The 186614-nt window shown below is 45.4% G+C and carries 162 protein-coding genes, 19 tRNA genes, 2 rRNA genes, 1 pseudogene and 1 riboswitch; of the genes and pseudogenes, 69 read left to right on the top strand and 115 right to left on the bottom strand.

Features of this window, described 5'->3' with window-relative positions:
- Positions 1–242: 242 nt before the first annotated feature.
- Genes recJ through xerD form a run of 3 tightly spaced genes read right to left on the bottom strand, consistent with a single transcriptional unit; the run spans position 243 to position 3719 of the window.
- Complete coding sequence (recJ, locus tag AACQ75_RS16660; RefSeq protein WP_170889094.1) at positions 243–1982, bottom strand: single-stranded-DNA-specific exonuclease RecJ; 1740 nt, start codon at positions 1980–1982, stop codon at positions 243–245.
- 41 nt (positions 1983–2023) lie between these two features.
- Positions 2024–2797 carry a thioredoxin fold domain-containing protein gene (locus AACQ75_RS16655; protein ID WP_170889093.1) on the bottom strand — a complete coding sequence of 258 codons (774 nt, stop codon included), beginning with the start codon at positions 2795–2797 and terminating at the stop codon, positions 2024–2026.
- 13 nt (positions 2798–2810) lie between these two features.
- Positions 2811–3719 carry a site-specific tyrosine recombinase XerD gene (xerD, locus tag AACQ75_RS16650; protein WP_013857679.1) on the bottom strand — a complete coding sequence of 303 codons (909 nt, stop codon included), beginning with the start codon at positions 3717–3719 and terminating at the stop codon, positions 2811–2813.
- 152 nt (positions 3720–3871) lie between these two features.
- Here xerD and fldB point away from each other — a divergent pair, with 152 nt between their 5' ends.
- A complete protein-coding gene (fldB, locus tag AACQ75_RS16645; RefSeq protein ID WP_170889092.1) occupies positions 3872–4390 on the top strand; it encodes a flavodoxin FldB in 519 nt (172 codons plus the stop codon).
- A gap of 21 nt (positions 4391–4411) precedes the next feature.
- On the opposite strand, the gene ampD is transcribed toward fldB, so the two are convergent.
- The gene (gene ampD, locus AACQ75_RS16640) at positions 4412–4963 is read right to left on the bottom strand and encodes a 1,6-anhydro-N-acetylmuramyl-L-alanine amidase AmpD (RefSeq protein WP_249339371.1); all 552 of its coding nucleotides are present in this window, start codon (positions 4961–4963) and stop codon (positions 4412–4414) included.
- A gap of 124 nt (positions 4964–5087) precedes the next feature.
- Here ampD and nadC point away from each other — a divergent pair, with 124 nt between their 5' ends.
- From nadC to yacG, 8 genes are all read left to right on the top strand, one after another.
- On the top strand, positions 5088–5975 hold the full coding sequence (gene nadC / locus AACQ75_RS16635; protein WP_170889090.1) for a carboxylating nicotinate-nucleotide diphosphorylase: 888 nt from the start codon (positions 5088–5090) through the stop codon (positions 5973–5975).
- A 258-nt stretch (positions 5976–6233) separates the two neighbouring features.
- Positions 6234–6659, top strand: a complete 426-nt coding sequence (locus AACQ75_RS16630; protein ID WP_212755047.1) for a pilin — start codon at positions 6234–6236, stop codon at positions 6657–6659.
- Between the two features lie 9 nt (positions 6660–6668).
- Positions 6669–8357, top strand: coding sequence for a type IV-A pilus assembly ATPase PilB (pilB, locus tag AACQ75_RS16625; RefSeq protein WP_170889088.1), 1689 nt, complete (start codon positions 6669–6671; stop codon positions 8355–8357).
- Between the two features lie 42 nt (positions 8358–8399).
- Positions 8400–9626: a type II secretion system F family protein gene (locus AACQ75_RS16620; protein WP_170889087.1), complete on the top strand. Its 1227-nt coding sequence runs from the start codon at positions 8400–8402 to the stop codon at positions 9624–9626.
- Between the two features lie 38 nt (positions 9627–9664).
- Complete coding sequence (locus AACQ75_RS16615; protein ID WP_170889086.1) at positions 9665–10546, top strand: prepilin peptidase; 882 nt, start codon at positions 9665–9667, stop codon at positions 10544–10546.
- Entirely contained in the window at positions 10537–11145 is a 609-nt protein-coding gene (coaE, locus tag AACQ75_RS16610; protein WP_013857688.1) for a dephospho-CoA kinase, read from the top strand. Before AACQ75_RS16615 ends, coaE begins: the two co-directional genes overlap by 10 nt.
- Positions 11146–11177: 32 nt before the next feature.
- Positions 11178–11918 (top strand): cell division protein ZapD, encoded by a 741-nt coding sequence (gene zapD, locus AACQ75_RS16605; RefSeq protein ID WP_013857689.1) that lies wholly within the window; start codon positions 11178–11180, stop codon positions 11916–11918.
- 89 nt (positions 11919–12007) lie between these two features.
- Positions 12008–12205 (top strand): DNA gyrase inhibitor YacG, encoded by a 198-nt coding sequence (gene yacG / locus AACQ75_RS16600; RefSeq protein ID WP_010319526.1) that lies wholly within the window; start codon positions 12008–12010, stop codon positions 12203–12205.
- 80 nt (positions 12206–12285) lie between these two features.
- On the opposite strand, the gene rplS is transcribed toward yacG, so the two are convergent.
- The 5 genes from rplS to ffh all read right to left on the bottom strand — a co-directional run bounded on the left by rplS (position 12286) and on the right by ffh (position 15884).
- Positions 12286–12639, bottom strand: a complete 354-nt coding sequence (rplS, locus tag AACQ75_RS16595) for a 50S ribosomal protein L19 (protein ID WP_010319525.1) — start codon at positions 12637–12639, stop codon at positions 12286–12288.
- A gap of 41 nt (positions 12640–12680) precedes the next feature.
- Positions 12681–13427: a tRNA (guanosine(37)-N1)-methyltransferase TrmD gene (trmD, locus tag AACQ75_RS16590; RefSeq protein WP_010319524.1), complete on the bottom strand. Its 747-nt coding sequence runs from the start codon at positions 13425–13427 to the stop codon at positions 12681–12683.
- Positions 13428–13454: 27 nt separating this feature from the next.
- Complete coding sequence (gene rimM, locus AACQ75_RS16585) at positions 13455–14009, bottom strand: ribosome maturation factor RimM (protein ID WP_013857691.1); 555 nt, start codon at positions 14007–14009, stop codon at positions 13455–13457.
- A gap of 29 nt (positions 14010–14038) precedes the next feature.
- A complete protein-coding gene (gene rpsP, locus AACQ75_RS16580) occupies positions 14039–14287 on the bottom strand; it encodes a 30S ribosomal protein S16 (protein WP_129532241.1) in 249 nt (82 codons plus the stop codon).
- Positions 14288–14501: 214 nt separating this feature from the next.
- On the bottom strand, positions 14502–15884 hold the full coding sequence (gene ffh / locus AACQ75_RS16575; protein WP_019281904.1) for a signal recognition particle protein: 1383 nt from the start codon (positions 15882–15884) through the stop codon (positions 14502–14504).
- Positions 15885–16189: 305 nt separating this feature from the next.
- On the opposite strand from ffh, the gene AACQ75_RS16570 reads away from it, so the two are divergent.
- Together AACQ75_RS16570 and AACQ75_RS16565 are read left to right on the top strand one after the other, a co-directional pair.
- The gene (locus AACQ75_RS16570; RefSeq protein ID WP_129532240.1) at positions 16190–16984 is read left to right on the top strand and encodes a cytochrome C assembly family protein; all 795 of its coding nucleotides are present in this window, start codon (positions 16190–16192) and stop codon (positions 16982–16984) included.
- Positions 16985–17067: 83 nt separating this feature from the next.
- On the top strand, positions 17068–18342 hold the full coding sequence (locus AACQ75_RS16565; RefSeq protein WP_017045776.1) for an HlyC/CorC family transporter: 1275 nt from the start codon (positions 17068–17070) through the stop codon (positions 18340–18342).
- Between the two features lie 83 nt (positions 18343–18425).
- Here the strand turns inward: AACQ75_RS16565 and luxS are convergent, their stop codons facing one another.
- From luxS to cysP, 26 genes are all read right to left on the bottom strand, one after another.
- Positions 18426–18944, bottom strand: coding sequence for an S-ribosylhomocysteine lyase (gene luxS, locus AACQ75_RS16560; RefSeq protein ID WP_010319518.1), 519 nt, complete (start codon positions 18942–18944; stop codon positions 18426–18428).
- Between the two features lie 64 nt (positions 18945–19008).
- Positions 19009–20574 carry a glutamate--cysteine ligase gene (gene gshA / locus AACQ75_RS16555; protein ID WP_026027564.1) on the bottom strand — a complete coding sequence of 522 codons (1566 nt, stop codon included), beginning with the start codon at positions 20572–20574 and terminating at the stop codon, positions 19009–19011.
- A 102-nt stretch (positions 20575–20676) separates the two neighbouring features.
- Positions 20677–23532, bottom strand: a complete 2856-nt coding sequence (locus AACQ75_RS16550; protein ID WP_170889085.1) for a M16 family metallopeptidase — start codon at positions 23530–23532, stop codon at positions 20677–20679.
- Between the two features lie 9 nt (positions 23533–23541).
- Positions 23542–24003, bottom strand: coding sequence for a YqaA family protein (locus AACQ75_RS16545; protein ID WP_013857698.1), 462 nt, complete (start codon positions 24001–24003; stop codon positions 23542–23544).
- Positions 23997–24947 carry an NADP-dependent oxidoreductase gene (locus AACQ75_RS16540; RefSeq protein WP_170889084.1) on the bottom strand — a complete coding sequence of 317 codons (951 nt, stop codon included), beginning with the start codon at positions 24945–24947 and terminating at the stop codon, positions 23997–23999. Before AACQ75_RS16540 ends, AACQ75_RS16545 begins: the two co-directional genes overlap by 7 nt.
- A gap of 117 nt (positions 24948–25064) precedes the next feature.
- Positions 25065–26195, bottom strand: coding sequence for a sodium ion-translocating decarboxylase subunit beta (locus tag AACQ75_RS16535; RefSeq protein ID WP_013857700.1), 1131 nt, complete (start codon positions 26193–26195; stop codon positions 25065–25067).
- A 9-nt stretch (positions 26196–26204) separates the two neighbouring features.
- Positions 26205–27983: a sodium-extruding oxaloacetate decarboxylase subunit alpha gene (gene oadA, locus AACQ75_RS16530; protein ID WP_170889083.1), complete on the bottom strand. Its 1779-nt coding sequence runs from the start codon at positions 27981–27983 to the stop codon at positions 26205–26207.
- Positions 27984–28013: 30 nt separating this feature from the next.
- The gene (locus tag AACQ75_RS16525; protein ID WP_029388148.1) at positions 28014–28268 is read right to left on the bottom strand and encodes an oxaloacetate decarboxylase subunit gamma; all 255 of its coding nucleotides are present in this window, start codon (positions 28266–28268) and stop codon (positions 28014–28016) included.
- A 373-nt stretch (positions 28269–28641) separates the two neighbouring features.
- Positions 28642–28718: transfer RNA gene (locus tag AACQ75_RS16520), tRNA-Arg, on the bottom strand.
- A 66-nt stretch (positions 28719–28784) separates the two neighbouring features.
- Positions 28785–28861, bottom strand: a tRNA-Arg gene (locus AACQ75_RS16515).
- Positions 28862–28897: 36 nt separating this feature from the next.
- Positions 28898–28974 (bottom strand) — tRNA-Arg (locus AACQ75_RS16510).
- Positions 28975–29040: 66 nt separating this feature from the next.
- A tRNA-Arg gene (locus AACQ75_RS16505) sits at positions 29041–29117 on the bottom strand.
- 36 nt (positions 29118–29153) lie between these two features.
- A tRNA-Arg gene (locus AACQ75_RS16500) sits at positions 29154–29230 on the bottom strand.
- A gap of 66 nt (positions 29231–29296) precedes the next feature.
- Positions 29297–29389, bottom strand: a tRNA-Ser gene (locus AACQ75_RS16495).
- 31 nt (positions 29390–29420) lie between these two features.
- Positions 29421–29497 (bottom strand) — tRNA-Arg (locus tag AACQ75_RS16490).
- 41 nt (positions 29498–29538) lie between these two features.
- A tRNA-Ser gene (locus tag AACQ75_RS16485) sits at positions 29539–29631 on the bottom strand.
- A 186-nt stretch (positions 29632–29817) separates the two neighbouring features.
- A complete protein-coding gene (csrA, locus tag AACQ75_RS16480) occupies positions 29818–30015 on the bottom strand; it encodes a carbon storage regulator CsrA (RefSeq protein ID WP_010320440.1) in 198 nt (65 codons plus the stop codon).
- Between the two features lie 92 nt (positions 30016–30107).
- Positions 30108–31295 carry an aspartate kinase gene (locus AACQ75_RS16475; protein ID WP_170889082.1) on the bottom strand — a complete coding sequence of 396 codons (1188 nt, stop codon included), beginning with the start codon at positions 31293–31295 and terminating at the stop codon, positions 30108–30110.
- Positions 31296–31500: 205 nt separating this feature from the next.
- A complete protein-coding gene (gene alaS, locus AACQ75_RS16470) occupies positions 31501–34083 on the bottom strand; it encodes an alanine--tRNA ligase (RefSeq protein WP_094123532.1) in 2583 nt (860 codons plus the stop codon).
- A gap of 121 nt (positions 34084–34204) precedes the next feature.
- The gene (recX, locus tag AACQ75_RS16465; protein ID WP_081989676.1) at positions 34205–34708 is read right to left on the bottom strand and encodes a recombination regulator RecX; all 504 of its coding nucleotides are present in this window, start codon (positions 34706–34708) and stop codon (positions 34205–34207) included.
- A gap of 35 nt (positions 34709–34743) precedes the next feature.
- Positions 34744–35790, bottom strand: a complete 1047-nt coding sequence (gene recA, locus AACQ75_RS16460) for a recombinase RecA (RefSeq protein WP_010320444.1) — start codon at positions 35788–35790, stop codon at positions 34744–34746.
- Between the two features lie 133 nt (positions 35791–35923).
- On the bottom strand, positions 35924–36415 hold the full coding sequence (gene pncC / locus AACQ75_RS16455) for a nicotinamide-nucleotide amidase (protein WP_013857707.1): 492 nt from the start codon (positions 36413–36415) through the stop codon (positions 35924–35926).
- A 114-nt stretch (positions 36416–36529) separates the two neighbouring features.
- Complete coding sequence (locus tag AACQ75_RS16450) at positions 36530–37657, bottom strand: sulfate/molybdate ABC transporter ATP-binding protein (protein ID WP_094131718.1); 1128 nt, start codon at positions 37655–37657, stop codon at positions 36530–36532.
- Complete coding sequence (gene cysW / locus AACQ75_RS16445) at positions 37654–38517, bottom strand: sulfate ABC transporter permease subunit CysW (RefSeq protein WP_017047535.1); 864 nt, start codon at positions 38515–38517, stop codon at positions 37654–37656. The genes AACQ75_RS16450 and cysW overlap by 4 nt, the downstream gene beginning before the upstream one ends.
- A 10-nt stretch (positions 38518–38527) precedes the next feature.
- On the bottom strand, positions 38528–39385 hold the full coding sequence (cysT, locus tag AACQ75_RS16440; RefSeq protein WP_017046719.1) for a sulfate/thiosulfate ABC transporter permease CysT: 858 nt from the start codon (positions 39383–39385) through the stop codon (positions 38528–38530).
- A gap of 66 nt (positions 39386–39451) precedes the next feature.
- Complete coding sequence (cysP, locus tag AACQ75_RS16435) at positions 39452–40453, bottom strand: thiosulfate ABC transporter substrate-binding protein CysP (protein ID WP_010320449.1); 1002 nt, start codon at positions 40451–40453, stop codon at positions 39452–39454.
- A 212-nt stretch (positions 40454–40665) separates the two neighbouring features.
- Here cysP and cysM point away from each other — a divergent pair, with 212 nt between their 5' ends.
- Positions 40666–41556, top strand: a complete 891-nt coding sequence (gene cysM, locus AACQ75_RS16430; RefSeq protein ID WP_170889097.1) for a cysteine synthase CysM — start codon at positions 40666–40668, stop codon at positions 41554–41556.
- Between the two features lie 242 nt (positions 41557–41798).
- The gene (gene mutS, locus AACQ75_RS16425; RefSeq protein WP_129532237.1) at positions 41799–44387 is read left to right on the top strand and encodes a DNA mismatch repair protein MutS; all 2589 of its coding nucleotides are present in this window, start codon (positions 41799–41801) and stop codon (positions 44385–44387) included.
- A 132-nt stretch (positions 44388–44519) separates the two neighbouring features.
- Here mutS and rpoS read toward each other — a convergent pair whose 3' ends face one another.
- The 11 genes from rpoS to folB all read right to left on the bottom strand — a co-directional run bounded on the left by rpoS (position 44520) and on the right by folB (position 52447).
- A complete protein-coding gene (gene rpoS, locus AACQ75_RS16420) occupies positions 44520–45521 on the bottom strand; it encodes an RNA polymerase sigma factor RpoS (RefSeq protein WP_170889081.1) in 1002 nt (333 codons plus the stop codon).
- A gap of 72 nt (positions 45522–45593) precedes the next feature.
- Positions 45594–46526 carry a murein hydrolase activator NlpD gene (gene nlpD / locus AACQ75_RS16415; RefSeq protein ID WP_170889096.1) on the bottom strand — a complete coding sequence of 311 codons (933 nt, stop codon included), beginning with the start codon at positions 46524–46526 and terminating at the stop codon, positions 45594–45596.
- Positions 46527–46531: 5 nt separating this feature from the next.
- Positions 46532–47158, bottom strand: a complete 627-nt coding sequence (locus AACQ75_RS16410) for a protein-L-isoaspartate(D-aspartate) O-methyltransferase (protein WP_013857716.1) — start codon at positions 47156–47158, stop codon at positions 46532–46534.
- Positions 47158–47904, bottom strand: coding sequence for a 5'/3'-nucleotidase SurE (gene surE, locus AACQ75_RS16405; RefSeq protein ID WP_170889080.1), 747 nt, complete (start codon positions 47902–47904; stop codon positions 47158–47160). Before surE ends, AACQ75_RS16410 begins: the two co-directional genes overlap by 1 nt.
- A gap of 12 nt (positions 47905–47916) precedes the next feature.
- Positions 47917–49014, bottom strand: coding sequence for a tRNA pseudouridine(13) synthase TruD (truD, locus tag AACQ75_RS16400; protein WP_170889079.1), 1098 nt, complete (start codon positions 49012–49014; stop codon positions 47917–47919).
- Between the two features lie 154 nt (positions 49015–49168).
- Positions 49169–49654 (bottom strand): 2-C-methyl-D-erythritol 2,4-cyclodiphosphate synthase, encoded by a 486-nt coding sequence (gene ispF / locus AACQ75_RS16395; protein ID WP_170889078.1) that lies wholly within the window; start codon positions 49652–49654, stop codon positions 49169–49171.
- Complete coding sequence (ispD, locus tag AACQ75_RS16390) at positions 49647–50378, bottom strand: 2-C-methyl-D-erythritol 4-phosphate cytidylyltransferase (protein ID WP_170889077.1); 732 nt, start codon at positions 50376–50378, stop codon at positions 49647–49649. Before ispD ends, ispF begins: the two co-directional genes overlap by 8 nt.
- Complete coding sequence (gene ftsB / locus AACQ75_RS16385; protein ID WP_026027578.1) at positions 50379–50660, bottom strand: cell division protein FtsB; 282 nt, start codon at positions 50658–50660, stop codon at positions 50379–50381.
- A gap of 129 nt (positions 50661–50789) precedes the next feature.
- Positions 50790–51593 carry an undecaprenyl-diphosphate phosphatase gene (locus tag AACQ75_RS16380; RefSeq protein ID WP_013857720.1) on the bottom strand — a complete coding sequence of 268 codons (804 nt, stop codon included), beginning with the start codon at positions 51591–51593 and terminating at the stop codon, positions 50790–50792.
- Between the two features lie 12 nt (positions 51594–51605).
- Positions 51606–52097, bottom strand: a complete 492-nt coding sequence (gene folK, locus AACQ75_RS16375) for a 2-amino-4-hydroxy-6-hydroxymethyldihydropteridine diphosphokinase (RefSeq protein ID WP_017047527.1) — start codon at positions 52095–52097, stop codon at positions 51606–51608.
- On the bottom strand, positions 52094–52447 hold the full coding sequence (folB, locus tag AACQ75_RS16370) for a bifunctional dihydroneopterin aldolase/7,8-dihydroneopterin epimerase (protein WP_017047526.1): 354 nt from the start codon (positions 52445–52447) through the stop codon (positions 52094–52096). The genes folK and folB overlap by 4 nt, the downstream gene beginning before the upstream one ends.
- A gap of 187 nt (positions 52448–52634) precedes the next feature.
- Between folB and plsY the strand changes: the two genes are divergently transcribed.
- Complete coding sequence (plsY, locus tag AACQ75_RS16365; protein WP_017047525.1) at positions 52635–53237, top strand: glycerol-3-phosphate 1-O-acyltransferase PlsY; 603 nt, start codon at positions 52635–52637, stop codon at positions 53235–53237.
- Positions 53238–53348: 111 nt separating this feature from the next.
- Here plsY and AACQ75_RS16360 read toward each other — a convergent pair whose 3' ends face one another.
- Complete coding sequence (locus AACQ75_RS16360; RefSeq protein ID WP_170889076.1) at positions 53349–54197, bottom strand: alpha/beta fold hydrolase; 849 nt, start codon at positions 54195–54197, stop codon at positions 53349–53351.
- Between the two features lie 135 nt (positions 54198–54332).
- Positions 54333–55349: a tRNA (adenosine(37)-N6)-threonylcarbamoyltransferase complex transferase subunit TsaD gene (gene tsaD / locus AACQ75_RS16355; RefSeq protein WP_017046706.1), complete on the bottom strand. Its 1017-nt coding sequence runs from the start codon at positions 55347–55349 to the stop codon at positions 54333–54335.
- 240 nt (positions 55350–55589) lie between these two features.
- On the opposite strand from tsaD, the gene rpsU reads away from it, so the two are divergent.
- From rpsU to AACQ75_RS16330, 5 genes are all read left to right on the top strand, one after another.
- Positions 55590–55805 (top strand): 30S ribosomal protein S21, encoded by a 216-nt coding sequence (rpsU, locus tag AACQ75_RS16350; RefSeq protein ID WP_004396009.1) that lies wholly within the window; start codon positions 55590–55592, stop codon positions 55803–55805.
- 29 nt (positions 55806–55834) lie between these two features.
- Positions 55835–56278, top strand: a complete 444-nt coding sequence (locus tag AACQ75_RS16345) for a GatB/YqeY domain-containing protein (RefSeq protein ID WP_010318215.1) — start codon at positions 55835–55837, stop codon at positions 56276–56278.
- A gap of 95 nt (positions 56279–56373) precedes the next feature.
- Positions 56374–58119 (top strand): DNA primase, encoded by a 1746-nt coding sequence (gene dnaG / locus AACQ75_RS16340; RefSeq protein ID WP_170889075.1) that lies wholly within the window; start codon positions 56374–56376, stop codon positions 58117–58119.
- A gap of 98 nt (positions 58120–58217) precedes the next feature.
- The gene (gene rpoD, locus AACQ75_RS16335; RefSeq protein WP_013857727.1) at positions 58218–60074 is read left to right on the top strand and encodes an RNA polymerase sigma factor RpoD; all 1857 of its coding nucleotides are present in this window, start codon (positions 58218–58220) and stop codon (positions 60072–60074) included.
- A 143-nt stretch (positions 60075–60217) separates the two neighbouring features.
- Positions 60218–60293 (top strand) — tRNA-Ile (locus AACQ75_RS16330).
- A 263-nt stretch (positions 60294–60556) separates the two neighbouring features.
- Here AACQ75_RS16330 and AACQ75_RS16325 read toward each other — a convergent pair.
- The 7 genes from AACQ75_RS16325 to AACQ75_RS16295 form a co-directional block, all read right to left on the bottom strand.
- Entirely contained in the window at positions 60557–60853 is a 297-nt protein-coding gene (locus AACQ75_RS16325) for a Dabb family protein (RefSeq protein WP_170889074.1), read from the bottom strand.
- A gap of 145 nt (positions 60854–60998) precedes the next feature.
- A complete protein-coding gene (locus AACQ75_RS16320; protein ID WP_017043423.1) occupies positions 60999–61283 on the bottom strand; it encodes a type VI secretion system PAAR protein in 285 nt (94 codons plus the stop codon).
- 111 nt (positions 61284–61394) lie between these two features.
- The gene (locus AACQ75_RS16315) at positions 61395–62456 is read right to left on the bottom strand and encodes a sel1 repeat family protein (protein ID WP_170889073.1); all 1062 of its coding nucleotides are present in this window, start codon (positions 62454–62456) and stop codon (positions 61395–61397) included.
- Positions 62440–66141, bottom strand: a complete 3702-nt coding sequence (locus tag AACQ75_RS16310; protein ID WP_170889072.1) for a LysM peptidoglycan-binding domain-containing protein — start codon at positions 66139–66141, stop codon at positions 62440–62442. Before AACQ75_RS16310 ends, AACQ75_RS16315 begins: the two co-directional genes overlap by 17 nt.
- Before the next feature lie 2 nt (positions 66142–66143).
- Positions 66144–66671 (bottom strand): DUF4123 domain-containing protein, encoded by a 528-nt coding sequence (locus AACQ75_RS16305; protein ID WP_170889071.1) that lies wholly within the window; start codon positions 66669–66671, stop codon positions 66144–66146.
- Complete coding sequence (locus AACQ75_RS16300) at positions 66668–68767, bottom strand: type VI secretion system Vgr family protein (RefSeq protein WP_170889070.1); 2100 nt, start codon at positions 68765–68767, stop codon at positions 66668–66670. Before AACQ75_RS16300 ends, AACQ75_RS16305 begins: the two co-directional genes overlap by 4 nt.
- A gap of 139 nt (positions 68768–68906) precedes the next feature.
- Complete coding sequence (locus AACQ75_RS16295; RefSeq protein ID WP_013857791.1) at positions 68907–69425, bottom strand: Hcp family type VI secretion system effector; 519 nt, start codon at positions 69423–69425, stop codon at positions 68907–68909.
- 303 nt (positions 69426–69728) lie between these two features.
- On the opposite strand from AACQ75_RS16295, the gene arfB reads away from it, so the two are divergent.
- On the top strand, positions 69729–70142 hold the full coding sequence (gene arfB, locus AACQ75_RS16290) for an alternative ribosome rescue aminoacyl-tRNA hydrolase ArfB (protein WP_017043428.1): 414 nt from the start codon (positions 69729–69731) through the stop codon (positions 70140–70142).
- Positions 70143–70527: 385 nt separating this feature from the next.
- Complete coding sequence (locus AACQ75_RS16285; protein ID WP_170889069.1) at positions 70528–72279, top strand: lysophospholipid acyltransferase family protein; 1752 nt, start codon at positions 70528–70530, stop codon at positions 72277–72279.
- 240 nt (positions 72280–72519) lie between these two features.
- On the opposite strand, the pseudogene AACQ75_RS16280 reads toward AACQ75_RS16285, so the two are convergent.
- The 3 genes and pseudogenes from AACQ75_RS16280 to AACQ75_RS16270 form a co-directional block, all read right to left on the bottom strand.
- Positions 72520–73895: pseudogene (locus tag AACQ75_RS16280) on the bottom strand (IS4-like element ISVa18 family transposase).
- Positions 73896–74186: 291 nt separating this feature from the next.
- Positions 74187–76019: a glutamine--fructose-6-phosphate transaminase (isomerizing) gene (gene glmS / locus AACQ75_RS16275; RefSeq protein WP_017045440.1), complete on the bottom strand. Its 1833-nt coding sequence runs from the start codon at positions 76017–76019 to the stop codon at positions 74187–74189.
- A gap of 87 nt (positions 76020–76106) precedes the next feature.
- Complete coding sequence (locus AACQ75_RS16270; RefSeq protein ID WP_013857797.1) at positions 76107–76868, bottom strand: DeoR/GlpR family DNA-binding transcription regulator; 762 nt, start codon at positions 76866–76868, stop codon at positions 76107–76109.
- Positions 76869–77292: 424 nt separating this feature from the next.
- Here AACQ75_RS16270 and pykF point away from each other — a divergent pair, with 424 nt between their 5' ends.
- Positions 77293–78705: a pyruvate kinase PykF gene (pykF, locus tag AACQ75_RS16265; protein ID WP_026027602.1), complete on the top strand. Its 1413-nt coding sequence runs from the start codon at positions 77293–77295 to the stop codon at positions 78703–78705.
- 103 nt (positions 78706–78808) lie between these two features.
- Here pykF and AACQ75_RS16260 read toward each other — a convergent pair whose 3' ends face one another.
- From AACQ75_RS16260 to AACQ75_RS16250, 3 genes are all read right to left on the bottom strand, one after another.
- Positions 78809–80674 (bottom strand): sensor domain-containing diguanylate cyclase, encoded by a 1866-nt coding sequence (locus AACQ75_RS16260; RefSeq protein WP_170889068.1) that lies wholly within the window; start codon positions 80672–80674, stop codon positions 78809–78811.
- Between the two features lie 166 nt (positions 80675–80840).
- Positions 80841–81533 carry an oxidative stress defense protein gene (locus AACQ75_RS16255; RefSeq protein WP_170889067.1) on the bottom strand — a complete coding sequence of 231 codons (693 nt, stop codon included), beginning with the start codon at positions 81531–81533 and terminating at the stop codon, positions 80841–80843.
- A gap of 102 nt (positions 81534–81635) precedes the next feature.
- Positions 81636–82532, bottom strand: coding sequence for a LysR family transcriptional regulator ArgP (locus tag AACQ75_RS16250; RefSeq protein WP_170889066.1), 897 nt, complete (start codon positions 82530–82532; stop codon positions 81636–81638).
- A 122-nt stretch (positions 82533–82654) separates the two neighbouring features.
- Here AACQ75_RS16250 and AACQ75_RS16245 point away from each other — a divergent pair, with 122 nt between their 5' ends.
- A complete protein-coding gene (locus AACQ75_RS16245) occupies positions 82655–83287 on the top strand; it encodes a LysE/ArgO family amino acid transporter (RefSeq protein ID WP_017047512.1) in 633 nt (210 codons plus the stop codon).
- A 74-nt stretch (positions 83288–83361) separates the two neighbouring features.
- On the opposite strand, the gene mscS is transcribed toward AACQ75_RS16245, so the two are convergent.
- The 5 genes from mscS to AACQ75_RS16220 all read right to left on the bottom strand — a co-directional run bounded on the left by mscS (position 83362) and on the right by AACQ75_RS16220 (position 90243).
- Complete coding sequence (mscS, locus tag AACQ75_RS16240) at positions 83362–84288, bottom strand: small-conductance mechanosensitive channel MscS (RefSeq protein WP_170889065.1); 927 nt, start codon at positions 84286–84288, stop codon at positions 83362–83364.
- Between the two features lie 233 nt (positions 84289–84521).
- Positions 84522–85598, bottom strand: coding sequence for a class II fructose-bisphosphate aldolase (gene fbaA / locus AACQ75_RS16235; RefSeq protein WP_013857804.1), 1077 nt, complete (start codon positions 85596–85598; stop codon positions 84522–84524).
- Positions 85599–85751: 153 nt separating this feature from the next.
- Positions 85752–86915 (bottom strand): phosphoglycerate kinase, encoded by a 1164-nt coding sequence (locus tag AACQ75_RS16230; RefSeq protein WP_026027969.1) that lies wholly within the window; start codon positions 86913–86915, stop codon positions 85752–85754.
- 148 nt (positions 86916–87063) lie between these two features.
- Complete coding sequence (epd, locus tag AACQ75_RS16225) at positions 87064–88089, bottom strand: erythrose-4-phosphate dehydrogenase (RefSeq protein WP_026027970.1); 1026 nt, start codon at positions 88087–88089, stop codon at positions 87064–87066.
- Positions 88090–88287: 198 nt separating this feature from the next.
- Complete coding sequence (locus tag AACQ75_RS16220; RefSeq protein WP_170889064.1) at positions 88288–90243, bottom strand: ligand-gated channel protein; 1956 nt, start codon at positions 90241–90243, stop codon at positions 88288–88290.
- Between the two features lie 143 nt (positions 90244–90386).
- On the opposite strand from AACQ75_RS16220, the gene AACQ75_RS16215 reads away from it, so the two are divergent.
- Positions 90387–91289: a LysR family transcriptional regulator gene (locus tag AACQ75_RS16215; protein ID WP_170889063.1), complete on the top strand. Its 903-nt coding sequence runs from the start codon at positions 90387–90389 to the stop codon at positions 91287–91289.
- A 63-nt stretch (positions 91290–91352) separates the two neighbouring features.
- Here AACQ75_RS16215 and tkt read toward each other — a convergent pair whose 3' ends face one another.
- Positions 91353–93362: a transketolase gene (tkt, locus tag AACQ75_RS16210; RefSeq protein WP_170889062.1), complete on the bottom strand. Its 2010-nt coding sequence runs from the start codon at positions 93360–93362 to the stop codon at positions 91353–91355.
- A gap of 329 nt (positions 93363–93691) precedes the next feature.
- On the opposite strand from tkt, the gene metK reads away from it, so the two are divergent.
- From metK to ruvX, 7 genes are all read left to right on the top strand, one after another.
- Positions 93692–94846 carry a methionine adenosyltransferase gene (metK, locus tag AACQ75_RS16205; RefSeq protein ID WP_026027375.1) on the top strand — a complete coding sequence of 385 codons (1155 nt, stop codon included), beginning with the start codon at positions 93692–93694 and terminating at the stop codon, positions 94844–94846.
- 67 nt (positions 94847–94913) lie between these two features.
- The gene (locus AACQ75_RS16200; protein WP_019282289.1) at positions 94914–95414 is read left to right on the top strand and encodes a SprT family zinc-dependent metalloprotease; all 501 of its coding nucleotides are present in this window, start codon (positions 94914–94916) and stop codon (positions 95412–95414) included.
- A 133-nt stretch (positions 95415–95547) separates the two neighbouring features.
- Positions 95548–96255, top strand: a complete 708-nt coding sequence (endA, locus tag AACQ75_RS16195) for a deoxyribonuclease I (protein WP_013857813.1) — start codon at positions 95548–95550, stop codon at positions 96253–96255.
- A gap of 108 nt (positions 96256–96363) precedes the next feature.
- The gene (gene rsmE / locus AACQ75_RS16190; RefSeq protein ID WP_013857814.1) at positions 96364–97095 is read left to right on the top strand and encodes a 16S rRNA (uracil(1498)-N(3))-methyltransferase; all 732 of its coding nucleotides are present in this window, start codon (positions 96364–96366) and stop codon (positions 97093–97095) included.
- Positions 97096–97108: 13 nt separating this feature from the next.
- Positions 97109–98062 carry a glutathione synthase gene (gshB, locus tag AACQ75_RS16185; RefSeq protein WP_170889061.1) on the top strand — a complete coding sequence of 318 codons (954 nt, stop codon included), beginning with the start codon at positions 97109–97111 and terminating at the stop codon, positions 98060–98062.
- Positions 98063–98108: 46 nt separating this feature from the next.
- Positions 98109–98672 carry a YqgE/AlgH family protein gene (locus tag AACQ75_RS16180; RefSeq protein ID WP_013857816.1) on the top strand — a complete coding sequence of 188 codons (564 nt, stop codon included), beginning with the start codon at positions 98109–98111 and terminating at the stop codon, positions 98670–98672.
- 82 nt (positions 98673–98754) lie between these two features.
- Positions 98755–99183 (top strand): Holliday junction resolvase RuvX, encoded by a 429-nt coding sequence (gene ruvX / locus AACQ75_RS16175; RefSeq protein ID WP_017045508.1) that lies wholly within the window; start codon positions 98755–98757, stop codon positions 99181–99183.
- Positions 99184–99266: 83 nt separating this feature from the next.
- On the opposite strand, the gene AACQ75_RS16170 is transcribed toward ruvX, so the two are convergent.
- Together AACQ75_RS16170 and AACQ75_RS16165 are read right to left on the bottom strand one after the other, a co-directional pair.
- The gene (locus tag AACQ75_RS16170) at positions 99267–100373 is read right to left on the bottom strand and encodes a PilT/PilU family type 4a pilus ATPase (RefSeq protein WP_017048293.1); all 1107 of its coding nucleotides are present in this window, start codon (positions 100371–100373) and stop codon (positions 99267–99269) included.
- 10 nt (positions 100374–100383) lie between these two features.
- Positions 100384–101421, bottom strand: a complete 1038-nt coding sequence (locus tag AACQ75_RS16165; protein WP_013857819.1) for a type IV pilus twitching motility protein PilT — start codon at positions 101419–101421, stop codon at positions 100384–100386.
- A 25-nt stretch (positions 101422–101446) separates the two neighbouring features.
- Here AACQ75_RS16165 and AACQ75_RS16160 point away from each other — a divergent pair, with 25 nt between their 5' ends.
- The 7 genes from AACQ75_RS16160 (at position 101447) to hemW (ending at position 106189) form a co-directional block, all read left to right on the top strand.
- Entirely contained in the window at positions 101447–102148 is a 702-nt protein-coding gene (locus AACQ75_RS16160; protein ID WP_017048292.1) for a YggS family pyridoxal phosphate-dependent enzyme, read from the top strand.
- Between the two features lie 61 nt (positions 102149–102209).
- Positions 102210–103028 carry a pyrroline-5-carboxylate reductase gene (proC, locus tag AACQ75_RS16155; RefSeq protein WP_026028958.1) on the top strand — a complete coding sequence of 273 codons (819 nt, stop codon included), beginning with the start codon at positions 102210–102212 and terminating at the stop codon, positions 103026–103028.
- A 70-nt stretch (positions 103029–103098) separates the two neighbouring features.
- Positions 103099–103656: a YggT family protein gene (locus tag AACQ75_RS16150; RefSeq protein ID WP_170889060.1), complete on the top strand. Its 558-nt coding sequence runs from the start codon at positions 103099–103101 to the stop codon at positions 103654–103656.
- Positions 103656–103946: a DUF167 family protein YggU gene (gene yggU / locus AACQ75_RS16145; protein WP_026028229.1), complete on the top strand. Its 291-nt coding sequence runs from the start codon at positions 103656–103658 to the stop codon at positions 103944–103946. The genes AACQ75_RS16150 and yggU overlap by 1 nt, the downstream gene beginning before the upstream one ends.
- A gap of 42 nt (positions 103947–103988) precedes the next feature.
- Complete coding sequence (locus AACQ75_RS16140) at positions 103989–104420, top strand: DUF4426 domain-containing protein (RefSeq protein ID WP_013857823.1); 432 nt, start codon at positions 103989–103991, stop codon at positions 104418–104420.
- A 12-nt stretch (positions 104421–104432) separates the two neighbouring features.
- A complete protein-coding gene (locus AACQ75_RS16135) occupies positions 104433–105032 on the top strand; it encodes an XTP/dITP diphosphatase (protein ID WP_017042394.1) in 600 nt (199 codons plus the stop codon).
- Entirely contained in the window at positions 105032–106189 is a 1158-nt protein-coding gene (gene hemW / locus AACQ75_RS16130; protein WP_170889059.1) for a radical SAM family heme chaperone HemW, read from the top strand. The genes AACQ75_RS16135 and hemW overlap by 1 nt, the downstream gene beginning before the upstream one ends.
- Before the next feature lie 83 nt (positions 106190–106272).
- Here hemW and glsB read toward each other — a convergent pair whose 3' ends face one another.
- Together glsB and trmB are read right to left on the bottom strand one after the other, a co-directional pair.
- Positions 106273–107193, bottom strand: coding sequence for a glutaminase B (gene glsB / locus AACQ75_RS16125; protein ID WP_170889058.1), 921 nt, complete (start codon positions 107191–107193; stop codon positions 106273–106275).
- A 143-nt stretch (positions 107194–107336) separates the two neighbouring features.
- Positions 107337–108056 carry a tRNA (guanosine(46)-N7)-methyltransferase TrmB gene (gene trmB, locus AACQ75_RS16120; RefSeq protein ID WP_026027213.1) on the bottom strand — a complete coding sequence of 240 codons (720 nt, stop codon included), beginning with the start codon at positions 108054–108056 and terminating at the stop codon, positions 107337–107339.
- 175 nt (positions 108057–108231) lie between these two features.
- Here trmB and mutY point away from each other — a divergent pair, with 175 nt between their 5' ends.
- The 12 genes from mutY (at position 108232) to AACQ75_RS16060 (ending at position 112183) form a co-directional block, all read left to right on the top strand.
- On the top strand, positions 108232–109287 hold the full coding sequence (mutY, locus tag AACQ75_RS16115) for an A/G-specific adenine glycosylase (protein ID WP_013857828.1): 1056 nt from the start codon (positions 108232–108234) through the stop codon (positions 109285–109287).
- Between the two features lie 21 nt (positions 109288–109308).
- Positions 109309–109581 (top strand): oxidative damage protection protein, encoded by a 273-nt coding sequence (locus AACQ75_RS16110; RefSeq protein ID WP_010320634.1) that lies wholly within the window; start codon positions 109309–109311, stop codon positions 109579–109581.
- Positions 109582–109659: 78 nt separating this feature from the next.
- Positions 109660–110790: a membrane-bound lytic murein transglycosylase MltC gene (mltC, locus tag AACQ75_RS16105; protein WP_013857830.1), complete on the top strand. Its 1131-nt coding sequence runs from the start codon at positions 109660–109662 to the stop codon at positions 110788–110790.
- A 106-nt stretch (positions 110791–110896) separates the two neighbouring features.
- A tRNA-Phe gene (locus AACQ75_RS16100) sits at positions 110897–110972 on the top strand.
- A gap of 55 nt (positions 110973–111027) precedes the next feature.
- Positions 111028–111103 (top strand) — tRNA-Thr (locus AACQ75_RS16095).
- A gap of 6 nt (positions 111104–111109) precedes the next feature.
- Positions 111110–111185: transfer RNA gene (locus AACQ75_RS16090), tRNA-Phe, on the top strand.
- A 36-nt stretch (positions 111186–111221) separates the two neighbouring features.
- Positions 111222–111297, top strand: a tRNA-Asn gene (locus tag AACQ75_RS16085).
- Positions 111298–111668: 371 nt separating this feature from the next.
- A tRNA-Phe gene (locus AACQ75_RS16080) sits at positions 111669–111744 on the top strand.
- A 55-nt stretch (positions 111745–111799) separates the two neighbouring features.
- Positions 111800–111875 (top strand) — tRNA-Thr (locus AACQ75_RS16075).
- Between the two features lie 15 nt (positions 111876–111890).
- A tRNA-Asn gene (locus tag AACQ75_RS16070) sits at positions 111891–111966 on the top strand.
- A gap of 34 nt (positions 111967–112000) precedes the next feature.
- Positions 112001–112076, top strand: a tRNA-Thr gene (locus AACQ75_RS16065).
- Between the two features lie 31 nt (positions 112077–112107).
- Positions 112108–112183 (top strand) — tRNA-Asn (locus tag AACQ75_RS16060).
- Between the two features lie 121 nt (positions 112184–112304).
- On the opposite strand, the gene djlA is transcribed toward AACQ75_RS16060, so the two are convergent.
- Positions 112305–113159, bottom strand: coding sequence for a co-chaperone DjlA (gene djlA, locus AACQ75_RS16055; protein WP_170889057.1), 855 nt, complete (start codon positions 113157–113159; stop codon positions 112305–112307).
- 149 nt (positions 113160–113308) lie between these two features.
- On the opposite strand from djlA, the gene lptD reads away from it, so the two are divergent.
- From lptD to apaH, 6 genes are read left to right on the top strand one after another with little or no spacing between them, the layout of a single operon-like run.
- A complete protein-coding gene (gene lptD, locus AACQ75_RS16050; protein ID WP_170889056.1) occupies positions 113309–115678 on the top strand; it encodes an LPS assembly protein LptD in 2370 nt (789 codons plus the stop codon).
- A gap of 56 nt (positions 115679–115734) precedes the next feature.
- Entirely contained in the window at positions 115735–117030 is a 1296-nt protein-coding gene (surA, locus tag AACQ75_RS16045; protein WP_094123969.1) for a peptidylprolyl isomerase SurA, read from the top strand.
- The gene (pdxA, locus tag AACQ75_RS16040) at positions 117020–118012 is read left to right on the top strand and encodes a 4-hydroxythreonine-4-phosphate dehydrogenase PdxA (protein WP_017050645.1); all 993 of its coding nucleotides are present in this window, start codon (positions 117020–117022) and stop codon (positions 118010–118012) included. The genes surA and pdxA overlap by 11 nt, the downstream gene beginning before the upstream one ends.
- 13 nt (positions 118013–118025) lie before the next feature.
- On the top strand, positions 118026–118832 hold the full coding sequence (gene rsmA / locus AACQ75_RS16035) for a 16S rRNA (adenine(1518)-N(6)/adenine(1519)-N(6))-dimethyltransferase RsmA (protein WP_013857835.1): 807 nt from the start codon (positions 118026–118028) through the stop codon (positions 118830–118832).
- A gap of 60 nt (positions 118833–118892) precedes the next feature.
- Positions 118893–119273: a Co2+/Mg2+ efflux protein ApaG gene (gene apaG, locus AACQ75_RS16030; protein WP_170889055.1), complete on the top strand. Its 381-nt coding sequence runs from the start codon at positions 118893–118895 to the stop codon at positions 119271–119273.
- An 11-nt stretch (positions 119274–119284) separates the two neighbouring features.
- Positions 119285–120088 carry a bis(5'-nucleosyl)-tetraphosphatase (symmetrical) ApaH gene (apaH, locus tag AACQ75_RS16025; RefSeq protein WP_170889054.1) on the top strand — a complete coding sequence of 268 codons (804 nt, stop codon included), beginning with the start codon at positions 119285–119287 and terminating at the stop codon, positions 120086–120088.
- A 64-nt stretch (positions 120089–120152) separates the two neighbouring features.
- Here apaH and folA read toward each other — a convergent pair whose 3' ends face one another.
- The 6 genes from folA to rplU all read right to left on the bottom strand — a co-directional run bounded on the left by folA (position 120153) and on the right by rplU (position 124094).
- Entirely contained in the window at positions 120153–120683 is a 531-nt protein-coding gene (gene folA / locus AACQ75_RS16020; protein ID WP_373568406.1) for a type 3 dihydrofolate reductase, read from the bottom strand.
- A 72-nt stretch (positions 120684–120755) separates the two neighbouring features.
- Positions 120756–121244 (bottom strand): threonine/serine exporter family protein, encoded by a 489-nt coding sequence (locus tag AACQ75_RS16015; RefSeq protein ID WP_013857839.1) that lies wholly within the window; start codon positions 121242–121244, stop codon positions 120756–120758.
- A complete protein-coding gene (locus AACQ75_RS16010) occupies positions 121232–121993 on the bottom strand; it encodes a threonine/serine exporter family protein (RefSeq protein WP_013857840.1) in 762 nt (253 codons plus the stop codon). The genes AACQ75_RS16015 and AACQ75_RS16010 overlap by 13 nt, the downstream gene beginning before the upstream one ends.
- Before the next feature lie 116 nt (positions 121994–122109).
- Entirely contained in the window at positions 122110–123282 is a 1173-nt protein-coding gene (cgtA, locus tag AACQ75_RS16005; protein ID WP_010320622.1) for an Obg family GTPase CgtA, read from the bottom strand.
- A gap of 221 nt (positions 123283–123503) precedes the next feature.
- Positions 123504–123761, bottom strand: a complete 258-nt coding sequence (gene rpmA / locus AACQ75_RS16000; protein ID WP_010320621.1) for a 50S ribosomal protein L27 — start codon at positions 123759–123761, stop codon at positions 123504–123506.
- A 21-nt stretch (positions 123762–123782) separates the two neighbouring features.
- Positions 123783–124094 carry a 50S ribosomal protein L21 gene (rplU, locus tag AACQ75_RS15995; RefSeq protein WP_010320620.1) on the bottom strand — a complete coding sequence of 104 codons (312 nt, stop codon included), beginning with the start codon at positions 124092–124094 and terminating at the stop codon, positions 123783–123785.
- A gap of 272 nt (positions 124095–124366) precedes the next feature.
- Here rplU and ispB point away from each other — a divergent pair, with 272 nt between their 5' ends.
- A complete protein-coding gene (gene ispB, locus AACQ75_RS15990) occupies positions 124367–125338 on the top strand; it encodes an octaprenyl diphosphate synthase (protein ID WP_094128145.1) in 972 nt (323 codons plus the stop codon).
- Between the two features lie 97 nt (positions 125339–125435).
- Here the strand turns inward: ispB and AACQ75_RS15985 are convergent, their stop codons facing one another.
- Together AACQ75_RS15985 and mdh are read right to left on the bottom strand one after the other, a co-directional pair.
- Positions 125436–126842, bottom strand: a complete 1407-nt coding sequence (locus AACQ75_RS15985) for a basic amino acid/polyamine antiporter (RefSeq protein ID WP_017047085.1) — start codon at positions 126840–126842, stop codon at positions 125436–125438.
- 293 nt (positions 126843–127135) lie between these two features.
- Positions 127136–128071, bottom strand: a complete 936-nt coding sequence (gene mdh, locus AACQ75_RS15980; protein ID WP_017043806.1) for a malate dehydrogenase — start codon at positions 128069–128071, stop codon at positions 127136–127138.
- A 325-nt stretch (positions 128072–128396) separates the two neighbouring features.
- Here mdh and argR point away from each other — a divergent pair, with 325 nt between their 5' ends.
- From argR to AACQ75_RS15955, 5 genes are all read left to right on the top strand, one after another.
- Positions 128397–128870, top strand: a complete 474-nt coding sequence (gene argR, locus AACQ75_RS15975) for a transcriptional regulator ArgR (RefSeq protein WP_013857844.1) — start codon at positions 128397–128399, stop codon at positions 128868–128870.
- 463 nt (positions 128871–129333) lie between these two features.
- The gene (locus tag AACQ75_RS15970) at positions 129334–130302 is read left to right on the top strand and encodes a TAXI family TRAP transporter solute-binding subunit (protein ID WP_170889053.1); all 969 of its coding nucleotides are present in this window, start codon (positions 129334–129336) and stop codon (positions 130300–130302) included.
- A 287-nt stretch (positions 130303–130589) separates the two neighbouring features.
- Positions 130590–133163, top strand: a complete 2574-nt coding sequence (locus AACQ75_RS15965) for a TRAP transporter permease (protein ID WP_170889052.1) — start codon at positions 130590–130592, stop codon at positions 133161–133163.
- 84 nt (positions 133164–133247) lie between these two features.
- Entirely contained in the window at positions 133248–133685 is a 438-nt protein-coding gene (locus tag AACQ75_RS15960; protein ID WP_013857847.1) for a universal stress protein, read from the top strand.
- A 168-nt stretch (positions 133686–133853) separates the two neighbouring features.
- Complete coding sequence (locus AACQ75_RS15955) at positions 133854–134246, top strand: DUF2061 domain-containing protein (RefSeq protein ID WP_064624308.1); 393 nt, start codon at positions 133854–133856, stop codon at positions 134244–134246.
- An 11-nt stretch (positions 134247–134257) separates the two neighbouring features.
- On the opposite strand, the gene AACQ75_RS15950 is transcribed toward AACQ75_RS15955, so the two are convergent.
- Positions 134258–135061: a glycosyl hydrolase 2 galactose-binding domain-containing protein gene (locus tag AACQ75_RS15950; RefSeq protein WP_013857849.1), complete on the bottom strand. Its 804-nt coding sequence runs from the start codon at positions 135059–135061 to the stop codon at positions 134258–134260.
- A gap of 163 nt (positions 135062–135224) precedes the next feature.
- Positions 135225–135650, bottom strand: coding sequence for a ribonuclease E inhibitor RraB (rraB, locus tag AACQ75_RS15945; protein ID WP_017046663.1), 426 nt, complete (start codon positions 135648–135650; stop codon positions 135225–135227).
- A 686-nt stretch (positions 135651–136336) separates the two neighbouring features.
- Between rraB and arcA the strand changes: the two genes are divergently transcribed.
- Entirely contained in the window at positions 136337–137557 is a 1221-nt protein-coding gene (arcA, locus tag AACQ75_RS15940) for an arginine deiminase (protein ID WP_170889051.1), read from the top strand.
- 117 nt (positions 137558–137674) lie between these two features.
- Here arcA and tldD read toward each other — a convergent pair whose 3' ends face one another.
- The 26 genes from tldD to AACQ75_RS15810 all read right to left on the bottom strand — a co-directional run bounded on the left by tldD (position 137675) and on the right by AACQ75_RS15810 (position 167907).
- Complete coding sequence (tldD, locus tag AACQ75_RS15935) at positions 137675–139120, bottom strand: metalloprotease TldD (protein WP_170889050.1); 1446 nt, start codon at positions 139118–139120, stop codon at positions 137675–137677.
- Positions 139117–139950, bottom strand: coding sequence for a carbon-nitrogen hydrolase family protein (locus AACQ75_RS15930; protein ID WP_094133406.1), 834 nt, complete (start codon positions 139948–139950; stop codon positions 139117–139119). The genes tldD and AACQ75_RS15930 overlap by 4 nt, the downstream gene beginning before the upstream one ends.
- A gap of 10 nt (positions 139951–139960) precedes the next feature.
- A complete protein-coding gene (locus AACQ75_RS15925) occupies positions 139961–143845 on the bottom strand; it encodes a YhdP family protein (RefSeq protein WP_170889049.1) in 3885 nt (1294 codons plus the stop codon).
- A 10-nt stretch (positions 143846–143855) separates the two neighbouring features.
- Complete coding sequence (gene rng, locus AACQ75_RS15920; protein ID WP_019281135.1) at positions 143856–145325, bottom strand: ribonuclease G; 1470 nt, start codon at positions 145323–145325, stop codon at positions 143856–143858.
- Positions 145326–145347: 22 nt separating this feature from the next.
- Complete coding sequence (locus AACQ75_RS15915; RefSeq protein ID WP_170889048.1) at positions 145348–145914, bottom strand: Maf family protein; 567 nt, start codon at positions 145912–145914, stop codon at positions 145348–145350.
- Complete coding sequence (gene mreD, locus AACQ75_RS15910; protein WP_013857872.1) at positions 145911–146399, bottom strand: rod shape-determining protein MreD; 489 nt, start codon at positions 146397–146399, stop codon at positions 145911–145913. The genes AACQ75_RS15915 and mreD overlap by 4 nt, the downstream gene beginning before the upstream one ends.
- The gene (gene mreC, locus AACQ75_RS15905; RefSeq protein WP_047688139.1) at positions 146389–147276 is read right to left on the bottom strand and encodes a rod shape-determining protein MreC; all 888 of its coding nucleotides are present in this window, start codon (positions 147274–147276) and stop codon (positions 146389–146391) included. The genes mreD and mreC overlap by 11 nt, the downstream gene beginning before the upstream one ends.
- A gap of 51 nt (positions 147277–147327) precedes the next feature.
- Entirely contained in the window at positions 147328–148371 is a 1044-nt protein-coding gene (locus AACQ75_RS15900) for a rod shape-determining protein (RefSeq protein ID WP_013857874.1), read from the bottom strand.
- A 170-nt stretch (positions 148372–148541) separates the two neighbouring features.
- Positions 148542–152219, bottom strand: coding sequence for a DUF6701 domain-containing protein (locus AACQ75_RS15895; RefSeq protein WP_249339373.1), 3678 nt, complete (start codon positions 152217–152219; stop codon positions 148542–148544).
- Positions 152220–152284: 65 nt separating this feature from the next.
- The gene (locus AACQ75_RS15890; protein ID WP_170889046.1) at positions 152285–152704 is read right to left on the bottom strand and encodes an MSHA biogenesis protein MshP; all 420 of its coding nucleotides are present in this window, start codon (positions 152702–152704) and stop codon (positions 152285–152287) included.
- Entirely contained in the window at positions 152676–153446 is a 771-nt protein-coding gene (locus AACQ75_RS15885; protein ID WP_170889045.1) for a PilW family protein, read from the bottom strand. Before AACQ75_RS15885 ends, AACQ75_RS15890 begins: the two co-directional genes overlap by 29 nt.
- Positions 153446–154003: a type IV pilus modification PilV family protein gene (locus AACQ75_RS15880; RefSeq protein ID WP_170889044.1), complete on the bottom strand. Its 558-nt coding sequence runs from the start codon at positions 154001–154003 to the stop codon at positions 153446–153448. The genes AACQ75_RS15885 and AACQ75_RS15880 overlap by 1 nt, the downstream gene beginning before the upstream one ends.
- Positions 153993–154490, bottom strand: coding sequence for a prepilin-type N-terminal cleavage/methylation domain-containing protein (locus AACQ75_RS15875; RefSeq protein ID WP_017046654.1), 498 nt, complete (start codon positions 154488–154490; stop codon positions 153993–153995). The genes AACQ75_RS15880 and AACQ75_RS15875 overlap by 11 nt, the downstream gene beginning before the upstream one ends.
- A 146-nt stretch (positions 154491–154636) precedes the next feature.
- On the bottom strand, positions 154637–155110 hold the full coding sequence (locus AACQ75_RS15870) for a type II secretion system protein (protein WP_017050658.1): 474 nt from the start codon (positions 155108–155110) through the stop codon (positions 154637–154639).
- A gap of 37 nt (positions 155111–155147) precedes the next feature.
- Complete coding sequence (locus tag AACQ75_RS15865) at positions 155148–155723, bottom strand: prepilin-type N-terminal cleavage/methylation domain-containing protein (protein ID WP_013857881.1); 576 nt, start codon at positions 155721–155723, stop codon at positions 155148–155150.
- Positions 155724–155818: 95 nt separating this feature from the next.
- Positions 155819–156280, bottom strand: a complete 462-nt coding sequence (locus tag AACQ75_RS15860; protein ID WP_017046652.1) for a hypothetical protein — start codon at positions 156278–156280, stop codon at positions 155819–155821.
- 10 nt (positions 156281–156290) lie between these two features.
- Positions 156291–157508, bottom strand: coding sequence for a type II secretion system F family protein (locus tag AACQ75_RS15855; protein WP_013857883.1), 1218 nt, complete (start codon positions 157506–157508; stop codon positions 156291–156293).
- A gap of 12 nt (positions 157509–157520) precedes the next feature.
- Positions 157521–159245 (bottom strand): ATPase, T2SS/T4P/T4SS family, encoded by a 1725-nt coding sequence (locus tag AACQ75_RS15850; protein WP_170889043.1) that lies wholly within the window; start codon positions 159243–159245, stop codon positions 157521–157523.
- Positions 159235–160350, bottom strand: coding sequence for a tetratricopeptide repeat protein (locus AACQ75_RS15845; protein WP_170889042.1), 1116 nt, complete (start codon positions 160348–160350; stop codon positions 159235–159237). Before AACQ75_RS15845 ends, AACQ75_RS15850 begins: the two co-directional genes overlap by 11 nt.
- Positions 160347–161192, bottom strand: a complete 846-nt coding sequence (locus AACQ75_RS15840) for an ExeA family protein (RefSeq protein WP_170889041.1) — start codon at positions 161190–161192, stop codon at positions 160347–160349. The genes AACQ75_RS15845 and AACQ75_RS15840 overlap by 4 nt, the downstream gene beginning before the upstream one ends.
- Positions 161193–161197: 5 nt before the next feature.
- Positions 161198–162826, bottom strand: coding sequence for a pilus (MSHA type) biogenesis protein MshL (mshL, locus tag AACQ75_RS15835; protein ID WP_170889040.1), 1629 nt, complete (start codon positions 162824–162826; stop codon positions 161198–161200).
- A 14-nt stretch (positions 162827–162840) separates the two neighbouring features.
- Positions 162841–163167 (bottom strand): MSHA biogenesis protein MshK, encoded by a 327-nt coding sequence (locus AACQ75_RS15830; RefSeq protein WP_017050664.1) that lies wholly within the window; start codon positions 163165–163167, stop codon positions 162841–162843.
- On the bottom strand, positions 163157–163801 hold the full coding sequence (gene gspM / locus AACQ75_RS15825) for a type II secretion system protein GspM (protein ID WP_017047102.1): 645 nt from the start codon (positions 163799–163801) through the stop codon (positions 163157–163159). Before gspM ends, AACQ75_RS15830 begins: the two co-directional genes overlap by 11 nt.
- Positions 163798–165240, bottom strand: a complete 1443-nt coding sequence (locus AACQ75_RS15820; RefSeq protein ID WP_088731575.1) for an MSHA biogenesis protein MshI — start codon at positions 165238–165240, stop codon at positions 163798–163800. Before AACQ75_RS15820 ends, gspM begins: the two co-directional genes overlap by 4 nt.
- Before the next feature lie 12 nt (positions 165241–165252).
- The gene (gene csrD / locus AACQ75_RS15815; protein ID WP_170889039.1) at positions 165253–167241 is read right to left on the bottom strand and encodes an RNase E specificity factor CsrD; all 1989 of its coding nucleotides are present in this window, start codon (positions 167239–167241) and stop codon (positions 165253–165255) included.
- 129 nt (positions 167242–167370) lie between these two features.
- Positions 167371–167907: a single-stranded DNA-binding protein gene (locus AACQ75_RS15810; protein WP_170889038.1), complete on the bottom strand. Its 537-nt coding sequence runs from the start codon at positions 167905–167907 to the stop codon at positions 167371–167373.
- A gap of 285 nt (positions 167908–168192) precedes the next feature.
- Between AACQ75_RS15810 and AACQ75_RS15805 the strand changes: the two genes are divergently transcribed.
- The 4 genes from AACQ75_RS15805 to AACQ75_RS15790 all read left to right on the top strand — a co-directional run bounded on the left by AACQ75_RS15805 (position 168193) and on the right by AACQ75_RS15790 (position 174646).
- A complete protein-coding gene (locus tag AACQ75_RS15805; RefSeq protein ID WP_026027842.1) occupies positions 168193–168840 on the top strand; it encodes a LuxR C-terminal-related transcriptional regulator in 648 nt (215 codons plus the stop codon).
- Between the two features lie 117 nt (positions 168841–168957).
- The gene (gene galU / locus AACQ75_RS15800; RefSeq protein WP_013857894.1) at positions 168958–169827 is read left to right on the top strand and encodes a UTP--glucose-1-phosphate uridylyltransferase GalU; all 870 of its coding nucleotides are present in this window, start codon (positions 168958–168960) and stop codon (positions 169825–169827) included.
- A 168-nt stretch (positions 169828–169995) separates the two neighbouring features.
- Positions 169996–172818 (top strand): excinuclease ABC subunit UvrA, encoded by a 2823-nt coding sequence (gene uvrA, locus AACQ75_RS15795; RefSeq protein WP_026029161.1) that lies wholly within the window; start codon positions 169996–169998, stop codon positions 172816–172818.
- 34 nt (positions 172819–172852) lie between these two features.
- Positions 172853–174646, top strand: a complete 1794-nt coding sequence (locus AACQ75_RS15790) for a PglL family O-oligosaccharyltransferase (protein WP_094163359.1) — start codon at positions 172853–172855, stop codon at positions 174644–174646.
- A gap of 114 nt (positions 174647–174760) precedes the next feature.
- Here AACQ75_RS15790 and mgtE read toward each other — a convergent pair whose 3' ends face one another.
- The 3 genes from mgtE to AACQ75_RS15775 form a co-directional block, all read right to left on the bottom strand.
- Positions 174761–176137 carry a magnesium transporter gene (mgtE, locus tag AACQ75_RS15785; RefSeq protein WP_094128230.1) on the bottom strand — a complete coding sequence of 459 codons (1377 nt, stop codon included), beginning with the start codon at positions 176135–176137 and terminating at the stop codon, positions 174761–174763.
- A 166-nt stretch (positions 176138–176303) separates the two neighbouring features.
- Positions 176304–176699 (bottom strand): hypothetical protein, encoded by a 396-nt coding sequence (locus AACQ75_RS15780; RefSeq protein WP_017050669.1) that lies wholly within the window; start codon positions 176697–176699, stop codon positions 176304–176306.
- A gap of 849 nt (positions 176700–177548) precedes the next feature.
- Entirely contained in the window at positions 177549–178670 is a 1122-nt protein-coding gene (locus AACQ75_RS15775) for a pyridoxal-phosphate-dependent aminotransferase family protein (RefSeq protein ID WP_170889036.1), read from the bottom strand.
- A 178-nt stretch (positions 178671–178848) separates the two neighbouring features.
- A riboswitch (Lysine riboswitch) is annotated at positions 178849–179024 on the top strand.
- 109 nt (positions 179025–179133) lie between these two features.
- Here AACQ75_RS15775 and lysC point away from each other — a divergent pair.
- Positions 179134–180486 carry a lysine-sensitive aspartokinase 3 gene (gene lysC, locus AACQ75_RS15770; protein ID WP_170889035.1) on the top strand — a complete coding sequence of 451 codons (1353 nt, stop codon included), beginning with the start codon at positions 179134–179136 and terminating at the stop codon, positions 180484–180486.
- Positions 180487–180552: 66 nt separating this feature from the next.
- Here the strand turns inward: lysC and metH are convergent, their stop codons facing one another.
- Positions 180553–184230: a methionine synthase gene (gene metH / locus AACQ75_RS15765; protein ID WP_170889034.1), complete on the bottom strand. Its 3678-nt coding sequence runs from the start codon at positions 184228–184230 to the stop codon at positions 180553–180555.
- A gap of 182 nt (positions 184231–184412) precedes the next feature.
- On the opposite strand from metH, the gene AACQ75_RS15760 reads away from it, so the two are divergent.
- A complete protein-coding gene (locus AACQ75_RS15760) occupies positions 184413–185693 on the top strand; it encodes a cation:proton antiporter (protein WP_026027845.1) in 1281 nt (426 codons plus the stop codon).
- Positions 185694–186209: 516 nt separating this feature from the next.
- On the opposite strand, the gene AACQ75_RS15755 is transcribed toward AACQ75_RS15760, so the two are convergent.
- The 3 genes from AACQ75_RS15755 to AACQ75_RS15745 all read right to left on the bottom strand — a co-directional run.
- Positions 186210–186286: transfer RNA gene (locus AACQ75_RS15755), tRNA-Asp, on the bottom strand.
- Positions 186287–186315: 29 nt separating this feature from the next.
- Positions 186316–186431, bottom strand: a 5S ribosomal RNA gene (gene rrf / locus AACQ75_RS15750).
- Positions 186432–186518: 87 nt separating this feature from the next.
- Positions 186519–186614: ribosomal RNA gene (locus AACQ75_RS15745) — 23S ribosomal RNA — on the bottom strand; the annotation flags it as partial.

Below are 186614 nucleotides of genomic sequence, written 5' to 3'. Positions count from 1 at the left end.
AGGGTTGGTTCTATATAAGTCATTCTAATCATCCTTGTTATTGCTTAGATGATCAGATCATGAAACATAAAATTAGTTCAAAAAAATCCCCAAGCAGAGGCTTGGGGATTTGTGTATAAGAGACAGACCCTAGCCCTCCCCTTGAAGGGGAGGGAATGTAAGAGCAAACATTCGTTGAGATCTCCCCTTTCTAAGGGAGGGAAGGTTATATCACGCATCGAAAGAAGAGAAATATCAAGCCGTTACTTCGCTTCGAGGTGATCAATCATCAATTGCAGTGACTGATTGCCGCGAAACTCATTAATATCAAGCTTATATGCAAGACGCACCGTTTTCACCGACGCATCTGGCCAGCGTCTTAAATCGACATTAAAAGCAATACCATCGATCATAATGTTGGTTGGGTGGCCTTTGAACAGCGGTTCAAGCATCAGCTTCAAATGCTTTTCCCCCACCAGTTTTTGGTGCAGTAGTTTAAACTCACCATCAAAAAGAGGTTCAGGAAACGCCTGCCCCCACGGGCCACCGGAACGCAAGGTTTCAGCGGTGTGCATCGAGAACTCTTCAGGTGTTAACTCCCCGTCGGATAAAATCACGCCCTTGAGCGCGCTTTCATCTAACTCGCGACGTACAGCTTGATCAAACAGCTCAGCAAAACGCTCAAACTCTTTTTCGGCAATAGTTAAACCTGCCGCCATCGCGTGACCACCAAATTTGGCGATTAAACCGGGGTTTTGTGTATCAATGCGATCCAGCACATCGCGCATGTGTAACCCAGCAACAGAGCGGCATGACCCTTTGATACTGCCATCGCCACCATCGGCAAACGCAATCACAGGGCGATGGTATTTATCTTTAATACGTGAGGCCAAAATACCAATCACACCTTGGTGCCAATCGCGTTGAAACAGCACTAAACCGTGCGGCAATTCGCTATTTTCACTCAGTTGTAAGCGCTCACAAAAAGCCAGTGCCTCTTGCTTCATCCCCTCTTCAATCTCTTTACGAGTTTGATTAAGGCCATCCAGCTCACTGGCCATTCGACGCGCAGCGTGAATGTCATTGCACATTAGCAGCTCAACGCCAAATGACATATCATCCAAGCGCCCTGCCGCATTGATGCGTGGCCCTAACGCAAAGCCAAAATCCGAGGCAACTAAACGCCTCGCGTCACGTTTAGCCACTTCAATCAAAGCTTGAATACCGGGCCTTGCATGCCCGGCGCGAATGCGTTGCAAACCTTGATGCACTAAAATGCGATTGTTTTCATCGAGCGGCACAACATCAGCGACAGTACCCAGTGCGACTAAGTCAATTAGCTCCATCAACTTGGGTTCACTCATGCCTTGTCGAGTAAACCAGCCGTTTTTTCGCATATGCACGCACAGCGCCATCATCAAATAGAAAGCCACCCCTACGCCAGCTAATGCCTTCGAGGGAAACGGGCAGTTAGCCAAATTGGGATTCACCATCGCATCAACCTCTGGCAACTCGTGTCCCGGTAAATGGTGATCGGTCACCAAGACGGTCAGCCCTTGCTGCTTGGCATAACGCACCCCGTCGATAGAGGAGACGCCGTTATCGACCGTCATGATCATCTGCGCGCCAAGCTCAATCGCTTGATCGACCACTTCAGGGCTTAAGCCATAACCATCTTCAAAACGGTTAGGCACGAGATAGTCCACATTGTTCGATCCCAACATTCGCAACGCCAAAACAGATAAGGCGCAACTGGTTGCACCATCAGCATCAAAATCCCCGACGACTATGATGCGCTGCTGCTGCTCAATGGCGTGAAAAAGTAGCTGTACCGCTTGCTCTATACCACCTAATTGTTGGTAGGAATGCAGTGCTTTAGCGGCCTTGTCGAGTTGTTCAAGGTTCGTGATACCACGGTTGATATAGATACGTTTAAGCAGTGTTGGAATCGTGTCAGGAAGTTGCGAAAGATCGGGGGCTGGTCTTTGTTTTATCTCAATCATAAATCAGCGGGCTCAAGAACACTCAAGCCCGACTCCTAAAGTTATTGAATCTGCTGAAGGCGTTGCAACAATTGCTCTGGTGGTAAATAACCGCCAACCATTTCGCCATTCGGTAGGAAAATCGCAGGCGTGCCGTTGATGCCTAACTCACGCCCGAGCTGATAGTGCTTGGTAATCAACTGCTTAGCTTGTTGGATGTTCTGCCCTGCTTCTGGCAACTTATGATTGGTTTTGGCCTCATTCATCGCTGCCATTTTATCATCTGCATTCCAGATAGCGGCCATCTGATCAGCTACCTGCCCCGTAACGCCTTGACGCGGGTAAGCCATGTAGCGCACGGTGATCCCTAGGTCGTTATACCCTTTCATTTGACTATGCAAACGAGTGCAATAACCACAGGTAATATCAGTAAAAACAGTCACCACGTATTTTTCATTGGCGGCTTTGTATTCGATCATACTCGATTCAAACTGCGCGATCTTCGCCGCATTAACGGGCGCTTGGCGTTTGGCTAACACATCGACATAACCACCATTCTTATCTAATTCATACAAGGTTCCGGCGATAAAATGGCTCGCGTCAGGCGCAGAAAACAGCACGCCACCGGAAGTTTGCACTTCAATCACTCCCGGAATATCAGAGGCTTGAACACCCAGCACTTCCAATCCGAGTTTAGAAAAACGTTGTTCAAAAACCGTTTTATCAAGCGCAGCTGCTTGCACAGCCGTTGACGTCACTTGCTCTGTGGTTTCAGCGTTACACGCCACAGCAAAAAGTGGCAATGTAAGAAGAGTCAGTTGGCGTAATACGCTCATTAAATTCACCTTTTCAAGCCCTTGGATGGTGCTCGCTATGTAATTGTTTAAGTCGCTCAGTCGCAACATGAGTATAAATTTGCGTGGTCGATAAGTCACTATGACCGAGCAGCATTTGCACTACACGCAAATCGGCACCGTAATTGAGTAGATGCGTGGCAAAAGCATGCCTTAATACGTGTGGAGAGAGTTTTTCCACATCGATTTGTGCGATCACTGCGTAGTGTTTAATTCGGTGCCAAAAGGTTTGACGAGTCATCTGCCTTGCTCGTCGGCTAGGGAAAACCACATCCGACGTTTGTTCGCCCAGCAGAGTAGACCGCCCTTGTTCAAGAAAAGTTTCAATCCAATCAACGGCATTTTCACCCATCGGTACAAGACGCTCTTTGCCACCTTTACCAATCACTCTTACTACGCCTTGACGTAAACTGATATTTTCCATGGTCAGTGAAACCAATTCGGTCACCCGTAGCCCTGTTGCATACAAGAGTTCCAACATCGCTCTGTCGCGTAATTCTAGAGGATTATTGGTATCGGGAGCATTCAATAGATCTTCCACTTGCTGCTCGGATAAATCTTTAGGCAGACGCTGTGGCAATTTAGGGCTAATTAAGAGTGCGCTCGGATCATCGCCGCGGAGTTTCTCACGGTGCAGATATTGAAATAAACGACGAATCGCCGACAACATACGTGCCCGCGAGGTTTGCTTATAGTCTTGATCAGCGAGCCACGCTTGGTACTGCTGCAAACCAGTGACACTAATAAAATCGAGGCGATAATTATTGTGCTGCATCCATTGCAACAATTTCGTCAGATCATTGCGATACGATGAGAGCGTGTTTTCAGCTAAACCACGCTCCATCCACATCGCATCTAAAAACTGTTCCACAACCCCTTGATCAGGAGAAATATATTCAGACACATCAAACCTCTGTGGTGAAAATCGAGTTGCTCAGGTTATGTGAGCCACTGATTTAATACCATAAAAAAACATCATCGGCAGGATAATCGCTGCAAAGCGCGTCATTTTATGGTTAGAATTCACTATTCTTGATTTAAAACGAACACAAAATTATGAAGATCGGTCTTTTTTACGGCTCAACAACTTGTTATACCGAAATGGCAGCAGAGAAGATCCGTGCGCTCATCGGTGAGGATTTGGTGGATATTCACAATGTGAAAGAAACGCCACTCTCTTTGATGAGCAACTATGATCTTTTAATACTGGGTATCTCAACTTGGGACTTTGGCGAAATCCAAGAAGATTGGAGCGCAATATGGGATCAAATCGGTGGCGTGTCGCTAAAAGGCAAGTACGTCGCATTATTCGGCTTAGGCGATCAAGAAGGTTATGGCGAATGGTACCTCGATGCGATGGGGATGCTGCATGATGAGCTAAAACAAATTGGCGCTCAATTGATTGGCTACTGGCCCAACCAAGGCTACCATTTTGAAGCGTCAAAAGCCCTAACGAAAGATGGCCGCCACTTTGTTGGTCTCGCACTCGATGAAGATTCGCAATACGAGCAAAGCGACGAACGCATTCAATGCTGGGTTGAGCAAATTTTAGTGGAATATCACGATTCGATTTAATTCGTTGTTCGCTATTTGTTGTTAGCCATTTGCTGCCAACAAGGCTCGATAGCAACGCCAATCAAACACCAAACCGGGGTCAGTTTTGCGTAGTGGTGCAATGTATTGATGCCCGGTAATGCGTTGATTGGTGATGAGCGGATAACGCCGCTGCAATGCACACGTCAAAGTCGCTAAGGCTTGATATTGCGTAGGCGTATAAGCCGTCTCATCGCTCCCTTCCAATTCAATCCCTATCGAATAATCATTGCATTTTGCACGACCAGCGAAGCTTGACTGGCCCGCATGCCAAGCTCTGGCATTAAATGGCACAAATTGCACTACTTCTCCCTCTCGCCGAATGAGGCAGTGAGCCGAGACGCGCATCTGGTGGATGGTTTGAAAAAAAGGGTGTTGATTCGGGTCAAGCGTGCCAGTGAAAAACTGCTCAATATATGAGCCGCCGAACTGGCCCGGAGGCAAGCTGATATTATGTACCACCAGCAATGAAATATCTTGCACATCGCTTCGCTGATCATAAAACGGCGATGGCACTCGACGTGCGCTTTGATACCAACCCTTTTTATCGATCATCAGTTGACCCCTTACACTCAAACAAAAATGAACCTTAGCCAGAGGAAATGCGAGATTAGTGGCTGAATTTGAGTAAAACTCAGCGTATCATTCTCACTCTGTTCAACACCATATTAGATTTGCGATGAAAAATACACACAACAGCCAACAACGCCTTGATTATCTGAAACAGCAACTCCCATTGGAAATTACTCGTGCCGTTAGCGATGCACTCAGAGAAGATCTCGGTGGCAGCTTGGATGCGACTGCTGATATCACCGCAAACCTTATTCCAGCGGATGCGCGCAATACCGCGACTCTCATCACCCGGGAACATGGCGTATTTTGTGGCCAAGCATGGGCAGAGGAAGTCTTCAAACAACTTGGTGGTGAAGTGAAAATTGACTGGCATGTCCAAGATGGTGATCACGTTAAGCCAAACCAAATTTTGTGCACTCTCGAAGGTCCTGCTCGCGCGCTGCTGACTGGTGAACGCAATGCGATGAACTTCATTCAAACCTTGTCAGGTTGCGCCAGCATTACTGCTCAGTATGCCAAACAGCTAGAAGGCACCGAATGCCGACTACTTGATACACGCAAAACTATCCCTGGCCTGCGCAGCGCACTGAAATATGCTGTCGCGTGTGGCGGCGGCTTTAACCATCGTATTGGCGTGTTTGATGCTTATTTAATTAAAGAAAACCATATCATTGCTTGTGGCGGTATTACCCAAGCCATCAGCACCGCTAAACAGCTCAACCCCGATAAACCTGTCGAAGTCGAAACCGAAAGCTTGCAAGAGTTAGAAGAGGCGATTCAAGCGGGTGCTGACATCATTATGCTGGATAATTTTAGCATTGAGATGATGCGCGAAGCGGTAGCAATTAACGCAGGCCGCGCGGCTCTAGAAAATTCTGGTAACGTCACATTAGAAACCATTGGCGATTACGCGCGAACCGGTGTCGATTACATCTCAGTCGGCGCGCTGACTAAGCACATTAAAGCACTCGATCTCTCAATGCGCTTTCAGTAATTAATTACATCAATTAATGGAATAAAGATCAAAAATTTCAAATAGTTAAGGAAGCCGGACGAGCTTCCTTTTTTATTGCTTGCGTATCAAAAGCAAGACGGCATTTTTAAGTCAGTCGTATTTCAGTGATTGATATATGCAACTAAACAGGTAAAAAATCCAAATCGCTCGCGCACTGCTCTTTATCTCATTTCCACCAACCCACAAGCTTCTTATGCTCTGCCCATCCTTATGCGTTCAAACGGAGCAAATCAAATAATGAACACAAATAAGAAAACGAAACAAAGTGGTTTTACCTTAATTGAATTGATGATTGTAGTAGCTATCGTCGGTGTTCTAGCCGCAATTGCAGTTCCGCAATATCAAAAATATGTGGCAAAAAGTGAGGCTGCAGCAGCTTTAGCTTCAATTACGGGCCACAGAACAAACGTCGAAACATACGTGCTAACCCAAGGTAGCTTCCCTAGCACATCAGCAGCTCTTGCTATTCCAACATCCCCTCTTGGTATCATAACTTATGATAATGCCTCATCGGCAGCAGGGGACATTTTATTCACCTTCAATGCCACAGGTGTTAGCCCAGACATGGTAAGTAAAAAAGTTGCTGTGAAAAGAAATGCTAGTGGTGCATGGAGTTGCAGTACTGATGTGGCATTAGAGTTAAAACCAAAAGGTTGTAGCTAAGAAATACAAATGCTAACCAACCTACCTGCGATTCTGCGTCAGGCTCAGATATTGAGCCCGACGCAAGAACACGCAGTTATTGAACATATCAAAGCGTCTGGTGCGAGTGTGCCAGAAGCTTTGCTCGCTTTGGGTTTTTTCCATCCTCATGATCTGACTGAGCAGTTAAGTACCCTTTTCGGCCTACCGGACACCGACTTAACCCGCTACGACTACCCACAGCTCTGCCAACAGCTTGGTTTGCGTGATCTCATCACCCGTTACCAAGCACTGCCGATTGCCAATAATGGCCAAACCCTGACCATCGCGGTTTCCGACCCGACCCATTTACAAGTGGAAGATGATTTTCGCTTCGCGACAGGCTTACAAGTTGAACTGGTTTTAGCCGACTACAAAGCGCTGCAAGCAGCCATCCGGCGCTTGTATGGCCGAACAATTCAAGGATCCTCTCCTTCAGGGAAAGAGATCAGCCAAGATGAACTGGCGAACTTAGTTAAGCTGTCTGATGATGAGATTCAATCGATTGAAGACCTCAGCCAAGATGACGCCCCAGTCAGTCGCTTTATTAACCAAATTCTGCTTGATGCGGTGCGTAAAGGCGCATCCGATATCCATTTAGAACCGTACGAAGCGCTTTACCGAGTACGATTGCGCTGTGATGGTATTTTGGTGGAAACGCAGCGTCCCTCAAGTAACTTAAGTCGCCGGCTTGCCGCGCGGCTCAAGATTTTATCCAAACTCGATATTGCCGAGCGGCGCTTACCACAAGATGGACGAATTAAACTGCGGTTGAATCAAGACACCGCCATCGATATGCGCGTTTCCAGCCTCCCCACTTTATGGGGTGAAAAAATCGTGCTACGTCTACTCGATAGCAGCGCTGCTAACTTAGATATCGACAAATTGGGTTATAACGACCAGCAAAAACAGCTCTACTTAGCTGCGCTGAAAAAACCACAAGGGATGATTTTAATGACGGGCCCGACGGGCAGCGGAAAAACCGTCTCGCTCTATACGGGGCTACGCATTTTAAATACTGCTGAAGTGAACATTTCCACCGCTGAAGATCCGGTTGAAATTAACTTATCCGGCATCAACCAAGTTCAAGTGCAGCCAAAAATTGGCTTTGGCTTTGCGCAAGCATTACGCTCCTTCTTACGGCAAGATCCCGACATTGTGATGGTTGGCGAAATCCGCGATTTAGAAACTGCCGAAATTGCCGTAAAAGCAGCACAAACCGGGCATTTAGTCCTTTCTACCTTGCATACTAACTCCGCCGCCGAAACGGTGATTCGCTTAAGTAATATGGGAATTGAAGCGTTTAACTTAGCCTCTTCACTCAGTTTAATTATTGCCCAGCGTTTAGCTCGTCGCCTTTGTCGGCACTGCAAAATTGCCGTCGTGCCCTCAATGCAGTTGCAGCAACATTTTCAACTGCTAGCGACAGAAACCATTTATGAAGCAAACCCGCATGGTTGCAACGAATGCACAGGGGGCTATTCAGGTCGAGTCGGCATTTATGAAGTGATGGCGTTTAACCCACAGCTGGCCGAAGCGATTATGCAAAAAGCAAGCATTCATCAAATAGAGCAGATCGCGAAAGCCAACGGAATGCAGACACTACAAGAATCTGGCATTGAAAAGCTCAAAAACGGCGTAACCAGCTTCAAAGAGCTGCAACGCGTGCTCTATTTCTAACGCTTTGATCCCTCTTAGCTAGCCATTGAGTGACTCTATTGTATGAACACAAAAATCAAATCAGAACTCAAAAATTATCGTTGGAAAGGCATCAATAGTTCGGGCAAAAAAGTATCTGGCCAAACTCTCGCTTTAACCGAACTGGAAGTGCGTGACAAACTTAAAGAACAGCACATTCAGATCAAAAAAATCAAAAAAGGGGGCGTCTCTTTTATCACCCGCTTGACTCATCGCGTGAAGGCCAGAGACATCACCATTCTGACACGCCAATTGGCGACCATGCTGACCACGGGCGTGCCCATCGTGCAAGCCTTAAAACTGGTCGGAGATAACCATCGCAAAGCCGAAATGAAATCCATTTTGTCGCAAGTCACCAAAGGGGTTGAAGCCGGAACGCCAATTTCCAAAGCGATGCGTACCGCCAGCATTCATTTCGATACCTTGTATGTTGATCTCATTCACACAGGCGAACAGTCAGGTAACTTAGCTGAAGTGTTTGAGCGGCTAGCGACTTATCGAGAAAAAAGTGAACAACTGCGCGCTAAAGTCATTAAAGCGCTCATCTACCCAACCATGGTGGTGTTGGTCGCGTTAGGTGTTTCTTACTTAATGCTTACTATGGTGATCCCTGAGTTTGAAAGCATGTTCAAAGGATTCGGAGCCGAATTACCTTGGTTTACACAGCAAGTATTGAAACTCTCTCATTGGGTGCAAAATTACAGTTTGTGGGTACTCATCATCATAATCCTCACCACAATTGCCGTGAAAGCAGTACGGCAAAAATCTTTTTTAATACGCTTAAAAACCAGCCGATTAGGATTAAAGTTTCCCATTCTTGGCGGGGTAATAGGCAAAGCCTCTATTGCTAAATTCAGTCGCACACTCGCCACCAGTTTTAGTGCAGGCATTCCGATTTTAGCCAGCTTAAAAACCACCGCTAAAACCGCTGGCAATGTCCATTTTGAGACGGCGATTAATGAGGTCTATCGTGATACGGCAGCCGGTATGCCAATGTATATTGCGATGCGTAATACCGAAGCCTTTCCTGAAATGGTGCTGCAAATGGTGATGATTGGTGAAGAATCAGGCCGATTGGATGACATGCTCAATAAAGTCGCCACCATTTACGAATTTGAAGTCGATAATACCGTCGATAACTTAGGCAAAATTCTCGAACCATTGATCATTGTCTTTTTGGGTACGGTGGTCGGTGGTTTGGTGGTGGCGATGTACTTGCCCATCTTTAACTTAATGAGTGTATTAGGATAGTATTAGCACTGCTAATCTTTTACTTATCGAGTCTGTGCATGGAAGTTTTTATTTATTACCCTTGGCTCTTTCCACTGTTTGCAGCGTTGTTTGGCTTAATCGTGGGGAGTTTTCTCAATGTGGTCATTTATCGTCTACCCAAAATCATGGAGCGAGAATGGCGACAAGAGTGCGCTGACTGCTTTCCCGAATATCATATTACGCCGCCAGAAGGGCAACTCACGCTCAGTGTCCCCCGTTCTAGCTGCCCACACTGTGATACGCCAATCCGTATTATTGACAATATTCCGCTACTCAGTTGGCTCTTTTTAAAAGGGAAATGTTCCCGCTGCCAAGGCCCGATCAGTGCACGCTATCCTTTGATTGAACTGCTCACCGCCACTATGAGCTTTGTCGTGGCTAGCCACTTCGGTTTTAGTTATTTTTCACTAGCGCTATTGTTTTTCACTTTTGTGCTCATCGCGGCGACGTTTATCGATTTCGATACCATGCTGTTACCCGACAAGCTGACACTGCCACTGCTGTGGGCGGGCCTCAGCTTATCATTGATGCACATTAGCCCAGTCAGTTTGCAAGATGCGGTGATCGGCGCCATTGCTGGCTATCTGAGCTTATGGACGGTCTATTGGCTGTTTAAACTCGTCACAGGCAAAGAAGGAATGGGTTATGGCGATTTCAAACTTCTGGCTGCTCTCGGCGCTTGGTTGGGCTGGCAATATCTGCCCATCATCATCCTCATGTCATCTGTGGTTGGCATTGTCTTTGGCCTAATTCAATTGCGCTTGCAAAAAAAAGGGATCGACAAAGCCTTTCCTTTTGGCCCCTATCTCGCCATTGCTGGCTGGCTAACCTTGTTGTGGGGTAACGATATTATGAGTTGGTATTTAGGTTCAATTATGGGGTTATCGTCATGGGGTTAGTGGTGGGTTTAACAGGCGGGATTGCCAGCGGAAAAAGCACCGTTGCTCATTTATTTCAGCAGCATTTCTCGATTGATGTCGTGGATGCTGACATCATCGCTCGAGAAGTCGTCGAACCCGGTAGTGAAGGATTAACGGCGATTTGCGCGCACTTTGGCCTCACCATATTAAAGCCCGATGGACAATTAGATCGCACCGCGTTAAGAGAAAAGATCTTTGCTGATGAGCAAGAAAAGGCTTGGCTTAATCAGCTTCTTCACCCAATGATCCGTGCAAAAATGATTGCTGATTTAGCAAAAACCACCTCACCTTATGCTTTATTGGTTGTGCCATTATTGATAGAAAATAACCTACAAACCTTAGTCGATCGCATCTTAGTGGTTGATGTTGATCTAAAAACCCAAATCGCTCGCACTATGGCAAGAGACAAGGTATCAGAGCAACAAGTCCGTTCGATCTTAGCCGCTCAAGCGAGCCGTGAGCAAAGATTGCAATACGCTGACGATGTGATTAAAAATAGCGCAGAAAACCAAAAACTTTTGCCTCAAATCACAGAATTACACAAAAAGTATCTAGCCATATGCAGCCTAAGTCTGTAAGAATAACCCAGACCGGACCTAAGGCTAGCTAGATGACCACGCATAAGTTTGAACACCCACTGAACGAAAAAACTCGTATCTATTTAAGAGTCGAAGCGCTGCTTAACCAGTTGATGCATTCCGCTCAGTTTCGTGACGGTATTCAACACCAACTCTTCTTTCGTTCATTGTTTGATTTACTCGAAATCTTCGAACAGATCCAACTCAAAAGCGAGTTGGCTAAAGATATTGAAAAACAGCGTTTGAACTACCGTAGCTGGCTCAATGTGGATGGTGTTGATCAAGAAATGTTGCTATCGCTCCTTGAAGAGATCGACGAGGTGCATCGTAATTTAATGAGCGCTGAACGCTTTGGTCAATCACTCAAAGAAGATCGTTTCTTAAGCACGATTCGCCAACGTTTTAATTTACCGGGCGGGTCGTGCTGTTTTGACCTGCCAGCCCTGCACTACTGGCTACACATTCCGATAGAAAAGAAGACCCAAGATGCGCACCAATGGATGGAAACGCTGCGACCGTTATCAGATGCGTTGCAACTTTGGCTGAAGTTAACCCGCGAAACGGGCCATTTTAAAGCACGCCTAGCACGATTAGGTTTTTATCAAAGCGATGCAGAAGACGCCAATATCTTGCGCTTGTCGATCCCACTTGAGTATGGGGTATACCCCATGATCTCAGGCCATAAAAATCGCTTCGCGATTAAGTTTATCGAATTTCAATCAGGCCAAGCAACAGGGCGCGATATCGAGTTTGATCTCGCCGTCTGCTGTTAATCAATTCCGCTTCAATTCCCGACTGACTCTTACTTTCCATTGCGTTAGGTAATACACTTACGCCTATCCATCGTTACTTGAAGTCCGTTATGTCAAAGAAAATTACCATTGTAAAATGCCCGCAGTGCAAAGCCGATGTCGAATGGGGAGAACAGAGCCCTTATCGTCCTTTTTGTTCCAAACAGTGTCAGATGATCGATTTTGGCGAGTGGGCCGATGAGGAAAAAAGTATTCCCGGTGCACCGGATATGTCAGACAGTGATGGTTGGTCAGAAGATCAATATTAGCGCACATATAAAACACATATAAAAACAGGGGTCGATTACTCGACCCCTGTTTATTACTATGAGAACGCTAGTTTATAGCATTACTTCTTAGCAAGTTTCTCTTTGATACGAGCTGACTTACCAGAACGCTCACGTAGGTAGTACAGTTTGGCACGACGTACTGCACCGCGGCGTTTAACTTCAATGCTATCAACCACTGGAGAGTGAGTTTGGAACGTACGCTCAACACCTTCACCGTTAGAGATCTTACGAACAGTGAATGCAGAGTGTAGGCCACGGTTACGGATTGCGATTACAACGCCTTCAAAAGCCTGTAGACGCTCACGATCACCTTCTTTTACCTTAACTTGAACAACAACAGTGTCACCTGGTGCGAATTTAGGTAGGCCTTGTTTCATTTGCTCTTCTTCAAGAGCCTTGATGATGTTACTCATTTTAAAAATTCCTAGAATAAACTGATACTAAATTAAATAGGTTACTGATGTATTTGAGTTTCTTTAATGAACTCAACCAGTAATAGTTCCTGTTCGTCAGTCAGAGCTAGGTTTTCCAGGAGCTCTGGCCTTCTATGCCAAGTTCGGCCCAACGACTGTTTCAGCCGCCAGCGACGAATATCCTCGTGATTACCGGATTTCAGTACCGCAGGTACTTCTTTTCCATCTAACACTTCAGGACGCGTATAGTGCGGGCAATCTAGCAAGCCATTTGCAAAAGAATCCTCTTCTGCTGATGCGAAATCTCCTAATACTCCCGGAACAAACCGAGAGACAGAATCAATCAACGTCATGGCTGGCAGTTCGCCGCCTGTCATCACAAAATCACCAATCGACCATTCTTCGTCAACTTCTGATTGGATGATACGCTCATCTACCCCTTCATAGCGTCCGCAAATAAGAACTAGGTTCTCATTTGTCGCCAGCTCTTCGACTCCTTTTTGGTCGAGTTTTCGACCTTGAGGAGAAAGGTAAATGACTTTCGTCTTTCCCGGTGCGGCTTGTTTTGCTGCATGAATGGCATCGCGCAAAGGCTGTACCATCATGAGCATTCCAGGACCACCACCGTAAGGTCTGTCATCGACGGTGCGATGTTTGTCATGAGTGAAATCTCGAGGATTCCAAGCTTCAATAGACAGCAAACCTTTTTTAACCGCTTGACCTGTTACTCCAAAATCAGTAACAGAACGGAACATTTCAGGAAATAGGCTTATAACGCCAACCCACATGTGTTCTCTCGCTCTGAAATTTTAGAGTTAGAATGCCGGATCCCAGTCAACTTCGATCCGTCGAGCTTCGCGATCAACATTCTTGATCACTTGCTCTTCAAGGTACGGTACCAACCGTTCCTTTTGGCCAAAAGCATCTTTCAAATTCGCTTTCACAACCAGAACATCGTTGGAGCCAGTTTCTAATAGGTCAGTGACCTCACCAAGGTTATACCCCTTAGTGGTAATAACTTGCATACCGAACAATTCACGCCAGTAGAATTCATCTGCTGACAATTCTGGTAATGATGCGGGATCAATAGCAATTTCAAAGTTGGTGAGTAGATGTGCGTCTTCTCGAACATCTAAACCTTCAAGTTTTACCACCATACTCTTGCCATGGCGCTTCCAACTCTCTACTTTGTACTCGATCCACTGGCCTTTTTGGTTAATAAACCAAGGGCTGTAATCAAAAATACTTTCAGCTTCGTCTGTGTAGGAAAAAACTTTGAGCCAGCCACGAATGCCATAGGTAGCACCAAACTTGCCCATAACAATCTTTTCGTTTTCTTTGCTCATTGTTTCTTTACCTTTCATCGACATAAGCTAATGTTCTTCTATAAAAGTAAGAATTAAGCCGCTTTTTGAGCGTCTTTTACTAGCTTAGCTACGCGATCAGATAGAGATGCGCCTTGACCAATCCAATGGTTAACGCGATCTAGATCAACACGTAGGCCTTCTTCTTGGCCAGTAGCCGTAGGATTAAAGAAACCTACTTTCTCGATGAAACGGCCAGTGACTGCGTTACGGCTATCCGCAACTACGATTTGATAAAATGGACGCTTTTTAGCGCCGTGACGTGCCAAACGAATGGTTACCATGTCGTCCTCTTTGCTTTCTCAATAATAAAATTAACCCCAAAAACCATTTACGAAAAACAGTCTGGGGTCTCGTGCCAAAATAAAGCCTCGGAATTTTACTCTTATTCCGAGGCTTTGCAAGGGGTTTAGCTATTTTTTCACCAGCAGAAGCATTATGCTTTTGCAGTGATGAGCATCACGCTTTAGTAAATTTTAAGCATCGCAATGAGTTAGGTTAACGACCAAAGAAACCGCCGCCGCCCATACCACCCATTCCGCCCATCATGCCTTGCATATTACGCATCATGCCTTTCATGCCACCTTTCTGCATTTTTTTCATCATTTTCTGCATTTGGGTGAACTGTTTCAGTAAGCGGTTAACATCTTGTACTTGGGTGCCAGAACCCGTCGCGATACGTTTTTTACGTGAACCTTTTATCATGTCTGGGTGCTGGCGCTCGTGCATGGTCATCGAACAGATGATCGCTTCCATCTGCTTGAACATCTTATCATCGACCTTGTCTTTCACGTTGGCTGGTAGGTTTGCCATGCCGGGCAGTTTATCGAGCATGCCCATCATGCCGCCCATATTCTGCATTTGCCCGAGCTGTTCGCGGAAATCTTCTAAATCAAATCCTTTCTTTTCCTTGAATTTTTTAGCTAGGCGTTCCGCTTGCTCGTGATCAACATTACGTTGTAGATCTTCAATTAATGAGAGAACATCGCCCATTCCCAATATGCGTGATGCAATACGATCAGGATGGAAAGGCTCGAGCGCGTCAGTTTTTTCACCGACCCCCAAGAATTTAATCGGTTTACCGGTGATATGACGAACGGAAAGTGCGGCACCACCTCGAGCATCACCATCAACTTTGGTTAAGATAACCCCCGTTAACGGCAGCGCATCACCAAAGGCTTTTGCGGTGTTCGCGGCATCTTGCCCCGTCATGGCATCCACAACGAACAATGTTTCAATCGGATTAATCGCCGCATGCAGATCTTGGATCTCTGCCATCATCAGTTCATCAATAGCAAGACGGCCTGCAGTGTCGACAATCAGCACATCGAAGAATTTCTTCTTCGCATGGTCAATAGCCGCATTGGCGATATCAATCGGTTTTTGGTCGGCTGAAGAAGGAAAAAATTCAACGTCCAGATCGTTAGCTAGCGTTTCAAGCTGTTTTATGGCCGCTGGGCGATAAACGTCAGCCGAAACCACCAGTACTTTCTTTTTATCGCGTTCTTTAAGCAGTTTAGCAAGCTTACCAACACTGGTCGTTTTACCCGCTCCTTGTAAACCCGCCATTAAAATCACTGCTGGCGGCTGGGCTGCAAGGTTAAGCGCTTCGTTTGATTCGCCCATTACCGCTTCAAGCTGCGCTTGAACAATCTTGATGAACTCTTGTCCCGGTGTCAGCGATTTAGACACCTCAACACCCACTGCGCCCTCTTTAACACGCGCGACAAAATCACGCACTACAGGCAGTGCAACGTCCGCTTCAAGCAGCGCCATGCGCACTTCGCGTAGGGTTTCTTTAATATTGTCTTCGGTGAGACGGCCTTTGCCGCTGATATTTTTCAGCGTCTTGGATAGTCGATCCGTTAAATTTTCAAACATCGTTGTCTCTTCGCTAGTTCGGCGATTAATTGGGGTCAGTATACCTTAGCCAATCTAATAGTCATACCCATTGACGCTTCGCGATAAGCGACTTAAACCCGTAAACGTAACATTGGGTCCCCAAAACAGGGGGGTCAAAAAGAGTTATCTCTGCGATTTATCGAATAAAAGCCTTCACCCTGTTAATTATTTGCACCATGACCTCAACTAAGGTGGGTATATGTCAAATCAATCGGTATCCAACGTAGCTCATTATCGTGATGCAAGGTATAATTCGCCAATTCAGCCACCATTTTGTAAGAAGTATGGAAAACTTAATCGCAATAGTCGCCACTATTTTGTATTTTTTATCCATAGCGACCATTATTCCAGGCTTAGTTAATCAAACTGGGATTCGTGCGCAGACAGTATTGTTCAGTTCAGCACTGGCGCTGGCTTTTCATGCGTGGTTACTGAGTGATTTAATCTTCAACGCTAATGGGCAAAACCTCAGCATGCTCAATGTGGCATCATTGATAAGCTTTATCATCTCACTGGTGATGAGCATTGCGATGTTAAAAACGCGATTGTGGTTTCTGTTGCCGGTGGTGTATAGCTTCGCCGCGATCAACGTCAGCGCCGCCTCATTTCTTCCCAGCATGTTCATGACTCACTTAGAAAACAATCCGCCACTGTTGTTGCATATTTCTCTAGCACTATTTTCGTATTCAACCCTTTCGATTGGAGCACTCTACGCTTTGCAATTGGCTTGGCTGGACTACAAGCTAAAGAAAAAGAAGATGCTAACCATCAACCCCAATTTGCCACCACTACTGATGGTAGAAAGACAACTGTTTAAAATCATCTTGATAGGTAACGTATTACTTACTGGTACCTTGATTACTGGTTTTGATTTTGTCGGTGATATGTTTGCTCAAGGCAAAGCGCATAAAGGCATTTTGTCTTTCATTGCTTGGGTTGTCTATTCTGTATTGTTGTGGGGACATTACCGAAAAGGTTGGCGCGGTAGAAAAGTGACTTGGTTTGCTGTCGCTGGTGCAACATTACTCACACTGGCCTACTTTGGTAGCCGTTTTGTAAAAGAAATCATTTTGGGCTAACTCAACACGTTTGATAGCGTATTGACACATTCATTTAATTAGATCATTACTTAATCACACTATTTATAAGGAAACACCACGTTTTGGACGACATTTCAACGGGTATATTGTTTGCACTACTCGCGGGTCTCATCGTAATTTCGGCTTATTTTTCAGGTTCAGAAACCGGCATGATGTCTTTGAACCGCTACCGCTTAAAGCACTTGGCCAATACCGGCCACAAAGGTGCAAAGCGTGTCGAAAAACTGCTTGATCGTCCAGATCGCCTCATTGGTTTGATACTCATTGGCAACAACCTAGTCAATATTTTAGCTTCTGCAATTGCCACTATTATTGGTATGCGCCTTTATGGGGATCTAGGAGTGGCCATTGCCACTGGTGCGCTGACGTTGGTCGTTCTGGTTTTTGCTGAAGTGACGCCAAAAACATTAGCAGCGCTTTACCCTGAACGCGTCTCTTACGCCAGCAGCATCTTACTGACCTTCTTAATGAAGATATTGTCACCATTGGTGATGTTCATTAACTTCATCACCAATGGTTTTATCCGCTTACTAGGCCTTAAGGCCAAGCATGGAGCGGAGGATCATCTAAGCTCTGAAGAGTTGAGAACCGTCGTCAACGAAGCGGGTGGCCTTATTCCTCGTCGCCACCAAGATATGCTGCTTTCCATTCTCGATCTCGAACATGTTACGGTGAACGACATCATGATCCCACGTAACGAAATTACTGGTATCAATATTAACGATGATTGGAAATCTATCGTGCGTCAGTTAACTCACTCGCCACACGGACGCGTGGTGCTTTACCGAGACAAAATTGATGAAGCGGTTGGCATATTACGCCTTCGTGATGCTTCTCGTTTGATGTTGGAAAAAAAAGAGTTCAATAAAGAGATGATTTTACGTGCCGCTGATGAAGTCTACTTCATCCCGGAAGGCACACCGCTCAACGTACAATTACTTAAATTCCAACGCAACAAAGAGCGGATTGGCCTGATCGTTGATGAATACGGTGATATCAATGGCTTGATCACTGTTGAAGATATTCTCGAAGAGATTGTGGGGGAATTCACAACCTCGATGGCACCAAGCTTAGCCGATGAAATTACACCACAAAGTGATGGCAGCTTCTTGATTGATGGCAGCGCAAATATCCGTGACATTAACAAAGGGCTGAAGTGGAAACTGCCAACAACGGGCCCAAGAACCTTAAACGGTTTACTTTTGGAGCACCTTGAAGATATTCCAAGTAGCCATTTAAGTGTCAAAGTTTCTGGCCATGCGATGGAGATTGTGGATGTAGAAGAAAACCGCATTAAGCAGGTTAAAGTCTTTCCACGCAAAGCCAAAAAGCATTAATCGCCAGTCACTGCATAAAAGAAAGAAAAAAAGCTTGGTCACTGCCAAGCTTTTTGTTTTTAAAGGGCCAGATCTGGCGACCTTTAATCCACTTTCAGCTCTTTGAGCATCGACTCAGGTAAAGCAAGCTCATCATTTTTATTCACCGCAATACCTGCTGTGATAATCGCTTGAGCAATCTCTTTAGCTTCTGTTAACGAGTGCATTGAGGCTGTACCACATTGGTATTCGTTTAGTTCAGGGATCTGATCTTGGCTCTCTACTTTTAGCACATCATGCATCGCCGCTAACCACGCTTGCGCCACTTGCGCTTCTGTTGGCGCGCCAATCAAACTCATGTAAAAACCTGTGCGGCAGCCCATAGGTGAGATGTCGATGATTTCTACATCATGACCATTTAAGTGCGCGCGCATAAAGCCAGCATATAAATGTTCTAAAGTGTGGATCCCTTTTTCTGAAAGAATATCTTTGTTTGGAGCAGTAAAACGGAGATCAAATACGGTGATTGTATCCCCTTTAGGCGTCTGCATATTTTTTGCCACACGTACCGCAGGCGCATGCATACGAGTGTGATCTACAGTAAAACTGTCGAGTAATGGCATTGCTTTCTCCTTATTTGGCAAAGAGCGATGCTCTGCCTATCAATGTTAGATTATGATCGAGAGATCATTTTAGGTACGAAAAATAGCTTTCAAGAAATTCTTCAAAACTTTGAGTATCGTGTTGTTCTATCTGTTGCTGAGCGGCTCGAGAACGCAGCACTTCCTCTTCCATCACAGACTCAGAATAAGTTTGATAGTGATGTGCCAGGTTGGCTTGTCGGTATTCGGCTCCTAATGCACAACCTACCTTACCGAGCCCGCCAAACTGTTTAGTCTGTTCAAGTAGTTGAGCGGAAAAGGTTAATTCTGGATTATCAATCCACGAGCTTAGTTTCTCGCATACGGCTTGGTATGCGTTGCCACCACAAGCGCTATCCATTACTTGCGCTATTTTGCGTAAGTCATCGAATACATTATGCGCCCACGCTTGCAGCGTCAGTTTCTCACCGCGACAGCCAATTTGTAACTCTAAACCCGGTTTACGACCTTCTAAAATCACTTTGTTCCAGTTATCTCGCCAACATGCCAGCTCACAATTGTCCATCGGATCTGAATCTGAAAGAGCTGTCCAAGTGAGGAACAGATCGAGAAAACGCACTTGATCTTCAGTAATACCAATCGGGCTAAACGGGTTTACGTCTAACGAACGCACTTCGATGTATTCGACTCCGCCTCTCTCTAACGCTTGTGACGGTTTTTCATCATTTTTGGCCACACGCTTAGGACGGATCGGTGCATAGAGTTCGTTTTCTATCTGCAAAACATTGCTGTTGAGCTGACGATGTTCACCATCGACATATACGCCTAGTTCTGCAAACTCTTTTGATGGAGTGCGGATCGCCTGATTCAACCCTTCTAGATATTGATCCAAGCTATTAAAACCAATTTGCAAGCCACTTTGCGCGCTATTGGTATAACCTAAATCACTGAGACGCAACGAGGTAGCATGAGGCAAATAAAGCGTTTTACCAATATTTTCAAATGGCAGATGGCTTTCACGTCCGCGCACAAACGATGAACATAACGCAGGTGATGCGCCAAAGAAATAGGGAATAAGCCAGCCAAAACGGTAGTAATTACGAATCACACCAAAATAGGCTTCCGATTTTGTCTCAGTACGCTGGGATTCAGTTTGCTCGCCATGCAAGGCATCCCAAAATGATTCTGGAAATGAAAAATTGAAATGTACGCCAGAAATGATCTGCATTAAGCTGCCGTAACGACGCTTTAAGCCTTCTCGATAAAGGGTTTTCATTTTACCCGTATTCGATGAACCATATTGCGCCAGTTCGATATCATCTTCGCTGCCAACATAACAAGGCATAGAAAGCGGCCACATCTTTTCGTCACCCAATTTGGTTTGAGCAAAATGGTGAATATCCGCCAGTTGTGAGAGTAAAGTCGGCACGTCATGAGAGACTGGTGTAATAAATTCAAGCAATGACTCCGCAAAATCAGTGGTGATCCAACGGTTGGTTAATGCGCTGCCGAGTGCTTCTGGATGAGGAGTCAGAGCTAACGAGCCTTCTGGGGTATAGCGTAACGTTTCACGCTCAACGCCTCGGCCAAACTGCTTAAACACTTCTGATTTTTTAGTGACTTGTTCAAGTCGTGCGGCAAAATTAGTCAAAATAATGATTCGCTTATAGGTGAATGATCCGAATGAAAGCGGCTCTAACTCAGCAAGAGAGTAGAATGGAGGCAAACAATCTGCCCCCTATAAATGTGTACTCTAGCGGATGATTTCAAGCTCTTCTACGGGAATATCTAATTTTTCAAGTTGTGGCTTCAACGTTTTCGCATCACCCACCACGATAATTTGATACTCTTGTGGTGCAAACCATTTAGCGGCGAGTTTATTGAGCGTTGATTTTTTTACGTTTTCTACCAGTTCATTTCGTTGCTGTAGGTAATCTTCATCCAAACTATAGGTCAAAATATTACTAAGCAACTGCGCTTTTTGTGATGGTGTTTCATACGTCAGTGCATCTTGTTGGCCGACAGCAAGGCGCATAAATTTTAGCTCTTGGTCGGTTAAGCCACTTTGACTGAATGTTGCCATCTCTTTTTCTATTTCAACGATTGAAGCTACAGTGGCATCAGCACGCACTTGAGCATTGAAAACGATAGCGCCCACTTCTCGATTGCTCGCGAAATAACTCCCTGCGCCATAGGTGTAGCCTTTATCTTCACGCAAATTCTGATTAATGCGGCTGTTAAAGTTGCCCGCTAAATTAAAGTTAGCCAGTTGGCTGAGAAAAAGCTCGCCAGTGGCATCGAAAGGCAACCCTTTTCGCACAAAACGGACGATGCTCTGCGGCGCATCAGGCTTATCAACCAGATATATCTTCCGCTCTGTCAGTGGGTTCACCACTTGGGGACGTAACAAAGGAGAAGCTTCACCGCGCCACTGCCCTAAAAAGGTTAACTGTTTAGCGACCTCTTTTTTGGAAATGTCGCCAACGACAACGATTTGCGTACCATGTGGCGTGTAATGTTTCGCATAAAAGCGTTTTACATCTTCTAATGTTAAATCGTTTAGTGATTGCTCAGTGCCTTCACTTGAACGCGCAAAAATAGAGTTGCCAAACAGTACTTGACGAGTAGCTTGTGAAGCAAGCCATCCCGGTGTTTGATGCTGATAAACCAACCCTTCCAGCATCTGCTGCTTCAGCCGTGTAAAATCACTCTCTTTGAAAGCAGGATGAAATAAAACTTCTTCAACCACATCCAATGTTGCTGCAACATTCTTCTTCAAACTAGAGACCATAATACTGGTCGAATACTCATTGGCAGTAACACTGATAGTCGAACCTAACGTGTCAAGTTGAGCTTGAATGGCTTCCACTGAGCGTCGAGTTGAACCTTCTTCAAGTAGCGCCGCAGTTAAATTAGCTAACCCTTCTTTGCCACGCGCGGCATGTCGCTCTCCTGCTGGTAAATTGATATTAATTAGCACGGTCGGCGTTTCGCTGGTTTGTGTGGCTAATAACTCAATACCGTTATCAAAATAGAGTTCATACAGTGTCGGCATTTGTGCTTTCACACCTTTTGCCACAGAAGGCATGATTGAGCGATCAAATTGATCTTCAACCTGGCGATAAGCCAATTGATCTTCGGTTATCGTTTGATGCTCAGGTAGCACTCTTTTAGGTGGTACGAAATTAGCTTTTTGAACGGCAAGATCGGCTTTATGTTTAGGCACAACACTTAAGGTAACCTTATGTTGATGAGCAATGAAGCGATGATAAGCCTGTTGAATTGACTCTGGGGTGACCGCATGAATCTGAGCTAATTGCTGCTCTAGGCGATCAGGCTGCCCATAAAACGTTTCGTTGGACGCAAGCTGCGTCACTTTTCCAGATACGCTTTGCAGCGCAAAGACCGCATTCGCTTCCGCCATACCGGTAATTTGATCAAGTCGACTCTGATCTACCCCTTGCTGTTCAAACTGACTGAGTGTTTGCATTAACTCTCGATACAAGGGAGCAAGCTGAGCTTTTTCACCCGAAGGGGCCATGGCATAAACATAGAAGGTACAAGCCAATTCGGCGCAATCTTGGAATGCACCCGCATTGACGGCTTTTTGAGTTTTGACCAACGCTTGGTAGAGATAACTATTGGTACCGCTGCCTAGCACTTTGGCAAGCGCATCTAGCGATGCTTGACTTTGAGCACCGCGATATTCTGTCGGCCAGCCCACCACAACCATGGGTTGCTGAATGCGATCTTCCAAGGTAATGAAACGATCTTGCGCCAACTGGGCCGGCTGTTTAGGTGCGTTATCAACGGCTGGGCCTGCCGGTATGGTGCCAAAATATTGATTAACCCATTCAAGTGTTTGCTGAACATCAATATCACCACCAATGGTCAGCACTGCATTATTCGGCCCATACCAACGTAAGAAAAACGCTTTAAGATCGTTGACGTCCACTCGGTCAAGATCTTCGACATAACCAATGGTTTGCCATGAATAAGGGTGTCCTTCGGCATACATCGCCTCCGCCATTTTTTCCCACATCAAGCCATAGGGGCGGTTGTCGTAGTTTTGTGCGCGTTCGTTTTTTACTGTGTCACGTTGGATCTCAAATTTACGTTGAGAAACCGCGTTGAGCAAAAATCCCATCCGATCAGATTCGAGCCACAACACTTTTTCTAGCTGATTTGAAGGCACGGTTTGGTAATAATTAGTACGGTCACGGTTGGTACTCCCATTCATGGTTCCTCCCGCTTCGGTGATCAAACGAAAATGTTCTTGATCGCCAACGTGCTCCGTTCCTTGAAACATCATGTGTTCAAAGAAATGAGCAAACCCTGATTTTCCAACCTCTTCACGTGCCGAACCCACATGATAAGTGACATCGACATGCACTAAAGGATCTGAGTGATCCGGTGAGAGCACGACAGTAAGGCCATTATCGAGCTGATATTTTGCATAAGAGATCATCACTTTTCCCGGTTGAGCATCCACTTGCTCAATCAGCGTAACCCCTTTCGGTAATGATGAAAAAAAAGCGATAGGTGCGACCGTTGATGAACAGCCGTAAATGGCAATAAGAGAAAGGGCACCTAGCCAAATTTTTCTCATAACAGCTCCTTAGAAAAAACCATAGAATACAGCGGCAAGCATGATGTAACGCAGTGCTTTGCCGATCAAAATAATGACAAAAGTAGGTAAAAATTTCATGCGTAGCCAACCTGCGGCCAAACAAAGCACATCACCCACCACAGGTAGCCAACTAAATAAGAGAGCCCAATAACCATATTTATTGAGCCAAGCTAACGCTTTATGACCGTGCTTTTCGCTTTCAGTTCGATTAGGCAACCAGATACCGAGCCAATAGTTGGTCAGACCGCCGAGGGTATTGCCAGCGCTTGCAACGGCGATAACCCAAAATACGGGAAATTGATTCAGGCTTAATGTGGCGAACAAACTCGCTTCTGAGCTTCCCGGTAATAAGGTAGCACTGAGAAAACCACTAAAAAAAAGCACCCACAGCGCAGAGCCAGCAAACCAATACGAGAGCGGTTCCAAATAGGTGCTAAAAATGTCTAACATTTCATATCAAGAAGAACTTTGCCTCGAGTATGGCCTGTTTCAATCTGTTGATGAGCAGCAGCCACTTCCGCCATCGGATAAACAGCTTGAATTTCCGTTTTCAATAAGCCAACGCTGACCATATAAAGCATGGTATCAAGCTGTTCAGGATTAGGATCAACTAACATGCCTGTGGCTTCAAAACCAAGTAATTTTGCTTTTTCACAAATAAGCTCAGCACTTAGAGTCGGAACAGTAACGACACGCGCATGATCTTTCAAGCATTTCAAAGCGTCGAGAGCCGCATCACCCCCGACTAAATCAATCAGCACATCCACTTCTTCTAAACGCTGTGAAGCAGGAGCAAAATTGTAATTAATCGCATGAGCACCAAGAGTCGCTAAATAATCCAAATTTTGTTCGCTGCACGTGGTATACACTTCAGCTTTTGCTGCTAAAGCAATTTGTACCGCTAGGTGCCCGACACCACCGGCGCCCGCGAGGATCAATACGCGATCCCCCTCTTTCACTTGCGCTTTATTTAGGGCTTGCGCCGCCGTTTGCCCTGCCAGTGGCAGCACTGCTGCTGCTTCTAAGGTCACAGCATCAGGAACAAGGCTGAGTTCGCTTTCTGCCACACACAGGTATTGGCTGTAACCGCCACCACGCAACGGAAACCCAACAAAGCCCGCCACATTATCTCCAATTTGAAAGCGGCGATTATCTTCCCCCACCTCAACAACTTGTCCAGAAATATCGTAACCTGGCACCCATGGCAGCTTATCTTTGTTTTGCGCTGCAGCCCACCCCAGACCCGCCCGAGTTTTTACATCAATAGGGTTTACACCAGCAAAAGCCACTTTCACTAACACTTCGCCAGCTTTAGGTTGAGGAACGTCACTGGTTTGAATAACGAGCACCTCTGGTCCACCAAACTCAGTCATTGCGATCTGTTTATTATCCATGTCAAACTTCCCTATTGATAAAAAGAAAGGGATGCCTCAGCATCCCTTTGAATATATACCATTTTATTGCTTCTAGTTAATCTTTAGCTCGCAAAATAACCATCGGCTCGTCTAGGCTTAGCCAACAAGAGCAAGCAAAACACCTGCTGCAACAGCAGAGCCCAGTACACCTGCTACATTTGGCCCCATGGCGTGCATCAGTAAGAAGTTCTGTGGATTAGCTTCAAGCCCCACTTTGTTCACTACTCGCGCCGCCATCGGTACCGCAGACACACCAGCAGCGCCAATAAGAGGATTAATATCCTCTTTCGAGAATTTATTAAGCACTTTCGCCATCAACACACCACCAGCCGTACCAATACTGAAAGCAATAGCACCGAGCGCCAAAATACCTAATGTTTCCAAATTCAAAAACTTATCAGCCTGCAGTTTAGAACCAACGCCTAAGCCTAAGAAGATAGTAACGATGTTGATCAGTTCATTTTGCGCTGTCTTGGATAGACGCTCAACCACACCCGATTCACGCATTAAATTACCTAGACAGAACATACCCACTAATGGCGTTGCTGACGGTAAAAATAGAATCGTCATTAATAGCACCGCCAGAGGAAACAGTATTTTTTCTGTCTTCCCAACGTGGCGTAGCTGAGCCATTTTGATTTTTCGCTCTTCAGGTGTTGTAAGTGCCTTCATAATCGGTGGCTGAATGATAGGAACTAATGCCATATAGCTATAAGCCGCCACAGCGATTGCACCTAATAAATCCGGCGATAATTTACTGGCAAGGAAAATAGCGGTTGGGCCATCGGCTCCACCAATGATGGCGATGGACGCAGCATCGGCCATGGTAAATTCCATACCCGGTACATAGTTGAGTAATATCGCACCAAACAGGGTGGCGAAAATACCAAACTGAGCGGCCGCACCTAGCCATAACGTTTTAGGGTTTGCAATCAATGCCCCGAAATCGGTCATCGCGCCCACGCCCATAAAAATCAGCAGTGGAAAAACGCCCGTCTCAATACCAACATGATAAACGTAATAAAGCAGACCGCCGGGTTCGGTAAAACCCGCATTCGGAATATTCGCTAAAATCGCACCAAAGCCGATCGGCAATAACAGCAGTGGCTCAAAGCCTTTGCGAATAGCCAAAAACAGCAGTAAACAACCGACCAAAATCATGCAGATTTGGCCTAGCTGAAAATTAGCGATCCCTGTTTCAGACCATAAGGTCAGTAATCCGTCCATGGTTCTCCCTTACGCTAAGCTCAGCAATGGTGCACCAACAGTCACAGCATCACCCTCTTTGACATGAAGATCTTGAACAATACCGCCACGTGCCGCACGGATCTCAGTTTCCATCTTCATCGCTTCCAGAATCACTAACACATCCCCTTCTAACACCTCAGAACCGGCTTGAACATTCACTTTAAAAATGTTGCCAGCGAGTGGTGAAGGAACCGCTTCTGCATTGTTACTTGCCGGCACGCTTGATGACTGTGCTGCTTGAGACTGGCTGGCAGCAATTGAGCTAAGCTGGCCTTGTGGTCCCACTTCAACCGTGTAAATTTGCCCATCCACTTTAACACTGTAGGTTTCAATACCACCTTTTGTCACAACGGTAGCAGGTGTAGGTTTGGCTGACTCCAAGGTTGGCGCAGGCTCAAATGCATCCGGATTGTGACGATTTTTCAAGAACTTCAAACCGACTTGTGGGAACAATGCGTAAGTCAGAACATCATCCACCGTATCTGTAGCTAATGGAATTCCCTCTGCTTTTGCCTTTTCAAGCAATTCAGTGGTCAACACGGCCATTTCTGCATCCAACAAATCGGCTGGACGGCAAGTGATCGGCGTAAGATTACCCAACACCTTGGCTTGCAACTCAGCATTCACTGGCGCAGGCGTTGCACCGTATTCACCTTTTAATACCCCTGCAGTTTCTTTCGTGATGCTCTTATAGCGCTCGCCAGTAAGGACGTTGATCACCGCTTGTGTTCCCACGATTTGAGATGTTGGAGTCACAAGGGGAATGAAACCTAAATCTTTTCGCACACGAGGGATCTCTTCAAGAACCTCATCAAGGCGATCGGCCGCTCCTTGTTCTTTTAGTTGACCTTCCATATTAGTCAACATACCACCAGGAACCTGCGCAATAAGAATACGAGAATCGACACCTTTTAACTGCCCTTCCCATTTAGCGTATTTCTTACGCACTTCACGAAAATAAGTGGCAATCGGTTCAAGCTGTGTCAGGCTCAGGCCCGTATCACGCTCGGTTCCTTCAAGCATAGCGACCACTGTTTCGGTTGGTGTGTGCCCGTAAGTTTGGCTCATTGAAGAGATAGCGGTATCCAAAATATCGATACCAGCTTCTACCGCTTTAACGGCTGTTGCCGCTGAAAGACCAGTCGTTGCATGACTGTGCAGCGCTAAAGGTACGGCACAAGAGGATTTAATACGAGTGATCAGATCTTCAGCTTCATACGGCTTGAGCAACCCAGACATATCTTTAATACACAAAGAGTGGCAGCCGAGATCTTCCAACCGCTTGGCAAGATCAACCCAAGTATCTGAATTATGAACAGGGCTAGTGGTGTAAGACAGTGTGCCCTGCGCGTGTGCGCCAACATCAATTGTCGCTTTGACCGCTTTTTTAAAATTGCGAACATCATTCATCGCATCAAAAATACGGAAAACATCCATCCCATTCGCGTGAGCTCGTTCGACAAACTTTTCAACAACATCATCGGCATAGTGGCGATAGCCTAGTAAATTCTGGCCGCGTAGCAACATTTGCATTGGGGTGTTGGGCATCGCTTGCTTAAGCGAACGTAAACGCTCCCATGGATCTTCACCGAGAAAACGGATGCAAGCATCAAACGTTGCTCCTCCCCAAGTTTCCAGTGACCAATAACCGATCTTATCGAGCTCTGCTGCAATAGGCAGCATGTCTTCGATACGCATGCGCGTGGCAAATAGTGACTGATGGGCATCACGAAGGACCACATCCGTAATAGCTAGTGGTTTAGACATGCTCATAAACTCCTTTTCATCCTTTCTATGCTATTTAGCTAATGCGCGGTGCTGATGCACTGCTGCAGAAATTGCCGCCACAATTTGCGGGCTCACAGCTGAAGGGTTTGGTTGAACTTTTCGATGTTGAATCGGCGCTGCGATCGGTTGTGGTACTTCTTCCGGTACCAAGGTTGACATTAACCGAACGAGATAAACGAGAATAGTTAGAAAAATAAAGACTACAGCCATCCCCGTAATCATAAGGGTGGCGGCGTCAACTAATAGGCTTCCAATAGTAGTCATGTTGCTTCCTTTCTGTGTCATCCTGACAACAATTGCTACGCATTTTTACAAGTGCGATCTTGGCAAGTGGACTAGGATTATCTCGATTGGTTAATAATTGTCAATTTTGTTTAAGGGACTCTTGTAGATAACACACAAAATCGGCGAACAATTACTCACACAAATCACAAAACTCTGAATTTTCTCTATTAAGAAGGGCATTTAACTAGCCAATACGGCTACGTTAATCAAAAAATGATGCAGATACTGAGAGGGAGTTAAAACATTGCAGATTAACAAGATAAAACAAATAGTTGCCATTTTCAATTTAACAAAATAGCAACAAAAAACCAACATAAAAAAAGCCCCGCACAATGCGAGGCTTCTTAATAAATGGCGCGCTCAGGAGGATTCGAACCTCCGACCGCCTGGTTCGTAGCCAGGTACTCTATCCAGCTGAGCTATGAGCGCGCAAGGTTTTGATATTAATCAGCGATAATCGTTAACAATATCAGGGTCAATGACCCTTTGAATAAGTGGCGCGTCCTGGAGGATTCGAACCTCCGACCGCCTGGTTCGTAGCCAGGTACTCTATCCAGCTGAGCTAAGGACGCGCAGAGTTAATGAAAGTATCACTAACTTTAAATAAGTGGCGCGCTCAGGAGGATTCGAACCTCCGACCGCCTGGTTCGTAGCCAGGTACTCTATCCAGCTGAGCTATGAGCGCGCAAGGTTTTGATATTAATCAGCGATAATCGCTAACAGTATCAGGATCAGTGACCCTTTGAATAAGTGGCGCGTCCTGGAGGATTCGAACCTCCGACCGCCTGGTTCGTAGCCAGGTACTCTATCCAGCTGAGCTAAGGACGCGCAGAGTTAATGACAGTATCACTAACTTTAAATAAGTGGCGCGCTCAGGAGGATTCGAACCTCCGACCGCCTGGTTCGTAGCCAGGTACTCTATCCAGCTGAGCTATGAGCGCGCAAGATGTGAATTACATCACAAAAATTTTATTTCTGAACAAAAAAATTGACTCATGGTCAATAAATGGCGGTGAGGGAGGGATTCGAACCCTCGATACGGCTATAAACCGTATACTCCCTTAGCAGGGGAGCGCCTTCGGCCTCTCGGCCACCTCACCGCATTTTCACATTCAATCTTACGAAAGAATATGGCGCGTCCTGGAGGATTCGAACCTCCGACCGCCTGGTTCGTAGCCAGGTACTCTATCCAGCTGAGCTAAGGACGCACATTGTTCTTTATTTGGATGCTAAACCAAATAAGCAAGAATGGCGGTGAGGGAGGGATTCGAACCCTCGATACGGCTATAAACCGTATACTCCCTTAGCAGGGGAGCGCCTTCGGCCTCTCGGCCACCTCACCGTCTTGCGGAGGCACATATTACTTTTTACCAAAAATATGTCAAACACTTTCTTGGTAAAAGCGACAAAAATCAAATCAACCGTTGGCTATTTAATCAAAGCGCTGTGAAATTAAACTTTTCTGTCATATCAGTGACTTCAAAGCATAAAAAAGGCCAGCAAAATTCGCTAGCCTTCCTTGTGATAATTAGTAGTTGCTAGGTGCAACACTACCATTACCTTTTTCAGCTTGAATGCGCATGTAGATTTCTTCACGGTGGACAGAAACCTCTTTCGGTGCATTCACACCGATACGCACTTGGTTACCTTTTACACCAAGAACTGTTACTGTCACTTCATCACCGATCATTAGTGTTTCGCCAACGCGGCGAGTCAAAATTAGCATTCTTTGCTCCTTGAGTAATCTCTGTATTATATTGCAACTGCGCTATTATCCACTAAAAGTTATATTTTCGTAAACTATCTATTAGTGCGCTCTCACCCTAAAGATGCATGTTTTAGGTGAGAAGCTAACAGCTCATCTGACCCTATATAGGCCTCATGTAAAATATTGGCTGCTTTATCAACATGTTGTGACTGCATAACCAGCATTAACGATTGTTTATCAACCGAAAGAGAACTTACTTCTATTCCTTGTTCTGCCAGTAATTCACATGAGCGTTCAACTAATTCCTGAGCTAGTAAACCTACCGTGGTCAATAAACTAACGGGTTCACTATTACGGATTTTGTCATTGAAAACCAGAGCTAATTTAGCACAAGCGTCTCGTTTTATAATGACACCTGTCCATTCTGCCTCTTCGATCACACTCCACACTTCCACACCGAGCATTTGGCACTGCTTGGCTAAACTCGGGAAATGATCATGTTGCACAGTAATAAGCGCCATATCGCGTTGAATCGCAATGCCACATACTGCTTTATGACACTGCTCACCTTTGATTAGACTGCCTGCGTTTACATCAAAAGTAGACAGTACGCGTAAAGGAACTTCATTTTCCCACGCATATTGCACACAAGGTAAATGCAGAACTTTAGCGCCTTTACGTGCCATTTCTTCCATTGACGGGAAATCAACGATCTCTAATTTTTGAGCCGTTGCAACCACACGTGGATCACATGTGTAAACACCATCCACATCAGTGAATATTTGACACTCATCGGCTTTAAGAGCTCCCGCTAGCGTCACAGCGCTAGTATCAGAACCTCCACGTCCTAAAGTGGTGATATCCCCATTCTCATTCACACCCTGAAAACCCGCTACCACCACAATATGATCTTGTGCCAGCAACTCGGTAATCGTTCGAGTATCAATCATTTTAATCGTCGCGTCATTGTGTTGATTATCGGTCACAATGTTCGCTTGAGCTCCGGTTAGTGAGCGAGCTGAATAGCCTAATTTATTGAGTGTCATCGCTAATAGCGCCATAGACACTTGCTCACCAGCAGAGAGCAAAACATCAAGTTCCCTTGCAGTTGGTACACTATCGATTTGTTGTGCTAAGCCCAACAGTCGATTGGTTTCTCCTGACATTGCAGAAACAACTACAACCACTTGATTACCATCATTCTTCGCCTTAATGATGTGTTCAGCGACGGTATGGATTCGTTCTATTGAACCCACCGAGGTTCCGCCAAACTTTTGCACGATAAGGGGCTTTTTCACCTATCTTCACCTTCCCAAGACCAAAGTCTCATTAGGACCAAATCGAAAGCAGAGCACTATGTTGAGTATCGATTCAGTAGTTACAAAAACAAAACCAAGCAGATAACTGGCTCGTATCCTATTGCGCCAATTAGACCACTTGGTTTGGTAAATAAAATTACGCCCAATCAAAAAACAGTGATTGAGCGTGACTTATTACAGCGGTTTATAGATGCTCAGCAATCCAAGCATCTACTGAAGCTAAAGCGCCAGGCAAGGCATTAACATCCGTACCTCCCGCTTGAGCCATATCCGGACGGCCGCCACCTTTACCACCCACTTGCAAGGCAACCATATTGACCAGCTCCCCTGCTTTAACTTTGGCGGTAAGATCTTTGGTCACACCCGCAATCAAACCCACTTTATCATCAGCCACATTACCCAGCATGATAATGCCACTGCCTAACTGATTTTTTAGCTCATCAACCATACCACGCAGCGCTTTGTTATCAGCGCCATTAAGTTGAGCAACTAGCACTTTCACACCCGCAATTTCTTTTACATTGCTGATCAGATTGGCACTTTCTTTCGCTGCAAGTTTATCTTTTAACTGCTGCAACTCTTTTTCCAAAGATTTCGCTTTAGCCGCCATTTCAGCCACTTTGACTTCATATTGAGCCTGCTGTTGATCCAATAGATCCAGCGCGCCTTCACCCGTCACCGCTTCAATACGACGAATGCCAGCGGCAATACCGCCTTCAGAAACTATTTTGAATAGGCCGATGTCACCGGTGTTACTTGCGTGAATACCACCACACAGTTCGGTTGAGAAATCCCCCATCGACAATACACGAACTTCATCGTCGTATTTTTCACCAAACAGTGCCATAGCACCTTTGGCTTTTGCCGCTTCGATGTCCATAATATTGGTTTCAATCGTGTGGTTACGGCGAATTTGCGCGTTCACTAGACGTTCCACTTCTTTTAGCTCTACGGGCGTCATTGCTTCTAAATGAGAGAAGTCAAAACGCAAGCTTTCCGCTTTTACCAATGAGCCTTTTTGCGCCACGTGCGAACCTAATACTTGGCGAAGTGCAGCATGCAACAAATGTGTGGCGGAGTGGTTCAGTGAAATTGCAGCGCGGCGCTTAGCATCAACAATGGCTTTCGCTTCATCGCCTTTGGCGAGTACGCCCTCGATGAGTTCACCGTGATGAGCAATGGCGTTGCCGAGTTTTTGTGTATCTTCAACTTTAAACAAGCCCGTGGCCGTTTGAATAACACCCGCATCGCCACATTGACCACCGGATTCAGCGTAGAAAGGTGTTTCGCCCAAGATCAAAATCGCTTTATCACCCGCAGATAGAGTGTCAACTTCATTGCCGTCAACAAACATAGCGGCAATGCGGCTCTCGCCTTTTGTCGCGCTGTAGCCACAGAAAGCGGTATTGGTATCAACTTTAATGATTGCATTGTAGTCAGTGCCAAATTGGCCCGCTTCACGCGCTCGTTGACGCTGCTCTTCCATCGCTTTTTCGAAACCTAGTTCGTCAATGGTCAGCTCACGTTCACGTGCAACATCATTAGTTAAATCAGCCGGAAAACCGTAGGTATCGTAAAGTTTAAAGACAGTTTCACCATCCAGTACGCTACCCTCTAAATTATCGAGTGCATCATTGAGGATCGCCATACCGCGTTCAAGAGTGCGACCGAAGTTCTCTTCTTCAATGCGCAGCACTTTTTCTACAAGCGCTTGCTGCTTTTTCAGTTCTTCACCAGCCGTTCCCATCACTTGTGCTAATGGGCCAACCAATTTGTGGAAGAAGGCACCTTGTGCGCCCAATTTATTACCATGACGCACCGCTCGACGAATAATCCGACGCAGTACATAGCCACGGCCTTCATTCGATGGCATCACACCATCCACAATCAAGAAAGCACAAGAACGGATGTGATCAGCAACAACGCGTAGCGATTGATTGGAAAGATCGTCATAACCCGTTACATCAGCGGCGGCTTTAATCAAGGCTTGAAACACATCAATTTCATAGTTTGAGTGAACACCCTGCATGATCGCAGAAATACGTTCAATACCCATACCGGTATCAACGGAAGGTTTTGGAAGTGGCTCCATCGTGCCATCGGCATGACGGTTAAACTGCATGAATACGTTGTTCCAAATTTCAATGAAACGATCGCCATCTTCCTCTGCCGAACCTGGAGGACCACCCCAGATATGATCGCCATGATCGTAGAAAATTTCAGTACAAGGACCACACGGACCCGTATCACCCATTTGCCAGAAGTTGTCTGACTCATAAGCTTTACCACCCGGTTTATCGCCAATGCGAATAATGCGCTCAGCCGGAATGCCTACTTTTTTGTTCCAGATATCAAATGCTTCATCATCGGTTTCATACACGGTAACCAGTAGACGATCAGCGGGCAACTTGAGTGTTACAGTAAGAAACTCCCACGCGTATGCAATAGCGTCTTCTTTGAAGTAATCACCAAAGCTGAAGTTACCCAACATTTCAAAAAAGGTATGGTGACGAGCGGTAAAACCAACGTTTTCCAGATCGTTATGCTTACCACCAGCTCGCACACAACGTTGCGCCGTTGTTGCACGTGTATAAGCACGCTTTTCTAAACCAAGAAAACAATCTTTAAATTGGTTCATTCCTGCATTTGTGAACAACAGGGTTGGGTCATTAGCGGGGACTAATGATGAACTATCAACAATTTGGTGTCCTTTACTTTCAAAGAACGAGAGGAACGCGCGGCGAACCTCATCAGTGCTCATAAACATGCAGCTCTTCCTGAAATACTCAAGTTAGAATTTTGCGTTATTGTAAAGCATGGACAAGAGTTCGACTAGTTTTCTTATAGAAAAGGCATGGCAGGAAATAAATTGCAGATCAGACGAAGAGTTAAGCTTCCGATGATGATAAAGCGTAGCTAATTTGCTCGAAGCTAAAGCCTCGATACTGCAAAAAACGCACTTGTTTGGCATGTTCTTTTGAACCTTTTTCCGCAGGTTCTCTGAATTTTTTTTCAGCCACTGCTTTTGCCAATTCAAACCAATCTTGAGGCTCTTGATATAAAGCGGTTTCAATATCATCGCTACTGACTCTTTTTTGGCTCAGCTCTTGTCGAATACGCCGCTCACCATGACCTTTAGTGACATGTTGTCTTATTTGACTTGCGGCATAGCGCAGTTCATCCAAATAATGGTTCTCAAGGCAGTAACTCATTGTTTGAACGATAATTTCCGAATCATACCCTTTACTCATGAGCTTTTGCTGTAGCTCATGCTCGCTGTGATCTCGTCGGCTCAGTAATTGCAATGCGCACTCTTTGCACGATAACGTCGATTTGAATTTAGAGGAATACATACTGTCCCTATTAGTCATGGATAAAACAAAGCCCTGCATTGCAGGGCTTTGTTGAAATATAAACGTGGAGAATATTACAACTCTTCTTCTTGAGGCATTTCGCTCAAAATAGGTTCTTCAACAATTAACTCGGCTGGATTGAGCAGCATTTCACGTAACTTAGTATCAAGAGCCATAGCTGCAGCTGGATTCTCTCTCAAGAATTTACAGGCGTTTGCTTTACCTTGACCAATTTTATCACCGTTATAGCTATACCAAGCACCCGCTTTCTCAACCAATTTATGTTTCACACCAAGATCAACCAATTCACCTTCACGGTTAAAACCTTGTCCGTAAAGAATTTGAGTATCCGCTTGTTTAAAGGGAGCCGCGATTTTGTTCTTAACCACTTTAATACGCGTTTCGTTACCCACGACTTCGTCACCCTCTTTAATAGAGCCTGTACGACGAATATCTAAACGAACTGAAGCGTAGAATTTAAGGGCATTACCACCTGTTGTGGTTTCAGGGTTACCAAACATCACACCAATTTTCATACGGATCTGGTTAATGAAGATGCACATGCAGTTGGACTGTTTTAGGTTACCCGTTAACTTACGCATCGCTTGAGAAAGCATACGTGCTTGCAAGCCCATGTGGCTATCGCCCATTTCACCTTCAATTTCAGCTTTTGGTGTCAGTGCAGCCACAGAGTCAATGACGATAACATCAATGGCACCAGAACGGGCCAAGGCATCACAAATTTCAAGCGCTTGTTCACCCGTATCAGGTTGTGAAACCAACAGCTCATCGATGTTTACACCCAGTTTTTTAGCATAAATTGGGTCAAGGGCATGTTCTGCATCGATAAAAGCACAGGTTTTACCCACTCGTTGTGCTGCTGCGATCAATTCCAGCGTTAACGTTGTTTTTCCTGATGATTCAGGGCCGTAGACTTCAACGATACGTCCCATTGGTAAACCGCCAGCACCCAATGCAATATCCAAAGAAAGTGAACCGGTAGAAATGGTTTCAACATCCATTGTACGGTTGTCACCAAGGCGCATGATCGAACCTTTACCAAATTGCTTTTCAATTTGACCCAGTGCTGCGGCTAGCGCCTTCTGCTTATTTTCGTCCATTACTTTCTCCAAACTGTCGCTGTGGGTAGCGGCTCGTTAAATTTTTTATCGACTCTTTAGTCGCCAATTGGGGTTAATTATACTGTTGATTCATACAGTGTCTATAGCTGTGTCGAAAAAATTTCGACTAGGTTCAATTTGGCTGCGATAAAAAGTGACTCACCACTTGTAATGCATGAGTAATCGCCTGCTTGCGCACCTGTGCGCGATCACCTTTAAAACAAAGCGTCTCAGCACGTTCCCAGCCTTGCTTAGAAGCCCATGCAAAGCATACGGTTCCCACTGGTTTTTCTGCGCTACCGCCGTCAGGACCAGCAATACCACTGATCGCTACACCAATAGTGGCTTGGGAATGCAAAAGTGCTCCTTGTACCATTTCGCGCACAACGGGTTCTGAAACCGCGCCAAAATCCACCAGTGTCTGTGCTTTGACACCGAGCATCTCTTGTTTAGCGAGATTACTGTAGGTCACAAATGACCGCTCAAACCAAGCCGAACTTCCTGCAACCTCGGTAAGTGCAAATGCCACACCACCGCCAGTGCATGATTCAGCACTGGTGAGGATCTCTTTTTGTGCTAACAATTGCTGACCTAATTGCTCACTTAATGCAAAAATCGCTTTCATTACGCCCTCTCCAAAGCCACGTTATTTTCGCTTGAACCTTTATAGCAGATTGAATCATCAGAAAACAGAATGGGCACGCAAGCGTGCCCATTCTGAATCGTTCGTCCGTTGTATTTAGATCTCAAACATTAAACTATCTGCGTCTAAGAATGGCCAACGAATGGTGTGCGGAGTGCTGCTCTCCCCACCAAAAAAGTAGCCCACTTGTGGTGTAGCAAAGGTTTTGTCACCTCGTGTGAGCGGTTGTTCACTCAATGCTCTATGGGTTAATTTTGCTTCCCATAATTGCTCACTCTCCCAGCCTACTGGCACGAGTTCCACTCGCACTTCCGCGCCAACAGGATTGACAGAGACCACTTCAAAAGGCAATGAAGCTTGGCTATTTTGTTTGTTCGATAGGCTCAACTCATGGCTGCGTACATACAACTTTCCTGATTGATTAATCGCGTGATCTTTCGGCGGTAAGATAAACGATTGACCGTTGACCCACTGCTCGTTATTCCAGTTGGCTTGGAAGACATTCACATTGCCAAAAAAGTCAAAGACGAAGCGACTGTTCGGTTGAGCATAAAGCTGCACTGGCGAGTCGATCTGTTCGATGCGGCCATTGCTCATTACGACCACGCGATCAGAGAGTTCAAGTGCTTCATCTTGATCGTGGGTGACAAATACGCTCGTAAAACCGAGCTCTTCGTGCAAGCTGCGCAACCAGCGGCGCAATTCTTTACGCACTTTGGCATCCAGTGCGCCAAAAGGCTCATCCAGCAGTAGCACTTCCGGCTTTGTTGCAAGAGCGCGAGCCAAGGCGATGCGCTGCTTTTGCCCGCCGGACAGTTGTTCAGGATAGCGCTCAGCTAAATGGCCAAGTTGTACAATATCCAATAGCTGTTTGACTCTTTTGGTGATCTCCGCCGCCGCTGGTCTATGACGGCGATCCATCACTTGCAAACCAAACGCAACATTGTCGGCCACCGTCATATGACGAAAAAGTGCGTAGTTTTGGAACACAAAGCCAACTCGGCGCTCGCGGACGTGGACATGAGTCACATCGCGATCTCTAAAATGAATGGTTCCACTATCAGCACCTTCAAGGCCGGCAATAATGCGCAACAAAGTGGTTTTGCCTGAGCCTGAAGGACCAAGTAAGCCAATCATCTCGCCATCATCAATCTGTAACGAGAGCGGAGAGAGCGCTTGAAATTGACCAAATTGTTTGGAAATGTTGTCTAAACGTATACTCATACCGTCTCTTGCTCTCTGTTCGTTTTTGTCTGATTGTTGTGTTGACGCCATTCAACATAAGCTTTAAAAACTAAGGTTAATAATGCAATGAAAGCCAATAGTGAGGCGCTAGCAAACGCCGCTTCCGATTGATAATCTTCATACAGTAGCTGCACATGTAGCGGTAAGGTATTGGTTTCACCACGAATATTGCCAGACACAACTGCTACTGCACCAAATTCACCAATGGCACGCGCATTGGTTAGGATGACACCGTAAATCAACGCCCATTTAATATTCGGTAAGGTGACGCGACGAAACAGTTGCCACCAAGATGCACCCAAAATAACCGCCGCTTCTTCATCCGAGCGGCCTTGCTGCTGCATCAGCGGGATCAGCTCACGAGCAACAAACGGGCAAGTCACAAAGACCGTGACCAATAAAATTCCCGGCCAAGCAAACATCACTTGCAGATCGCGCTCAAACAACCACTCGCCCAACCAACCGCTGCTGCCGTAAAGCAGTAAATACAGAAGGCCTGCAACAACCGGTGATACGGCAAACGGAATATCAATTAAAGTAGTTAATATTTTTCTACCCGGAAATTCAAAACGAGTCACTGCCCAAGCTAATAACACGCCGAACACTAAGTTAATTGGCACCGTGAGTAGCGCAACTAGCAGTGTTAAACCAATGGCATGACGCGTATCGGGTTCAATTAAATGACTAATATAAGTCGATAAACCACTGGCAAAGGCTTGTTTGAAAATGCTCACTAGCGGGATAATCAGCAGCAATGCAACCCAAAACAGCGCAAAGCTAATCAAACTCCACTTCACCCAAGGTGCTTCACCGACTCGTAACGGTTGATGTGCTTTCATCATCGGTTCCTTAACGTCCATGAATTCGACGCAGGTATGCGCCTTGCCATAGATTGATCAGTAGTAGCAGCGATAACGATGCCATCAATACTACCGAGGCAATGGCACTCGCCGCCGGAAAATCAAATTCTTGTAAGCGTACAAAAATCATTAATGAGGTAATTTCACTGACGTAAGGCATATTGCCCGCAATGAAAATCACTGCACCAAACTCGCCCAAGCTACGCGTAAATGAGAGTGCAATACCAACCAATAGTGCTGGACGAATCGAAGGCATGATCACTTTCCAAAATACGGCGCTGTCTGATGCGCCTAACGTCATTCCCGCTTCTTCCTCTTCTTTGGATATCTCTTCCAAGACGGGTTGTACCGTGCGCACCACAAACGGAATACTGGTAAACGCCATCGCGACAACAATCCCCAAGGGGGTATAAGCCACTTTAATTCCAAGCTCGCCAAGTACGCTGCCCACCCAGCCATTGGATGAGTAAAGCGTCGCCAACGTGATGCCTGCAACGGCGGTAGGCAAAGCAAACGGTAAATCGACTAAAGCATCAAGAATACGTTTGCCATAAAAATCATAACGAACCAGCACCCAAGCGAGCAATAATCCTAGCAAGCCATTAAACAATGAGGCGATGAGTGCCGCGCCCACCGTTACTTTGTAACTGGCCAGTACGCGAGGGTCCGCCACCACCTGCCAATACTCGGTGAGCGACATTTGGCTCGTCTGCATAATCAAACCACTAGCGGGCAATAGCAGCACTAAGCTGACAAAAAACAGCGAAGTACCGAGACTAATACCAAATCCGGGTAGCACCCTTTTATGGCGTGGGCGAGATAAAGAAGCGGTGAAGGAATGGCTCATAAACCCTCGAAACAAAACGGATGCGTAAGAAAACCACCCACACTCAGCGCAGGTGGCGATGACGAATTAACGACGTTGAAGTTGGTCAAGCTTCGCGCCATTGGCAAAATGAAGTTTCATGGCATTTTCCCACCCGCCAGCAATGCTCTCAACTGTTAGCAATTCAACTTCAGGGAAGCGATCAGCAAATTCTGCGTTCACTTTTTCATCATGAACGCGGTAATTAAACCCAGCCAGCAAACGTTGCGCTTCTTCACTGTACAGATAAGCGAGATATTCGTTGGCTACCTCAAGCGTGCCTTTACGCTTGGCATTTTTTTCCACCACGGCCACGGGAAACTCGGCCAAGATAGAAGTCTTAGGCACCACAACTTGATATTCATCCACGCCATACTGCTGACGAATATTGTTCACTTCAGATTCAAACGTAATCAGCACATCGCCAATGCCACGTTCAACAAACGAAGTAGTCGCACCACGGCCACCAGTATCAAATACCGCTACATTAGCTAAAAATTGTTTGAGGAATTGATCCTGCTCGGCTTGGTTTTCTTTGCCAAAAGTCTTTTGTGCATAACCGACCGCGGCCAAATAGGTATAACGTGCATTACCTGAGGTTTTAGGATTGGGGAATACAGAAGCCACATCAGCTTTGGCGAGATCGCCCCAATCTTGAATATTTTTTGGATTTCCCTTGCGAACTAAAAATGCGGTCGTGGAGTAGTAAGGTGAGCTTGCATTGGGCAATTTTTCTTGCCAATTAGCATCGATAAGCTTGCCGCGATCGTGCAGCACCTGAACATCCGTTACCTGATTGAATGTCACTACATCGGCGGCTAACCCCTGCAAAATTGAGCGAGCTTGCGCAGATGACCCACCGTGCGACTGTTTGATCTCCACTGTTTGGCCTGTCTTTTGTTGCCAGTGTTTTTCAAACACTGGGTTATAAGAAGCAAACAGCTCGCGAGCGATGTCGTACGATGAGTTGAGAATGGTTTGATCCGCGGCCGAAACATTCAACGATCCTACGGCTAATAAGCTGGCTAAGGCTGACTTGATGAACTTCATATATTGCTACTCCCTAATCACTACGGCCAAAATGGCGTCCTTGGCAATTAGAGTATGGGGAAAATGAATTATAACAAAGAGGATAACTAGAACTTTTTGGAATAAACTCTAGCAATAAATTGTATGCCAGTTACCAGCACGACTTTATAGTAGTGTTCAGTAAGGTGGATACGTCATCTTACTCTTCCGACTAAAAAATTAAGGACAACATGATGGCGGACTTTCCAACGATTGAAGCATATGTCGGGCAAACGCCTTTAGTTCGCTTGCAGCGACTGGCGGCTCACACCTCAAGCACCGTATTGGTCAAGCTAGAAGGCAATAACCCAGCAGGTTCAGTCAAAGATCGCCCAGCGCTCAATATGATAGTGCAAGCAGAGCGTCGCCAAGAGATCCAGCCGGGCGATACCATCATTGAAGCGACCAGCGGCAACACGGGTATTGCGCTGGCAATGGCGGCCGCCATCAAAGGCTACAAAATGATTTTAATCATGCCAGATAATGCCACCCAAGAGCGTAAAGACGCGATGAAAGCGTATGGTTGTGAGCTCATTTTAGTCAGCAAACAACAAGGCATGGAAGGAGCGCGCGATTTAGCATTAAAAATGCAAAGTGAAGGCAAAGGAAAAGTACTCGATCAATTCAATAACCCCGACAACCCGCAAGCTCATTTTGATTCAACTGGCCCAGAAATTTGGCAACAAAGCCACGGGGAAATCACCCACTTTGTCTCTAGTATGGGCACAACGGGCACCATAATGGGCACTTCTCGCTATCTAAAAACGAAAAATCCAGAGATAAGCATTGTCGGTTTACAACCAGCAGAAGGCAGTGCAATTCCGGGCATTCGCCGCTGGCCTCAAGCTTATTTACCCGGTATTTTTGAATCATCACGTGTTGATGTGGTACTCGATATCGAAGAGCAAGATGCCATCAATACAGCTCGTGCTTTGGCAACCCAAGAAGGCATTTGCGCTGGCGTCAGCTCCGGAGGCGCCGTTTTCGCTGCGTTACAAATCGCGCAACAAAATCCCGGAGCGGTGATTGTCGCCATCATTTGCGATCGAGGCGATCGTTATCTCTCATCCGGTCTTTTTTCTTAGATCAAATCTCCACCCCAACGGGCTAATCAGTGCTGACGCGCTCATCATTCTTTAGCCCTTGGCTTTGCTTCCACATCAGCATCCCTTGATTGCTCAGCAATAGCGAAGTTTGTTATCCTCTCCAACTATTTAAATGCATGTTCTGACGATTCTTTCTAACTCATGTCAGAGCTAAGGCCGCTGCCATTCCTGTAGGGTGGTCATTTTCACAGTCAGCCATTGATAATCGAGTGACGAATAACATGAGCAAATCCAGCGCATCTTCCGCCGAGTCTTCACCACAGCACACCCCGATGATGCGGCAATATCTGCAATTGAAAGCCGAAAACCCCGATATTCTGCTCTTTTATCGGATGGGCGATTTCTACGAGCTGTTTTACGATGACGCTAAACGCGCATCGCAATTGCTGGAAATATCACTCACCAAACGCGGTGCTTCTGCGGGTGAGCCTATTCCAATGGCGGGCGTTCCCTATCACGCCGTGGAAGGTTACTTAGCGAAATTGGTACAACAGGGCGAATCCGTCGCGATTTGTGAACAAATTGGCGATCCTGCCACCAGCAAAGGCCCCGTTGAGCGTAAAGTGGTGCGGATTGTCACGCCCGGCACGGTCACGGATGAAGCCTTGCTCTCTGAGCGAGTCGATAACTTAATTGCCGCCATCTACCACCACGATGGTCGCTTTGGCTACGCAACCTTAGACATCACTTCAGGGCGCTTCCAACTGAGTGAGCCAGAAACCGAAGAGGCGATGGCCGCCGAACTGCAACGCACCGCACCGCGCGAACTGCTCTTCCCTGAAGATTTCACGCCAGTCACTTTAATGGGCAATCGCAAAGGAAACCGTCGCCGCCCTATTTGGGAATTTGAGTTAGAGACAGCAAAACAGCAGTTGAACCAACAATTTGGTACGCGTGATTTGGTCGGTTTTGGCGTAGAACAGGCTAAACTGGGCTTATGCGCCGCTGGCTGCTTGATTCAATACGTGAAAGATACGCAGCGCACTGCACTGCCTCATATTCGTTCACTGACGTTTGATCGCCAAGATCACTCGGTGATCTTAGATGCCGCCACGCGCCGTAATTTAGAGATCACGCAGAACTTGTCCGGTGGCTTTGATAACACCTTAGCGGAAGTGCTCGATCATTGCGCCACCCCAATGGGCAGCCGCATGCTCAAACGCTGGTTACACCAACCGATGCGCTGTATTGATACGCTGAATCAACGCCTTGATGCGATCGGCGAGTTGAAACAGCTTGCTCTGTTTAGTGAATTACAACCTGTGCTGAAACAGATTGGCGATATTGAACGTATTCTTGCTCGTTTGGCATTGCGTTCCGCTCGCCCAAGAGACTTAGCACGCCTGCGACATGCGATGCAGCAATTGCCGCAGCTCAGTGAAATACTGCAACCCTTATCGCAACCTCACTTAGTTCAGTTAACTCATCATGTACAGCCATTGGATGAGCTGTGCACACTGCTTGAGCGAGCAATCAAAGACAACCCACCAGTTGTGATTCGTGATGGTGGCGTGATTGCCGATGGCTACAGCGCCGAACTGGATGAATGGCGTGATTTAGCCAACGGCGCAACCGAATACTTGAATAAATTAGAAGCTGAAGAGCGCGAACGTCACGGCATTGATACGCTAAAAGTCGGCTACAACGCGATTCACGGTTTCTACATTCAAGTCAGCCGTGGCCAGAGTCACCTTGTTCCTCCCCACTATGTGCGCCGCCAAACGTTGAAAAATGCCGAGCGTTATATTATTGCCGAGCTAAAAGCACATGAAGATAAAGTGCTCAACTCGAAATCAAAAGCACTGGCAGTGGAAAAGCAGCTTTGGGAAGAGTTATTTGACTTATTGTTGCCTCATTTAGAGCAGATGCAAAACCTTGCATCTTCGCTATCGCAGCTCGATGTGTTGCAAAACCTTGCCGAGCGCGCTGAAAGCTTAGATTACTGTCGCCCGACCTTGAGTAAAGAGCCAGCGATCCATATCCAAGCTGGCCGTCACCCTGTCGTTGAGCAAGTGATGAATGAACCCTTCATTGCCAACCCAATTGAGCTCAATCCGCAACGAAAAATGTTGATCATTACCGGGCCTAACATGGGCGGTAAATCGACCTACATGCGCCAAACTGCATTGATTACTTTATTAGCGCATATCGGTTGCTATGTGCCAGCAGAAGCAGCACACATCGGTTCGATTGACCGCATCTTCACCCGCATTGGTGCATCGGACGATCTCGCCTCTGGTCGCTCTACTTTCATGGTTGAAATGACCGAAACTGCCAACATTTTGCATAATGCGACACAAAATAGCTTGGTATTGATGGATGAAATTGGCCGCGGAACCAGTACCTATGATGGGTTATCATTGGCTTGGGCAAGTGCACAATGGCTCGCAAGCCAAATTGGCGCGCTAACGCTATTTGCCACTCATTATTTTGAACTGACCGAGCTGCCAAACCAGCTACCTCACTTAGCCAACGTGCATTTAGATGCCGTGGAACATGGCGATAGCATTGCCTTTATGCATGCGGTTCAAGAAGGAGCGGCAAGTAAATCTTACGGCCTAGCAGTGGCAGGTCTTGCTGGCGTGCCTAAAACAGTGATCAAAAACGCGCGCGCTAAACTGTCGCAGCTTGAATTACTAAGCCAGCAACAACCTAATAGCAGTAAAAGCTCAACTGTAGATATTGCTAATCAACTCAGTTTGATCCCAGACCCAAGCGAAGTCGAACAGGCATTAGCAGCTATTGATCCTGACGATCTAACGCCTCGCCAAGCGTTAGAAGCACTTTATCGCTTGAAGAAGCTAATGTAACAATCTGATATTAAAAATAAAAAAGGCATCGATTTTAAGTCGGTGCCTTTTGTGCTTTTATGCAATAGTTTTATAAATCAACGGTTTTATAAATCAATGGTTTTATGAATCAAGGTCTTGTTGAACCAACCTTTAGTCGTATTCAACATTAAACAGCGCTTCCATGTTCAAGCCTTGTTTAACCAAGATCTCTCTCAAACGACGTAGGCCTTCCACTTGAATTTGACGAACTCGTTCACGAGTTAAGTTAATTTCGCGCCCTACCTCTTCTAAGGTGGACGGTTCATAACCTAATAGTCCAAAACGGCGTGCAAGTACCTCTTTTTGTTTTGGGTTCAGTTCATCTAACCAATTCAGTAGTGATTCACGGATATCATCATCTTGCGTAGAAATTTCAGGATCAGAGTTGTTCGCATCTGGGATGATATCGAGTAGTGCTTTATCACCATCGCCGCCAATCGGTGTATCAACAGAACTGATACGCTCGTTCAGACGTAGCATTTTACTGACATCTTCTACTGGCTTATCCAGTTGGAACGCAATTTCTTCTGCGGTAGGTTCGTGATCTAACTTCTGCGACAGCTCGCGAGCCGTGCGAAGGTAGATATTCAACTCTTTAACGACATGAATTGGCAAACGGATAGTGCGCGTTTGGTTCATTAATGCACGTTCAATGGTTTGACGGATCCACCAAGTAGCATAGGTTGAGAATCTAAAGCCACGTTCTGGATCAAATTTTTCTACCGCGCGGATCAAGCCTAAATTACCCTCTTCAATTAGATCGAGCAAAGCTAAGCCACGATTACCATAACGGCGAGAAATTTTAACGACCAAACGTAAGTTACTTTCGATCATGCGTTTACGAGCAGCTTCATCGCCTCTCAGTGAACGACGAGCATAAAGTACTTCTTCTTGGGCTGTTAATAATGGAGAAAAACCAATCTCGCTAAGATACATCTGTGTTGCATCTAAGCTTTTTGTTGACGCGTCAAATCCTTCTTTAGCATCTTCGATTTGAACATCGTCATCGCTTTGGCTTTTAGTGATGGTGAGTTCTTCATCAACCTCAATCGAATCCATGATCTCTTGGTCTTCAAACTCTTCGACTTTCGTTACTGCATTGCTGATACTCATAGCGCCTCCCCCTGGCGAGCTAGCAAGACATTACTACTTTCTAATGTCGCTACATGACTCTTTCAAGTATGTTTACGGTAAGTAGCGTTTTGGATTCACCGACTTACCTTGATAACGAATTTCAAAGTGTAAACGAACACTGCTGGTTCCTGAGCTGCCCATGGTTGCTATTTTTTGGCCAGCTTTAACACTTTGTCCTTCTTTTACCAGTAACCGATCGTTATGAGCATAAGCACTGAGGTAGTTATCGTTATGTTTAACAATCACAAGATTGCCGTAACCTCTTAATGCATTTCCCGAATAGACAACGGTTCCTGCAGCAGTTGATAAAATGGATTGACCACGCTGTCCTGCGATATCGATCCCTTTATTTCCTTGATCGCCTGCTGAAAAGTTTTTAATTATTCTCCCTTGTGTCGGCCATAACCATTTTGAAACTTTATCATCTTTTGGTTTAGCAAAGGTTACATTAGCATTAACATTTTGCTTACCTTTTGAATCAACATACTCTTTTGATTTCGATTGTTCAACTACCTTAGGAGGATCTTTCTTTGCGACTTTGGTCGAAGAACTTGCGGCATTAGATCCACTATTTTGATTAGAGTTTTTACTCACTCCGTCTACAACCATTGGGGGGGAAACTAAGCCAGCCATTGTGCTCGAAGGGGCTGCAGCCACAATGACTTCTGTTACACCACTACCACCGTAAGCAGGAGGCGTGTAATTGGGGATCCATAATTTGAGTTTTTGACCGGGATGAATGGTGTAAGGTTTTTTTAAATTATTGAAACGGATCAAGTCGTTTACATTTTTATCTGTGACATAAGATATAAAATAGAGCGTATCGCCTTTTTGCACTTCGTAAAAACTGCCGCGATAACTACCACGAGGAATGGCATTATAGTCTTTATTGAGCCCAGAAACGGGTGCAGGAGTATGAGCAGCACATCCGATAAGGACGCTACTCATTAGCACCATTATTACTCTGTTTCTTAGGTTACTCATCATCACTAAGCTAAATCACCGGCAACTAAAGGAACAAAACGCACCATCTCAATGGTGTTAGAAATAAAATCATCGCCTTGGCGAACTATTTTCAATAACTGTTGCTCACTACTGCCGACAGGGATCACTAAACGGCCACCTTCCGCAAGCTGATCAAGCAGCGCATTTGGGACAAATTCGGCCGCTGCCGTAACAATGATCGCATCAAAAGGAGCTTTAGCATCCCAGCCCAACCAGCCATCACCATGCTTAGTGGAGACGTTATAAATATCAAGTTGCTTTAAACGACGCTTCGCGTCCCACTGTAATGACTTGATCCGTTCAATCGAATACACGTGCTCAACCAACTGGGCAAGCACAGCGGTTTGATAACCCGATCCTGTGCCAATTTCTAAGACCTTACTCTGCGGCTCAAGTTCTAAAAGCTGCGTCATTTTTGCCACAATGTAAGGTTGTGAAATCGTTTGTCCTTGGCCTATCGGCAAGGCATTGTTGTCATAGGCTTGATGCATCATCGCCTGAGAAACAAAGCTTTCTCTTGGCAAACAATGAATGGCATCCAAAACGGTTTGATCTTGGATACCATTCGCGATCAGAAATTCAATTAATCTGTCGGCATGTGGATTGGCCATTACCCTTTTTCCTTCAACCAGTTATCCATACTTGGCAGTGACTCATGAGCCGTGAGATCAACCTGCAACGGCGTCAAGGAGACATAGCCATGCTCAATCGCATAGAAATCAGTCCCTTGCCCTGCATCTTGCTCTTTACCCGGAGGACCTAACCAATAAATATCATGCCCACGAGGATCTTTCTGCTTAATCATACTTTCTGCGTGATGGCGAGCACCTAAACGCGTCACTTGAATACCCGCTAACTCCCCAAATGGACGATCTGGTACGTTCACATTCAATAATCGATTGGTTGGGATCGGGGCATTGAGATGCTGTTCGACCAACTGGCGTGCTATCTGCGCTGCCGTAGTAAAATTAGCCGTCCCGACCAATGAAAACGCGATCGCTTGCACCCCAAGAAAGTGCCCTTCCATCGCCGCCGCAACCGTGCCCGAATAGAGCACGTCATCGCCCAAATTCGCACCATGATTGATGCCTGTCAGCACCAAATCAGGCAGATCATCTTTGAGCAGTTCATTGAGTGCAAAATGCACACAATCGGTTGGTGTGCCTTGCACTGAATAGGTATTGGGTGCAATGAGATCCACACGAAGCGGCTGCTCTAATGTCAGCGAATTGGAGGCTCCTGACCGATTACGATCCGGCGCGACAATCACGATCTCGGCGAGATCCGCCAGCTCGCGTGCTAGGGTATTTAAACCTTGCGCGTATACACCATCATCATTGCTTAATAAAATCTTCATCGAGTTTTTTCCTTAGAACTCGCGTTCAACCGCTATCTCTTCAACCAATTCGCGAATGACTGAGGTAGCAAAACTTCCTGCATCTAAATCAAAACGTAACGTCACATTGTCTTGTTCAACTGTCCAAGAAAGATTCTGAGGCTTAAGCATCACCGTCCTGCGCTCATGACGCATACGATTGCTGCGGATCAGTGCCATCAAGTCAGGTTCAGCATCAAGGTGAACTTGTTCTAAATCTAAAGCCTCGCCTTGCGTCGGTAGTGCGTTATCGCCCGCCAAAGCAGCACTTATTTGCACTTCATTCAATGCCAGTTTGTTATTGAGATCGGTAAGATTCGCCAAGGTGACTAAGATCGTGTTATCTCCCTCAAGTGCGATATCTCCTTCGATAAATTGGTGTAACTTATCTTGCTCGATACGGGCAGAGACAATTTGGTTGAAAATCCACGAACGGGCCGCCGAGAGATACAAACTGCGCTGATTTTGGTTACGTGAACGCACGTTCTCTTTTCCCCAGCGACGCGCTTCACTGAGGTTATTGCCGTGATTGCCAAAACGTTGGCTACCAAAATAATTAGGCACACCGTGCGTGGCGATGTGCTCTAATCGCGTCACTACTTCGGCGGTGTCGGTGACTTCAGAAAGCGTGATTTCAAAATGATTGCCGACTAAATCTCCGGGGCGCAACTTTTTATTGTGACGCGTAGTTTCCAGAATTTCGATGCTCGGATATTGAGCCAAAAACTCGGTGAAATCTGGCGTCTCACCTTTTGGTAAATGTACACTGAGCCACTGCTGCGTAACCGCATGACGATCTTTCAGACCAGCCCAACTCACATCTTTTGATTTCACACCACATGCTTTAGCCAATTCATTGACCACAAAACTGGTATTTTCACCAGTTTTACGAATATGAACCATTAAGTGTTCACCACTTCCTGCCAGTTCGAATCCTAAGTCTTCAATCACTTTAAAGTGCTCTGGCTTGGCTTTTATTTTGGCTTTAGCGGCTGGTTTACCACAAAGGTAAGCCAATGAAGATAATATATCTGACATGTTTTCATCCGTCGCTGACGCGAGTTGGCGGTAATAATAAAAACAGCGACGCATGAGCCGCTATTGCGCGTTACTGAGCGTGCCATTCGTTGGCGGTAGTCCATCAATAACGTGTTTTCACATAGAAGGATAGGCAAGGGAATTGCCATTACCTCTTCAATTTGGGTCGTTTTATTAAGGCGATATTATGCTTTGATCAACCGTGCATTTAATCTGTAGTACATTTGATCAATAAGACAACCGCTTCGCAAGCAATACCTTCTTTGCGCCCAGTGAAACCAAGGTGCTCGGTTGTGGTTGCTTTGACGTTAATATTATCTAGCGTCGTTTCAAGATCTTGCGCAATGGCAGCGCACATCGCTTCAATATACGGCGCCATCTTCGGCGCTTGCGCGATAATGGTGACGTCGGCATTTCCTAAACGGTAGCCTTGCGCTTTCACACGGCGATAGACATCTTTCAATAATTCACGGCTATCTGCCCCTTTCCATTTATCATCAGTATCGGGGAAATGGCGGCCAATATCACCTGCGGCAATCGCGCCAAGCAGCGCATCACTTAAAGCATGCAAGGCGACATCACCATCGGAATGAGCAATTAAGCCTTGCTCATAAGGAACGGCAATTCCCCCAATGATGACTGGGCCTTCACCGCCAAATTTATGAACATCAAAACCGTGGCCAATTCTAATCATGGTTATTTCCTATTGCGGCTAGTGAGGAAGTACGACCTAAATAAAACTCAGCTAAAGCGAGATCTTCGGGTTGCGTAATTTTGAGATTATCCGCTCGCCCAGCGACCAACGCTGGATGTAACCCTTGCCACTCCATTGCGGATGCTTCATCGGTGATGATGACTTGCTGATCTAACGCGTCCGACAAAGCCTCAAAAAGCGGCTTGGCTCTAAACATCTGGGGGGTGAATGCATGCCATAATGCGACGCGATCAACGGTATGATCAATGTTGTTTTCGCCATCAGCACGCTTCATTGTGTCTCGAACGGGTGCAGCTAAAATCGCACCTACTGGATGCTCTTTAGCTGTCGTAATCAATCGGTCAATATCTGCAAAAGTAAGACAAGGCCGCGCTGCATCATGCACGAGAACCCATTCACCTAGGGAATTAGCTAAAACATATTGCAGCGCAGAGAGCACCGAGTCGGCTCGCTCTTGACCACCGCTGACGCGAATAACATTGGGATTAGTGGCTAATGGCAGAGCAAAATAGTAAGGATCATCGTCACTGACGGCGACAACAACGCGATCAATATTAGGGTGCGCGAGCAGCGTCGCTATTGTGTGTTCGAGAACGGTTTTGTTGTGTATGGTTAAATACTGTTTCGGACGATCCGCTTGCATTCGGCTGCCAACACCAGCAGCCGGTACAATCGCGGTAAGAGAAAGCGTACTGTGCGGCATTTATTGACTATCCTCACCGACCAATCGATAGAAAGTTTCACCTTCTTTTATCATTCCTAATTCATGACGCGCTCGCTCTTCAATCGCGTCCAATCCTTGTCGTAAATCATCAATTTCGACGAACATTTCCGAATTTCGTAGCGTTAGGTTTTCGTTTACTTGTTGCTGCACGTCAATTTCATCGACAATGGTTCGATAATCAGCAATGCCATTTTTACCGAGCCACAAATCGTACTGTAATAAACCGAATAATAACGCCAATGTCACCGCAAAAAGTCGCATCACATCTATAACCATTCAAAACGTTCACTATGAAAGAGAACGTAAACGATAAACAAAGCGTGCTGTTTAAAAAAAGTGACGCTCTAACACAGCACGAAAATGATGGCTATTTATACCACAAGCCTTTATTTAACTCATCATTAGGAACGCAAATAAGCCGCCACCCAGAATTAAACGGTAAATGACAAACGGAGTCATGCCCATTTTAGAAATCAGTTTTAAGAAGAAATGGATACAAATATAAGCACTGATAAAGGAGGTCAGGATACCCGTCGTTAAGAAACCAAAATGCACAGGTTCGCCACTGGTCACCAGCTTTAACCCTAAATAGCCACCCGCCAAAACAATGATAGGAATCGACATCAAGAAAGAAAAACGCGCGGCCGCTTCACGAGTAAAACCAAGATACAACGCCGCAGTGATGGTCGCTCCTGAGCGAGAGGTACCGGGGATAACCGCAACCGCTTGTGCCAAACCAATCATCAGCGATTTTTTCCAATCGGCTTGGTATTCATCATCCGCTAATGGAGCGTTTTTATCGACATACCACAGTAATAGACCAAAAATAATAGTGGTGGTTGCTATCACCCAAGCACTGCGTAGGTAGAGTTCAACAATATCTTTCATAAAAAAGCCGAAAATACAGGCAGGAATGGTTGCTAGTACGATCATCCATGCCAGTTTCGATTCTTTACTGCGCTCGCCTTTAAAAATCGAGGCAAAAAAAGCGCGCAGTAAAGTCACGACTTCTTTCCTAAAATAGATAACCACGGCAGCTAATGTGCCGACATGCACCGCCACATCAAAGGCAAGACCTTGATCTTCCCAGCCTAAAATGGCTGAAGGCAAAATTAAATGGGCGGAGCTGGAGATAGGTAAAAATTCGGTTAAGCCTTGAATCAAAGCCAAAAAAAACGCTTCTAAATAACTCATTACTGACTCTTATTAATTAATGTCGAACCAAAGTTTGACAGGGGTGAGCGATTCTAAGTTGATCGCCTGTTGCCATATTTGACGCACACTACGACCATCATTGGGAACGATCCGTTCCGGTGACAAATCGTAAAGTGGTTGTATGACAAATGGATATTTAAAGATATCACTGCGTGGCAGTTCAGGATCTTGCGCTGAAATTTCTTCACCAAACAAGATGATATCGAGATCTAAGGTGCGATCTTGAAATTTTTTCGCCTGCGGGTCGCGCCCCCATCGAGATTCAATCGCTCGAAGTTGCGCCACGAAATCACTCAACGAAAGCCTTGTTTCCAGCGCAACGACTAAATTATAAAAAGCCGCACTATTGAAACCAACCGATGCACATTCGTAAATGGTCGAGATCTGTAGATGATTTCCGATGGTCGACAATTCCTCGATGGCTGCTTCGATATGTTTGCGTCTTTCAATATTAGAACCGACGCCAACATAGACCGTCGTCATGCATGGCCTCGTTCAATGATAACGCCAACACTGGATGCCTGTGCTACCGCGCCGGGCTTTGCTAAGCGAATTTTAACCCAAGGAACGGAAAAACGCTGCATCAGAAGCTCTGCTACTTCTTCTGCAACACGCTCTACCAATAAAAAGCGACCATTTTCAATATGTGCGATCACCGCTTGACTCACTTGTGCGTAGTCTAATGCATCGCTCACATCATCACTTTTACCTGCGGGTTGATTGTCGTGCGCCATTTCGATGTCGAGCACCAACTTCTGCTTAATCTCTTGTTCCCAATCATACACGCCAATGGTCGTAATTACCGTCAGCTGTTCAATAAAGACTTTGTCCATTTTTGCGTCTCTTCCTCTAGAGGTCGGATACCCTAATTACGTAAAAAATCGTACTATTTTGCCTAATCGCGATATCATATACCCAAACTGAGTCGAGATGCGAAATCCAAAACATTTTTTTGCTTTTCATCATGGTTAACAATGGCTTGTGAACTTGCTTTAGGGCATTTCCACTGCAGAGGTACTTATGACACCACTCGCACTGATAATGATCATTTCTGCCTATTTACTGGGTTCGATCTCAAGTGCGGTGTTGATCTGCCGTTTATTACGCCTGCCCGATCCTCGCAATATGGGCTCAAATAACCCCGGTGCAACTAACGTATTACGCATTGGTGGAAAAAAAGCCGCCATCGCGGTACTGCTGTGTGACATGCTCAAAGGTACTATTCCCGTATGGGGCAGCTACTATTTGGGGATTGACCCCATTCTATTGGGCCTAGTCGCCATCGCCGCTTGCCTTGGCCATATGTATCCTATTTTCTTTCATTTTAAAGGCGGAAAAGGTGTTGCAACAGCACTGGGAGCCATCGCACCGATCGGTTTAGATCTCACCGCACTTATCATATTGACTTGGGTCAGCGTTGCATTTTTATTTCGCTATTCATCCTTAGCGGCTTTGGTTACCGTGCTGCTCGCTCCGTTCTACACTTGGTTGATCAAACCGCAATATACCTTACCGGTAGCAATGCTGTGCTGCCTTATCGTGTTTCGTCATCACCAAAATATTAAACGGTTATTGGCTGGCACAGAGCCGAAAGTGGGTGAGAAAAAAACGCTTGGTTCTTGAGCTAGCTTGGATGATGGATAAACCCGCTTGCAAATAACGTCAATGACGAATAAGTAAAAGGCCTCTTACGAAGCCTTTTTTGATTAAGCATGACCCGGTAATTAGGGAAGACTAGCTAAGCGCTTTTTTCAAGAAACGGGTCAACATGGCGGTAACGTATTCAGGTTGTTCTAAGTTACTGATATGTCCAGCATTAGCAATAACCTCTAACTCACTGCCGTGAATGGCATCATTCATTAAGTAAGCCTCAAGAGGCGGACGAGGCATATCTTCAGCGCCAGCTGCAATCAACACTGGCAACCTCAATTGTTCCACCTCTTCAATCATGTCACGACGACCGAAGATCATTTTCCCCAACCGAGCCACTTCCACCGCTTGTTGACCAGTAAGCGCCGATAAATGTTGCTTGAATCCAGCCACTAATGTCGGAGATTGCTGCTCGCCATCTTTTGCAAAAAACATCGGTACAACTGCATCAACAATCGGTAATGGCACTTGCTGCATCGCCGCAATCGCATCGAGCATGGCAAAATATTTTGCATGGCTGACTTCAGGCTCTAGACCAACAAAGGTATCCATCATCACTAATGATTTCACGCGCGCAGGCGCAAGAACGGCTAACTCAGCCCCCCACATTCCACCTACAGAAAGACCAATGATAGAAAACTGCTCAATCGATAAGTGGTCCATCAAAGCCAAAATATGCTGAGCATAATCTTTCAGTGTGTTCATGGATGACGGTGCGAAATCTGACTGACCATGCGCCCATAAATCAGGCACGATACAGCGGTAGTGTTGACTCAACGCTTCCACCTGAGGTGCCCACATTGCGCTATCCCACAGATAGCTGTGACCGAAAACAAGCACTTCACCTTGCCCTTGATCCAAATAACGCATCTGGCAATCATCAATAACAAATGTCTTCATTGTGAATCCAATATTAGTAAAGTAGGTTGGCATTGTAGCATTGATATGAGCGATAACAGCTCAGAGCAGAATGTAAGCAATGGCTAATTAAAATCAATACAGAACGCCACAGAAACGGAAGTACCAAAGAACAAAACGGCCTCTAAAAAGAGACCGTTGTGACACCCGCTAAATAATGGGTTTAAGTTGATCAATCGGCCAGCGAGGTGTTGCCTGCACAGCTAAATCGACTGTTTCACCATTTTTTAAACGCTGCATACCCGCATAAGCAATCATTGCACCGTTGTCGGTACAAAACTCAGTACGTGGGTAATACACTTCGCCACCAATTTTTTTCGCCAGTGCGCCAAGCTCTGCGCGTAACTGTTTATTGGCACTCACGCCACCGGCAATAACAATACGTTTCATGCCAGTTTGCTCAAGGGCGCGTTTGCACTTAATCACTAAAGTGCCACACACCGCCTCTTGAAAGGCATACGCAATATCCGCTCGGGTCTGATCATCATTCTCATTAGCTGCAATCGTATTGGCTGTAAATGTTTTTAAACCAGAGAAACTCATGTCTAACCCTGGTCGATCCGTCATCGGACGCGGAAACTTAAAACGCCCTGGCGTTCCTTTTTCAGCCAAACGAGCCAACAATGGCCCCCCAGGATAATCAAGCCCCATCAGCTTCGCGGTTTTATCAAACGCCTCACCGGCCGCGTCATCAATAGACTCTCCGAGGATCTTATATTCACCAATCCCTTTCACCTCTACCATCATGGAATGACCACCGGAAACCAGTACGGCCACAAACGGAAACGGAGGCGGATTATCTTCAAGCATCGGAGCTAAAAGGTGCCCTTCCATATGGTGAACAGGCACCGCAGGCACATTCCACGCATAAGCCAAACTACGGCCAATCGTCGCGCCAACAAGCAGCGCACCCACTAAACCAGGACCTGCGGTGTAAGCCACGCCATCAATATCCGCAGGCGTCAAATTCGCTTCAGCCATCGCTGCTTTTATCAGTGGAATGGTCTTTTTAACATGGTCTCTAGAAGCAAGCTCCGGCACCACACCGCCGTAATCGGCGTGCAGTTTTACTTGGCTGTACAATTGATGAGAAAGTAAGCCTTTCTCTTCGTCATAAATGGCGATGCCAGTCTCGTCACACGAGGTTTCAATACCAATAATGCGCATAATTTTCTCAGCACGCTTTCATCAACAATTGGAAATGGCCGCCATGTTACCCCGCCTTGGCTCCGTAAACAAATTTTGTACAGACTATAATCGACAAAGTGCTTTACAAAGCTATTGCGATCGGATTAAAATTCCGCACCATTTTTGATCAAGCTGATAACCGAGCAAACAGACAAGAAATCTTGTGGTTTAAGCCTCAAAATATCAGCGTTAACGAATAACCCCTGAGGTGAAAGGCATATGCCAATAGTTAAAGTACGTGAAAACGAACCGTTCGATGTTGCATTACGTCGTTTCAAGCGCTCTTGCGAAAAAGCAGGTATCCTTTCTGAAGTGCGTCGTCGTGAGCACTATGAAAAACCAACTACCGTTCGCAAACGCGCTAAAGCAGCAGCTCAAAAGCGTCACGCTAAGAAGCTAGCTCGCGAAAACGCACGTCGCGTTCGCCTGTACTAATAACCTTTTTCCATTAAGGAACGAGAGTTATGGCTCTAATTGATATCCTCAAAGAAGAGCAAAAATTAGCGATGAAAGCCAAGGATAAAGTACGCCTTGGCACTATTCGTTTAGCCTTATCCGCGATCAAACAACGAGAAGTCGACGAGCAGATCACTCTGAACGACGACGATATTCTTGCTGTGATGGTAAAAATGGTTAAACAGCGTCGCGACTCTGTCGCTCAATATGAAGCTGCCAATCGTCAAGATCTCGCAGATGCAGAGCAAGCAGAAATCACTATCCTTGAGGCATTTATGCCTCAGCCGTTGAGCGATGATGAAGTGAGCGCATTAATTGATGATGCGATCACCCAGTCCGCTGCTGCTGGCATGCAAGACATGGGGAAAGTGATGGCTGTCTTGAAACCGCAAATTCAAGGGCGTGCAGATATGGGTAAAGTCAGCGGATTAGTTCGAACTAAACTCGCTTAAATGCCCGCATCAAATTGCATCAAGCCGTGCTATCCTCTGGAGCGCACGGCTTGTTTGTATCTAATCATTCGTTTTAATCTTTTCTTTTAGGTTTTATGGCAGGACACATCCCTCGCAGTTTTATTGATGATCTCCTTGCTCGACTTGATATTGTCGACATCATAGACGCACGTGTGAAACTTAAGAAAAAAGGTAAGAACTACGGTGCTTGCTGCCCATTCCATAATGAAAAAACGCCCTCATTTAGTGTAAGCCAAGAAAAACAGTTCTATCACTGCTTTGGTTGTGGCGTGCATGGCAACGCCATCGACTTCATGATGGAATATGAACGCCTTGAATTCGTCGAGGCCATCGAAGAATTGGCTTCTTTTGTGGGGCTAGAAGTTCCCCGAGAGCAACGCTCTAGTGGCCATTTCTCATCAGCCCCTAAAGCAGCCAATAGTGAAGAAAAACGCACCCTTTATGACTTAATGGGCAGCATTGCGCAGTTTTACCGCAACCAACTCAAAGTTCCGGGTAATCGTCATGCCATCGAGTATCTGAAAGATCGCGGTCTTTCTGGCGAAATCGTGCAGAAATTTGGTATTGGCTATATCGCTGACGAATGGGATTTAGTGCGCAAAAACTTCGGTCAGCAACAAGAAAGCCAAGAGATGCTCGTCACTGGCGGTATGTTGATCGAAAATGACAAAGGCAACCGCTACGATCGTTTTCGTGGACGTATTATGTTTCCCATTCGCGACCGCCGCGGACGAGTGATCGGCTTTGGTGGACGCGTTACGGGTGATGGAACGCCAAAATACCTGAACTCCCCAGAAACCCCCATTTTCCATAAAGGTAAAGAGCTGTATGGCCTATACGATGTCATGCAAGCCTATCGTGAACCCCCGCAAATATTAGTTGTTGAAGGTTATATGGATGTGGTGGCTCTGGCGCAATATGGAGTGGACTACTCGGTTGCTTCGCTAGGAACCTCAACTACTGGCGATCACCTGCAACTGCTTTTTCGCCAAACCAATACGGTGGTCTGTTGCTATGATGGTGACCGAGCAGGACGAGAAGCGGCGTGGCGCGCACTGGAAAATGCGTTGAGTTATCTCAAAAGTGGCAATATTCTTAAATTTCTGTTTTTACCTGATGGTGAAGACCCAGATAGCTACATCAGAACCCATGGAAAAGCGGCCTTTGAACAGTTAGTGCAAGATGCTGAACCCTTATCCAAATACCTATTTACCAACCTACTGTCACAAGTTGATGTCGGTAATAACGAAGGGAAAGCAGCGCTTGAGGCGCTGGCATTACCACTGATTAATAAAGTGCCAGACACATCTCTACAAGCGCAATTGCTCAAAATATTAGGGCAAAAAACTGGGATTTATAAAAAGCCATCACTGCCAGAATCAGACAAACACCGCTCACAGCCACACAAAGAGCTCAAACGCACACCGATGCGTGAAGTGATCGCTTTGCTTATTCAAAATCCAAGCTATGCTGAAATGGTGCCTGATATTTCCAGCGTTCAATCCTTGCCCATACCCGGTTTAAGTTTATTAATTGAGGTACTTGAGAATTGTCAAGCGTACCCCAATATTACTACAGGCCAATTGCTTGAACACTGGCGCGGTAATAAAAACGAGACCCTTCTGTCTCGCCTCGCAAGTTGGGAAATTCCACTTGTTGAAGACAATCAAGAAGAACTATTTTTAGATTCATTGGACAAAATATTGGCTCAATGCATCGAAAAGCAAATTGAAAACCTGCAGGCAAAAGAAAGAAGCGTCGGTTTATCAGCCGAAGAGAGACGGGAGCTTCAAGACTTAATGAAAGACTTGAAAGCGTAACCCAGTTTAAATAGTCAGCAATGAATAAATTTGTTAGTATATGTGGTTTGCATTTCGCATACTAATTCCTTCACCAGATATGAAGTTGGATACCGTCTATGGATCAAAATCCGCAGTCACAGCTAAAACTACTTGTCATTAAAGGCAAAGAGCAAGGCTATCTGACCTACGCCGAAGTAAATGACCACCTACCAGCAGAAATCGTAGATTCCGAGCAGGTAGAAGATATCATTCAGATGATCAATGACATGGGCATTAAGGTGGTAGAAACTGCCCCTGATGCCGATGATCTTGCTCTAAATGATGACAACGCAATCACCGATGAGGATGCTGCTGAAGCTGCAGCCGCTGCATTATCCAGTGTAGAAAGCGAAATTGGTCGTACTACCGACCCTGTGCGCATGTATATGCGCGAAATGGGTACCGTAGAACTGCTGACTCGCGAAGGTGAAATTGATATCGCCAAGCGTATTGAAGATGGTATTAACCAAGTTCAACGCGCAGTGGCTGAATATCCAGGCACCATTCCATACATCTTAGAGCAATTTGACAAAGTTCTTGCTGAAGAACTTCGTTTAACAGACCTGATCTCAGGTTTTGTTGATCCTGACTCAGATGCAACGAACGCCCCAACAGCGACCCATATCGGTTCAGAGCTTGCTAGCGCTGACCTTGCTGATGAAGACGACCTCGATGATGACGACGATGACGACAGCGAAGATACTGACTCTGAAGAAGATGCAGGAATCGACCCTGAGCTTGCGCTAGAAAAATTCACCGAACTACGCAACAAGTATCAAAATCTTCAACTCGCGAAAAATGAGCATGGCTATGACAGCAATAAAGCCGCCCAAGCTACCGAGTTGATGCTGGATATTTTCCGTGAATTCCGACTCACGCCAAAGCAATTTGACTACCTAGTCAACAAGCTTCGCACCTCTATGGATCGTGTTCGTACTCAAGAACGTCTGATCATGAGAGCTGCGGTCGAATACGGTAAAATGCCTAAGAAATCATTCATTGCCTTATTCACTGGCAATGAATCAAGCGATGCATGGTTAGATGAAGTACTTGCTTCAGAAAAACCTTATGCAGAAAAAATCAGACAGCAAGAAGAAGATATTCGTCGTTCAATTCATAAATTGAAAATGATCGAAGAAGAAACGTCTTTGAATGTGCAAAACATTAAAGACATCAGCCGTCGCATGTCTATCGGTGAAGCGAAAGCTCGTCGAGCGAAAAAAGAGATGGTTGAAGCAAACTTGCGTCTGGTTATTTCTATCGCGAAGAAATACACCAACCGTGGCCTGCAGTTCTTGGATCTTATCCAAGAAGGTAATATCGGCCTGATGAAAGCGGTAGATAAGTTTGAATACCGCCGTGGTTATAAGTTCTCAACTTACGCCACTTGGTGGATTCGCCAAGCTATCACACGTTCAATTGCAGACCAAGCACGTACTATTCGTATTCCAGTGCACATGATCGAAACGATCAATAAACTGAATCGAATCTCACGTCAGATGCTGCAAGAGATGGGCCGTGAGCCTCTGCCAGAAGAATTGGCAGAACGCATGCAAATGCCAGAAGATAAAATTCGTAAAGTACTGAAAATTGCTAAAGAGCCAATCTCTATGGAGACACCTATCGGTGACGACGAAGATTCGCATCTTGGTGACTTTATCGAGGATACAACCCTTGAACTACCACTTGATTCTGCTACGGCCACCAGCCTAAGAGCAGCGACTCGTGACGTTCTTGCTGGCCTAACCCCTCGTGAAGCGAAAGTACTGCGTATGCGTTTCGGTATTGATATGAATACAGACCATACGCTAGAAGAAGTTGGTAAGCAGTTTGACGTAACGCGTGAGCGTATCCGCCAAATTGAAGCGAAAGCACTGCGTAAACTGCGTCACCCAAGCCGCTCTGAAACATTGCGCAGCTTCCTAGACGAGTAATCGCAACCTATCCAATCTAAAAGGTGAGCACAAGCTCACCTTTTTTGTATCTCATGGTTTAAGTGGATAAAAACTAAGCGCATTTACCCTATTTTGCGGGTAGACACTCATAACTGCATCCCCTATAATCACACACCTAATTTGGCCCCTTAGCTCAGTGGTTAGAGCAGTCGACTCATAATCGATTGGTCCCCAGTTCAAGTCTGGGAGGGGCCACCACTTTCTCTCCGATAACATCCGTCAAAACCTACAAAGCCAATTAAATCAATACGTACCAAATTATTCAGCATTCATAGTCTCTTGTGACATCAATGATTTAATGTACCATCGAATGTACTAACGGCTAAATATCGACTGTTCTGGTGGTACATCATGGCGAAAAGAATAGCCCCTTAGCTAACACTCAAGCCAAACAAGCTAAAGAATCTAGAGTCCATCCTATCCAACATGGGGTGAGCGCCTATAGGATTATTGGCTTGTGACTAAATCGAATAATCGAAAACGATGATCTCTTCGAGCAAAGGACGAAAGACATCCTTTAGCACGTTATGCTCTGGATGAGGTAGGTAATTTTGGCGTGCTTGCTCATCGGTAAATGTCATTAAAACGCTGTGAGTATAACCTTGGTTTTTACCTTCAGGGCTGTCGTTCACGCCCCACTCAACGGCAGCGACCCCCTCGATTTTCTCTGGCATGGCTTCAAACAGCGACTTGAGCTGTTGAATGTCGGCAGGCTGAGCTTGTGGTTTGAATTTGATTAATAAGATATGGCGGATCATTGCTCGCTCCGTTTCTGTCTGTAGAATTTCTTTTTCATAAAGAGGGATAACGCTGGCTCACTGGTGCTAAAGCTGCTGTGCTTAAAACAACAAAGCGGCACTCAAGGTTTGAAGCGCCGCTTTATTGATTAAATGGGTTACAACCTTAACCGATATTGACCGATGAGCCACCAATAATTACGCCACCGCAGTCAACGGCATCGCCGACTCGCGCGGCGGGCTTGCCATCAATCATAACGCTACCCGAGCCCCCTTTAATTGCACGTGGGTGGCTTGGGTTGTTCGGCTTATCATGAGGCTCTAGCGGGTCGCCCTGCCTTGCCACTGCTTTGCCATCAATTTTTACCGTCGGTGACCCAGCGGTGATCGGCGTAGGAGGAAAACCATCATGATCGGATCCGATATCTCCTACTAATGCACCATTTGCCATTGATTTGCTCCTTATCAGATTCGTTGATTAAGCTTGTTGCGATGTTGTTTTACTTTAAGGGTTTAGGTAGTTTATGCCGTATTATATCGGCTAAAGTATTCACCTTAGCAACTAATCCACCCAGTCATCACGGCTAGTGAAACCATCGATATATACCATTGGCGTTATATCATTCATGAATAACTTAACTTTTTCATTTATCTTTGCTCTTTCTTCTTCATTCAAAGTATGAACATCAAAAGCATACTTTCCTGATAAACCTTTATAGAGAGCATTATAGAAATATTCATCTTCACTGCCTCTATTAGAACGATGATATTTATATTGCACTGTGCTTGTAGAACCCAGTTTTAAAGCTATATTTATTAATCTCTCACTCTCTTCCTGTGCTGTATTCTCTAACAAGAAGGATAATTTATTTATGGCAGGTATATAATTGTTATTGGCGGCAATCGTTAATAAATCGATAGCTAATTGGTACTGCTCTACGGTTTTGGATTCAGACTTATTTTTACTCGGCGAATAAATTAAAATGGTATTGACATAATCCATCAAGGGTTGGTAATAATGTGCTTGAGAAAAGCGAATCACCTCTTGAATATACTGAACTCGATTATCTTTCGATTGCTCTAACTCTTGCTGTTTTAGTAAAAAATATTGAGCACGCAGATCGCCTTGCGCAGCGAGAGGTTTAAAAAGCTCGATGGATTTATTGAAATGTTCTAGTGTACAATTTTTTTCGCCAAAATAGCTAACACAACCACTACTGATTAAACCTGGAGAAAGCATGATGTAGGCATAAGGATTATCATCCTCCATTGCTGTTTGATAAAGAGACAATGCTTTAGGTCTATTATTGATACTGGAGCGATATATAAGTTTTGCGTACCAAACCATTGCATCACTATCATTTTCGTCAATCAGAGCTTGTAATTTATTCGAGGCTAAATCATGTCTTCCATGTTGAATATTAAACAATATATCATACATCTTATCTCCCGGCTTTACGGTGCTCGAAATATAAGGATCATCCGATTTCTGATTAATATTCTCGGTAATAAATGGCTGAAATAGGGCAATATCATCTTGTGGATTAGGCTTGCAAGCAACGAGCCCAACCATAACGCTCAGCAGCAAGACAAGACGGACAAGTCGATTAGGATAAAGCTTCATGAACACTCCAATTGATAATAGTTTCGTTCTTTTTCACTAGCTCACAGTGTGACTCTGTTTCTAGCCATATTTGCACTTTTTGACCAACCACTGGATTTTGTACCAGACTAATCGGATAAGCAAAATACTGGGTTGGCTTTTTAATTCCCACTAACAGACCGCTTTGGTATGATTCATCATAACGAGTTAGCACCATATTTTGGCAAAGTGTTTCACTCGCTCTATCAAAATCATTAGAAATTTTCTTACGCTCGCTGAAATCAGAAGCTTGCACAAACCTAGCCAAATTAAGCCACTGCGCTTGATAGGTTTGCCACTCCACCAGATGGTCTTTTTTGCCTGCGGGAAGTTTCCCCATCGCAATTAAAGTTTCTTTCCACTGTCTCTGGTTCGCTTCTTCACCAACACTCTTATCTGCCGCTAGCCATTGCATAATTTGTACAATGGCTTGTACTTGACTTTCGTTATCCTTATCTGCCGTTGCGATCACAACACCATTACTATCTCGTCTTGAGCTTATTTGCTTTTGAATCAAGCTAGTGAATAAATTACTTAACGTTTCAGGAGGTAAAGCCATAACCCAACGCTGTGTAACGGCTTGTTTTTGAGAGTCCAAAATACTGTTGGCTAGTAGTGGAGCATATTCTTTACTCAGCACCTGTTGCTTATAATCAGCCAATACAGTCACCGGCATTAGTAGCACCTGCGCTAAATTCAAACCTAAGCCTACCGTTAGTGTCATAAGGTCATTGAGTTCGTTAAAACTATCGTTGACTCCATTGGCATCCGCTTCTCCAAAAATCGCTAGGCGGCGGAAATGGCTCTGTTTTAACACGCCAAGTAAGCAGCCAATAAACTCATCGACTGCGTTGGCATCCAGATTAATCGCCACTTTACCACTGCAACCGGGCCCAACTACCAGCCCCGCTGAAGCCACTAAGATGATAACTCCACCTTGAATCAGCAAACGAAACTCAGCGTGATAACCCGCACCAAATGAACCAGACAGTTTACCATCAATCGATCCTAATTTTTTCGGTGCCTTGGGCGCATTGCTCTGCGTAACAAATTTTACCGCAGGTGGGGCCCAGTAAACCGTTGCACCTAAAGTGCCCCCTGCTTCTACTCCAGCAAACGCATCAACAGAAACAGCGGCCTCCCCTGCATAACCAGCAGCTCCCGCACTTGCTAGGCTCGATCCGGGCAGAGCATAACCATTATAGATATTGGGATCAAACAGCCCTACCGTGCTACCTTTAATGCCAAAACCTTCACTCACATCACTCGGGCCGATTGCCAACTTAGCACTCAATTGGCATGAAGCGGCCGCCAGACCATAAACTGAACCGGCAATACAAACCCGCAGATCACCGGCTTCATATTTGTTTTCCTTATTGTTTTTATCGATATAAATTAAGTTAACCCCATGCCCTTTCACTTTTTCGACCTGCTCTTCCTTCATCATTTTATTTTCTGGTACAAGCGGGAGCCAAAATGAAAAACTGAGCTGACCTTGCAAGGCGGTGAATTGAGCCGAGATTGCCCCTGAGCCGCCGATATCACGCCGTTTTTTGATTAAATTTTGGTAGTTGCTTAGAGGGGTATTAAGTTCTTTCTCTGCCTTGGTTGATAAACGCAGCAACTGCGCTCCTGCGTCGACAGAATAGGCAGACGTTTCACCATTCGGACCAATACCGCCTTGGTAATGATAGCTATCTTGCCAAAAAGCGGTATCAAACTCAGCACTGGCTTTCAATGGCATTAAATCTATTGTACTTTCAGGCTTGGTGAGCGCGTTGAGTGCGTCCTCTACAGACCCTGCTTCTACAATGTTTTTTCCATTCGATTGTGGCGAATTGAAGGTAATTTTTTCAGTAATGACTCGAACGTGCCCCGCCGCTAAGGCAGACAGTGGATCTTCATTAGTTTCTGGTATTAACCAGTGTGGGCCTCGGATGTAAAATACTTTACCATCTGAGAGCAAACAGCACTCCACCGCTTGAATGTCGTTGGTTCCGGCTTTATTGATAAAACCTGACTTATGCTTTTCCTTGGGTTTAAATGTAGTTTCATCCCATAACAAGGTAAGAGCCGGCGGCATCTGGCTCGCGTTGCCCAAAGTAAATTCTAATCTATCAGCACCTTGCGCTGCCTTTTTTTGAGCCAGAGATTTTAGGTAATTTAACCGAGCTAAAGCGATTTTTTTAACCCAAAGTAATTGCCTAAAAAGTTCATCAATAGGTGTTGAACTGCTAGTGCCAAGGAGTTGTGACAGTGCTTTTTTGTGCTTAATAACCGTGGCGTCAACGACCGCGATCAGTGCTTTTGCCGTGAAGTAAGACCACGCCGCAGGTTCTTTAATAATGCTATTGAGATTGGCGTCTAATCGATGACCTGCGGTTTCCTTATATAACGCCTCGATCAATTGACTGTCATTGATGATGTCTAAGGCATCCCCCGATTCTCGCCATTTCTTCACTTTTTTTAATGCTTCGGGACCACAAGCTACGCCTGACTCACCTTCTAATTGGTCTAAGGTTAGACATTGCTCTTTAACGACTAAGCCATAATGGTTGATGTTTTTTAAGTTTATCGCACACACAAACAGCTTTTGTTTATCAAGAAATGCTTGCTGCTCTTTACTATCGAGCGTAGACATGCGAGAGCCTTGCTCTAGAGCTTGCTGCAACTGTGTTGGCCACTGCTTTAAATAAGCACGAGACTGTTGATAACTGCTGCGAAGCAATTCTTGATCTGATTTATCACGGTTTAGGTGCACTTGCTGTATCCAAGATGCCAAGTTCTTTTGGTGGCTACTGGTAAAATATTCGAGTTTTTTATCATAAATAAACTTGCTGCCATCATCTGCAACATGATTTTTTGCCGCTTTTTCAGCGGCTTTTTCTAGGCTTTCGACTTCTTTTTCAATTTTTTTAATCACCAGTGTCCGTAACTGTTGATTAATATTTTTTTCGAACAAAGGACCTTCTGGTGATGGCCGATATAAAGAGCCGAATTTTCCGTAGTATAAATGGGTGTTTTTTGCTTGCTCTCGATTAGATAACTTCTCACGAGTTTCTTCCAGCGACACGCCAATCAGCCTAGCCACTGTGATCAGATAATCATTCGGATTGGTCCCATCAACTCTGAATGCTTCATTTTTAATCACCAGCTTGGCAAGCAGCAGTGCCTGATATTTTTCAGCATCGTCTGACGTCATAAACTGTTCGTGAACTTTGGCGGCAAACTTTGAGATCAACCCCAACTTATTGAGGTTCTTCATCGTAGCTTCTGAATCATTCTCAACAATGGCTTGCGCCATGTGCGCCCTCTCTTCCTCAACTTTTTCTTTTGCTTGCTTCGTCAGCGCATACCAAGCTTTTTTACCCGTTTTAGGATGAGCAGGAACATACAAAATATCCTCGTATTCCTTGGGCGATTGACATGTATCATTTCCACCGTTCACAACCGTTGGCGGCTCAACCAATTCAATACGCGAACCGTCAAATTCAATGGGCTTGGTTAGATCTGGCGGCAGTTTTAAAACGTTACCTTCATAAATCAGATTGGGATCTTTAATTTGCTCGCTGTTAAGTTTGATTAACTCATCGATAGAAATATTGAAACGCTGAGCAAGTAAGCTTAAGCAATCATTTTTTAAAATCGTATAGGCATTATTGGACATGTTTATACCCACTGCTTAAAGATAGGAGAGGTCAGAGTAAAAGGTTGGCTTTGCTCTGGCTGAATAGGTGAATGATGAAGCGTTTGCCGTTGACGTGCATGATTAACCCAATGAATAGCTTGAGCTGAACCTAAAAGGGTCGCAATATCGATGTCATTAAGTTGCGATGCAGCCTGATTCCAAAAGACATTGGTATAAAAACGCAAAAAGCAGGCTTTATTGTCGATCTTAACTTGGAGTAATGACTGTAAATGCTCACTAAATGCAGAGCCATCTTGACTCGCATCAAGCTCAAAAATAACCGAGCTTGAATCAAAATAAGGCAGCGTTAACCATTTATCTAATGCTGTCTTATCGCTACCCAAATTAACAACTAATGGGCTTTGGTCATTCAAGTAATCAAAATCTGAACCAGCAAATAATACAATCGCCTGCTGAACGGCCATATTCCGAGTAAGAACATCAATCGCATCAGGAATACGAATGGTATCAACCACTAACCAATAATTAACAACCTTGAGTTGATTCATGAGGCACCTCGTTCGCACGGACAATCTTCTCGAGGACATGACCCATCACTTTGTTTTTGACACATTTTTGCCATGGGCACATTCGCAATAGACAATGTGGACATGGTTGCTGCTGATAGTTGTAATGGCAATGGGTTTGGTGCTGGCGGTGCTGCAATCATTTGATTCGGCAACGCCGCTACAACACCGCCATACCCCGAGCCGCTGCCTGCGCTGCCGCCAGAGTTGAGGTTGATCGCAGGCCCGACTAGGTGCACGCCGCCGCCATCCACTTTGATAAAACTGCCCGCAGCTTTAATGGTGATCTCATTACCCGCATCTAACACCAACTTATTGCCTGCTTTAAGGTGCACTTCATTACCTGAGTCAAAAACCGTTTTTTCACCGATTTTTTGGTGCAGTGAACCACCCACATCAAGGCTACGATCTAACGCTATTTTCTGACGGCTTTCGCCCTCAACCGTTAGGTGTTGGTTATTTTTAATGTGGCTGAACTGGTCGTTATCCACTGTCAGGTGTTTATCGTGTTTGATGTGGGTGGTGGCATCATTAAGCACTAGTGCTTCATAGTCTTTTTGCGCATGCAGGTAGATTTTCTCTTGCCCTGCTTGATCTTCAAAACTCAGTTCATTAAAGCCTTCACCTTGGTGGGTTTCACTACGCAGTACGGTTTTGGTTTTGTTATCTGGAAGTGTGTAGGGCGCTTTATTGGTGGCGTGATAAGCGCGTCCCGTAACGATGGGTTGATCCGGATCGCCATTTAAAAAATCGACAATCACTTCATGGCCAATTCTTGGGATAGCCATCATGCCATATTGGCTGCCAGCCCAACCTTGCGACACCCTCACCCAACATGAACTGTGTTCATCGCCGTTAGAATATCTGTCCCATGGGAAATGCAGTTTAACGCGGCCATACTCGTCGCAGAAGATCTCTTCGCCATCGGGGCCAACCACATGGGCGATGCATGGGCCATCCACTTGCGGCTTCGTGTGCGGTGTTGCACGCCACGTTACATCGGCCGGGATCAAGGTAAATTGGTTACTGTAGGTTGTTGCACCGCTACCGCCAGACTCTTCTAATGCTTGCGGCTGCCGGCCTTGATGGTTTACTTGCACCACAACCCAATCTCGGTTCACGCTGTCGTCTAAATGTTCGGCCAAATCAAACAGGGTTCCGGCTTGCAAACGCGCTTCATTGCTTTGGCCTTGTGCGGTACGCGCCTGCCTTCTTAAGTACTCTAAACGAATTTGGTTAAACGCTTTACCGCTCTCATCGTCTTTAAATCGACCCGGGAAATCAAAATGTTCATAGTGGGTCTGCTGGTAATCCATCGCGGTGCCGAGTGCACTTTGCTTAAAACCGTAAGTCGGTTTTTTAAAGCTGTAATCCGCCAATTGGCTTTCCGCCACTTGCGATTGCGTATGACTGATTAAGTTGGAAATGTAAGGCGTGTCAGCGATACCACCGGACAGCACATTGTAAGGGATCGGTGTATCGAGCTTCGTTAAGCTTTGGCTATCATCACTGAAAAAGAGTGTGTGTTTACCTTCTTCATGCAGGAGGTGATAGACCAAGCCCTCTTCGGCGGCTAAGCGGTGTAAAAAGTGGATATCGGTTTCACGGTACTGTACGCAGAATTCGCGCTGAAGACATTCTCGTTTAAGTGCGAAGGCATAGTCGTCAATGCCCATCTCTTGCAGCACAATGGAAAGAATTTCAGGTACGGTTTTAAGCTGGAAGATGCGGCTATTTTGGCGCAGCGACAAGCGCTCTAATGCAGGTACTAAAGTGAGTGAGTAAAAGGTGTGATGATGACCAATATCGCCTTTACTAAACTGGCGTACGATGCCATGCACGCGCTGCACCACCCCGCCATTACGAAAAACCGTTAGCTGAGCCGTTTTGTCGACGACATCGATTGCACTCAAAGTTGATTGACGGCTTGCTAGCTCAATGTGGTAACGAAACCCATAACAAGGCTCGCCATTGGCCAGCGCACTCTCCGATAAGGATTCTTGTCCTTGGTATTCTCGCACCACAAATGCATCGTCGGCGAGCCCGTCAACCTTTAACGTAAAATTCAGCGTGGACATATTCCATCCTCTTTACATTAGAAACAGCAAAGCCTTAAGCAAGTCACACTCATTGAATGTACTTTGCTTAAGGCTAAAAAAGGTGGCTGGCCGGATTGGCTTTGCTTACGCAACATCAGCCAGCCACCCAAATCAAAGCTTACGCTTCTACTGGTTTGCGCCAGTCATCTGAACCTGAAGTACCCGCGTTCACGTGATCCCACAGGATTTTACGGTAAGACATAGAAACCGTAACGTTTTGCGTGAAGTCGCCGTTCGCAGGATCTTGGCAGTGTGGCATTTCGCAATGAATGTCCACGATAGACGCGCTTTCAAGTTTAGTGGTGAAGAAGTTCTCTTGTTTACCTTCGATAGACGTGCGGTACCATTTTAACTCAACCGATTTCATCTTCTCGCCAGACGCCAACGCGTTATAAAGAAGAGGAACCGCTTTATTTAGCGCAACGGTGAATTTGAATGGTTTGTGAACACGTTGACCAGAAGGCTGACCTGATTGTGGGTCAGTCGGTACTGTCACAACGTGGTCAAACATTTGAACCAACATTTGATCTTCATGACCTTCAACAAAAGCATCGCCGATAGAGTCAGTAGAAAGAGCGCCTGCAGTGATGAGACCCTGAGTTTCGCCTTCGATAGAGATATAACATGGAGTTGGCATGACTTAATCCTTATTCAGTAAGAAAAAGCGATGGAAATTGCATCGCGTTATGTAATGTTTCTTAAAGCAAAGGGGATGCCAAAACAAAAATAGTTAAATTTCAATCAATTAGATTATAAGCTTTCATTTTCGAGCAAGAACTTGCTCGTCCGGGTAGAAACTTGCTCGTATCAAGCAAGTTTTCGCTGCGATTTCGCAATACGTCACTCTGTATTGCTTTTCCCAATCTAGCCACAATCTGCGGTAGATAACCTTAGCCACCTCAACTAGAATGCGGATTGAACACATTTTTACTTTGGTTGTATGCTCAAATTATCCAACACTATTGAACTGGCAGACTGGGAAATCGAACTTACTGCGATTCGTGCAGCCGGAAATGGCGGGCAAAACGTCAATAAAGTCTCCAGTGCGATCCACTTACGTTTTGACATCAGACGCTCAACGTTACCGGATATCTACAAACAAAAATTACTCGAAAGACCAGATTCCAGAATGACCAAAGAGGGCGTTATTGTCCTCAAAGCGCAATCTCACCGCACCCAAGAGCTGAATAAAGAAGATGCACTCAAACGTCTCAAAGAGATTATTCTTTCTGCGATGGTGATAGAAAAACCGCGCCGGGCAACCAAACCGACAAAAAGTTCTCAACGCCGGCGAGTTGACGAGAAAAAACGGATAGCGGCCAATAAATCATTGCGCGGTAAAGTCTCTTTTTAAATGAATGGATTGGCAGCAAGGCAAAACAAAGAAGAAAAGAAATAAGCAGGCAACCTCGCGCTAAAAACAGCAACGGGAGCACGAAGCTCCCGTCTATTCCAGATCAGCAAAACAAAGGTTCAATTGACATTTTTATATTTTTTACAGCCATTACAAGCTAACACCAAAAATGTCGCATCAACACAAATTTGCTTCATTTTGTGAGCAATAAATTATTTAGTTTTACTAAAAAATCATTGTTGCATCCAAGATTCTAATTTATCTCCAGTTTGAGACGGATTTCATTAAACTGTAAAAAAAGAGCCATCAATTACTCACTTAATCGCAGCCAGATTGTCATCTTCCCTCTCTAGCATAAGCACAAAGCATAAAATGCGAGGTTGCTATGCTCACAATAAGCCCTTTTAAATTACCGAGAAAAACGCCGTTTGGACTAGGCGAACACTTCACTGAGTGGGCGACAGGCCTAACTCGTTTAGATAAGTTTTATGCACAACGCCCACCCCATTGCGATACCGCAACATTTTTGCGTTTTACGTTAGAGGTATTGGGTATTGACTACCAAGTGGTGAAAGGATCATTAGCTCAAGTTCCCACTCAAGGCGCGACAGTCGTTGTTGCAAATCACCCACTTGGTTGTGTGGAAGGCGTTATTCTGGCTGAGATGCTGCTTTCAATTCGCTCAGACGTGCAGATATTAGCCAATCACTATTTAAAAACCGTACCAGAGTTAGATTCGCTGTTCATTGGTGTGGATGTTTTTGAAGACAAAGCCGCGCAAAAAGCGAATATGCAAGCCTTGAGAGCCGCCAATAAACACCTTTCTCAAGGAGGGCTGCTATTGATGTTTCCTGCGGGCGAAGTGTCACAACTGGTTGATAGTAAAACGCAGAAACTGGAAGACAAACAGTGGAGCCGTTCAGTCAGCCGACTGATACAAAAGCATCAAGCGACGGCGTTACCTGTGTTCATCAACGGGCAAAATTCGAAACGCTTTTACATGGCTGGAAAAATCCACCCGCTACTAAGAACGTTAATGTTGGGCCGTGAACTGCTCAATAAAAAGCATCAGCGTATCGAAATCGCCATTGGCGATGCGATCAATCATAAAGAAATCCAACATCTGTGTGATGAGACGCTGGTCAGCTATTTAAGGCTCAACACCTACCTTTTAAGTCACATCAACCCAACCAAGCGCAATAAAACCAATGATGAGCCGTTACAACCCATTGCACAGCGGCTCCCCCTAAGCGCTTTGTTACACGATATTGAGCAGCTTTCTTTTTCTGATCATCTATTAAGGCATAACGAATTCGATGTGTATTGTACCAGCGCAGAAAACATCCCCTCGTTACTGCACGAAATAGGACGAGTGCGAGAGCACAATTTCAGGCTAGTAGGTGAAGGCACCGGCACCGAGCTCGATATCGATCAATACGATCGCAACTATCTGCATCTATTCATTTGGGATCGCGAAGCGCAGAAATTGGTCGGAGCTTACCGTTTAGGCTTGGTCGACCGTATTGTGCCGATAAGCGGTATTGCAGGTTTGTACTCACGAACGCTGTTTCAGTATGACCACCGCTTTCTCAATACCATAGGTAATGCAATTGAAATGGGGCGTTCCGTCGTCGACATCGAGTATCAAAAAAGTATGGCTCCGCTATTGCTGCTTTGGAAGGGAATCGCAACCTATGTGCACCGAAACCCGCACTATACGCACCTATTTGGCCCCGTAAGTATCAGCAATGATTACAGTGAAAGTGCGCGCCGTTTATTAGCCGATACAATGACGCAGCACTACTACAATAACCAACACGCCCATTTGGTTGAGGCAAGTAACCCACTCCCCAAGCAACAAGCTCCTTGGAATGCCAGTTTGCTGAGTGCATTGGCTGATTTACAGCTGCTTTCAAAAGTGATTGCCCGGTTGGATGAAGGGAAAAGCGTACCGGTGCTACTGCGTCAATACCTCGGTTTAAATGGCAAGTTAGTCAGTTTTAACGTAGACCCTGATTTTAATGATTCGTTAGATGGCTTGATTGTGGTCGATTTACGCAACGTTCCGGTGCGCAGCTTAAGCCGCTACATGGGCACTAAGGAAGCATACGAATACCTCACCCATCACACGCTTTAACTCTGTTGTTCGGGTTGTTTATACCTCCTCTTTTTAAGGGGAGGTATCCCTATAACACACTCCCCCAACCTAGCACTCCTTTTGAAGAAAACAGAGCTGAGTTTCGCATATTGGATAGCACTATCAGGGGCGCTTTCAAATTAAAAATGGCATGCTCCCAACGCTCACAAAACTGATTCCCTCCCCTTCAAGGCGAGGGTTAAGGTGGGGTGAATACCCCCTCCTAGCCCTGTCTCTTGATCACAAGTCTGGTGAATCAAGAGACTTAGCCAGTTCATACCCTTCAAGGATGGTTTGTAACCTAAACCATCCTTGCCATAATGTCTTTATAGAAGCACGACCCGTTCGCTTTGTATTCTTCCAACCCCCTAATCGAGCAATACCTCTGTAAGCCCATGATATGTCCGGAGCTTCCTTCGGTAGCCCTTTTCTTTCTAGCTTTAGCCACATTAGCTTCCATGCTTTGCCTTTTAATATCGGCTCACAACTGCTCTTAGATAACTCATCTGATTCATTCATAAATCTCAACTGGAGCAACCGAGTCGCGATAAAAGCCAGAATAACGCTGAGCCTTTCTAAGTTATCTTTGCTTTGCATTCTCAATTGCTCGACTTGAGTGCCTTCACTTTTCCAGACTTTATGAAAATCTTCAATTAGCCAGCGCAGCTCATAATAACTGACGATTTTAAGTGCCTCTTCTCTGCTCGTTACTGGCTCTGAGGTCAGTAAGTGCCATGCGAGCTTATCGTTACTCTCTCCTTGCTCTATGCATCCCACGTAGTAAAGAGGAATGTTATTGAACTCTTTTTATTCGCGGGAGATTTGAGTGTCACGGGGGCATATTTGATGTCTAGGTGAACCGTGCGAGCTTTACGGCCGCCTTTTTGCGGTATGTCGAGCACTCTTTCTCCTGCTGATTGCAGCTTGGAAGCGTAGTCATAAAGACGATTATCATGCTCTTTTATACAGCGACTTTGCATTGAGCGAACGAGGAATCGCTGTTGTTGCTCTTGCTTGTAAGTGAGGTATTCAAATAGGTCGGCTTCTCTATCGCACACAGAAATAACATCTGAGATTTTCTCGCCAAGTCGCTCTGCGACATGGCGAGAAGCTTGCTCCCATTTCTCTTTGTATGGTCGAGTGGCGTACTGGTGTCCTTGTCCACGCTTTTCAATATATCGAGTCCAGCGTTGTTGTTCAATTAAGCCAACAACCACTTGAGTTTCTGGAGCAAAAAGTAAGGTCGAGTGTATGAACATAGCTCGATTTCGATTGCCTTGATTGGAGTGCCCAAGTTCATCTTGTATGCTGCGATGGGAGTAACTTAGAGAAGTCGTATCTTCTAATGCAAGAAGTGTTTGTTGTTCTAAAGCCTCTTGCGCTGTGACATAAAAGCCCGCTTCAGCGATATCTTCTGCTTTGATTTGCTCATTACGAATAAAGCGATAAGCCCCTTCCATATCTGCAGGGGAGATGATGAGTTTCGAGACCGGTACGCCAGGTTGCTCGGCCAAAGAGGCTGCTAGGGCAACGAGTCTTTGAGTACGTCTTGGGTCATTGAGGTGAGCTTGACCAAATTGCTTTTGTGCCCAGAGGGTTGGTTCTATATAAGTCATTCTAATCATACTTGTTATTGCTTAGATGATCAGATCATGAAACATAAAATTAGTTCAAAAAAATCCCCAAGCAGAGGCTTGGGGATTTGTGTATAAGAGACAGCTCCTAGCCTCCCCCTAAAAGAGGGAGGAACAAAAGCGTTATGAGCTTCTACTTTAAAAGCATTAAGTGGCAGAAGCGGGTTTGTGCTGAATCGCTTGTTTACATCACTTGAGCTAAGTGTTTGAGCAAAGAAAAACGATGATACTTTATTCTACTCACACAACAATATGCGCTCTAACCACCTTGTATCACTCAACCGTTACGGCTTTGGCAAGGTTACGAGGTTGGTCGACATCCGTACCTTTGATCAAAGCAACATAGTAAGAAAGAAGCTGCATTGGAATGGTGTAGTAGATCGGCGCGGTAATTTCACTCACGTGTGGCATGGTGATAATTTTCATTGTTTCATCAGCCGCAAAGCCAGCGTCTTGATCGGCAAACACATACAGCAAGCCGCCACGAGCACGTACTTCTTCAATGTTCGATTTTAGCTTCTCTAACAGCTCGTTATTTGGCGCGACCACGACAACGGGCATATCAGCATCAATCAATGCTAATGGGCCGTGCTTTAATTCGCCCGCTGCGTATGCTTCAGCATGAATGTAAGAGATTTCCTTCAGCTTTAATGATGCTTCAAGCGCGATAGGGTAAAACTCACCACGACCTAGGAATAGAGTGTGGTGTTTATCTGCGAAATCTTCAGCCAGTGCTTCAATCTGCTTTTCATAGGCAAGAGCGGCATTAATTTGTGCAGGCAGTGCATGCAGTGCTTCAACAATTTCCGCCTCTTTTTCTTTATTAATGCACTGCTTTTGTTTACCAAGAGCGGTCACTAACATTAGCAAGGTTGCAAGCTGAGTAGTGAAGGCTTTGGTTGACGCCACACCAATCTCTGTTCCAGCGCGAGTCATGAATGCAAAGTCAGATTCACGAACCAGCGAAGAACCCGCTACGTTACAAATAGTCATCGCGGCCATGTAACCTTTTTCTTTCGCCAAGCGCAAAGCGGCTAAGGTATCTGCCGTTTCACCGGATTGAGAAAGCGTGATCAACAAGCTATTTGGACGAGTCACAAATTTGCGATAGCGAAATTCAGAGGCAATTTCCACATCGCAACTCACGCCTGCCAATGCTTCAAACCAATAACGCGCTGTCATGCCTGCGTTGTACGACGTTCCGCAAGCGACGATTTGTACATGTTCCACTTGGCTAAGAATTTCGGCAGCGTTCACGCCAATGCTTTCTGTCACTACGCTGTCTTTGGTGATGCGGCCTTCCATGGTGTTAATCAATGCCGTTGGCTGTTCAAAGATCTCTTTTTGCATGAAATGACGATATTTACCTTTATCACCAGCGTCGTGCTCTGCGTTAGATTCGCTAATTTCACGCGTCACCTGTTCGCCGTTTGCAGCAAAAACCGTCACATCGCGGCGCGTAACTTCCGCGACATCACCCTCTTCAAGATACATAAAGCGGCGTGTAACATTCAGCAAAGCTAATTGGTCTGAAGCTAAGAAATTCTCACCAACACCGAAACCGATCACGATCGGGCTACCGGAGCGAGCAACCACAACACGGCTTGGATCTTTGCGATCAAGTACCACAGTACCGTAAGCACCCTCGAGTTGTTTAACCGTTTTTTGCACCGCTTCAAGCAGTGAACTGGCCGTGCGCAGTTCCCACTCAACAAGGTGAGCAATCACTTCAGTATCGGTTTGCGATTCAAAAAGGTAGCCGCGTTCACGCAGAACATCACGTAGCGTTTCATGGTTTTCGATAATGCCGTTATGCACAACCGCAATATCGCCCGACATGTGTGGGTGAGCATTAATTTCGGAAGGTTCACCGTGTGTCGCCCAGCGCGTGTGCGCAATGCCTGTGCCTCCGGCAACATGTTGTTTTTCGACTGCATCGGCTAGCTCTTGCACTTTGCCTAAACGACGAACGCGCGTTAATTGACTCGCACTATCCACCACAGCAACACCGGCTGAATCATAGCCGCGGTATTCCAAGCGGCGTAGTCCTTCCACTAAAATTTCAGCCACATCTCGTTGTGCTACTGCACCGACAATTCCACACATAAGGTTTTTACTCCATTTTAGATTTATGCTTCATCCCTAAAGCCGCAAGCGAAGGCCTTTATTTAGGAATGGTTGAATAGGGGTTAATTAAGCTCGGATCACTCGCACTTGGTGCGATTCAATCAATGCGGCATCTTGAACGGTTAGATCGTTATCGGTCACTAACACGTCGATATGCTCCCAAGCGAGCTCAAGGTTGGGAATTTTTCGGCCAACTTTGTCTGATTCGATCATCACGATCACTTCTCGTGAGACTTCGGCCATCACTTTGCTCAGGCCAATCAGTTCATTGAAGGTGGTGGTGCCACGTTCAAGATCAATACCGTCAGCGCCAATAAACAGTTGGTCAAAATCGTAAGAACGCAGTACCGATTCAGCCACTTTGCCCTGAAAGGACTCGGAATGGGTATCCCAAGTACCGCCCGTCATTAATAGTGTCGGTTCACTTTCTAGTTCATTAAGGGCGTTCGCTACGTGCAATGAGTTGGTCATCACAACCAAACCGCGTTTATCATTCAGTTGCTGAATTAATGCTGCCGTAGTACTACCACAGTCAATAACGATGCGATTGTGGTCTCGAATTAACTTAGCTGCCGCCTTAGCCAGCTTTATCTTTCGATTCGAAACTTTAGGATTAAACTCATCATTGACCACCTCTTTAGGCAGTGCAATCGCACCACCGTAACGGCGTAAGAGTTGACCGTTTTTCTCTAAAGAGGCCAAATCCTTTCTAATCGTCACCTCTGAGGTTTCAAACTGAGCAGAGAGTGCATCAACACTGACCTCACCCTGTTCATTCACAAGGTTAGCGATGGTGTGTCTTCTCAGTTGTGTATTTCGTTTCGACATTTATATTTTTCTTCAAGATTACGAATCGAAAGCAATATTAATCGAATCGAAACTTTATTGTCTATTTATTTCGATCTAAAAAATTAATAATTCACGCTAAAACCTTGTCCTAAGACAATTCTTAGGCAGTGATATTGAACTCATTAGGTGGTAGAATTCGCGCCGAAAAGAAAAAAAATTACAGAATTGACTGTTATTCTTTTGCAACTTAACCGATTTAAACTCAATAAGTGGCAAAATAACGCTATAAAATCGACAATGCTTGGTCATAAAATGACTAAACTGTTGAAAGACTTTCAGCTCTAATGTCACAAAATCACATCAATATTGTTGGGTAATAGATAAGAAAAATTGCCGCTTGTGATGACGCTAGAACACTCAACCAACTTCAAATTGTAATCATATTTACCGGAGAGAACCTTCCATGAAAAAGACCAAAATCGTATGTACGATTGGCCCTAAAACTGAATCTGTAGAGAAGCTTACTGAGCTAGTGAATGCTGGCATGAACGTTATGCGTTTGAACTTCTCTCACGGTGACTTCGTAGAACACGGCACTCGTATTGCGAACTTCCGTAAAGTAATGGAAAACACTGGTAAACAGCTTGCGATCCTTTTAGACACTAAAGGTCCTGAAATCCGCACCATCAAACTAGAAAATGGTGATGACGTTGATCTCGTAGCTGGCCAGGATTTCACTTTCACTACTGATGCAACCGTTGTAGGTAACAAAGATAAAGTTGCCGTGACTTACTTAGGTTTTGCTAAAGACCTTACTGTAGGTAACAAAATTTTGGTTGATGACGGCCTGATTGAAATGGAAGTGATTGCAACCACAGAAACTGAAGTGAAATGTAAAGTGCTGAACAACGGCGCGCTAGGTGAAAACAAAGGTGTTAACCTTCCTAACGTTTCAGTGAACCTTCCAGCTCTTTCTGAAAAAGATAAAGCAGACCTTAAATTTGGTTGTGAGCAAGGCGTTGATTTTGTTGCAGCTTCTTTCATTCGTAAAGCTGACGACGTACGTGAAATCCGCGAACTGCTAACAGCAAACGGCGGCGCAGATATCCAAATCATCTCTAAAATTGAAAACCAAGAAGGCGTTGATAACTTCGACGAAATTCTTGAGCTTTCTGACGGTATCATGGTTGCTCGTGGCGACCTAGGTGTTGAGATCCCTGCTGAAGAAGTTATCTTTGCACAGAAGATGATGATCGAAAAATGTAACCGCGCACGTAAAGTGGTTATCACAGCAACTCAAATGCTTGATTCAATGATCAAGAACCCACGTCCAACTCGCGCAGAAGCTGGCGACGTAGCCAACGCGGTAATGGATGGTACAGATGCAGTGATGCTTTCTGGCGAAACAGCAAAAGGTAAATACCCTGTTGAAGCGGTCACTATCATGGCGCAAATCTGTGCTCGTACAGACCGCGTTCTACAAGCTGAGTTGGGTTCTCGTTTAGACAGCCCACGCCTACGCATTACTGAAGCCGTATGTAAAGGTGCAGTAGATACTGCTGAGAAATTGGCGGCTCCACTTATCGTGGTCGCAACTGAAGCGGGTAAATCAGCTCGTTCAGTGCGTAAGTACTTCCCAACTGCGAACATCATTGCTGTAACCACTAACAAGAAAACGGCGGCTCAACTTGTTCTGACTAAAGGTGTAACACCGGTTGTTGTTGATACTATCGACAGCACTGATGCGTTCTACATCAATGGTAAAGAGATTGCACTGGCTTCTGGTCTAGGCAAGAAGGGTGACATCGTAGTGATGGTTTCTGGTGCACTTGTTGCCTCAGGTACAACCAACACAGCTTCTGTTCACGTTCTATAATCGAACGTCGAATACAAAGCAGAAAAAATCGGGGCTTGCCCCGATTTTTTATTTTCGCTATTTACGCTTTACTTGCCAAACCCATCACTCTTTGCGGTATGCCTTAAGCAAGATCATCACTGCTTTTACACAGTGAAATTCGATTTCGTCCTAAGGTTTTCGCCTCATATAAAGCAATGTCAGCACATTTATACGAGCGTTTACCATCTGCGGTTAAGTCAGTAAAGCCAGCGCTGATAGTCACGGTGAGGCTTTGCTCTACCGCTACTCGTAATCGGTCTAGGACAGTCTCGGCTTCTTCTACAGAAGTGTGCGGCATAATAATCGCAAACTCTTCACCGCCAATACGTGCCAGAAAATCCGTGGTACGCAATGTTTGGCTCAAAATTTCACCAACTTTAATAATGACGCGATCACCTTCATCATGTCCTTGTTCATCATTTACTCGTTTAAAGTAATCAATATCAATTAAGACGAGGCAAACATGATGGCTTTCGGGATAACGTTGAATGAGGTGCGTATGATGCTGCAATTCTGCTTCAAATTTACGCCGATTCCATAGCTGAGTTAACGCATCTTTTTCACTCAATTCTCGCAATCGGTTTTCTAAGACTTTGTACTGAGTAATATCGACTAAAGAGGTGATGTAATAACTGACTTTAGTCGCCTCTTTAATCGCTTGAATTCTCATGATGGCGGTTAGAGTCTCACCTTGTATATTGACCATTTCTACTTCACCTTCCCAGAAATGTTGCTGCGATACCTCTTCAAGCACCTCGAGCATAAACTCCATACCATTTGGACTGAGCAGTAACTTTAATGCGTTACTGCCTTTTATCTCGTCAATAGTCAAACCTGTAATCTTTTCAAATTCGCCATTAACCATCATCACTTTGTGCTTTCTGTCTGAGATCATCACTGCAGACATACCATTCAAGGCCGCTCTTGCCAGTTTGCTTTCAATACTTCGATGATGGTAATGCAACGCCATGGAAACCATGGGAAGCGCAAAAATGAGTATAACGAAGAAGACAAAAAAAGCTTCTTTGATTAAATCGTTGACGTCACGCTTCGCTCGATGATCTAATTGCTCATCGGTGAGTTGAATCATCAAAAAAACAGGTTTCAATGAAGCAAATTTAAGGGTTTTATAAACCGTAACCTTGCCATTTTCGAATACATAGCCAGAAGGAGTTGTCTGCATCTGCTGCCAAGTTTTCGGTAGCAGAAGTGCAAGATTCACGTATTGATTGGACGGTAATAAGTCTCCAAATAATTTGGTTTTATCGTTGGAAGACCAATAGAAACCTGAATCGCCGATAAGCTCAGGAGTTAATTGTGGATCACGGACATGATTTAAACGCGAGGATTGTGACCAAATATCAACATTGAGGACTAAATAGCCTTTTCGTTCCCCTAATACGGTAACTGGCGTGATCACACATAGCATCGGCTGTATAGCCGCAGCACTTCGAGCACTAGCCAATGCAATGCCCCATACACCCACTTCTCCCTCTGACAGGTTTTCTGCAAAGGCAATATAGCCATGATGTGACAGGTCTTGAAGATTTTTTGCACTAGAGGCTAAAGGGTTGTCCGCAGAATGATCAATACGGAGTCGCTCATGCCCAGATAAATCCAAAAGTGTAATCGAACTATACCATGTCTGCTTTTCAGCAACAGAAGACCATATATTTTCAAGATGCTGCCGGTTTATCTCTGAAGGAGAAAAAATAAATTCATACAAACTTTGGCTTCGACTAAGCAAATCAATAATGGAACCGACCTGAGCTTTCAACCCCCGATACTGTCGCTCACTTTCATTGAGTTGATCAAACGCCTCCGCTACCGTGTTTTGCGTTGCGTTGTCTTTCACTTCTTGGTAGCGCTGATAGTAATACCCAGTCACTATTGCGCTGAATAAGAAACAAATGATGAGAAGGATGCTGATTATTTTTGTGTATCTCATGACTTGTCTAAATATTAACCCTAAATAGTGATGAGCGGATTATAGCATCTTAAAAAATAGACAAAACAAAAAGCTACCGATTAATAATACAATCAATTTATGGAAGTAAAGGCTCGTTTTTTATCCATTTCAAATTAACTAATTAATCAGTAGCTTAGGAAAGGGCTTAGTTGTTTAATTGATAGACTACGTCCACCCTATCGCGAATAATAAGCGTCGAGTCTTGGTAACTATTAGATTCAGATTTTGCATCCATTGCCATAGCACGCATCATAATCGGCTGCACGCTGGGCGAGTTGTAGTCTATCTGCCACACATCACCTAATTTCAACTTAAATCCTTCCGCCAATGATAGTGCTTTGGTATTCGCATCTTGAATCGCCGCTAGCCGAGCTTGTTGCTGGTATTGCTCTTGATTCCGAACTTTAAGTTGAATATTGTCGACTTGGTTAATGCCCTCACCGAGCGCTACATCAAGGTATTGATTAAGCTGGCTTAAATCTTCCACCTCAACCGTGACACTTCTTGTTGCTTGATAACCCACTAACTCAGGCTTGCCGGACTTAGGGTAGTGATATTGAGGGGCAAGGTAGAGATTTGAACTCGATATTTGTTGGGAAGTCACACCGGATTCTTTCAAACGCGCCACAAATGCTTCTACCACTTTGTCGACCGCTCTTTTTGCCTGCTCCGCCGTCAGCGTCGATTCAACCACTTTAACTGAAAACTCAGCCATATCAGGTGCCGCAACGACTTCACCATAACCTGTCGTTGAAAGATGAGGAAAATTCATTTCCTGCGCCATAGAACCAAAACTGAGCAATCCAGATAATAGCGTTACACTTGTCATTAATTTCATGGGAGTTACCTTACTCAAATGGGTGAATACATCATAGGCGATACTCTATATAAGCACAGTTAATAGCTTATGAAATGACACAACTTTGACGTTGAACTTTTGTCATTGCGGCAACATTTGGCGAGCATATTGAACGATGGCCTGAGAAATTTCCTGTAATATTCCCGTTTCTAACTGCCAATGATGCCAATAAATACGGTTGGTTAAAATGAACCCTGGTGTAATGTCGGTAAGCGTGCCTATTTCGAGCTCTTGTGCTATCTGTAAGCGGGGGATCAAACAATACGCCGCACCGGATAGGGCTAATTTAACAAAAGCTTCTGAACTACCCACGGTATGGTTTATGACGGCATCTCTTGGCACATTGAAGTGATCATGCAAATATTTTTTATGCAGATCATCATACTGATCATACGATACCGCTGGTGCTTTTTTTAAAGTATGAAAGTTCACACCTTGAGAGAAATAACGCTGATAAAACTCCGGGCTGGCAACACACACATAGTCCATTCGGCCTAAGTAGTCAGCATGACAACCAGGAATGGCTTGCGATTCTAAGCTTATTGCGCCAGCTACTTCGCCATTTTTAATTTTTTCGATCGTACGTGACTCACCAAAAACCGTCAGGTTCAACTCAACTTGCCGCGTTTTCATCGTATTCGATAACGCAGGAAGTAACCAAGTGGCCAAACTGTCCGCATTAGTGGCAATAGCTATTGAAACGGGCCGCGTATTCTCCTCATTCATCAATTCAGGCACCAATTCATTTTCAAGCAAACACACCCTACGATACAACCCTAGCAATTTTTTTCCCACCAGCGTTGGCCTTGGTGGCTGCTCTCGAATCAGGACTGGTTGGGCGATAAATCTCTCTAATTGCTTGATCCTTTGAGAAATAGCCGATTGTGAAATATAGAGATTTTCAGCAGCTCGTTCAAAGCTTCCTTGTTGCAGTACCGCATCTAATGCCTCAATCCATTTGTAATCTAGCCCTCTCATCCAAGGCTCCTTTTTATGATTATTAGTATTACTAATATAATATTAAAATCATTAATTATACTTATTTTTATACTCTCGCTATTGTGCGCTCACTGTATTGAATTATTACGATGAGGTGAGCTGTGAATGTGTGGATTTTGCTACAAGGTTTTGGATTAGGTGCAACGATGATTATTCCTATTGGTGCACAAAATGCCTATGTGCTAAACCAAGGAATTAAGCGCAATCACCACTTAACGACGGCGACCATCTGTAGTCTACTGGATGTGATTTTTATTTCTCTGGGTATATTTGGTGGCGGTGCCCTACTCTCAAGTAACGAAATCTTACTGACCTCGGTTACCTTAGGCGGTGTTGCTTTTCTCTCATTTTATGGATTTATTTCTTTAAGGAGTGCCTTCACTTCAACAAGCACTAATGAATCGGATGGCGAAGTGATCGCACGTGGTAAACGAACGGTTATCTTGGGCGCGTTAGCCGTTACTGTGCTTAACCCACATTTATACTTAGATACGGTTGTGATTTTGGGATCGATTGGTGGTCAGTTTGAAGGCCATGATCGCATCGCGTTTGCGCTAGGAACCATGATGGCCTCTTTTGTATGGTTTTATTCTTTATCAATTGGTGCTGCGAAACTGGGGCCGACGCTCTCAAAGCCTAACGTGAAGAAAGGAATAGACATGGCCGTGGCTGCTATGATGTTTAGCATCGCCTTTATCCTTGCAAAAGGGCTGGCAATTCAATATCTGGTGTAAGTGTATAACCAACAAAAAGAAAGGGCATGAACTGAATAATCATTTCATGCCCTTTTCACTTGATTGAAAATGAATTAATTCATTTTATTCAGATGAACATCCATTTGTGGGAATGGGATCTCAATACCTTCTTTATCTAACTCTTCTTTGATGGCTTGTAACAAATCAAAATAAACAGCCCAATACTCTGCCGTTTTCACCCAAGGGCGAACCACAAAATTGACTGAAGAATCGGCCAAGGCCATTACACCGATAGTCGGTGCAGGATCTTTCAACAAACGAGGCTCTGCCGCGACTACTTTAGCCAGCACTTCCTTGGTTTTTTGCAGATTGGACTTATAAGAAACACCAATCACCAAATCAATACGACGAGTGTCATGGCGTGAATAGTTAACAATTGGGCCACTGATGATCGAACCATTAGGCACAATCACCATTTTATTGTCAGGCGTGCGCAGTACTGTTGAAAAAATTTGAATCGATTCAACCGATCCAGCAGTACCACTCACTTCCACGTAATCACCGGATTTGAATGGGCGGAATGCCACAATCAAAACGCCCGCAGCAAAGTTTGATAGGGAGCCTTGTAGCGCTAAACCAACCGCCAATCCAGCCGCACCGATAATGGCTACAACAGAAGCGGTTTGCACACCAATGCGACCTAAAGCGGCAATTAATACCACCACAAATAGCGTATAACGGACTAGGCCATGAACAAACTCAACAACTGCTTTGTCCATGTCTTTCTTTTTCAGAGCCTTGGCAACACTTCCAGCGACAGCTTTAACAACAATGTTACCGATAAATAGGATCAGAATAGCGGAAATAATATTGACGCCGTATTGTATCAAAAGATCTGAATTATTGGCCAGCCAAGTATTGGCTTGCGCTAAACCATCGACTAATGGAGCTTCGATGCCCATTGATTCACCTGACATATTGCATTTCCTCTTTATAAAATCATTTTGAATGTTGTTGTTACCACTGAACATCAAAGACAAAAAACGACTGACAGTAGAGTGTCAGTTTTTTGGCACAATATCTCACTTTGGTTATATTGCAAAGTCAGTTTTATGTAAACACTGACAAAACAAATAGTTACTTGGAAGCATTGATATGAGCTTGTTAGAGGTTAAGCAATATTTTAACAATCCGCCAGTCATTTTGTCTGAATCTCGGCCATAAAAAAACCCGCTCATTGAGCGGGTTCATCACTTAGTCCAGATAAATGAACTTATAGTACGTCGATCGCATTAAGGTCAGCGAAGGCTTTCTCTAAACGAGCAACCATCGATGCTTGACCAGCACGTAGCCATACGCGTGGATCGTAGTATTTCTTGTTTGGCGCAGATTCACCCGTAGGGTTACCAATTTGACCTTGTAGGTAGTCATGGTTTTCAGCTTCGTACTGACGGATACCGTCCCAAGTTGCCCACTGAGTATCAGTATCGATGTTCATTTTGATAACACCATAGCTGATTGACTCTTTGATCTCGGCTTCAGAAGAACCAGAACCACCGTGGAATACGAAGTTTAGAGAGTTCGCTGGAAGGCCAAATTTCTCAGAAACATACGCTTGTGAATCACGTAGGATAGTTGGAGTCAGTACCACGTTACCCGCTTGGTAAACACCGTGTACGTTACCGAAAGAAGCTGCGATAGTGAAACGGTGGCTCACTGCGCTCAATTTCTCGTAAGCGTAAGCTACGTCTTCAGGAGAAGTGTACAGCTCAGATGAATCCATGTCTGAGTTGTCAACGCCGTCTTCTTCGCCACCAGTACAACCCAGTTCGATCTCGATAGTCATACCCATTTTAGCCATACGCTCTAGGTATTTCGCACAAGTTTCAACGTTCTCTTCTAGAGACTCTTCAGAAAGGTCTAGCATATGAGAAGAGAATAGAGGCTTACCAGTTTGAGCGAAGAACTCTTCGCCTGCGTCTAGTAGACCGTCGATCCAAGGAAGTAGTTTCTTCGCAGCGTGGTCAGTGTGAAGAATAACAGGCACACCGTAAGTTTCTGCTACAGCGTGAACATATTTCGCGCCAGCAACCGCACCTAGGATTTGTGCACCTTGACCAGCAAGTTTAACGCCTTTACCAGCAAAGAAAGCCGCGCCACCGTTAGAGAACTGAACAACCACTGGCGCTTTAACTTTAGATGCAGCTTCAAGAACCGCATTGATAGAGTCAGTGTTCACTACGTTTACTGCAGGAAGAGCAAAGTTATTTTGTTTTGCAACTTCAAATACTTTCTGTACGTCATCGCCAGAAATTACGCCTGGTTTTACGAAATCGAAGATCTTAGACATGGATTTGATCCTATTTTTTCTATCGTTTTAAAAATAAAACAGTTAAGTTTAAATTCTTGCAAACGTTTGCTCACAACTGGCGTCATTCTATCAGAATAAAAACACACGTGCAGCAAACAAGAAAGCGGGAATCACTCCCGCTTTCATTAGTCATTAAGCTTTCGCGCGTGCTTCTAGCATTTCAACCGCTGGTAGTACTTTACCTTCAACAAACTCAAGGAATGCACCGCCGCCAGTAGAGATGTAAGAGACATCCGCTTTGATACCGAACTTGTCGATTGCCGCTAGTGTGTCACCACCACCAGCCACTGAGAAACCTGCAGATTTCGCAATCGCTTCAGAGATACCTTTTGTACCTGCTTCGAAGTTTTTGAATTCAAATACGCCAACAGGACCGTTCCATAGAATGGTTTTTGCGTTAGCGATGATTTCAGCCAGTTGTGCGGTTGAGTCTGGACCTAGGTCGAAAATCATATCGTCATCTTGAACATCCGCCACGTTTTTGATTTCCGCTTCTGCGTTTTCATCAAAGGCTTTTGCACAAGCAACATCTGTTGCTACTGGAATAGAACACTCTTTCATCAACTTTTTAGCCGTTTCAAGCAAGTCTGCTTCATATAGAGACTTACCTACGTTGTGGCCTGCTGCTGCGATGAAAGTGTTAGCAATACCACCGCCAACAACCAGTTGGTCAGCAATTTTAGATAGCGATTCTAGAACCGTTAGTTTAGTAGACACTTTTGAGCCACCAACGATAGCCACTAATGGACGCTCTGGGTTATCCATGGCTTTGCCTAGTGCTTCAAGTTCTGCTGCCAATAGTGGACCAGCACAAGCGATAGGTGCTTGCATACCAATGCCGTGAGTTGAGGCTTGTGCACGGTGAGCCGTACCAAATGCATCCATCACAAATACGTCGCAAAGAGCTGCGTACTTTTTAGATAGTTCTTCTTCGTTCTTTTTCTCGCCTTTGTTAAAGCGAACGTTTTCTAGAACAACAAGCTCACCTGCGTTTAGCTCTAGGCCATCTAGGTAATCTTTTGCCAGTTTCACTTCGCAATCTAGCGCGTCGTTTAGGTAATTAACCACTGGTAGTAGAGAGAACTCTTCCGCGTATTCGCCTTCAGTTGGACGACCTAGGTGAGAAGTAACCATCACTTTAGCGCCCGCCGCTAGGCAGTGCTGAATTGTTGGTAGCGATGCAAGAATACGTGCATCAGAAGTTACTTTGCCATCTTTCACTGGTACGTTTAGGTCAGCACGGATAAATACGCGTTTACCTGCTAGGTCCAGGTCGGTCATCTTGATTACAGACATGGTTTGTCCTCTCAAATATTAATAAATAAAGTTTTTGGAAACCCGGCAACCTTGCCGAGCCTATAAATTCTTCAAACTGGTTATCGATATGGAGATTTGATTTATTTATTTCAAGCCTGAAAATAAATAAATCTCCATCATCCTGCTACTACTCGGATGCTTGCATTGCGAGTGCCGTATCCAGCATGCGATTCGCAAAGCCCCATTCGTTATCACACCAAACGAGCATTTTAACAAGCTGCCCGTTGCTCACTCTTGTTTGTGAACCATCAACAATCGCACTATGGGGATCGTGGTTAAAATCGATGGAAACAAGCGGAGCTTCAGTATAGTCAACAATGCCACGTAATGTACACTGAGATGCGTTAACAATGGTTTGATTTACGTCATTAACTTTCACATTTGTATTAATTGTGACACTCAAATCCATCGCGGTGACATTAACTGTCGGTACGCGCACTGATATCGCTTCAAATTTGTTAGAAAATTTCGGAAAGATCCTTTCAATTCCTTTGTGCAACTTGGTGTCCACTGGAATGATGGATTGGCTTGCGGAACGTGTTCGACGCAAATCGGTGTGGTAGGCATCGATCACTTGTTGATCATTCATTGACGAGTGAATGGTGGTAATGGTTCCTGAATCGATACCAAACGCTTCATCAAGCACTTTAATAATCGGTACAATGCAGTTGGTGGTACAGGATCCGTTTGACACAATGCGATGTTCTGCGGTTAGCGTCTCATGGTTAACCCCATAAATGATTGTATTATCGAGATCATGTGAGCCGGGATGTGAAAAGAGTACCTTCTTTGCACCTGCCTCAATGTGCTCCAAACCATCGGCTTTTGAGCCGTACACACCCGTGCAGTCGAGCACAATATCAACGCCTAAATCGCGCCATGGCAGAAGTTTGATTTCACTAAGGTGCAAAATTCGAATCGAGTCATACTCATCCAGCCCATGATGAACATAGATATGCTCTTGATCATTGGTGATCTTTTTACCAAATCGACCATGAGTAGTGTCGTATTGCAGTAGGTGCGCCATGGCATCAGGTAGCGCCAGCTCATTCACCGCTACCACTTTTATCTGCTGACTTTTTCCACTTTCATATATCGCACGCAGCACGTTGCGCCCGATACGCCCAAAACCATTGATCGCGACTTTAAGCATCATTCCATCGTCTTAACTTTTTCGTGGTACAGATAGTAACCGATAGCGACCAAGAGCAACACCCCAAGCCATCAGTTGTCGCAAAAGATTCTGTTTCTAAACGGACTCAAGGTACAAGCAACAGCGGCTACGACAAGAAAGATGTCCATAAAAAATGGCTCACCAAACGGGAGCCATTTCATTTGCGGTATTGATGATTTAAAAATTAACGTCAATACCTAACCAATAACGACGTCCATCTTCTACATAGCCATATTCTTGGTATGAAATTTCTTCATCGAGTAGATTGTAAATCGCACCTTTCAAGCTTACTTGAGAAGAAAGCGCGTAAGTGATGCCTGTATCGATGAACTGATAAGCTGGCTCAATCAAGCTACTACGAGAAGGGCCAGTGACTGGGTTGCTCTCTTTTCCACGATAAGTCAGCTTCAACCAACTGCTCAAGTTGTCAGTCGCTTGCCAATCAATATCAGCGCTGAAGCGATGCTCAGGTTGTTGCTCAAGTGGCATACCTTGATATTTTCCGGTTTTTTGCTCTGAGTCAGTAAAGGTATAGCTCGCGTTGAAATAAACCGTTTCTGTGATAGGTAAACCGAGCGTACTTTCAACCCCACGCGTGTACGCTTCATCAACGTTCACTCGATAGGTGGGATCAGAGCCCCACTCGTTCGGGCCTGCAGTACAGATGTTGCTTGGGCACAAAACACGGGTAATTTTGTCTTTGAAATCATTATGGAAGAAAGTCAAACTCGCGTTAAGACCCTCTCCATTTTGGTACATCAACCCCAACTCTTTGTTGATTGAAGTTTCGGGTTTTAAATCTGGGTTGCCGTAGATATTACCGCCACCACTCACTTGCGCCCAATTTGGCGTGACTTCTCTGAGCTGCGGTGAACGGAAACCCGTTGCCACGCCACCTTTCAGAATCCACGCTGGATTGATGGTCCACACGCCATACGCTCTTGGGCTAAAATGAGAACCATAATTTTCATCGTGGTCAACACGGCCACCTAAGGTTAGGTTAAACGACTCGGTCATGCGCCACTCGTCTTCAACAAACGCCGCCCATTGAGTGCTTTCAATCTGAGTTAAATCAGAGGCTTTATTTGAGGTAAAATCTTCTAACTTTGAATGTGAAGCCTCAATGCCTACGGTTGCCGTATTGTTAGTCAATGGCACCACTAAGCTTGATTTAGCCACCGTATTGATGATCTCCATCTCACGGCTTTTATTGTTACTTACTTCACGTTGGACATAAGTATCCGACACACCATAGTCGCCCCAATCCCCTTGGTGAGAAAGGGAAATATAGGTTCTACGGTATTCGTTTAAGCTGTCTTCGCACCCACCTTTACAACCTGTCGTTGGCACGGATAACCCTACATTGCCTCGGCGATCTTGTGCGGAAGTGCCCACTTCAAAAGTCAGATCATGCTGCTCATTAAGTTGGTAGTTCAACTTTGAAGTTAAACTTTTTAAGCTTTTGTCTTGGTAGCCACGTTCAATCTTATCTTCATCGCGTTCGGTACTCTGTCCATAAACTTGCAGAGAAAGATTGTCGGCCAGTGGCCCTGTCAGGAAGAAGTTGACGCTGTTCTGATCGCCAGAATCGCGATTTTCTTGGAAAACCGTATCCAACTGAACACTGCCTGACCACTCTTGATTATCTTTTCGTGTGATGATGTTGATCACACCACCAATGGCATCTGAGCCATACAAAGTCGACATTGGGCCACGAATCACTTCAATTCGTTCAATGGCTTGCAGTGGTGGCATCCATCCCTGCTCAATACCTGGGCCATCACTATTTGGTCGAGTTTGACGTGAAGATTGACGCTTACCATCGACTAACATCAAGGTGTAGTTTGAACTCATACCGCGCAAGCTGATGTCTGTTTTATCACCACCTCCAGTCACCAACACGCCCGGCACACTGCGCAGTGCATCGGTTACATCACGATAATAACGTGATTGCAACTCTTCTCGTGTAATCACACTGATACTCGCTGGAGCCTGCGCTTGTGTTTGTTCAAAACCAGCCGCCGTCACCACTAATTTCTCATAAGATTGAATTTCTTCAGCGAATACGTGTGATGAGGTGAATAACCCGAGCGCTGCAGTAATTGCAACATTCAGCGGATTGAGTCTGGACATGTACCACTCCTTTAAATGATAATGATTATTAATTTCAGGAGTGGATTATTCATAATTTTGATGATTGAGATAGATAGACAGATGGAATGGTCGATACCGAATATGGAACACAGTGATGATTAGATTAAAAGGCCATTTTACTTATGCATGATTTCAGTGCGATCAAAGCTTTCCATGCTCTCTGTCAATACAAAAGCCTGACTGCGGCGGCGAAAGCGCTGGAACAGCCTAAGTCCACCCTCAGTCGACGTTTGGCATCTTTGGAAAACGATCTAGGACAGGCCTTAATTGCTCGGCAAGGCAACCGTCTAACTTTGACTAAAGCTGGGCAAGTTTTTGCAGTTTACACAGAACAACTGCTTGAATTAGCAGAAAAAAGCCATGAAGCACTGCAAGAGTTTAATAACCAAATCAGCGGTGAAATGACCTTGGTGGTTCATCCGAACTTAATTCGTGGCTGGTTGAGCAATGTATTGGATGAATTCATGCAAACCCACACCGAAATCAACATTCGACTCTACAGCCAATATGTGGCAGAAGAGTCGCATCTTGAGCCTGATTTACTGATTTGGATTGGCCCGTTTGCTCAACAAGGCTGGAGACGTGAATTGCTCGGCCATTGGCAATATTCACCTTATGCGTCGCCACACTATCTTGCCAATAACGACATGCCAGAGCATCCACAAGATCTAGTCAAACATCCTTGGATTGATTTTATCGCTTTTCGCCAAGAAGCCTTGGCTCTCATCCATCCTATTCACGGCAGCTATCTTTTACCTGCGCTCACAAGCCGCTTGCAGAGTGATAATTTAGCTATGCAAGCGGATGCGATAGCCAAAGGAAGAGGCATCGGCTTACTGCCGACATGGTTTGCCAAAGGCTTTGAACAAGCGCACCCAAACAGTGTGCAAGCATGTTTGCCAGAATGGTTGTCGCCACCCACTGAAATTAGTTGTCATTATCCAGCAGGCAGACATCCGCTCAAACTGCGTCTGTTTATCGACGCGCTACGTCAAGCCTGCCCTGAGGAATGGAAAACACCATAAACATCAAGATCAAAAAAGCCCAGCGAATGACTCGCTGGGCTTTTGCATTAAAAATAAGAAGACTTAAGCAAGCAACTCTTGTGCTTGTTTCACCACGTTTTCAGTCGTAAAGCCGAACATTTTGAACAGTTGATCCGCCGGTGCTGACTCACCAAAGGTAGTCATACCGATGATCTTTCCGCCAAAACCAACGTACTTGTACCAGAAATCCGCGATACCTGCTTCAATTGCAATACGCTTAGTCACGGCTGCTGGTAGTACGGCTTCGCGGTAGGCTGCATCTTGTTTATCAAACGCATCGGTTGATGGCATCGAAACTACGCGCACTTTCTTACCTTCGGCTGTAAGTTGCTCTGCGGCTTTTACCGCCAGTTCAACTTCAGAGCCAGTGGCAATCAGGATAAGCTCAGGCTGACCAGCGCACTCTTTTAGGATGTAACCACCTTTCGCGATATCCGCAACTTGCGCTTCGCTACGTGGTTGCTGCGCTAGGTTTTGGCGAGAGAAAATCAGCGCTGATGGGCCATCTTTACGCTCAATCGCCAACTTCCATGCGACGGCTGATTCCACTTGATCACACGGACGCCATGTGCTCATGTTTGGTGTCAAACGCAGTGAAGCCACTTGCTCAACCGGTTGATGGGTTGGGCCATCTTCACCCAACCCGATAGAGTCGTGCGTGTAGAGTTGAATGTTCTGAATCTTCATCAGCGCGGCCATTCGCATTGCATTACGGGCGTATTCCATAAACATCAGGAAGGTTGCGCCGTAAGGAACGAAGCCACCGTGCAGCGCGATACCATTCATGATGGCAGTCATACCGAATTCACGCACACCATAGTGAATGTAGTTACCCGAGAAATCTTCCGCCGTGAGCGATTGAGAGCCCGACCACATGGTGAGGTTAGACGGTGCCAAGTCCGCCGAGCCGCCCATAAATTCTGGCAGCATTTTACCAAACGCTTCCAGCGCATTTTGTGACGCTTTGCGTGACGCAATATTGGCTGGGTTAGCTTGAAGGTCAGCAATAATTTGACTCGCTTTCGCTTCCCATTCTGCTGGCAACTCGCCATTTACGCGGCGTTTGAACTCAGCGGCTTCGGCTGGGTAAGCGGCGGCGTAGGCTTCAAACTTGGCGTTCCAATCGGTTTCTTTCGCTTGGCCAGCTTCTTTGGCATCCCACTGCGCGTAAATGTCGGCAGGGATGTGGAAAGGTGCATGCGGCCAACCCAGGAATTCACGCGCTGCTTTGATTTCTTCAGCGCCTAAAGGGGCACCGTGACAGTCGTGTGAGCCCGCTTTGTTTGGCGAACCAAAACCGATGATGGTTTTGGTGCAAATCAAGGTTGGACGAGGGTCAGCTTTCGCAGCCTCAATCGCGGCATTAATCGCTTCAGCGTTATGGCCATCAACCGCAGCAATAACATGCCAGCCGTACGCTTCAAAACGTTTTGGCGTGTCATCAGAGAACCAGCCTTCCACATGACCATCGATAGAGATGCCGTTGTCATCCCAAAACGCAATCAGTTTGCCAAGGCCCAGTGTGCCCGCCAGAGAACACGCCTCGTGCGAGATGCCTTCCATCAAACAACCATCACCCATGAACACATAAGTGAAGTGGTCAACGATGTCGTGACCCGGTTTGTTGAACTGCGCCGCCAGTGCTTTTTCAGCCATCGCCATGCCGACCGCATTGGTAATACCTTGGCCTAGTGGGCCCGTGGTGGTTTCAATGCCCGGCGCGTAACCGTATTCTGGGTGACCCGGTGTTTTTGAGTGCAATTGACGGAAGTTTTTCAAATCATCAATCGACAGCGCGTAACCGCTCAGGTGCAATAAAGAGTAAATCAGCATTGAGCCGTGGCCGTTTGACAGCACAAAACGGTCGCGGTCAGCCCATTGTGGGTTTTGTGGGTTATGGTTTAAGTGGCTACGCCAAAGCACTTCAGCGATATCCGCCATACCCATCGGTGCACCAGGGTGACCAGAGTTAGCTTGTTGAACACCGTCCATACTAAGAGCACGGATGGCATTGGCGAGTTCTTTATTAGAAACAAGGTTACGGGAAGACATGTCTGCTCCTGAGTGCATTAAGCGAATTCAAATTAACGGAAATGGGCTGAAAATAGCGCGGCTATTCTCTCAAAGCACTTTTCTCACTGCAAACGTTTTACTGGAGAAATAGTGCTCTTTAGCGCTTATTTTTAGGATAAAAAACCAAACTCCAATTTTTCATCTAAATTTAAGCAAACGTTTGGTTTACAGACAGGCGTAAAAATAACTTGTAATTCGACCATTCAAAACTAGAATAGACGTCTAGATGTAGAAACACCTACATAAACTAATGAATAACGATGGTGAGCGAAGCTTGCCATAGTCCAACGATTAAAAGTGGAGCTCTCATGGTTAAGCACCTGTTTACTTCTGAATCCGTTTCAGAAGGCCATCCAGATAAAATTGCAGACCAAATTTCTGATGCAGTTTTGGATGCGATTTTAGAACAAGACATCAAAGCGCGCGTTGCTTGTGAAACTTACGTGAAAACCGGCATGGTCATGGTTGGTGGTGAAATCACTACCTCTGCATGGGTGGACATTGAAGAGCTTACTCGCCAAACCGTTCGTGAAATTGGTTACGTCAACTCAGAGATGGGTTTCGATGCCAATTCTTGCGCCGTTTTGAATACCATTGGTAAACAGTCACCTGATATCAACCAAGGTGTTGATAAGGCCGATCCTAAAGAACAAGGCGCCGGTGACCAAGGTATTATGTTCGGTTACGCGACCAACGAAACTGAAATCCTGATGCCAGCACCGATCACCTACGCTCACCGCTTGATGCAAAAACAAGCAGAAGTGCGCAAAAATGGCACGCTTTCTTGGCTACGTCCTGATGCAAAATCTCAAGTTACCTTCCAATATGACCAAGGTAAAATTGTCGGAATTGATGCAGTCGTTCTTTCAACGCAACATTGCGACTCTATCTCGACAGCTGACCTACGCGAAGGCGTCATGGAAGAGATCATCAAGCCAGTGTTGCCAGCCGAGTGGCTTAGCAAAGAGACCAAATTCTTCATCAACCCAACCGGTCGTTTTGTGATTGGCGGCCCAATGGGTGACTGTGGTTTAACTGGTCGTAAGATCATCGTTGATACCTACGGCGGCGCAGCGCGTCACGGTGGTGGTGCATTCTCTGGTAAAGATCCATCAAAAGTAGACCGTAGTGCAGCCTACGCGGCGCGTTATGTAGCGAAAAACATCGTGGCGGCTGGCCTTGCTGACCGCTGTGAAATTCAGTTGTCATACGCCATTGGTATCGCAGATCCAACCTCAATCATGGTCGAAACCTTTGGTACTGAAAAAGTATCACAAGAGATCATCATTGAAGCGGTACGCCAGCACTTCGACCTACGCCCATACGGCCTACAAGAAATGCTCAATTTGCTGCAACCGATCTACAAGAAAACCGCCGCTTATGGTCACTTCGGCCGTGAAGAGTTTCCTTGGGAAGCGACTGACAAAGCCGCCATCCTGCGTGACTTTGCTGGCTTGAAGTAATTTTCAACCTAGTTTAAATTTGTAAGCCCTTGCTCATTCGCAAGGGCTTTTTTCTAGGAATGAATCTGTGCCTAATTTTGAGCTACATTACCGCGCGCAAGTAAAAGCAAAACAGTGCATCACAACCGCTCGTCACTATTTTCAACACGACTTCCCTATGCCGAGTATCAGCTATCAGTTACGGGGAAAGGCGGCAGGTAAGGCTTATTTACAACGTTGGGAAATCAGACTGAATCCAGTGCTGTTTGCTGAAAATCAACGCGCCTTTCTCGATGAAGTGATCCCACATGAAATCGCCCACCTAATTACCTACCAGCGCTATGGTCGCGTTCGTCCACACGGTAAAGAGTGGCAGGGTGTGATGAATCAAGTGTTTCATTTACCAGCCAATACCACTCATCGCTTTGAAGTCTCTTCTGTGCAAGGCAAAACCTTTGAATATCACTGCGCCTGTGCGCATTATCCGCTCACTGTCCGTCGTCACAATAAAGTGATGCGCAATCAAGCCACCTACCGCTGTCAACACTGTGCACAAACGCTCCATTTTACTGGCGTGCAGCTTTCCTAAATAAACTTTGGTTGCTGCTACTTGAATCTACAGCTGTGTGGTTACACCCATCTGCAATTAACAACAAAAACATCATTTATTATTCTTTAATCTGAGTGTTAGACTAATAAAAACCATACTTATATCAGTCTAAATGATGTCCTATTTTCGCTTATTGCTTGTGAATAGCAGCTTAGCTTTGTTCTCGTTTTGTGCCCTAGCTGCGCCTCCCGCTTCCTTTTCTCAAGCTAAAAAAGAAGCATTGAAAATCTATCATGATCACCCAGTGAGCTTTTACTGCGGTTGTGACATTGCATGGCAAGGTAAGAAAGGCACGCCCGACTTACAAGCTTGTGGTTACCAAGTTCGCAAACAACAAACTCGCGCCAGCCGTATTGAATGGGAACACGTCGTCCCTGCTTGGCAATTTGGCCACCAGCGTCAGTGCTGGCAACAAGGTGGGCGTAAAAATTGCACCAAAAATGATACTATTTTTCGTTCGATGGAAGCTGACCTTCACAACCTGACGCCGGCGATTGGCGAAGTTAACGGCGATCGTTCAAACTACAATTTCAGTCAGTGGAATGGCGTAGAAGGTGAAAGCTATGGCCGTTGTGAGATGCAGGTCGATTTTAAACAACGCAAAGTCATGCCACCCGATAGAGCACGTGGCTCAATTGCTCGTACCTATCTGTACATGAGCCAAAACTATGGCTTTCAGTTATCCAAGTCCCAAACACAACTAATGCAAGCGTGGAATCGCCAATACCCAGCCGATGAGTGGGAATGCAAACGCGATCAGCGAATTGCCAAAGTTCAAGGCAATCACAACCCATTTGTGCAGCAACAGTGCCGTTCATGAGGTACTTTTTGTGGGCCATTTTCGTGATTGAAACTCGCCCTTGCCCCTTGTTTTTTCAGTGTAAAGCATCCATGTTAATGGCTATTCAACGTCAGGTAGGAACTATCCATGCGTATCCCTAGAATTTATCATCCGACTCCTCTTCAACCCTCAAGCATTATTGCTCTCAATGATGATGCGGCTGGGCATATTGGCCGGGTGTTACGCATGCAAGCGGGCCAAGAAGTACTGCTTTTTGATGGCAGTGGCGCGGAATTTCCAGCGGAAATTACCGAGGTCAGCAAAAAAAATGTGCTGGTCAATGTGTTGAAAAGAGTCGAAAGCAGCTGTGAATCGCCTCTTAATTTACACCTTGGGCAGGTGATCTCGCGTGGAGACAAAATGGAGTTCACCATTCAAAAATCGGTCGAACTTGGCGTCAATACCATCACGCCTTTGATTTCTGAACGTTGCGGCGTGAAATTAGATGCCAAACGTTTTGAGAAAAAACTTGAACAGTGGCAAAAAATTGCAATCAGCGCTTGTGAGCAGTGCGGCCGCAATATAGTGCCGCTGATCCGCCCAATTATGCAGTTGGAAGAGTGGTGTGCCGAACCCAGTGATGCGCTCAAGCTCAACTTACATCCACGTGCGAAGTATTCGATTAATACCCTGCCTCAACCCATCAATAAAGTCCGTTTGTTGATTGGCCCTGAAGGGGGCTTATCAGAATCAGAAATTAGCATGACTGAACAGTACCATTTTGAAGAAACCTTGCTAGGCCCACGCGTACTGCGTACTGAAACTGCGGCCTTAACGGCTATTACTGCTCTTCAAGTTCGCTTTGGCGATCTTGGCTAACCGGAGAAAAACAATGATTAAACTTGGTATCGTCATGGACCCTATCTCGTCCATTAACATCAAAAAAGATTCCAGCTTTGCCATGTTGCTAGAAGCGCAGCGTCGTGGTTATGAAATCCACTATATGGAGATGAATGATCTACACTTAGATCAAGGTGTCGCTTTTGCCGATACCAAAGTGGTGACATTGAAAGAAGATCCGAATGGTTGGTATGAGTTTTTATCTGAGCAAACTATTCCACTGGCTGATCTCGATGCAGTGTTGATGCGTAAAGATCCGCCGTTTGACACTGAATATATCTACGCAACCTACATTCTAGAACGCGCAGAAGAAGCAGGAACATTAATCGTCAATAAGCCGCAAAGCTTACGTGACTGCAATGAGAAACTGTTTACGGCATGGTTCCCTGAACTAACGCCAACCACCATAGTGACGCGTAAAGCGGAAAAAATTAAAGCCTTCCGCGCGCAACATGGTGATGTGATTTTAAAACCGTTAGACGGTATGGGCGGGGCATCTATCTTCCGCGTTAAAGAGGGTGATCCAAACGTATCTGTCATTATCGAAACATTAACTAACCACGGCCAAAACTACTGTATGGCGCAAACTTTTGTATCTGACATCAGCAACGGTGATAAACGTATTTTAGTGGTCGATGGTGAACCAATGCCTTACTGCCTAGCGCGAATTCCGGCACAAGGTGAAACCCGTGGCAATTTGGCAGCTGGTGGCCGTGGTGAAGCGCGTCCGCTAAGCGAAACCGATAAAAAAATTGCTCAAACTATTGCTCCAACATTGAAAGAAAAAGGCTTAATCTTTGTCGGACTTGACGTTATTGGCGACAAGCTCACTGAGATCAACGTGACGAGCCCTACGTGTATTCGTGAAATAGAGGCCGCCTTTGATATCTCAATTACCGGTAAGTTGATGGACGCGATTGAGCGTCGAATCAACAAGTCATGCTGAACTGGGCAAACTCTTGCCCAGTAATTTGCGATAGGTTGGAGGCAGTATGAATCTTACAAATCATTTTTTAGTCGCCATGCCAAGTATGAGAGACCCTTACTTCAAGCACAGTGTTATTTACATCTGTGAGCACAATGAAGAAGGGGCGATGGGCTTGATGATTAATGTGCCGATTGATATCACCGTGGGCGGCATGTTAAACCAAGTCGATGTTGAGCCAAGCTACCCGAAGCTTCAACTTGATAGCCTAAAAAGGCCCGTATTGAATGGCGGTCCTGTTTCTGAAGATCGCGGTTTTATCCTACATCGACCGAAAGATCATTATGAATCCAGCATCCGTATGAGCGATGACATTGCCGTCACCACATCGAAAGATATTTTAGCGGTACTGGGCACGGATGCCGAACCAAGTCACTATCTTGTGGCTCTGGGTTATTCAGGCTGGGAGCCCGGTCAACTTGAGTTAGAGCTGGCTGAAAATTCTTGGTTAACCATTGAGGCCGATCCAGATGTTATCTTTAATACGCCCATTCACGATAAGTGGAATCAGGCGATTAAAAAACTCGGCATTGACCCCATCCAACTCTCAGCACAAGCTGGGCATGCTTAACTTTTACGGCTCTAACCTTTACGGCTCTAACTAGGTAACGCGCCTTTTTAGAGCCTTCGTTGCACCATTCAAGATACTGATTATGACATCCAGAACCATTATGGCTTTTGACTTTGGCACCAAAAGCATCGGCAGTGCGATTGGCCAAGAAGTTACAGGCACCGCATCGCCACTTAAAGCCTTTAAAGCCAATGACGGAATTCCACATTGGGAAGAGATCGAAAAGCAGATCAAAGAGTGGCAACCCCATTTATTGGTGGTAGGGCTACCAACAGATTTGCACGGCAAAGCATTAGAAACCATTACCCCACGAGCCAAAAAATTTGCGCAGCGTTTACACGGGCGCTTTGGCTTAGCCGTCGAGATGCATGACGAACGGCTTTCAACCCGGGAAGCCCGCGCCGACTTGTTTGCCATGGGCGGCTATAAGGCGCTGAGCAAAGGCAATGTCGATTGCCAATCAGCTGTAGTGATCTTAGAGAGCTGGTTTGAAGCGCAATGGGGCGCGTAACTTAACCTCGTGTAACTTAACTTTAATACAGCGGTGCAGCACAATCCCGAATCGAGTTCGGGATTGTTCGTCTTAAACTGCGACTATTCCATATCAATCTGCACGTTATCCAATGTGCCACTGCTGATCCCTTCGCCACGCTTTGTTTTTAACATTAAACGTAAATCGTTAGCCGAGTCAGCGCTGTGCAGTGCATCTTGTTCACTGATTTTGTCCTCAACGACCAGTTGATATAGTGCTTGGTCAAAAGTCTGCATCCCCACTTCTTTTGATTTGCCCATCGTCGCTTTCAATTCGTGCAGATCACCGCGGCGGATCAAATCGGAAATTCGAGGGCTGTTGAGTAAAATCTCAAACACACCATGTCGTCCCTTGCCATTTTTATCGCGGATCAACTGCTGCCCCACGACGCCTTTGAGGTTCATCGACAGATCAAACAAAAACTGCTCTTTTTGCTCTTTAGGAACCAAATGCAAAATTCGCTCAAGCGCTTGGTTGGCATTGTTAGCATGTAACGTTGCCATACATAAATGACCTGTCTCGGCAAAGGTCATCGCATATTCCATCGTTTCACGTGAACGGATCTCACCAATTAAAATCATATCAGGGGCTTGGCGCAGAGAGTTTTTCAGAGCCACTTCGTAACTCTCGGTATCCAACCCTACTTCTCGCTGGGTCACAATGCAACGCTGATGCTCATGCACAAACTCAATCGGATCTTCCACTGTTAAAATATGCCCAGTTCGGTGCGAGTTACGATAACCCGTCATGGCCGCCATGGTGGTCGATTTGCCCGACCCCGTCGCGCCGACCACCAGCACCAGCCCACGCTTTGCAATCGAGAGATCTTGCAACACGCCCGGTAACTTTAATTCTTCAAAAGTGGGGATATGAGTTTCAATACGGCGGATCACCGCACCGGGCAGCTCACGCTGAAAAAAAGCACTGACACGAAAACGGCCAATCTCTCTCACCACTGCAAAATTGGCTTCACGTGTGCGTTGAAATTCACGGCGGCGATCCTCATCCATCATGGCATCTAACAACGCCATCACCTGCGTTTGGGATAACTTTTCGCCATGAGCTCTTAACTCTCCATCGACGCGAAATAACACTGGCGCTCCTACGGTGAGGTACAAGTCGGAAGCTTTTTGAGTCAACATACCCTCAAGACATTGGTTCAGTTCCATGAGCTCTCTCTTAAAATGGTGATGAATTGACTTCCAGTTTTTTCTGCACTTCTTCTTGATCGACAATACCTTGCGCAATCAACTGTTTAGAATTCTGTTCCATGGTTTGCATGCCATGCGCCGCACCCGTTTGGATAATGGAGTACATCTGCGCAACCTTATCCTCGCGGATCAAGTTACGAATCGCTGGAGTGGCAAGCATAATTTCATGACATGCGACGCGGCCCCCACCTAAACGTTTTAGCAACTTTTGCGCAATCACGGCTCGCAATGATTCAGAGAGCATTGAACGAACCATCTCTTTATCACTACCGGGAAACACATCAATGATCCGGTCGATGGTTTTCGCCGCAGAGCTGGTATGTAACGTGCCGAACACTAAATGCCCGGTTTCAGCCGCGGTTAACGCTAAGCTGATGGTTTCTTGATCGCGCAGCTCACCGACCAAGATTACATCCGGATCTTCGCGCAGCGCCGAGCGTAGCGCCGCTTTAAAACTGTGGGTATCTCGGTGTACTTCACGTTGGTTAACCAAACATTTATTGTTGCTATGCACAAACTCAATGGGGTCTTCAATGGTTAAAATGTGTTTGTTGTGGTGAGAATTAATGTAATCAACCATTGCTGCCAGTGTGGTCGACTTACCCGACCCTGTTGGCCCAGTCACCAGCACCAATCCTTTCTCATAATTGGCGATTTTATTAAAAATGTCAGGCGCTTGTAGTTCTTCCAAGGTTGGGATCACCGTAGGAATCGTCCGGAAAACCGCAGAGCAGCCACGAGATTGATGGAAAGCATTGACACGAAAACGCCCTACATTAGGCAGCTCAAATGAGAAATCCACTTCCAGTTTCTCTTCAAATTCACTACGCTGAGCATCGTTCATGATCTCAAAAATCAAACGATGCACGTCAGCATGAGTAAAAGCAGGCACTCCGAGCTTTCTTACTTCACCATCTATCCGTACCATAGGTGGAACACCTGCAGATAGGTGTAGATCCGAAGCGTTGTGCTTTACACTAAAATCCAGTAGCTCAGCGATATCCATTTAATTTCCTTAGTAAAGTCAGGCTATGAGTAGTATTCAACAAAACATTGAACAGATCACTTCACAAATTGAAAGTGCACAACAAAAGTGTGGACGCGCTCGAGAGAGAGTGCAACTTTTAGCGGTCAGTAAGACCAAACCTGTCGAGGCGATTCTAGAAGCGGCGCGCGCTGGGCAACGTTTATTTGGTGAAAACTATGTGCAAGAGGGCGCGGATAAAGTTCAATACTTCAATACCTTGCACCCCGAACTGGATTTAGAATGGCACTTTATCGGCCCAATTCAGTCCAATAAATCGCGCATTGTGGCCGAGAACTTTGCTTGGGTGCATACGGTGGATCGAAGTAAAATTGCCCAGCGTTTAAATGATCAACGTCCAGCAGGCATGCCACCACTACAGGTCTTGATTCAAGTCAACACCAGCGGTGAAAGCTCGAAATCGGGCATTGGTGAACACGAAATAGTTGAGTTGGCAGAGTTGATATCCGCGCTACCCAACCTCACGTTAAGAGGACTGATGTCTATTCCTGAGAATGTCCCCGATTACGCTGCGCAACTTGCCGCATTTCAAAAACTGGCGAGCTTACAAGCGCAATTGTCTGAACGTTTTTCAGGGTTAGATACGCTCTCAATGGGCATGAGTGGCGACATGCAAGCGGCGATTGAAGCTGGTAGCACTATGGTGAGGATCGGCACCGCTATTTTTGGTGCGCGTGATTACGCTTAGCACTGGCTTATCTATCAACCACATAATAATCAATCAGCGACAAGCAATTAGAGGTCAGCAGATGCAGCAGAGAAACATCACTTTTATCGGTGCAGGCAATATGGCCAAAGCAATTATTGCAGGCTTAGTCGCCAGCGGTTATCCAGCTGATAGAATTACCGCGACCGCACCGTCAGAAACAAGACGCAAACCACTGGAAAGTGCTTATGGCATTCACACCACCAGCGATAATCTTGCCGCAGCGCAGCAAGCCGATGTGGTGGTACTGGCGGTCAAACCGCAGTTGATGGCCAGTGTCTGTCAACCTTTGCAATCCATTGATTTTAGAAATAAGTTGGTGATCTCCATTGCAGCAGGTGTTTCTGCGGCGCGCCTTAATGAGATGCTGGCAACCGAACTACAACTAGTACGCGCCATGCCCAATACACCTTCGCTGATCAATCGAGGCATGAGCGGTCTATTTGCCGCTCCAAGCGTATCAGAGCAAGACAAACGCTTTACCGCACAATTGCTACAAGCCGTTGGTGAAGTGTGCTGGGTTGAAAACGAGTCCGCCATTAATGGCATCATCGCCGCTGCAGGCAGTGCGCCTGCCTACTTCTTTTTGTTTATGGAAGCGATGCAAAATGAAGCCATCGCTCAAGGCTTTGATAAAGAAACGGCCCGTTTGTTAGTACAACAAGCGGCGTTAGGCGCAGCCGAAATGGTGGTGGCAAACCCTGAGATTGAACTCTCGACATTGCGTGAACAAGTGACCTCCAAAGGCGGCACCACCGCCGAGGCGATTCGCACCTTTAACGAGCATCAACTTGCCAATATCGTTGCACAAGCGATGCAAGCGGCCGTAACTCGTGCACAAGAAATGGAAAAACTGTTTTAATCCTAGTGGCGTTTCACTAAGCTATAGCGCAAAAGCGCAAACGACACTCTACTCATATTAAGGGCTAGCTATGAATTCAATGAGTTTTTTGATCTCCACCCTGTTTGATCTGTACATCATGGTCGTAATTTTACGTATCTGGTTACAAGCAGCGCGTGCCGATTTCTATAACCCATTCTCCCAGTTTATCGTCAAAGCAACACAACCTGTGGTTGGCCCACTGCGCCGAGCGATTCCATCCATTGGTAGCCTAGATTTGGCCACGGTTCTCTTTGCGTACGTGCTGTGCGTATTGAAATTTATTGTCTTAATGCTGGTGGCATCAGGTGGTGCAGTTAGTTTTAGCGTCTACTTTTTATTCTTAGGCTTACTCTCGTTAGTCAAAGCCGCTGGCGGTTTACTGTTCTGGGTGCTGTTGATCCGCGCTATTCTTAGTTGGGTTAGCCAAGGCCGCAGCCCGATTGAATACGTATTTCATCAATTAACCGAGCCGATGCTTGCGCCGATCCGCCGTATCCTACCAGCGATGGGTGGTTTTGATTTAAGTGTATTGGTGCTGTTTATTGTGCTGCAGTTTGCTAACTTCCTAATGGGCGATTTTATTGGCCCAGTATGGTATCAGTTGTAATGTCATCTGCTGTTTGGCAAGAGGGAGAGGATCTAATCCTCAAGCTCTACATCCAACCCAAAGCAAGCCGCGATAGTATCGTCGGCTTGCATGGTGAGGAACTCAAAATTGCCATCACCGCACCGCCTGTTGATGGCAAAGCCAACGCGCATTTAACCAAATTCTTGGCCAAACAATTTAAAGTCGCCAAAGGTTTAATCGAGATAGAAAAAGGGGAATTGGGACGTCATAAACAAGTCCGAATTCATTCACCTCAAGTGATACCACAGCCGATTGAAGCCATCTTGTGATGGCTTTTTATTTAGCCCACGCTGTTTTGTAAGGAGCACCACATGCGTAAATGGATGATAGCGTTTGTTATAGCCTTTATTTCGCTACCCACACTCGCCGAGCAGTTTCAAACCATCAAGAATGTTGAAGTTCACTACTCAGCTTTCAACTCAACATTTTTAACGCCACAAGTGGCGCGCAGTTATCAGTTAAAACGTAATGGTTACTCGGCTATTTTAAACATCAGCGTATTAGATAACTCGGCCTTAGGTAAACCAGCTATGGAAGCGACACTCAAAGGCAATGCGAAAAACCTAATCGGTCAGGTACGTGAACTTGAATTTAAACAATTCAAAGAGGGCAACGCGATTTATTACCTCGCTGAATTCCCCATTACCAATGAAGAGAATTTGAGTTTTGACATTGAGGTTGATGCGGGCTTAAAAGGCACCGGTAAGCTTAAATTCACCCAAAAATTCTACGTCGAAGAATAGAGAAATAGTGCAATGAAAAAAATAGTATTAGCCACAGGAAACCAAGGCAAAGTGCGCGAAATGGCTGATCTGCTGGTTGATTTCGGTTTTGATGTAGTGGCGCAAACAGAATTAAACGTCCCAGAAGCCGAAGAGACTGGCACCACCTTTATTGAAAATGCGATCATCAAAGCACGACATGCTGCCAAAATCACTGGCTTACCTGCGATTGCCGATGATTCAGGATTAGAAGTGGATTATCTGCAAGGCGCTCCGGGGATTTACTCGGCGCGCTACGCTGGTGAAAATGCCAGTGACCAACAAAACCTAGAAAAATTATTAGCGGCAATGGAAGGTGTACCAGACGAACAACGCACCGCTCGTTTTCATTGCGTGCTGGTTTTCATGCGTCACGAAAATGACCCAACACCATTGGTCTGCCATGGTACGTGGCAAGGTCGCATCTTGCACCAAGCTCACGGCAGTAACGGTTTTGGTTATGACCCGATCTTCTTTGTCCCTGAAGATAACTGCGCTTCAGCAGAACTGCTACCTGCACGTAAAAAGCAGCTTTCACATCGTGGCAAAGCGCTAAAAATGCTATTTAAAACCTTAAGCGAGCAAAATTCATAATGTTGCAACCACCCGCGCTGAGTTTGTACGTGCACATCCCATGGTGTGTACAAAAATGCCCCTATTGTGATTTTAACTCTCACGCGCTAAAGCACGATATTCCTGAACGTGAATACATTGATGCGCTATTGGAGGATCTCGATACCGATATCGCCAAATACCGCCTTACAGACCATCCTCGCCCATTGCATTCCATTTTTATTGGCGGTGGTACACCGAGTCTTTTTTCTGCTGAAGGTATTGCTCGCCTGCTACAAGGCATTGAAGCGCGTATTGCGTTTAAGCCTGGGATTGAAATCACCATGGAGGCCAACCCAGGCACGGTAGAAGCTGACCGTTTTGTTGGATATCGACAAGCAGGGGTGACGCGCATCTCGATTGGTGTACAAAGTTTTGAGCCACAAAAACTGGCACGTTTAGGGCGAATTCATGGTCAGCAAGAGGCGGTTAATGCCGCTCAATTAGCTCATCAAATTGGCTTAAACAGCTTCAACTTAGATTTGATGCATGGCTTACCCGATCAAAATTGTGAACAAGCGCTGGCCGATTTAGACAAAGCGATTGCACTAAACCCACCTCATCTTTCTTGGTATCAACTGACCATTGAACCTAATACGGTTTTCTACTTTAAACCGCCTACTTTGCCAGATGATGACGCGCTGTGGGATATTTTTGAGCTGGGTCACCAAAAATTGGCCGCCGCTGGGTACGTGCAGTATGAAATTTCTGGCTATAGCAAGCCCGGCTATCAATGCCAACACAACTTAAATTACTGGCGCTTTGGTGATTATCTAGGGATTGGTTGTGGCGCGCATGGCAAGCTCAGCTTTAGCAATGGGCGTATTGTACGCACCACTAAGGTGAAGCATCCGCGTGGCTATCTCAATTTACTCAAACCTTACTTGGATGACGAATTTGAAGTCGCCGCTGCGGATCGCCCTTTTGAATTCTTCATGAACCGCTTTCGCTTGATGGAACCTTGTCCGAAACAAGACTTTGTTGAAACAACTGGATTAAGTTTAAGCGTGATTCAACCAACGATAGATTGGGCACTAGCCGAACACTATTTAACGCAAACCGAAAGTCACTGGCAAATCACAGAAAAAGGAAAACTGTTTCTTAATGACTTGCTCGAAGCCTTTATGGCTGACGACTAAAAAGATAAACCCAACAGAGATTGGCTAACCTAATCGGTAGCCAATCTTTTGCCAAAAACACGGGCTGTCAGAAAATATTGAACTTAAAAGATAGAGCGACCAATACGCTCAGCCAAGAGTTCTAACATCCTAGTGCCCGCTAAAGAATTACCTGACGCATCAAGCTCTGGCGACCAAACCGCAATCGTCATCTCCCCAGGAACAACAGCAATAATACCGCCACCTACGCCCGATTTACCCGGCATGCCAACACGATAAGCGAACTCTCCTGCGCCATCATACAAACCGCAAGTCGCTAATAAGGCATTGATCTGCTTACTTTGTGTCGGCGTTACTATCGCTTCCTTGGTATGCACGGACACCCCTTTATTCGCCAGATAACTGAAGGTTTTCGCTAATTGAACACAGCTCATTTTAAGTGAACAAGCGTGAAAATAGTTGTGCAGGACCGGGATAACGTCATTATCGAAATTACCAAACGATCGCATCAAATAGGCGATGGCGGCATTGCGATCGCTGTGCATCATTTCTGAAGCCGCTACCACTTTGTCGTATACGATGCCCTCTTCACCCGACAACTGACGTACAAACTCCAGTAAGCGCTGCCGAGGGGCTGATAAACGGCTATGCAGCATATCCGCCACCACAATAGCTCCAGCATTGATAAAAGGGTTACGCGGAATGCCCTGCTCCATTTCAAGCTGGATCATCGAATTAAACGCTTGGCCTGAAGGTTCTTTTCCGACACGAAGCCATAGCTCTTCTGGTTTATAAAGCATCATAGCGAGCGTTAAGCTCAAAGCTTTAGAGATGGATTGAATTGAGAATCCTTCCGTGGCATCTCCAGCCGAAATCACTTCACCTTGATTGGTGTAAACCGCGATCGCCAGCTTGTTATTCGGTACTTTGGCTAAAGCAGGAATGTAATCGGCGACTTTTCCTTTGCCGATCAGTGGGCGAACCTCACACAAAATATCAGCAAGTAGATTGGGTGTTAGCTTCATGGGTGACCTTACCTCGGGTGAGAAATGTTTTTCTCTATTTTTATAATGATTTTCGTAGGGCGCTAAGGCCGAAAAAGCCAACATTACAACAATGTTGGCTTTTCTTTAATCGCTAATTTTGTTGCAGCAACAAAAGTGAGTCGTTACGCGGTGCGTTTATATTTTATATCCCACACACCATGACCTAAACGGTGACCACGCGCTTCAAATTTAGTCAAAGGACGCTCTTCTGGACGAGGAATATAGTCACCTTCTGCGGCAATATTGGCAAAGCCCGGCGCTTGATTCATCACTTCAATCATATGCTCAGCGTAGTTTTCCCAATCGGTCGCCATATGAAAGATACCCTCTTCCATTTTTAGTTTTTGACGCACCATTTCCGCAAATTCTAACTGCACAATACGGCGCTTATGGTGACGTTTTTTGTGCCAAGGATCAGGGAAGAACAGTTGCAGTGTATGCAGGCTACCATCAGGGATCATGTGTTCAAATACTTCCACTGCATCATGGCACATCACGCGTAAATTAGTCACGCCAGCATCACGAGCGGCTGACAAACAGGCGCCAACACCTGGGCTATGCACTTCAATACCAAAGAAGTTTTTTTGCGGTGCATTTTTAGCCATTTCAACTAATGAAGCGCCCATACCAAAACCGATTTCTAAAACCACCGGGTTATCGTTACCAAAAACCGCCGCCCAATCGAGCAATTGTGGCTGGAAATCAATACCCATTGTTGGCCAACATTCATTCATTGCCGCTTCTTGGCCTTTGGTTAATCGACCCTCACGACGAACGAAACTACGGATTCGACGCAGTATTTTGCCTTCTTCGGTATATTCGTTGGTGGTTACTTCACTCATTGATCTTGCCTGCACATTGATTAATCAAAGCGGGGATTATCCAAAGAATTATTCTCGGTGCAAGTGTTATCGAAATAAACTTGTTGGATAAATCCACACAATTTGTCCGTTTTACAACGTCACATTTATGTGGTGCAATTTTGCTCCACTAAAACTATAAACCAAAGAGCCTGTCGTGACACCTTTCGCTAACGCCATTTTAAAATGGTATGACGCCTATGGGCGCAAACATTTGCCGTGGCAACAAAACAAAACGGCCTACAGCGTTTGGCTGTCGGAAATTATGCTCCAACAAACTCAAGTCGCCACGGTGATCCCTTATTTCGAACGCTTCATGCAACGCTTTCCAACCGTGATTGATTTGGCCAATGCAGAACAAGACGAGGTACTGCACCTATGGACCGGCCTTGGTTATTACGCACGTGCGCGCAATCTACACAAAGCAGCCAAAATAGTGGCCAGCGAATATGGCGGTGAGTTTCCCCTTGATATCGAACAGATGAATGCTCTACCGGGTATTGGCCGCTCAACCGCTGCGGCGGTGCTTTCTTCGGTTTATAAGCAGCCGCACGCCATTTTAGATGGTAACGTAAAGCGTACTTTAGCCCGCTGCTTTGCTGTTGAAGGCTGGCCGGGGCAAAAAAAAGTTGAAACTCAATTGTGGCAACATGCCGAACAAAATACGCCAGCGCAAGATGTTGATAAATACAACCAAGCCATGATGGATATGGGGGCGATGGTCTGCACACGCAGCAAACCGAAATGTACACTCTGCCCAGTTGAATCTTTTTGCATTGCCAATAAACAAAATAACCCACTCGATTATCCGGGTAAAAAACCAAAAACAGACAAACCAACCAAACAAACCTGGTTTGTGATGCTGCACCATAACCATCAAGTATGGTTAGAACAACGCCCTCAAAGTGGAATTTGGGGTGGATTATTTTGCTTCCCTGAAAACCCCAATAGCGCCATCGAAGATCAACTTGATCACAGAGCCATCAAAGAGAGCGCTATCCGCTCTATTCGCCCACTCATCGCTTTTCGCCACACGTTTAGCCATTATCATTTAGAGATCACACCGATCTTGGTGGAGTTATCTCAACAACCGAACATCATCATGGAAGCAAGCAAAGGTCTTTGGTATAACTTAGCCCAACCGGAACAAATCGGCTTAGCCGCTCCTGTAAAACAGTTGCTAGAAAGCCTTCCATTTGAAATTAACCCTTAAAACACCGAAGAGGAAGTGACCATGAGCCGCACTGTATTTTGTGCTCGACTAAATAAAGAAGCCGACGGTTTGGATTTTCAACTGTACCCAGGTGAATTGGGTAAACGTATTTTTGACAACATCTCAAAAGAGGCTTGGGCACAATGGCAGCATAAGCAAACCATGCTGATCAACGAGAAAAAACTCAATATGATGGACCCTGAACATCGTAAATTACTGGAAACCGAAATGACCAACTTCCTATTTGAAGGAAAAGAGGTCCATATCGAAGGCTACACGCCACCAAGCAAATAAGAGATACCTTATTTATTTCGAGGATAATCAATGACATCATGGTAAACGCTCTGATGTCATTTTTGTATTGGGAAGATAATGAGAAAGCTGACTTACTTTTTTATTGCAATGCTACTGGCCGGTTGTAGCCGAGAATTAGTTGAACGCATATACAGCGTCGACTATGAGCCGACCAACCGTTTTGCCAAAAACTTAGCGCAATTACCCGGGCAATTTGTCAAAGATACCGCCGCCTTAGATGCACTGATCAGCAGTTTTTCTGGCAACATTGAGAAACGTTGGGGCAGTAAAGAGATCAAAGTGGCCGGTAAAAGCAACTATGTAAAATACATCGATAATTACCTGAGTCGTTCCGAAGTCAATTTCTCCACGGGAACCATTATTATCGAAACAGTTTCCCCAACTGACCCCAAAAAACATCTGCGCAATGCCATTATTACCACCTTACTCACGCCTGATGATCCCGCACACGTTGACCTTTTCTCTTCACAAAATATCGAATTGAATGGTCAGCCATTTTTGTACAACCAAGTGCTTGATCAAGATAAACAACCGATCCAGTGGGGTTGGCGCGCGAATCGATTTGCTGATTATCTTATTGAAAATAAATTAAAAGTTAAGAACGTTGATTTCAAAAAAGCCTACTATGTGGAAATTCCTATGGTAGCGGATCATGCCTCTAAACGAGGTTATAAATACGCCGACATCGTGCACCGAGCCTCGAAAAAATATAACATTCCCGAAGATCTGATCTACGCGATCATAAAAACTGAAAGTAGCTTTAACCCCTACGCCGTCAGTTGGGCCAATGCGTATGGCCTGATGCAAGTGGTTCCTAAAACCGCAGGTCGAGATGTCTTTAAACTGGTCAAAAATAAATCTGGTGAGCCCAGTCCTGAATATCTGTTTGATCCCGAAAAAAATATTGATACGGGAACGGCCTATTTTTATATTCTGAAAAACCGCTACCTCAAAGAGGTCAGCCATCCAACGTCACTCGAATACAGTATGATTTCGGCCTACAACGGCGGCACAGGAGGAGTACTGAATACCTTTAGCAAAGATAGGAAACGAGCGATGAGGGACTTAAATTCACTGCAACCCAATCAAGTCTATTGGGCGCTGACCCAAAAACACCCTAATGCTGAATCGAGAAGGTACTTAGAAAAAGTAACAAAATTCAAAAAGGAATTTAACGCAGGTGGATAAAAAAGCGCAGCTTTGTCTAAATTCGCAGCAAACAAACCGTTTTTTCAAAATATTTCCAAAAAGCAGTTGACGATTGAAGGGAAAATCCGTTTAATAGCGCTCCGTTGCCCGGATAGCTCAGTCGGTAGAGCAGAGGATTGAAAATCCTCGTGTCGGTGGTTCGATTCCGCCTCCGGGCACCACAAATTAAATTGTTGGTGCTTTTGTTAAAGTAGCAGCAAGCAATAAATAAAGTGCGCCGACTTAGCTCAGTAGGTAGAGCAACTGACTTGTAATCAGTAGGTCACCAGTTCGATTCCGGTAGTCGGCACCATTTATTGCCTCGATAGCTCAGTCGGTAGAGCAGAGGATTGAAAATCCTCGTGTCGGTGGTTCGATTCCGCCTCGAGGCACCATTATTTGGTGCGAAGTCTTAGACTTACACAGATAATTCCCCCTTAGTTCAGTCGGTAGAACGGCGGACTGTTAATCCGTATGTCGCAAGTTCAAGTCTTGCAGGGGGAGCCACTTTTAAAGCCAAGTCTAACGACTTGGCTTTTTTATTGTCTGTCATATTTATCCAATCCCCTCTACCTCTACAACGATTGAATTATGGGTCAGTCCATTTTCCGTCGAAAACTAAAACCAGTCTGGTGAGTTTGCTCCTTTAGTGTAACCAAGCGGATAAACGTGTGTTTTTCAACGCGCTTTTATTCGCTATTTGCTCCATTCAAAGCTCCTATTTTCTTTTCAACACCTCTTTCCCTATCTAATCTGACACTAATTTTTAACGAAAATGGGCAAAAACGAGTCACTAAGTATAGAAAAACAACAAACGACATTTTTTTTGCATTTTACTGTTGACGTTAAATGCGAAAAACCTTTTAATACACCCCGTCGCCCGGATAGCTCAGTCGGTAGAGCAGAGGATTGAAAATCCTCGTGTCGGTGGTTCGATTCCGCCTCCGGGCACCACAATTTCTAAATTGTTGGTGCCTAGCACAGACAATAAATTTAAAGATAAAAATGTGCCGACTTAGCTCAGTAGGTAGAGCAACTGACTTGTAATCAGTAGGTCACCAGTTCGACTCCGGTAGTCGGCACCATTCTTTAAAACCTGTTCCCCCTTAGTTCAGTCGGTAGAACGGCGGACTGTTAATCCGTATGTCGCAAGTTCAAGTCTTGCAGGGGGAGCCACTTTTCATCAATGAGCACTGCTTATTGATTCGGCGCCGACTTAGCTCAGTAGGTAGAGCAACTGACTTGTAATCAGTAGGTCACCAGTTCGATTCCGGTAGTCGGCACCATTTATCTGCATAAGATAAGCAAACATTCTGTTCCCCCTTAGTTCAGTCGGTAGAACGGCGGACTGTTAATCCGTATGTCGCAAGTTCAAGTCTTGCAGGGGGAGCCACTTTCTAAAGCCAAGTTTTCAAACTTGGCTTTTTTTGTGTCTTGCGTATGCTCATAATAAAAAGAGCCAGTTTTCACCAGCTCAATCGATTGGAACGTTCGCGGTAATTCACGATAGCCGGTTACTTAAAACCCTTCTCTTTCTTAATCAAATCGTACGCATTTTGGATCTCTTGCGATTTTTCTTTCGCAACGTTCATCATCTCTGGTGGTAAGCCTTTGGCCATCAATTTATCTGGGTGATGCTCATTCATCAATTTGCGATAGGCACGTTTAATTTCTTTAGCATCCGCATCTTCACTCACGCCTAACACATCGTAAGCATCAGTGAGGCGTTCAGCTTGCGCGGCTTGTTGCCACTGCCCAGATTGCTGGTAGCCTTGCTGTTGGCCACCAAAATTTCCGCCTTGTTGAAAACGAAAGGCCGCTTCTTGCATACGCAAGCGTCTTTCCAGTTGATCGGATGAGAAACCTAAACTACGAGCGATTTTGTGCAGTACATTGCGCTCGCTAGGGTGAACATCCCCATCGGCAAACGCGGCTGATATTTGCAATTCGAGGAAAAATTGCAACAAGTCAAAGCGTCCACCCGTCGAAAGGCGCACACGCTCCAACACTTCCTCTAAAGGAAAGCCACTCTCTTTACCCTCACGAAACGCATCTTGAGCCGCTTTACGTTGCTCACCATGTAAGTTCATACGCTCCATCATGATGGTAGCTAGCTGGATCTCTTCTTTGGTAACTTGCCCTTTCGCTTTAGCAACATGGCCCATGACCGCGAAAGCGGCTTTAAAAAATTCGTCTTGTCGCTCAGTTTGGCTTGGCCCAGAACCAAATGAGCCAGTTTTAAACCCCGCTTGATTCAAACGACGAGCTTTATCAAATTGATGCCCGAGAAACAAACCAAAAAATGCGCCAAACGGTCCTCCAAATAAGAAGCCAAAAAAAGCGCCAAGAATTTTGCCAAAAATATGCATTATGTGCTCTCAATCTATGAATTTTTCAGGAGTAAAGCGGTCTGATAGTGCCGGGAGCTTCAATTTCCTTTATGATAAGAAACGTTTTATTTTACATTCGGCCATCCATCTTCCGAATCAATCAAGTTCAAACAGGATAGTACAACTCGATGTCATGTTTTTCCCGCACCTTGTTAGCCGCTTCAATTAGCGCAGCTCTTTTTGTGCCACAGACTCAAGCAGAAGCTATGTTAGACAATAGTGTGCAGGAAATGCCCGCTATAGATCAATGTTTGATCAACGAACCTGAAGCAGAAAACTCAAGTCAGCAACCGATTAATGTCGAGGCTGATACGCTAGAAGCCGTGAACGGTGAACGCGCAAACTACTCAGGCAATGTGGTCGTTGTTCAAGGTAAAAAACGCATTCTAGCGGATACCGTTACCCTGCATCAGAAAGATAATATTGTGGTTGCGCAAGGTAATGTCAACTTCAGTGACGGTGAAGTAAGGACCATTTCTGACAAAGCCACCAACAATCTTAATACGGATTTAATGACATTAGAGAACACAAAATATCAATTTTTGTGTGAACCCGGCCGTGGTGAAGCTGTGTATATTTCCAAAACGGGTAAGGCCGTTTATGAGATAGAAGATGGTTCGATTACCTCTTGCCCTGAAGGTAATAGTGCATGGCGATTGAAAGCATCCAGCATTGATATTGACCAAAATGAAGAGCAAGCCACTTTTTATAATCCGCGCTTCGAGATTCAAAATATTCCGATTTTTTATCTGCCATTTCTTACGGTGCCGATTGGCGACACACGTAAAACGGGATTTTTATACCCTACCGTTTCTTACGGTTCTAGCGATGGTTTTGAAGCCCAAGTCCCTATTTATTGGAACTTAGCGCCAAACTATGACCTAGAAACGACCTTTAAATATATGCAAGAACGCGGTACGCAACTAAACAGTGAATTCCGTTATCTGAATGAGTTTGGTACAGGTAATATTAAATCTGAATATTTACCTGATGATCAAAAACATCCGGAAAAGGGTAGCCGCTGGGGCTTCCAATACCAACACAGTGGTATTTTCAACCAAGCTTGGAAGTTTGAAATTGACTACTCTCAAGTCAGTGACATTAGCTACTTTAGTGATTTAGACTCAGGTATCGGTAATCGAGAAGATGGTCAGCTTATCCAAGAAGGTAAAGCCACCTACCGGACCCACAATTGGGATTCATCGATACTGGTTCGCGACTTTCAGCTGCTTACAGAAGATAAAACTAGCACCAACCAACCCTATCGCTTGATGCCACAGATTGCGTTTAATTACTATGCGCCCGAATTATTACCGTATTTGAACTTTGATATGGTGAGCCATCTATCGCGTTTTGAAACCGATGCAAGAGGAAAACCTGCAGCCACCCGAGCGCACATTGAACCGGGCTTTACTATTCCTCTCAGTAACACCTGGGGTACTTGGACAACCGAAGCGCGAGTGCTTGGTACTTATTACCAACAAGATCTCAGCGGTGTTGACCTCAATTTAGATAACTATAAAGACCTAAAAGAGAGCGTTTCACGCATCATTCCGGAATTTAGAACTCATGCAGGATTAGTACTGGAAAGAAATACGGTTCTGTTTGATGACTATACGCAGACACTTGAGCCGCAGATTCAATACCTGTACGTACCGAGAGAAGATCAGCGCAATATCGGGTTGTACGATACAACGCTACTGCAAACCGATTATTATGGTTTATTCCGCAGCCGTAAATACAGTGGTGTCGATTATATTGCCCCGGCAAATCAGATCAGCTACGGTGCCTCTTCACGGTTTTTCGACGATCAGTATAAAGAACGTTTAAATATCTCTTTTGGCCAGATTTTTTACCTCAAAAAAGATCTCAAGAATTCCTCCCCTAATGAGGGAGATAATTCAGCCAACACTTCCAACTATTCGGCTTGGGCCGTCGAAATGGACTTCAACTATGATGATTTACTCTTCTACCATGGCGGGGTTCAGTACGACATAGACAGCAGTACGATGCAGCTCGCCAATAGTACTCTAGAGTACAGAGTGGGTTCTGGATACATTCAAACTAACTATCGTTACGTCACCAAAGAGTATATTGATAATACCGTTGGCGATACAATTACCAATATTAATGCCATTACCAAAGATGGCATTTCACAAGCCGGTTTACTGGCTGGGTATCAGATCTCCAAAAAGTGGAATGCTAGCGGGCAGTACTTCTACGATTTAACCACGGAAAAGAGCCTGGAGTGGCTGGCTAACCTAAGCTACACCTCAGATTGTTGGTATATTGGTTTTACTTATAGTAATCAACTGCGGAAATGGGATGGTGATTTTGTTACTGACCCTAATGCTACGCCACTCTACGAAAATAACTTTAGTTTGAACTTTGGTATTGTCGGTTTTGGCACCACGATTGGTGCAGGTTCCGGGATGACGGGCGTAGACAGCGCTGGAAATTCATTAAGTTATGGTCGTCCATTTTTCCTAAACAACTAATTTATTCGGCCTTTGCTTAAGCGTAAAGGCCCTTGCTCATTTTGATAGGACTACAAATGAAATTGTGGAAACACACACTGATTGGATTGATGGCAACATTAAGCCTAAACACCGCATCCGCTACTCCTGTTGAGCTCGATCGCGTCGCCGTCATCGTCAATAGTGGCGTTATTTTACAGAGTGACATTGATGGTGCATTAAAAACCTTGACCATTAATGCAAAGAAAAATGGTCAAACGCTACCCGAAGACACAGTGCTGCGTGAGCAAGTGGTTGAAAAATTGATTATTGATACCATTCAGCAACAAGAAGCACAACGCATTGGCGTTCGCATTGACGATAACCGACTCAGTGACGCTATCGCCGACATCGCGAAAAACAATAATCAAACCCTAGAACAGCTTAACGCTTCTGTTACTGCTGAAGGGCTGACTTATGCCGAATTTCGCGAACAAGTACGTAAAGAAATTGCAGCAAGTGAAGCGCGCAATGCTTTAGTTCGTCGCCGGATCAATATATTACCGGACGAGGTGGACAACTTAGCTAATATTCTTGCGCAAGAAACCAATGCAACGGTGCAATATAAAATCAGCCACATCCAACTGCGTGTTGACGACACTCAAGATAAGGCCGCAGTAGAACAGCAAGCCAAAACCTTAGTCGAAAAACTCAACCAAGGAGCAGATTTCAGCACCATGGCTTACACCTATTCAAAAGGTCCGAAAGCGCTGCAAGGTGGTGATTGGGGCTGGATGCGCAAAGAAGAAATGCCGACAATTTTTGCCGACCAAATCAAAATGCAAAACAAAGGCTCTATTATTGGGCCATTTCGCAGTGGCGTCGGTTTCCACATTCTTAAAATTGATGACGTCAAAGGATTAGAAACCGTCGCGGTCACGGAAGTTAATGCACGCCATATTTTAATCAAACCCACGGTCATTTTAAGCGATGACGGCGTACAAAAAGAGCTACATGACTTCATTCGTCGCATTAAGGCAGGTGAAGCGACCTTTGGTGAATTGGCGCAGCAATACAGCCAAGATCCCGGCTCTGCGGCGCAAAATGGCGAATTGGGTTATCAAACACCTGATCTGTACGTGCCGGAGTTTCAGCATCAAATCGAAACATTATCGGTTGGGCAAATCAGCGAACCCTTTAAAACCGTTCATGGTTGGCATATTGTCGAAGTGCTTGATCGCCGTGAAGTCGACCGCACCGACTCTGCACTGAAAAACAAAGCTTATCGCATTCTTTTTAATCGAAAATTCAATGAAGAAGCCAGCGCATGGCTACAAGAAATGCGTGCCAGTGCCTTTGTAGAAATTATACAGGACAACCAAGATGACAATTAAACGCATCGTGGTTACCGCTGGCGAGCCCGCGGGTATTGGCCCAGATTTGGTGCTGGCCTTATCAAAAGAAGATTGGGCACATCAACTGGTGGTATGCGCGGACAAAAGCTTGCTTGCAGAGCGCGCTAAAGAGCTCAATATTGACGTTATATTGGAAGACTACTCAGTCACCTCTGCACCAAAACCACAGCAAGCGGGACGGTTAGTAGTGGATCATATTCCCCTCGGCGCACCGGTGATAACGGGGAAACTGAATGAAGCCAATGGACATTATGTATTAAATACATTAGAAAGAGCCGCTTTAGGCTGTATGAATGATGAATTTGATGCTATTGTCACCGGCCCTGTGCACAAGGGGGTGATCAACCGAGCTGGCGTTGCATTTAGCGGCCACACTGAATTCTTTGCTGAAAAATCGAATACTCCACTGGTGGTTATGATGCTCGCAACAGAAGGGTTGAGAGTCGCGCTAGTGACAACACATATTCCACTGGCTTATGTATCAAAGGCAGTAACGGTCGAGCGGTTAGAAAAAATCATCACTATTTTGCATAAAGATTTGGTGGAAAAATTTGCCATTGCTCAACCCAAAATTTATGTGTGTGGTTTAAACCCACACGCGGGAGAAGATGGCTGTCTGGGCCGTGAAGAGATAGAAACCATCACTCCAACACTAGAAAAAATTCGTCAGCAAGATGGCATTAATTTGATTGGCCCACTACCAGCCGACACCATCTTCAATGACAAATACTTGCAAGATGCCGATGCTGTTTTAGGCATGTATCACGACCAAGTCCTGCCCGTATTAAAGTACAAAGGCTTTGGTCGTTCAGTAAATATTACTCTTGGTCTACCCTTTATAAGAACATCGGTCGATCATGGCACCGCACTCGAATTGGCAGGGAAAGGGCTTGCGGATACAGGGAGCTTTAGAACAGCACTCGCCTACGCGATTGACTTGGTAGAAAAGAAACCTAATTAATTTCGAGAAAACTATGAGAAATGATGTCCACTTAGGGCACAAAGCGCGTAAACGTTTTGGTCAAAACTTCCTAAACGATCCATACATTATTGATGGCATCGTCTCTGCGATTAACCCTCGTCCGGGACAAAATTTGGTTGAGATCGGCCCCGGTCTTGGAGCGATAACTGAGCCAGTCGGCCGCGAAGTGGATAAATTCACTGTTATTGAGCTAGACCGTGACTTAGCTGAGCGCCTGCGCAACCACCCAGAATTATCGAGTAAATTGACGATTCACGAAGGCGATGCGATGCGCTTTGACTTTACGCAGTTGGTGAAGCCGAATAATAAACTGCGCATTTTCGGCAACTTGCCATACAACATTTCAACGCCATTAATGTTCCACTTATTTGAATTCCATAAAGACATTCAAGATATGCACTTCATGCTGCAAAAAGAAGTGGTCAACCGTTTAGCTGCTGGTCCCGGCAGTAAAGCTTACGGGCGCTTAACGGTTATGACGCAGTATTTCTGCAAAGTGGTTCCTGTGTTAGAAGTTCCGCCAACTGCTTTTGTGCCGCCACCGAAAGTTGATTCAGCCGTGGTGCGTTTGGTGCCTTATGAAGTACTGCCGCATCCAACGACAAACATGAAATGGTTAGAGCGTGTCTGCCGAGATGGTTTTAACCAACGTCGTAAAACCGTACGCAACTGCTACAAAGGTTTGATTGAGGTGGAAACACTAGAAGAACTTGGGGTCAACCCTGGCATGCGCCCGGAAAACCTAACACTTGAGCAGTTTGTTGCTATGGCAAACTGGTTAGACGCTCATCACGCCTAATAATGATTGAGCGATAAACGGCCAATGTCTATCGCTCATCTATAAAAACAAGGAGTTAACATGGATATATCTGAACCTTGTATCAAAATCCAAGTCCATACCCAGTATCTCCCCGAGCAGTCCAATCCCGATTTACACCGCTATATCTTTGCCTATGTGATCACCATCCGTAACCTCAGCAACCAGCAGGTACAGCTGATGAGCCGCCGTTGGTTAATTACCGATGCGAATGGCAAACAGATGTCTGTGGAAGGTGATGGCGTGGTCGGGGAACAACCGATTATCTTGCCCAATGATGAGTACCGCTATAACAGTGGTACGGCGTTGGAAACGCCAGTCGGTGTCATGCAAGGCCACTATATTATGTTAGATGAAATGGGCGCTGAATTTATTGTTGAAATTGAGCCGTTTCGTCTCGCTATTCCTAATGTTTTAAATTAAAAGAGGTAGCCGTGGCGAACTATATTGTCGGCGACATTCAAGGCTGTTTTGATGAACTACAGTGTTTATTGGCTCAAGTGCAATTCCAACCACAACAAGACACACTGTGGGTAGCTGGCGACTTAGTTGCAAGAGGCCCTAAATCTCTAGAAACGCTACGTTTTATCAAACAATTGGGTAGTTCAGCACGCATCGTTCTAGGCAATCACGATCTTCACCTACTGGCCGTCTCGCTGGGCATCCACCCATGTAAACCTCGTGATAAAACCTTACCCATATTACAAGCGAACGATGCAACAGAGCTACTCACTTGGTTGCGCCATCAACCGCTCCTCGCTGAACATGCTGACTTTGTCATGTGCCATGCGGGGATTTCTCCTCTATGGGATCTTGAAACTGCACGTCAAGCAGCAAAAGAAGTCGAAAGTATTTTGCAAAGTGATCGTTGGCGTTGGCTTATCGAGCAGATGTACAGCAACACACCTGATATGTGGAGCTCGAAGCTAGAAGGGATTGATCGCTATCGCTATACCATCAATGCCTATACTCGGATGCGTTTTTGCTTTGCTGATGGGCGTCTTGATATGGCGTGCAAACTTCCCCCTCAAGAAATAAAAGATGAAGAATTGTTACCGTGGTTTGCCCTACCCAAACGCCTTAAACTCGATAAAACAGTCCTATTTGGCCACTGGGCTGCGTTAGAAGGTTACCGCAGCGACGAAGTGATAGGGCTTGATACTGGCTGTGTGTGGGGAGGATGTTTGACCATGCTACGCTGGGAAGATAAACAGTATTTTGTTCAAAAAGCGCTTTAAAATAACTACTCCCAAAAAGCTGGCAACTATCGCCAGCAATATTTGAAAGTAAAAGCACTTCTAACTATTTTTTCTCAAGCACTACAAAATGCATGTCAAACTGGTTTCCGCTATCTTTCTTGTATTTTCGTTGTTCAGCTACTTTCCAATCGGCTCCCCATTCAGGGAATCTAGTGTCACCATTTATATCAGCTTCAATAAATGTCAAATACAATTTTCCAGCTAAGGGGAGAAAAGCTTTATAGATGGACCCACCACCGATGATCATTATTTCATCCACATTGCCAGCGGAACTGATTGCTTCTTCAACAGACGAGACAACTGTAACGCCTTCAATTTCTAGTGATAAATCACGGCTGATTACAATATTATGGCGTTCAGGTAACGGACGACCTATAGACTCATACGTCTTACGCCCCATTACAACGGGTTTACCTAACGTATGTTCTCGAAACCAAGCAAAGTCAGCTGGCAAATGCCAAGGCATCGAATTCTCGTTACCGATAACCCGAGAACTAGCATTAGAAAGATACATATCTTGAGATTTATCTATCTTACCGCCATGGGCCATAGCCGCGATCATGCTAATTAACACGTCAAATATACCTTAGAATTCTTGGAGAAAACGGATTATACCTAATTCCCTTATTAGTACAAACCATTGCCCTTACACTATGGGTTTGCGCCGATAGAATAACAAACCCGGAACCGCAAGGCCAACCGCTAAGCCCGCGATAATAAACATCGCTTTTAAAAAATTATCCATCAGTATCGCCAGCAGCTCTGGCGTAAAACCAAGATGGTTAATTTCAACCATTGCAATCATCGCTTTAAAGGCAAAAACCCCGGGAACCATTGGGATCAAAGCCGCTACCGTAAACACTTTAGGGTGAGCTAAAAATTTACGCGACCAACGCACGCCAATCATTCCAACGATAGTTGCAGCAAAAAAAGTCGCCCACTCAATGGGAATTCCAAATTGCATCATTAAGTAACGTGAGCCATGACCAATCGCACCACCTAACGCACAATATTTTAGGGCTGGTACAGGAACATTAAACACCAAAGCAAAACCAACGGCTGGGATTGCAGCAAAAAACATATCATTGGCTAAACCGAGTAATAAATTCATCCAATCCATCGCTACCACCCCCATACACCCGTCACGCTCATCGCCGCAACGATGCCCAAACTCGTTGCCAACGTAAGCAAACTTGCCATCACAAAACGGGCAATACCCATATTGATATAACCTTTAAGCATATCCGCGACCGCATTAATTAAAGGAAAACCGGGGACTAACATCAGTACAGAAGAAGCCATCACAATGGTTGGTTTATTGCCTAGTTGGTAGATGATAGCTTGCGCTGAAATGATCGAAGTAACAAATGAGGTCACCGTAAAGTTGACGAGCGGATTAAATTGGCGATGCCCAATCTCTTGGCGCACAATCATACCCGCCGCAGAAGCAATGAACGTCATCGTAAACACCGTCCAATCTCCGCCAGCTAAACGAGCAAATGCAGCACAAGAAAGACCAATCATCACCACAACCAACCAACGGTTGTAGCGTTCAGGGCTGATCTGATTGAGTTTTTTCTGCGCAAGGGAATAATCTAAAATCCCTTTTTCCATCATGATGCAGATGCGCTGGACTTGCGTCACTACCCGCATATTGATCCCACGATCAGGACAACGGCGCGCAGTCGTAATGCAATGGCCATCGTAAACCGTGGTTAGCACAAGTGAACTCGCCGAGAGCGATACTTCCACTTCACTCATGCCACACGCAGCTCCCATGCGACGCATAATATCGCCCACAAGTGTACTTTCCGCACCATGAGCCAACAACATTTGCCCAGCTTGGGCGATCAATCGAGAAACAAGCCTCTGTTTGGATGTCATGATTCCTTTCCGAACGTCCTAAAAGCCCAATAGTGTGCCCGAAATTGGGTGCTTTAAATATGATTTAGCTATAAAAAAGCCGCAATAATTATTGCGGCTCAATCCATTCAGGAAAATTAATCACGAACATAGATAACGTGACCGTCATCTTCTTCGTCGTCCCAATCATCCCAGTCATCACCATCTTCAGTGATCACATTTTGGCTGTTCATCTCATCTTTATGGTAATCATCCCACATGAAATCGACTTTCTGAGCTTCACTGAGCTCTTCCTGCTCACGAGGTAACGTTTCCATATAGTCAGCCAACTCACGGCACAAATCCGCCGTACCTTGTTGGTTTACTGCCGAAATTTTGAAGTATCGCCCTTCCCAAGCTAGCGCATCTAAGATCTCTTGGATCTTTTCATCGGCTTCTTCTTCAAGCATCAGATCAACTTTGTTGAATACCAACCAACAAGGTTTTTGCGACACTTTTTCACTGTATTGCTCTAGCTCATCAAAGATGGTCAGCGCATTTTGCGCAGGATCACTTTGATCAATAGGAAGAATGTCGATCATATGCAGCAACACTCGGCAACGTTCTAAGTGCTTTAAGAAGCGAATACCTAAACCAGCACCATCGGCCGCGCCTTCAATCAAGCCCGGAATATCAGCGATCACGAAACTTTTCTCAGGAACCACACTCACGACACCCAAACTTGGGATCAACGTAGTGAAGGGGTAATCAGCGACTTTTGGCTTCGCTGCTGAAACAGAACGAATAAAGGTTGATTTACCCGCATTCGGCAAGCCAAGCATACCCACGTCAGCTAACAATAAAAGCTCAAGGCGTAATTCGCGCACCTCACCTTTTTTACCCATGGTTTTTTGGCGTGGTGCACGGTTAACGGATGACTTAAAGCGAGCATTACCTAAACCATGCCAGCCACCTTTAGCGACCATCACTTTTTTGCCATGCTCTGCAACTTCACCCACAACTTCATTGGTGTGAATGTCAACCGCTCGAGTCCCAACAGGCACCTTCAAAGTAATGTCTTTACCGCGCTTACCTGTACAGTTAGCACCACCACCATTTTGGCCGCGCTCAGCAGCGTAAAAGCGTTGGAATCGGTAATCAACCAAGGTATTTAAGTTTTCATCGGCTTGGATATAAACGTCGCCGCCATCGCCGCCATCGCCGCCATCAGGGCCGCCTTTCGTCACGAATTTTTCACGCCAAAAGCTCACGACACCGTTACCGCCATCACCCGCTTCGACTTTAATTATCGCTTCATCAACGAATTTCATTTGTTACTCCACGCTCTTTGCGTTGCGATATCATTGTCACACAATGATATAAATTCTAGCAGATACACATTCAGGATCGACCGTGATCATCCTTCGTTTTATCCACAATTGGAACACATAAGGAGAAACTCTAGTGATTAGAGTGTCTTCTTTTCTGTTCGGCTGATAAATAAAAAACCCCACCGTAACGGCAGGGCTTTTGAGTTCAGTTAGGTATAAATTTATTCAGCGTCGATGCTAACAAATTTACGGTTTTTAGGACCTTTAACTTCAAATTTCACTTTACCTTCAGTAAGAGCGAAAAGAGTATGGTCTTTACCGATACCAACGTTAGTGCCTGCGTGGAACTTAGTACCACGTTGACGAACGATGATGTTACCTGCAAGAACAGATTCACCACCGAAACGCTTAACACCAAGACGTTTGCTTTCTGAATCGCGGCCGTTACGAGTAGAACCGCCAGCTTTTTTGTGTGCCATTGTTAAACTCTCCTAAATTACTTAAGCGTTGATGCCAGTGATTTTCACTTCAGTGAACCACTGACGGTGGCCTTGTTGTTTACGAGAGTGTTTACGACGACGGAACTTAACGATTTTAACTTTATCGCCACGACCGTGTTGTACTACTTCAGCAGTAATTTTACCGCCTTCAACAAGAGGTGCCCCAACAGTGATTTGCTCACCGTTAGCAACTAGTAGAACTTTATCAAATTCAACAGTTGCACCAGTTTCAACGTCTAATTTCTCTAAACGAAGAGTTTGACCTTCGCTTACACGGTGTTGTTTACCACCAGATTGGAAAACAGCGTACATATTTTACTCCGCTCTTTCCGCACAGCCGTATGCTTTTTATTTGAGCAATTTGGGTGTGCGCTAAACTAATCATCAATAGGGCGCAGATTCTACGCGAATGAGTACCCCAAGACAAGCCATATTTTGAAAAAATTGGCGAAAAGCTAATCGCCAATGAAAAGTGGCGCAATCATGCCTTTAAGCCTTGTATTAATCAACGTTTTTTAGTGTATTATTCGAGAATTATAGAAGAACACAACACCTTATAGGTTCTAACTTCAGCCGGATTAACCATGGATTTTAAAGCTATCCAAACGCTTACTGCCGATGACATGGCAAAAGTGAATGAAACGATTCAAGCTCAGCTCAACTCTGATGTATCTTTAATCAATCAATTAGGATTCTACATCGTCAGCGGAGGTGGGAAACGCCTGCGTCCTTTGCTGGCTATTTTGTCGGCTCGAGCCCTTGGTTATCAAGGTGAAGCGCACACGACTGCCGCTGCATTTATTGAATTCCTCCACACGGCAACCTTGCTGCATGACGACGTTGTCGATGAGTCGGATATGCGCCGTGGCAAGGCAACAGCGAACGCGGCATTTGGCAATGCAGCGAGCGTGTTAGTGGGGGATTTCATCTACACGCGTTCCTTCCAAATGATGACTACACTAGGATCGTTAAGGATCCTTGAGCTGATGAGCGATGCGGTGAACGTTATCGCTGAAGGCGAAGTGCAACAATTGATGAACTGTAATGATCCAAACACTACCGAGGAAAATTACCTACAGGTGATCTACTCGAAAACGGCGCGTTTGTTTGAAGCAGCGACCCAGATTGGTGCGATATTAAGTAACGCTTCTCCTGAAATTGAAACGGCACTACAGAACTATGGTAAGTACCTTGGCACAGCTTTCCAACTCATTGATGACGTGATGGATTACACCTCTGATGGCAGTGAAATGGGCAAAAATGTGGGCGATGATTTAGCGGAAGGCAAACCAACACTTCCTCTATTGTACGCAATGCAGCATGGTACACCCGAACAAAAAGAGATGATCCGTGAGGCCATCGAAAAAGCCAATGGCATGGAACAGCTTGATGAGATTCTAGCGGCAATGAAACAGACAGGCTCGCTTGAATACACAACCAACAAAGCGCTAAAAGAAGCCGATAAAGCGATCAATGAGCTGTCTATCCTGCCAGAAAGTGAATATAAACAAGCACTGATAGCTCTAGCTCATATGGCTGTGAATAGGACAAAGTAGAACAGCAGCTAGCTTGGACGAAGAATCGACCTTTGCCTAGAAATGCACCGCTACAAAAAGAGCCTCAATTGAGGCTCTTTTTGATTCTAAGCGTTATTTAAAACCCGCCTTGCCAAATCATGCCAAATGCAAAAACAGCCACGATCGTTAAAGCACAAGCTCCTAACTTTTCTTTGCCTTGAAAAGGATGAATGCCCTGCTCTCGTTTGGCTTTCATGTAGAAATAGAGCCCAGGTAAGTAGAGTAGCGCGGAGAGCATCAAATAGTGCAAGCCAGAGGCATACAAAAGCCAAATCCCATAAATGGTGGCACAAGAACCTATCACCAGAAGTTTGCCTTTATTCTTCTGTTCAATCGCGATCTTTAACGTAAAGGCGCCGATCAAAAAATAGGGAACAAGGATCATTTCTGAAGCGAAGATCAGCAGCGTATCGTAGGTACTGCCTGCGTACATCACCAGAATCAGTGAGACCTGAATGCAAATATTGGTTAGAGTTAACGCTTTTACTGGGCTCCCCGCTTCGTTTTGCTGGGCGTAGATGGCAGGAAACATCTTATCTCTAGCACATAAAAATGGCGCTTCGGAGGCCAGGACCGTCCAGCTAAGAAAAGCACCGCACACCGAAATAATTAATCCAACACCGATAATGTACTCACCCCAAGGACCAAGAATAGTCGTCAGCACTTTGGCCATTGAAGGGTTCTGATATTGCGCCAATTCAACCGGTTTAATCACGCCCATCGACAATAAGGTGACCAATACATAAATGGTCAACGCCGTAAGCAAACCGAGAATAGTCGCTTTACCGATATCAGCACGGTGGCGAGCGCGGCTTGACACAACAACCGCTCCCTCTATTCCGATGAACACCCATACCGTGATCAACATGGTGCTTTTTATTTGATCCAACAGATCATGGCCAACACCGAAGTGTAAGCCTGTAAAATCCAATGTGAATTTGTCCCAAGAAAAAGCAAAAGCGGCACAAATGATGAACAACACTAGAGGGATCATTTTAGCAAAGGTGGTAATTAGATTAATGAATGCGGCCGTTTGTACTCCTTTTTTGACCAACGCATGCACCAACCAAAGTAATAGCGATGCACTCCCAATGGAAAGCCACGTATTACCCGCCCCAAACATCACGTTATCTGGTGTATCAAACAGCATACCTAAGGTACTAAAAACAATTACCAGATAAGAGACATTAGCCACCATGGCGCTAAACCAGTAACCCCATGCGGAACAAAAACCCGCAAAGTCACCAAATCCTTCTCGAGCAAAACCAAATACGCCACTATTAATATGAGGTTTATGAATGGCAAGTTGTTGAAAAGAGAGCGCGAGAAAGATCATACCAACGCCGGTGATCCCCCAACCGATCATTACCGCCAAAGGGCTGGCGACTGAGGCCATGTTTTGTGGCAGGCTAAAAACACCAGCGCCAATCATTGAACCAATGACCAGTGCTGTCAGTGAGCCCAAACCAAGCTTATTATCCATGGGAACTATCCAGTGAGTGTTTACACATTAGAGGAAGGCGCTATTTTAGAGAACATATTTACCAGACATCAATCCCTATGTGATCGCGGTCACTGAGATAGTGAGTCAATAGTCAAATTCATTGCTAGGGATCAAAAAGTTTGTAAGTTCACGACGAAAATAATGCACTGCTCAGTAAAAAAAACCGCATATTACACAGTTCAAAGCATCATCATACAAAAATATTGGTAAAAACCATAAAAAATACCGCTTGGATGAGCAAGCGGCATTTTTGTATAAGATAAGGTTATTCTTTATTTGGCGAAATCAACACCTAGCTGAATATCACCTTTCAGTGTTGTCAGCATTCCATCTAACGCGGCTTGTTCATAGGCACTCAATGCACCATAGCTCAACACTTCTTCGACACCCTCCTTACCGAGTTTAATCGGTTGTGCAAAGAATGAGGCATGCTCACTACCACCGTCAACGTAGGCACATTCCACAACACCTGGTTCACCTTGTAGTGCTTTGACTAATGATAAGCCAAAACGGCAAGCCGCTTGACCCATTGACAGTGTTGCACTGCCGCCACCCGCCTTCGCTTCCACCACTTCGGTGCCTGCGTTTTGAATGCGCTTAGTTAGTGCTTCCACTTCTTCAGCCGTGAACTCAACCCCTTCAATTTGCGAAAGCAAAGGAAGGATAGTGACGCCTGAGTGGCCGCCAATCACAGGCACAATAATCTCGCTAGGGTTTTTATCTTTTAGCGCCGCGACAAACGTTTCTGAGCGGATCACATCCAACGTTGTCACACCAAATAGCTTACGCTTGTCGTAAACGCCTGCTTTTTTCAAGACTTCCGCTGCAATAGGTACTGTTGTATTGACAGGGTTGGTGATAATGCCCACACAGGCTTTCGGACAGACAACCGCAATCTTTTCAGCCAATGCTTTCACAATGCCAGCGTTAACATTAAACAGATCTGCGCGATCCATACCCGGCTTACGAGCGACACCAGCAGAAACAAGGACTACATCCGCACCTTCAAGCGCAGGTGTTGGATCTTCGCCAGCATAGCCTTTGATCGATACGGGAGTAGGAATGTGGCTTAGATCGGCAGCAACGCCCGGAGTCACCGGTGCGATGTCATACAGCGCCAGATCGGAACCAGCAGGAAGATGGTTTTTAAGTAGAAGTGCTAGGGCTTGACCGATGCCACCAGCGGCACCAATAACAGCTACTTTCATCGTAGTTCTCCTTGAGAATAAATCTCTTATAAATGTTTTTGTGTAGGGTATTTTTAAGCTAGAAAACTATAGCAATCACAATATGATTACAATCAATTAACGCTAGCTTTGCGACCTCGCGCAATTCGCTAAAATCGTGCTACAGCACCGATGGCAATTATGACCTTGTTTATCTTTACCGACAAAGAGTTAAGTTGCCATTCGACCAAAGTTTTACATAAAAGTTTACAGTGACCTTTTAGACACTTTTGGACGATAATTTGGCGATGACTGCATAGCTATGCGAGAATATGCAGCAATAAATGGCTAATCGAAGACGATAACTATGCGCAACAATAATGATAAGCAAGATAATCTGGTTCGTGCTTTTAAAAATCTATTAAAAGAAGAACGTTTTGGATCTCAAGGTGACATTGTCGATGCCCTGCGTAATGAAGGGTTTGATAATATCAACCAATCCAAAGTATCTCGCATGCTGACTAAATTTGGCGCGGTACGCACTCGCAACGCAAAAATGGAGATGGTCTACTGCCTTCCTGCTGAACTCGGTGTACCAACCGTATCAAGTTCACTGCGCGAATTAGTGCTAGATATAGATCACAATGCCGCGCTGGTAGTGATTCATACCGGACCAGGGGCGGCGCAGCTTATTGCTCGGTTACTTGATTCTCTGGGCAAATCAGAAGGCATCTTGGGTGTGGTGGCCGGTGACGATACCATTTTTATCACACCGACACTGAACGTAACGACAAAGCAGCTGTTTGATTCAGTCTGTGATCTGTTTGATTACGCAGGGTAATTTGTCACTAAACGCATTTCATCTCACTCTCTAGTAGAATCACACTGAGTCAAGTCGGCGTGATTCTCTTCACATCTTCAGCAATAAGTTGTCACAGCAGAAAGAGGAATAACTCCTTGATAGGCAAGCTATTGCCATATTTTGGCTCTGACAATGACGCTTATTGATAGCCAATTTCGCTACATTTTTTAACATTCCTGTAATTATGTGTCGATTTTTTGGTATTATTTAGCCACTTTTTCAACATACGGATTGAAAAAGATGCCGTTTCTAGATGAGGAAACTCCCCCGATACCCAAACAACTTGAAGTTGCGGGTAGGCGGCAAGTGAGTCAGTCGTCATAAGCATGGATAATTCTGTGATTGGGGTGAACGAACGTAGCCAACACCACAGCAACTTCAGGTGGGAAGGGTGTAACAACAATTATCTATGGGGTTAATAATGAATAAGGAAGGAAAATTCATGGCATTGAATAAATTGATTAAAGTTGGAATTATTGCAGCAGCGGTCATGGGTACAGGTACGTTAAGCGCACAAGAGTTCATTACGATTGGTACAGGATCCGTCACTGGTGTTTACTACCCGACAGGTGGTGCTATTTGTAAGCTGGTTAATAAAGGGCGTAAAGATCACAACATTCGCTGCTCAGTAGAATCAACGGGCGGATCGATCTACAACGTGAACACGATTCGTGCAGGTGAACTCGATTTCGGTATTGTTCAATCTGACTGGCAGTACCATGGTTATAACGCTACCAGTGAATTTGCCGAGCAAGGCCCGAATAAAAAACTGCGCGCAGTATTTTCCCTTCATACCGAACCTTTTAATATCATTGCCCGCGCGGATTCTGGCATTGAAAACGTGGCTGACTTGAAAGGTAAACGTGTCAACATTGGTAACCCAGGTTCTGGTGACAGGGCCACCATGGCAGTGGTGATGGATGCATTTGGTTGGACCAATGACAGCTTCAAATTGGCTTCTGAGCTCAAAGGCTCTGAGCGCTCTCAAGCATTGTGCGACAATAAAATAGATGCCTTTATTTATATGGTTGGCCATCCAAATGGTTCAATCAAAGAAGCAACGACCTCATGCGATGCAAAACTCGTCTCTGCTACTGGCCCTGAAATTGAAAAAATTGTTGCCAATAACCCTTACTACGCTTACAGCACGATTCCTGCTGGCATGTACCGTGGAACAGATAAAGATGTAACCAGTTTTGGTGTGGCTGCAACCTTGGTATCAAGCACTGATGTGTCCGATGAAGTCGCATACAATTTGGTCAAAGCGGTATTTGAAGATTTTGATACCTTTAAACGTCTTCATCCTGCCTTTGCTAACTTGAAAAAAGAAGACATGGTGAAAGCGGGGATCTCCATTCCTCTTCATCCTGGCGCAGAAAAATACTACAAAGAAATCGGTCTGCTAAAATAATTTCGCATCGCGAAAACCAACAATAGCGATACCGAATCAAAGGAGGCTGAACGTCTCCTTTGATTGCCCTTTCAGTCACGAGCGATATGCCCTTTATCCCTTGGCGTTATGGTCAGCGATGATGGCCTGTCCTCTTACGTTCACAACGACTCTCTGGGCACATTTGGGTTTTAAATGATTTAACAACCCGCCTTTTGTTCTGTTCCGCAATAGCCCACTTCTCATTAGCAGTGAATTGACCCTGTAACCAACCGAGACGTAGGCAGCCAATAATAAGGATAACGTACATGACGAAGACACTTACTCCGTCAACCGATGTGCAAGAAATGGTAGCGCAATCTGATACCGGCGCAAGAAACCCTCATGGCTTGCCGGGGCGCATTTTGTGGTTTGTCCCATTATGTTGGTCACTATTCCAACTTTGGTATGCTTCACCGCTGCCCTTTATTTTTAACTTTGCCATCTTAAACGATACGCAAGCACGAGCCATTCACCTCACATTCGCTGTCTTTCTCGCCTTTACTGCCTACCCTGCGTTAAAGAACTCACCACGCGATCGCATTCCATTGATTGATTGGATTTTGGCATTGGCGGGCAGTTTCTCTGCTGCTTACATCTATTTATTTTACAATGAGTTGGCTGGTCGCTCTGGTGCGCCAACCTTGATTGATATAGCGGTCTCCGTCACAGGGATGGTGTTATTACTTGAAGCAACACGTCGAGCATTAGGGCCACCACTAATGTTGGTCGCAGCACTCTTTTTGCTCTACACCTTTGGTGGCCCCTACATGCCGGATGTGATCGCTCATAAAGGAGCGAGCCTAAACAAAGCGATGTCTCATTTATGGCTGACCACTGAAGGGGTTTTTGGGGTTGCTCTTGGGGTTTCCACCTCTTTTGTGTTCTTGTTTGTTCTATTTGGCGCCATGCTTGAACGAGCTGGCGCAGGTTCCTATTTTATCAAAGTAGCCTTTTCACTGCTGGGTCACATGCGAGGCGGTCCCGCGAAAGCAGCGGTTGTAGCCTCAGGCTTATCGGGGCTAGTGTCTGGCTCATCGATTGCAAACGTAGTTACCACCGGTACTTTTACCATTCCCTTGATGAAACGTGTCGGCTTTCCCGGAACAAAGGCGGGCGCTGTTGAAGTAGCCGCTTCCACCAATGGCCAATTAACCCCGCCTATCATGGGGGCTGCCGCATTTTTAATGGTGGAATATGTCGGTATTTCCTATGTTGAAGTGATCCGTGCGGCGCTACTACCAGCGCTTATCTCTTATATTGCCTTAATTTATATTGTCCATTTGGAAGCCTGCAAAGCAGGAATGAAAGGCCTACCTCGCCGTCATACACCGACATGGGTGCAAAGCTTACTTTCATTTACGGGTACTATTTTAGGGCTTTGCGTTCTCAGCGCTGTTGTTTACTACGGCATTGGTTGGACCAAAGAAGTGTTTGGTGACGCCGCTACTCCAATTGTTACGGTCGCGCTTTTACTGACTTATGTCGCTCTGATTAAAATTTCGTCTCGCTACGCCTCAGAAAGTGCAATGGATATGGATATCCAAGAAGTACCCGACCCTGGGCCGACGGTAAAATCAGGGCTTCATTACCTGCTACCTATTGTGGTGCTAGTATGGTGTTTGACGGTCGAGCGCTTCTCGCCTGGATTATCCGCCTTTTGGGCCACGATATTTATGGTCTTCATTTTGATCACTCAGCGGCCAATCATGTCGTTACTCAATAAGAGCAACGATTTGAACACGCAAGTGAAGGCTGGGTTTGTTGATCTTGCCGAAAGCTTGGTTTCGGGCGCGCGGAATATGATTGGCATTGGTGTGGCAACCGCAGCCGCAGGAACCGTCGTTGGTGTCGTCACCTTGACTGGCATTGGCTTAGTGATGACCGATTTTGTTGAGTTTATCTCCGGTGGCAGCGTCATACTGATGCTGATTTTTACCGCTGTGATCAGCCTCATTCTTGGTATGGGCTTACCGACTACCGCCAACTACATCGTCGTATCAACCTTAATGGCTCCCGTCATTGTGACACTGGGAGCCGCTCATGGTCTTATCATCCCATTGATTGCCGTACACTTATTTGTGTTCTATTTCGGCATTTTGGCAGATGACACCCCACCAGTTGGCTTGGCGGCATTTGCCGCAGCCGCTATCGCTAAATCAGACCCTATTCGTACAGGTATTCAAGGGTTTGCTTACGATATTCGTACCGCCATTTTGCCCTTTATGTTCGTATTCAACACTCAACTACTGCTAATGGGAATTGATTCATGGTGGCACTTAGCGTTAACCATTTTCTCGGCCATTACCGCAATGCTGCTGTTTTCTGCTGCGACTCAAGGTTGGTGGCTAACTCGCAATAAGTGGTGGGAAACCCTCTTGTTGTTGGTGCTGACGTTCTCGTTCTTCCGACCCGGTTTTTGGTGGGACATGATTTATCCTGCGAGCGAGCTGCACCCAGGCACAGAGATAGCGCAAATTGTAGAAAACCTCGATGTGGGTCAATCGATAGAGCTTATCGTCGCTGGTGAAACCATTGAAGGTGATTACTTATCAAAAACAGTACTACTCCCTTTTGATGATCAAGCGTCAACGGCAGAACAGCGTATTCAATCAATGGGGCTAACCCTGAAAGAAACCAGTAATCGTATGCTGGTGGATATGATTGAGTTTGGCAGTCCAGCTGAAGCTGCAGGCATAGATTTTGATTGGGAAATCCGCTCAGTTGTGTTGGAAAGCCAGCGGCCAATGAAAGAGTGGGTTTTCTTACCTGCATTATTATTAGTGCTGACGCTAGCTTGGAATCAAAAACGCCGTATGAGAACACAAGAAATACGCGCTTAATCAATATGCCTAGCACGAGCTAGGCATATACTTTACGGAAACAAGGTGCTCTAAAGCACCCTATCGTAGATGAGATAATCCATAATGTATAAACACATCCTTGTTCCAGTGGACCTTAATGAAAAAGGCTTTTCTGACAAAGCCGTTGAACTTGCTGTTTGGCACGCGACACATTCCAATGCTGAAATTCATCTTTTAAATGTATTACCTGGTATCCACATGTCGATGGTCGCCACATACTTCCCGAAAGATGCCGCGGCGAAAATGAAAGAAGATGTCAAGCAACAGCTAAAACAGTTTGCTGATCAACATATCGCTGACGAAATAATCTACAAACTGCATGTAGCGGAAGGTAAAGCCTACACCACCATTTTAGATTACGCAGAAAAGCTCGGAGCTGATTTGATTATCATGCCAAGCCATAAACGATCGAAGATCGATAAAGTGATGCTGGGATCGGTGGCCAGTAAAGTAGTGCAAAACTCGCCAATCAATGTACTGGTTGTCAAACCGCAAGGATAGAAACCCTGCATCGTCATAAAAAAGCGCATGAGGCGCTTTTTTTTATGCCAACGACAAGCGCCTCAGTTAGGAATTGGCTATCAAACTAATAGGCTCAATTACCTTTACTTGTTGAGAATAATTATCAATAATGTTTACATCAACCCGATAACCGTTTAGGTGAACATTATGAAAAAAACGCTTAGCTTTGCCGCGATCCATTTCAGTATTGCGTTTACCGTCGTTTATCTACTTACGGGCGACATTATTCTTGGTAGTCTGATTGCCATGCTTGAGCCGATGGTCAATACCGTTGCTTTTTACTTTCACGAAAAAGTATGGGCGCACTACGCCCCACTGCGCCGCTACTCACAATCGGCCAAAATTAAAACAGGTAGCTTTGCTGTAGTGCACTTCAGTGTTGCATTTAGCGTGGCATATATTATGACCGGAAGTTTTGTCATCGGTGGTGTTTTAGCCATGATCGAACCGAGTATTAATACGTGTGCTTACTACTTCTACGAGAAGTTCTGGCAAAAGAGGCATCCGCAAGAATGGTCACCAATGAAATGCTCTCACTAACTGTACGTTGATCAGATAGGAAAATGGGTAACACAGAGATCTTCGCTTAACGCGATATGGAAGGATTGCTGCTGACCATCAAGTTGCACCGATAAGGTATACAAATCATTCGGGTTAAGCTGTGTAAGATCTGCGTACTTCGGCGCTTCCACTTGAAATAAAGCACTGGCATGCTGATGACGTACATCAATAGGTAACTGATAGCTCATACCATTAAATTTCACCACCGCGGAAACTAATCCTGGTGCGTAGGTTTGATAATGTAAGTGAACCAAAAACTCACAGCCACCACCATAGTGCCAGATTTGCTCAGTGGTAACATGCTCTAAACGAACATGACGAATGCATTGCAGATAAGGCTCTTGCCAAATACCCATTCGCTCATCGTATTTCTTCACCGAGTGGTGTCCCAATGGGCATAATTGCGGTAAATCTTGATCCTCCAGCAACCACTCTTCTTCTTGCTCAACAAACAAAATTTCGAATCGATTGCGGCCGAGTTGCAGCAAAGGCCGAATGTCTTTTTTATACACCGCTTGACTGCCATCACAATCAAATAGTGCCACACCGTTTAAACGTATTTCCGCATAAAAATCGATCCCCTCAAGCACAAGATCAATTGCAGCAAAACCAAGCATCACTTCATCCACCTCAACATCATGCATCAAATGCCACTCTTGCTCGGCAATTTGTGCTTCTGTCATATCGTGAGGTAATACTTGGCTAAGAGGCGCAGGAAAACAAAGATCATCTTGCGGAATCGATAAATCAGTCAACGGTGAAAGCTGCCAAAAGCCAGCAAGAGAAATTCGCATAATAAACTTGAGCTAGATCAATGTTGAGCGATTATATACAAAATAAATAAAGATGTGCTGACAAAAATAATGATTCGTCACTAAAGTACTCTGTTAGCTTTGCATAGCGAAAAAAATACCAGCCAAAGGGCTGGTATCTCACATTAAGGTAAATAACGCCTAATCACTCTTGGTCGTCTTCATCTTCTTCATCGTCATATAGAGCATCTTCGCCTTCGTAGTAAGTGCCCCAGCCGTCGTAAATAATGTCATATTTTTCAGCAAGTTGAATAAGCTTCTCTGCCTGTTCATCGATCGCTTCGGCCTTCAGTACCGATTGCATAGTCGCGTCACAGCACAATAGTTTATTGCCGTCTTCATCTTCTGTTTCTTCTGCTTCAAGCACTTCAAAGCCCATTTTAAAGGCTTCAACAACCGCTTTTTCTAGCGTGTCAAAATCTTCAGCAAATAGGTGGTGCTCTATCTCATATAACGCATCTGGATCACTGCCATCTTCGAGCAGGGCTTGAATGATGTCGCGAGTATCTTCTTTTTGAATTTCGATTAACTCTTCAACGGATACGTAGTCATCTTGCTGAGGTTGAGACATAAGGTGCTCCAGATTTGGCTAAATGTAGACTATACTCCATCAACCTGGCGTTGCAGATAGGCGGCAAGTGAGTTCATCCCCATGAACATAGATAAACTATGTGACTGGGTGAGCAAACGTAGCCAGCACCGCTGCAACTTCACGTCGGAAGGGTATAAATGAATTTCGACGAAATATGGCATGGTTCGCCTAAAATTGCCACCAACAACGTACCGTGATCTTTATCTTTCTAAAGGATCACTGCTCAATCAAGTACAGACCAAATAAAAAAACACTTTAATTTAACAATTTATTTTCATTTTGCTAATTCAGTAGATTATCTGCCTGATGATTTGCTCTTTCACCGCATTAAACTGCCTGTTTATCAAACATTCATGCATAGCGAAAAAGGTCGCTTTGGCTAAACCTGCCCACATTATGCACTTTTTATGTAAATAACCGCATAGAAAATCACTTATTCTTCATGCTTAATTCCCCCTCCTCTGAGCCAAAAACGCATAACAAAGCACTTTGTCGTTATTAGGCTTATTTGGCTAGTTTTGGAGTTATTTTTTAATAAGCACACACTTTGAAGCATACACAACTATAAGTTTACAAAATAACAGCTAATATCACCACTAAGTAGACTTGCATCGATCGCTTAAGCTTGTCATAAAGAACATGAGAAATAAGAGTAGGGATACAAAATGAATAAGCTGTACGTTGGATCTGAAGTTGGGCAACTGCGCCGAGTATTACTCAATCGGCCAGAGCGTGCCTTAACTCATCTCACACCGTCGAACTGTCATGAACTGTTATTTGATGATGTGCTTGCCGTAGAAGATGCAGGAAAAGAGCATGATGCCTTTGCCAACACATTGAAGGACCAAGATGTTGAAGTGCTGTTGCTGCATGATCTCTTAGTCGAAACCTTAGCCGTTGCCGATGCCAAAGCGTGGTTGCTCGATACGCAAATTTCTGATTTTCGCTATGGTCCCACTTTGGCGTGCGATCTGCGCTGCTATTTAGCTGACATGGATAACGAACACCTCGCCACTCTGCTACTCGGTGGTCTTGCTTATTCCGAACTGCCCATCCACTCATCTTCGATGCTACCTAAAATGCATCGTCCGTTAGATTTTGTGATTGAACCGTTGCCCAATCATCTCTTTACCCGCGATACCTCTTGCTGGGTGTATGGCGGCGTATCGCTTAATCCGATGATGAAACCAGCACGCCAACGTGAAACCAACCATTTACGCGCCATTTATCGTTGGCATCCTGTATTTGCAGGAGAGAATTTTATCAAGTATTTCGGTGATGAAGATCTGCACTACGATAATGCCAATATTGAAGGGGGCGACGTACTGGTGATCGGTAAAGGTGCGGTGTTGATTGGTATTTCCGAACGCACGACGGTGCAAGGGGTAGAAAATTTTGCTGCGAGTTTATTTAAACATGGGCAGGCCAAAGAGGTGATTGCCGTTAACCTGCCTAAACACCGCTCCTGTATGCATTTAGATACGGTGATGACACATATGGATGTCGACACCTTTTCTGTTTACCCCGAAATTATGCGTCATGATTTAGAAACATGGCGTTTAACGCCGAAAGGCGATGGCGGGATGAACGTCGATTCAATGCCAAGTTATGTTAATGCGATTGAACGCGCGTTAGGTTTGGACAAACTCAAAATCATCACCACTGGTGGTGATAGCTATGAGGCTGAGCGCGAGCAATGGAATGACGCCAACAACGTGCTAACGGTTAAACCCGGAGTTGTGATTGGCTACGAGCGCAATGTCTACACTAACGAGAAATACGATAAGGCGGGCATCAAAGTATTAACCATCCCCGGCAATGAACTCGGCCGAGGCCGAGGCGGCGCGCGCTGCATGAGCTGCCCGATCGAGCGAGATGATATTTAACCTTCTCAATTCAACGCAGTGAATAAAAGAGATAAAAAAGCGGCGCATCAAAACGCCGCTTTTTATTTGCTTACGCTGCGCGATACAAACCACGTCAGCTCTGAGCGAGTAACAACGTTATTCGGTGCCACCAACAGTGAGCGAATCTAGCTTAAGCGTAGGTTGCCCTACTCCAACAGGCACACTTTGCCCTGCTTTACCGCACACTCCAACGCCGCGATCAAGGCTCAAATCGTTACCCACCATCGAGACTTGTTGCATTGCCTCAATGCCAGAACCGATCAAGGTTGCACCTTTGATTGGATAAGTAATTTTGCCGTTTTCAATCATATAGGCTTCAGAGGCAGAGAACACAAATTTACCCGAGGTGATATCCACTTGGCCACCGCCAAAGTTGGGCGCATAAACGCCTTTCTTCACTGTTGAAATGATCTCTTCTGGCGTATGTTCACCCGGCAACATATAAGTGTTGGTCATGCGCGGCATCGGTAAATGTGCGTACGATTCACGACGCCCATTACCCGTAGGGTTCACCCCCATCAAACGTGCGTTGAGTTTGTCTTGTATGTAGCCTTTCAACACGCCATTTTCAATTAAGGTGTTGTATTGACCATTGACACCTTCATCGTCGACATTGAGCGAGCCACGCAGATCTTTCAGTGTGCCATCGTCAACAATCGTACAAAGCGTTGAGGTTACTTTCTGGCCAATTTTACCGGAGAAAACAGAAGATCCTTTGCGGTTAAAATCACCTTCTAAGCCATGCCCTACCGCTTCGTGAAGCAAGACACCCGGCCAACCAGAACCGAGCACAACAGGCATCGCGCCAGCGGGAGCTGCGACAGCTTCAAGGTTGACTAAGGCTTGTCGGATAGCTTCATCGGCAAACTGAAACGCAACTTTACGGCCATCTTGTTCGGTGAGGAAAAAGTCATAACCAAAACGACCACCACCACCAGAGCTGCCTCGCTCGCGGCGATCACCTTTTTGTGCTAACACGCTGATCGACAAACGGACCAACGGGCGGATATCGCCTGCGTAAGTCCCATCGGTTGCAGCAACTAACATCTGTTCATGCACACCACTTAAGCTCACCGAGACTTCTTGGATCAAAGGCTCTTTGGTACGAATGTAAGCATCCAGCTCTTGCAGTAATTCTGTTTTTTGCTTTTTTTCCCAACTGGTTAATGGGTTATCCGCCGCATAATAGGCTTGATTATCGCTACGTTTAAAGGCTTGAACACAACCACTTTTACCTTGCTGCGCAATGCCTCGTGCGGCTATTGCACTCTGTTTCAAACCTTCTAATTGGATTTGATCTGAATAAGCAAAACCCGTTTTTTCACCTGTGATGGCGCGCACACCAACACCGCAATCGATATTAAATGAGCCGTCTTTAATAATGCTGTCTTCGAGCACTAAAGATTCATGCCAGCTCGACTGAAAATAGATATCGGCATAATCAATTTGACGAGTGGCAATTGTCGCTAGTGTATCCGCAATATCTTGCTCGGTTAATCCTGCAGGTTTTAATAGTGCATCTTCAATGCGGTTAATACTCATAGTTTGCTCTTATTATCTATAAACTGATTGGTGAATCGGGTGTGTGCAGCAATGGGCATTTTTTGTCGAACTTGCTCAACGTAAGCCAAGTCAATATCGGCGACTAAATTCCCCACTTGCTGGTTTAAGCTTGCAATAACCTCACCCCACGGGCTGATGACCATCGAATGACCCCATGTCTCGCGCCCACATGGATGAAGCCCAGTTTGCCCAACCGCAACAATCCAACACTGATTCTCTATCGCTCGGGCTCTTAACAAGACTTCCCAATGTGCCTTTCCGGTCACCGCCGTAAAGGCCGCAGGAACCACTAATATCTGAGCACCCTGCACTCTTAATTGGGAATAGAGGTGCGGAAAGCGCACATCATAGCAGATGGAAAGGCCAATTTGACCAAATGGCGTCGACGCAACACTCAGCTTTGTGCCGCAGGTAAAAGTTTCCGATTCTCGATAGCGCTGGTGGCCGTCAGCGACATCTACATCAAACATGTGTAATTTGTCGTAGTGCGCGACAAGATCGCCATTGGCATCAAACAGCAAGGAGGTAGTCGTTACCCCAACCTCACGACGGATAGGCATGCTGCCCACCAACAGCCACACCCGATGAAAGCGAGCCATAGCAGCCAATTGGCTCTGCAAAGGGCCTTGTCCCAATGGCTCGGCATGTTGGTGGTACTGTTGTCGCGTGCCAAACACCAGTGCATTTTCCGGCGTGACAATCCACTTCGCACCTTGCGCCACAAGTAGTGACACTTGCTGTTCGATATAGGCCAAATTCTGCGCAGGTTCAGAGCTTGACGTCATTTGAATAAGTCCAACGCGATCCATGCCTACTTCCCTATTTTTCAGTCAATTTTCTCAACTTTTCTGGCAATTTAAACTCGCCCCTACTACGTGAAAGCTCTTTAACAACCGGTGAATTAATTGGTCCTTTAACCTCATAGTTGACTTGGGTAAAGACCTCAACCACAGGTGCAATCACGGTCGTAATAGCTAGGACATACAGCGCTGTTTGCGGTGTCACCGCAAAAGCCGTCAAGACGGGAATTCCTGATGTGATGTCTGGTACAAAATTCACCTCAGCATCAACAGTACGGCTATTGAGATCCGCTAAGCCTTTAATGGTCATTTCACCGGCAACAGCATCCATTTTGATGTTGTTGGTAACAAAAATCCCTTGCGAAATTTCACCACTGCCCGTAATTGAGTTAAAGGCCATTCCTTTATCAAACACGTCACTAAAATCGAGCTGCATTTTACGGATAATGGAATCTAAACTGAATAATCCGAGTAAACGAGCGGCACCGCTGACATCAGAAACGACACCTTTACCCATAGTAGTCTCTATCTTGCCTTCTAAGCTGTCGATCTTCATTGACCAAGGCGCGCCATCCCATTCGGTTTGACTCGACATTTCAAATGGCGCTCTTTGGATACCGGAGCTGATGCCAAAGCGCTCCATCAAATCGCTATTATTGTCACCTTTCATGGTGAGATTCAGTTGAGTATGGCTACGCTCATCACCTTGTGCGTCTTTATTCAACGTCCAAGCACCATTGATAGTCACTTGGTTTGAACCACTACTGATATCAATCTTCTTCCATTGCAAAGTATCACCTTGCCGTTGGAAGTCCATATTCATCTTGCCCACCTTGTAACCCTGCAACCAAAGATCATCAATGGCCAAAGTTAAGTTTGGCACCAATCGATGAAACTGTCGGTCAAAATCAGTAATAAGCGGCTCAGACTGGCGATCTTGATCAACCAACAGTGATTTTTTGGAGCTGTCCTCCAGCTCAGGAATGTAAACGTGCAAACGTTCAAGCGAGACGGACAAATCATAAGGTTCAATATAACTCGCTTGACCTTTTGCTTCTTGGCTCTCGAGCTGTGCGTACCAACCGAGATTTTTACGTCTGGCATTAAAATCAACATCGTGCCATTCAATTCCCGCTAGTAGAAGTGCTTTGACGTTGATGTCCACTCTCTCTGGTGGTGGGATCTCGGGAGTATTCATCTCCGCTAGAGCTGATTTTTTCTTCGGCTGAGGCTCATTGGCCAAACTCAACCATTCATCCAAATTAAAGGTATCGCTGCGGATCTGCGCATGGTGGCCAACCACTGGGCTGATTTTGAAATTGCCGCTCCCTACTATGAGATTGGTGGCTGTCAGGCGTGGTTTTTTCGATGTGATATCGATTTCAGCTTGGTATTTCGCTTGTGGTAATTGTAGGCGAGCGGTGATCGACTCTTGGTTACCCGATGCTTGCAAGTGGGCTTTGCCTGCCACGTTGAAGGCTTTTTTTAGCGGGTAAGGGTAATCACTTTCTACCATTTTTAAATCGGCTAAGGTGTCGATTTGATAAGTGAAACCGACATCATTGAGCTGAATATCAACGCCCATTTGCCAAGGAGCATGCCCTTTTAAACGGTTTAGCCAGCGCTCACCGACAAAAGGCGTCAGGGGTTTAATATCCCAGTCTCCCACCACATCAATATTCACCGCGTAACCTTGGCTGGCATTTTCACCTTTAAAATCAATCGCGATCGGTTGAGTCAGCAGATCCGCCGACAAACCAGCTACCGTCACAACGTCATTATCAAATTCAATTTTGCCAGAGACACCCTCAAGCACCATTGGCGGTGCATCAATTTCCACGTGGTTATTATTTAAATTCGCCCAACCCCACGCTCGGGGTTCCTGCTCACTATCAAAAGGAATACGAAGCTGAAATTCAGATTGCACTTCGCCACTGACTTGAATCGCCGTTAACGCCGCTCCCACCGAATCCACTAAAGGCGTTGAGGTCATATAGTCGCGTACGGCATTGCCTTGGGCTGTTGCACTGGCTTCGATTTCGATGTGTCCACCTTCGGCTAGTTCAGGTATTCGCCCTGTGATCCGCTGAGCAGTGACATCCATTAAGGTCGCAGAGTGTGAATCAAGGTACATCGCATCGTTTTCAAACAGCAGATCGAGTTGCAAATTGGTGATCGGCGGCCACGCCGTATCAAAACTAAATTTCGCCTCTTTTAAACCAACCCAAGCTTGGAATACGCCATTGTTTTGTTGGTAGGGAAAATCGCCAAGTTCACCATACCAAAGCAGTTTAGCGGTGTTGGCTTTACCGCCTTGAATCGCAGTAGAGAGATAGTCTGTTAACTTGCGCCCCAATGCTAAGGTGGGCAAATAACGCCAAGTTTCACCTGCATTGTATAAGTCCGCTTCCGCATAAAATGCAAGTAAAGGGCTGCGTTTTTCAGGAAAATCGAGACGAAATGATCCAAGCACTTGTAAGTCAGGCGTCGCCGCAGTCACTTTACTGGCCCACAATGACCAGCCATCGTCTTGCTTTTGCCACACAACATCGGCTTCACCTTGACGAATATTCAATGGTGCTTGGAAAACATCACCATAAGGTAACACGTCATCAATCAGCGTTACTTTGGCGCGGGCACTCTCCATGCTACCTGCAATGGAGGCTTTGAGATGGTGTACTTGTGGCAATAACTGCCATTGCGCCATGGCGCCATCACTGAGTTCAGCCGAATAACGAAGCGATTGCAGGCTATCTCCTTTGCTGAGCCGAATATCTTCTAAGGTGCCCCCAAAATCCAATTGCTGCAAAAGCTCGTTCGTTTTGCTGGAATCGGGCATCATTTTCACAAAGGGAAGCAAAGTTTTTATGTCCAACTGCGACAAGTTCAAACGCCATTGCGTCGGTTGCCATTCAAACGCGATATCAAGTTTAGGCCACACTTCGTCATCCGTGCGCAACTGAAGTGAGTAAGCGTTAACTTGCCATCCTTGTTCAATAGGTAACAGTTTGATGATTCCCGACTCTAACAGCAATTCATGCTGACGCTCTTCACCCCAAACCAGTTCAGAGGGCTTAAGTTCGACATAGCCATCTTTAGGTTGGTTATGTTCTAAGGTCAGCCAGGCATTAAAACTCACCTGTCCTTTCTTAATGCCGGTTTCGTCTTTGAGATAACGAGTCAACCACGGGTTTATTTTGATATTGTCAGCGCTAACATAGAAGCGACCTGAAATATCGCGTAGTGAACCATGATCTTCAAAGTTAGCACTCACTAACAGAGAGTTAATACTGGTATCAGCGATGCTCACCACGCCTTCAGCTTTATGTTGCTGAGCGTTATTTTTCCACCGAAGACGTTCAATATCTAACTGGCGAATCTCCCCCGCGACAGATTGATAGAAAACCGTCGAGTCGAGTAGCGCAAAATCATCCAATTGCCGCAACAGTAGGTTGTCTAAACGTTGAATGACATTGCCTTGTGTGCGGCTCTGTTGGTTATCTTCAGCCTGTAGCTCAAGCCAGTTTACCGAGCGAATATCCAATTTGAGTTGATGAATACTGAGATCCGCGACCACAGGTTGCATTTGCAGTATTGACTGAATGAGGTCAAATTCAACATCGATTTGCTGCGCAGAAAAGTGAATTTGCGATCCATCAGGTAGCTTTGCTTTTAGCCCCTTAAGTGCAATTGACGGGTGAGTATTACGCCAAAAACCAGTGACCTCACTTAATTCAAATTCAAAACCTGAATTTTGGTTGATCAACGTTTGTATTTCGCCTTGGAAACGATTCATTTGTGGCAAAAACACACGCAAGGTGGTGACAGCAACAGCCAGCACCACTAGCACGCAAACGATAAACCACAATACTATTCGCCAAAGGCGCGTAAAAGTTGAGATCACAAAAGCCCTACTACATCATCACAACGTCAAATTGTTCTTGAATATAAAGTGGCTCCGCTTGGATGCGCACTTCTTTTCCAATAAACACTTCCAACTCAGCAAGAGCATGAGACTCATCACCTTGCAAGGTTTCTGCCACCGCAGGGGATGCGTAAACCACAAATTTATCCGCATCGTAAGCACGGTTGACACGCGTGATTTCACGTAAGATTTCGAAACAGACGGTTTCAACGGTTTTCACACTGCCGCGGCCTTCACAGGTTGGACAACTTGAACATAACACGTGTTCAATACTTTCACGGGTGCGCTTACGCGTCATCTCCACCAAGCCTAACTGCGTAAAACCATTAATATTCGTTTTGACGCGATCTTTAACCAGGGCGGCATCTAAGGAGTTGAGCACTCGCTTACGGTGCTCTTCAGACATCATATCGATAAAATCAATAATGATGATGCCCCCTAAGTTGCGCAAACGTAACTGACGGGCAATCGCTTGGGTCGCTTCAACATTGGTATTAAAAATGGTTTCTTCGAGGTTACGACGGCCAACAAACGCGCCAGTATTGATATCAATCGTGGTCATGGCTTCGGTTTGGTCGATGATAAGGTATCCACCAGACTTGAGCTCCACTTTACGCTCGAGAGAACGCTGAACCTCGTTTTCGGTGTCGTACATATCAAAAATAGGCTTGTCACCTTCATACAGTTCAAGCTTATCGGTTAACTCAGGCACAAACTCTGAGGTGAACTCTTTGAGGTTCTCAAATTCAAGGCGCGAATCGACTAAGATCCGCGTCAAATCAGTGCCGACAAAATCTCGTAAAATACGCTGAGCTAAACCCAATTCGCCATACAGTGTCGAGCGTGTTTTGTATTTAACTCGACGCTCCAACACTTTCAGCCATAGCCGTTTAAGAAAGGCGGCATCTTGTGAAAGCTCTTTCTCATCAGCCCCTTCAGCGGCGGTACGAATAATGAACCCACCGTGCTCATCACAATAATGAGACACGACTTTTTTGAGACGATCACGCTCTGATTCACTTTCAATGCGTTGTGAGACACCAACATGACTTGCGCCGGGCATAAAAACGAGATAGCGCGAAGGTAGGGTAATATCTGTCGTTAAACGGGCGCCTTTAGTGCCTAATGGATCTTTGACCACTTGCACCACAATATCTTGGCCTTGACGAACTAGCTCTGAAATATCACGAACTTGAAACTGCTGTTTTTCGTTCTCAGCCACACATTCAGTATGAGGAACAATGTCAGAAGCGTGAAGAAAAGCGGCCTTGTCTAAACCAATATCGACAAAGGCGGCCTGCATTCCTGGAAGAACTCGGCTGACTTTTCCTTTGTAAATATTGCCCACAATGCCGCGTTTCGCTTCTCGCTCAATGTGGACCTCTTGAAGAACTCCGCCTTCAATCATCGCCACTCGAGTTTCACTCGGGGTGACGTTTAGTAGCAACTCTGCACTCATGAGTACACCTCAATGTTTTTAATTATATAAATTCGTGCAAGAGCTGGTCAGTTTCGAATAATGGTAATCCTACAACAGCGTAATAACTGCCTTCGATCTTCGTTACAAATCGTCCACCCAATCCTTGAATGCCATAACTGCCAGCCTTATCGCAAGGTTCACCCGATTGCCAATATTGTTCTATTTCTTCATCTGACAAAGGTTTAAACCATACATCCGTCGTTACTACGACGGATTTAGAATGATCATGTGTTGCTACGGTTACGGCCGTCATCACTTGATGTTTTGTACCAGATAGGCTGCGTAACATCTGTTGTGCTTGAGCAAAATCAGCAGGTTTTTCAAGTACTGTTTCACCTTGCACTACTATGGTATCAGACCCAATAACTATCGAAGCAGGGTTGGATAAAGCAACACCAGCCAGTGCCTTATCACGTGATAAACGTTCAACATACACTGCTGGGGCTTCATGCTCATTACGGCACTCTTCAACGTTGGGCACCACAATATCAAACGGATAACCCAGTTGAGTCAGTAACTCTCGTCTTCTTGGCGAGCCAGAAGCTAATACAATTTTTTTATTCATCATCTAAGGTGCCAGTGGCGTCGCACACGACGAAGCAGTAGGAACATCCAAGGCCATAATATGCAATTGATCATACCAACCCATAGCGAGAGCGGGTTAAATGTCACATCTTGAATTAAATATTCGCCGCAGAAGATCAGCACTTCAAGCAACATAGATAACACGCCAATGATTACAGCTTGTTGCCATAACGCCATATTACGCAGCACTAAGAAGTTAATCGCCACTAAGTAGACAACAATGGCCATCATCATGCCACGAATGCCCAATGTTGAACCAAGCAGCAGATCCCATAACAAACCAAGGATCAAAGCCGACCCTACGTTGACTCGATGCGGCAACGCTAAAACCCAATAGCATGTCACCAGCAGTAACCACGATGGGCGCAATAGATCCAGCTCACCCGGCCAAGGGATAGTTTGTAAAACCAGAGCAAAGAGAAATGATGCACCAATCACCAATTTACTTTTCACGACACTACTGGCCATCGGTTGCTTCCTCTAACATTTTCTCTGGCGTAACTTGCAATACTTTCTGCTGCCTATCTTCGTTAGGCCAGATCAACAGCAAATAGCGTAGACGATCAAAATCCACCACGGGATCGGCGGTGATCGACGCAAATTCACGCTGGGTATCTTTGTCGACCACCGAAACGTGTGCGACAGGATAACCTTCAGGATATACGCCCCCTAAACCTGATGTGACGAGCAAGTCACCCACTTCAATATCAGTGCTGGTGGGAATGTGTTCCAATTGAATACGATCCACCTGGCCATTCCCTGAAGCAATCACTCGAATATCATTACGAATAATTTGCACTGGAATCGCACTATTGGTGTCAGTCAGCAACAACACCCGGCTGTTATGCGCCGCCACAAAAGTCACTTGGCCAACAATACCTTTGTCGTTGATAACGGGTTGCCCTTCGTAAACGCCATCCGTTCGCCCTTTATCAATCACAACTTGGTGACGATAAGGTGAGGTATCGACCGCCATCACCTCAGTGACAACCTTCTTTTCATCACGAACAAAAGAAGATCCAAGCAATTTACGTAACCGCTGGTTCTCTTCGCGGTATTGATCAAACAAGATCAAATCACTTTTCAAGGTGATCGCTTCTCGTTTTAAACGTTGATTCGATTCAATCAGTTTTTGATGAGTGGCGAATCGCTCATACAGATCATCAAACATACTGCGCGGTAAATCCGCCATGTATTGAATGGGAGCCACTAAGCTATTAAGAAAAAAACGAACGTTGGAAAAAGTACCTAAACGACTATCAGCCAGCATAAGACTGGCTGATAAAATCACGGCAAAAAAGAGACGTAGCTGAAGAGATGGTCCTCGACCAAATATTGGCTTCATTCTATAAAAATCCTAGATGTCATAATGGGAGCTTTACGGCTCCCAAAGCCATTATTCTTCGCTAAATAGGTCGCCACCGTGCATATCGATCATTTCCAATGCTTTACCGCCACCAAGGGCAACACAGGTTAGAGGATTATCGGCAACCACGACTGGTATTCCCGTTTCTTCGGTCAAGAGGCGGTCGATATCTTTGAGCAGCGCTCCACCACCGGTTAATACCATACCATTTTCTGAGATATCAGAAGCAAGCTCTGGCGGACACTGTTCAAGCGCAACCATCACCGCAGAAACAATACCGGAAAGCGGTTCTTGCAGTGCTTCTAAGATTTCATTGGAGTTAAGAGTAAAGCTACGAGGGACCCCTTCAGCAAGGTTACGACCACGAACTTCAATCTCCATCACTTCATCGCCGGGGTAAGCCGAGCCAATTTCATGTTTGATTTTCTCTGCGGTCGCTTCACCGATTAAGCTGCCGTAGTTACGACGCACATAATTGATGATCGCTTCATCAAAACGGTCACCGCCGATACGCACAGAGGAAGAGTAAACCACACCGTTCAAGGAAATAACGGCAACTTCAGTCGTACCGCCACCGATATCGACCACCATTGAACCCGTTGGTTCAGAAACACGCAGACCAGCACCGATGGCCGCCGCCATAGGCTCATCAATCAAATACACTTCACGCGCACCAGCACCGAGTGCTGATTCACGAATCGCACGGCGTTCAACTTGGGTGGAGCCACAAGGCACACACACCAGAACGCGAGGGCTTGGTTTGAGTACACTGTTGTCATGCACCTGCTTGATGAAGTGTTGCAACATTTTTTCGGTCACGTAGAAATCCGCAATCACGCCGTCTTTCATAGGACGAATTGCAGAAATATTCCCCGGCGTACGACCAAGCATCTGCTTAGCGGCATGACCGACAGCAGCAACGCTTTTTCCACCACGACCTTTATCTTGGCGAATAGCAACAACGGAAGGCTCGTCGAGGACAATACCTTGTCCTTTAACGTATATAAGAGTATTGGCGGTACCTAAATCGATCGATAGATCGTTGGAAAACATGCCACGCAGTTTTTTGAACATATTCTTCGCTCGTCCTGCAAGAATTAGAAGATAGAAAATTGCACTAAATGTACCAATGCCTTGCGATCACAGCAAGGCGTTGACGCATAAACATGGACTGAAACACGCAATTTCTAACAGATTCCTAACTTAGGTAGAAAAATCTCTATGAATTTGTGTGAATTATCCGGTTAATTTTTTTCACGCCACCAGATTACCCGGTCGCTGCCTCGGTACAATCCAAACTGTACTCGGCCTGAGACTTCATTTTCAAACGCGCTATTTTGATCATTGTAGAGACGCAACCAAGGCAACCCATGAGCATTGAGATCAAGCAAAGTATCAATGAATCCTTGATGACCCGCTCCCGGAGCCGTAAAGTTGATATTCGCGGTACCCAAAGTGAGCGTTTGACTGACTAAAGTAGGATAAACTTCAGGAGCCCCACCGGAACCTAAAGTTAGATCGGTCGGCGTTAAAGTGAAATTCGCAAGATCTGGTAACCTTGTACAGCGATCAAAGCTATTGGTAACAAAGCCATTGGCAGTGAAGTATTCGCTCGTAATTGGCTGACTTAACGCACTCGTTTCTGGGCCGTAAGTGTCGTGGATCACCAGTTTTCCCCAGCGCAATTTCATCTCATCATCAATATCTGTAATCGTATAGTTTAGGCAAGGATCACTGGCCGTTTCTCGGTAGCAAACTCCATCAAGGTCTGTAAGATCGGATACCAAGAGGGTAAGATCTAACTTGCTGTTAAAAGGCACTATTGGTTGTGGTGGCTTTTGGTAGATCAATATCTCCCCAGAGAGTTCAATGCGAGAATCAACGCCATTGACTCGGTTCACACTCGTCAAATCGCTATCAAAGCTGATTGGTAAACTATTCACAGTATCGTTATATATTCGGTTGTCCCACTGCCGATCATAACGCCACCAAGCACTGTCGAAATAATTGATCGTTTCACTGCCTGACGCGGATCTTGGGTGTAAGTAAATACCCGGATTGTCTTTATATCCAAACGGTTGTCCTAAATAACTGAACGATTCGTCATTCGGAGAAGTCACCTCACACTCAGCCTGTAAGCTGGTCACCACCGAAGAAGGAGAAAAATAGGCTGGGATAAAACGACCTATCGGGCCCGTTGAGGCAACGGCAATCGGCAGATTCTCACTCGCTAAATCGAGTCCAAGATACGTCGTTGGCGCGTTCAGCGAGAAATCAAACACCCCAACCTCACTCACTCTTTGTTGTACAGTCGTCGAGCTACCTAATTGGTGATCATATTCAACTTGGCCGAGAGCACCGGGCACGCCTGTCGCTGGTGCGATTAGAGTATGTTTAAGCTCAATGTTTGCTTGTTGATAATTTGTCACGCCTAAATTGTTAGTGAAATCATTATCCTCAATCGGTGCCTCCGCAACCGCTTTGATATTGAGATTAAAGTTTTCATCTGCCCTTGCAAAAACCAAACAGCTTAAGTCAGCAGCAGGGCACTTTCCATCTGGATGAGCTAAGTTATAAGAGTGATTGGTGCTAAGCACCAACGCACGAGGAACTCGTATAAAAGTCGTTTGACCTGTTAGTTGCAAATCCTGCTCATCACCACTCCCCGTTAAACGAGCATTCAAAGCAAGGCTACCAGCCTCACGATAGGATACGTTAATGCTCGCCTCACCATTTTGGTTGAAATTGAGCACCACTGGCGTCGCAGTATTGGATGACGGCCCTACCGCCACACTATTCACACCAACCGATAAAGCTCTAAAACCTTGCCCCCCATTAGGACTCAAGTAATCACTCCAAAAGGAAACGGGTTTTTGTACATTTTGAAAACTAGGCAAACACAGTTGTGAAGCGTTATCTTTTCGTACCGCTTTAATGGTCCCAGTTACCGATTGATTGGCATAGGAATTAGGTATATCCAAAATGAAGCCACTGTCAACGAAATTAAGCGTACAATTTTGGGCAGAATACCCCCCACTACCATATCGACAAAGATTGGTCGAAAAAGGTTTAGCACTAGGTACTGAGCTCTGAACCCCCACAGTTACATTTCCTGCGCTATTTTTACGAAGCTTCAGGTTGGCAATGCCATTCGTCATATTAACTTGGGAGCCACCTTGCCATCCACCGCCAGCAGAAGGCAATGAATTTGGTAGTAAAGTCGCGGTGATCGGCTGTTGGTAAAGCTCACTACAACTGCTATTTGCACAAGCTTGTATTTGTACATCAGCGGCGTTGCAAGTTAGCCCATCTGACGATGGCAAAGTAAAACGAAAATGATCAACCTGCTCCCCCACGTCACGAGACTTCAAGGCACAAACCTTAAAGTTTTCAATCTCATGGTTATTAACAGAAGCCCCTGTTGAGCCTGCAAGAGAAAGTAAGAACTCTTCAGGTGTCGCACCTTGATTAGGATTCGATAGCACATTAAACCAATCGATAACTGTCTGCATATTGCCATTCACTAGACGATCCACACGAACATAAACCGCGTTATTATTTCGTGAATCGATGGTGATGAAATAGCGATGCCCGGGACCTGGCCCTGGAAAAGAACAGTTACCGCCCCACCATTGACAAGTACGACGTACATCCAGCTTGGGGTTCAAATTAGCGGCAGTTCCCACTAGATAGCGATAACTTGCGGCTTCAGAGCCTCGAATGGCAACGGCTTGGCGACGAAAACCAGGCCCTCCGACTCTTCCCTCTGTTGGGTTGGAATAATTTCCCCATTCATCCAAACCCACACCAAGCCAACCTCCTGCAAAACCCGGCTTAATTGGATTGGAACTTGTGGTGGGTGCATACCCTAAAGAGCCGCCAAAACCACCTGTTCTGGGGATAATCTCGGCATCCGAAAAAATAATCGACACCCCATCAGCACCATCACCGGTTAAATTCGCCCACGCATAGTAATCAAACTCAACAGTAACTAAGTTGCCAGCCGCTGGGAAAATTCGTTGATAAGTCACTGCGGTTGCTTGGTTATTCTGATCCTCAGTTAAGCGTAAGCGATTACTAATCAAACTCGGCGTAAAGCTACCAGTACTAGTATAAGGGATCCAATTCTGACCAAGCGAGGAGCGGTTAAAATCATCCTCAAAACAAGCATAGCCTTGCTGCTCATTTTGATTGATCTGAGTATTCCCCTCCATCATTAATCGGCGGCTTGTCGTACGGCCATTGATTGTGGCAGAGTTATTCAGAGCTAGAGTGTTACCTATGTAAACATAACCATTAACTTGTGTATTACCATTCAGAGAAAGATTATTAAATCCAACGATCGTTAAATTCCCCGCACCAGAAATATTGATATCTGAACTATTCCAGCTAGAACTATTTTTTATAAATAGCCGAACATCGCCTTCTACTTCAACAATTGCATTGGAGTTTAACTGTAATGTTTCAATCCAATAGTCACCCGACGACAACACAAGAGTTGCGCTTGAGCCCATATCTAAAGACTTTATTTTATATTCAGACAACCCTGAAAATTGAAGCGTGCAGCTATCGTATAGTTGTAGTTTTCCTATATTTGATTGGTTCAATACAATGCTTTGTCCACTATAACACCAGTTGATTTGGTTATTATTATTACTGGAATTTTTGAATGCATTCCCACCGCTTAAACTTAAGGAAGCCACACCTCCCCCTGTAACTTGGCAAAACTGATCATCACAACGAGCATTTTGGCGTTCAGAAATATTGTTGATGGAACAAAATGCCAGTGGGTCACCCGCTGTTCCCGTAATCTGTGAGTATCCGTATTGGATAAGTTGAGGATTTGGAGAGCTTGCACAACTGCCCTGACCTTGGGCAACGAGAGGAAAATAGATAGAATTATCAATCTGCTGGAAAGCCATTACACTTGTTGCAGAGATAGATAGTATTGTGCTGAGCAGTAAGCTAATCAGCCATTTATAGTGGATCACTTTTTCACCCCTACTTCAATAACTCGCTGCAACATCCAATCACCAGACTGACAGCGCCCGGTTGAAGTCAGTTGATAGACAGTACGGCCATCATCCATTGTACCTACCAAATTACATTTAACCTGTGCGCTACATTGCGCTAATCCTTCACCTTCAAACGTGAGTGATTGTACAGAATGAGTATGGCAACTCCCGCTAGGTGGCGTTTGATAAAAACGACTCAGTTCAACGTTGATCGCCGATCGCGCCGCCATTTCAGCCCTTGTCCCTAACACCATCGAAACCAATTGCTGGCTATTGCGCTGTTGATTACGGTTCGCGACCGATGCAACAAAGCCGACCACCACAATGATAAAGATGACCAATACTAAGCCGCTGCCTTGCTGTTTACGGCGTGTTGTAGATAAGCGCATCATGGTCAAACTTTACCTCCTCGCCGCGGTCGGAAAATGTCAGTTCAATTTTCACTAAGCCGTTGCGTTGTAGCTCTGGCTGCGTGACGTAAAAATTGGCTTGGCTTATGTTTTCAGCCATCAATACTGGAGTGCCGAGCTGTTCAGGGCTGAGTGCACTGCGATTAAGCGCGTAATCCGCATAACGATAAATACGACTGTTCTGATAACAAAAAGCCACTGGCGTGCGATAAAAATAGACTCGCTTAGCTGGCGATTGAATTACAAACCCAGTTGGTTGTGTCAAGGCTACATCGACCATGCTTGTGTTGTTGGGTGATGTAAAATCCACATCTGCGTTTACTTGCGCTGTTTGCCCGCTGGTACTTGGCGTTTGGCGTAGCGAAGCGGCGTTGGTTGGAAACACGACTAGACGATCGCCATTGAGTACCTTTTTGTCGATCGGCAATAAACGCACCGCAGCCGAAGGCGATTGCACGGTTGGCAGGTCGTTGTAGATCGCGCTGTCAGTGATCGGCAAAAACTCAATGCAACCATTTTCTACCATCACGCTGTTTGGTACCGCTTCACGCAGTTCTCGGCTCAGCCGCTCAGTAACAAAGCGCCCTTGTTGGATCAAAGCTTCGCGGGCGGTGGTATCAACATAAATACCCATACTTTGGCGAATCACAGAGCCTAAAAATAGCCCGACCACCGACAACAGAATAATCGCAATCACCATTTCAATCAGGGTAAAACCACGCATCAGAAATTGCCCTTAATCGCCGCAAACGGGTAGCGATTACCCTTCGGGTCAATGATCACAACAGAAACCCGTTTATAGTGAGTCCGTTGATTAGCGTTCACTCCGCTTAGTTGCCCACTACTGTCCTGTTCATAAAATACTTGAATCTCAACGTTATAACGTTGGTAATCAGCACTGATATCAATGCCTAATACATCTTTAACCGATCCCGTTAGGCCATGGAAATCATCCACATCGTTGTACAACGTATTATTGGTTTCACTAGGTTCTGGACCCAGTAGCGCTACAGATGTACACACTTCTCGTCCTAATGTTGTCACTAATACACACTCAGGCACTCCGCCATTGGGCCCGGAGTTTTGGTCAAAGGCTCGGCCCATTACTTCATCCATAACCGCGCGGCCTAACTCGGCGGCTTTTACCGCCAGCACCTGTTCAGCGCTTTGTTGCGAGCGAGGATAAAGCGCGGCCGTGATGCCTGTCATCGCTATTGCTGTCACTGTGATAACGATGATCATTTCAATGAGAGTAAACCCACGCGGCGCGTTAACACGCATAAATGTACCCCTCGCTATTGATGCACACTTGGCGAGATTCACCCGATTGCAGATTATTTAAGGTAACGGTGCAGTTTGCCGCTAAGCACTGCGCGGCGCGGCCTAAACTATCAAAATCTAAAAAATGGCTGCCATCATTATTGGTTAACGTCAGGGTGATATCGTTCGCCGCCGCGTCAACAAAACTACTGTCGGTTGCAGGACTGAGCAGTGAAGTAGTGCAGGCACCAGCAGAAACGGAAGGAGATACTTGCTGTGCTTGATTATTGCTGACCAACCAGCGATTACAGAGGTCGGTACGCTGCATAGCGCGGTTTTGGGTCAAACGCAGTGAGGCCAACACTTCGCTTTGTGTAGTCACGCTTGAAAAGGAGGATATGCCAGTATAACGGCTTGCGGCGTACACAGCCACAATGCCCAGCAGCACAATCACCACGACCAGTTCGATCAACGTAAAACCACGCCGTGCTGCTAAATGTTGCTGCATTTTATACCTCTAGCGAAAAAACAAGTGCTTAAAGTATATAAGAAATTTCCGTAGTGGGCTTAAGTTTTACTGACTTTTGTGGGTGAGAAATAACTCTCGTTATAGATAAAGTAAAGGCCAGCAATGCTGGCCTTTACTAAAAGTTATTAACAACCATTATCCGTTATAGATACTGTTGGTGACGATGATGAACTAGCAGCTTCGAGATAGCTCAAGAAACAGTTAGTCGCTTCGATCTGTACTGCACCAGAAACGGCTTCACTTTTAAATGTTGCTACAAGGGAATTAGGCGTTCCTGATTTTTCGGCATAATTCCAGTCAGTCTCTAAACCAGCAACAGCTGCTACTATACCGGTTGATGTTGCAGCGGGATAACCATAAACGACAGCCACACCATTGACTGATTTACCAGATGACACCGTTTCAACGCCTTCAATAGCCGCTTTACCATAAACAATACCAGCAGCACCAGTCATAGCTCCTTTTAAACCCTGCAATGCAGACTCACGCGCATCGCTTTGCAAATTCAAAAAACGTGGCGCAGCGGTGACGGCGAGAATGCCGAGAATGACAATCACAACCACAAGTTCGATTAGGGTGAAACCGTTTTGTCTTTTCATAGTTACTTTCTCTCTATGTTTTAATCAATGCGCAGACTTACTGCAAAGTGACGGTCACACGACCAGTTTTTATCTCATACACAAACTGGTGCGCGGTTCCGCCCTCTTTTTGCACATAAGTGCAAGTGGCTTGACCGTCATCGGCTTGTGCTGAATATTTTACATTAGCGTTATTGGCTGCATTAGCGACTGTGTCAACTTTTGGTGGGTTTTGCAGCAAATTATCCATTAAATCAATACATGACTGATCCGTAATCGCCGCTGGATAACTGGTATTATCGGTATTGAGCGCCAACGGATAACCGTCCCTAAAACCTGTTGCGGCCCCGCTGCTATCTGTAGAGCGAGTCAGCCAGAAATTGACACCATCATAGTTAACGGTGTTTTGTTTTTCCGAGCCCAAAGTCACAGAGGTTCTTGCCTGAGCTTCCCACTGAGCACGCGCCGATAGAACACCAGTAGCAAAACCACCGGCAACCCCTTCGATGCTGGCTTTTTTCGCTTCATCGGTTACATCTAAAAAGCGGGGTAGCGCTGCAACGGCTAATAAGCCGACAACCACAATCACTACGACTAATTCAACTAAGGAAAAGCCCGTTTGTTTGTTATCCATGCTCTACCTATCTCTTTGTTATTACCGTGTATTATACGCACTTGTTCTCGCATCGCTACGGGGCGAGTGCCCATTTCACTGCTTATGTCGAAAACTCATGCTGAAAAATCGACGCTTACTGTAAACTTATCCCTTAAAAGTTCAATGGTTATCACCTGTTTTTGACTGTAAACATAGCGACATTGATACTGATTTGCTTGATGTGCCGACTCAATTGAAATCACTTTGCTTTCAAGTAGTTGTTCATCTGGGTATAGCAGGCTTAACCAATAACGACAATCTATACTTGATTCATTCTCAGCCAATGGTAATACCCAGCCCGTTGTACTCATATTGAGTAATCGACCATTCGCGATTAAAGTTGAGGGCCGCCCCTTTAATAACCAATCTTGCTTATAAAAATTGGCACTTTCTACGATTTTACTGCTCGCCATCGCTAATGCGGTTTGATTGGCTTCTTTTTCTATCGACTGCCATGCTGATAGCAAAGCCATCAAAAGAACAAATACAATCAACCCCCAAATTACGAACTGAGAACGCTCTATCGCCGTTTTCATCTGACAACCTTTATCCTTTGATCGCGTCGAGCATTCCCCACATTGGCAAAAAGATGCCAAGTGCCAGCACCAACACCATAGCGGCAACAATCACCAATAAAATCGGCTCTATGCGCGCGGTGAGGGTTTTGAGATCGTAATCCACCTCTCTATCATAGAAGTCCGCGACTTCAAGTAGCAACTCATCAATGCGCCCTGTCTCTTCACCCACCGAAATCATCTGAATAACTAATGGCGTAAAAATATTGGCGTTTACCGCGGTGGTGGATACGCTTGTTCCCGCTTCAATGGCAGCTTTCATTTCTAACAGGCGAGATTCTAGAAATTTGTTATCCAACGCTTCGGCAGATAATGCTATCGATTGGTTTAATGGCACCCCCGCTTTCAACATCAAAGCAAAAGTTCGAGAAAAACGCGCCAATTGCGCTCGGTTCACTATGCCGCCGACAATAGGCATTCTTAAGCGAAACTTATCCCACTTTTGACGCCCTGCGGCTGTGCTCAACCAAGCTCTGAAAGCAAATAAACACCCAAGCAATACGCCTATCATCATCGGCCAGTAGTTGACAAAGAAATCTGACATACCAATTAAAATGCGAGTTGGCAGCGGTAAATCAACCCCGAAACGGCTAAACATGCTAGTAAATTGTGGGATCACTTTAACGTTGAGAATGAACATCGCGACCAAAATAAAGCTGATAACAAAACTCGGATAACGCATCGCCGTTTTAATCCGTTTACGAGTTTCGACTTCTTGCTCGTAGTAATGAGACAATTGCAACAAGGCCTCATCAAGCCGCCCTGTGTTCTCACCGACGTGGATCATCGACACAAACAACGGGCTAAAGACTTTCGGGTACATCTGCATTGAGCTCGATAAACTGCGCCCGTTGGTTAGCTCATTACTAACCGCTTCCAATGCTTCTTTAAGCTGTTTATTGGCACAATTTTGGATAAGTCCTTTCATCGAGCGCAGCAGCGGCACTCCCGCCTTGGTCAAGCTGTAAAGCTGACGACAGAAGATCACCAACACCTCAAGTGGCACACTTGGGGTAAACAGCGATTTCCAATCAATCGAAAAATCAGCCCCTTGGTCTGACGAAATTAAGGTCGGAATCACGCCTTTGTTAAATAGCGCTTCCGCCGCGAGCTCTTCTGTCGGGGCATCAACATGCCCCGAGGTTTTGCTACCATCTAAATTTCGACCCTGATAACGATACGTTGGCATGAGTAACCTTAACTATAGATAGATGGCTTGAATGATGCCGGATGAATCACCTTCACCTAAGCTCATCACTTCATCTAAGCTGACAACCCCTTGTAGCGCCAACTCCATCGCCGAAGCTAGCAGCGGTTTGTATTGCTTCGACTGACGAGCGGCTTGCGCAAAACTAACTGCATCGTTGGCGCGCAGCGCATCCATCATCTCGTGTTCAAGTTCTAGCATTTCAAAAACCCCAATTCGCCCACGGTACCCCGTCAAATTGCAGTTCTGGCACCCACGCCCACGTGTAAAAGCCGCTTCAACTTGATTTGGGAAACGCACCGTCAGCCACTGTTTGCGCGCTTCATCAACCTCATCCACCGCTTTACAATCGGGGCACACTTTACGCACTAAACGTTGGGCAACCACCGCCCGCACGGCGCTGGCCACTAAATAACCCGGCGCGCCCATGTCCATCATGCGCAAGGCGCTATCAACGGCATCATTGGTGTGTAAGGTGCTCAACACTAAGTGGCCGGTTAAGGCCGCGCGCAAACCAATTTCAACGGTTTCTTGATCGCGCATCTCCCCGACTAGAATAATGTCCGGGTCTTGACGCAAAAAGGTTCTCAGCACCGTTGAGAAATCAAGGTCAATTTTAGGGTTGATCTGCACTTGGCTGATGCGTGGCAATCGGTACTCAACCGGATCTTCTGCGGTAATGATTTTTTTACCGGGAACATTGAGCTCTGATAACGCGCCGTACAGCGTCGTCGTTTTCCCTGATCCGGTTGGGCCGGTCACTAAGATCATGCCGTGTGGACGTTTAAGTTGATGACGTAAACGCTGTAAAATATCATCAGGAATACCTGACTCTTCCAGTTTACGAACTCCGGATGATTGGTTGAGCAAACGCATCACCACCGACTCACCGTATTGTACTGGCATGGTCGACATACGAATATCGACCGATTGGCCTTTGGCTCGGATATTAAAACGGCCATCTTGTGGGAGGCGTTTTTCTGAGATATCAAGATTGGCCATCAATTTTAAACGCAGTACTAAAGCCGAAGCGATGTTGGTTTCATTGAGTAGGGTTTCGTGTAATACCCCATCAATCCGCTGGCGCAAACGCAATACGTTGGCATCAGGTTCGATATGAATATCAGACGCCCCAACCTGAATCGCATCTTCAAATAGAGAGTTGATGAGCTTAACAACGGTCACTTCATCGCTGTCATCATCACCGATATCGAAATCAAAAGCGGTATTGCCTTGGTGTTCCAGTTGTAGCTGCTCGGCAAAGGACGCAATCTCTTTGGTGCGGCGATAGTAACGATCAAACCCTTCAACCAATTGTTTTTCTGGAGCAATAACAAATTCAAAACTGTATTGGGGTAATTGAGTGAGCAGAGATTCTTGAGCAAACAGATCCGCCGGATCACTCATTGCGATGCGCAGCGTGTCGCCATTTTTGCCAATGATTAAGGCGCGTAAACGGCGTGCATGCACTTCCGGGAGGATCTGCACTGCATCAATATCGACATTGGCTCGGCTGAGATCGATCAGCGGCAGCGAAAGTTGCTGCGATAAGAAGCTCAGCATCTGCTGCTCTGACAAAAAGCCGAGTTCGATCAGCGTGTCACCCAGTTTACGTCCACTGCGTTTTTGCGCAGCGAGCGCTTGTTCAACTTGTTTTTCAGTGATGATCCCTTCTTCAACCAGCAGATCACCTAAGCGTTTTCGTAGCTTAATTTGCACTCGCACTCTCCTCTAAACTGCTTAGTACGACTAGGCGATCACGAATAAACAGTTGCGACTGACTCGAGAGGCCAACTTTCGCAAGCGCTTGTTGGTAGGTATATTTGGCCGCCTGAAAATCCATCGTGCGCTCTTGTGCTATCGCAAGCCCTAACCACCAGCGTGCGTTCTCAGCATCAAGCTTGACTAAGCGTTGATAGCTTTCTAATGCGAGTGAATCTTGCTTGGCTTTTTGTGCCAAGGCTGCCCTTAGCGAGAGATAATCGATCGAAGCATTGTCAGGTAAATGAACTAGAGGGGTTAACGCCGCTTCACTCTGCTTTTCTTTAATCAGCAATTTAGCCAACGCGATCCGCAAACTTTCTCCGTTATGATTGAGCTTTATACCGCTTTGTAAAATTTCAAAAGCTTTGCGCGCATCACCTTTGCCGTAATAGAGCGCGGATAATTTTTGACGGGCGAGTTCATTTTCTGGGGTAAAGCGTAGCACTTCACTGTACGCATCCAGTGCCTCTTTGAGCTCATTGCTGTCCACGGCTTTATCAGCGCGGCTCATTGCTTTTACCGCCAGTTGCTCTGGCGTCAAATCCACTTGTTCAATCAAAACACTTGAGATTTCTTGGTCACTTTCAGCACCGAGCGTGACCGCACGGTTAGAATACAACGGCTGTTGATTGGCTAAGGCCGAATCCTGTTTAACCGTCACTGTGGGCGTTGCTGAATTTGACGTTTTTTTGTCTACTGCAACAACGGCAGTTTGGTAAACGGGACGATGAACTGAGACAATTTTGGTGGTCGGAGAAACAAGCGCAGGCGAAGAGCTTCGCTCATCAACCTCTAACAACAGGCTCTCAGGTTCATTCACTATCGCTTGATTGGCCAGTGTCTGACTGACCATAGTTTGGTCAACCGCAGCTTGGTCAACCATAGCTTGCTGCTGTGACACCGCCCATCCACCGACCGCTAAGCTGGCAGCAAACCCGGCTACCATCCACAACCAAGCGCGGCTGCGTTTTACTTTCGCAACTTGCGCTGGTTGCAAGTTCACCACCGATTGGCGTTGCGCTTGTGCCAGTTTTGATAGTGCATCGTTCATCGCACTCATGATTGACTCCATCCCCACATAAAAGGGCGTTTAAACTTAGGCTTACAGGTATCAAACGTATCGTGAATCGCTGTAAATAGGTGCTGATTGCGAATCGTGCTGTCGTTTTGCGTAAAAGCCAGCAACAGAGCTTTGTGACACACTTGGTTAATCAAACGAGGGGTGCCATAACTGGCTCGCCACAACGCTTTTTTCTGTTCAAGATTAAACAGTTGCGCATCGCCTCCGGCTTTGCTCAAGCGGTTCTCGATATAAGCGACTGTTTCATCTAAAGAGAGCGGCCGCAGATAAGCGCTAAAAGTAATTCGTTGGCGAAATTGGCGCAGATGGTGCTGCGCTAAACGCTCATCGAGCTCTGGTTGGCCGATCAACACCAGTTGCAACAACTTTGTGTATTCTGTTTCTAAATTGCCGAATAAACGCAGAACTTCCAATGCATCGTCTGGTAACGCTTGTGCTTCATCAACAATCGCGACTACTCGTTTCCCCTGCTGCTTTAGCACAATCAATTGTTGCTGAATACGATCAACAATATCCGCATCATCTTGCTTACTAAGGCCTAGTTCGCTGGCGACAGCTTGGCGAAGTTCTCGACCATTAAGCGCTGGGTTGGGTAAGTAAATCAGTGCAATATGATCATGTAAATGATTGATCAACATACGACACACCATGGTTTTTCCGGTTCCGACTTCTCCGGTTATCTTGATCACCCCTTCGCCTAAATCAATGGCAGCACTCACTGTCTGAATCGCCTCGTAATGTGGCGCTAAGCCTAAAAACAGTGATGTATTAGGCGTGAGATGAAAAGGCAGTTGCTCAAAACCAAAGTGCTCAAGATACATGATGTTTATTCTTCGTCTGGGAACCACTCCTGTAGTAGTTCACGCGAGCGTTCGAGCTCTTTTTGCCACGTATTAACACCCACAACCGTTGGTTTCAGCAAAATCACCAATTCGGTCTTCTCAGTCAGCTCAGAGGTGTTACGAAACAGATATCCTAACCCGGGTAAATCCCCCAAAAAAGGGACTTTAGATACTTGATTTGAGGTGTTGGATTTCATTAATCCACCAATCACCACCACGTCACCATCTTGTGCGCGGATTACCGAGTCTGATTCGCGGATCGTACTACGCGCTAATGGCAACACAATTTGCTTGCCTGCATATTCAATTTGTTTCGTCTGCTCGTCGACTTCAATCACCGCGGGGTGCACGTGCAATAGCACATTGCCTTGGTCATCAATTTGTGGCGTCACGTCAAGCGAGATACCCGAGAAAAAAGGCGTTAGTTGGATATCTGGTGCAACATTGGAGTTATCGCCATTACCAACCACACCCGTTACGTCAGTGACATAGTATTCATCGGTGCCGACTTTGATCACCGCTTTTTGGTTATTAGCAGCGGTGACTCTTGGACTAGATAGGACATTCAAATCACCCTGAGTTCCCATAAAATTAAGCACTGCTTTAAAACTGCCATCTGAAATGGTGACATTGGTTTGGCCTTGCAGCAGAGTGCCAATCGCATCCATCCCCGGCAGTAACGAGGCCGCACTACCGACCTTATTAATCACAACATCACCATTGCCAAAGGACATATTTGACCAATTGATCCCTTGCTGGTAACCATCGCTCAAGGTGACTTCTAAAATTTTTGCTTCAAGGATCACTTGTCGCTGCAGACGTTGCTGAGAAATGCCTAGAAACTCTCGCACTTCACGTATTTCATCGGGGTAAGCGCGAATCGTAATGACACTGGCTTGTGGCGTGACGACCACACTTTGACCTTTACCCGAACCAATCAGTTGTGCAACGGCTTTTTCAAGCTGCGGCCAGAAATCGCTTTCACTGGTGGTTTCAATTTCAGTCCCACCTTTCGAATTACTGGATGAGTTACTCGAATTGGAATTAGAACTGGAATTTGAGCTAGAACTACTCGAAGAACTAGAACCGGTATCCGTATTAGTGATCGTACCGGTGGTGATGGAAGTTAAAGAACGGCCCGTACGTTTAAGTTGTAAATAATCGACCGGGATAGTCACAGTACGCAGGCCTGACGGGTAAACCTGAATCACTTTACCCTTTTTGATAATTTCATAGCCATACATGTCACGAACGACGGCCAATACATCATCCAAAGTCACGTCGGTTAGATTTACCGTTACACTTCCAGTAACTTCAGGGTGGATGGCGGCACTAAACTCAGTTCCTTTCACTAAACTGGCAAAAAATACCCTTGCATCCACATTATCAGCTTGGATACGAAAGCGTTTAACCGTTTCTTGACTGCGCGCTGTGATTCCCTCAATGTCAGGCATCAAGTCAGCTTCTACGGAGGCCGGTAGAACGGCTAGATTTCGGCTATTGGCTTCATTAATCGCCTGATTCAAAGACTGTTTCATCTCAACTGGATCGCGATGCCCCATAGAACAGCCCATTAAGGATACGATGACTACGCCTAATACGATTTTACGCATACGATTTCTATACCTTACTGCTTGATGTCCAGAGAAAAGAGGCCTAAATCCCACGTCTTTCCTCTGCGAGAAAGGGTCACTTGCTGTGGCTCAATGGCTTCTACTGTGTAGCCAAATAGCGACTCTCCGATGCCAACCACTTGATCGTTAAGCACTGCCACACAAGGTATGGTTTGTTGGCATACAATACTTTGCAACCTAGGTAGCGGGTAACTCTCTATCTTATTGACAGGTGATGCGCTCTCACTCGCCCAACCTAATGGCGCGGTAGGATCTTGCGCTGCCCAACTACTGCATACAAAACACATCAACAGCAGTGAAAAAACGGATCTAACCACCAATAAACTCCTGTCTAATGCCTAATGTGTACACTTCCATAATGACTCTGGCTTGGGGGTAATTTTCTACCTTGTATTGGAAATGACGCCAATAATACTTCATCGGTAAACTTTCTAAATTGGTCAAATAATTCAATATCGCGAAGTAATTACCGGTGAACTCCAATCTCACAGGATGAACATAATAGCCTGAATATTCAGATGATTGGTTGTTATTTGCAATCGGTTCTGCTGCTAATGACTCCATGGAGACTAACGTTAACTCTGGGCTGGTTGCCAAAACACTTTCAAGCAATTGCGCCATCTTCGCGGGTGTAATCAGTGAATCAACCAATGCTGCCAGCTCAAGCGAGAGAGTTTGGCTCTGCGCCATTAACTGTTTGAATTCTAGATTGATCTCTTGATTCGGATCTTTATTAAGCTTAGCAGTCAATAACAGAATTTCACCTTGCATTCGCTGGTTCATCTGCTCAACAGACTGAAGCTGTAACCGATTAGCCGCCACCGATTTCATCGCGGGTTCAAGTAACAAGCTAAACAAGAGCAGTGTAATCACCACTAAGCCACACAGGGCGATCAACATTTTTTCACGCGAACTGATGGCTAAGAATTTGTTGCTGATACTCTGCCAATTCATTGGCTATCCTCCGCTTTAGTTTTAAGCTCAAAGATGAGAATGCCTTGCTCATTGCGCGCAATTTTTAACTTTTCAAAACTACGTCCCACTAGGTTCAGTTCGCTTTTAAACTGACTTAGCCAGTTTGGAATATCTTTCGCCTCTCTGGCTAAGCCTTGCAAATCGAGCTGCTCATGATGGATGGTAATGGTCGTTAATGAAATATCATCACGGCTGAGTGTGGCTAGCGAACGCATGACTCCTGAGTAACCGACCTGTTGTGATTGGTCAAACTCATTAATCGAATCCAATGTGGCTTGTTTGCCCTTAATTTGCTGCTTCAAACGCTCAATCGCCGCCATTTTTTCAACCGATGGCTTATGCTTGTCAACTTTCTGTTTGGTCGTTTCTAATTCAGCAGCAAGAACTTGATTTTGCGCTTGTTTGGCTTGTAGCTGCTGTTTCAATTGACTATTTTGCCATTGATAACTGGCATAGGCCAATAGCATCACTAAAGCGACAATGCCCCAAATCGCGCAGACCATGGAGAGTGAAAAATACTCTTTCTTCGGCTTAAGATGCGCCGGGTATAAGTTGAGCATTGAATCGTCAATGCGAGTCACTTGCTCCACCAGCAGATGTGCCGAACTCGGTAACCGCTCATCAAGCAGGGAAACTTTGACATTTAGGCGTTCATTTAATGCATCGACCAACTCTTGCTGCGCTTCTTCATCACACAGCACTTTTAGCTGATGTAATGAGGCACCTTTAAGCTGCGAGGAAAGGTAATCAATTGAACGTTGCAGTTCTAACGCTAAACCATCGAGCTGTAAAACCGAGCTGGCGACGCCAGTAATGGGAGAGACAACACCTCTCATAGTTCGTTGAAAACAGCATTTTCGATCCACAAATGCGTCAAACTTAAAACTGCTGTTTTTACTGCGCTGTAGCAGCAAAAAATGCTCAAGATCACCGGCACTTCTCGCCCACACTTCATCTTCGGGAATTACTTTGCCTAACTCTAAACCCATCGCACTCAGTTGCGACGCCACTTCCAATACCGTGCGTTTTGAGACCACGTAGGCTTGAATTTTATTATCTGCGGGTAACGGAAAAGCATCAGCGATGATGTCAGTGACTTTCTCTGTCACCAGATCTTTCAATAAAAATGGCAGGGCGACTGACCACTCTTCTTTGGGTAACTGCGGTTTTTCTATTTGATAAGTTTGATAAAAATGAGCGTGGAGGACAAGGTTAATTACCGTACCCTTGATGTTGAGCGGTTTGAGTGCGTGAAAGAGTACCTGTTGCCACGTTGCACCATCAAGCGGGATCTCTGTCGGCAAAGTCGCATCATCCAAAGCCGAGAAATAGAGAGCATCAGGTCTTACGACAACGAACAATTGCCGCAACGTCGCTTTAGATGGTTTTAATTTATCAATCAGTGACTGAAGATTCATATAGGTTCGCTTTTATTTTTTACGCCAACGATTTCTTCGCCCTAAGGTCACGCTAGGGCTAATTATTTTCTCAGGTAACAAAGGCTGTTCTTCTTCAAACAGTCGGCCTTGCCCACCATGAATGCCTAGGTTTTTTAGCGTTTGCCACTCTTGTTCTGTTTCGACACCGACCGCAATAACTTGAGTCTGAGTACCGCCACAAGCACCGATCATGCTACGAACAAACAACTGATTTTCATGCCGTTGATCTATTTTCTTCATCAAACTGCGGTGTAACTTAAGGAAATCAATCTTAAGATCTTTTATGTAGTGAGTGCTGACAATCGTTCTGCCAGCCTGCCCTACGATTACCTTAGCACCGAGGCCGGAGATCATCTTAATAACGGGGCGCATATAATCGAGATGCTGTACTAATCGGCCTTCAGGAAACTCAAAGGAGAGCTGCGATCTGCTACTCGAGGTAAGTTGCAACAATTCATGCCGGAACCACTTAAAATACTGCTTATCGGCGAATGGAATTACATGCAAGTTCACTGACACATTAACCTTAACTTCAGAGCGTTTGAGTAAACGAACCACCTGCAGCAATACGGCTCGATCCATTACCATTTCATAACCTACAGTTTCTAAGGCTGAATGGAAACGAGAGGTTTTTATAACACCTTGTTCTGGATCATCAATACGCGCAAACAACTCATCGTGCAGCCATACTAAATCATTCGTCTTTTCAAGCAAATAGCAAGGTTGACGGAATAAAATTATTTTCTCAGGCGTCAGCACCTGATCAAACAAAGTTCGCCAACGCACACTGCCCCGTTCCTCTTGGAAAAAGGTACTCTTTTTAAAGCGGCTCCACGTGTTCACTCGCTGTAACTGAGCACTTTTTAAGGCCGTTTCTGCCTCATCCAACACTCGACCACGCCGCTCGCCTTCGCTGTACATACTGATACCTATATGGCACCAGTTTTCTTTATCGAGCGGCTCAGGAGGCGATATGCGCGCTAAAAGCTTCAAACATTGTGTAGCAATAGAAGCGACCTCTTTTACCCCTTGGTGCGGCACAAAAATGGCAAAATCGGTATCGTAATAACGAGATAAAATAACATCCGGATAACGCTGTATGACGTTGGAGATGTTCTCCCCGACTTCCACAACGAGATCATCCGCTGCTTTTTTATCATTTTCTTCGCACAGAGAATCCCAATCATCGATACGCACTAACAAAACGCCACCACGCGCGCCATTCTCTAACAAGGCTGATTCCAATTTGCTATCAAAAAGGACACGGTTGGCCGTACCCGTCAACTTATCTAAGAAGGTTTGGGTCCGGATAAAAGTATCAAAGCGGCTACGCTCTTGACGAGCATCTTGCAGCTCATCAATCAGGACATCAAGCGCCTCACTCGCCGTATAAGGCCACTCGCGGTGATCACCTTTGGCGTACTGCTCCACTCGACCGGCGAGAATCATTCGCCCTCGCTCCTCCAACAATTCAGATCCAAGCAATTGCTCTTTAAGCCACTTTACCCCACGAATCAAACAAAACACGATGAGACCAACTGCCAACGTAATAGACCACATGGCACCCAATGAGTAGCTATAACTGAGATAGGGCGGAACGGCTTTAAAGCTGATGCTGTAGCCTGGATTACGTTCAAGGATAATATCAATATGGTACAAACGGGCAGGGTCGACTTTGGACGAGGTATCTTTAAAACGGTAAATAACGCCTGCTGGTGAAGAGAGCTGCATTTCAACAATGCTACTGGCTTGCAACATTTTGGGCATCCAACGTTGCAATGAATAAGCGGCATCAGGATCTTCTATTTCTTTATCGACTACCTCCACAATTCCTGCTAGGTAGTGATTGAGATATTCTTGTCCAAGCCGTTGAAAAGACAAAGTTCCACCAATAAACAAAATGAACATTGCACTGGTTACGATGAGCGTAACAAAAGCTACTAACCGAGTACTCAGTTTCAGTGTTGGTGTATACCGCATGAATGCTGAATTCCTTTTCAACGTAAACTTTGTCGATCACTAAGCTGTGCTGACAAATAAGAAAATGCTAATAGTGATAACTATATAAAAAAGCCGCGGTTTTCGCGGCTTTTTTCGACATTCGAACGTTTAGAATGGGATGTCGTCATCAAAATCCATTGGTGGTTCATTATACTGAGGTTGAGCCTGTTGAGGAGCTGACTGCTGCTGTTGCTGTGGTTGCTTTTGCATCGCAGGCTGCTGAGGTTGCCCCCATCCGCTACCTTGTTGCTGTTGTTGTGGCATTCCACCTTGTGCTGGAGCACCACCTTGAGCACGGCCACCCAACATTTGCATCACACCATTAAAACCTTGTACGACAACTTCGGTGGTATAACGATCTTGTCCGCTTTGATCTTGCCACTTACGAGTTTGTAGCTGACCTTCAATGTACACTTGTGAACCTTTACGTAAGTATTCACCAGCCACTTCGGCTAATTTGCCAAACAGCGCAACACGGTGCCATTCGGTTTTTTCGCGTTGCTCGCCAGTTGCTTTATCACGCCATGAATCTGACGTTGCAATGGTGATATTTGCCACAGCAGCGCCACCAGGCATATAACGAATTTCTGGGTCGTTACCTAGGTTACCCACTAAAATAACTTTATTTACTCCACGGCTTGCCATGTTTTGCTCCGTCTTCCATCATGAGTGTTCTTTAAATAGCTGACTAGGATACCACGCTTTATGCGAGGCACAAATCTTCACAGAAATAGTTGTCAAAATTCATCTCACAATCTTGCTCAATTTCCTATTTTTTAGAACCGCCACCTCTAATTTAAGGATGACAAAACACTCAGTTACCTTACTATATGAAACTAAGCGCAATTTTATTTATCTCGTTGGCTTTATAACCTAATTTCCGTCATTTTCTAGGCAGTTGTCTAACATTCTCGTCAACAGGAAGTGACCATGAGAAAAGCAAACTATACCCGCACCATTTACTTTCTTTGCTTAGATAAAGAGCAAGAACACCCTTATATTGACCATTTAACCGATCGGCTTGGACTGCCCATTCCGAAAATTGAGCCTGAAATCCTGCGCCAAACGTATTGTCCAGATAAACACAAAATATTGATGATTGACCATGCCGATTATGCGCTACTGCAGCAACGCTTGGGAAACTGCCCATTAAGCAGTCAGCATCATGAAACGATCCTTATCAATGTGTTGCAAAGATTAACCACGAATGACTTATTAACCTTTGGCCATTTAAAGGGGCTATTTTATAAAAATGACACCCTAGATAAAATTGCATTTGGGCTTGGTGAAATCATTAACGGACAAAATTGGCTACCCAGACACGCTGTAAGCCAGTTACTGCACTACTATCGCTACGCGTTTGAATCCCATACTGCTCAAGTGATTACAGACTTAACCGCCCGCGAAATACAGATCCTCCGCTGCTTACAAACTGGCGCATCGAATAACCAAATGTCGGAAGATTTATTCATCAGTGAATTCACGGTCAAATCACATCTCTACCAAATATTCAAAAAGCTATCGGTCAAAAATAGGGTCCAAGCGATTGCGTGGGCCAATCAAAATATTCTGTCTTAATTATGTGCTTTCACGCAGAATTTAACTGAGTTCACCGCTTTAGTGGTGATAGCGTTTCATAAAGCATGATAAGGTTGCGCCATCAATTAACAATTCAAATAAAAATAAGGTTATAGCATGATCAAAAAATGCCTATTCCCAGCCGCTGGCTACGGTACACGTTTTCTTCCAGCGACCAAATCAATGCCTAAAGAGATGATGCCAGTCGTCAATAAACCCTTGATCGAATATGGTGTTGAAGAGGCGATTCAAGCTGGAATGACCGGGATGTGTATTGTGACTGGGCGTGGAAAACACTCGATCATGGATCACTTCGATAAAAACTATGAGCTAGAGCATCAAATTAGTGGCACCAACAAAGAAGAGCTACTGGTTGATATTCGTGAAATCATTGATACCGCCAACTTCACCTACATTCGTCAACGTGAAATGAAAGGTTTAGGCCATGCGATTTTAACGGGTCGAGAGTTAGTCGGCGATGAACCTTTTGCGGTGGTGCTGGCCGATGACTTATGTGTCAATCAAGAAAAAGGGGTTTTGGCACAAATGGTCGCTCTGTATAAACAGTTCCGCTGCTCAATTGTTGCCGTTCAAGAAGTGCCTGAAAATGAAACACATAAATACGGTGTTATTTCCGGTGAAATGATCAAAGACGATCTGTTCCGAGTGGATGACATGGTTGAAAAACCAGAACCAGGCACCGCACCAAGCAATTTAGCCATCATTGGTCGCTACATTTTAACCCCAGATATTTTTGATCTGATTGAGCAAACAGAGCCGGGTAAAGGTGGCGAAATTCAAATTACCGACGCGCTACTCAAACAAGCGCAATCAGGCTGTGTATTGGCGTATAAATTCAAAGGCCAACGCTTTGACTGTGGTAGCGTAGAAGGCTATATCGAAGCCACTAACTACTGCTTTGAAAACATGTACAAAAAGAACGAACAAAAAGTCGCGTTGGATAAACATTCGACTCATAAAGCTTAAGTAACCGAATGCGTTAGTCACCTAATGCCTTAGTAACCTAGCGCCTCCCCAATAAAAACCACGGCAAGTCCCGTGGTTTTTATTTACTGTTTTTTTATCCAGTACCTATTTGCACAAAACTCACACTATGCAATACTTGCTTAACTTGTGTTACATAGAGCCTAGATGATGGACAAAATTGAAGTTAGGGGCGCTCGAACCCACAACCTGAAAAATATCAACCTGACCATTCCACGCGATAAACTAACGGTGATTACAGGGCTATCAGGCTCGGGGAAGTCGTCTCTCGCCTTTGATACACTCTACGCAGAGGGCCAACGCCGCTATGTTGAATCGCTGTCTGCCTATGCACGCCAATTTTTATCTTTGATGGAAAAACCGGATGTTGACCATATTGAAGGTCTTTCACCGGCTATCTCTATTGAACAAAAATCAACCTCGCATAACCCTCGTTCTACGGTTGGCACCATTACCGAAGTTTATGACTACTTGCGTCTGCTTTATGCGCGAGTCGGTGAGCCGCGCTGCCCTGAGCACAAAGTGCCACTTCGCGCCCAAACCATCAGCCAGATGGTTGATAAAGTATTGGAGTTAGCTGAAGGTTCAAAACTGATGCTGCTTGCACCGATTGTGAAAGAGCGCAAAGGTGAACACGTTAAAACGCTGGAAAACTTGGCCGCGCAAGGTTTTATCCGTGCCCGCATTGATGGTGAAACGTGCGATCTGACTGATCCACCAACCCTTGAGCTGCACAAAAAGCACACCATTGAAGTGGTGGTTGATCGCTTTAAAGTTCGTCCTGACCTACAGCAGCGCCTAGCCGAATCCTTTGAGACAGCGCTCGAGTTGTCAGGCGGTATTGCTGTGGTTACTGATATGGATGGTGAAGGCGAACAGATTGTATTCTCAGCCAATTTTGCTTGTCCACACTGTGGCTACAGTATGCAGGAGTTAGAGCCTCGGCTGTTCTCATTTAATAACCCAGCGGGCGCATGCCACACCTGTGATGGTTTAGGCGTACAACAATATTTTGACCCTGAACGCGTTATCCAAGATAGCCAACTCAGCCTCGCGCAAGGAGCGATTCGTGGCTGGGATCAGAAAAATTACTACTACTTCCAGATGCTCACGTCACTCGCTGCGCATTATGATTTTGATTTACACACCCCATTTAACAAACTGCCTAAAAAGGTTCAGGAAATCATCTTGAAAGGCTCGGGGAAAACTGAGATTGAGTTTAACTACATTAATGATCGTGGTGATATTCGGGTTAAACGCCATCCGTTTGAAGGCATTCTCAATACACTTGAACGGCGTTATCGCGATACAGAATCTAACTCTGTCCGTGAAGATTTGGTGAAATACATCTCGACCAAACCTTGTACCAGTTGTAATGGCACCCGTTTACGCATCGAAGCTCGCAACGTATTTATCAATGACACCGCACTCCCGGAAGTGGTGGAACTGAGCATTGCCGATGCCTTGCAATTTTTCCAATCTCTTGATTTAGAAGGCCAACGAGCACAAATTGCTGAAAAAGTAATGAAAGAGATCAATGACCGTTTGCATTTCCTCGTCAACGTTGGGTTGAATTATCTCAACCTTTCTCGGAGTGCTGAAACCCTGTCAGGAGGCGAAGCACAACGGATTCGCTTAGCGAGCCAAATTGGCGCTGGACTCGTTGGGGTAATGTACGTCTTAGATGAGCCATCGATTGGGCTCCACCAGCGTGATAACGAACGGCTATTAAAAACGCTCACGCATTTGCGCGATCTAGGCAACACGGTATTGGTTGTAGAGCATGACGAAGACGCCATTCGTATGGCCGATCATGTAATTGATATTGGCCCCGGCGCTGGTGTGCATGGTGGGCAAGTCGTCGCAGAAGGGAATGTGAATGACATTATTTCCAACCCTAATTCGCTCACAGGGCAGTACTTGAGCGGCGCGAAAAAAATTGCGATTCCTACCGTGCGTACCCCGAGAGATCCCAAGAAAACGGTGGAGCTTATCGGCGCGTCGGGTAACAACCTCAAGACGGTTGATTTATCAATTCCTGTTGGTTTATTTAGCTGCGTAACCGGAGTTTCAGGCTCCGGTAAATCAACCTTAATTAATGATACCTTTTTTAAAATTGCTCATACGGCCTTAAATGGAGCCACCACAGCAACGCCTGCTCCATATCAAAAAATCAAAGGGTTAGAGCATTTTGATAAGGTCATCGACATTGACCAAAGCCCGATAGGCCGAACTCCCCGCTCAAACCCGGCCACCTATACGGGCATTTTCACACCGATCCGTGAGCTATTCTCAGGCACTCAAGAGTCTCGCTCTCGAGGCTATAAACCGGGTCGTTTTAGCTTTAACGTACGCGGTGGACGCTGCGAAGCATGCCAAGGTGATGGTGTGATTAAGGTTGAAATGCACTTTTTACCCGATGTTTACGTGCCATGCGATGTGTGTAAGGGCAAACGCTATAATCGTGAAACATTGGAAGTCCGCTACAAAGGCAAAGCGATTGATGAAGTGTTGGAGATGACCGTCGAAGATGCTTACGCTTTTTTTGAGCCCGTACCGATGATCGCTCGCAAACTCAAGACTTTGATTGACGTGGGTTTATCCTACATACGCCTCGGACAAGCGGCGACGACATTGTCAGGGGGCGAAGCTCAACGCGTCAAACTGGCTCGTGAACTATCAAAGCGCGATACAGGAAAAACCTTGTACATTTTGGATGAGCCAACGACTGGCTTACACTTCCATGATATCCAACAGCTCTTGACCGTACTGCATCGCCTACGCGACCACGGCAATACCGTGGTGGTGATTGAACACAACTTAGATGTGATTAAAACCGCAGACTGGGTGATCGACTTAGGGCCAGAAGGTGGACAAGGCGGCGGCGAAATTATTGCTCAAGGAACGCCCGAAGATGTGGCGCAGATCGAAGGTTCACACACAGCACGCTTTCTTAAGCCTATGTTGAAATAGAAAAAAACGGTAAAGTAAAGAAACCAGCAAGTGGTTGCTGGTTTCTTTTAATTGGAACGCGAGACCTATGGCAACATTGCATCTAAGCGGTACACAACTTGAAGCACAAACACCCGCCATCCCCTTAAACAAACCCTTTTTGCTTTCGATTGGCATTCTCTATTTACTGGCAATGCATTTTTTTATGCCCAACCCTGGTGGCTCAGGTCTGGCTTTATCTTTTAATCCAACCACTTGGCTTGCCCTTAGTTTTACGCTCTCATTAGGTCTGTATCAACTCGCATCTAACCGTAGGTTACGCTATTCCAAACTGACCATCGGTCTTTTCATCAGTTGTACCATCATGACGATTCCGCTGCTTTATACGAATGCTCAAATTGAGTCGTCGCTGAGTCGAATGTTAGGACTATGGACTGGGCTGCTTTTTTTTGTATTGCTGCAACAATTTCGTTTTAGTAACAAACATAAGCAGCGATTACTCTGGTTTATCGTACTCGCGGTATTGATTGAAACTCTATTTGGTCTGTACCAATACTTTTTGCTTTCACCCGATAATATTTTTGGCTACAACACCCTCATCAACCGCCCTTACGGCATTTTTCAGCAACCGAATGTGATGGCAAGCTTTCTCGCGACAGGGCTGGTTATGTCCGGCTATTTACTGGCTCGTCAACCGAAAAAGTACAATCAGCATGTTAGCGAAGTGAGCCTACTTTATGTCACTCCACTGCTCACTGCACCATTGCTGGTGATATTAGCCTCGCGCACTGGCTGGATTGGTGCGGTACTCGGCACGCTTTTTGTTCTGCCTTACCTATTTAAATTTTCGACGCCTAAACGATTTTGGGGATGGAGCGCTGCAACGCTATTGGGTATTGCTTTAGGGTTTGTCGCTGTCTATTCCCAAGGCACGGGCGATTTTCTAGAGAATAAGGCTGATTTAGAGAGCCCTCGCCGTTATACCTTTCCTCAAACCATCGATATGGTCATAGAAAAACCCTTCACGGGTTATGGCTATGGCAAGTTTGAATCTGAATATTTGCTTTATACCGCAAGGCAACACCAATTAAACCCTAGCTACCAACCGGGGTTGGCGTCGATGGATCATCCTCATAATGAATTACTATTCTGGGCGGTGGAAGGCGGTTTGTTACCTGTTCTAGGGATCACACTGGCCATGCTTTTCGTGCTCATGCGGATGTATTCGGCCAAGAAAGGGACCAGGCTTGCGATGTTCGCCCTTTTCATCCCTATCGTGTTGCACAGCCAACTCGAATACCCATTTTACCATTCTGCCATTCATTGGATAACCTTCATTATTCTGCTTTTTTGGGTTGATCAACGCGTGGCTAAATACCGTTCGGCCCCTTTTGGCCTTATCAGTAAATCCCTGTTTCGAGTATTGAGTTTAGTAGTGCCGATTTTGACTGGCTTTTATATGCTCAGCGCACTGCACAGTAATTACGTGCTTACCCAATTTGAGAAATCTCAACCCAAGAACCCGGATATCCTACAAAAGGTGACGAACCCTGTGGTTTGGAAAGACCGTTTTGATTGGGATGTCTACAGCACTTACCTCAACATTGGCCTGTATAATCAAGATCCTAAATTGATTACGCCATACATCGACTGGTCATTGGCCATCATAAAACATAAACCGCGTCCTGCTTTTTACAATAATCTGATCTTGGCTTACCAAGGTATTGGTGACGAAAGCCGCGCCGAGCAAATTCGCTCCGAAGCCGCATTTTTGTTCCCCAATATGGATTTCAGTGAGGTGCAGTATAGTCCGCCAACCAGTTCGGCTGATCGTTCGTCTGCCAATTAAATCAAGCATATGAGCCTTATTCATAAAAAAAGCTTTCCCAAAAATAGAGAAAGCTTTTGACCGTTGGGCTTATTTCACACTCCAACCCGTAGATCTCACTGCCAGATGAGTGGCTTACGTCACTGGTGGAAAATCCAACACCATGGTAGCAACGCTGAAATAGATGATCACCCCGATAGAATCCGCAATGGTCGTGATCAACGGAGCACTGGCTGACGCAGGATCGAGCTTAAACTTATTCAGAATGAACGGAAGGAGCATTCCAACAACACAACCAATAATCACCACAATTTGCATCGTTACCGCAACGACAAAAGCGATATCACTGCCGCCTCGCCAAAAACCCAATAAAGAAACAGCAATGGCCATTGTTGCCCCTAATAACGCCGCAATCCCTAACTCTCGCACCAACATGGATAGCCAATCTTTCATCACCACTTCACCAGTGGCTAAGGCTCGAACCATCAACGTAGCTGACTGGGATCCTGCATTACCGCCGCTATCAATCAATAGTGGTAAGAAGAAGACCAAGGCGACATAGGTTTGAATCGTCTCCTCAAAGTACGCAATACCAGCACCAGAAAAAAGATTACCAAAGACTAACAACACCAGCCAAAACACACGTTTCTTGTACATTAGCCATACGCTGGCTTCTTTAAGGTTACCGGTAAAACCAACCGCAGCGACTTTATGAAAATCCATATCCGCTTGCTGCTCGGCCACGTCCATCGCATCGTCATAAGTCACTATACCGACCAAACGAAATTGCTCATCAAAAACAGGCACCGCAAGTAAATCGTATTTACTGATGGCTTGCGCTGCACACTCTTGATCTTCATCGGCTCGCACAAACACTGTCTCTTTGGTCATGATGTCAGAGACAAGCGAGGTTGGTTGTGCCAGCACTAAATCCTTAAGCGAAAGTGTACCAAGTAAGCGATTCTGTTTATCAATCACATACGCTTGATAGATGGTTTCCCTCTCGTTGGCCATTTCACGTAAACGCGCTATAGCCTGCTGCACATCATCATCGGCGTTTAACGTCGCATAATCTGTCGTCATGATGGAGCCGACCGAGCCTTGAGGGTAGGCTGCAAGTTGTTGTACATCTTGCCGCTCTTGTTGATCCAGTAGAGCAAGTAGCGGCGGTTGGCGCGTCTCATCCAAGTGAGCATATAAGTCAGCCCTTTCATCATGGGGCATAACTTGAAGCACTTTCGCAAGCGCTTCGAGCGGCATTCTCTCCACCACTTTTTCTCTGATAGGCTCAGAAAAATACCCCAATAGCGCCGCTTGACGAGCGATTGGCATCAATTGCACCAGCTCAAAGACATCCTCTTCGCTCAAGGTCTGATTAGCCAACTGCTCAGCGAAGACTTGAGCAATATCAGCGATAGGATACTGTTCCATTAATTGATTTAAGTTTAATGGGTCACGATTAAAATTAATCGCAGCGAGTTCTAACGCTATTTTTTGTAATTTCATTATCATATCTCAGCCGATATTTAACTTTAAAAATAAACATAATAATTTTAAAGCTTATTTTTAGAATCAATGTATTCAATGAATAACTTAAATTTTAAGCACACTGTTCCAATCTCACTAAAATTTCATTTAGTGAAGTTGAGCGACTTATTTTAAAGTTTGTTAATATTTATTATATAGAATAGGCGCCAATCACTCGATTCCGACTATCGATGATAGGAATCATAGGCAAATGACTGTCTAATAATAACTTTCTAGCTTGAACCTTATCCATTAAGGCCGATACGGCAATATCGCTTTTGTGCATAATATCTTTCATGATGATATTCATCTGTGATACCACCACCTTGCTTAAATAAACAAATCCTAAGTATTCACCTGCATCACCAGAGATAAAGATAAGGTTTAAACGCTTATCGGTTAAGGACGATGAGCGTAGAATCGCAATCACCGCCTCTACAGATAGCGATGCGCCTACACAAATAAAGTTGTTATCCATTTCGGTTTGAATAGAGTGAGCAGCAGGTAGCCGGTTGCCCATAGCTAATGATGTGTTGTACATAACCATCTTTGTATCTCCTTGAAACTATCAAGGCAAAGAAACCAAATTATGCAGAAAATCCACGTAACTGAGCTGCAATAAGCTTATACCATCAAGCTCAAGCATTCCCCGCCTTGAACAAGCAAGTTAGGAGAAGATAAAGTCAGTCAAATAGAGAAGCCGTGTACTTGCGAAAGTTCTAGCGGTGTACAGATGACACGCAAGAAATTCAAAAGCATTCACGCTCTAGCCAGTAGAAACGCTGTATTGAATAAATCATATGATCGACTTAAACAAACACGATACTCTATAAAAAGAGTGTGATATTGACAGGAGAGAACAAGAAAAGGAGCTTCGTTAGTATGAATACCAACTTAGCAAAAGCGAGGCTTTAAATGAAAAGTTGGCAACAAAACGTAGGCTTTTCTACTAACCAGAAAATACCACACTTGGATAATCGACTACTCGACGAGTCCATAGGTTTCTATTGCACCTCTAAAAAGTTAATAATAAGTATGCTTTCTCAGCGCGGTTATCCTAACGCAGATAAAATAATGGTCAACCAAAACAATCGAACAATGTTCATTTTTTACAATACCATGACAATACAAAGTAGCATCCAAACCTGTTCTAATATTTAGGCCACAAACTTTAGCATCGTATATTTATTATAAATACAAAAAATGCCACTTATATTCATAGGAGTAATTAAACCATTAACGGAAGAATTTATCTTAAGACATCAATCACGAGTATTCCACTCACGCTAGGGAAGAGCTAACAATAAAAATGAATTTTATGATTGATGCTGAAACGAACAACGTTCAGCATCAGCACCACTAAAAAGGAGCAAATGCTCCCTTATGTGTTTTTTTGCTAATTTGTTAATGACTCTTCTAACGCCCGCAAGCATAAGGCCACGTTTTCACTGCGCGCCCCATACCCCATTAGGCCAATACGCCACGCTTTACCCGCTAAAGCGCCAAGACCTGCGCCGATCTCCAAGTTGTATTGATTGAGTAAATGTGCTCGCACTTTAGCCTCATCAACCCCCTCTGGAATATAGATCGCATTCAATTGCGGTAAACGACAATCTTCAGCAACGACAAATTCAAATCCTAATTTTTCTAGGCCCAGCTTTAATTTGTCATGCATCACACGATGACGTGCCCACGCCTGCTCTAGACCTTCGTTTTTCAACACCAGCAAGGCTTCATGCAATGCGTACAAACTGTTAACTGGCGCAGTGTGGTGATAACTGCGTTTGCCTGCACCGCTCCAATAACCAAGCACTAAGCTTTGATCTAAAAACCAGCTTTGAACGGGGGTTGTGCGAGATTGAATTTTTTCAATCGCTTGCGCTGAAAAAGTCAGTGGCGATAAACCCGGAGGGCACGATAAGCACTTTTGGCTCCCAGAATAGACGGCATCGAGCTGCCATTGATCCACATAAAGTGGTACGCCGCCTAAGGATGTCACTGCATCTACAATACTCAGCATGTTGTTTTGCTTAGCCAGCAAACCTAATGCTTGCGCATCACTCAATGCACCAGTTGACGTTTCTGCATGGACAAACGCGAGAATTTTAGCATCAGGGTTAGCCTGTATGGCTTGCTCGACTTTATCGAGCGAAACGGGGGCTCCCCACTCATCATCCACCAGCACAGCCTCTCCGCCACAGCGCACTACATTCTCGCGCATACGCTCGCCAAAAACGCCATTGCGACACACGATGACCTTATCTCCCGGCTCAATCAGGTTGACAAAGCACGCCTCCATACCAGCGCTGCCCGGCGCGGAAACCGCGATGGTAAACTCATTTTCCGTTTGAAAAGCGTATTTAAGCAGCTGCTTTAGCTCATCCATCATCTGGATAAAAAGCGGATCTAAGTGGCCAACGGTCGGCCTGCTCAGCGCTTGTAATACTTGAGGGTAAATATCTGACGGGCCTGGCCCCATCAAAATTCGCTGGGGTGGGTTAAAACTGGTAATGGACATAGTTGCTCCTTGCTTGCGGCCAAATACGAATACCCAGAGTAAAACAAATCCACTGATGCAACAATTCGACCGAAGTCTAGAGGTCAAACCAGTGTCACACTCTGGTTAATTTTATTTTACATTTGGACTTAATTAGCGATTGACATTAACAGTTCAAAAACGTTCAATGAATGAGCTATCTAGCAGAAGAGGAGCACTGCCCAGGCAGATGTTTTGTGGAGCCTCAACTCCAAAACAAAACATTAATGGGGAGCAGTGCCGAGATAAACCAAGGTTGTGGATTTGGTTTATCGGTTGAATGGGCTGAATCCCTTCAACTGTCATCAGCAACCCTGATGAAGAGCTTCTGAGGTAAACCAATCATAAAAACACCTCTTTATTTGCTCTAGAAAAACTCTCTTCAAACATTGGACGTTGGTACACCAACACTATTTTTATTTCAGGAAGTCGTGGGAGAAATGCCGTGAGCGCATTCAATGTCGCCAAATTTGGCGGAACAAGCGTTGCTAACTTTGAAGCAATGAGCCTTTGTGCCGCTGTGATCGAAAATAATCCAGAGACCAAATTAGTCGTGAGCAGTGCCTGCTCTGGCGTGACGAATTTATTGGTTGAATTAGCCAATGGCGTACAAGATGCCAATCAACGCTTAAGTATTATCAAACAGTTAGCTGATATTCATCATGCGATTATTGATAAACTTGCCGACCCGCTACAAGTTGAAAAAGAGGTACACTCAATTTTAGATATGGTGGCCAGTGTCGCAGAAGCGGCCTCTTTTCAAGCGAGTAAAAAACTGACCGATCACTTAGTGGCTTGTGGCGAGTTAATGTCGACCTTCATTCTGACGCAATTACTGCGTGAACGTGGCATGGATGCGATCCGTTTTGATATTCGAGAAGTGCTGCGTACTGATGATCACTATGGTCGGGCGGAACCGCAATTAGAGCAGATCCAGCAATTAGCCCAAGAGAAGTTAACACCACTTTGTCTGCAACACGTAGTGGTAACTCAAGGTTTCATCGGCGCTGATGAACAAGGAAATACAACCACATTGGGCCGAGGCGGCAGTGATTATTCTGCGGCCTTGATAGCCGAAGCGGTACAAGCTTCTGGCTTAGAGATTTGGACTGATGTGCCGGGGATTTATACGACCGATCCTCGCATTGCGCCTAAAGCCGCTCCGATTGCGGAAATAAGCTTTAGCGAAGCATCGGAGATGGCAAACTTTGGCGCTAAGATTTTGCATCCATCGACGTTGCTGCCCGCGCTTCGCCACGATATCCCTGTGTTTGTCGGCTCCTCAAAAGAGCCTGAAAAAGGCGGCACTTGGATCCGTAAACGTGTGGAAAGCTCACCTTTATTTAGAGCCTTAACCCTACGCTGCAATCAAACCATGGTTACGCTACGCAGCGCTAGCATGTTTCACGCATACGGCTTTCTTTCGAAGGTGTTTGAAATTTTAGCCAAACACAAAATTTCGGTGGATCTGATCACCACCTCTGAAATCAGCGTCTCATTAACATTAGATAAAACCGATACCTCAGGTGGAGCACCTGAACTGCCTCAAGCGGTGCGCTTAGAATTAGAAGAGCTGTGTAAAGTTGAAGTCGAACATAATCTGTGTTTAGTTGCGCTGATCGGCAACAACATGAGTGAAAGCAAAGGCTATGCAAAACAAGTTTTTAGCACCTTAGAAGATTTCAATTTGCGTATGATTTGCTATGGTGCCAGCCCGCACAACCTCTGCTTTTTATTACACGAGTCGGTTTCTAAAGCGGCAATTCAGAAACTTCATCAAGATTTATTTGAACAATAAAACCACATTGAGTAGTAACACGCTGAATAAAAAACAGGTTGGCTTAGCCAACCTGTTTTTTATTACTTAATCTAAATTCGGCCCAAGCCATTTTTCCGCTTCTTGCGCATTCCAGCCTTTACGTTGCGCGTAATCTTGCATCTGATCTTGCTGAATTTGTGCAATGGCAAAATAACGAGAGTCAGGATGCGAGAAGTACCAACCTGACACCGAAGCACCTGGCCACATAGCGTAACTGGTGGTTAAAGACATATCGATGGTTTGCTCAACCTGCAACATCTCCCACAAGGTGCCTTTTTCCGTATGCTCAGGACACGCAGGATAGCCCGGCGCTGGGCGTATACCTTGATATTTCTCACGGATCAAATCATCGTTCGACAACTCTTCGTCAGCAGCATAGCCCCAAATTTCTTTACGAACTTGCTGATGCAAATATTCCGCAAAAGCCTCAGCAAGACGATCAGCTACCGCTTGGATCATGATGGCGTTGTAGTCATCGCCTTGCGCTTTATATTGGTCTGCTAATTCTCGCTCACCAATTCCGCCTGTCACGGCAAATGCGCCGATCCAATCTCGTTTACCACTCTCTTTTGGTGCAATGTAATCGGACAAGCAGTAGTTATAACCTTTGGGCTTTTCGGTTTGTTGGCGTAAGTGATGCAGAACATGAGCAACCTCGGTGCGCGATTCATCGCTATACACTTCGATATCATCCCCCACACTCGCGGCCGGGAATAAAGCGCAAATACCGCGAGCCTTGAGTAGCCCTTCTCGCTCAACTCTATCAAGCAATGCATTAGCATCATGGAATAAACTTTGCGCTTCCTCTCCCACCTCTTCGTGTTCAAAAATCGTCGGATATTTACCCATCAATGACCATGTCATGAAAAATGGTGTCCAGTCGATGTAACGACGAAGGGTAGCCACATCAAAATCATCAAACACATGTACGCCCAATTTAGCCGGAACTGGCGGCGTATAGTTATCCCAATCGATAACCGCTTTATTTGCCCTTGCCACTTCTAATGAGACGGGTTTAGTACGGGGGGTTTTACGGTGATGTTGATCACGCGTGCGTTCATAGTCGATGTTTAATTTTTCAACAAAAGCAGGACGTAACTCATCAGAAAGAAGCGAAGAACAAACGCCTACTGCGCGCGAAGCATTGTTCACATACACAACAGGCTGGTGATAATTTTGCTCAATTTTAACTGCGGTATGTGCTTTAGAGGTGGTTGCTCCGCCAATCAAAAGCGGTAATTTAAACCCTTGTCGCTCCATTTCTTTGGCGACGTGCACCATTTCATCTAAAGAGGGAGTGATGAGGCCGGATAACCCAATGATGTCGACATTCTGTTCTTTCGCGACTTTAAGGATCTGCTCGCATGGCACCATAACGCCGAGGTCAATGATTTCGTAGTTATTACACTGCAAAACGACGCCAACGATATTTTTGCCGATGTCGTGTACATCCCCTTTAACTGTGGCAAGAAGGATTTTGCCATTATTAGAACCTGCTTGCTTAAGCGCGTTGATGTAGGGCTCTAAATGCGCAACGGCTTGCTTCATAACGCGCGCCGATTTCACTACTTGCGGCAGGAACATTTTCCCTTCGCCAAAGAGGTCGCCGACCACGTTCATTCCATCCATGAGAGGCCCTTCGATCACATCCAATGGGCGAGTGGCATTTTGACGAGCTTCTTCCGTATCTTCAACAATATACTCGGTGATACCTTTGACCAACGCATGCTCTAAACGTTTTGCGACTGGCCATGAACGCCATTCAAGCGCACTGGCATCCTCTTCCTTACCGACACCTTTGTTCGCATATTCAGCCGCAATATCCAGTAAGCGTTCAGTGCCATCGCTGCGGCGATTGAGAATGATATCTTCGACTGCTTCACGCAGTTTCTCAGGCACGTTATCGTAAATCTCAAGCTGACCGGCATTGACGATACCCATGTCCATGCCGTTTTTAAAACAGTGATAAAGGAATACAGCATGGATCGCTTCACGCACATAGTTGTTACCGCGAAAAGAGAAAGAGACGTTGGAAACCCCGCCGGAAATCATCGCATAGGGTAAATTACGTTTGATATCAGCCACGGCTTCGATAAAGTCCACAGCATAATTATTATGCTCATCAATACCAGTCGCAACCGCGAAAATATTGGGATCAAAAATGATATCTTCAGCAGGGAAACCAACCTCATCAACCAAAATTCGATAAGCTTTGGTACAAATTTCAAGTTTTCGCTCACGGGTATCCGCTTGGCCTACTTCATCAAACGCCATCACGATCACAGCAGCACCATAGCGGCGAATGAGTTTAGCTTGTTCAACAAACTTCTCTTTTCCCTCCTTGAGGGAAATCGAGTTCACAATCCCTTTGCCTTGAATGCATTTGAGACCTGCTTCAATTACCTCCCACTTAGAAGAATCAACCATGATTGGTACTTTGGAAATATCCGGCTCAGAAGCGCATAAATTGAGAAAGCGGACCATGCAAGCTTGCGCATCCAACATCCCTTCATCCATATTGATATCGATGATTTGTGCACCGTTTTCGACCTGCTCTCGAGCAACATGCAGCGCCTCATCATATTGCTCATCTTTGATTAAACGCTTAAAACGCGCAGAACCAGTGACGTTAGTTCGCTCACCTACGTTGATGAATAAGCTCTCTTTGGTAATCGTCAGCGGCTCTAGACCGGATAGACGACAAGCCACTGGAATATCGGGTAACGCTCTTGGTTTCACACCTTCGACCACTTTTGCCATTTGTCTAATGTGCTCAGGAGTGGTTCCACAACAGCCACCAACAAGGTTCAAGAATCCTGCTCGCGCCCATTCCCCGATGTGCTGCGCCATCTCATCGGCTTCAAGATCATACTCACCGAATGCGTTAGGCAACCCCGCATTGGGATGAGCCGAGACATAACATTCGGAAATACGTGATAGCTCTTCAACGTATTGGCGCAATTCATCCGGACCGAGTGCACAGTTCAAACCAAATGAGATAGGCTCAACGTGTCGCAGTGCATTATAAAAGGCTTCGGTTGTTTGCCCAGAAAGCGTTCGACCAGAGGCATCGGTGATTGTCCCTGAGATCATCACGGGCAGTTTGTAACCCAACTCTTCAAACACACAATCCACCGCAAAGGCACAGGCTTTAGCATTTAAAGTATCGAAAATAGTTTCAATCAAAATTAAGTCGCTGCCGCCACGAATTAAAGCACGTGTTGATTCTGAGTAAGCTTCAACTAATTGCTCAAAGCTGATATTTCGAAAACCAGGGTCATTCACGTCAGGGGAGAGCGAGCAAGTGCGGTTTGTTGGCCCTAGCACTCCTGCTACATAACGAGGTTTCTCAGGCGTTTTCGCCGTCCATTCGTCAGCAGCTTCGCGTGCAAGTTTTGCAGCAGCGAAATTGATCTCATCGCTAATGGCTTGCATATCGTAGTCGGCCATTGCGATGCTCGTCGCGTTGAAGGTATTCGTCTCTAGGATATCAGCACCTGCTTCCAAGTAAGCACTATGAATTTCTTTGATTAACTGAGGCTGCGTCAAGACGAGAAGGTCATTATTTCCTTTCAGATCGCTTGGCCAATGGGCAAAGCGATCTCCGCGATAATCTTGCTCTTCCAATTTATAGCTCTGAATCATGGTGCCCATGCCACCATCAATCAATAATATTCTCTGTTGCAATTGAGCTTCAATTTGACTTCTAACTTCTCTTCCCACAGTACAGCCTCATTCCTTTTGGTTATTCGCTCATCCTATCATATAACCATTAGAAATCTAGACGTCTAAACTTCACTTTAATTATCGTTTGATACATCTGCAATCATGGCTAAAAAGTGTTTGCTATTTGTACATCATCCAAGGAGAATTTCATTCATATTTTGTTACACGACGAGAAAACAATGTCTGTCTATTACACTTTATGCTTCCTATCAGGAGCAGCAATGTTGATTGCCTTTCTAAACAGTAAGATAGGCAATATGCAAACCACTATCGCCATTACAGCAGGATCGATGATGTTGTCATTATTGATCTTAGTTGCAGGTCAAAATGATTGGTTTCATCTAACTCAAATAGCGACAGAAACCGTCAACAGTATTAACTTTGAAAATTTTCTGCTCAAAGGAATACTCGGTTTTCTACTTTTCGCTGGCGGCCTAGGCATCAAATTACCCAACCTAAAAGATCAGAAATGGGAAATCGCGGTTCTTGCACTAGGCGCAACGCTATTTTCAACCTTCTTCATCGGTTTTGGGCTATACGCCTTCTGTCAATTTATCGGTATTCACTTCGATCTCGTTTACTGTCTGCTATTTGGTGCACTCATATCACCAACAGACCCAATAGCCGTATTAGCTATTGTTAAAAAGTTAAATGCACCAAAACGTATTTCAACCCAAATCGAGGGAGAATCGCTCTTTAATGATGGTTTTGGTTTGGTTATCTTTGTCACCATTTTCACTATTGCATTTGGTACGGAAGCACCAACCATAGGTAGTGTAACTATGTTGTTTATTCAAGAGGCAATGGGGGGCATCCTGTATGGCCTAGCTCTTGGGCTATTATTCCACTACCTCATCAGCGCCACCGATGATCACTCAATGGAACTGCTTTTAACCATTGGTATACCGACTGCTGGCTATGTTTTTGCAGATGTTATTCATGTTTCCGGACCTTTAGCTATGGTTGTATCAGGGATAATGATCGGCAACTGGACACGCTTCATTGGCTTTTCAAAAGAAAGTGAAGAACACCTTGACCACTTTTGGGAATTGGTTGACGAATTTTTGAATGGTGTGCTCTTCCTACTTATCGGTATGTCGATGCTACTCTTCAAATTCCATGAAGAGGACTGGATATTGATGGCTTTCGCCATTCCTCTTGTCTTATCTGCTCGCTATCTAAGCGTTTTTTTCTCTTACATCGGCTTCAAGCGTTACCGCTCCTACAACCCATGGTCAATAAAGATACTAACTTGGGGAGGGCTACGAGGTGGGCTAGCACTAGCAATGGCACTTTCTATTCCATCCGGCATATTAGTTATCCCAGACAAGCTTATTGATGTAAAAGAGATAATCCTTGTTATGACATACGCTGTCGTGGTGTTCTCAATACTTATTCAAGGTTCAACAATTACCCCATTGATAGATAAAGCAAAACAAGCTGAAAAGTCGTCAATGTAGAAAGAAAACTGTCAGTAATGACTGATCAAATCAATTTTATCCCTAGCCGATGTTCTAAAACATCGGCTTTTGCTATCTTTACTTTGTTACTCCTCTCTCTATATCTACTGGAATACCAATTTAAAAAATATGATCTAATTAAGGCTGTTGAACTATGGTGAAATATCACTATGGATAGCTTTAAGCTGGCGACCCTATTCAAATGAAGGTTTGATGGCGCCTCTCCACACCCCAAAGAAAGTCATTCACGTACACAAATAATCACACAATAGCTTAGAGTCAGCTGAACAAGTTTGAACAAACAGGTTCAATGATTATTGAAGAAGGACGCCAAGTAAAACTACGGACTACTAAGCGAGCCCTAGCTAATCAGAGTGTTACGGATTACAAGGAGTGAATATGTAAGTATGCGTAGAATTGATTTTTAGAAGACGGCACTGAGAGTGATAAAAAATAAAATGCTATTTTGCTAAAACGAAAAAAGCCCTGCTATTACTAGCAGGGCTTCTTAATAAGTGGCGGAGCGGACGGGACTCGAACCCGCGACCCCCGGCGTGACAGGCCGGTATTCTAACCAACTGAACTACCGCTCCGCAGCGTGTCTGGTTAGACAATATTCAAAGCCTGGCGATGTCCTACTCTCACATGGGGAGACCCCACACTACCATCGGCGCTGTTGTGTTTCACTTCTGAGTTCGGCATGGAATCAGGTGGGTCCACAACGCTATGGTCGCCAAGCAAATTTCTTAATTCGGAAAGCTGCTTCGTTCTCATTCACACATTCAATGTTCTTCCATTGAGTCCACAAAACCCCTTCGGTGTTGTATGGTTAAGCCTCACGGGCAATTAGTATTGGTTAGCTCAACGCCTCGCAGCGCTTACACACCCAACCTATCAACGTTCTAGTCTCGAACAACCCTT

Origin of the sequence: Vibrio sp. B1-2 (genome assembly GCF_963888445.1) — a bacterium.
Classification (GTDB): Bacteria; Pseudomonadota; Gammaproteobacteria; order Enterobacterales; family Vibrionaceae; genus Vibrio; species Vibrio anguillarum.
This window is presented reverse-complemented; position numbering and strand designations above follow the sequence as displayed.

What these genes read in the sequence shown, in the direction of transcription:
- AACQ75_RS16410 (WP_013857716.1), bottom strand. Translation starts at nt 47,158, where the DNA reads ATGGCCAATCCACATGCCGACAGATTAATTGAATTTCTGATCGCGAAT.
- AACQ75_RS16295 (WP_013857791.1), bottom strand. Translation starts at nt 69,425, where the DNA reads ATGCCAACTCCATGTTATATCTCTATCGAAGGCGAAACTCAGGGTCTC.
- AACQ75_RS15955 (WP_064624308.1), top strand. Translation starts at nt 133,854, where the DNA reads ATGAAAAAAACGCTTAGCTTTGCCGCGATCCATTTCAGTATTGCGTTT.
- AACQ75_RS16285 (WP_170889069.1), top strand. Translation starts at nt 70,528, where the DNA reads ATGCTCACAATAAGCCCTTTTAAATTACCGAGAAAAACGCCGTTTGGA.
- AACQ75_RS16230 (WP_026027969.1), bottom strand. Translation starts at nt 86,915, where the DNA reads ATGTCTGTAATCAAGATGACCGACCTGGACCTAGCAGGTAAACGCGTA.
- ftsB (WP_026027578.1), bottom strand. Translation starts at nt 50,660, where the DNA reads ATGCGACTTTTTGCGGTGACATTGGCGTTATTATTCGGTTTATTACAG.
- AACQ75_RS15970 (WP_170889053.1), top strand. Translation starts at nt 129,334, where the DNA reads ATGGCATTGAATAAATTGATTAAAGTTGGAATTATTGCAGCAGCGGTC.
- recJ (WP_170889094.1), bottom strand. Translation starts at nt 1,982, where the DNA reads ATGATTGAGATAAAACAAAGACCAGCCCCCGATCTTTCGCAACTTCCT.
- csrD (WP_170889039.1), bottom strand. Translation starts at nt 167,241, where the DNA reads ATGCGGTATACACCAACACTGAAACTGAGTACTCGGTTAGTAGCTTTT.
- glmS (WP_017045440.1), bottom strand. Translation starts at nt 76,019, where the DNA reads ATGTGTGGAATTGTCGGTGCAGTAGCACAACGAGATGTGGCTGAAATT.
- pncC (WP_013857707.1), bottom strand. Translation starts at nt 36,415, where the DNA reads ATGAAAGCGATTTTTGCATTAAGTGAGCAATTAGGTCAGCAATTGTTA.
- galU (WP_013857894.1), top strand. Translation starts at nt 168,958, where the DNA reads ATGATCAAAAAATGCCTATTCCCAGCCGCTGGCTACGGTACACGTTTT.
- AACQ75_RS15900 (WP_013857874.1), bottom strand. Translation starts at nt 148,371, where the DNA reads ATGTTCAAAAAACTGCGTGGCATGTTTTCCAACGATCTATCGATCGAT.
- AACQ75_RS16150 (WP_170889060.1), top strand. Translation starts at nt 103,099, where the DNA reads ATGAATTCAATGAGTTTTTTGATCTCCACCCTGTTTGATCTGTACATC.
- ruvX (WP_017045508.1), top strand. Translation starts at nt 98,755, where the DNA reads ATGACATCCAGAACCATTATGGCTTTTGACTTTGGCACCAAAAGCATC.
- ispD (WP_170889077.1), bottom strand. Translation starts at nt 50,378, where the DNA reads ATGCCGCACAGTACGCTTTCTCTTACCGCGATTGTACCGGCTGCTGGT.
- AACQ75_RS16220 (WP_170889064.1), bottom strand. Translation starts at nt 90,243, where the DNA reads ATGTCCAGACTCAATCCGCTGAATGTTGCAATTACTGCAGCGCTCGGG.
- tsaD (WP_017046706.1), bottom strand. Translation starts at nt 55,349, where the DNA reads ATGCGCATTATTGGTATTGAAACCTCGTGTGACGAGACTGGCATCGCC.
- AACQ75_RS15860 (WP_017046652.1), bottom strand. Translation starts at nt 156,280, where the DNA reads ATGAAAACGGCGATAGAGCGTTCTCAGTTCGTAATTTGGGGGTTGATT.
- AACQ75_RS15960 (WP_013857847.1), top strand. Translation starts at nt 133,248, where the DNA reads ATGTATAAACACATCCTTGTTCCAGTGGACCTTAATGAAAAAGGCTTT.
- yggU (WP_026028229.1), top strand. Translation starts at nt 103,656, where the DNA reads ATGTCATCTGCTGTTTGGCAAGAGGGAGAGGATCTAATCCTCAAGCTC.
- djlA (WP_170889057.1), bottom strand. Translation starts at nt 113,159, where the DNA reads ATGCATATTTTTGGCAAAATTCTTGGCGCTTTTTTTGGCTTCTTATTT.
- argR (WP_013857844.1), top strand. Translation starts at nt 128,397, where the DNA reads ATGCGCAACAATAATGATAAGCAAGATAATCTGGTTCGTGCTTTTAAA.
- surE (WP_170889080.1), bottom strand. Translation starts at nt 47,904, where the DNA reads ATGAAGATTTTATTAAGCAATGATGATGGTGTATACGCGCAAGGTTTA.
- AACQ75_RS16630 (WP_212755047.1), top strand. Translation starts at nt 6,234, where the DNA reads ATGAACACAAATAAGAAAACGAAACAAAGTGGTTTTACCTTAATTGAA.
- fbaA (WP_013857804.1), bottom strand. Translation starts at nt 85,598, where the DNA reads ATGTCTAAGATCTTCGATTTCGTAAAACCAGGCGTAATTTCTGGCGAT.
- AACQ75_RS15950 (WP_013857849.1), bottom strand. Translation starts at nt 135,061, where the DNA reads ATGCGAATTTCTCTTGCTGGCTTTTGGCAGCTTTCACCGTTGACTGAT.
- AACQ75_RS16215 (WP_170889063.1), top strand. Translation starts at nt 90,387, where the DNA reads ATGCATGATTTCAGTGCGATCAAAGCTTTCCATGCTCTCTGTCAATAC.
- rpoS (WP_170889081.1), bottom strand. Translation starts at nt 45,521, where the DNA reads ATGAGTATCAGCAATGCAGTAACGAAAGTCGAAGAGTTTGAAGACCAA.
- AACQ75_RS16165 (WP_013857819.1), bottom strand. Translation starts at nt 101,421, where the DNA reads ATGGATATCGCTGAGCTACTGGATTTTAGTGTAAAGCACAACGCTTCG.
- AACQ75_RS16525 (WP_029388148.1), bottom strand. Translation starts at nt 28,268, where the DNA reads ATGACTACTATTGGAAGCCTATTAGTTGACGCCGCCACCCTTATGATT.
- gshB (WP_170889061.1), top strand. Translation starts at nt 97,109, where the DNA reads ATGATTAAACTTGGTATCGTCATGGACCCTATCTCGTCCATTAACATC.
- rpsU (WP_004396009.1), top strand. Translation starts at nt 55,590, where the DNA reads ATGCCAATAGTTAAAGTACGTGAAAACGAACCGTTCGATGTTGCATTA.
- arfB (WP_017043428.1), top strand. Translation starts at nt 69,729, where the DNA reads ATGCTCAAATTATCCAACACTATTGAACTGGCAGACTGGGAAATCGAA.
- mdh (WP_017043806.1), bottom strand. Translation starts at nt 128,071, where the DNA reads ATGAAAGTAGCTGTTATTGGTGCCGCTGGTGGCATCGGTCAAGCCCTA.
- AACQ75_RS16010 (WP_013857840.1), bottom strand. Translation starts at nt 121,993, where the DNA reads ATGACATCCAAACAGAGGCTTGTTTCTCGATTGATCGCCCAAGCTGGG.
- cysM (WP_170889097.1), top strand. Translation starts at nt 40,666, where the DNA reads ATGGCGGACTTTCCAACGATTGAAGCATATGTCGGGCAAACGCCTTTA.
- AACQ75_RS16360 (WP_170889076.1), bottom strand. Translation starts at nt 54,197, where the DNA reads ATGCCAACCTACTTTACTAATATTGGATTCACAATGAAGACATTTGTT.
- cgtA (WP_010320622.1), bottom strand. Translation starts at nt 123,282, where the DNA reads ATGAAATTCGTTGATGAAGCGATAATTAAAGTCGAAGCGGGTGATGGC.
- AACQ75_RS16300 (WP_170889070.1), bottom strand. Translation starts at nt 68,767, where the DNA reads ATGTCCACGCTGAATTTTACGTTAAAGGTTGACGGGCTCGCCGACGAT.
- pilB (WP_170889088.1), top strand. Translation starts at nt 6,669, where the DNA reads ATGCTAACCAACCTACCTGCGATTCTGCGTCAGGCTCAGATATTGAGC.
- AACQ75_RS15760 (WP_026027845.1), top strand. Translation starts at nt 184,413, where the DNA reads ATGTCTGTCTATTACACTTTATGCTTCCTATCAGGAGCAGCAATGTTG.
- AACQ75_RS16550 (WP_170889085.1), bottom strand. Translation starts at nt 23,532, where the DNA reads ATGAGAAAAATTTGGCTAGGTGCCCTTTCTCTTATTGCCATTTACGGC.
- alaS (WP_094123532.1), bottom strand. Translation starts at nt 34,083, where the DNA reads ATGTTTATGAGCACTGATGAGGTTCGCCGCGCGTTCCTCTCGTTCTTT.
- gspM (WP_017047102.1), bottom strand. Translation starts at nt 163,801, where the DNA reads ATGAATTGGCAGAGTATCAGCAACAAATTCTTAGCCATCAGTTCGCGT.
- AACQ75_RS16180 (WP_013857816.1), top strand. Translation starts at nt 98,109, where the DNA reads ATGAATCTTACAAATCATTTTTTAGTCGCCATGCCAAGTATGAGAGAC.
- oadA (WP_170889083.1), bottom strand. Translation starts at nt 27,983, where the DNA reads ATGTCTAAACCACTAGCTATTACGGATGTGGTCCTTCGTGATGCCCAT.
- coaE (WP_013857688.1), top strand. Translation starts at nt 10,537, where the DNA reads ATGGGGTTAGTGGTGGGTTTAACAGGCGGGATTGCCAGCGGAAAAAGC.
- AACQ75_RS15930 (WP_094133406.1), bottom strand. Translation starts at nt 139,950, where the DNA reads ATGGATCGCGTTGGACTTATTCAAATGACGTCAAGCTCTGAACCTGCG.
- rsmE (WP_013857814.1), top strand. Translation starts at nt 96,364, where the DNA reads ATGCGTATCCCTAGAATTTATCATCCGACTCCTCTTCAACCCTCAAGC.
- AACQ75_RS15820 (WP_088731575.1), bottom strand. Translation starts at nt 165,240, where the DNA reads ATGAATCTTCAGTCACTGATTGATAAATTAAAACCATCTAAAGCGACG.
- AACQ75_RS16545 (WP_013857698.1), bottom strand. Translation starts at nt 24,003, where the DNA reads ATGTTAGACATTTTTAGCACCTATTTGGAACCGCTCTCGTATTGGTTT.
- AACQ75_RS16015 (WP_013857839.1), bottom strand. Translation starts at nt 121,244, where the DNA reads ATGGGGGTGGTAGCGATGGATTGGATGAATTTATTACTCGGTTTAGCC.
- AACQ75_RS16160 (WP_017048292.1), top strand. Translation starts at nt 101,447, where the DNA reads ATGAGTAGTATTCAACAAAACATTGAACAGATCACTTCACAAATTGAA.
- rraB (WP_017046663.1), bottom strand. Translation starts at nt 135,650, where the DNA reads ATGTCTCAACCTCAGCAAGATGACTACGTATCCGTTGAAGAGTTAATC.
- rpmA (WP_010320621.1), bottom strand. Translation starts at nt 123,761, where the DNA reads ATGGCACACAAAAAAGCTGGCGGTTCTACTCGTAACGGCCGCGATTCA.
- AACQ75_RS16325 (WP_170889074.1), bottom strand. Translation starts at nt 60,853, where the DNA reads ATGATCCGCCATATCTTATTAATCAAATTCAAACCACAAGCTCAGCCT.
- yacG (WP_010319526.1), top strand. Translation starts at nt 12,008, where the DNA reads ATGTCAAAGAAAATTACCATTGTAAAATGCCCGCAGTGCAAAGCCGAT.
- AACQ75_RS15985 (WP_017047085.1), bottom strand. Translation starts at nt 126,842, where the DNA reads ATGGATAATAAGCTTGGTTTGGGCTCACTGACAGCACTGGTCATTGGT.
- AACQ75_RS16540 (WP_170889084.1), bottom strand. Translation starts at nt 24,947, where the DNA reads ATGGATAATAAACAGATCGCAATGACTGAGTTTGGTGGACCAGAGGTG.
- AACQ75_RS15865 (WP_013857881.1), bottom strand. Translation starts at nt 155,723, where the DNA reads ATGGATAACAAACAAACGGGCTTTTCCTTAGTTGAATTAGTCGTAGTG.
- rimM (WP_013857691.1), bottom strand. Translation starts at nt 14,009, where the DNA reads ATGTCGATGAAAGGTAAAGAAACAATGAGCAAAGAAAACGAAAAGATT.
- AACQ75_RS15915 (WP_170889048.1), bottom strand. Translation starts at nt 145,914, where the DNA reads ATGATGAATAAAAAAATTGTATTAGCTTCTGGCTCGCCAAGAAGACGA.
- AACQ75_RS15885 (WP_170889045.1), bottom strand. Translation starts at nt 153,446, where the DNA reads ATGCGTGGTTTTACCCTGATTGAAATGGTGATTGCGATTATTCTGTTG.
- AACQ75_RS15855 (WP_013857883.1), bottom strand. Translation starts at nt 157,508, where the DNA reads ATGCCAACGTATCGTTATCAGGGTCGAAATTTAGATGGTAGCAAAACC.
- rng (WP_019281135.1), bottom strand. Translation starts at nt 145,325, where the DNA reads ATGAGTGCAGAGTTGCTACTAAACGTCACCCCGAGTGAAACTCGAGTG.
- AACQ75_RS15965 (WP_170889052.1), top strand. Translation starts at nt 130,590, where the DNA reads ATGACGAAGACACTTACTCCGTCAACCGATGTGCAAGAAATGGTAGCG.
- AACQ75_RS16615 (WP_170889086.1), top strand. Translation starts at nt 9,665, where the DNA reads ATGGAAGTTTTTATTTATTACCCTTGGCTCTTTCCACTGTTTGCAGCG.
- folK (WP_017047527.1), bottom strand. Translation starts at nt 52,097, where the DNA reads ATGACGACGGTCTATGTTGGCGTCGGTTCTAATATTGAAAGACGCAAA.
- lptD (WP_170889056.1), top strand. Translation starts at nt 113,309, where the DNA reads ATGTCATGTTTTTCCCGCACCTTGTTAGCCGCTTCAATTAGCGCAGCT.
- AACQ75_RS15895 (WP_249339373.1), bottom strand. Translation starts at nt 152,219, where the DNA reads ATGGCTTTCCAGCAGATTGATAATTCTATCTATTTTCCTCTCGTTGCC.
- AACQ75_RS16255 (WP_170889067.1), bottom strand. Translation starts at nt 81,533, where the DNA reads ATGAAATTAATGACAAGTGTAACGCTATTATCTGGATTGCTCAGTTTT.
- AACQ75_RS16315 (WP_170889073.1), bottom strand. Translation starts at nt 62,456, where the DNA reads ATGAAGCTTTATCCTAATCGACTTGTCCGTCTTGTCTTGCTGCTGAGC.
- rplU (WP_010320620.1), bottom strand. Translation starts at nt 124,094, where the DNA reads ATGTACGCTGTTTTCCAATCTGGTGGTAAACAACACCGTGTAAGCGAA.
- AACQ75_RS15870 (WP_017050658.1), bottom strand. Translation starts at nt 155,110, where the DNA reads ATGAAAAGACAAAACGGTTTCACCCTAATCGAACTTGTGGTTGTGATT.
- rpoD (WP_013857727.1), top strand. Translation starts at nt 58,218, where the DNA reads ATGGATCAAAATCCGCAGTCACAGCTAAAACTACTTGTCATTAAAGGC.
- mreC (WP_047688139.1), bottom strand. Translation starts at nt 147,276, where the DNA reads ATGAAGCCAATATTTGGTCGAGGACCATCTCTTCAGCTACGTCTCTTT.
- AACQ75_RS15875 (WP_017046654.1), bottom strand. Translation starts at nt 154,490, where the DNA reads ATGCAGCAACATTTAGCAGCACGGCGTGGTTTTACGTTGATCGAACTG.
- hemW (WP_170889059.1), top strand. Translation starts at nt 105,032, where the DNA reads ATGTTGCAACCACCCGCGCTGAGTTTGTACGTGCACATCCCATGGTGT.
- recA (WP_010320444.1), bottom strand. Translation starts at nt 35,790, where the DNA reads ATGGACGAAAATAAGCAGAAGGCGCTAGCCGCAGCACTGGGTCAAATT.
- AACQ75_RS15880 (WP_170889044.1), bottom strand. Translation starts at nt 154,003, where the DNA reads ATGCGTGTTAACGCGCCGCGTGGGTTTACTCTCATTGAAATGATCATC.
- AACQ75_RS16320 (WP_017043423.1), bottom strand. Translation starts at nt 61,283, where the DNA reads ATGGCAAATGGTGCATTAGTAGGAGATATCGGATCCGATCATGATGGT.
- cysT (WP_017046719.1), bottom strand. Translation starts at nt 39,385, where the DNA reads ATGAGCCATTCCTTCACCGCTTCTTTATCTCGCCCACGCCATAAAAGG.
- mutS (WP_129532237.1), top strand. Translation starts at nt 41,799, where the DNA reads ATGAGCAAATCCAGCGCATCTTCCGCCGAGTCTTCACCACAGCACACC.
- cysW (WP_017047535.1), bottom strand. Translation starts at nt 38,517, where the DNA reads ATGAAAGCACATCAACCGTTACGAGTCGGTGAAGCACCTTGGGTGAAG.
- AACQ75_RS15805 (WP_026027842.1), top strand. Translation starts at nt 168,193, where the DNA reads ATGAGAAAAGCAAACTATACCCGCACCATTTACTTTCTTTGCTTAGAT.
- endA (WP_013857813.1), top strand. Translation starts at nt 95,548, where the DNA reads ATGATGTCCTATTTTCGCTTATTGCTTGTGAATAGCAGCTTAGCTTTG.
- ffh (WP_019281904.1), bottom strand. Translation starts at nt 15,884, where the DNA reads ATGTTTGAAAATTTAACGGATCGACTATCCAAGACGCTGAAAAATATC.
- metK (WP_026027375.1), top strand. Translation starts at nt 93,692, where the DNA reads ATGGTTAAGCACCTGTTTACTTCTGAATCCGTTTCAGAAGGCCATCCA.
- recX (WP_081989676.1), bottom strand. Translation starts at nt 34,708, where the DNA reads ATGCAGGGCTTTGTTTTATCCATGACTAATAGGGACAGTATGTATTCC.
- ampD (WP_249339371.1), bottom strand. Translation starts at nt 4,963, where the DNA reads ATGATCGATAAAAAGGGTTGGTATCAAAGCGCACGTCGAGTGCCATCG.
- csrA (WP_010320440.1), bottom strand. Translation starts at nt 30,015, where the DNA reads ATGCTAATTTTGACTCGCCGCGTTGGCGAAACACTAATGATCGGTGAT.
- pykF (WP_026027602.1), top strand. Translation starts at nt 77,293, where the DNA reads ATGAAAAAGACCAAAATCGTATGTACGATTGGCCCTAAAACTGAATCT.
- AACQ75_RS16450 (WP_094131718.1), bottom strand. Translation starts at nt 37,657, where the DNA reads ATGAGTATACGTTTAGACAACATTTCCAAACAATTTGGTCAATTTCAA.
- nlpD (WP_170889096.1), bottom strand. Translation starts at nt 46,526, where the DNA reads ATGAGTAACCTAAGAAACAGAGTAATAATGGTGCTAATGAGTAGCGTC.
- AACQ75_RS16170 (WP_017048293.1), bottom strand. Translation starts at nt 100,373, where the DNA reads ATGGAACTGAACCAATGTCTTGAGGGTATGTTGACTCAAAAAGCTTCC.
- plsY (WP_017047525.1), top strand. Translation starts at nt 52,635, where the DNA reads ATGACACCACTCGCACTGATAATGATCATTTCTGCCTATTTACTGGGT.
- AACQ75_RS16570 (WP_129532240.1), top strand. Translation starts at nt 16,190, where the DNA reads ATGGAAAACTTAATCGCAATAGTCGCCACTATTTTGTATTTTTTATCC.
- AACQ75_RS15840 (WP_170889041.1), bottom strand. Translation starts at nt 161,192, where the DNA reads ATGTATCTTGAGCACTTTGGTTTTGAGCAACTGCCTTTTCATCTCACG.
- AACQ75_RS15810 (WP_170889038.1), bottom strand. Translation starts at nt 167,907, where the DNA reads ATGGCAAGCCGTGGAGTAAATAAAGTTATTTTAGTGGGTAACCTAGGT.
- AACQ75_RS16310 (WP_170889072.1), bottom strand. Translation starts at nt 66,141, where the DNA reads ATGTCCAATAATGCCTATACGATTTTAAAAAATGATTGCTTAAGCTTA.
- AACQ75_RS15845 (WP_170889042.1), bottom strand. Translation starts at nt 160,350, where the DNA reads ATGAGTGCGATGAACGATGCACTATCAAAACTGGCACAAGCGCAACGC.
- trmB (WP_026027213.1), bottom strand. Translation starts at nt 108,056, where the DNA reads ATGAGTGAAGTAACCACCAACGAATATACCGAAGAAGGCAAAATACTG.
- AACQ75_RS16655 (WP_170889093.1), bottom strand. Translation starts at nt 2,797, where the DNA reads ATGAGCGTATTACGCCAACTGACTCTTCTTACATTGCCACTTTTTGCT.
- mshL (WP_170889040.1), bottom strand. Translation starts at nt 162,826, where the DNA reads ATGCGTAAAATCGTATTAGGCGTAGTCATCGTATCCTTAATGGGCTGT.
- mgtE (WP_094128230.1), bottom strand. Translation starts at nt 176,137, where the DNA reads ATGATAATGAAATTACAAAAAATAGCGTTAGAACTCGCTGCGATTAAT.
- luxS (WP_010319518.1), bottom strand. Translation starts at nt 18,944, where the DNA reads ATGCCATTACTCGACAGTTTTACTGTAGATCACACTCGTATGCATGCG.
- AACQ75_RS15775 (WP_170889036.1), bottom strand. Translation starts at nt 178,670, where the DNA reads ATGTCCATTACCAGTTTTAACCCACCCCAGCGAATTTTGATGGGGCCA.
- AACQ75_RS16250 (WP_170889066.1), bottom strand. Translation starts at nt 82,532, where the DNA reads ATGAGAGGGCTAGATTACAAATGGATTGAGGCATTAGATGCGGTACTG.
- proC (WP_026028958.1), top strand. Translation starts at nt 102,210, where the DNA reads ATGCAGCAGAGAAACATCACTTTTATCGGTGCAGGCAATATGGCCAAA.
- folB (WP_017047526.1), bottom strand. Translation starts at nt 52,447, where the DNA reads ATGGACAAAGTCTTTATTGAACAGCTGACGGTAATTACGACCATTGGC.
- tldD (WP_170889050.1), bottom strand. Translation starts at nt 139,120, where the DNA reads ATGAGTATTAACCGCATTGAAGATGCACTATTAAAACCTGCAGGATTA.
- rsmA (WP_013857835.1), top strand. Translation starts at nt 118,026, where the DNA reads ATGAGAAATGATGTCCACTTAGGGCACAAAGCGCGTAAACGTTTTGGT.
- truD (WP_170889079.1), bottom strand. Translation starts at nt 49,014, where the DNA reads ATGCGTCGCTGTTTTTATTATTACCGCCAACTCGCGTCAGCGACGGAT.
- mreD (WP_013857872.1), bottom strand. Translation starts at nt 146,399, where the DNA reads ATGGCCAGTAGTGTCGTGAAAAGTAAATTGGTGATTGGTGCATCATTT.
- ispB (WP_094128145.1), top strand. Translation starts at nt 124,367, where the DNA reads ATGGATTTTAAAGCTATCCAAACGCTTACTGCCGATGACATGGCAAAA.
- pdxA (WP_017050645.1), top strand. Translation starts at nt 117,020, where the DNA reads ATGACAATTAAACGCATCGTGGTTACCGCTGGCGAGCCCGCGGGTATT.
- AACQ75_RS16305 (WP_170889071.1), bottom strand. Translation starts at nt 66,671, where the DNA reads ATGAATCAACTCAAGGTTGTTAATTATTGGTTAGTGGTTGATACCATT.
- arcA (WP_170889051.1), top strand. Translation starts at nt 136,337, where the DNA reads ATGAATAAGCTGTACGTTGGATCTGAAGTTGGGCAACTGCGCCGAGTA.
- apaG (WP_170889055.1), top strand. Translation starts at nt 118,893, where the DNA reads ATGGATATATCTGAACCTTGTATCAAAATCCAAGTCCATACCCAGTAT.
- ispF (WP_170889078.1), bottom strand. Translation starts at nt 49,654, where the DNA reads ATGATTAGAATTGGCCACGGTTTTGATGTTCATAAATTTGGCGGTGAA.
- epd (WP_026027970.1), bottom strand. Translation starts at nt 88,089, where the DNA reads ATGCTTAAAGTCGCGATCAATGGTTTTGGGCGTATCGGGCGCAACGTG.
- trmD (WP_010319524.1), bottom strand. Translation starts at nt 13,427, where the DNA reads ATGTGGGTTGGCGTTATAAGCCTATTTCCTGAAATGTTCCGTTCTGTT.
- tkt (WP_170889062.1), bottom strand. Translation starts at nt 93,362, where the DNA reads ATGTCTTCCCGTAACCTTGTTTCTAATAAAGAACTCGCCAATGCCATC.
- nadC (WP_170889090.1), top strand. Translation starts at nt 5,088, where the DNA reads ATGAAAAATACACACAACAGCCAACAACGCCTTGATTATCTGAAACAG.
- rpsP (WP_129532241.1), bottom strand. Translation starts at nt 14,287, where the DNA reads ATGGTAACCATTCGTTTGGCACGTCACGGCGCTAAAAAGCGTCCATTT.
- cysP (WP_010320449.1), bottom strand. Translation starts at nt 40,453, where the DNA reads ATGAAGTTCATCAAGTCAGCCTTAGCCAGCTTATTAGCCGTAGGATCG.
- rplS (WP_010319525.1), bottom strand. Translation starts at nt 12,639, where the DNA reads ATGAGTAACATCATCAAGGCTCTTGAAGAAGAGCAAATGAAACAAGGC.
- surA (WP_094123969.1), top strand. Translation starts at nt 115,735, where the DNA reads ATGAAATTGTGGAAACACACACTGATTGGATTGATGGCAACATTAAGC.
- uvrA (WP_026029161.1), top strand. Translation starts at nt 169,996, where the DNA reads ATGGACAAAATTGAAGTTAGGGGCGCTCGAACCCACAACCTGAAAAAT.
- AACQ75_RS15890 (WP_170889046.1), bottom strand. Translation starts at nt 152,704, where the DNA reads ATGATGCGCTTATCTACAACACGCCGTAAACAGCAAGGCAGCGGCTTA.
- AACQ75_RS16270 (WP_013857797.1), bottom strand. Translation starts at nt 76,868, where the DNA reads ATGTCGAAACGAAATACACAACTGAGAAGACACACCATCGCTAACCTT.
- AACQ75_RS16140 (WP_013857823.1), top strand. Translation starts at nt 103,989, where the DNA reads ATGCGTAAATGGATGATAGCGTTTGTTATAGCCTTTATTTCGCTACCC.
- AACQ75_RS16110 (WP_010320634.1), top strand. Translation starts at nt 109,309, where the DNA reads ATGAGCCGCACTGTATTTTGTGCTCGACTAAATAAAGAAGCCGACGGT.
- fldB (WP_170889092.1), top strand. Translation starts at nt 3,872, where the DNA reads ATGAAGATCGGTCTTTTTTACGGCTCAACAACTTGTTATACCGAAATG.
- AACQ75_RS16260 (WP_170889068.1), bottom strand. Translation starts at nt 80,674, where the DNA reads ATGAGATACACAAAAATAATCAGCATCCTTCTCATCATTTGTTTCTTA.
- AACQ75_RS16345 (WP_010318215.1), top strand. Translation starts at nt 55,835, where the DNA reads ATGGCTCTAATTGATATCCTCAAAGAAGAGCAAAAATTAGCGATGAAA.
- AACQ75_RS16535 (WP_013857700.1), bottom strand. Translation starts at nt 26,195, where the DNA reads ATGGACGGATTACTGACCTTATGGTCTGAAACAGGGATCGCTAATTTT.
- AACQ75_RS15780 (WP_017050669.1), bottom strand. Translation starts at nt 176,699, where the DNA reads ATGGTTATGTACAACACATCATTAGCTATGGGCAACCGGCTACCTGCT.
- AACQ75_RS16135 (WP_017042394.1), top strand. Translation starts at nt 104,433, where the DNA reads ATGAAAAAAATAGTATTAGCCACAGGAAACCAAGGCAAAGTGCGCGAA.
- dnaG (WP_170889075.1), top strand. Translation starts at nt 56,374, where the DNA reads ATGGCAGGACACATCCCTCGCAGTTTTATTGATGATCTCCTTGCTCGA.
- zapD (WP_013857689.1), top strand. Translation starts at nt 11,178, where the DNA reads ATGACCACGCATAAGTTTGAACACCCACTGAACGAAAAAACTCGTATC.
- AACQ75_RS16380 (WP_013857720.1), bottom strand. Translation starts at nt 51,593, where the DNA reads ATGAGTTATTTAGAAGCGTTTTTTTTGGCTTTGATTCAAGGCTTAACC.
- AACQ75_RS16620 (WP_170889087.1), top strand. Translation starts at nt 8,400, where the DNA reads ATGAACACAAAAATCAAATCAGAACTCAAAAATTATCGTTGGAAAGGC.
- mltC (WP_013857830.1), top strand. Translation starts at nt 109,660, where the DNA reads ATGAGAAAGCTGACTTACTTTTTTATTGCAATGCTACTGGCCGGTTGT.
- glsB (WP_170889058.1), bottom strand. Translation starts at nt 107,193, where the DNA reads ATGAAGCTAACACCCAATCTACTTGCTGATATTTTGTGTGAGGTTCGC.